Below are 179,557 nucleotides of genomic sequence, written 5' to 3' on the forward strand. Positions count from 1 at the left end.
CTCGGCCAGCTCGTCGACGGCGTCCAGATTGGAGCCGATGTCGTCCCGGATCGCGGTGTGCGGGCAGCAACCGGTCTCCTGTTTCGTCCCGCTCGGCGTCGACGTGCACCTGGTCGAAGGCGGGAGCGCCGTCGATCGCGTCGGCGGCGACGGCCGTCGACGTGGCGGCGTCCGGTAGGTCGAGGCTGGTCCGCAGGGTGATCGGCTTGAGCAGAAGTGCGGCGATCACGCCGACGACACCGATGGCGGCGGAGATGAGGAAGATGTGTCCGGTGGCGTCACCGTACGCGGCCCGGACAATCTCCTGGATCCCCTCGGGCAGCGCGGTGATGTTGAGGTTGCTGTCACCCGCGCTGGCAGAGGCCGGGATCCCGGCGGCGGCGAGGTCGTGGGTGATCTGGTCGCTGACCCGGCGGGCGAGGACGGCGCCGAGGACGGAGACGCCGATGGTGCCACCGAGCGACCGGAAGAACGCGACGCTGGAGCTGGCCGCGCCGATGTCCTTGAGCGAGACCGTGTTCTGCACCGCGAGAACGAGGTTCTGCATGGTCATGCCGACACCGACGCCGACGATGAACATGGCGGCGCCGACCAGGACGAGCGACGTCTCGTGGTCGATGGTGCCGAGCAGGGCGAACCCGGCGACGAGGAGGATCGAGCCGGTGACGATGTACGGCTTGATCTTTCCGCTCTTGGTGATCAGCCGACCGGCGACGATCGAGGATCCGAGGACCCCGGCCATCATCGGGATGGTGAGCAGGCCGGCCTCCGTCGGGCTGTAGCCGCGGCCGATCTGGAAGTACTGGCCGAGGAAGACGGCGCCGCCGAACATGGCCATGCCGACCGCGAGGCTGCCGAGGATGGCCAGCGCGGTGGTGTGCTGGCGCACGATGCCGAGCGGGACGACCGGCTCGGCCGCGCGCGATTCGACCCAGACCGCCAGGGCGAGCAGGACGATCGTGCCGCCCACCATGGCCGCTGTCTGCCAGGAGGCCCAGGCGAACGAGCTGTCGACGAAGGAGATCCAGATCAGCAGCAGGCTGACACCGGCGGCGATCAGGCCGGCCCCGAGGTAGTCGATCTTGACGTTCTCGCGACGCGCGGTGGGCAGGTGCAGGGTGGCCTGGAGCAGGATCAGCGCGATGGCGGCTACCGGCACGCCGACGAAGAAGCACCAGCGCCAGCCGAGCCAGGACGTGTCGACGATGAGGCCGCCGAGCAGCGGGCCGCCGACGGTCGCGACCGCCATGACGCCACCGAGGTAGCCGTTGTAGCGGCCCCGCTCACGCGGCGGGATCATGGCCGCGATCGCCACCTGGACGAGGGCCTGCAGACCGCCGACCCCGATGCCCTGGAACGCGCGGGCGGCGATGAGCTGGCCTGCGGTCTGCGAGAAGCCGGCAATGACCGAGCCCAGCAGGAAGACCACGATGGCGACCTGGATGAGGATCTTCTTGTTGAACAGGTCGGCCAGTTTGCCCCAGATCGGGGTGGTCGCGGTCGCGGTCAGCAGGGTCGCGGTGACCACCCAGGTGTACTGGTTCTGCGAGCCGTTGAGCGATCCGATGATCTTCGGCAGCGCGGTCGAGACGACCGTGCTGCTCAGCATCGCGACGAACAGCACCAGCAGCAGGCCGCTGAGCGCCTCTAGCGTCCGCCGATGGGTCATCGGCTCAGCGCCGGCCGTGATGGTGGGTGCGCTCATCGCGCGGCCTCCAGGTTGTCGTGGTTTCCAAGGGCGACCTCGATGTCGCCGGCGAATCGGCCGAGGGCGGCGCTCAGCGCCGTCACCTCGTCGGGAGTCCAGTCGGCGAGCGCTCGCTCGAGCAGCTCGCCGTACCAGCCGTGGCTGCCGGCCAGGGCTTCCCGGCCGGCCGGGGTGACCGCCAGGAAGGTCGCCCGCTTGTCGGTCAGGTCGGGCCGCCGCTCGACCAGGCCGTGCGCGACCAGCGCCGTGACGGAGCGGCTGACCGTCGACGGGTCGAGCCGGGTGTGATGGGCCAACTCGCGGGCGTGGCAGCCGCTGGGGACCTGATCGATCTGCACGAGCATGCCGAGCAGGCCCGGCGGTATCGCCGGACGCTCTTCGGCCCGGCGTTGCCTCAGCAGCCGAACGGTTCTGACCAGGTCGTACAGGCGAAGCCCGAGTTCACTAACACCGTTGTCCACGTCCGCCCCACACACATATGTTGGTTGCCCCAAGCAAGCATCTACCGATCTTGCCCAACAGGCAAGTTTGCGCATTGAGAAGTCCGTCACCCGCACGTACCCTCTGTGCGATGGACGAGACCACCGGGCTGCGGGAGCGCAAGAAGGCGGCGACCCGCCTCGCCCTGCATGAGGCCGCCCTGCGCCTCGTCGCCGACCAGGGGTTCGACGCGGTGACGGTCGAAGCGATCGCCGACGCCGCCAACGTCTCCCGGCGGACCTTCTCCAACTACTTCTCCAGCAAGGAACAGGCGCTCTTCCACGGCGACACGGTGCGCCTGCACCGGCTGTTGCAGTTGATCCGCGAACAGCCCCTCAACGAGCCGCCGTGGACCGTGCTGAGCCGAGCAGCCGAACGCCTCACCGCGGAGATGTTCGGCGGTTCTGAGCCCGCCTGGCTGGGCCAACGCCGGAAACTACGCGGGCAGCCCGGCCTGGCCCCCCTTCAGGTGGCGGCGTACGCCGCGATCGAGCGCGAGCTGGCCGCAGAACTCGCCCACCGGCTCACCGACGCCGACGTGGCACTGCGCTCCCGCCTCCTGGCCGCGACCTTCCTGGCCATCCTGCGGGTCGCCGTCCAGCACTGGATCGAGCACCCGGGTGATCCGCTGCTGAAGACCGTCCGGACCGCGCTCGCCGAAGCCGCTCCCGTGGCGACCCTCGGGAGCCACCGGACCATCGCCGACACCTAGCCCGACCGGGTCGGCCGGGCGTCGCTGAGCCGATCAGGGTGTCGGAAAGCGCGGCGCCACAGGGCCCGCATGTCGGTATTCCGGGATTCGGCGCGATCGGCTGGCGGTGCGCCTCAACCGCACGGATGCTGGCTCGTCGGCCGGGCACCGGGTCCGCCGAAGAGGAGCTGCGCGTAGATGGCAACCACGAATAAGGCGTCGGGAGACCGGCTCGGCGCGACACTGGTCATGGCATGTCTGGGGGTTTTCGTCGCCTATCTGCCCGTGACGACAGTGTCGGTGAGCCTGCCGGCGATCCAGCGCGGGCTGGACGCGTCGACCGCCGACCTGTCCTGGGTGTCGGACGCCTTCGTCCTGCCGATGGCCGCCCTCATCCTGACCGCCGGCGTCTTCGGTGACGTGCACGGGCGCAAGAAGGTGTTCCAGGCCGGCCTGCTGTTCTGCGCGATCGGCGCGGCCGTCGCGCTGTCCGCACAGTCGATCGCGATGGTCTGGGTCGGCCAGGCGCTCGCCGGCGTGGGCGCGGCCGCTCTGCTACCCGCCACGCTGGCGCTCATCAGCCACGCCGTGCCGGACCCGCGCAAGCGCGGCCGGTACATCAGCCTCTGGGCCACCTCCCTGATGCTCGCCCTCGCGCTCGGCCCGCTGCTGGCCGGGGCGATCCTCGAGCATGTGTCCTGGCGCTGGATCTACCTGCCGGCCATCCCGCTCGCGCTGCTCACCGCACTGATCGCCATTCCGCTGGTGACCGACTCGCGGGCGTCGGGCAAGCGGCACCTGGACTGGCCGGGCCAGATCACCGCGGCCCTCGCCATCGTCGCCCTGGTCTTCGCCGTCATCGAGGGCGGCGCCGGCTCGTTCACCGACCCCATCGTCCTCCTGGCGTTCGCCGTGGCCGCGCTCAGCCTCGCCGCGTTCGTCGTGATCGAGCAGCGCAGCGACTCACCGATGCTGAGCCCCGCCCTGTTCGCCAGCCGCGGCTTCAACGCCACCGCCGTGATCGCCATGGTCAGCTTCATGGGTGTGATCGGCAGCATCTTCGTGCTCAGCCTCTACCTCGGCCTGGTCCAGCAACTGTCGACCATGGAAGCGGCGCTGCGGCTGCTGACCAACACGGCAGTGCCGGTCGTCGTGGGGCCGCTGATCGCCCGCCTCATGCACCGCGTGCAGGTGCGCTGGCTGCTCGGCGCCGGCCTGCTCATCTCGGCGGTCGCGCTGTTCTTCCTCAGCACCGTCGACGCCGACACGTCGTTCGGGCAGCTGAGCTGGCGGCTCGCGTTGTTCGGCCTGGGCCTCGGCGCGGTGCTGACCCCGATGACCGCGACCGCGGTCAGCTCCGTGCCGTTCCAGCTGGCCGGCATGGCAGCCGCGGGCAACAACGCGTTCCGCCAGGTCGGCGGCGCGCTCGGCCCCGCCGTCCTGGGTGCCCTGCTGACCAGCAGGGCCGCAAGCTCCCTGCCGGGACACCTCACCGACGCCGGAGTCAGCGGTGACCGCCAGCAGGTCGCCACCACGGCGATGGGCGACAGCGGTTTCCAGGCGGTCGCCACCGCCGACTACGGCACTCAGCAGGACGGCGTGCAGAACGCCCTCAACAACGCGTTCCTCGACGGCTTCCAGCTGTCCCTGACGGTGTCGGCCACGCTGATGCTCATCGCCGCCCTGGCCGCGGTCGTCCTGCTGCGCCGTCCGCGCCCGGTACGCGACCCACAACCTGCGGCCCCGCTACCAGAGACCGTGTCGGCCTGAGCTCACCCAACCGAAGGACGGCGGCGTCACCGGCTTCTACGCTGGTGACGCCACCGACGATCAGGAAGACCGTGCCCCCTCCCCTGGACCACCTCGACCTGCAACTGCTGCAGGCCCTGCAACTCGACGGTCGCGCCCCGTTCAGTCGGATCGCCGCCGTCCTCGGCGTCTCGGACCAGACCGTCGCCCGCCGCTTCCGACGCCTGCAAACCCAGGCCGGGCTGCGTGTGCTGGGCATGACCGACGAAAGCCGGGTCGGCCGCTCCAACTGGATCGTCCGGCTGCGGTGCACCCCGGACATGTCCGAACGGCTGGCCGACGCGCTCGCCCGCCGCCCGGACACGTCGTACGTCGCGTTGATCTCCGGCGGCAGCGAGGTGGTCTGCGAGATGAGGCCCCGTAGCCCCGCCGCCCGGGACGAACTGCTGCTGGGCCGGCTACAGCGCACCCAGCGGGTGATCGGGTTCAGCGCACACTGCCTGTTGCACCGCTTCTACGGCGGCCCCCTCCGCTGGCTGCAGAAGGCCAACGCCCTCACCACTGAGCAGGAGGCGGCGCTGCGCCCCCCGCCGGTGGAGGCGGCACCGGGCACCGTCACGGTCGACGAGACCGACGAGGCGCTGCTCGCCGCGGTGTTCCGGGACGGCCGGGCCACCCTCGCGGACCTGCAGACAGCGTGCGGCCAGTCCGAGGACGTGGTGCGACGCCGCCTGGACCGGCTGCGCGGCAGCGGCGTCCTCTACTTCGCCGTGCAGTACTCCCCGGAACACGTGGGCCGCGAGATCGGCGCGATGCTGTGGCTGACCGTGGCGCCGTCCGCGCTGGCCGCGGCCGGGCATGCGCTCGCCGCGCACCCGGAGGTGGAGTTCGCCGCCGCGGCCACCGGCCAGACCAACATCATCGCGGCCGTCCGCTGCCGGGGCACCGAGGAGCTGTACGCGTACCTCAACGACAAGATCGGCGCGCTGGACGGCATCCGCACCGTCGAGACCGCGCTGATGCTGCGCCAGGTCAAACAGTTGGCACTCGTACCGCCAGCCGTCCTGGGCTGAGGAATCCCGCTGGGCTCTTCCAGCCTGTGGTAACCGACGAACGCGGGCTTGACGGAGCGTAGACATCGGAGGTTTACTGCGTCAGCGATACAAGTCGATGCGCTCCGACCGTCCACACTGGGCTGTCAGGGTGTTCGACACCACCGCACCACCCCGCACCATCTCAGCCGAGCATCGGCGGCCCGGCTCCGTACCACCGCCAACCCGGCCCCCGGCGAGCCCGCACGCCAGTGACGCGCACGCCCGGGGTCGACGCTCAGCAGAGGAGCAAGAGCATGCGTTCCCGTCCCCGTTTGTTGGCCCTCGTCACCGGCCTGGCCGTGTTGCTGGCCACCCTGGTAGCCCTCCCGGCTCCGGCCTCGGCGGCACCCCTGACCAAGGTCCTGGTGTTTAGCAAGACCGCCGGTTTCCGCCACTCGTCCATCCCGACCGGCATCGCCGCGATCCAGCAGCTCGGCACCGCCAACGGCTTCAGCGTGACCGCGACCGAGGACTCCGCCCAGTTCACCACCGCGAACCTGGCCCAGTACCAGGCGGTGGTCTTCCTGTCGACGACCGGCGACGTCCTCAACGCCACCCAGCAGACCGCGTTCGAGGCGTACATCGCCGCCGGCGGCGGGTACGTCGGTGTGCACGCCGCCGCCGACACCGAGTACAGCTGGCCGTGGTACGGCGGGCTGGTCGGTGCCTGGTTCGACTCGCACCCGGCGATCCAGTCCGCCACCGTACGGGTCGAGGACCGGACGAACCCGTCGACCGCCCACCTGGGCGACACCTGGGTCCGCACCGACGAGTGGTACAACTACCGCACCAACCCCCGGTCGAGCGTGCGGGTCCTCGCCAGCCTCGACGAGTCGTCGTACAGCGGCGGCAACATGAGCGGCGACCACCCGATCACCTGGTGCAAGGCCTACGGCGGCGGGCGGGCCTGGTACACGGGCCTCGGGCACACCGAAGCGTCCTACAGCGACTCGAACTTCACCCGGATGCTGCTCGGCGGCCTCCGTGTCGCCGCAGGCGCCGTGACGGCCGACTGCTCGCCGCGCACCACGACCCCGCCGCCCAGTGGCTCCAGCCTGCGGGCCCGCGCCAACAACCAGTACGTCAGCGCGCCCAACGCCACGACCGCGCTGATCGCCAACCGCAGCGCCGTCGGCACCACCGAGCGCTTCGACCTGGTCGACCTCGGCAACGGCAACGTGGCGCTGCGCGCCAAGGGCAACGGGCAGTTCGTCGCGGCTGAGAACGCCGGTGCTGCCGCGCTGATCGCCAACCGGGCCACCGCCGGCGCGTGGGAGACGTTCCAGCTCGTGCGCAACTCCGACGGCACCGTGAGCCTGCGGGCAGTGGTGAACAACCGGTACGTCGCCGCCGAGAACGCCGGCGCGGCCGCGTTGATCGCCAACCGGACCTCCATCGGTCAATGGGAGAAGTTCGACCTCGTCACCGGCTGACCGCTCGCCGGTCGACTCTTCACCACCCCTCCTGGCCGTGGTGCGCCCCCGCACGCCCGGCCCCCGATCGTCGAGGAAGGACGATCATGCTCTCGTACCCCCGGCGTTGGCCCCGGGTCCTCGTCGCGGCGGTCACCACCGTCGCGAGCGTGACCCTGGCTGTTGCCGCACCATCCCCCGCCCAGGCAGCGGTCATTCCCGCCTCCGACTATCAGCAGGTCAAACTCGCCACCGGCTCAGCCGAGCTGGGTGAGGCCATGTCCCTGGCCGTCCTGCCCAACCGCTCGGTGCTCCACACCGCCCGCAACGGCGTCCTGCGGGTCACCGACGTGGCCGGCAACACCAAGGTCTCCGGCACCCTGTCCGTCTACACCCACGACGAGGAGGGGTTGCAGGGCGTCGCCGTCGACCCCAACTTCGCCTCCAACCGGTGGATCTACCTGTACTACTCGCCCACGTTGAGCACCCCGTCCGGGGACGCCCCGACCACCGGCACGTCGTCTGACTGGGACCGGTGGAAAGGGCACCTGCGGCTGTCCCGGTTCACCCTCAACAGCGACGACACGCTCAACCTGAGCAGCGAGAAGATCGTGCTCCAGGTCGCCAACGACCGTGGGCAGTGCTGCCACGTCGGCGGTGACCTGGACTTCGACGCCGCCGGCAACCTGTACCTGACCACCGGCGACGACACCAACCCTTTCGAGTCATCCGGCTACGCGCCAATTGACGAACAGACCAACCGCAACCCGCAGTTCGACGCCCAGCGCTCGGCGGGAAACACCAACGACCTGCGGGGCAAGCTGCTGCGGATCAAGCCACAGACGGACGGCACGTACACCATCCCGTCGGGCAACCTGTTCGCCCCCGGCACGTCGGGCACCCGCCCGGAGATCTACGCGATGGGCATGCGCAACCCGTTCCGGATGAGCGTCGACAAGGCGACCGGCGTCGTCTACCTCGGTGACTACGGCCCCGACGCCGGGTCCACGAACTCCAGCCGTGGGCCCTCGGGTCAGGTGGAGTTCAACCGCATCACGGCACCGGGCAACTACGGCTGGCCGTACTGCACCGGCGACAACACCAGCGTCGAAACATACAACGAATACACGTTCCCGTCCGGGCCGTCGCAGTCCAAGTACAACTGCACGGGTGGGCCGACCAACAACTCGTTCCGCAACACCGGGCTCACCACCCTGCCTGCGGCGAAGGCGGCCTGGATCAAGTACGCCGGTGACTCCGGTTCGCCGTCGGAGTTCGGCAGCGGCTCGGAGTCGCCGATGGGCGGCCCGGTCTACCGGTACGACGCCTCGCTCAACTCCAGCATCAAGTTCCCGGCGTCGCTCAACGGTCAGTTCTTTGCTGGCGAGTACGGCCGGCGCTGGATCAAGGCGATCGCGGTCAACTCCAACGGATCCCGGGGGGAGATCTCCAACTTCCCGTGGAGCGGCACCCAGGTCATGGACATGGCCTTCGGCCCGGACGGCGCGCTGTACGTGCTGGACTACGGCACCGGCGCGAACGACCAGGCGCTCTTCCGGATCGAGTACATCGGTGGTGGCAACCGCAGCCCCATCGCGGTCGCGTCGGCGAACCCCACCTCGGGGGCCAACCCGCTGACGGTCAACTTCTCGTCGGCCGGCAGCTCCGACCCGGAGGGTGGTGCGCTGAGCTACCTGTGGACGTTCGGCGACGGCACCACGTCGACGGCGGCCAATCCCACCAAGACGTACACCACGAACGGCACGTACTCCCCCACCTTGAAGGTCACCGACCCGACCGGCCTGTCCGGCACGGCGAGCCTGGTCATCACCGTGGGCAACACCGCCCCGACGGTGACGCTCAGCACGCCCACCAACGGGCAGCTGTTCAACTTCGGTGACACGGTGTCGTACCAGATCAGCGTGAGCGACCCGCAGGACGGCACGATCGACTGCGCCAGGGTGAGCCTCACCTACGCGCTGGGTCACGACAGCCACGCCCACCAGATCACCTCGAAGACCGGCTGCAGCGGAACGATCACCGTGCCCACCGACGGTGAGCACGACGCGGCGGCCAACATCTACGGCGTCTTCGACGCCGCCTACACCGACAACGGCGGGCTCACCACGCACAGCATCAAGACCCTGCAACCGAAACACCGGCAGGGCGAGCACTTCGGCGCCCAGTCCGGCGTCCAACTCGCCGACCACCCCAGCGCCGAGGGTGGCCGCACGGCCGGGTTCATCGAGAACAACGACTGGATTTCCTACCAGCCGTACCACCTGGCCAACGCGACCCGGTTCACCGCTCGGGTCTCCTCGGCCGGTGCCGGCGGCACCATCGAGGTACGCGCGGGATCCGCCACGGGCACCCTGCTGGGCACCGTCACCGTGCCGGTGACCGGTGGCTGGGACACCTTCACCGAGGTGTCCGGCGCCATCACCAACCCGCCCGCCGCGACGACCACGCTGTACCTGGTGTTCAAGGGCGGGTCCGGCAACCTGTTCGACGTCGACTCGTTCACCTTCACCACCGGCACCAGCGGCGGCGTGATCAGCCTGCGGGCGCAGGTCAACAGCCAGTACGTGTCGGCTGTCGGCGCCAGCCCGCTGATCGCCAACCGGGCCACCATCGGGACGTCCGAGCAGTTCGACCGGGTCGACGCCGGCAACGGCACCATCGCCCTACGCTCGCGCGCCAACGGCATGTACGTCTGCGCCGAGAACGCGGGCGCCGAACCGTTGATCGCGAACCGCACGACGATCGGACCGTGGGAGACCTTCCAACTCGTCACCAACTCCGACGGGAGTGTCAGTTTGCGTGCCCTGGCCAACAACCAGATCGTCGCCGCCGAGAACGCCGGGGCGGCGGCACTGATCGCCAACCGTACGGCGATCGGGGCCTGGGAGAAGTTCACCCTGACCGGCTGACGGGGTCGGTGGGCCCGGCCTGAACAGCGACCAGGCCGGGCCCACCGACGTCGGTTTGTCGCGAAGAACAAGCAATGATCGGTGCCCGGCCGGTGGCGACGATCGTGACTTGACAAGCAACAGTCTCCAGAGTGGACGATACGGCGTGAGAATTCTCGTGGTGGGTGGCAGTGGTCTGATCGGCGCCCATGTGGTGGACGTGCTGCGCGAGCGAGGCCATACGGCGACCACGGTGGCGCGTACGGCCCGTCCGGGTGTCGACCACCTGCTCGACGTGGAGTCCGCCTCGATCGACGAACTGCGGCCGCTGCTCGCCGGTCATGACGGCGTGGTCTACGCCACCCGCACCGACGAGCAACGACCGCTGCCCAAACCGATCTACCCGGCGTTCCGCCGGGACAACGTCGAACCGGTGGTACGCCTGTTCACCGCCGCCCGCCGGGCAGGGCTCACCCGCGGGGTCGTCATGGGCTCGTACTACACCTACTTCGACCGGCTGCATCCGCAGTGGCGACTCGCAGAGCGTCACACGTACATCCGCTGCCGCCTGGAGCAGGCCCGGGAGGGACGGGAGGCCGCCGGGCCGGAGCTGCCGGTCGCCGTACTCGAGTTGCCGTTCGTCTTCGGTCGGTCCGGCGATCGGCTGCCCAACTGGTCCGGGCCGCTCGACCGGTGGGCGCGCTCTCGTACACCCTTGGTTGTTCCCACCGGTGGGACCGCCGCAGCGTCGGCGCGCAGCGTGGCCGACGTCGCCGTGGACGCTCTGGAGCAGGCGAGCGGTGCGGACATCCCGGTCGCCGACGAGAATCTCACCTGGAACGACATGATCGCGCGCATCGCCGAGGCGGTCGGTCGACGTCGCCGGGTTGCCCGCCTGCCGGCCGGCGCGGCGAAGGCCGCCCTCCGCCTCGGCGGCGCGTTGCAGGCACTCGGCCGCAAGGAGTCGGGCGTCAATCCCGCCTACGTCGCCGACCTCCTGCTGGCCGATCTGTTCATCGAGCCGACGACCGGCCGGTCGCTGGATTCGGCCCTGCGCGAGACCTTCCCCGACACCGGAGCTTCCTAGCCCTCACGTGCTCGTCAGGATGGCCGAGCGAGGTAAGCGGTCTTGACGTCGGCCGAGAACCCGCAGGCCCGGTAGAAGGCGTGGGTCGCGGGGTTGCGCGAACCCGTCATCAGCATCGCCTTGTAGCAGCCCGCATCCCAGGCGGCTTGAAGTGTGCCGGCCATGATCTGCCTGCCGAGACCCGTGCCTCGCCGCGACTCCTCGACGACGACGTTCTCGATGACGGCGTACGGCGATGCGGATCGGGTGAGGTTGGGGATCACGTTGAGGTACGTCGTGGCGACGACGACCCCATCCAGTTCGAGTACGAAGAGATGCAGCGCCGTCGAGCCCAGGATCTGCTCGAAAGCCGTTGCGTCAGACCCGTCGCGGAGAACCGGATCGTCGGGGTTCAGTTGCCGGTAGAGGCGGATGATCTGCTCGAAGTCGTCAGAACGAGCCGCACGGAACATCTCCGCAGCGTACCCAAGACGCCGCGCCTCCGCGTGACCCGGCGGCACTGGTGCGACGCTCCGGTGTCGCTAGCGGCCGGCGTCTCGCACGCTGCGGTACACCACGGTGATGGCCAGAAAGAGGGCCCCAACGAGCACGATGGTGATCGCGGCATTGACCACTACCGGCAGATCCTGAACCAGGTACTGCTTCACATAGTTGCAGCCGAGGATGACGACGAGGTAGACCCACCAGGGCGCCCACTTGCCGTTCTGTTGTTCTTCCGCCCTCACGGAACGACCTCCTTCGGTGTGGCCCCGACCCGCCGATGGCGGCCTCGGCACCGCGGACCGCGAATCGATGCTGCATCCACCCTGACCCAGACGATCGGCCGCGCCAGTGCGCGGCCCGCACACTGCGCCGGCAAGATCCGCACAACGTCAGGGATGTAGGGGTATCCGCCGCCCGCGAGGCCCCTACATCCCTGACGTTGCTGCCACGGCGGACCGCAGGTGGCCCTCAGCTGAGCTGTTCGGCCAATCCGACGATGATGCCCTCGGGGCCGCGGACGTAGCAGAGCCGATAGATGTCCTCGTACTGCTCCAGCTCCCCGACGAGTTCGGCCCCATGCCGACGCAGGCGGGCAATGACGTCCTCGATGTCGTCGACCGCGAACATGATGCGACGAATGCCCAACGTGTTCGCCGGTGCATCCTTCGGCTCGGCGCTGATCGCCGTCGGCGTGTGGAACATCGCCAGCTCGACCTTGCCATGGCCGTCCGGGGTCCGCAGCATCGCGACGTCCTGCCGGACATCATCGATCCCGATGACCCGCTCCACCCACCGTCCCTCGACTGCCCCCCTGCCCTCCAGCTCCATGCCAAGTTCGACGAAGAACGAGATGACAGCGTCAAGGTCCTCGACAACGATGAGGACGTTGTCCATCCGCTGGATCGCCATGCTGGATCTCCCTGGTCTGGTGCGGCCACGGTGGCCGCATCCTCCCCTAGGACGACGCCGCCCGGCCGTTCTCGACACCCTCCGCGTAGCTCGACAGGTCCCTGTGGGCGCCGTGCGCGTGGATCACTTGGCGTTGAAGTAGCTGGCCTCCGGGTGGTGGACCACGATGGCGTCGGTGGCCTGCTCCGGCATGAGCTGGAACTCCTCGGACAGCTCCACCCCGATCCGCTCCGACCCGAGCAGGTCCACGATCTTCGCCCGGTCCTCCAGGTCGGGGCAGGCCGGGTAGCCGAACGCGTACCGGCAGCCCCGGTAGTCGTTGCGCAGCAGGCCGGCCAGGTCCGCCGGGTCGTCGTGGCCCAGCGGACGGCCGTCGGGCAGGGTCATCTCGGTACGGATCCGCCGGTGCCAGTATTCGGCGAGGGCCTCGGTGAGCTGCACGGAGAGCCCGTGAACCTCCAGGTAGTCGCGGTATTCGTTGCGGGCGAACAGCTTCGCCGCGTACTCGCTGACGGGTTGACCGACGGTGACCAGTTGCAACGCGACCACGTCGAGCTGGTCGCCCTTGGGTCGGAAGAAGTCCGCCAGGCAGAGCCGGCGTTCCTGCCGCTGGCGGGGGAAGGAGAACCGGGCACGCTCCGCGTGACCGTTCTCGTCGAGCACCACCAGGTCATTGCCTTCGGAGTACGCCGGGAAGTAGCCGTACACCACGGCTGCCTCGAGGACCTGGTCGGCGATCAGCCGGTCCAGCCAGTAGCGCAGGCGCGGCCGACCCTCGGTCTCAACCAGCTCGTCGTAGGACGGTCCGCTGCCGCCCCGGGCGCCATTCAGCCCCCACTGCCCGCGGAACGTGGCCCGCTCGTCGAGCAGCGCCGCGTAGTCGGCCATCGGCACACCCTTGACCACCCGGGTGCCGAAGAACGGCGGGGTGGGCACCGGCACGTCCGCGGCCACGTTGGAGCGGACCGAGGAGTCGTGCAGCTCCGGCAGCGACTCGGTGACCATCGACCGTTGCCGTTCCCGGCGGGCCCGCCGCGCCGCGAGGGCCGCCTCCCGCTCCGGGTCGATTACCGGCGCGCCGCCGCGCTTGGCGGTCATCACCTTGTCCATCAGGGACAGCCCCTCGAACGCGTCCCGCGCGTAGTGCACCTGCCCGGGGAACATCGACCGCAGGTCGTCCTCGACGTACGCCCGGGTCAGCGCCGCCCCACCCAGCAGGACGGGCCACCGCTCCGCGACCCCGCGCGTGGCCATCTCGGCGAGGTTTTCCTTCATGATGACCGTGCTCTTGACCAGGAGGCCGGACATGCCGATCGCGTCGGCGCGGTGCTGCTCGGCGGCGTCCAGGATGGCGCTGATCGGCTGCTTGATGCCGATGTTCACCACCTCGTAGCCGTTGTTCGACAGGATGATGTCGACCAGGTTCTTGCCGATGTCGTGCACGTCGCCGCGCACGGTGGCCAGCACGATGCGACCCTTGCCGCCGTCCTCCGTGGTCTCCATGTGCGGTTCCAGGTACGCCACCGCGGTCTTCATCACCTCGGCGGACTGGAGCACGAACGGCAGCTGCATCTGCCCGGAGCCGAACAGTTCGCCGACCACCTTCATGCCGTCCAGCAGGATGTCGTTGATGATCGACAGCGGCGGTCGGCCACCGGCCATCGCCGCGTCCAGGTCGGCCTCCAGGCCGTTGCGCTCACCGTCGATGATCCGCCGCTTGAGGCGCTCGTCCAGCGGCAACGCCGCCAACTCCTGAGCGCGGCTGGCGCGGGCGCTGGTCACGTCGACGCCCTCGAAGAGCTCGAGGAAACGCTGCACCGGGTCGTACCCCTCGCGGCGCCGGTCGTACACCAGATCCAGTGCGACCTCGCGCTGCGCCTCGGGGATCTTCGACATCGGCAGGATCTTGCTGGCGTGCACGATCGCCGAGGTCAGACCGGCCTGCACGCACTCGTGCAGGAACACCGAGTTGAGCACCTGCCGGGCGGCCGGGTTGAGCCCGAAGGAGATGTTCGAGACGCCCAGGGTGAAGTTGACCCCCGGGTAGCGGCGGGTGATCTCCCGAATCGCCTCGATCGTCTCGATGCCGTCACGACGGGTCTCCTCCTGCCCGGTGGCGATCGGGAAGGTCAGAGCGTCGATCAGGATGTCGGCGCGGTCCATGCCCCAGCGGCCGGTCAGGTCGTCGATCAGCCGCGCCGCGACCCGGACCTTCCACTCCTGGGTACGCGCCTGCCCCTCCTCGTCGATGAGCAGCGCCACCACCGCCGCGCCGTGCTCGCGGACGACCGGCATCACCCGCGCGTACCGGGAGTCGGGGCCGTCGCCGTCCTCGAAGTTCACCGAGTTGACCACACACCGGCCGCCGAGCATCTCCAGCCCGGCCTCGACGACGTTCGGCTCGGTGGAGTCCAGCATGATCGGCAGGGTCGACGCGGTCGCGAACCGGCCGGCCAACTCCCGCATGTCCTGGGTGCCATCGCGGCCGACGTAGTCCACGCACAGGTCGAGCAGGTGTGAGCCGTCGCGCGCCTGACTGCGGGCGATTTCCACGCAGGCCCGCCAGTCACCGGCGAGCATCGCGTCCCGGAACGCCTTGGACCCGTTGGCGTTGGTCCGCTCCCCCACCATCAGCACCGACGCGTCCTGCGCGAACGGCACCGGGTGGTACACCGACGAGACACCCGCCTCGTGCCGCGGCTCGCGTGCCGTGGCGGTGACGCCGTGCAGCCGCTCGGACAGCACCCGGATGTGCTCCGGTGTGGTGCCGCAACAGCCACCGACCAGCCCCACGCCGTACTCGGTGATGAACCGCTCCAGGGCCTCGACCAGCTCCACGGGAGTCAGCGGGAAGTATGCCCCGTCGGCGGTCAGCACCGGCAGGCCGGCGTTCGGCATCACCGACAGCGGGATGCGGGAGTGCTGCGACAGGTAGCGCAGGTGCTCGCTCATCTCGGCCGGGCCGGTCGAGCAGTTGAGCCCGATCAGGTCCACGCCGAGCGGTTCGATCGCGGCGAGGGCCGCCCCGATCTCGCTGCCCACCAGCATGGTGCCGGTGGTCTCCACGGCCACGTGACAGATGATCGGGACCGGCTGGCCCAGCTCGGTCATCGCCCGCTTCGATCCGACCACGGCCGCCTTGACCTGGAGCAGGTCCTGGCAGGTCTCGATGATCAGCGCATCCGCGCCGCCAACGATCAGACCGGCGGCGTTCTCCTGGTACGCGTCGCGCAGCGTGGCATAGGCGGCGTGCCCGAGGGTGGGCAGCTTGGTGCCCGGCCCGATCGAGCCCAGCACGAACCGCGGTCGCTGCGCCGTGCTGGCCGCGTCGGCGGCCTCCCGGGCGATCCGGGCACCCGCCTCCGACAGCTCCCGGATGCGCTGCGGGATGTCGTACTCGGCGAGGTTGGCGAGGTTGGCGCCGAACGTGTTGGTCTCCACGCAGTCCGCGCCGGCGGCCAGGTAGGCGTCGTGCACGCCGCGCACCACGTCCGGCCGGGTGACGTTGAGGATCTCGTTGCACCCCTCCAGCCCGTCGAAGTCGTCGAGCGTGAGGTCCGCGGCATGCAGCATCGTGCCCATCGCACCATCGGCGATGAGAATCCGGTCGGCCAGCACATCCATCAACGAAGTCCGCACCCGTTCAGGTTAGTGCGGCACCGACCGCGCCCAACGACCCTCCGCACGCGATCCCATATTGTGTCAGCGGGATCACGCTGTCCGGTTCGTCGACGTATGACCGGTGGTCGGTCCGGCCGACCGGCGCGGCCGACGGGCCCCGCCCCCGCTCGGCACGTAGGCTGACGGACGTGAAGGACAACAGGGACGCCGCCGTGCCCCACGGTATGACGACCGGGCGCCATCCCGGCGCCGGCCGCGACGAGCAGGGTGAGGTGACGGCGTGACCGAGTTCGACGGACTGCCGGTGCTGCGGTCCCCGGTGGCCATCGCCGCGTTCGAGGGCTGGAACGACGCCGCCGACGCGTCCACCGCCGCGGTCGAGCACCTGGAGCAGGTCTGGAACGCCCGGCAGATCGCCGAGCTGGACCCGGAGGACTTCTACGACTTCCAGGTCAGCCGGCCCACCATCACGATGGCCGACGGGGAGACCCGCCGGGTGGAGTGGCCGACGACCCGGTTCATGGTGGCCAGCCCGGAGGGCACCGAGCGCGACGTGGTGCTGATCCGCGGCATCGAGCCGAGCATGCGCTGGCGGACGTTCTGCGAGCAGGTGCTGGAGATCTGCCACAGCCTTGAGGTGGAACGGGTGGTGCTGCTCGGCGCGTTGCTGGCGGACGTTCCGTACACCCGACCGCTGCCGATCAGCGGCAGCGCCTCCGACGCGCAGGCCGCGGAGCGCTACCAGCTCACCCCCACCCGGTACGACGGGCCGACCGGCATCGTCGGTGTCCTGCACGACGCGTGTACCCGCGCCGAGGTGGACGCCGTCTCGTTCTGGGTGCACGTGCCGCACTACGCCAACAACCCGCCCTGCCCCAAGGCCACTGTCGCCCTGCTGCACCGGGTCGAGGAGGTCGTCGACCTGCCGGTGCCGATGGCCGACCTGGCCGAGGAGTCCGCCGAGTGGGAGCAGCGGGTGCGCAGTGCCGCCGAGCAGGACGCCGAGCTCGGCGAGTACGTCCGCGAGCTGGAGGAACGGGTCGGCGACGAGGGGATCACCCCGCTGACCGGTGACGAGATCGCCCAGGAGTTCGAGAAGTACCTGCGCCGTCGGGGCGGTTCGGCCGGCCCCACCGCCGGCTCCTGGTAACGCTGTCTACTGCGGGCCCTCGGACCTTTTGTGGTCCGGGGGCCCGTTTTCGCGTGTCAGGGGTAGCGCCGTCACACCCGCTAAGGCATCCTAGGAACCTAGATGTGATCAAGGAGGCGGGTATGCAGATCAACCCCGGGGCCGCAGAGTTCCCGCACCGACAGATCGCCGCGCAGCTCAAGGCCCAGGTCCGCCGAGGCGACTGGGGCCCGGGCGAGCGACTGCCGTCCATCCCGGCCATCGCCGAGATGTTCGGCGTCGCCAAGCAGACCGCGCAACGCGCCGTCGACCAACTGCGGGTCGAGGGCATCCTGATCACCAAACCCGGCTCCGGTACGTACGTCCGGGGCACCCGCCGCCGACTCAACCGCCTCTCCCGGGGCCGGTACGGCGGCTTCCGCGGCTATCACACCGACCTCGCCGCCCGGTACCGCCAGCAACTCGTCTCGGTCGGTCGCGCCCCCGCCCCCGCCGAGGTGGCCGACGCGTTCGGAGTGCCCGACGGCACCGACCTGCTCTGCCGGCGGCACCTCGTCCGCACCGACGACTCCCCCGTCGAGGTGGGCGCCTCCTGGTTCCTGCCCGCCGACACCGCCGGCACTTCACTGGAGCGCACCGAAGCGTTCGGCCGACCCCTCTACCAGGAGGCCGAGGAGGTCACCGGGCGGCAGTACGTCTCGGCCACCGACACGATCAGCGCTCGCCAGCCCAGCCGGGAGGAAGCCGAGACCCTCCAGATCCGGCCGGACACCCCGGTGCTGCACCTGCTGCACGTCGCGTTCGACGCCCACCACAAGCCGATCGAGGTGTCCCAGGCCACCTGGCCCGGCCCCATGACCACCCTCACCGAGGAATACAAGATCCCCGCCCCAACCCCAGACCCCGACCCCAACCCCGGCCTGGTCCTGGGCTGATCCCCCGCACCCCGCACCGCCCTGCCCCGCGCCGCCCCGCGCCGCCCCCCGCACCGCGCCGCCCCACACCGCGTCGCGCCGCGCCACACCGCGTCGATCTAGGAGTTGTGGTGGCCGATATACGGTGTTGCGCGCCTTTCGCGGGGCACCACAAGTCCATGATCGACGGAGCGCCCCAGGCCTTGGCTCCCAAACTCTCGCGATCTTGCAGTTTCTGCCCTCACAAAGGGGGCGAAGCATGCCATAAGCGCGATCGAAAGTGCAAGATCGACGGGCCGGGCCGGGCCGGGCAGGGCCGGGCCGGGCCGGGCAGGGCCGGGCCGGGCAGGGCCGGGCAGGGCCGGGCCGGGCAGGGCCGGCGCGAGCGGGCGGACGGACGGGGCCGGCACGAACGGGCGGGGGCACGAACGGGCGGGGGCACGAACGGGCGGGACAAGCCCGAGCGGGGCACGCCCGAGCAGGGTTAGAGGCGGATGCCTAGGAGGGCGTCTACCGTGGCCGCGAAGAGGGCTGGCGCTTCCGTGTCGTCGGTTGCGCCGGCCAGGGTTGCATCGGCCCAGCGGTCTGCTACCGCCAGGGCGCCTGGGGTGTCGAGGTCGTCGGCCAGGCGCTCGCGTACCCCGGCCAGCAGCTCGGCCCCGGACGGTCCGGCGGGCGCGGCGGCGGCCCGCCGCCAGCGGTCCAGGCGCTCCTGGGCGGCGGACAGCAACTCGTCGGTCCAGGTGCGGTCGCTGCGGTAGTGCCCCGACATCAGCCCCAGCCGGACCGCCATCGAGTCGACCTTGTCGGCACGCAGCCGGGACACGAAGACCAGGTTGCCACGGGACTTGGACATCTTCTCGCCGTCCAGGCCGATCATCCCGGCGTGCACGTAGTGGTCGGCGAACGGCGCCTGACCGGTGAGCCGCTCGGCGTGCGCGGCGGACGCCTCGTGGTGCGGGAACAGCAGGTCGTTGCCGCCGCCCTGCACGTCGATGCGGTCACCGAGCAGGTTCAGCGCGATCACTGTGCACTCGATGTGCCAGCCCGGGCGGCCCTGGCCCAGCTCCCCGCCCGGCCAGGACGGCTCACCCTCGCGGGCGCCACGCCACAGCAGCAGGTCCAGTGGATCACGCTTGCCAGCCCGGTCCGGGTCGCCGCCGCGCTCCGGGAAAACTTCCAGCATCTGCTCCCGGGTCAGGTTCGACTCGTAGCCGAACCGGCCGGTGGCGGAGATGTCGAAGTAGACGTCGCCGGTGCCGTCGTCGAGCCGGTACGCGGCACCGTCCTTGAGCAGCACCTCGACCTTGTCGGCGATGTCCGGGATCGACTCGACCGCGCCCACGTAGTGCTCCGGCGGGATGATCCGCAGCGCCTCCATGTCCTCCCGGAACAGCGCCGTCTCGCGCATCGCCAGGACCACCCAGTCCTCGCCGTCGCGGGCAGCACGCTCCAGCAGGGGGTCATCGATGTCGGTGACGTTCTGTACATAGCGCACCGGGCGGCCGGCATCGCGCCACATCCGTTGCACCAGGTCAAACGTGATCATGGTGGCGGCGTGACCGAGGTGCGTAGCGTCGTACGGGGTGATGCCGCAGACGTACATGCTTCCCGCGTCGACCGGCTCACTCGGGTGGACACCCTGCCGCGCCGAGTCGTACAGCGCCAGCGGCGCACCCCTGCCCGGCAGCCGTGGCACCTCATGTCCCGCCCAAGACTCCATGCGATCAGCCTAGCCAGCCCAACGACAACGCTGGAGCGCCACACGGGTGATCAAGATGACAGCGGGTCACATGGGGGGCCAGGGCACCGCAGGCCAGTCCTCCGGCGGCTGCGGAAAGCGGCCAGTCTGCCGCAGCCCGTCGATGCGGGCGGCCAGTTCGGCGATCTCGCTGATCGTCAGGTGATCGGCCAGCTCCGCGCCGAGCGCTCCGGCGACCTGCCCGGCGAGCCCGTCGAGCATCTCCACGGCGTCCGGGGGCAACTGCTTGCCGGCCCAACCCCAGAGCACCGTACGCAGCTTGTCCTCCACGTGGAAGCTCACCCCGTGGTCGACGCCGTAGATCCGGTCGTCGGCCCCGACGAGAACGTGAGCGCCCTTACGGTCGGCGTTGTTGATCACCGCGTCGAGCACCGCGAGCCGCGCCAGCCTGGGGTCCTCGGCGTGCGCCAGCACGTACGCGGCGCCGTCCTCGTCACGTGCCGCGGCGATGGGGAACCAGCGCGGCGGCAGCTCCTCCGCCGGCAGGAACCCGACCAGCGGCTCGGCGTCCTCCGGCTCGTCGATCCAGAGCTGGCAGGAGCCGGGGCCGAACGGGCCGTCCCGCAGCACGGTGGGCGGCACCAGGCCCCAACCGGTGGCCCGGGAGACCAGGTACGCCGAGACCTCCCTGCCGGCGAGCGTGCCGTCCGGGAAGTCCCAGAGCGGACGCTCGCCACGGACCGGCTTGTAGACGCAGCGGGCGGTGAGCCCGTCCAGGGTCAGGATGCCGCGCAGCGTGGTGTTGGACGCGTCGACCAGCCGACCCTCCAGGTCGAGCACGCCGTCACGCAGCAGCCGCAGCGCGGCGTCGCCGTCCTGGCGGGGCTGGAGGCCGGACGAGGTCACCGGTGGTAACCGTTGTGCCGCGGGCAGAGGTGCCCGGCGGGGTCCAACGGTTGGCCGCAGAGCGGGCACGGCGGCCGGCCCGCGTTGACCACTCGCCGGGCCCGCTCGATGAACTGGCGGGTCGCCTGCGGGGTGAGCCGGACCCGGAGCCGGTCCAGGTCCTCGTCCGGCTCGTCGTCCTCGTCGTCGTCGTCCTCGTCGTCGTCCTCGTCGCCCAGCTCGACCTCGGGCTCCACCTCGCCGGCGGCGATCGCTTCGATCACCACGGTCGCGGTGTCCACGTCGAAGGCCAACCCGAGGGTCCCGACCCGGAACTCCTCGTCGACCGGAGTGTCCAGCGGCTCGTTGTCGCCGATCACCGGCGCCAGCGTGGGCACGTCCGCGCCGAAGCGACGCTGCGCCTCGGTGAGCAGCTCCTCCAGCTTCTCGGCGAGCAGAGACACCTGGACCTTCTCCAGCGCGACGCTGACCAGCCTGCCGCCGCCGCGGGCCTGCAGGAAGAACGTGCGCTCCCCCGGCGGCCCGACAGTCCCGGCGACGAACCGCTCCGGCGGTTCGAAGGCGTGCACCTGGTGGGTCATACCCACGACCCTATCCGGCCCGCCATGGCGTCGCGCACCCCACCGACGCGAATCACCACGCGCCCGCCGCGCCCGGTGCAGCGGCCACCGTACTCGGGCGTGGCGGACCCTCGGCCCGTCACCGGCCCGCCCCCGCGCCGCCGCCGACCGGCGCGTCGGAGTCGGCCACCCCGGCCGCCCGCGCCGCGCGGCGACGCCGTTTGCCCGGCGGCGGCACCAGCCCGGCCAGGTCGCCACCGGTGTCGTTGAGCCGCAGCAGGAACGGCCGCAACGGGGTGTACCGGATCGCCGTCACCGAGGCCGGGTCGGCCACGATCCGCTGGAAAAGATCCAGGTGTACGCCGAGCGCGTCGGCCACGATCGCCTTGATCACGTCGCCGTGGCTGCACGCCAGCCAGACCGCCTCGGGACCGTGCTCGGCCGTGATCTGGGCGTCCCACGTCCGCACCGCCGCCACCGCCCGTGCCGCCATGGCCGCCATGGCCTCCCCGTCCGGGAAGACCGCGGCGCTCGGGCGCTGCTGGACCACCGGCCAGAGGGGCTCTTTGGCCAGCTTCTTCAGCGGTTGCCCCTCCCACGCACCGTAGTCACACTCGATCAGCCCCTCCTCCACCAGCGGGGTGGCCTCGGGCAACGCCAGCTCCAGGGTTTGCCGGCACCGGATGAGCGGGCTGGTCACCACCGCCGCGAGCGGCACCGGCCGCAGCCGCTCGCCGACCGCGCCCGCCTGGGCCCGGCCTGTCTCGTCCAACTCGACCGGCTGGCGGCCGGCCAGGCCGCCGTCCGCGTTCGCGGTCGTCCGGCCGTGTCGCAGAAGCAGAAGGGTCGCCACGGGCACCACCCTATGACCTGCGCCCGACCGGAGGCGTCGCCCTCCGGCGTGCGCCGTGTCCGTGCCGCCCGGTGCCGGGCCGGGCGAAAACGGGATGAAACGCCAGGACGGCGGTAAAATACCCCAATGCCTGGCTTGTCCGGGTCCTTATCGGAGGTTGTGGAACGCGATGGGCGACTCGGCAGCCGCGCGGCCCTCGATCACGTCGGACCCGCAGGACGTGTACCAGGAGTTCCGGCACCCCCTCCTGGTCCTCGCCCTCACCACCGGAATCGCTGGCTTCGTGGACGGCTTCGCCTTCCTGCGCTATGGCGCGTTCGTCGCCAACCAGTCGGGCAACGCCGTCCTCCTGGGCATCGGCCTGGCCGGAAAACACGCCGCCTGGCCCGAGTCCGCGGCCTCACTGATCGCGTTCGCCGCCGGGACGGGCGTGGTCTCACAGGTACGAGCGGCCCGGAGCCGATGGTCGCCGTCCTCCCGGGGGCTCGCCTGCGCCGTTGTCACGATGGCGCTCTGGGCGGCACTGAACGCCCTGCTGCACCACGGCCGGCACGGCGGGTGGCCACGGATCGCGTTGGCCGCCGCGGGCGGGTTCGCCATGGGCGCGCTGGCGACCCTGTTCGTCCGCACCGCCGGGATCGCCACCCACATCACCTACCAGTCGGGCACGGTGGCGAAGATCGGCGAACGCATCGGGGGTTGGCTGGCCGGACCGGACAGCCGCCGGAGGCGGGCCAGGCAGGGCACGTTTCTGGGGCTCCTGGCACTGACCTGCTATGCCGCCGGGGGTGGCCTCGGAACGGTGGCGCAGGGACGTCCCCTCTGGGTGCCGGCCTGGGGGGCGCTGGCTCTGTCCACCCTGTCGCTCCTCGTCCGCTCCGGCCGGACCCGACAGTGACCGAGGCCGACCTCAGCGCACGTCGGTCGCGAGTTGGACGTCCTGCACGAAGCTCTCCGACCGGTCGGCGCCGTACCGGCTCAGCACGTCCAGCACCGCGGACACCGCCGTCTGCTCCACCATCACCTCGACCCGGGCCCGGTCCACGAGATCCTGGTCCTGCCAGTAGCCGCGGGGTAGCGATCGGGCACCGCCCGGTTCGGCGGTGGAGACCGTGGCGTCGGAGACCACGATGGAGGTGGCTCCCGCACCGAGCAGGGCGTCGCGCAGCTCCCGCGTGGTCGGCAGCAGTGTCGGGTTCACCGTCGCGGTGACCAACCGGACCTGCTGGCCCGTCCGGGGCGGCCGTTCGGGGCCGCGATCCTGTCCGGTGTCGCGCCGTCGCTGCGGTCCGCCGGTGCCGCTGAGGCCCGCCACACCGCTCAGGTGGTACGCGCCGGTGTCCTGCTGGGTCTGGTCGAGGTTCTCCTGCACGTCGACCGGGGCACGGAGCCCGATGACGGCCTGCACGGCGGCGGCGATCGCCCAACTGAGCACGAAGGAGAAAGCCACCACGGCGACCACGCCGACGATCTGGTGCCAGAGCAGGGAGCCGCCCCCGCCGAAGAAGAGCCCGTCCTTGCCGAGCGGGTTGGTGCCACTGTTGCCGAAGAAGCCGAGCAGCAGCGAGCCGAGCATGCCGCCGACGAAGTGCACCGCGAGGACGTCCAGCGCGTCGTCGAGCCGGAGCAGGTACTTCAACCGCAGCGCGGTGTGGCAGACGATTCCGGCGATCGCTCCGATGGCGATGGCGGAGACCGCGTTGACGTACCCGGCGGCCGGTGTGACCGTCGCGAGGCCCGCGACGGCACCGGAGACGCTGCCCACCACGGTGCTGTGGCCGTCCTTCACCCGCTCCGCCACCAGCCAGACGAGCAGGCCGGCCGCCGCCGCGAGGTGGGTGTTGATCACCGCCTGGGCGGCCACCCCGTTGGCCTGGAGCCCGTCGCCGCCGTTGAAGCCGAACCACCCGAACCAGAGGATGCCCGCCCCGAGGATGGTCAACGGGATCGAGTTGGGCGGGGCGGCGGTGTGTGGCCAGTTACGGCGACGGCCGACGACCAGCAACAGGGCCAGCACCGCGGCTCCCGCCGAGGCGTGGACCACCATCCCACCGGCCCAGTCCTGCGTGCCGAAGCGGGCCAGCCAGCCATCGGGGTGCCAGAGCCAGTGGGCGATCGGCGCGTAGACCACGATGGACCAGATCGCCAGGAACGCGACCCAGCCGGCGAACTTCAGCCGACCGGCGGTGGCCCCGGTGACGAGCGCGGGGGTGATCACCGCGAACATCATCTGGTAGGCGACGAAGGCCAGGGTCGGAATGGTCACCTGGCTGGCGACCACGTGCAGGTGCGGCGCGGGCGGGACCCGGAGGTCGGTCAGGCCGAAAAGCTCCAGGTTACCGAAGAGGCCGGTGCCGGCGTCGTCGCCGAAGGCGATGGTGTAGCCCACCAGCACCCAGGTCAGGCTGACGACCCCCAGTGCGACGATGTTCTGCTGCAACATCGCGAGCACGTTGCGGGTGCGAACCATTCCGCCGTAGAAGGCTGCCAGACCGGGGGTCATGAACAACACGAGGCCGGTGCACACCAGCACCCAGGCGGTATCGCCCGAGTTCACCGCGTCCTGAGCGAGCACGGAAGCTCACCTCTTCTCTCGGTACGGTCAGACGGCGCGCTCTACCGTCGAGACGACGGTCTCCTTGGCGCGTTCGTGGTTGGGCACCGGCGCGAAGTGCCGCTTGGGCAGCAACAGCAACCAGGTGGCGATGTTGAACGGCCCGGTCAGCACCGGGATGGCCAGCGGGGCGAGGACGCTGGCCAGGGCCAACTGGACGAAGAGCGTCAACGCGATTCCGAAGAGGGTGTAGACGGTCACCAGCGCGCCGGGGCGGTGCAGCACCGCGCCCACGGCGATCGCCGTCAACACCGCGTTGAAGCCGAACAGGCCCTTGTCCAGCGAGGACGCGTCGGCGCCGAACCAGAGCGCCAGCAGGGTCGCGCCAACGGCGCCGATCACCGCGAAGAGCGCCGACCAGCGGGAGTTGACCAGCAGCGCGACCAGGATGATCAACCCGGTGACCCAGCTGTTGATCAGAAAGACCTGGGACACCCCGCGCAGAAAGGTGGGGATCAGGTCCCAGTTGAAGCGGCCACCGGTCAACTGCCCCTCACCGGGAAACATCGGCTTCAGGTTGGTCAGCACGGTGAACCGGTCGAACTGGTACGCGGCCAGCAACAGCACCCAGGTGGTCAGCACGAACGGCATGGTGAACGCGGTGAGGCCCCAGGTCTTGAAGATCTGGTTCAGGGCCAGGGTGACCACCGTCGTGGCCACCGCGCCGAGCACCAGGTAGAGCCACATCAGCGGCCGGTCGTCGAGAAACGTCGGGACGGCGATCCCGGTCAGAAACGGGCTGAAGCCGAACAGCCCCTTCCGCAGCGAGGCATCGTCCACCCGGAGGGCGACGGCCGTGGCGGTGCCGACGACAAGACCGAGGACAGCACCCCCGAAGATCCGTGGTTGCCCGTTCTCGAACGCTCCCCAGGCGACCGCGATGAGAATGAGCAGGCCGGTGAGCGGGTTGTTCTGCAGGACGACCTGCGCGGGCCCGCGCAGGCAGGCGTCGACGAACCCGATCAACGGGTTGCGGTCACTCAGCCTGTCCCAGCCCCGGGTCAGTCCGGTCACGGCAGTCTCCTCTGCTTCATCGCCAGCTGAACGCCGGCGGGAAGGTCCGGCCGGTCACCTCTTCGCGGGCGGCCACGCAGAAGGCGCGTACCGCGGCACGAACCGGCTCCGTCTCCTGCCCCAGGACCTTGAAGATGAGCCCCGCGTCGTTCGGCAGCCGACTCACGGCGCTGGCCAACGGCGTCTCCTCGTCCCACACCGGTGTCGAGGTCCGCTCGAAGACGCGGGCGGCCCGCTCACCGCTGGTGAGCAGCACGACGTTGCCGAAGATGTGGAAGCGATCCATGACCCCGACCCGCGCCACCGGGAACTGCCCGGGCGTCGCCACGAACTTCTCCACGAACAACTGCCGGCCGTCCGGACGCTCCGCCCGCACGGAGCAGGAGAAGAGGTCGTAGGCGAAGAGTTCGCCGTCGCGGTAGTACTTCCGGCCGGGCTGCAGGACCTCGCCGTAGAGCATGGTGGCGCTCTCCGGGAGCCGCACCCGGCTGTCGGTGACGAATCGGCTGGCCCGGTACGGGATCACAGGTTCCGGGAGATATTCGAGGTAGGTGTCCTCGGCGAGGGTGAACGTCTGGATCTGCGACCCGTAGTTCGCGTCCATCTCCTGGATCTTGGTGGCGGCCTGGGTGACCAGGTGCGCCTGACTACCGGGTGCCAGGTCGACGTCCAGGTGCAGACGGTCGCCCTGCAGCACGCCGCCGGAGGTCGTGAGGATCATGACGCAGGGCAGCTCCGGCATCTCCTCGTCCCAGTAGAGCGCCCGCTGGACCAGCAGCGGCGACTGCCGGTAGAGGTCATGCAGGATCGTGCGGTCCCCGCGCCGCTCGAACCCGAGGCGCAGCACGCCGACCTTTCCGTTGGACGCGGCGGGCAACTGGGCCGGTTGGTCCTGGTACGGCTCCAGTTCCCGCGCACTGTCCAGTGTGATCATGCGACCACTTCGGCGTCGAAGAGCGCGTTGCGGCGGATCAACGAGACGAGCTCGTCGATGCCCTCGCCCGTCTTGCAGTTGGTGAACATGACCGGCTTGCCGTTGCGCGTCACGTCCGCGTCCCTCGCCATGAGGTCGAGATCGGCGTCCACGTAGGGCGCCAGATCGGTCTTGTTGATCACGAGGATGTCGGACTTGGAGATCCCCGGGCCGTTCTTCCGCGGAATCTTGTCGCCGGCCGCGACGTCGATGACGTAGATGAAGTAGTCGACCAGGGCGGGGCTGAACGTCAGCGTGAGGTTGTCCCCGCCGCTCTCGATCAGCACCACGTCGCTGTCGGGGAACCGGGACTCCATGTCCTCCACGGCGGCCAGGTTCATGCTCGGGTCCTCGCGCACGGCCGTGTGCGGGCAGGCCCCGGTCTCCACCCCGAGGATCCGTTCCTCGACCAGGACCCCGGTCAGGGCGCGTCGTACGTGCTTCGCGTCCTCCGTGGTGACGACGTCGTTCGTGATCACCAGGACCCGCAGTCCGTTGTCCACGAAACGGGGCACGACAGCCTCGATGATCGCGGTCTTACCGCTGCCCACCGGGCCGCCGACGCCGATACGACTTGCCGACTTCATGATGTGACCTGTCCTTCTGGGAGACGTTTCAGGTTCAGGGAGATGTGGATCGCGGAGCCCGGCTCTCAGCTCATGAACATCCGCACGTGGGTGTGCTGGTGCGCGGCGGCCAGGACGTCGATGTGGGGCCCGAAGGTCTGCATGTCGTCGAGGTCCGCGGTGCGTACGTCGCGGTAGTCGTCGGTGACCTGCTCGTTGACCGCGAAGAGGATCGACTGCGCGTCGAGATGGTCGATCCGCATCAACCGGATCGCGGCACTGAGCACCGTCGAGGCCGCGCCGTTCTGGTGGGCCGCGAAAGCGTCCTCCTCGGGCACTCCGAGGTCGGCGAAGAGCACCCCGAGCGCGACCGGATAGGTGACCGGCACGCCGGTCGCCGACTCGCCGAGCCGCTTCTTGAGCAGGGACTCCCCGACGATCCGGGTCGCGGCTTCGGCCAGCTTGCGACCCATGCGTACGGACATGGTGCGCATCTCTTCGTTGATCTTGCGCAGGTGGACGGCCTCGTCCGCGCGCCGGATCCGGTCCAGGTCTCCAGCGGTGGCGGCACGGTGCCCGACGAGCAGGGCGACACCGTCCCCGGTGGCGGCGAGCCGGGTGACCGTCCGGACGAAGTCCTGCAGCGTCGTCCGGTCGTGGACGACGCCGTGCTCGACGGCCATCTCCAGGCCGTTGGAGAAGGAGAAGGCGCCGACCGGGAAGACCGAATCGCCGAACTGCAACAACTTCAGGGTCTCGGTCATGGTGCGCACCGTCCGGCCCCGCTCAGTTGAGGTCGGCGGGGAGATGGGAGTGCGGCGTCGAGTCGGCGCCACCGAACAACCGCCGCGACTCGTGCGGCGCGAGATACGCGATGACCTCGGTGCCGGGGACGAACTCGTGGGTGATCCCGGTGAACGCGTGGGTACGCATCACCGAGTCCATGACCTTGCGGTCGACGGTCAGCGGGACGTACATCTTGGTGCCCTTGACCACGGCCGGCCAGTGCTGGTTGCCGATGGCGTGACCGAGCTCCACGGCCGAGCGGATGAGCAGTTCCGCTGACTCGCCGCGCAACTTGTCGAGGTGCACCACCATCACCTCGCCCAACTGCACCCGGGCCACCACCGCCGTGGCGGTGAGGTCGTCCCAGGCGAGAATGTCGCCGTCGCGCAGCCGGACCCCCCGTTCCAGCGAGACCGACAGCTCCGCCCCGGAACTGGTCATCTTGCGGATGCGGCTCTTCTGGGCGTCCCACTGGTCGAGGACGAGGTCGTCGATGCGCGCTTCCTTCAGGCGCAGCGTCCAGTCCGGCTCGTTCATGTTGCCCAGCACCGTCTCGACGAGCACGGGCCTCTCCTTTCGGTGGGTGTGCCGGGACCAGGGAGGTGCGAGACGGTCCCGGCGGTGTCAGCTGAAGAAGTAGAGCTGGCTCAGCGGCAGGTTCCGGGCCGGTGGCACGGTCGCGTGGACGCCGTCCATCTTCACGGCGAAGGTCTCCGGATCGACTTCGAGCTTCGGCGTCCTGTCGTTGCGGACCATGTCCCGCTTGGTGAGGCCCCGGGTCCGGTACACCGGCATGACCTGCCGTTGCAGGCCGAGCTGCTCGGCGATGCCGGACTCGTGCGCGGCCCGGGACACGAAGGTCACGCAGGTCTTGGCGAGCTGGTTGCCGTACGCGGCGAACGACGGCCGGTAGGTGACCGGCTGCGGCGTCGGCAGCGAGGCGTTCGGGTCACCCATGATCGACCAGGCGATCATGCCGCCCTTGAGGACCAGCTTCGGCTTCGCACCGAAGAACGCCGGCTCCCAGAGCACGAGGTCGGCCATCTTGCCCGGCGTGACCGACCCCAGCACGTGCGAGATCCCCTGGGTGATCGCCGGATTGATGGTCATCTTGGCCACGTACCGCAGCACCCGGAAGTTGTCGTTGCCGTCGGCGTCCTCGGCGAGCTTGCCGCGGACGTTCTTCATCTGCCCGGCGAGCTGAATGGTCCGCAGCCAGGTCTCGCCCACGCGCCCCATGGCCTGCGAGTCGCTCTGCATCATCGAGATGACGCCCTCGTCGAGCAGGACGTCCTCGGCCGCGATCGTCTCCGTCCGGATCCGGCTCTCCACAAAGGCCACGTCCGAGGGGACCTGGGGGTTGAAGTTGTGGCAGACCATGATCATGTCGTACAGCTCGGACTGGCTGTTGATGCCGTAGGGCACCGTCGGCGTGGTCGAGCTCGGCAGCACGTTCATCTGGCTGGCGATCTTGATGACGTCCGGTGCGTGTCCACCACCGGCGCCCTCGGTGTGGAAGGTGTGGATCGTCCGGCCCTCGAACGCGGCGATGCTGTCCTCGAGATAGCCGCTCTCGTTGAGGGTGTCCGTGTGGATGCTGACCTGCACGTCGAACTCGTCGGCGACGTCCAGACAGGCCCGGATCACCGCCGGCGGCGCACCCCAGTCCTCATGGATCTTGAAGCTCGGCGCGCCGGCCATGATCTGCTCCACCAGGGGCGCACGGCCGGTGCTGTTGCCCTTCGCCATCAGGCCGATGTTGATCGGGATGGTCTCGAAGGCCCGCATCATCGCCTGGATGTTCCACGGACCGGGGGTGATGGTGACGCCGTTGGTGCTGTCGGTCGGGCCGGTGCCGCCTCCCCACAGGGTGGTCACACCGTTGCTCAGGGCGGTCTGCGCCTGGAACGGCGTCACCAGGTGCACGTGCGCGTCGATGCCGCCGGCGGTCAGGATGAGGTGCTCGCCGGAGATGGCCTCGGTGCCCGGACCGGTCACCAGCTCGGGGGTGACCCCGTCCATGATGTTCGGGTTGCCGGCCTTGCCGATGCCGGCGATCTTGCCGTCCTTGACACCGACGTCGGCCTTCACCACGCCGAGAGTCGCATCGAGGATGGTCACGTTGGTGATGACCAGGTCCAGGCCACCCTGGGCGTTGGTGTACTGGTTGTTGACGCCCATGCCGTCGCGCAGCGTCTTGCCACCGCCGTACATCACCTCGTCGCCGAGGACCCGGAGATCCTTCTCGATCTCGATGTAGAGGTCGGTGTCGCCGAGCCTGATCTTGTCGCCCGTCGTGGGGCCGAACATGCCGGAATATTCTTGCCGCGAAATCTGGCTCATCGAATCATCTCTCCTGCCCGAGGCTGGCAGCCCTGCGGGATAGTGGATCTACTGTTTCTTGCCCTTGGGGTTGTCCTGCTGCTCCGGGCCGAACTTGAAGCCACGGGTCTTGGCGTTGTGGATCGCCTCGGTGCGGTCCGGCCGGTAACTGGGAGTCGCCTCGCTGCCGCTCCACCCCTGCACCAGCCCGTTGAACCCGTACACACGCTGCTGCCCGCCGAAGGGAATGAGCTCCACCGTCTTCTTGTCGCCCGGCTCGAAGCGGATGGATGTCGTCGCCGGGATGTTCAACCGCCTACCGAAGGCCGCCTCGCGATCGAAGGCGAGCATCCGGTTGGCTTCGAAGAAGTGGAAGTGTGAGCCGATCTGGATCGGCCGGTCGCCGGTGTTCTGGACGACGACTTCGGTAACCGGCCGACCCGCGTTCAACTCCAGCGGCTGGTCGCTCAGCACGTAGCCGCCGATGGGTCGCACGTGCTTCGAGTTGGGGCCGGGATGTTGCTTGGCCATGTCCTGCTCCACCTTCCTGGAGACCGTGTCCGGGCTTCTGCGCCTATCGGATCGGTGAGTGCACGGTGACCAGTCGCGAGCCGTCGGTGAAGACCGCCTCGACCTGGATCATGGGCAGCATGTCCGGCACACCCGGCATCACGTCGTCGGCGCTGAGAGTGCTGCGGGCGTCGTTCATGACCTCTTCGACGGTCTTGCCGTCCCGGGCCCCCTCCAGGGCGGCGGCGCAGATCACCGCGACGGCCTCGGGGTGGTTGAGCTTGACCCCCCGGGCCTTCCGGGCGTTGGCGACGACGGCCATCGAGAGGATCGTCAGCTTGTCGAGTTCCCTTGGTGTCAGATGCACTGTCCTGGTCCTTCGCGACTGTTCGGTCGGGAGCCGCCATCCAGCCGAGCGGGCTCGCCACAGGGGTGAGCGCTGGCGCCCTACCCAAATGACCGATTTTGTCCGGCAGATCCGTTTTGGGCGGCTTCGGATCGAAGGTACGCCTGTCCCCCTGCGTCGCGGGTCAGAAGCCGAGAATCACGTCCCCGTCGTTCCGGCGGACCGGCTGCCGGCACGGTGCGGATGACGAGCACGACCGTCGTTCTGCCACATCTGCTGGATCTCTTCGAGGGTCTTGCCCTTCGTCTCCGGCAGGTACCGCCAGATGAACAGGAAGCCGAGCACGCAGGTGCCGGCGAAGAGCGCGAACACACCCGATCTCCCCAGGGCGTCGAGCATGCTCAGGAAGAACTGCGTGATGAGGTACTCGGTGCCCCAGTGCGTGGCGGAGGCGATCGCGACGCACCGGCCCCGGATGCGGCCCGGGAAGATCTCGTTGATGACGGTCCAGGCGGTCGGTCCGATCGACATCGCGTAGAACGCCACGAACATGACCACACCGATCAGCAGGAAGATGCCCGCGTCGGTGGGATGGTGCCCTGTCGCGCCGGCCGTCTGCGCCGCCGGGTCCATCTTGGCGAAGCTGATGCTGACCACCGCGAGCGAGACCGCCATGCCCAGCAGGCCGACCAGCAGCAGCGGACGGCGACCGAGCCGATCCAGGAAGGCGACCGCGACCAGCGTGAAGAGTGAATCGACCCCGCCGATCGCCCAGGTGGTCGCCGCCAGTTGCGCCTGCGGGGTGTGGAAGCCTGCGGCCGAGAAGATCGAGTCCGCGTAGTAGATGATCCCGTTGATTCCGGTCAGTTGTTGGAACAGCGCCATGCCGACACCGAGCGCCAACGGACGCCGCCACTGTGGCGAGAGCACCTCCCGCCAGCCCGCCTTCCCGGCCGTGAGGCTCTCCTCGATGGCATGCAGCCGCTGGGACACCTTCTGTTCCGGGACGGTCGCCTTCAGCGACGCCTCCGCCCGGCGTTTGTCCCCCCGTCCGAAGTACCAGACGGCCGAGTCGGGGATCACGGTGGTGACCAGTGCGAGGGCCACCCCCAGCAGCGCCGCCGCCGCCAGCAGGTAACGCCAGGAGTTGCCCGCCTCGAACAGTTCGTCGGCCAGGTAACCGATGAAGATCGCGAACGTGGTGGAGAACTGGTAGATCGCCAGGAGGCTGCCGCGGATCCGTTCCGGCGCGGCCTCCGCCGCGTACATCGGGCCGGCGACCGAGGCCACCCCGATGCCCAGCCCCAGGATCAACCGCGCACCGAACATGACCCCCATCACCGGCGCGGCAGCCTGCAGGATGGTACCCACCGCGAACGTGGCGGCGGCGACCCACAGCGCGCCCCGGCGACCGATCCGATCCGCGAGGTGACCACCGAGCAGCGCGCCGACCAGCGCCCCCGGGGTCACCCAGCTCGCCGCCACCTCGACGGCGAAGGTGTCCGCGTGGAAGGTCTGGCGGATGTCGCGCAGCGCACCGCTGATGACGCCCTGGTCGTAGCCGAAGAACGCGCCGGAGAGGACGACGATGGAGACGACCGCGATGAGGTTGCGTCTCGGTGGCCTCCCCCGCCCGCGCTTCCCGCCGCCGCTGGCAGTCACGGTCGCCCCCCTCTGACACGAGCCACCGGCAGATCCCGTCCGGGAGACAGCCCGATATCGAGAGGATAGTTGCGCTATATCCGGTTAGTGCGGGATGACCAGAAGGACAGGCAGATCCGGGTGGCGGTCACCCCCGACGGACCGACCCCCGTCCCCTCTGCGGGGGTCGGGGGCCGGGGGCCGCGGGTACGGGCGGATCAGGTGGCGCTGATGGCACCGGTCATCAGCAGCGCGAGGACCAGGGTGCCCAGCGCGACCCGGTACAGCACGAAGACGTACAGGGTGTGGTGGGCGACGTACCGCAGCAGCCAGGCGATGGCCGCGTAGCCGATGCCGAACGCGATGACCGTCGCCACGATCATCTGGGCCACGGAGGGCGTGGAGGTGCCCGGGGCGGACGGTTCGAAGACGTCCCCGAGACTGAACACGCCGGACATGACCACCGCCGGGATGGCCAGCAGGAACGAGTACCGTGCCGCCGCCTCCCGGGTCAGATTGAGCAGCAGGCCGGCGGTGAGCGTGCCACCGGAGCGGGACACCCCGGGGATCAGCGCCATGGCCTGGGCGAAGCCCATCACCACGCCGTCCTTCATCCGGAAATTCTGCAGGGTGCGGGTCTGTCGCCCCCAGTACTCGGCGAACGCCAGCACGAACGCGAACACGATCAACGTGGTCGCCACGACCCACAGGTTGCGCCCGGCGGTCTTGATCTGGTCCTTGAACAGGAAACCGAACAGCCCGATCGGGATCGAGCCGACGATCACGTACCAGCCCATCCGGTAGTCGAGGCTGGAACGGACCGACTTGTCCCTGATGCCGACCAGCCAGGTCCGGGTGATCCGCCAGATGTCCTTGGCGAAGTAGATCAGCACGGCGGCTTCGGTGCCGAGCTGGGTGACCGCGGTGAACGACGCGCCGGCGTCGCGGTCGAAGAAGATCGCCGAGGTGATCCGCAGATGCCCCGACGAGCTGACCGGAAGGAACTCGGTCAGTCCCTGGACGATGCCCAGGACGATGGCCTCGACCCAGGTCACTCGCCGACTCCCGAGAGGTCGAGTGCCTCGGCGACGGTACGCAGGGTCTGCACACCGCTGTCCCGGTCGGCCACGAACAGGGTCACCGACAGGGTGGTGACACCGGCAGCGGCGTACTCCCGCATCCGCTCGGCGATGCGCTCCTTCGGGCCGAGCAGCGAGGTGCGGTCGATGAACTCCATCGGCACCGCCGCCGCCGCGTCGCGCTGCCGCTTGGCCAGGTACAGATCCTGCACCTCGCGGGCGGCGTCGCCGTAGCCCATCCGGGTGGCGAGCTGGTTGTAGAAGTTCTGCTGGCGGCTGCCCATCCCGCCCACGTACAGAGCCGCGTACCAGCGCACCAGCTCGGCGCAGGAGGCCACGTCGTCGCCGATCACCACGGGCACCGACGGCACCACGTCGAACCCGGCCAGCTCCTTGCCGACCTTGGCCCGCCCGGCGCTCACCGAAGCGAGCTGCTCGTCGGCGAACTCCGGGGAGTAGAACACCGCCAGCCAGCCGTCGGCGATCTCGCCGGCCAGCTCCAAGTTCTTCGGGCCGACCGCGGCCAGGTAGATCGGTATGTGCTCGCGCGGTGGGTGGAAGCCCAGCCGCAGGGCCTTGCCGGGACCGTCCGGCAGCGGCAGCGTGTAGTGCTCGCCGTCGTACGCCACCTCCTTGCGGGCGATGGCCAGCTTGACGATGTCGACGAACTCACGGGTCCGGGCGAGGGGCTTGGCGAAGCGCACACCATGCCAGCCCTCGGAGACCTGCGGGCCGGAGACGCCCAGGCCGAGCCGGAACCGACCGCCGGAGAGCGCGTCGATGGTGGCGGCGGTCATCGCGGTGGCGGCCGGCGTACGGGCGGGGATCTGCATCACCGCGGCGCCGACGTCGATCCGTTCGGTCTGGCCGGCCATCCAGGCGAGCATGCTGGGCGAGTCGGAGCCGTAGGCCTCCGCCGCCCACACCACCGAGTAGCCCAGCCGGTCCGCCTCCTGGGCCAGCGCCAAGTGGTCGGCCGGTGTGCTCCACGCTGTCTGATATCCAAGACTGAGCCCGAGTCGCACTGGTCCTCCCCCATCCGTGGCACAGGTCGCACCAGGTTACGCAATGCCGATAACGGACTCGATCACCGGCTCTCCACCAATGATCCCCGCCCGTCGCGGTGCCCGCCGTCGGCGGAACCGGCAGAACCGGCAGAGATGACGGGAGCGAGGATATCCGTATCGGCAGGTTCGAAATAAGGTTCACCCATGCAGCAGCGACCGCTCGGCCGAAGCGGGCTGGCGGTTTCCCGGCTCGCGCTCGGCACCATGACCTGGGGCCGGGACACCGACGCCGACGACGCGGCCGCCCAGCTGAAGAGTTTCCTGGACGCCGGCGGCAACCTGATCGACACCGCCGACGTGTACGGCGACGGTGACGCCGAGTCGGTGATCGGCTCGCTGCTGGGCACCCTCGTGCCCCGCGACGATCTGCTGATCGCCACCAAGGCGGGGTTGCGCCCAGGCAGCGGCCGGCGCCGGGACGGGTCCCGGGGGCATCTGCTGCGTACGCTGGACGCGTCGTTGCGCCGGCTCGGCACGGACCACGTCGACCTGTTCCAGGTGCACGGGTACGACCCGGACACCCCGCTCGAGGAGACCCTCGCCGCACTGGACCACGCGGTGTCCAGCGGCAAGGTCCGCTACGTCGGGGTGTCGAACTTCTCCGGCTGGCAGACCGCGCGGGCCGCCGCGTGGCAGACCGCCTGGCCGGGGCGGGCACCGGTGGTCGCCGCCCAGGTGGAGTATTCGCTGCTGGAGCGGGGCGTGGAGCGGGAGGTGCTGCCCGCGTGTGACGCGCTCGGCCTCGGCGTGCTGCCCTGGTCACCGCTGGGCCGGGGAGTGCTCACCGGCAAGTACCGGCACGGCCGTCCGGCGGATTCCCGGGCCGCGTCGCCGCACTTCGAGCGGTTCGTCGCGACGTACCTGGAGCCGCGTTGCTCCAGCATCGTCGAGGCGGTGGCGACCGCGGCCGGTGGGCTGGGTGTGTCGCCGCTGGAGGTGGCGCTGGCCTGGATCCGCGACCGGCCGGGGGTGACCGCGCCGATCCTCGGCGCCCGGACCGTCGGGCAGCTGCTCGGTGCGCTTCAGGTGGAGCGGATCACGCTTCCCGAGGAGATCACCACCGCGCTGGACGACGTCTCGGCGGTGCCGGTGGGCTACCCCGAGCGCGACGGCTGACCCGCCGGCCGGGTCAGGGCGTCGGACGCGGGCCGGGTCACGGCGCGGGGCGTTGGCCCGGGAGTTCGTGGATCGCGGTCAGGAAACGCGACTGGTCGTCCCGGAGCGCGGGCTGGTCGATGCGGATCCACGAGCCGTCGTCGAAGAAGATGGTGGACGAGAACTGCACCAGCCCGGCCACACCCCGCTCGGAGTCGACCCGGGCCACCCGGCTGCGCGGCACACTCCACAGCACCCGTGGTTGGCGCCGGTCGGGCCGGTCAGCGTCGGGGCGGGGCCCCATCCGCAGCAGGTGCAGGTGCGTGTCGGTCACCGCCAGCGGTGTGCCCGTGTAGCGCTCCAGGAAGAGCAGCAGGCTGCCGGCGAGGGTGGCGAGGTCGCCGCTGAAGACGTACCGGCGCCGGTAGGCGATCTCGGCAAGCTGGTCGGCCAGCGGCCGGTACAGGCTGAGTCGGAACAGCGCCCGGAACGCCTCCTGCTCCTCGGTGAGCGGGATCGGCTCCCGCCGCACCGGCTGGTGCGGCGGACCTGGCACCGGCTCGGCGGCCTCCGGCAGGCCCACGGCGACGGCACCGGCCTTGCCGGGCAGCAGCAGCACGCCAGCCGCCAGCCGGACCGGCGTCAGCACCGCGTCGACCCAGACCACCGGATTGACGATGTTGAGCAGCCCGAACAACACCTTCGGGTCGAGCGCGTCGGCCATCTCGCCCGCCACCTCGTCGGCGAGCTGCCGGCCGGCCTTGTGCGTCTCCGGGGCACGGACCGGGGCCAGCCCCACGTAGCGGAGCTCCTGCCCGGGCAGCACCGGCGCGACGAGGGCACGTTCGGGCTCGTCGCTGGTGCGGAACTCGTCGCGCAGCTCACGGGCCTTGTCGCGGGCTGCCCGAGCGCCGCCGAGCACCACGTCGGTGAACCGACCGAGCCGGCTTCGCTCCCCTGACATCACGCGTTCCCTCCCTAGCGGCCCGCCGGCTGGCCTGCCGGCGGCTGCCCGAAGACATTCTGGTCGATCCAGTCGGCGCCGCCCTGTACCGCCTGGTCGACCTGGTCCTTGACCTGTTCACTACCCGGAACGGAGAGGCCGCTGGTGAACGCGACGGCCCCCCAGGTGACGCCGTGCACGACCGAGTTCGGCACGTTCCACGGCAGGTTGGTCGCCCAGTCCCGGGCGATCACCCGCGCGCCGTCGGCGACGCCGTGGGCGCGCAGCGCGGCGGCCCGTTCGAGAGCGCCCATGTCGAACGGTGAGCCGGACTTGCCCAGCTTGTAGGTGCCCTTGGTGGGATCGAGGAACTTGTGGTGCCACTTGTCGATCTTGCCGGCGACGTGGCGCTTGTCGGCGTACTTCTGGCCGGTGCGCAGCTTCTTCTGCATGTCGACCAGCTTGTCGAGGTGGCTGCGCAGCTTGCGCAGGTACAGCATGACCCGCTGGAGCAGGCGGATGACCTTCTGCAGGTGCGTCGCCAGCGGCCGGATGACCTTCAGCATCCGGGTGACGACGATCAGGCCCCGGGTCACGGCGACCCCCAGGCCGGCCGCCCAGGACGCGCCGGCGGTGAACGGTGCCATCAGCAACGCCGTCACCAGCGTCACCAGGAGGAAGTTCACGAACTCGACGCAGAGGTCGACGAGCACGTCGTGCACGGTCTGCAGGCCGTCGGCGACGCTGCGCAGGTACTCCGCTGTCGCGGCGAACTGCTCGGCGACGCCGAGAAGTTGCTGTTCGACCTCGGCCAGCCGCTGGCCGTACGCCTCGCCGGCGGGCGAGCGCCACCCGGTCTGGGCGGTTTCGCGGGTGCCGCGGTGCCCCTGCGCCAGGTCACGCACCTGAGTGGCCAGCGCGTCCCACTCGGCGGCTTTCGCGCGCAGGACGGCGGGCTCACCGTCGACCATGTCGACGAGCTGGATGAGCGGCCAGGCCAGGGTCCGGCAGACGCTGTCGACCGCCTCCTGCACCCCGGAGAGCGCGTTGTCGAGGCCGTTCCACAACTGGACGGCGCTGCCGGCCGGCCCGCTCATCCGGGCAGCCCCGACTGGATGGTCTTGAACCCGGCGTCGAGGTCCTGCTCGGTGCCCTCGTACGCCTCGGCCGTGTCAGCCAGCGCGTCGGCGACCCGGCCGAACGCGGCATTCGCGGCGCCGAACAGCTCCACGCCGCCGGTGACCTGTTCGGCGTACTTCGCGCGGAGCATGTCGCTGGCGAACGGCAGGTGGCCGAAGGCGCCCGACGGCACATCGCCGGCCGAGACGATCTGGCTCTCCAGCGCGGCGAGCGCGCTGGCGACCTGCGTGGCGGCCGTCTCCAGTCGACCGACCGCCTGCACGTCAACATCAATATCCGGCGGCATGCCGTTCCTCCCCCATGTGTCGAGCGCACCGACGATACGATCTCCCGGCCACCGGCACCACCCGGTCGCACCGTCCACGGGGGAGGGATCTCATGACTGACCCGACGTCCGCGTTCGACGCGCTCGCCGGGCGGATCGCCGACATCGAGAGCCGGTTCGCGGGGCTCCGCGACGATCTGGCCGAACTGTCCGGCACCGCGACCGACGAGAGCGGGCTGGTCTCGGCGACCGTCGACGCCACCGGCGCGCTGACCGGCCTCACCGTCGCGCCCGCAGCCCTGCGCGCCGGGGCCGAGAGGATGGCCGAGCTGGTGCTCGATGCGTACCGGCGGGCCCGCACGACGGCCACCGAGCACGTCGAGGAGCACACCGACGGGTTGGAGACCGCGCTCGGCACGGGCCTCACCGACCTGTTCGGCAAGCCCGGAGACTTCTCGGCGCTGGGCCGGTTGGAGGAGACCGTCGCCCGGCTCGGGCGGCTGGACGACCGCCTGCCGGGCACACCGGCGTGACGTCGCCGACCTGGCCGGAGATCGTCACACGGCTGCGGGACACGGTCGCCCGCTGCGACCGTGACACCGACCTGGAGCTCTCCGCCGGTCCGCGCGGGCTCCGACTGCTGGTGCGCCGCGAGGTGGTCCGGGTGGTCTGCCCGGGCCACGACGAGGCACGCCTGGCCGCGCTCGGCTGGCACCGCCCGACCGACGGCACGGGCTGGTGGTACGAGGCACCGCGCACTCCGGTCCAGTTGGAGCGGCTCAGCGTGTTCGTGGCCCGGACGGCCGCCGAGGTGCTGACCGACCAGCCGGGCGCGCTCTCCTGCCGGGCGGTGCCACCGGCCACCCGCCCCGGCCCGACGGCGCGACCGGCCGGGCCGGCAGCCGTCCGGTCGGCAACCGCCGAGGTGGCGGGGCCGGCAACCGCCGAGGTGGCGGAGCCGGCAACCGCCGAGGTGGCGGAGCCGGCGGTGGTGGCGCTGCTCACCACGGCCGCCGACCGGCGTGACCTGCCCGGCTACCTCGCGGTGCTGGCCGGCGCCACGGTGTGCGTCCCGCTGGCCGGGGAACCGGCGGCGGACGCCGACGTCCCGTGGACGGTGGTCGGCGATGCGAACGGCGAACCACTACTGCCGGTCTTCACCTCCCCCCGGGCGCTCGCCGCGTTCGCCGGGGATGGCGTGCCGTTCGTCGCGCTGCCCTGCGCCGAACTGCTCGAAGACTGGCCGGACCCGTCGTGGGGGCTCGCGGTCGACCCGGGCCGGCCCCGGGCGGTCGCTCTGGCCGCACCGACGCTGGCGGCCCTGCTGACGGCGAACGCGCCCACCGGCTGACGCCCCGCGCGGCCGAGAACTCGCGGGCGCGCACAGGGCGGCACGAACCGCCCACAGCAGCGTCGTTGGTCACCCTGGAGGGGGTGGCGGACGGCCGCTGGGCTGGGCAGCATGGACGGCATGGACTACGAATACGCGCCACTGCGGCTGCCGCCGAACGTCGACCGGTTGTCCGCGGCGGCGCAGTTGGCGATCCAGGCGGAGTTCTCCGGATGGGAGTTGGCCCGGGTGCGGCTGTACCGGGACGGCACGCGGCAGGTGGTGCTGCGCCGTCGGCGGGTCAACCAGCCGCAGCCGGGTCTGTCGTACTGAGAGCTGGGCGGTGACGCCCGGGGCCCGTGCGGGCCCCGGGCATCACACGGCCTAGTGCTGGTGCCCGGCGTGGTCGTGGTCGTCGTCGAGCTCCAGGAACGGGTGCTCGTCGAGCCGGCCGACCAGCCGGTCGTCGGCCGCCGGCTGGAACGGGCCGACCGCATCGTCGTCCTCGAACGACTCCAGGTCGACCGGGGTGCCCACCTCGCTGACCATGACCACCCCGTCGAGCGGTTCCAACTCGGGGACGTCCAGCGCGCCGAGCGAGCCGTCGCCGCTCTGCAGCAGCTCCAGCACCGCCTCGCCGACGCCCTCCACCGGTGCCGGCTCGTCGTCCTCCGGGGTGCCCTCGCGGCGGGCCGCCTCAGCCACCCGCAGCAGCGCGGAGATGCTCGGCACCCGGTAGTCACGACGCTGACGCACCGAGATCACCCGGGGGTGCGGGTCGCTGGCCTCGACTCCCTCGGCGCCGCCGAAGCGCTCGTCGGCCTCGTCCGGGTCGATCGAGTCGACATCCCATGGCGTCACCTCGCCGAAGGCGTCGAGCAGCCGCTCGTCGTACGCGTAGGAGGCGTTGTTCAACGCCACGTACGCCTGCCAGACGTCGTCGTCGTCGACGCGGCCCTGAGCGGCACGTACGGCGGCCAGGTGGTGGCGGGCCGCTTCGATCACGCGCTCGAGAGCGGCGTCCAGCTCACCGTTCTGGTCGGTCATGTGGGGCAGTCCCTTCACGATGGGGAGGTTGCGCGCCGGCTGCAGCTGCCGGACACGGCTAGCAGGTGCGGAGGAACCGGTCGAGAACCCGCACGCCGAACTGTAGTCCGTCCACCGGAACGCGCTCGTCGATGCCGTGGAACAACGCCGAGAAGTTCAGATCGGCGGGCAGTCGAAGCGGGGCGAACCCGAAGCAGCGGATGCCGAGCTGCGAGAACGCCTTGGCGTCGGTGCCCCCGGAGAGCATGTACGGAACCGGCCGCGCCCCCGCGTCCTCGGCTCGCAGGGCCGCCGACATGGCCTCGACCAGATCACCGTCGAAGGTGGTCTCCAACGCCGGCTGCCGCTGGACGTACTCGATCGCGATGTCCGGGCCGACCAGCTCGCGCAGCTGCCGCTCCAGCAGCTCGGACTGGCCGGGCAGGCTGCGGCAGTCGATGGTGGCGGTGGCCCGGCCGGGGATGACGTTGTCCTTGTAGCCGGCGCTCAACCGGGTCGGGTTGGCGGTGTTGCGGATGGTCGCGCCGATGATGTTGGCGATCGGACCGAGCTTGGCGATGGCCGTCTCCGGGTCCTCCGGGTCCAGCTCGACGCCGAGCAGGTCGGAGACCTCCTCCAGGAACGCCCGCACGGTGTCGGTGACCACCACCGGGAAGCGGTGCCGGCCGATCCGGGCCACCGCCTCGGCCAGGGCGGTGACCGCGTTGTCGTCGTGCATCATCGAGCCGTGCCCGGGGCGGCCCTTGGCGTGCAGCCGCAGCCAGTCGATGCCCTTCTCGGCGGTCTCGATGAGGTAGAGCCGTTGGCTGTCGTTGACCGAGTAGGAGAAGCCGCCGACCTCGCCGATCGCCTCGGTGCAGCCGTCGAAGAGACCCCGGTGGTTGTCCACCAGGAAGCGCGCGCCGTAGTCGCTGCCCGCCTCCTCGTCGGCGGTGTACGCGAGCACGATGTCGCGCGGGGGGCGTACCCCGGTGCGCTGCCAGTGCCGCACTACGGCGAGCACCATCGCGTCGAAGTCCTTCATGTCGATCGCGCCGCGGCCCCACAGGTAGCCGTCGCGCAGCTCGCCGGAGAACGGGTGCACCGACCACTCGTCGGCGTCGGCGGGCACCACGTCCAGGTGGCCGTGCACCAGCAGCGCACCCCGGCTCGGGTCGGTGCCCGGGATGCGGGCCACCACGTTCGCCCGGCCCGGCGCGGACTCGTGCAGGACGGACTCGACGCCCACCTCGGCGAGCTTCTCCGCCACGTACTCGGCCGCGCGGCGCTCGCCGACACTGGTGTCGTTGTCCCCCGTGTTGGTGGTGTCGATGCGCAGCAGGTCGCGGCAGAGGTCCACGACCTCTGCGGTGGGGTCGGGTCGGGCGGAGGCGGCATCGCTCGTCATCGCCTCTTCATACCAGCCCGAGCCGGTCGACAGGCCGGCGCACCGGCGCAGACAGTTTGGCGCACCGGCGCAGACAGTCCGGCGCACGTGTCGCACGCGCACCAAGGCATCGACGGATCGGTTTCGCCGGGGCCTCGTTCGGGTACCGCCGCCCACGACCGCACATCCCCTGCCGGAGCTTCCGCCCGCCAGTCGAGGAGGGCACCATGTCCGCCGTTCCCCTGCCGCCGCTGCCGCCCACGCCCGCACCCGAGGAGGGCTACCGGCCCGGTGGCCGCAACATCGCCGACATCGTGGATCGCGAGCACCGGCAGCTGCTGGCGCTGCTGGACCAGCTCACCGGTCCGGACGCCACGCCGCAGGAAGGGTTGGCGGTGCTCACCGCCGCGCTGTCGCGGCACCTGTCCGCCGAGGAGCAGTACCTGCTGCCGGCGGTGCGCGCCGCGCTGCCGACCGCCACCGAGCGGGTGGACGCCGAGATCAACGCCGACGCCAGCCTGCTGTCCACCCTCAAGGGGATGACCGAGGAGACGCTGATCGACGTCACCGAGCGGGTCCGCCGGCACGTCGACGGGGTGGGCGCGCTCGTCACCGAGCTGCGCACGGTCGCGACCGAGGAGGAGCTGATCCGGCTCGGCAACCGGCTGGAGATCGCCGAGGAGGCAGCCCCGACCCGACCGCACCCGGGCACCCCGGCCACGCCTCCGTGGAACCGGATCGTGGAGCCGGCGGTCGGCGTGGTGGACAAGGTGCTCGACGCGGTGACCCGGCGGCCGACGTACCTGGCGGACCTGCCGGAGCCGCCCCGCGGCTGACGGGCGGCGACGCCCGCCTAAAGCATTCATTGTCACCGATCCGGTCGGGCTATTCCGCCAGCTGACTCGTAGTCCTACCGTCACGGTATGAACCTGGAGCTGCGTCACCTGCGGGTGGTCTGCGCTATCGCGGAGACGGGGAGTGTGACGAAGGCGGCGTCGGCGCTCGGCCTGGCCCAGCCGGCGCTCACCGCCCAGCTCCAGCGCATCGAGCGGACACTGGGCGGCCCGCTGTTCGACCGGGATCGGCGCGGTGCCCGGCCCACCGCGCTCGGCGAGCTGGTGCTGGCCCGTGCCCGGGTGCTGCTGCCGGCGATGAAAGGGCTGCAGGACGAGGCCGCCCGCCTGGCCGGGGCCGGCGACGCGCCGCCCTGCTACCGGTTCGGCGGGGTGAACAGCCCGATCCTCGGCAGGCTGGTGCACCGGTTGGCCGCCGAGCAGCCCCCCGCCCAGATCACCACGTACGCCTCCTGGTCGGTGGACGAGTTGGCGCAGTTGGTGACCGGCGGCCGACTGGACTTCGCGCTCACCGGTGTGTGCGGTGACGCCAGCCCGTCGGTCGGGTTCGGTCTGAGCTGGCAGGAGGTGGCCATCGACCCGGTGCTGGTGCTGCTGCCGGAGACGCACCCCCTCGCGGCGCACGACGAGGTGCGCCTGGCGGACCTGCGTCACGAGCAGTGGGTGGCCGCGCCGGGCGACGGCTGCTTCAGCGACTGCTTCGCCGCCGCCTGCGCCCGCGCCGGCTTCACCCCTCGCAAGGTGTACGAGACCGACATCCGTGGCTGCCTCGACCTGGTGGACGCCGGCGTGGGGGTGGCGCTGTGCCAGGCGACGTTCCGCCCGGTGGCCGGGTTGGTCACCCGTCGGCTCGCCGGGATACCGCTGCGCTGGCGGCTGTTGCTCGGCTGGCACCCGGACGCCCCCGCCGCCCGGGAGGCCGAACTGGTGTTGGAGACGGCCAAGGCGGCGTACGTCGACTCGTTGGCCCCGCATCCCGCGTACCTGGCCTGGCTGCTGCGCAATCCGGGGTTCGGCGTCCGGCAGCCCACCGGGGTCCAGCCGGGCTGAGTGAGAGGTATTCCCGGCCGGTGGCGGTGCGAACCGCCGTTGTCCGGGTATCTGGCGGACATGACCGACCTCTACCCGCCCGCCGACGACCGCGAACTGCTCCGCCAGGCGGCTGCCGCGCACACCGCCGCCACACGTCAGGTGGAGGCGTTCCTGCGCCGACTGCCGGAGGTGCCCGACCCGGCCGACGTCACCGAGTACGCCAACCTGCTCAGCAGGGAGGACCAGACCCGTGGTGACCGGGACGCCGCCGCCGACGCGGCGGGTCTGACCATCGGCAGCCTGGAGCCCGACCAGGGCCAGTAGCGTGACGCGACGGTGCCGTCCCTGCCCGGGACGGCACCGTCGAGCGTGGCACCTCTCAGCGTTCGACGAGCGGGTCGTGACCCAGGTCGAGCAGCGAGTGCCGCCAGTTGTCGTCGGCGCTGCCGCGCGACGGCTTGGCGTCCATCAGCTCGCGGATCCGCTCGACCGCCTCCCGCATCACCTCGATGTCCTCCGGGGTGAGGTCGACCTTGCGCTTGTTCAGCACCTTGAGGATCTCCCGGCCCGGCTGGGGCAGGTCGAGGTTCGGGCTCGGGCTGAACGCCTCCTCCCCGGAACCCCGGGTCAGCAGCCAGGTACGCAGCTGCTCCGACGGAACGTTGACCTCGGCGTGGAAGTCCTCCCAGAGCACTTCCACCTCGGGGTCGAGCCGCGCTTCGCGTACCATCAGGTCTCCTCTCGCAGGCGGCGGCCCGGACGTCTCCGGGTCGTCCTGGTCGGTCTTCGGATGCAGGCCCTCCGCGGGCACCCGCGTCCTGCGGGGGTTCGCGGTGGGCGACGCCAGGATCGGGTCGGGATGGTGGTCCTCGTCCCGGGTCTCCGCGGGCTCGTGCGGCTCTTCAGGTTCGCCTCGTCGCGTCGGCCCACTCATCGCGGGTGCGTGGTCGTGGCGGCGGTGTACCCCCGCTCGCCCGCGGTCACGTCGAAGGTGAGCGCGCCGTCGCGGACGTCCACGATGACCTTCTGCCCGGGTGAGATCGCCGACTCCAGCAGCATCCGGGACAGGTGGTTGTCCACCTCCCGCTGAATCACGCGGCGCAGCGGGCGGGCGCCGAACTCCGGCTGGTAGCCGTGCTCGGCGAGCCAGTCGATGCCGGCGGTGGTGAACTCCACCTGGAGGTCCTGGGCGTGCATGCGCCGGCGGGTCTCCTCCAGCAGCAGCGCGGTGATGTCGCGCAACTGCTCGGCCTCCAGCCGTCGGAAGATGATGACCTCGTCGATGCGGTTGAGGAACTCCGGGCGGAAGTTCTCCTGCAGGCGGCGCATCAACCGTTCGCGCAGCTCCTCGTTCTCCTGCTCGCTGCCCGGCGCACCGGTGCCGAACCCGACGGCCCGCTGGGTGCCGGTGATCAGCTCGGAGCCGAGGTTGCTCGTCATGATCAGGACGGTGTTCTTGAAGTTCACCGTCCGGCCCTGGCTGTCGGTGAGCCGCCCGTCGTCGAGCACCTGGAGCAGGATGTTGAACACGTCCGGGTGGGCCTTCTCGATCTCGTCGAGCAGCACCACCGCGTACGGGCGGCGGCGCACCGCCTCGGTGAGCTGGCCGGCCTCCTCGTAGCCGACGTACCCGGGTGGGGCGCCGACCAGCCGGCTGACCGTGTGCCGCTCCTGGAACTCGCTCATGTCGACCCGGACCATCCGGTCCGCCTCGCCGAACAACGCCTCGGCCAGGGCGCGGGCCAGCTCGGTCTTGCCGACGCCGGTCGGGCCGAGGAACAGGAAGCTGCCCATCGGCCGCTCCGGGTCGGCCAGCCCGGCCCGGGAGCGACGGACGGCCTCGGCGACCGCGGTGACGGCGTCGTCCTGGCCGACCACCTTCTGGTGCAGGTGCCCCTCCAGGCGCAACAGCCGGTCCCGTTCCTCCTCGGTGAGCTGGCTGACCGGGATGCCGGTGGCCCGGGAGACCACCTCGGCGATCTCCTGCGGGCCCACCTCGGGCACCTGCGAGGCCGACCCGTTGTCGCCGTTCGCGCGACGCATCGCCTCCTCCAGCTCGGAGATCCGGTCGCGCAGCGCGGAGGCCCGCTCGTACTGCTCGTCGGTGACGGCCTGTTCCTTGTCGCGGCGTACCTCGTCGAGCTGCTGCTCCAGCTCCCGCACGTCGGAGGCGGGAGTGCGGGTACGCAGTCGCACCCGTGCGCCGGACTGGTCCATGAGGTCGATGGCCTTGTCCGGCAGGAACCGGTCGGTGACGTACCGGTCGGACAGCTCGGCGGCGGCGACCAGTGCCTCGTCGGTGAAGCGCACCTGATGGTGTGCCTCGTACCGGTCGCGCAGCCCCCGCAGGATGGCGATCGTGTCGTCGACGCTGGGCTCGGGCACCAGCACCGGCTGGAAGCGCCGGGCCAGCGCGGCGTCCTTCTCGATGGTCTTGCGGTACTCGTCCAGCGTCGTCGCGCCGATCACCCGCAGCTCGCCCCGGGCCAGCGCGGGTTTGAGCATGTTGGACGCGTCCATCCCGCCCTCGCTGCCGGCGCCACCCGCCCCGACCAGCGTGTGAATCTCGTCCATGAAGATGATCAGCTCGTCCCGGTGCGCCCGGATCTCGTCGATCACCTTCTTCAGCCGCTCCTCGAAGTCGCCCCGGTACCGGGTGCCGGCGACCAGGCCGGCCAGGTCGAGTTGGACGACCCGCTTGCCGAGCAGGGTCTGCGGGACGTCACCGTCGCAGATCCGTTCGGCCAACCCCTCGACGATGGCGGTCTTGCCGACGCCGGCCTCACCGATCAGCACCGGGTTGTTCTTGGTACGCCGGGACAGGATCTCGACGGCCTGCTCGATCTCGTCGGCCCGTCCGATCACCGGGTCGATCTGATCGTTGCGGGCCAGGTCGGTGAGGTCCTGCCCGTACTGGTCGAGGGTCGGGGTGCCGCGGTCGGGCTTCGGGCCGGTCATCGGCCCGCGCTCGGCGTTGGCCGCCTGCAACGACTCGGGTTGGATCCGACCGGCGGCCAGCATCCGCCCGGCCGGCGACTCCGGGTTGAGCGGCAGCGCCATCAGGATGTGTTCCGGGCCGATGTAGTTGGCGCCCATCGCCCTCGACAGCTGATGGGCGTCGAGCAGCGCGCGCTTGGCGGCTGGGGTCAACGACAGGTTGGGCGGCACCTCCCCGCGCGGCGCGCCGTCGCCCTTCCCGCCGAGCGCGTTGAGCAGGGTGTCCGGGTCGGCGCCGGCCCGGCGTACCAGGTCACGCAGGGGTTCGCGTTGTAGCGCCGCCCAGAGCAGGTGGTCGGTGTCCAGGTCGCTGCTGTGGCGTTGCGCGGCCCTCCGGGCCGCGTCGGCCAGCATCTCCCGGGCGTCAGCCGTCATCAGTCGGGTGATGTCGACCCGGTGCGGCGGTCGGCGCCCTCCCTCGCCCCGGCCGAAGTACCTGGCCAGGAATTCGTCCCACGGGTCGGAGCCGGTGTCACCGGGTCCCATCATGTCTGTCCTCCGCAGTTGGCGCGGCACGGTCGGCAGGGGCTACCCGGCGCGCGCCCTGACAAACGCCGCAGATGGCGGAGCACCGGCATCTCGGGAGTGGCGTCGGGCCGGGGCCGACCGTTGGTGGCAGGCTGACGGGATGGATGAGACCCCGCTGCTGATCGTGGATGGCGCCAACGTGGTGGGCTCCCGCCCGAACGGGTGGTGGCGTGACCGCGCCGGGGCCGCGGCCCGGTTGCGCGACTCCCTCGCCCCGGTGGCGACCGTCGGGCTGCCGGCTCGACTGACCGCGCCGGTGGAGGTGGTGCTGGTGGTCGAGGGGGCCGCGCGGGACGTCCCGGGCACCGAGGGCGTCCGGGTGGTCTCCGCTGCCGGCTCCGGTGACGACTCGGTGGTCGAGCTGGTGGAGGGGGCGCCGCTGCGTCGCCGGCTGGTGGTCACGGCCGACCGGGAGTTGCGGGGCCGCGTGACGGCGCTGGGCGCCGAGGTGTACGGCCCGCGCTGGCTCCGCGAGGACCCGACCAGCAACTGAGAAGTTCTCACACTGGGACTCCCACAGAACGGACTCCCGGCACTTCCGGGCACCTACCGGTCAGGCGGGCAGGAACACCGACAGGGCGGATGTTCTTTCGTGGCCACCAATAGGCTCTAATGGAGATCTCCCCGCCCCCAGGAGGTTCCACCGTGGCGAGCGTCGCCGAGCTGAAGGCTGCCATCGATGTCGCCCTCCAACAGATCTCCGACGGGCAGACAGCCGTGCAGGCGGCCGGCGAGAAGCTGGCCGAGGCGCAGCAGACCCTGGCCGGCGCGCTGGAGGGCAGCGGGCACGAGACGGTGGAGGCGGCCCAGGCGTCGCTGACCCAGGCCAGCCAGGAGCTGGAGGAGTGTCTCGCCGCGACACTGGTCGCGGTGGAGCAGGCGCAGCTCTACGTCGCCACCCTGTAGGCCGCCGTGTCCATCATCGAGGACGTCGGTGGGCAGGTCCGTGCGGCCAGCGAGGAGTTCCCGGTGGCCCTGCTCGGGCAGGCGCTGGAGAAGTTCGGCCTGGCCGCGGAGCGACTGCGCTGGGTACGTCAGGAGTCGGCCAACCCGATGGGGGTGCCCGAGCTGTCCGCCGCCACCGAGCACGCCGAGAGCGCCGGCTACGCGCTGCGCGTGGCGCAGGAGCAACTGTCGGCGTACCTGGCCGCGATCGGGCTCGGCGCGGACGGCGCCCCGGCGGCCCGCCCGCAACCGCGCGAACCCCGCCACGACACACCACCGGCGGCCGGGCCGACCGTCGTCACGCCGGAGCCCGCCGAGCAGGTGCGGCTGCGCCGTTGGTGGTCGGTGCGGGTGGCCGAGCTGACCGGCGGGCGCGACGGCGGCGCCGACGAACCCGACGAGCGGCTGGACGACTCCCAGGAGTTGCTGCGCCGGGTCGTACGCGGGGTGCGCGCCGGCGATCGGGACCGGCTGCGTACCGAACTGCGCCGGGCCCCGGCCGACGTGGGGCTGGGCATGGCGGCGCTGGCGCCACCGCTGCTGCGCGAGCTGGCCGGTGAGCTGCTGGGGCACCCGCCGCGCGCCACCGACCTCGGGCGGCTGCGCGGGGAGTTGGACGGGCGCGTCCGCGACCTGCTGCCCGGCCTGCCGCCGCCGGTGCTGGAGACGCTGCTGACCCGGGTGTGCCGGATGCCGCCGCCGCGTGCCTCCGGGGAGCCGCCGCACGCCGCCGACTCGGCGGTGACAGCCGGCGTGGCGACCGGGCTGCTGCTCGCCCGGCTCGGCCGGGACCTGCCCTCGGGCACCGCCCCACAACCGGCGAACGTGGGGCAACCGGCTGCTGGACGGCCGACCGGCGGGAGTCCACGTGCCGACGGTCCGGTTCAGCGGCCGGGTGGCGCCGCTGGGCAGCGGTCCGGCACGCTGCCGCGCTCGGGCAACCCGTGGCGGGACGCGCCCACCCGTCGGGGCTCCGATGGCTGACCGGCGCGGTCAGCTGGCCACCCGTGTCCGGGACACTCTCGCCGAGGCGTTGGGCGCCACCCGTACCCGGCTGTCTGCCGCCCAGGCCGAGCTGACCGCCGGGCGGGAACGGCTGGCCCGGGTCCGGCGGGCCGCCGCCGCCGTACCGGAACGGGTGGCCGCCCAGCGGGACCGCCGCCTCGCCGAGATCGACGCCCAGCACTCCGCCCGGATCGGGGAGCTGGCCCGGCGGGCCGCCGACGCCGCCCGTCAGGAGGCGCCCGGCTGCGCGGGGGCGGGCTGGCCGGGGTGGGCGCCGACGCCCGCCCGGCGGGCGGAGCCACCCGGTGCGCTGCGGGTCGGCACGGTCCGGATCGACGGCGTCGACCCGGTGCCCGCGCTGGTGCCTCTGCTCGACGCCGGGCACGTGCACCTTTCCGGGGACGACCGCGCCGGCTGCGACGCGGTGGTGTCCGCGTTGCTGCTGCGGGCCGTCGGGCGTGCCGACCCGGGGGCGGTACGGCTGATCGGGTACGACCCGGAGCAACTCGGCGGCGGCCTGGCCGGGTTCGCCCCGCTGGGCACGGCGGGGCTGCTCACCTTCGTCGGCCCCGGTGGGCTGGGTCCTCTGCTGGACGACCTGGTGGAGCAGATCCGGCGGATCAACGAGACAGTGCTCGCCGGCGAGTACGCGTCCCTGCGCGAACTGGCCGCGGCGACCGGCCGACGACCCGAACCGTGGCGGGTGGCGGTGCTGCTCGGTGGTGACGAGCTGAATCGACACGAACGCGGTCAGCTGGACCGGGTGGTGCGGGCCGGCGCGGCCTGCGGGGTGCACCTGGTGGTCCACGGCGTGCCGTTGCCGGAGGACCCGACGGTGACCCGGGTCGTGGCCGAGGCGTCCGGCGCGCGCATCGGAGGGTCGTCCGGTCTGCCGGTCCGGCTGGACCCATCGCCACCGGCGACGCTGGTCACCGAGACCTGCCGGGAGACCGCCGCCCGGGTGAACGCGGGCCCACCGCCGACCCCGTTCGCCGACCTGCTGCCCCCGCCCGAGCTGATGTGGCGGGAGGATTCCGCCGACGGGCTGACCGCGCCGATCGGTGAGGGGCCGCAGGGCCGACCGGTGCGGCTGACGTTGGGCGACTATCCACCGCACGCGCTGATCGGTGGGCCGTCCGGCACCGGCAAGACCAACCTGATCTTCGCCTGGATCGGCGCGCTGGCGGCCCGCTACTCCCCCGCCGAGCTGGAGTTCTACCTGCTGGACTTCAAGGAGGGGGTGTCCTTCGCGCGGTTCGCGCAGGGCCGACGCGACCCGAGCTGGCTGCCGCACATGCGTCTGGTCGGCATCAACGTCAACACCGACCGGGAGTTCGGGCTGGCGCTGCTGCGCTTCCTCGCCGAGGAGCTGCGCCGGCGTGCCGACGCGGCCAAGAAGCACGAGGTGACCAAGCTGGCCGAGCTGCGGGCGGTCGACCCGACAGGGCACTGGCCACGGATCGTCGCGGTGGTCGACGAGTTCCAGATGCTGCTGGCCGGTCGGGACGTGGTCGCCCGCGAGGCGGCCGACCTGCTGGAGGACCTGGCCCGGCGGGGCCGGTCGCAGGGCATCCACCTGGTGCTCGCCTCGCAGGACGTGCGGGGCATCGAGGCGCTGTGGGGCCGTCCCGCGCTGGTCGCCCAGTTCGCCCTGCGCATCGCGTTGCCCAAGGCGCTGCGGATCCTCGCCGAGCGCAACGACGCGGCGCAGTCGCTGCCCCGCTGGCACGCGGTGATCAACGCCGAGTCGGGCATGGTGGAGGGCAACGAGGTGGCCCGCATCCCGTCGGCCAGCGACTGGGAGACGTGGAGCGGGTTGCAGCACCAGCTGTGGCGGATGCGCCCGGCCGACGCGGCGCCGGCCCGGCTCTTCGACGGCGACGCGATTCCCCGGCTGCCCGACGCCCCGGACTTCCGGGCGCTCGCCGTGCCGTCGGACGGGGCCGCGCCGCGCAGCCCGGTGGCCCTGCTCGGCGAGATCATCGACGTGCAGTCCCGTTCGGCGGCACTGCGGCTGCCGCGCGCCCCGGGGCGCAACCTCGCGGTGCTGGGCACACGCGTGGACGAGGCGTGCGCGGTCCTGGACGCGGCGGCCCGGTCGCTGGCCCGCCAGCACCCGCCGGGCACCGCCCGGTTCTCCATCGCCTGCCTCGACGCGGACGCCGACCCGATCGCCCGCGCCCTCTACGACGACCTGGCCGACGACGCCGCCTGGTACGACGAGGAGACCGTCGGCGAGCTGATGGCCGAGACGGCCGACGGGCTGACCGGCCCGGGCAGCCCGCACTACCTGCTGCTGTTCGCGGTCGACGCGGCAGCCGGAGCGCTGGCCGCCCGCGTGGGCCGGCGTACCGGCCTGGAGCAGCTACGCCGGATCCTGCACGACGGACCGGAACGACGGACGCACGTGCTGGCCTGGTGGCGGGGGGTGGCCCGGATGCGCGCCGACCTGGGTGGGCCGGCCGCCCGCACCGACCAGATTGGCGCCTGGGTGGCGCTGGACGCCCACGGCGGCGAGCTGGGCTCCTCGCTCTACCCGGGCACCGGCGGCCCCGACTGGTATCCCCGCCCCTGGCGGGGGCTCTTCTTCGACCGGGCGGTCCACCGCACCGGACAGGTGATCATCCCCTACGGACCGTCGCGATGAACGAACCGGTGACCAGCGAGACGTACGCGGCGCAGCTCCGGCGGTTGGCCGACCTGACCGCACGGGTACGCGAACAGCGCGGCGAGGCGCACAGCTGGTACGACCGGCAGTGCGCAGCGGCCGAGCGGGCGGTCGCCGACGCCACCGATCAGGTCCGGCGTGCCGAGGAGGAGCTTGTCGCCGCACGCGAGCAGCAGGAACGCGTGGACGCCGAGGTGGCCCACCTGTGGCAGCAGGTACGCACGCGGCTGGGCGCTCGCCGACTCGGCGGCCCGCCCGCGCCCGCCAACGGCAACGGGGCCACCGACCCGGTGCTGCTGCTCGGACGGGCCCGTGACCTGCTCGACCGGGCCGGGCAGCCGGGTGAGCTGCCGGGCTCGGTCAACCCGCTGCTGGCGCTCTGCGGGGTGGCCGGCGCCGTGCTGGCGTACGCCCTGGGCACCGGCGCGCGTGCGCTCGGCGTCGGGTACGGCGGCGACCTGGCGGTCGGAATGCCGGTGCTCGCGCTGGTGGTGACCCTGCTCGGGCCGCTGATCGGCCTGGTGCCGGCGCGGGTGCTGGCCGACCGCCGGCACGCGATGCTCGGGCCCCGACCGATCACGGTGGTGCTCGGCGCCGGCGTGGTCGCCACTGTGCTGCTGCTGGTGCTCGGCCGCTGACCTCCGGCACGTCGTTCTGGCCGCGACGTCCATAGTGAACTGTCGAATAGCCGACCGCCGCAGCGGCCAGCGGGCCTCGGAACTCCGATACGGTACGCGAAATGGTCAGCTTCTTCATCAACGATCCCCGCGACGACGAGAGCTTCGTCGCGGTACTGATCGGCGACGCGCTGACCGCCCGATTCGGCCGCGAAAGCGTCTTTCCCGGTCGCTTTTTGGCGGTCGGAGTCGACGACGCCGATCGGCGGCGCCGGCTGGTGGACTCGTCGGCGATGATCGTCGTGATCGGACAGACATGGGGCAGCGAGGACGGCGTGGCGGGCGGCCTTTCCGACACCGCCCGTCGGGAGGTTGAGACCGCCCTCGCGCTGACCATCCCCGTCATCGTCGTACTGGTGGGCGACGCGAGGCAGCCTACCGACAGAGATCTGCCCCCATCTCTCCGGCCGCTCAGCCGTCTGGAAGCCTGGCGGATCCGCGTGCGGAGCGCCTATTCGGACAACCGTCGGCTCATCGACATGCTCGCAACGAGGTTCGACACGGACACCACGTCCACCGGGCCGACGATGCCCGCGCTCCTCAACGAGGAGCCGGTGCGGCTGGTCATGCCACCCCCGGCCCACCAGCGGGCGGCCATCGTCCACTCGACCCGCAAGGGTGATCTGGAGGTCGCCGACAGCGGCACACCGACGCGCTGGTCAGTTCGGGCACTCGCCAGGTACTCGACCCGCTACGAGGTGGACATCGGCGCTCACCGTGTCACTCTCGAGGTCCTCCTGCCCGCCAAGGACCACCGGCACAGGTTCACGGCGCGGATCGCCGTCGACATCCGGGTGACCGACCCGGCGGCGGTCGTACGGCAGGCGGTCACGGACGCCGTACCCGCCGTCCGCGCCTACCTGATCGATGCCTGGGGGTCGATCACCCGACGGTTCACGGTTCATGAGTTGGCCCACGCCAAGACTGCCATCGGCCAGTGGCTGGACCGGGACATGCTCGCTCCTGGCGGTATCACGCTCCGGGCCGTACGGGCCCAGCTGACCCTCGGAGATCGGGAGCTGGGCTACCTGCGGGATCGGGACCAGGGCAGAGTGGGCATGTTCAGCCGAGCAACATCCCGCTATCCCAGCAGGAAATTCCGGAACATTCCGTTTCCTGCGCACCGGAAAGCGCCTCGGGGTAGGCCGAACTCGACGCTTCCCGGTGCCGGGCAGCGGCCGGAGCGGCTGCTGGTGGCGCGGGCGCCCAGCCAGGTCCCGGCGGGTCGGGACCTGAGCCTCGACGTCCGACTCGTCAGCGAAGGGCGGTCGGTGCACCCGAACGCCGTGACCGCGAGGCTGGCGAACCTCTCCGTCGCCGACGAGGGCACGCCGGTGACCGTGACCGCCCACGCACCCTCCGGCCTGCACGCCGAGGGCCCGCTCCAGCAGACCATGCTGGTCACGCCGGGCGAGGATCCGGCGCCGGTCCGGTTCGGTTTCGGGGCGCGTACCCCTGGCCTGCACCGGATCGACGTGACGGCCTGGGCCGGCGGCACCTTTCTCGGCGAGGTGTCGGTCGAGGTCTCGGTCTCCGACGGTGGGCCGTTCCGCAGCGGGCGGGCACAGGCGGGGCTGCTGGAGGCCCCGCAGGCACGGCCGGGCGAGGTCACCATGGAGGTGCGGTTCGACGGCAGCCGGTACACCTTCCAGTTGCGCTCCGAGGCGGCGCTGTTCGCCCCCGTTGTCGAGTCGGTCGCGAACACACCGAACGCCGCGGTGGAGAACGCGATCAGGGAGCTGCAGCAGTTGGCCGAGGGCTCCCGCTACAGCGCGACGATGACCCGCGAGGTCATCCGGTCGGCGGGCATCCAGCTGTGGTCGGAGATGGTGCCCGCCGACGTGCGGGACCAGTTCTGGCAGGTGGGCGCCACGATGAGCGCCTTCACGATCGCCACTGACCACGACGTGGTCCCGTGGGAGTTGCTCTATCCGCTCAGTGCCCAGCGGGATGCCGGTTTCCTCGTCGAACAGGTCCCGGTGGTACGCCGCACCTACGGTCAGCACCGGTCGGCGACGATCGGCCTGCGCAACCCGCGCTTCGTGGTGCCGCCGAAGGCTCCCACCGGGGCGCACGAGGAGATCGCCACCATTCGCGCGATCCTCGGCGCGGTCGACAGCGCGCCAATCACCAGCGCGGACGATCTGCTCGCCCTGATCAACTCGGGGGCGCTGGGCGCGACCCACTTCGCCTGCCACAACACGTTCTCGTCGGACGGCTCGTTCATCGACATGGAGGGCGGTCGGTTCAAGCCGTCCCTGCTCGCCGAGGCCCGCATCCGGAAACTGCTGGAGGCGACCGGTCCCCTGGTGTTCATCAACGCGTGCCGGAGCGCGGGCGTGGCACCGACGTACACCAGGATGCTCGGCTGGGCCCAGCAGTTCATGGCGTCCGGTGCCGGTGCGTTCGTCGGCACGCTCTGGGCGGTGCGTTCGGAAAGCTCGGCTCGCTTCGCGACCTCGTTCTACCGGTCCCTCGCCGAGGGTGCCACGCTCGGCGCGGCGGCCCTCGCCGCACGGACCGACCAGCAGGACGACCCGCTCGACCCGACCTGGCTGGCATACGCCGTCTACGGCGACCCGTTCGCCACCGCTGCCCTCTGACTGGTCGGCCACCCACTCGCGCGGAAGGTCAGGTACGACATGGACGTGATCGACTACAGCGTGCCGGTCGAGGAACTGGTGTCGGCGGTGAAGGACGCGGTGAAACAGGCCGGCATCTCCACGACCAACGTGGGCCGGGACCTGCGGGTCGGTTCGGTTCAGCTGGTCTTGAGCGCGGTCGTCACCACAAAGCTCGGCGGTGGCCTGGACTTTCGGGTCCCGGTGATCGGCTGGAAGGTCAAGGTGGGCGGGAGCCGCTCCCGGCAGCGGACCCACACGATCGACATCACTCTCGTCGCCGAGGATCTCCAGGGTCGACACGAGCTGCGGAACAGCGCCGTCGAGGAGACCCTCGTCGAGGCGATCACCACGATTCGCGCGGCGGTCGCCGCCGGCACCGACGGGGACGACCCGTTGGTGCTGAAGGCCGGCACTGTGGAACTCGTCTTCGGCGTCACCGACCAGGGCACGATCTCGGTCGGCGCGGAGGGCGAGCTGACCGACGAGGTCACGAACACGCTCAGGATCGAGCTGGTCGGGGCCACAGCCGGTTAGGCGCTTCGCTCAGGCCGGGACCAGGACGGCCTCGCGGAGCAGTCGGCGGGCCAGGGTGACCCGGTCCGCGTCGTCGGGCAGCCCGGGTAGGTCACCGACCCGGGTGACCGTGCCATTGAGCAGGGCGCGAGCCGCCGGCTCGCAGTCGGCCGGCAGAGTGATGGTGCGGTCGAACAGCCGCAGCGCCACCGTGTCCGAATCCTGCGGTACGAGCTGCCAGCGCAGGCCGGGGCGCAGGGTGAGCCGGGAGTCGGCGTCCAGTGCGGCCAGCGCGTTGGCCTGGGCGAGCGGCCGGATCGGCGCCGGGCGGGCGGCCGGCCAGACGCGCTGCCGCAGCCGCGCGGCGACCGCGCCCGGGTCGGCGCGCAGCAGCCAGTCCCGCAGCGCCTCCACCGTCTCGGTCAGCTCCGGCTCGATGGCGTCCGGGTCGGCGACGTCGGTGCCGAACGGCAGGCTGGCGCGCAGCCGCTGGTCCTCGGCGGCCAGCGCGAGCAGCTCCTCGACCAGGGCGTAGCGGGTGAGCGCGCGGATGCCGACGGTCAGGTGCAGCGAGCTCGCGTCCTGCGCCTGCGCGCTGTGCAGCCAGCCCCGGGGCAGGTAGAGGGCGTCGCCGGGGGCGAGCACCACGTCCAGCGCGGCGGGGCCCTGCGCGGTCGCGCCGACCTCGTCGGCGCGTCCGCCCCACGGCTGCTTCTCCAGCGGATCGGGCAGCACCGGCGGATGGATCCGCCAGTGTTTGCGGCCGTCGACCTGGAGCACGAACACGTCGTGGGTGTCGTAGTGGGTGGCGAAGCCCTGGCTGCCCGCCGGGGTGAGGTAGGCGTTGATCTGCAACGGCTGGTTGAGCGCGAGGCCCAGGTCGCGGGCGAAGTCGACCAACGGCGGCCAGATCCGGTGCAGGCCCTGCAGCACCAGCGTGGCGCCGGAGGCGTACTGCTCCAGGACCCGCTCGTCGAGCACCTGGTCGCCGATCTCGGCTCCCGCGCCGCCGCCACCGGTCCAGCGCGCCGCCGCGACCAACTGGCCGTCCCTGGCGACGCGCAGGAACGGGGTACGCAGACCCCGCCGGCTCAGCAGCTCGTCGGCGTCGGCGGGGCTGAGCAGGTCGGTGAAGCCGGTCGGGTCGGGCAGCTCGGCGGCGCGGGACAGCAGCGGGGTGTGCCCCCAGTGCGCGGCGACGAACTTGGCTGGCTCGACCGAGACGCAGCGGGCCAGCGCGGCGGTGGCGTCTGCGGACGAAACCGCCGGGCGGCTGTGGCCGCCCGGCGGGTCGAGGTGCGTCATGGTGTGCCGCTACCGGGCGCTGCCGTCAGCGCCACCGTCCTGCTGGCCCGGGGTGGCACCGCCGTCGGCGGGACCCTCCGCGCTGCCGTCGGCGCCACCGTCGTGCTGGCCCGGGGTGGCACCGCCGTCGGCGGGACCCTCCGCGCTGCCGTCGGCGCCACCGTCGTGCTGGCCCGGAGTGGCACCGCCGTCGGCGGGACCCTCCGCGCTGCCGTCAGCGCCACCGTCGTGCTGGCCGGGGGTCGCGCCACCGTCGGCCGGGCCCTCCATGCCGCCGCCGCCCGTGGTCTGCATGTCGTCATCGTTGAGTGGCATCGGTACTCCCTCGGTGTGCCGCCCCGCCGTTAGCCGGGGTTCGTCGTGCTGCGGGTGGTACCCCACGCGCGATCTTCTCTAACCCTCACCGTAGACGTCGAACCGGGGCGACACGGGCAGTTCGCGAGCGGCGGCGCAGAGTGCCAGGATGGGGCGGTGATCCTGGTGGGCACGTCCGGCTGGCAGTACCGCGACTGGCGGGGCCGCTTCTACCCCCAGGGGCTGCCGCAGCGACTCTGGCTGGAGCACTTCGCGGAAGGGTTCGCCACGGTCGAGGTCAACAACGCCTTCTACCGGCTGCCGGAGCGGGACACCTTCGCCGCCTGGCGGGCACGGACCCCGCCGGACTTCTGCGTGGCGGTGAAGATGAGCCGCTACCTCACCCACATCAAGCGGCTGCGCGACCCGGCCGAGCCGGTGGCCCGGTTCCTCGGTCGCGCCACCGCGCTCGGTGACCGGCTCGGCCCGGTGCTGCTGCAACTGCCACCGAACCTGCGGGCGGACGTCGAGGCGCTCGACGCGACACTGCGGCTGTTTCCGGCGGAGGTGCGGGTCGCGGTTGAGCCCCGGCACCCCTCCTGGTGGACCGACGCCACCCGCGCGGTGCTGGAACGGCGTCGGGCGGCGCTGGTCTGGGCGGACCGGCTCGGACGCCCGGTCGCCCCACTCTGGCGCACCACCGACTTCGGCTACCTGCGGCTGCACGAGGGGCGGGCGCGGCCCTGGCCCCGGTACGGCCACGCCGCGCTCCGGTCATGGGTGAGCCGGCTGGCCGACGCCTTCGGCGCGGACGAGCCGGCGTACGTCTACTTCAACAATGATCCGGGCGGCGCCGCCATCGTCGATGCCGTCGCGTTCGCCGCCCTGGCCCGTGCTGCCGGGCACCCGGTATCCCGGGTGCCACCGTCCGCCGAGGCGGACACCTCCGGCGACTGAGCCCGCCCAACGGGTCGTCGGGCGGGCTCGCGGCGTCACGCCATCACGGCATCATCCTGGCGAGGTCCTTGGGCATGGTGTCCTTCACGTCCTGCCACTCGCCCTGGGTGACGTGTCGGCGCAGGGTGTCCAGCACCACCTGCGTCACCCGCTCCGGGCCGCCCTGGACGTCGTACGGGAAGCCCTGACGAACCTCGTAGAGGAAGTCGTCCCGGTTGAGCTTGATCGGGACGTCCGACGGGTTCCAGCCGTCGAAGTAGATCCCCCGGACCAGCACCGGCAACTGCTGGGCGAACTCCACACTCTCGTCCACCGGCAGCCGGTCGCGCAGCAGGTGCAGCACCGTGCGCAGGGCCGCGTACGACTGGTTGCGCCGATCCTTCGGCCACCCGTACGCGTTCTCGATGTCCTTGAGAATGAGGTTCGTCTTGTCCAGCGAGGACTCGAACGCTGAGATCATCGTGTCAGCCATCGGTCGACCCCCGTTCCGTGCTGTCCCACCGTCGGTCGTCGGCGCGCCGTGGCGGCCCCGCCGGGCCACGGCGGGCCCGCATCGGGCTGCCCTTCGGGGCGCGCCGGGCGTTGTCGGCCGTACCGACCACGTGCAGGACGGCACCACGCCGTCGATCCGTCACCACTCGAACCGTCATCCCCGTCACCTCCGTGTCGTCTCCGGCGTCGGCCACCCTGAGGCGGCCCTACCCACCGTGTCCACCCTGCCGGCGGGGCGGGTGAGTCGGCACCACCCGGATCGGGTGAGCCGGCGACGGTGATCAGTCGGCGCCGAGGAGCCCGGCCAGCGTCGCGGCGTTGGTCTGCGCATAGTCGCGGTAACAATTGTTCATGAGCACGTGGGTCTGCCCGGCCTCGTCGGCCAACTCGCGTAGCTTCGGCGCCCAGTCGGCCAACTCACGCTTGGAGTAGTGATAGCCGAACTTCTCGTGGATGTCCTTGCTGGTCCACTTGTCGCTGTGGCCGTGGAAGCGCACCACCGCGAGATCCGCGGTGGCGGCCAGCACCGGGGGCAGCGATGTGCGGTGGCCCTGCGGCATGTCCACGCAGACGTACGGCAGTTTGTGCTCGCGCAGGAAGGCCAGGGTCTCGTCGGCGTTGTCGCCGTCGAACCAGGAGGCGTGCCGGAACTCGTAGACCGGGCGTAGCGGCGCGCAGCGCTTCGCCACCTCCAGCAGGTACTGCTTGTTGGCCCGCTTGATGGTGAACCAGGGCGGGAACTGGAACAGCAGCGCGCCCAGCTTGCCCGCCTCGACGAGGGGGTCCAGCGCGGACAGGAAGCGCGTCCACACGTCCTCGTACGCCTGCGCGGGCAGGTCGTCGGGGTAGACGTTCTTCTTGTCGGTCTCCGGCCGCAGGTCCTTGTACAGCGCGCTGACCCGGGTGGGATGCCCGGTCAGCAGGCTGAACGCCTTGATGTTGAAGGTGAAACCGGCGGGGGTGCGTTCGGCCCACAGCCGCGCCGTCGCCTCGGCGGGCGGCGCGTAGTAGGTGGCGTCCACTTCGACCAGCGGGAACTGCCGGGCGTAGTAGGCCAGGCGCTTCTCCGGCGTGTCCGCGGTCTGCGGGTACCACCCCGAGTCCAACAGCGTGCGGTCGGTCCAGGACGCGGTGCCCACGAGGATGTCACCCATGGGTGAAGTCCATCGCGTCGTGGACCGACCGGCAACCGCTGGCGTCGCTCAGGCCGCCCGCCGTTCGCGGGTCTGCTTGCAGGTCACGCAGGTGGTGGCGGACGGGAAGATCTCCAGCCGTTCCACCGGGATCGCCGCCGAGCAGCCCTCGCACCAGCCGTAGGTGCCCTCGTCGAGTCGGCCGAGGGCGTGCTCGAACTGGGCGCGGCGGTCGAGAATGGTCCGCAGCAGGGACTGCGCGGTGTCCCGTTCGGCCGTCTTGGTGCCGCTGTCGGCCTGGTCGTCGCCGGCGGTGTCACCGACCTCCACCAGCCGCAGCACCTGGCTCTGGAGCAGGGCCTGCTCGTACTCCCCGGTCAGCTCGTCGTAGCGCGCCTGGAGGGAGAGCCGGATCTGGTCGATCTCCGTCTGGGAACGGGCCGTACCGACCGTGTCGTGGACGAGCATCGCTGCCTGCCTTTCCTTAAGCCTGTGGCTCACGGTGAACCGGTTGCCGGCGGCGTCAGGCCCCGGTCACGGTCGCATTCGGTACGCGGGCGGTCACCCGCGCTCTGTGAGCCGGGCGAGTACCCGCCGGATCAGCCGAGCAAACCGGCGAATTCCCGGCGGTTGTCAGCCGTCGCCGTCGGGCTCCACGAGCGCGGGGTGGCGGGGGTCGTCGGCCCGCACCACCACGTCGGCGAAGCTCGCCGGGACGACCTCCTCGGCGTACCGGTCGAAGGCCGGCAGCGCCCACTCCTGGGCCGGATCGGTGCGCCGACGGAGCGCCGCCGAGGACATCTCCAGGTGAATGGTGACGTCGAAGGGCAGGCCGCCGCCGAGCAGCAGCGGGCCGCTGACCAGGACGACGCCGCCGGCTGGCAGGTCGACGTAGCGGGCGCGGCTGGCCCGGTCGGCGTCGGCGTCCCAGAGCGACGGGAGCAGGCGCCCGGTGCCGCCGGGGCCGGCCGGGTCGAGCACCTCCCGGCGCAGCCCGGCCTCGTCGACCCAGCCCTCGTAGAAGGAGTCCGGGTTGGTGCGGCCCAACTCGAAACGCAGCGACGCGGGGCGGAGGAAGTCGGTGGCGCGTACGTGCAGCACCGGGCGGCCCCGGGCGCGTAACGGGTCGACGAGCGCGGCGGCCAACTCGTCGGCGCGGGCGGCGGGGGCGCCGTCCACCGCCACCCGCAGCCGTGCGGGCCCGGCGGCGGCGGTCGCGGCACGAGTCGCCGCGTCGGCCAGCCGGCCGGTCAGCTCGGTGACGAGCAGGTCGGGCGAGATGGGGCGGATGCGCACCGGACCATCCTGCCCCGCGTCGGATGGGTCGACGCCGGTCAGCCCGTGCGGTCGACGGTGACCTGGGCCTCGTCGGCCAGCCGGTAGCCAACGCCGTAGACGGTGGTGACCAGGGGGACGTCCACGCCGACCTTGCCGCGTAGCCGACGCACGTGCACGTCGACGGTGCGTACGCCGGCGTGCTCGTAGCCCCAGACGGCGTTGAGCAGTTGCAGCCGGGTGAACACCCGGCGCGGATGGGCGACCAGGTGCAGCAGCAGGTCGAACTCCAGCCGGGTCAGCGGCAGAGGCTCGTCGTCGCGCAGCACCGAGCGCGACGAGGAGAGGATGTGCAGGGCGGGGATGGTCGGGCTGAGCGCCCGGGCCGGCGAGCGGTTGGCCGGCGCCTGGTCGGGGCGGCGTTCGGCCGGGACCGAACCGATGATCACGCCCTCGCCCCGCTCCAGCATCTCGCGGGCGGCCTCAAGCAGCCGACGTGCCGCCGGGGTCAGCGACTCCTCACAGGCCAGCGGGATGGACAGCGTCACGGTGAGCACGGGCGCGCCGGTGTTCGCCGGGCGGCGCTGGCCGCCCGGTGGTCGACCGGGCACCGCGGGTTGGGACGTATGCCATCCGGCGCGCGACGAGGCAGGGCTGACCGACATGGTCCTCCTTGGGCTGGTCCGGGTATCTCCCCACGGCCCGGGACGCCGCTTCATCGATGCTTCCCGGCGCCTGGGCGAGGGTCAAGAGGCGGCTGCGTTGCATGAATGTGACAATTGACGAACACATCGGAGCCAGACGCTCGCTCTGCGTACGAAGCCTGATGATTACAGCAGAGTCGTCGAGATGCCCCGATACGGGGGTCCCCGCCCGGTTCACCGGGCGGTCACATCGCCACCGGACCAGGGCTCAGCGGGTGCGGTCCACGCTGATCCGTGCCTCGTCAGCCAGCCGGTAACCGACCCCGTAGACGGTGGTGACCAGCTCGGATCCGGCCAGCTTGGCGCGCAGCCGGCGGACGTGCACGTCCACGGTCCGGGCCACCGCGTGCTCGTAACCCCAGACGCTGGACAACAACTGGAGGCGCGTGAAGACCCGGCGCGGGCGCTCGGCCAGGAACAGCAGCAGCTCGTACTCGATGCGGGTCAGCGGGACGACCCGGTCGCCCCGGCGGACCATCCGCGAGCCGGCCAGGATGCGGACATGGTCCCCGTCGGCGGACGGCTCGCCGGTGGCGGGGCTCGGGGCCGCTCGCGGCACCGACGCGACATCCTCGACGGTACGCAGCTGACCCTCCCCCGACTCGGCCAGCTCCCCGAGCAACTGCACCAGCCGGGCCAGCCGAGGGCTCAGCGGCCCGGGGGCGAGGTCGAGGGTGATGGTCAGGGTCGGGCCGGTACGCGGACGGACCGGGCGCGCACCCGGGTGGCGGCGCGTGGGGATGGCGACGACGGACATGGTGCCTCCTGAGTGGCGGTACGCCCGCCACGCCCGGTGCGGCGTGACGGTCAGCGGCGCGTCCGCCCGGCGGTGACCGGGGACGCGAGGGGGGACGTGCGGTGCAGCGGGGTCGGGCCGAGGGCCGGCAGGCCGGCGATCCGCCAGGCCGCGAACCCGCCGACCACATCGGTGGCCCGGTGCAGGCCAAGGTCCTGCAGGGCGGCGGCGGCCAGCGACGAGGTGTAGCCCTCCTGGCAGAGGATCACCACCGGTACGTCGTAGTCGACCGCCTGCGGCAGTCGAGCGGGGCAGCGCGGGTCGAAGCGCCACTCCAGCACGTTGCGCTCGACCGCGAGCGAGCCCGGCACCACGCCGTGCGCGGCCCGCTGCGCGGCCGGCCGGATGTCGACCAGCAGCGCTCCGGCCCGGCCTGCCAGGTGTGCCCGCTCGGGGTCCAGCCGGTCGAGCCGGGCACGCGCGGCGGCCAGGATCTCGTCGATGCCCCGGGAGCCCGGCGGCGGCACGGGAGCCAGACAGTGCTCGGCGGTTACCTGCATTCTCGGTTCCTCTCGGTGACAAGGTGTGGATCGTGGCTCGCCGCGCTCACCAGGACCGGCCGGCCTCGGCGACCTCGGCGACCCGCAGTCGCCCGTCCAGGAGGTGGTAGCGGGTCATCCGCACCAGCGCCGGCCGGTAGACGTGCACGCTGACCGCCGGTGCCGGGCCGTGGTTCGTCACCTGGTGCACGTGTCGCGGGCCGAAGCGGCGACCGGCGTCGGTGGGCAGCAGCCGTGGGCGCAACCGGCCGCCGGTGACCGTCTCCTCGGTGAGCGTGCCGGTGACGACCCGGAACGCTCCGGCGGAGCCGCCGTGGTCGTGCAGGTCGGTGCCCTGCCCGGGCAGCCAGCTCAGTGCCCACACCTCGTGGTCGTCGCCGACGGCGAGGCGGGCGTACCAGCGTTCGGCGGGGTCGAAGCGCAGCGCGACCGGCCAGCCGGCCGGGTCGGCCCACCGGGCGGCGACGGTGAGCAGGTCGGGCTCCGGGCGGTGGTGGGTCATGGCGGTTCCTCGCGGGTCGTTCGGCGGGGTGCCCTCGTACTCTAGACTGCAAAGCCTATAGGTTTAGTAGGTAATTCCATTTACTGGGACGCCCGTCGTGGCCACGGCCGATCAGAGCAGTACCGGAGGGTCCACCCGGTAGCCGGGCAGCGACGGCCACCGCACGGTCAGCACGACCGAGGCGCTCTCGGCGAACCAGGAGTGGTCCACCCCCCGGGCCCACACCACGTAGTCGCCCGGCGCGGCCAGCCGCACCGTCCGGTCCGGAAGCTCCACCCGGAAACAACCCTCGACGAGGACGAGCAGGGTGGTTCGCCGTTCCCCGGTCGCCCACCGCGACCGGGCCTGTCCGGGCGGATGCACGCCCCACTTCACCTCGACGTCGGTGCTGTGTCGGATCTCCCCCGGCGGCGCGAAGTGCCCGAGCAGCCAGCCGGCGTTGGCGGCACCGTCGACACCCGCGTTGCCCACGTAGACCGTCTCACCCATCGGACCCCTCCCCCAGTGCGCCGGCCGAGCAACCTATCAGGGCCGGCGCGACTAACCTGGACCGATGACCGAGGAACTCGACGCGGAGACGCTGGCGTTCGCGCACCGGATGTTCGACCTGGCCCGGGCCGGCTCCACCGAGGAGTTGGCCGCGCAGCTCGACGCCGGCCTACCGGTCAACCTCACCAACGACAAGGGCGACACCCTGCTGATCCTGGCCGCGTACCACGCCCACCCGGACACGGTGGCCGCCCTGCTCAGTCGCGGCGCCGACCACTCCCGCGCCAACGACCGGGGTCAGACCGCGCTTGCCGCCGCGGTCTTCCGCAGCAGCACCGAGGCGGTCCGCGCGCTCCTCGCCGCCGGAGCCGACCCGGCACACGGTAACCCGTCCGCGGCCGAGACCGCGCAGTTCTTCGACCTTCCGGAGATGGCGGAGCTGCTGCGCGCCGGCTGACACGGGCACCGACGTGCCGGTATACAGGGTCGGTGGAAGATCCCCTGCCCGAGCAGATGCGGACCGCCAGCAGCACACTGCTGGCCGCGCTCGACCCCGCCGCCCGCGAGAGCACCCTGCACCCGTTCGACGACGAGGCGACCCGGCGTTGGCTGGAATACCGGCCCCGACCCCGACCCGGCGTCTGCCTCGCCGAGTTGGACATCGCCGGGCGCAAGGCCGCGCACCGGCTGCTGGCCACCGCGCTGAGCCCATCGGCGTACGCGCAGGCGATGGCGATCATCTCGCTGGAGGAGGTGCTGGACCGGGCCGAGGGCTGGCAGCGCGGGCGGCACAGCGGTGACTACTGGGTGGCCGTGTTCGGCGATCCGGCGCGCGACGACCGCTGGGCGTGGCGGATCGAAGGACACCACCTGTCGGTGAACATGACCGTGGTGGACGACCAGGTCTCCCCCGCGCCGATCTTCTTCGGCGCCAACCCGGCCGTGGTCCGGTACGCCAGCCGCCCGGTCTCGCGCCCACTCGGCGTCGAGGAGGACCTGGCCCGGGCACTGCTCGACGCGCTGGGGCCGGCCGAGCGGGCCGCCGCGATCATCGACGACGAGGCGCCAGCGGACATCATCAGCGCCACCCGTGGGCGGGTCGACGGGCCGCTGGAACCGCTCGGCGTGCCGGCGAACCGGCTGGGGCCGACCGGCCGCGCGTTGCTCGACCAGGTGGTCGCGCTCTACCTGGACCGGCTACCCCCCGAGCTGGCCATCCGAGAGGCGACCCGACTCGACGCCGGCCAGTTGCACTTCGCCTGGGCCGGCCCGACCCGCCCGGGGCAGCGGCACTACTACCGGGTGCAGGGCGACGACCTGCTGATCGAGTACGACAACACCACCGCCGACGGCAACCACGCGCACACCGTGCTCCGCCGCCCCGCCAGCGACTTCGGCGCCGACGTCCTAGCCACCCACCACCAAACCCACCACTAAACCCACCCGGCCGCCCCCCGCTCCGTCGCCCCCCCGCTCCGTCGATCATGGAGTTGTGGTGGGCGGCTCGCCCTGATACGCGGCTTCTGTGAAGCACCACAACTCCATGATCGAGGCTCCGTAGGTCAGGGGCGGGTGGCCTCGATGAGGAAGCGTTGGGCGTGGGCCACGAAGGGGCCCTTGGTGGTGATGCGGTGGTGCAGGTTCAGCAGTTGTGCGCGGTACCGGTCGACCGTGAACCCGGGCACCGTCCAGATCACCTTGCGCAGGAACCAGACCACCGCGCCGATGTCGGAGAAGGTCGCCCGCAGGGTGCCCCGGCGCAGGTCGACCACCCGCAGCCCGGCGGCTTCGGCGGCGGTGACCGCGTGCTCGGGGTGCCGCTGGGTCGCTGGCGGCAGCGGACCGAGGATCGCCTCACTCAGCTCCCGCATGGTGCCCGGCCCGATCTGCTGTGACAGGTACGTCCCGCCCGGCCGCAGCACCCGGGCGGTCTGCGCCCAGTCGGTACGCACCGGATGTCGGCTGACCACCAGGTCGAAGGAGGCGTCACGGAACGGCAGCGGGCCGTCCGGGTCGACCGCCACCACTGTCGCGCCCACCCGGCGCAGGGTCCGTCGGGCGACCTCGACGTTCGGCGGCCAGCCCTCGGTGGCCATCAGCAGCTTCGGCGGGCGCGGCACCTCGGCGAGCACCTCCCCGCCGCCGGTGTCCACGTCCAGCGCCGCGTCGACGCGTGCCATCCGGTCGGCGACGAGCCGGGCGTACGCCCAGGGTGGACGCTCCTCTGTGGCCCGACTGGCCAGCCAGTCGAAGCCCCAACCGTCGACGGGCGCGGCGGCGGCCTCCGCGATCAACTCCTCGGCGTCACGCTCAGCGTTCATGGCGGTCAGCCTCGCCGGACGGTCGCACGTCCGGCAACCCATTTGCCGCCGGGCGAGGGCCAGGGCGGGGCGGGTCCGAGCACGCCCGCCGCGTTTCCCGGTTTCAGGGGAGCTGGTGGCCCTGCGGTGTCGGCAAACGACACCGACGCTCGGGAGGAGCGGCCGAACTCAGCCGAGGCTGAGTTGGTGCTCCTCGAGGGCGGTCTGGAGGATGGCGAGCGCCCTCGGTCCCATGCCGTGCAGTGTGGCCAGGTCCGACCGGGGAACGTCCGCGAGTTGGCGCAGTGTGGTGTAGCCGGCGCCGTGCAGGGCTCGAGTCGCGGGCGCACCGATCTTCGGAAGTGTGTCCAGAGTCGAGGTCATCCGCGGATGGTAGACGGCCAGCCCTCTGCGGGCCGGCTCCACGCGTCACCCCTACCGGTCGGGTCAGGGGCGCGGGCGGACGATTTCGACGGTGGAGCCGGCGAGCGCGTCCAGACTGCCGGCCTCGGCACGACCGGTGTCGAACTGGCGCATGAGCCGGGCGCCCAGGTGTACGCCGACTCCGCCGACGGCCAGGGCGACCAGCTCGGTGATCAGGATCGCGACTGACGCGCCGCGCTGCGGGGACTGTGCCCGGACCAGGCTGGTGAGCAGGAACATGCCGGCCATGGCCGCGTTCACGAGGTTGAAGGCGATCGCGGTGCGGCGGGTGCGGTCACCTGGGACGTCCCACAGGTCGACCATGCCGGCCACCGCGGTCAGCGCCGCGGCGACGAGGGCGGCGACGCCCGTCCAGTAGCCGACCTCGCCCAGGAACGCCGGCCCGCCGACGACGTCGGTGAGGTCGAAGACGGTGGCGCTGACGAAGAGCCCGAACGGGAACGTCACCAGCATCGGTTGGATCGGGTGCCCCTGCACCCGCAGCCGGCTCTGCATTGGTCCTCCCCCGGGTCGGCGCAGCTCACCTGACCACCAGAGTGCTACCCGAGCCCGGTTGCGGCGAAACGATGCCGCCCGACTCGCCGCCGGCAGGGAGAACGGGCACGCCGCCGCGCCCGTCGACACGGGACGGGCAGAGCAGCCGATGATCGACTCCGTGTCGGCGATGTCGGGGTATCTCAGCGCCGGGAGACCCCGATGTCGGCGACCTGGAGTCGATCAGGAAAACGAGCGGCCGGTCAGTTGTCGCGGGGGCGGGAGACCGTACGGACCAGTCGCTCGGCCACCTCGCGCAGCGGGATGTCCAACGACGACGCGGCGGTACGCAGCACCTCGAGGGCCTCGGCCGGTGGGCACCCGCGCTGCGTCATGATGACGCCGACGGCCTGGCCCACCACCCCGTTGTGCAGTTGCGAGGCGTCCCGTTCGCTGGCGAGAGCGAGCTGCCGGCCACGGTCACGGACGGCGGCCAGCAGCAGGCCGGCGTGCTCGGCGAGCAGCATCGCGGTCAGCTGGTGTTTCGGGGTCAGCCGGTCCGGCGATCCGGCGTAGAGGTTGATCGCACCGATCACCTGGTCGTCGATGTCCACCGGCGCGGAGATCACCCCGCGGACGCCGAGGTCGCGGGCGCGTGCCGTCCAGGTCGGCCAGCGAGGCTCACCGGCCAGGTCGGCTGCGAGGATCATCTCGCGGCGTCGGATCGCGCTCATTGCCGGCGAGTCGGGCCCGTGCCGAAGGTCGTCCAGGCCGCCCAGCCGGTCGTCGGAGGCGGCCACCCCGGCCGGTTCGCCGGCGCGCAGGGCGGTGAACCCGCACCAGCGCACACCGGCCACCGCGTCCCGGGTGACCCGGACCAGCGCCAGCAGGGCCTCATCAAAATCGGTCAGCGCGATCAGGCCAGCGGTCAGCTCCCGTAACAGCGCGGCGGTTTCCAGGACACCGAGGTTCTGCACCACCGGTTCCCGCGTGTCGAGGTTCACCGGTTCGCAGCCTTCGTACACTCTCGCGCCTGCCCAGCGGGCATCGTCACCTGTGTCATCGTCTGCTCTCTCCCGACTTGACCGACCAGCCCTACTACCCCGCGTGACCCGGGTCGAAACGGCGTAAATCAGGGCCTCTGCCGCACGAGGACGCGCGACAGAGGCCCCAGAGACCTGCGTCAGCGCGGTGCGCCGCTGAGCCGCCGCCCGATCGACGCGATCAGCCGGTCGAGCTCGGAACCGAACGGGTTGTCGTGCACCAGGTACGTCCAGGTGGCGGTGGGCCGGACCAGGGTGCCGTCCCCGGGCTGCCAGTCCTCATCGAATTCGGTCTCGGTGAAGGTGGCGATGGTGCGGGCCTCGATCTCCGGGATCAGGTTGTTGAATGCCGGCACCGCGGCTCGGTGGAACTCGTCCAGCGGATCGAGCCGGCCCAGCGCCCGCAGGTGCACGCCCTCGCGGACCTCCGACAGCTCGGCCAGGTGCTCCGCCCAGAGCCGGTCCAGGTGGTAGAGCGCGATCGACCGGGCCGCTCGGGCGAGCAGGTCCTCGTCCATCTCGCCGGCCTTCTCGGGCTCCTTCTCAAGCAGCATGACCGCGGCCACGTCACTGGTCAGCAGCCGTTCCCGACGCGCGGCGAGGGCCTTGCGTTGCTGCTCGGTCACCACGCTGTAGCGCCAGGTGTTGCGGTGGATCTCGTGGTTGACGCCCTCGGCGACCCGCTGGGCGTGCTCCACCGCGTAGTCCACCTGATCGTCGGTCACCAGACCGTCGGCGTTCATCCGCGGCGACGCCGGCACCGAGTCGGCGGCGTGCCGGACGACCAGGTCGTCCTCCAGGCTGACGAGGAAGACCGAGCCGCCCGGGTCGCCCTGCCGGCCGGCCCGACCGCGCAGCTGGTCGTCCACCCGGCGGCTGTCGTGCCGGCCGCTGCCGATCACGTAGAGCCCGCCCAGCTCGGACACCCGCTCCTGGTCGCTCTGGTCGCTACCGCCGAGCCGGATGTCGACGCCCCGGCCGGCCATCTGGGTGGAGACGGTCACCGAGCCGTACGCGCCGGCCTCGGCGATGATCGCCGCTTCCTCGTCGTCGTTCTTGGCGTTCAAGACCACGCAGGGCACCCCGGCCGCGTTCAGCCCGGCGGCCAGCCCTTCGGACTCCTTGACGTCCAGCGTGCCGACCAGCACCGGCCGCCCCTTGGCGTGCCAGCGCTGGATCTCGTCGATCAGCGCCTCGTCCTTCTCCGCCCGGGTGGCGTAGATCCGGTCCGGCTCGTCCTCGCGGACGCACGGGGTGTTCGGCGGGATCACCGCGACCTCGAGGCCGAAGAACTCCCGCAGCTGGTCGCCGACCAGCACCGCGGTGGCGGTCATGCCGCAGAGCTTCGGGTAGAGCCCGAGGAACGCCTGCACGGCGATGGTGCCCAGCACCTCGCCCTCGGCGGTGGCGTCCAGGCCCTCCTTGGCCTCGACCGCGGCCTGGAGCCCGTCCGGCCAGCGGCGGCGTTGGGCCACCCGGCCGCGCATCTCGTCGATCAGCTCGACCGAGCCGTCCCGGACGATGTAATCCACGTCACGGTGCAGCAGGGCGTGCGCGTGCAGCGCCACGTTGACCGCAGAGAGCTGCGCGACGTGCTCCTCGTCGTACAGGTCGATGCCGAGCTTGGCCTCGATGGCGGCCAGGCCGGCGGAGGTGAACGCCACGCTGCGCCCGTCCTCGGCGACCGTGTAGTGCTTGCCCTTGCGCAGGCCCCGGACCAGCCCGGCGGCGGCGTGCACCGGGTCCTGCTCGCCCGGCACCGCGCCGGCGAGGACCATCGGCACCCGGGCCTCGTCGATCATGATCGAGTCGGCCTCGTCGACGATCGCGGTGGCCAGCGCGGGCTGCACCCGGTCGTCCACGTCGGTGACCAGCTGGTCGCGCAGGTAGTCGAAGCCCGCCTCGCTGACCGAGACGTAGGTGACGTCGCAGGCGTACGCGTCGCGCCGCTCCTGCGGGGTGGAGGCCTCGTTGACCCAGCCGACGGTGAGGCCGAGCAGGGTGTAGACCGGCTCCATCCACTGGGCGTCACGGCGGGCCAGGTAGTCGTTGACGGTGAGCACGTGCACCGGCCCGTTGCCGAGCCGGACATGCCCGTACGCGGCGATCGTGGCGGTCAGGGTCTTGCCCTCACCGGTGGCCATCTCGGCGACCTTGCCCGAGAGCAGCGCCATCGCGCCGAGCAGCTGCACGTCGTACGGCCGCTGGTCGAGGCCACGGCGGGCGGCCTCGCGGCCGACGGCGCAGATCGCCTCGTAATCGGCGGCAGCACCCGCGGCCTCGGTCAACTCGGCGTCGTCGAGCGCGCCGAGGTCGGCCTCGCGCGCCTCGATCGCCGGCAGCAGCTTCTCCAGTGGAGCAAGATCCACGGTCGAGCCGGGGCGCTGGAGGAACCGCCGGAACTTGCTCTTGAACCGTTGCGACACACCCATGAGCGGCAACGGTACGCGATTCCGGCCGGCTCGCGCGGCCCGGTCGCCCGGTATGTCGAGCCCGACGGGACGGAGTCAGCCGACCAGCAGCTGGTGGGTGGCGAACTCCCGGTAGAGCGGGTCCGTGGCGGTCAGCTCGGCGTGGGTGCCCACGGCCACCACCCGGCCGCCGTCGAGGACGACGATCTGGTCGGCGTCGACCACCGTGGCGAGCCGGTGCGCCACGATCAACAGCGTTCGGCGGACGGCCACCGCGTCGATGGCGCGGCGCAGCGCGGCCTCGTTGCGCGAGTCGAGGTTGCTGGTCGGCTCGTCGAGCAGCAGCACCGGCGGGCCGGCCAGCAGCGCCCGGGCGATGGCCAGCCGCTGCCGTTCGCCCCCGGAGAGCAGCACCCCGCCCTCCCCCACCTGGACGTCGAGGCCCTGCGGGGAGCGCTGTGCCAGGTGGCCCAGGTTGACCTCGTCGAGGACCCCGTGCAACCGGTCGTCGGTGGCGTCCGGGGTGGTGATCAGCAGATTCTCCCGCAGCGTGCCGGCCAGCACGGGGGCTTCCTGCTCGACGTAGCCGAGCCGGGCCCGCAGCGCGTCGCGGGGCAGGTCCCGAACGTCGTTGCCGTCCAGCCGGACCGCGCCGGCGCTCACCTCGTAGAAGCGCTCGACGAGGGCCAGCAGGGTCGACTTACCGGCGCCGGAGGGGCCGACCAGTGCGGTACGGGTGCCGGCCGGCACCGCGAAGCTGACCTCGTGCAGCACCGGCTCACCGCCCGGGTAGCCGAACCCCACCCGGTCGAACTCGATCATCGGGGCGGGGCGGCGCGCGGTCACGCCGGCAGCGGCGGGCACCGGCCGGTCCGCCGCGCCCTCCGCCGGCACCGCCAGGATCTCCTCGATCCGCTGCAGCGCGCCCAGGCCGGTCTGCAACTGGGTGTACGCGTTCAGCACCTGGGCCAGCGGCAGGGCCAGGAAGAACAGGTACATGACGAAGGCGACCAGATCCCCGACGGTGATCGCGCCGGCGGCCACCCGGGCCCCGCCGATGCCGAGCACCAGCAGGAACGCGCCCTGCACGGTGACCGAGCCGATCGGCCCGACCACCGCCTGCACCCGGGCCACCCGCAGCCCCGCCCCGTACGCCGCCCGGGCGCTGCCGGTGACGGTCTCCGTCTCGCGGGCCTCGGCCCGGCTGGCCCGGATGGTCCGGGCCGCCGAGATGGACCGCTCCACCGCCGAGGTCATCTCGCCGACCCGCTCCTGGGCGGCACGGGCCAGTGCCCGGACCCGCCGCGCGAACGTGGCCGCGAAGCCCAGCCCCAGCCCCACCCCGAGAAGGGTGACGCCGAACAGCAGCGGATCGAGCAGGACCATGGCGGTGCCCGCGCCGAGCACCATCACCGCCCCGGTGACCGTCTCGAAGAGCCCGGAGGTGACCACGGCCCGCAGCAGCGTGGTGTCCGAACCGACCCGGGAGAGCAGATCACCGGTACGCCGACGGTCGTACTCGGCGATGGGCAGCCGCAGCAGGTGCCCGGCCAGCCGCCGCCGGGTTCCCAACACCAGCCCCTCGGCGGTGCGTTGCAGGAGGTAGTTGCGCAGGCCCCCGATCGCCGCGCCGAGCAGCACCAGCACCACCAGCACCGCCACCAGCCGGGCCACCCCCAGGCCGTCGCCCACCCGGTCGAGCACCGACCGGGTGAGCAGCGGCTGGGCCAGTGACGCCCCCGCCCCGGCCAGCGACAGCGCGCCCACCACGACGAGGGTGCCGCGGTGCTCACGCAGGTAGGGCAGCAGCGCGGTCAGGCCGACCGACCGGTCCTTCGGGGTGCTGCCGACCGACCGGTCTTTCGGGGTGCTCATGTCGGGAACGGTAGCCCGCTCCGTCACCTGACGAGCGCGCTCCACCGCCAGGTCACGCGGCCAGCACCACCTGAAGCTCCTGGCGGCGACGCTCGGCCAGGTCGGTGAGCAGGGTGGGCGCCTCGTCGAACGGCACCACCGCCGAGACGAGGTGCTTGCGGATCACATCCCCGTACGTCCGGAGCAGGTCGATGGTCTCGGCGGAGAGCCGCTCGCGGTCCCAGGTGGGCGCGAGCCCGCGCGGCACCCGACCGATCTGCGCGCAGCGCAGCGAGAGCCCGTTGTGGTGGAACTCCTCACCGAGCCGGACCGCGTCCGCGCCGCCCTGGTAGAAGGCGAGGTCGATGACGGTGCCCTGTGGCCGCAGCAGCCGAAGGGCGAGCTGCAACGCCCACGCCTGCCCCCGGCACTGGAACACCACGTCGGCGCCCCGGTCGCCGGCGGTGTGCGCCCAGCGGGTCTTGAGCACCACCGCCGGGTCGTCCGCACCCGGATCGAGGGTTTCCAGGCCGAGCGCCTCGGCGACCTGGCGGCGTTGCGGGGTGGGGTCGAGCACCACCACCGAGGCAGCGCCGTTTCGTCGGGCGAACAACGCGGTCAGCAGGGCCACCACACCGGCGCCGACCACGGCGACCCGCCGACCGCGTACCCCGTCGCCGAGCGCGCGGACGTCGGCGCCGTGCAGATCGGCGGCGGCGTGCAGCAGGCCGTTGGCGCAGATCGGGCCCATGTGCGCGACGTACACGCCGAGCAGCGGGTCCAGGTCGTCGGGCAGCGCCACGAAGCGCTCGGCGACCGGGTCGGCCAGCCAGCCGGTGCGGTGCCCGTACGTCATCGCGCCCACCGTGCCCACCGCGACGGCCGGGGTGTCGCTCTCCACCACCCGGCCGACCTGCATGTAGCCGAGCCGGGTCACCGGGTACGGGGTGCTCGCGTCGCCCGGTTGGAACAGCCCCAGGTCGGCGTTCCAGGTGACGTTCAGGTAGGGGTTGGTGCCCTTGACGTAGCTCAGTTCGGTGCCGGCGGAGACACCGCTGAACAGCGTCTCGACCCGGAAGGTGCCGGGGCGGACCGGCGGGGCGTCCTGCTCCACCAGCTCGACCCGGCCGGGGCCGGTGACCACCACGACCTTGTCACGCATCGACGGTCACCCCCGTGCTGAGCACTGCCGGCCCGGTCGGGGCGGCGAGCCGAACGGTCGCGCCGGTGCGGGCCGAGTCGGCCACCGCGAGGGCCAGCCGCTGGGTGGCCAACGCCTCGGCGTACGGGACACGTACGTCGTCGCCGATGCCGCGTACGGCGTCGATGAAGGCGCGGTCCACCGCCACCCGGGCGGCTTCCGGGTCGGCGGGGACGTGTCGTTCACCGTCGGCGTCACGGATCGACAGGCCGTCCTCGGTGAGCGACAGGGCGAGCCCGTCGGCGAGGATCTCCAGGCCGGCGCGGTGCTTCCAGCCCAGTACGCAGGCCGCGCTGAGCGTGCCGACCGCACCGCTGGCGAAACGCAGCGTGGCGGTGGTCACCGAGTCGATGTCGGCGCCGTCGACCGGCGGCGGTGTGCCGTTGCCGTACGCGGTGACCTCGGTCACCTCACCGGCCAACGTCCGGATCAGGTCCAGCACGTGTGCGGCCTGCTCGACCACCGGGCCCCCCGAGCGGTCCCGCCGCGACCACCACGCCACCGGGGGCACCTTGTCCAGCCAGGCACCGCTGACCATCCGCACCGGGCGGTCGGCGAGCAGTTCGCGGGCCTCGTCGAGCACGCTCAGGTAGCGCCAGTGATGGCCGACGGCGGTGCGCAGCCCGCTGCGCGCGACCCGGTCGGCGATCCGCTCGGCGGTGGTCACATCGACCGCGACGGGCTTCTCCACGAACATCGGCACCCCGGCGTCGATCACCGCCTCCTCGGCCGGGCCGTGCGCGAACGGTGGCACGCAGACGTACACCGCGTCCGGGCCGGTGGCCAGCAGCTCGGCGACGTCGGCGCAGGCCTGCCCGCCGTGCTGTGCGGCCAGCGCGGCCGCCGCCTCCGGCGCGACGTCGGTGACCCCGACCAACTCGACGTCATCGAAACCGGCCAGCACCCGGGCATGACGCTGTGCCACTCCTCCGGCTCCGATCAGACCCACCCGACATTTACGCATTCCGACAACCCCTCCGAGGACGTTTCATGTGCGATGGGAGCAGTCCCCTGAGGTGTGCGCAATCAAACGTTCATCCCCCGGGAACGCGTTGAGGTCACGTCCGTGATCAAGCTGATGCCTTGCAAACGGTTAGCGCGTGGTGGCGAATGGGAACAACCACATTTGGTTTTTTCCACGCACGAACGGAGGGGTGCCCGTGCGGGATATGACATCAAGCGTCTCACCGGTGGTGGAGGCGTGGGCCACGTACCGGACGACCTCGGCAGCAGACTGGCCGGCACGCCGGTTGTTGCGTGCCAAGGGTGAGACCCGGGTCAGCGTGGTGCTGCCGGCGCGTAACGAGGAGGCCACCGTCGGCGCGATCGTGTCGACGATCCGGGAGCACCTGATGGATCGGGTCGCGCTGGTCGACGAGCTGATCGTGGTGGATTCACGCTCGACCGACCGCACCGCGCAGGTGGCCCGTGCCGCCGGCGCGGAGGTGGTCAGTCAGGACGCGATGACCCGGGGGCTACCCCGGCTGACCGGCAAGGGCGATGCGCTCTGGGCCGGTCTGGCCGCCGCCGAGGGGGACGTGGTGGCGTTCATCGACGCCGACCTGCGGGAGTTCCGGCCGCACTTCGTGAGCGGGCTGCTCGGCCCGCTGCTGACCGACCCGTCGGTGGACTTCGTGAAGGGCTTCTACCACCGGCCCCTGGTGGGCACCGCCAGCGTGGAGCCTGACGGCGGGGGCCGGGTGACCGAGCTGATGGCCCGACCGCTGCTCAACCTCTTCTGGCCCGAGCTGGCCGGCTTCGTGCAGCCACTCGCCGGCGAGTACGCCGCCCGCCGCGACGTGCTGGCCCAGGTGCCGTTCGTCTCCGGGTACGGGGTGGAGACGGCCATGCTGATCGATCTGCTCGACCTGGTCGGCCTGGACGCGTTGGCGCAGGTCGACCTCGGTGAGCGCAAGCACCGCCACCAGGACACGGCGGCCCTCGGCCGGATGTCCGCGCAGATCATGTTGACCGCCTGGTCCCGGTTGCAGCGGCGCGGCTGGGCGGCCCCCGGGCTGGCACCGGAGGCGTTGCTGACCCAGTTCCGTCGCGGTGGCTCGGACACACTGCCGAACCTCGACCGCGAGATCGTGGTCAGCGACGTGTCCATCGACGAGCGCCCGCCGCTGGCCGAGCTGCGCCACCGGGTGCCCCGCCGACGGGTGGCCGCCGCGTGAGCGTGAGGAGTGAGCCGATCTTGCGAGCCCCGCAGTCGGGAACCGAAGGCGCAGTGAGCGGCAGGAAGGGACGGGCACGATGAGCCTCACCGTGCTGATGAACGCCGGCCCGTGGCTGTCCGTGCCACCGCCCGGCTACGGCGGCATCGAGAACGTGATCGCCACGCTGGTGCCGGAGCTGCGGCGACTCGGCGTACGGGTGGTGCTCGCCTCGGTGGGCAGCAGCACCCTGCCGGTGGACGAGCAGATGTCGGTCTTCGCCGACGGGCAGTTCGCCGCATTGCAGCGGCCGTACAACCAGGTCTGCGGGATCGCCCAGGCGCACCTGGCCGGGGTGGTCCGTGAGCTGCACTCCCGCGACGACATCGACCTGGTGCACGACCACGTGGAGGCGGTCGGGCTGGCCACCCTCGCCGCGATGGGGCCGACCGGCCCGCCGACCCTGCACACCCTGCACTGGGACCTGGCCAAGCACCCCGCGCTCTACGGCAGCCTGGACGGCGGCGACCGGGTCCGGGTCAACGGCGTCTCCGCGTCGCAGTTGGCGCGCGCCCCGCTGGCGTTGCGGGAGCACTCGGTGGGGCACGTGCACCTGTCCACCCCGCTCGCCGTGGACGCCGACCGGCGGCCCCGGCCGGAGAAGGGCGAGCACCTGCTCATCCTGGGCCGGATCAACCCGGGCAAGGGGCAGGACGTGGGTGCTCGACTCGCTCATCGCGTCGGTTTTCCGCTGGTGCTGGCGGGGCCGGTCGGGCCGTACCATCGGCCGGCCGATCTGGCCGAGGCCGGCGACGAGGCCCGGCAGAACCCGGACGTGCGGTTCTTCCTCGACGAGGTGGCGCCGCACGTCGACGGTGACCTGGTCCGCTGGGTCGGCACCGTGGCCGGTCAGGAGCGGGACGACCTGCTCGCCAGCGCCCGTGCGTCGCTGTTCCCGCTGCGTTGGGAGGAGCCGGGCGGCACGGCCGTCGTCGAGTCGCTCGCTCTGGGCACGCCGGTGGTGGCCACCGCCCGGGGCTGCCTGCCGGAGCTGATCGAGCACGGCCGCACCGGGCTGCTCACCACCGACGAGGAGGAGCTGGGCGACCTCGTACTCGCCGCCGAACTGCTCGACCCCGACGAGTGTCGGCGGGTGGCCGCGCAGCGGTTCACGCCCGCGGTGATGGCCCAGCGTTACGTCGAGCTGTACGAGCGGGTCCGGCAGCTGGCCAGCGTGCCGGCCTGACCGCCGGCGGCGGTTTGTCGGCGGCGGCAGCGGGTAGCCGGCAGCGCTCATGCCCGCCGCGCAGCGAGGGAGCCGGTGATGGTCGGATCGATGGCGCACTCCCGGGCCCGACCGAACCCGGCCGACGGCAAGCCGCTGGTACGTCGCGCGGCGGCAACGGTCGGAGTCCTGTTCCTGCTGATCGGCGTGCTCGGCTTCGTGCCGGGGATCACCAGCGGCACGGACGACCTGCGCTTCGCCGGCCACGGCTCGGGCGCGTACCTGTTCGGTGTCTTCCAGGTGTCGGTGCTGCACAACCTGGTGCACCTGGTGTTCGGGGTGGCCGGTCTGCTGCTGGCGCGGACGGTCACCGGGGCCCGGACGTTCCTGATCGGCGGCGGCGCCGTCTACCTGGTGCTCTGGCTCTACGGGCTGGCGGTGGAGCACGACACCGGGGCGAACGTGCTACCGGTCAACGACGCCGACGGCTGGCTGCACCTGGGCCTCGGCGTCGGCATGATCGCGCTGGGTGTCCTGACCGGGCGGTTCCGTCCGTGAGCTGCGGTAGCCGGCCGTGACCTGCCTCGCCCTCGCCGTCGGTCCGGTTTGAGGCGGTAAGGCGGCGGGTAGTTCGAGGATCCCGACCCACCAGCGAATCGAGGGCGCCGATGTCCAGTCGGATCACCTGCGAGGTGCGCACCACGGCACCGGTGGCGGTCGTCCGGCTCGCCGGCGCACTCGACCTGGGCACCATGCGATCGGTGCACGAGTCGCTGAACGACGCGCTCGTCGATCAGCCCGAGGCGCTGGTCGTCGACATGTCCGAGGTGGATGTCAAGGACCGGCTGGCTCTGTCCGTCTTCGCCGCCACCGCCCGTCGGGCCGAGGAGTGGCCGGCCGTGCCGGTGGTGCTCTGCGCCCCGTCGCCGGTCGCCGCGCGTTGGCTGGCCGAGTCGACCACCTGCCGGGTGGTCCCGGTGTCGGCGGACTGCGCGGAGGCGACCCGGGTGGCCAGCGCGAGGTCCGCCCTGCGGATGCGGACCCGGCTGGAGCCGGTGGCCGAGGCCTGTCGGCGTGCCCGGGAGCTGGTCACCGACGCGTGCGCGCGGTGGAATCTGCCCGACGCGGCCGGCCCGGCCGCGCTGGTGCTCAGCGAACTGGTCGGCAACGTGGTCCGGCACGCCGGCACGCCGATGCAGGTGACGGTGACCCTGCGCCGGCCGTACCTGCATCTCGCGGTGGTGGACGGCAGCCGCGCGGAGGCCGAGCCGCGCGGCACGGACCTGAACGCCGAGGGCGGGCGAGGGCTGCTGCTGGTGCGGGAGCTGGCCCAGCGGTGGGGCAGCGTGCCGGCCGGTCAGGGCAAGGCCGTCTGGGCGATGCTGCCGGCGACCTGAGCCTTCGAGCGGCTTGCGCCCGGTACCGGCCATCTGACCGAAATTTCCGCTCTGGCCTGGTTACATGGTGAGAGGGTCGGGTAGGCACGCCCGTCCTTTCTGCCGTCACGACGGGGTGAGCAGCCATGCCGAAGCGGGTAACCACGGAACCCGGTCGTGATCGGGGCCCAGCGATCCTGGCACCGGCCCGCTTCGGGGGCTTCCCCGGGCCACTGCGGACGCCGACCCCCGGCAGCTCCCTGATCAAGTTCCTGGCCACCACCGACCACAAGCAGATCGGCCTGCTGTATCTGCTGACCTCCTTCGGCTTCTTCGTGTTGGCCGGGCTGGAGGCGATGCTGATGCGCGCCGAACTGGCGCGTCCGGGGATGCAGATCCTCTCCCCCGAGCAGTACAACCAGCTCTTCACCTCGCACGGCGCGGTGATGCTGCTGCTGTTCGCGACGCCGGCGGCCTTCGGGTTCGGCAACTTCATCGTGCCGATCCAGATCGGCGCCCCCGACGTGTCGTTTCCCCGGCTCAACGCGCTGGCGTACTGGCTGTACCTGTTCGGCGGGCTCATGGTGGTCGGCGGGTTCCTCACCCCGGAGGGGTCGGCAGACTTCGGCTGGACCGCGTACAGCCCGCTCAGCAGCGCCTCGAACAGCCCTGGTGTGGGCGCCAACATGTGGGTGGTCGGCCTGGTCGTCTCCGGGCTGGGCACCATCCTCGGCGCGGTCAACCTGATCACCACGATCCTGACCCTGCGCGCTCCCGGAATGACCATGTTCCGGATGCCGATCTTCACCTGGAACATGCTGTTCACCAGCGTGCTGGTGATCCTGGTGTTCCCGCTCCTGGCCGCCGCGCTGCTGGCACTGTCGGCCGACCGGCTGCTCAACGCGCACGTCTACGACGCGGCCACCGGCGGCCCGATGCTCTGGCAGCACCTGTTCTGGTTCTTCGGCCATCCCGAGGTCTACATCATCGCGCTGCCGTTCTTCGGCATCGTCACCGAGATCATCCCGGTCTTCTCCCGCAAGCCGCTCTTCGGCTACACCGGGATGGTGCTGGCCACCATCGCGATCACCGTGCTGTCCATGACGGTCTGGGCACACCACATGTTCGCCACCGGCCAGGTGCTGCTGCCGTTCTTCAGCATCGTCAGCTACCTGATCGCGGTCCCCACCGGTGTGAAGTTCTTCAACTGGATCGGCACCATGTGGAAGGGTCAGCTCACCTTCGAGACGCCGATGCTGTTCTCCATCGGGTTCCTGGTCACCTTCCTGCTCGGCGGGCTCACCGGGGTGCTGCTGGCCAGCCCGCCGGCGGACTGGCACACCCACGACACCTACTTCGTCGTGGCGCACTTCCACTACGTGGTCTTCGGCACCGTGGTCTTCGCCCTCTTCGCCGGCTACTACTTCTGGTGGCCGAAGATGACCGGGCGGCTGCTCGACGAGCGGCTGGGCAAGGCGCACTTCTGGACCATGTTCATCGGTTTCCACGGCACCTTCCTGGTGCACCACTGGCTCGGCACCAAGGGCATGCCCCGCCGGTACGCCGACTACCTGCCCACCGACGGCTTCACCACGCTCAACACCATCTCCACGATCTTCTCGTTCATCCTCGGCGCGTCCACCCTGTTCTTCATCTACAACGCCTGGAAGTCCTGGCGGTACGGGGCGATGGTCACAGTGGACGACCCGTGGGGCTTCGGCAACTCGCTGGAGTGGGCCACCACCTGCCCACCGCCGCTGCGCAACTTCGACCGCATGCCCCGGATCCGCTCCGAACGCCCGGCCTTCGACCTGAAGTACGGCCCGCTCGTCGCCGACCTGGGCCGGGACCTGCCGCAGCGCACCACGAAGCCACCGCAGCAGTTCTCCGAGGAGCTACGCGTCGAGCACCACGCACCGGAGTCGCCGGCCGCCGAGGGCGCGCACGGCGCCCGCGAGGCCACCGAGTACCAGCCGGCGCCGCAGTCCGGCGCCCGGCCGGTGGAGGTGCCGGATCCCGAGGGCGTGCGTCGGCCGAGCTTCGAGCAGAGCGACGCACCCCAGGACGCCAATGACGCGCCGAAGCCGCACGAACGTTGGCGCCACCCGCACAGCGACGACAACCCCGAGGAACGCTGACCGGCGTACGCCGAGAGGGCCGACACCCGGTGGGTGTCGGCCCTCATCGTGTCGGTAACCGCGAGCGTGCTGCCCGGCCTGGCGGCTCAGTCCCGGCCTGGCGGTTCAGTCCTGGGCGGGTGGATCAGTCCCGGGCAGGCGGCTCAGTCCCGGCCTGGCGGCTCAGTCCCGGGCAGGCGGCTCAGTCCCGGGCAGGCGGTTCAGTCCCGGGCAGGCGGTTCAGTCCCGGGCAGGCGGTTCAGTCCCGGGCGGGTGCCAGGCCTGCGGCGGTGAGCGAGCGGCGCACCGCGGGCTGCACCCGGGTCAGCCGCAGCGGCACCCCGGTCCGCTCCGCCGCGTCCCGACCGGCCATCAGCGCGGCGATCCCACCGGCGTCGAACCCACCGGCGCCGACCAGGTCGACGACCACCTCGCTGGGCTGGCCGGTGACCGCCTCCAGCATGGCCCGGCGCAGCTGGTCCGCGCCGTCGCGGTCGACCTCGCCGCCGACCTCGACCACCACCCGGTCGCCGTTCTGCTTCACCGAGATCCGGGTCTTGCCCGGGTCGGGTTCGGCGGCACCGTTCTGCCACGGCGGCGGCGCGTCGGCGAGCATCGCCTGACGCAGCCAGGTGAGCGCCCGCGACAGCAGCCGGGACACGTGCATCTGCGAGATGCCGAACCGGGCGGCGATCTCCGCCTGGGTCTGGTTGCCGTAGAAGCGCATCGCCAGGATTCGCCGCTCACGCCAGGGCAATCGGTGCAGCAGACCGCTCACCGTGACCCGGTCGTCGACGGATTCCAGCGCGTTGTCCGACTCGCCGACCAGGTCACCGAACTCCGCGGAGCTCTCGCCACCCACCGGGGCGTTGAGTGAGGCCGGGCTGTAGCCGGCCGCCGACTCCAGTGCGGCGAGGATCTCCTCCTGCGGCGTCTCCAGCCGGGCCGACAACTCGGCCACCGACGGCGCCCGGGACAACTCGCTGGTCAGCGCGGCGGTGGCCTGCCCCACCTCAAGGATCAGGTCACGCAACCGGCGGGGCACGTGGACGCCCCAGGTGCGGTCCCGGAAGTGCCGTTTGATCTCCCCCACGATGGTGATCGCGGCGTACGCGGTGAACGAGCCCCGTTCCGGGTCATACCGGTCGACGGCGTTGACCAGCCCCAACCGGGCCACCTGCTCCAGGTCCTCCAGCGGTTCCCCGCGTCCCCGGTACCGGCGGGCCAGTCGCCCGGCGAACGGCAGCGCGAAGCGCACCAGGTCGTCCCGGGCCTCCCCCCGCCGCTCCGGCGGCAGCCCCGCGATCCGGGCCGCGTACGCCAGTGCCGCCGCGTCGAGATCCTCCAGACCCCGATCGGTGGGTGGTGGTGTGGTCGTGGTCGTGCTCGTCTGTCCGAACATCCGCGCCTCCCTCAGGAAGGTCCCCCGCCCGGATCGGGAAACCGGTCGTGCGCGTGGTCGAGCCACGCACCGGGCCGGAAAAGTGGGTCAGTGACTGGGATGCCAGCGGACGACACCGCCTCTGCGCAGCGCAATCAGGCCGTCGCAGCCAGCGATGTTCCCGCTCCGTAGGTACTCAATCACGGGACCCCGGGTTCGCGAGGAAGTTTCGGCGTGCTCCGCCTCAGGAGACCAGCAACCCCTGGTGGCCGCCGCTGTCGCGGAGCACGGCCAACGCCTCGGCGGCCCCCAGCGGGGGCGGCGCGGGCAGGTCGTACGGCTGGGCACGCAGGACCTCGGTGGCCCGGCGGGTGGGCACGGAGGTGACCGGGTAGCCCCGGGCGGTGGTGCGGTCCAACGCCCGGCGCCGCCGCCCGAACCCGGCCACCGCCAGCCACTGCGGCAGACCCGCCAGGGCGGGCGAGCGCACCCCGGGCGGCTCGGGCAGCACGTCCACCGAGCTGAACGCCTCGCTGCCGGCCAGCCACCACTCGGCCTCGTCGACGCTGCGCCTGGTGGCGTTCTCACACCAGTACGGCACCAGCCCCGCCCGCACCACCTGCCACGGGTCGAGCAGCCGGCCGCACTCCACCACCAACCGGTCACCGGTCTTTCCGGCGCTGCGCAGCCACCGTCGGTAGAGGTCGGCAACGCCCGCGCTCAGCGCCGCCGGCCGAGGCACCAGCACCCGGTGGAGTGGGTGTTCGTGCCGTGTGGACCAGTCGCGCGCGGCCAGCTCGAAGCCCGGGTCGACGCTGTGCTCGGCGTAACCCGACGGCACGGACACCTCCGGCAGCTGCCACCGTGTCGCCTCGCCGCCGACGGAGCGCAGCACCTGCCGCAGCGCGTGGCTGTCGGGGTGGAAGTCGACCGGGTCCAGTCCGCTGGCCGGGGAGCCGACCTGGAAGCTGTACCCCGGCCCGCGCTCCAGGACCGGCCAGGTGCGCGCGTCGGGGACCAGCAGCACCGGTGCACCCGGGACCAGCCGGTCGGCCAGGAACTGCGCGTACGCGGCCGGTAGGGCCCTCCACGAGGCGGCCAGCGACACGGTCGCCCCGGTCAGCGCGCCACGGCTGGCCGGGCAGTGCACCTGGCGCAGGTGCAGGTCGGCGTTGCCGGCGAGCAGCCGGGTGGCGAGTGCCGCGCCGTGCTCCAGGGCGTCCGCCGGGCGGTCCACCGCGCCGTCGGACCAGTGCAGGGTCATCTCGAAGCCGGCCGGCAGCCACGGCACACCGAGCGCGACCGCGAGGTGCGCCGCCGCACCGTGCGGCGAGCCGATCAGCACGCCGGGGTAGCGCTGACGGGGGTACTGGTCGACGAACCAGCGGGCCACCCGTGCGGCGTCCACCTCGTCCACCTGGGCCACGGTGAGCGCGACCCGACCGGCGGCGCGGGTGATCGCGGCGCGGCGTACCGGCTCCGGAGCGCCTGGGAACCGCGACGTCGGCCCGGTGTGCCCGAGGTCGGCGCAGTCCACCCCCCGCAGTGCCCGGGCGGTGGCGGCGACCAGCACCCGGGCGGCGCTGCCCGCGGCCACGACCCGGTCGCCGGCCAGACCGGCGCCATCGGCCACGAGCCCCTTGTGCACCTTGTGCACCGGCCCCACCTTGCCTCGTTCGCTCACCACGCGGCCCGGCTTCCCGTCCCGATGGGGTTCAAACGGAACATCACCCACCCGGCGGCACATTCCACTGGTCAGCGGGGTGCGCCGGTCATCACCGGCGTTCGGCGACGATGCGCCGCGGGCGGCGGGAGCGGGTCGGCCGAGGGCGATCGGCCCGGGATGGAGCCTCGGGTTTCGCCGGGGCCAGGGCGGGCACTTCCGGGCCCATGCGCACCGACGACACCAGCGAGCCCGCCGCCGCCACGATCACCCCGTACGAGGACGGACCGTTGTTGGTTCGCGGCGACTTCGCCCTGGTCACCCCCGGTGGGGAGCGCATCGACGCGCGCCGGGGCACGGTGGCGCTGTGCCGGTGCGGCAAGTCGGCGCTCAAGCCGTTCTGCGACGGCACCCACAAGGCGGTCAACTTCCGTGCCGGCACCGCCCGCGAGGGCTGACCGTCGGCAGCAGCCGCCTGGCCGTTCGCCGGTGGTGATCGACTCCAGATCAGCGATGTGGCGGTATCCGGCCAGCGGGATAGCCCCACATCCCCGAACTGGAGTCGATCATGGCCGCGGAGGGCTGATCCGTCAGGCGACGGCAGGCTCGACCGGCGACGCCCCAGCGGCGGACGCCCGCGACGCCACGACTGCGGACGCCCGCGCGGTGAGCGAGACGGTCGGCGGCACGGTGGGCGGGGCAGGCGACAGGGCGGCCGACGGCGCGGGTGACCGCAGCGAACTGCGACCGGCGGCCCACCTGTCCAGCAGGTGCGCGGCGAACAGCCGGTCCACCGCGAGCCCGGCCGCAGCGCCGAACAGCACGTCGGAGGCGAGCGCCGGTTCGACGCGGACCAGGCCGCCGCACATGTCGTGGGCGGCGATCTGCTCGTGCACCGCGTCGGCCTCCACGTGCTCGTCGTAGAAGCGGGTCGCCACCTCGTCGAAGCCGAGCCGGCGCAGCCCGTTGCCGTAGCGACGGTTCGGCAGCGATGAGGTCATCTCGAACGCGGCCAGGTGCCCGAGCAGCGCGCCACGCAGCCGTCGATGCAGCCCGAACAGCGACATCAGGTTGTTGGTCGCCAGCGTCACCGCGGGCACCGCGTCCAGGTGGGCGGCGTACGTGGTGTCCAGGCCCAGCCTGTCGAGGGTGCACCGGAACAGCTCGGCGTGCATCCGGTCCAGCCGACCGTTGCCGTACTCATCGGTCTGGATCTCCACGAGCGCGGCCTTGGCCGGGCCACCGAGGCGGGGCAGCGCCCAGCTGTGCGGGTCCGCCTCGCGCAGGTGATACACGGAGCGGTGGGTGACGAACTCGCGGAACTGGCTGAGGTTGGCGCGCCGCTGCAACGTCGCGGCCAGCGGCGGTCCGTTGTCGGCCGCGACCAGCTCGGTCAGGCCGGCGGCCACCCCGGCGGCGGGCACCGGTGGCGAGCCGACCAGCCGGCGCAACGCCGCCTCGAAGGACCGTTCGGCGTGGGCTCGCAGCGCGAGCAGCGTCGGCTGCCACTCCCACGACTCGTCCACCCCGTGCCAGCCCCGGTAGTGCAGCTCGTAGCAGAGGAACAGGGTCAGCTGGAGGTCCTCGTCGGTGATCGGGTCCGCCGGGTCGAGGTCGGCGCCGAGACCGGTCGGCAGGTCGTGCGGCGGGCGCCGCAGAGCCTCGACCACCGCTGCGGAGAGCGGGCCGCGCGGCCGCGGAAGGGTCGCGGGACCGTAGCGGCGGTCAGCGGGCTCGGACATGGGACCTCCAGCGTCGTCGGGCCGCTACTGATGCCCTGGCCGAGGGCGGCTAAACGACGTCTTCGGCGTTCACGGTGGCCTCCACCTGCTCCCGGACCCTCCGTGCGGGGGCACCGTCGGCGTACAGGCCCCGCAGGTCGGCGAACGCCGGCTCCGGCGGCGCCAGCGACACCGCGGCGTCGACAACGGCCTCCAGTACGCAGGGACGGTCCGCGGCCAACGCCTCGTCCCAGGCCGCGCCGACCAGCTCGGGGCGGTCCACCCGCACGCCGTGCAGCCCGAGCAGCCGGGCCCAGCCGGCGTACGGCACGTCGGGTCGGCGGTGGGTCGGGTCGGTCGACGGCTCCCGCCCGCTACCCATGCCGTTCTGGTCCCGGTTGTTAAGCACCAGCACCACCAGGCGAGGGTCACGCCACTTCTGCCAGTGGTGCGACACGGTGATCAACTCGGCGAGCCCGTTGAGCTGCATCGCTCCGTCACCGACCAACGCGATCACCGGTTGGTCGGGGGCGGCGAGCTTGGCCGCCACCGCGTACGGCAGAGCGCAGCCCATCGAGCCGAGGGTGCCGCACAGCTGCGCGTTCACCCCGGGTGGCAGAACGAGGTGCCGGGCGTACCAGTAGAGGACCGAGCCGACGTCGACCGCGACCGCGCCGGTGCCCGGCATCCGGGCGGACAGCTCCTGGAGTACGAGCTGTGGGTTGACCGGGTCGGCGGGCGCGGCGGCCCGGTCGGCGGCAACCTCCCGCCACCGGTCGACCGAGCTCTCCACGGTGGCGCGCCACCGCTGCTCGGGCCGACCGCTCACCCGGGTCAGCAGCGCCCGCAGCGTCTCGGCGGCGTCACCGACCAGCGGCACGTCGGCCGGGTAGCGGGTGCCGATCCGCCGGCCGTCGATGTCGATCTGCACGGTGCGGGCCTGCTCGGGCATCGGGAAGTAGTCGGTCCACGGGTCGTTGGTGCCGACCATGAGCAACGTGTCGCAGCCGCCCATCAGCTCGGCCGCGGCCGTTGTGCCAACCTCGCCGAGCACCCCGGTGTGGAACGGCAGCCGCTCGTCGAGCACCGGCTTGCCCAGCAGTGAGGTGGCCACCCCCGCGCCGAGCCGGTCGGCCATCTCGATGATCTCGGCGGCAGCGTCCCGACCGCCCTGGCCCACCAGGATCGCGGTGCGCTGACCGGCGCTGAGCAGTTGGGCGGCGGCGTCGAGGTCCACGTCGTGGGGCAGCACGCGGGCCAGCGGCTCACCCGGGCTCGCCGAGATCACCCCGGCGAGGTGCGTCTGCAGGTCGGGCACCACGGCCTCCTGCAACTGCCGGGGCAGCACGACACAGGTCGGGCTTCGGGTCGCCGCCGCCGTACGGAACGCCTGGTCCAGCAGCGCCGCCACGCCCTCGGGGCTGCGGCCGTACTGGACGAACTGGTTGCACACGTCGCCGAAGAGCCGGCTCAGCCCGATCTCCTGGTGCGCGCCGCCCAGCGGTCCGGAGATGTCCTCCCCGACGATCGCCACCACCGGCTTGCTGTCCAGCTTGGCGTCGTAGAGGCCGTTGAGCAGCTGGACGGCGCTGGGCCCCTGGGTGGCCAGGCAGACGCCGATGCCGCCGGTGTACTTGGCGTGCCCGGTGGCCATGAACGAAGCGGTCTCCTCGTGCCGGGCCGGGATGAACGCCGGCTCGCCGCCGGTGCGGTCCAACGCCTCGACCAGCGGGGCGATCGCCTCGCCCGGGTAGCCGAAGGCGCGGGGCACCCGCCAGGCCAGGAGGCGCTGCACCACGAGGTCGGCCACGCGCTGCTCAGCCATTGCCGCGCCCCGGTGTGCCGGGGTCGACGTAGCGCAGCACCGCGCCGACGCCGTCGGCGAGTTCGGGTGCCTCATCCGGGCCCAGCACGGTCAGCGCCGCGTCGGTGCCGACCAGTGCCCGGACCAGTGCCGCGTCGGCGCGGACCCGCTGCGGGTCGGCCACCGACATCGCGGCCAGCTGCCCCGGGTCGACGGCGATCGCGGTGGGCTCCGGGCCGATCCACAGCTCACCGTTGGCGGACGGATCGTCCACGATGATCATCGTGTCCACCTGGTTGCGTTGCAGGGCGGAGACGACCGCGTCGAGACCACCGCCCACGTCCTCCTGCACGCCGAACCTGTCCAACGCGGCGGCGATCCGCTGGTCGGCGACCTCCGCGATGGTCTGCACGGTGAGATCGTCCAGCAGCGTCTGGTCGGCGCCGGCGGCCCGCGAGCCCGCGTCGGTACGCACCATGACGTCCTGCCAGCGTTCGGGCATCTGGGCGGCGATCATCCCGGTGGCCCGCACGTCGCCGGCGACCACCACCACCTCCGCGCCGACCTTCTCGGCCAGCTCCACGGTCGCCGCGGTGACGTCACCGGCGTTGTGGTGCCATGCCTCCATGGCGGCCTTCTGGTAGATGTCCTGGGACCAGCCGCCGGGCTGCACCCGGCGCACCGGAAAGGTCGACCCGCCGACGACGTGCGCCTTCCGGGGAACCCCGCCGGCACTGATCGCGATCGCGTCCGCGCCGGTACGGTCGGCCAGCACCCGCACCCAGGCCACCTGTTCGCCCCGCTGGGCGAGCAGCGGCATCACGTGTGGCAACGGCGCATAACTGGCCAGGTCGCTCAGTGGTGGCGCGGACAGGTACTCGGAGAGCACCACCCGGCCGTGACTGGCGAAGACCGCCAGGCCGTAGTCCCCGACCATCGGGTCGTGCCCACGGATCACCCGGTCCAGCGCGGCGACGCTCGCCTCGTCCGCTCCCTGTTCGGTGAGCCGACGCTGCAAGGCTCGCCAGCGCAGGTCCAGCGCGGCATGGGCATCCTCCGTGTCCGCGGAGGCGTCCAGATACACCGAGCACCACGGCCCGGGACGGTCATAGAGCGGGCGCAGGAAGGACAGCTGCATGCTCGACCCCTTTCCAGCTCGGCCCCCCGCTTACCCGGGTCGCCCGGGATGTCACCTCGCAGGCGTGAGCCCGTGACCAGGTTTCATTCACGTCGTTCAACCGAGGACGTCGATACGATCTGTGAACACATGCGGACTCTCGGTGGTGGGAATGGACAGCGGACTCGAAATCCGACGGATCGTGCACCCGACGGAACGGATCGTCACGGGGCGGCTGATCCGCCTGTTGGACGGCTACACCCGCGAGGTACGCATCGGTCAGCCGGTGCTGGTGGCGGTGCTCGCCGCAGCGGCGATCGCCCGGCTACCCGCCCTGCTGCTGCGCTCGCTCTTCTCCTTCGGCGGGGGCGGCACCCGCCGACGCTGGAAGCAGCTGAAGCAGGGCCCGGAGTACCTGGTCACGCCCGTGCGACTGCGCAACACCGCCGGGCAGCTCTGCGAGGTGGAGCTGCACGGTCACCTGCCGCAGAGCGCCCTGCACCCGGCGGACCAGGTACAGCTCACCCTGCGCCCGCAACGCGACCCGGAGTTGCCGCCCCGGATCGAGCGGATCGTCAACCTCACCACCGGGCAGCTGCTCACCCCGCGTACCGCGACGCTCTGGTCGCATCTCGGGCCGCCACTGCTGTTGCAGGCCATGGTGGGCGCGCTGCTGCTCGCCGGCGTCGTGGCCTGCTCCGCGCTGACGTGAGCTGACCGGTCGGCGGCTCAGCCGACCGGGACAGGCTCGCGGGCCCGTCGGCGACTCAGCCGACCGGGCCGGTCGGCGGTCAGCCGACCGGGGCGGGCTCGCGGGTCGTCGGCCGGGCGGCGGTGTCGAGCATCCCCCGGCGGCGGGCCCAGCGCTCAAAGGCCAGGGTGGCGAACGGCGGCACGGCACAGGCCAGCGCCACGACGGTGGCCGGCAGGCTCCATCGGTGCAGGCGGGCCACCGCGAGCACCAGCAGGCCGTACGCGACGAACAGGCCGCCGTGGATCGGGCCGAAGATCTTGACACCCAGCTCGTTGCCCGGCGGACCGTACTTGACCAGCATGCCGACCAGCAGGGCCAGCCAGGAGCAGGCCTCGGCGATCGCCGCCGCGACGAACAGTCGGGTCACCTTCTCGCGCATCCGCACGCCACCACCTCTCGGGCCGCAATGCTATCGGGGCGGGCTGAGTGGGTAGGAAAGGGCTATCGGGTCTTCCCCGCCTGCCGATCACGTGCGAGGTTAGGGGGACCAGCGGTGACAGGGTGGTGACCATGGGCGAGGACGTCGGCGTACGAACCTTCAGTCGAGAGGATCGGGCCCGCTATCGCGACAAGGTCCGTCGCTGCCTGGATGTCTTCGCCGAGATGCTGCGGGAGTCCCGTTTCGACGTCGACCGGCCGCTGACCGGCCTGGAGATCGAGCTGAACCTGGTCGACGAGGCGTCGAATCCGGCGATGCGCAACGCCGACGTGTTGGCGGCCATCTCCGACCCGAGCTTCCAGACCGAGTTGGGCCAGTTCAACGTCGAGATCAACGTGCCGCCGCGCCGGCTGACCGGCACCGGCACCGCCGACTTCGAGGAGTACGTGCGCGCCAGCCTCAACGCCGCCGAGGTGAAGGCCCGGGCGATCGGCGCGCACATGGTCATGATCGGGATTCTGCCGACGCTGCGCCCCGAGCACCTGACCGCCGAGACGCTCTCGGCCAACCCCCGTTACAAGCTGCTCAACGAGCAGATCTTCGCGGCCCGTGGTGAGGACCTGCCGATCGCCATCAGCGGCGTGGAACGGTTGGCGGTCACCGCCGACACGATCACCCCGGAGGCCGCCTGCACCAGCACCCAGTTCCACCTGCAGGTCAGCCCGGCGCAGTTCGCCGACTACTGGAACGCCGCCCAGGCCGTCGCCGGCGTCCAGGTAGCGGTCGGCGCGAACTCGCCGCTGTTCTTCGGCCGGGAGCTGTGGCGCGAGACCCGCATCCCGCTGTTCCAGCAGGCCACCGACACCCGATCGGAAGAGATCAAAGCCCAAGGGGTACGCCCCAGAGTCTGGTTCGGCGAACGCTGGATCACCAACGTGTTCGACCTGTTCGAGGAGAACGTGCGCTACTTCCCGGCGCTGCTGCCGGTCTGTGATCCGGAGGACCCGACGCAGGCCCTCGCAGCCGGAGAGGTGCCCAAACTCGCCGAGCTACGCCTGCACAACGGCACCGTCTACCGGTGGAACCGCCCGGTGTACGACGTGTCGCGCGGCCGGCCGCACCTGCGGGTGGAAAACCGGGTGCTGCCCGCCGGCCCTACCGTGCTGGACACCGTCGCCAACGGTGCCTTCTACTTCGGACTGGTCCGCGCCCTCGCCGAATCGGACCGGCCGCTGTGGTCACAGATGTCATTCAGCGCCGCCGAGGAGAACTTCACCAGCTGCGCGCGGCACGGCATCGACGCGCAGGTCTTCTGGCCGGGCCTCGGCTATCTGCCGGTCACCGAGCTGGTGCTGCGCCGACTGCTGCCGCTGGCGCATCACGGCCTGGACCGGTGGGGGCTCGACCCGGGCGAACGCGACCGGCTGCTCGGCATCATCGAGCAGCGCTGCCTGACCAGCCGCAACGGCGCGAGCTGGCAGGTGGAGACGCTGCATCGGCTGGAGTCCGCCGACCACCTGGACCGGCCGGAGGCGTTGCGCGAGGTGGTCCGCCACTACGTGGACCTGATGCACAGCAACCGGCCGGTGCACGAGTGGCCAATCCCCTGAGCAGGCTTCACTCCCCCCGCCGGTCCCAGGGCGACGGGTCGTCGCGCAACCGGCTGCGGAGGTAGCCCTCGCGCCACCGGCCGGCCCGAAACTCGCTGGCCCGCACCACTCCCCCAAGCGGGGAGCCGGCCCTCTCCAACGCCCACCAAGCCCGCAGACGACGCATCCACCACGTCAAACCGGCACCGCTCCCCTGCCGAAAACCAGCACGAGTGCAATGCCACCGCCCCGCCGAGATCCACACGAGATCGCCGACGTGGCGGTATCCCATCCGCCGGATACCCCCATGTCGCCGATATGGAGTCGATCAACGCCGACATCCCGACAGGTGAGAGGTGTCGACCGAATGCTGGACGGTGCGCCCGGTCAGACCTTGAGCAGCACCTTCGTACAGTCGTCCTGCTTCTTCTGGAAGATCTTGTAGCCCTTCGCGGCGTCGCGCAGCGGCATCCGGTGACTGACGATGAAGCTCGGGTCGATCTCGCCGCGCTGGATCCGCTCCAGCAGCGGCCGGATGTAGCGCTGGACGTGGCACTGACCGGTCCGCATGACCAACGACCGGTTCATGAACGCGCCCATGGGGAACTTGTCGACGAAGCCGCCGTACGCGCCGATGACCGAGACCACCCCTCCGGAGCGGCAGGCGAGGATCGCCTGGCGCAGGGCGAACGGCCGTTCCGTCTCGGTCCGCGTGGCCTGCTTGGCCCGGTCGTACGCGTACATGGCGGTGTTGCCGTGGTGGCCCTCCAGGCCAACCGCGTCGATGCACGCGTCGGGACCGCGGCCTGCGGTCATCTCGTTGAGCGTGTCCAGCACGTCGGCCTCTTCGTAGTTGATCGTCTCGGCGCCGGTGTGCTCCTCGGCCAGCCGCAGCCGGTACGGGAACCGGTCGATGACGATCACCCGTTCCGCGCCGAGCAGCCGGGCGCTGGCCGCGGCGAGCAGCCCGACCGGCCCGGCTCCCCAGATCGCGATCACCTGCCCGGGTTTGATGTCGCACATCTCGGCGCCCATGTAGCCGGTCGGGAGCACGTCGGCGAGCATGACCGCCTGGTCGTCGGGGATCTCGTCGGGCACCTTGATCGGGCCGACGTCGGCGAACGGCACCCGGGCATACTCGGCCTGACCGCCGGCGTAGCCGCCGAGCAGGTGGGAGTAGCCGAAGATGCCGGCCGGCGAGTGCCCCATGATCTTCTCGGCGATGCCGGCGTTGGGGTTGGAGTTCTCGCAGACCGAGTAGAGGCCGCGCTGGCAGGACGAGCAGTGCCCGCAGGCGATCGGGAAGGGCACCACGACGCGGTCGCCGGGTTTGAGGTTACGGACCTGCGGGCCCACCTCGACGACCTCGCCCATGAACTCGTGGCCGAGGATGTCGCCCTTGCGCATCGCGGGGATGTAGCCGTGGTAGAGGTGCAGGTCGGAGCCGCAGATTCCGGTGGTGCTGATCTTCACGATCGCGTCCCGGGAGTTCATGATCTTCGGGTCGGGTACGTCGATCACCTTGACGCTGTCGGTGCCCATCCAGGCGGTGGCCTTCATCGTCGATCCCTTTCGGAGCGTGGGCGGTCAGCGGCGGGATGCCGGCAGCGGCTGGGCGGGGCGCTGCATGGCCTGCTGGCGTACGGAGATGCCGTTCGGGCTGCCCTCGGAGCGGACCACCTCGCCGGTCTCCAGCACCTGCTTGAACCGGCGCAGGTCGTCACGGACCTGCTGCTCGGGTTCCTCGCCGAAGAGCTTCGCCACCGCCCGACCGAGCGCACCGGCCGGCGGCGCGTAGCCGAGTTGCACGCGTACCTCGGTGCCCCGGTCGCCCGGCGCGGGCAGGAAACGGACGCGACCGGCGTTGGGCACCTGGGCACCGGGCATCGATCGCCAGGCGACGGACTGGTTCGGCTTGTCGTCGACGATCTCCGCATCCCACTCGATGCGCCGGCCGGCCGGGCCGCGGGCGATCCAGTGCGAGCGGCGCAGGTCGTCGGCGCGTACGGACTCCAGGTGCGCCATGAACCGGGGCAGGTTCTCCATGTCCCGCCAGAACCGGTACGCCTCGGCCGGCGACCGGTTGACGGTGACCCCGAGACTGATCCGGATCATGCGGTTCCGGGTCCGACGGGCACGGGTCGATGCGATCGCGACGGCCAGGTCCACGGCGGTGATGCCGGCGATCACGGCAGTGGCCAGCGCGAGCCGCCGGCGCCGCTCGCCGTGCCGATCCGTCAGCGCCCGGCCGAGCAGCGTCAGGTCCATGGCGTCGCCGGCCACCCGGGTCCACACCCAGCCGCCGGGGTGACGGCCGGCGATCAGGGCGGCGGCGTGCGCCACTTCCCGCGCACCGACGCTCCTGATGACCGCCATCGCCGCCGGGGAGTCGTCGACCCCGGTGAGCCGGGACAGCGGGCCGGGCTCGGCCAGCGCGCCGGCGCCGAGCGCGAGGCTCAGCCAGCCCAACGCACGCGGCAGGGCCTTACTCGGCTCCGACCCGTCCAGTTCCGGCAGGCGTACCCCGTCGACACGGTCCACGTCCGGCCCCTTCCGCTCGGCGCTACCACCGGCGCTCCGGCGGCGCGGCGGTGGTTCCGCCACCGTGACGCTATGCCGTACGGCCGGCTGCGGCGCCCGTTTCGGCCCAGAATGTTCCCGGCGGCCTACAGTGCCCACCGGATCACGGTGATCAGACCGAGAACGATCAGAGTTACCAGGATCGCGCCGATCACCGCTGTGACCAGACAGCAGCCCAGTTCGTCTCGCCACGAGCTGGGCTCTGCGGGCCGGGATCCGACGTTGGTCCAGTCGACCAGGGAGGGGTCTTCCTGCCGGGCCCGATCGACGAGCTGACCGAGCCTCGCCCCGGCCACCGGCCCGAGCCTGTCGGTGGGGTCGGTGGCCACCTTCAGCACGAGCAAGCGCTGCCGGGCACCCGGACGGCACCTCTCGAACGCGGCGATCTCCTCCGCGCCGGCCTCCTCGCTGAGGAACCCCCACCGCCCGGCCTCGGCCACGTTGCCCACCTGCCGGTACAGCGCGGCACGCCGGGCACGCAGTTCCAGATCGTCGGGGTACGCGGCGTTCAGGCTCGCGAGACGCTGCATCGCGGGGTGAATGTGCCCACGCCGCAGGTCGGCCTCTACCTTCGCCAGCACGTGCTCTTTCGCCATGGCGGACATTCTGATTGGTACGCCTGCCGCGTCGACAGTCACATATCGCTGGCCAACAGGCGAGGTTGGGCAGCGGCCAGCGCGGAAGCGCCACGGAGTTAGCGGCCGGGTGCAGCGGGTAGCCGACCTGCGTTCCTACCAGCGTCTGCGGAGGTCGGATGACGGCGACCAGTGCTTTCTTCGATCGGTTGGCCGTCGCTTGCCAGGATCCACGCTTCAGCAAGGTGCGTGGAAGCGTGCGATTCGACATCCAGGACGGGGACCACCTGGAGCAGTGGCTCCTGAAGATCGATCATGGCCACATGGAGGTGACGAGGAGCGCTGGTCCCGCCACGACTGTCATCAGGGTGTCCGCGCAGGTCGCGGAGGCGATGGCGCGCGGTGAGGTGAACGGTCTGGCGGCGATCACCCGGGGCGACATCTTGGTCGACGGTGACCTCGCCCTGGCGCTGCGACTCGGGCGGCTGTTCCCGCGCGTACCCGAGTTGCAGGCGCAGAACAGCTCGAATGGCGGTGAGTGACCGATGAGGGACATCACGGACACCGTGTCGTGTATCGATGGGAACACGTTCATGGTGTCGGATGCCAGCGGGGACGTGGAGTCGTCCCCCTCCACTCCGGTCGGGCTGTTCGCCGCCGACTCGCGTTTCCTGTCCCGCTGGGTGCTCACCATCAACGGCGAACGCATGACCGCGCTGTCGGTGGACGACAGCCAGTACTACGAGGTCGCGTTCTTCGTGGTGCCGGGCGGAGCCGTCGACTACGTGGAGGCTGACGTGTCAGCCATCCGGCGGAGGCGCATCGGCGCGGACCTCACCGAGTCGCTGACGATCTTCAATTACGGTGACCACGACATGGATCTCGACGTACGGCTGGAGGTAGCGGCCGACTTCGCCGACATCTTCGAGATCAAGTTCGACATCGCTGACAAGACCGGCAGTCACTACACCGAGGTCGGCTCGGACGAGTTGCGCCTGGGCTACCGGCGCGCCACCTACCACCGTGAGGTTGTCCTGTCGGCGAGCAAGCCGGCCGACTTCGACCCGAACGGCCTTCGGTTCGCGGTTCGACTACGGCCCGGGGAGCAGTGGTCGACGCGGTTGCAGGCTGCCATGCGGGCGTTGCGCCCGGACGGCGTCGACCTGCGCTCCGCTCTTCGCGCGCAGCGGCCGGACGATTCCACCCTGCCGGAGAGCGTGCGGGCATGGATCGCGGCGGCCCCGACACTGGACACCGACAGCCCCGCCCTCCAAGAGGTGTACAGCCGCAGCCTGGTGGACCTCGCGGCGCTGCGGTTCGCCCCGCTCTCGCTCGGCGGCGCGACCGTGCCCGCGGCCGGGCTGCCCTGGTTCATGACCCTGTTCGGCCGGGACAGCCTGCTGACCTGCCTGCAGACCCTGCCCGTCACACCGTCGCTGACGCCACCGACGCTGCGGATCCTCGCCTCGCTTCAGGGCGCCCGGACCGACGATGTGCTGGAAGAGGACCCCGGCCGGATCCTGCACGAGTTGCGCTACGGGGAGTCGGCCGCGTTTGAGGAACAACCCCATTCCCCCTACTACGGCACCGTGGACGCCTCGCCACTGTTCGTGGTGCTGCTCGACGAGTACGAGCGGTGGAGCGGCGACACGGCGCTGGTGATCGAGTTGGAGCAGGAGGCTCGTTCGGCCCTGGCGTGGATCGACCTGTACGCGGATCTGACCTCCACCGGCTACATCTGGTACGAGAGACGCAACCGCGCCACCGGCCTGGACAACCAGTGCTGGAAGGACTCCTGGGACAGCATCTCCTACGCCGACGGACGACTGCCGGGCTTCCCGAGGGCCACGTGCGAAACCCAGGGGTACGCCTACGACGCCAAGATCCGAGGAGCGCGGCTGGCTCGTACCGTCTGGGGTGACCCCGACTTCGCCGACCGACTGGAGCACGAGGCGGCGGCGTTGTACGACCGGTTCAACCGCGACTTCTGGCTGGAGGACCGGGGCTTCTACGCCCTCGCGCTCGACCATGACGGCACTCCCGTCGACAGTTTGTCCTCCAATATCGGCCATCTACTGTGGAGCGGCATCGTGCCGGCCGAGCGGGCCGGGCGGGTCGTGGAGCACCTGATGGGTCCGGCGCTCTTCTCCGGGTGGGGGGTGCGCACCTTCGCCGAGGGGCAGCGCCGCTACAACCCACTCGGCTACCACAACGGCACGGTCTGGCCGTTCGACAATTCGTTCATCGCGTGGGGTCTGCGCCGTTACGGGTTCACCAGTGAGGCGGGCCGGATCGCCGAGAGCATCCTCTCCGCCGCCACCTACTTCCAGGGTCGCCTACCCGAGGCGTTCGGTGGGTTCGACCGCAACACCACCCGGTACCCGGTCCGGTACCCGACCGCCGGCAGCCCGCAGGCGTGGTCCAGCGGGGCGTCCATGCTACTCATCCGCACCCTGCTCGGCATCAATCCGCACGAGGACCACCTGGCCGTGGACCCCGCGGTGCCGTCCGCCTTCGGACGGATCGCGCTCCTGGACATCCCTGGTCGCTGGGGCAAGGTCGACGCCTTCGCCCGCCACCGCCCCGACCAGCCCTAGCCGGTCGGATGCCGATCACGACTCTGCTGGGGGGCCACCGCTGCGGAAGGTGCGACGGTACGCGTCCGGAGGTACGCCGACGGTGCGGTGGAAGTGTCGGCGCAGCGTCGTTGCGGTCCCCAGGCCGGCCGCTTCGGCGATGACGTCGATGCTGTCGTCGGTGTTCTCCAACAGCTCCTGGGCCCGGCGGATCCGCTGCGTCGACAGCCACTGCAGCGGGGTAGTGCCGGTGGCCGACTTGAAGTGGCGGGCCAGGTTGCGTGAGCTCATGTTGGCCTGGCGGGCCAGGTCCTCGACGGTCAGCGGTCGGTCCAGCCGTTCCATCGTCCAGGGGAACAGGTTGGCGAGCGGGTGGTCGTCGCGGGCCGGCACCGGGGTGGTGACGAACTGGGCCTGGCCGCCGGCCCGATGCGGCGGCACGACCAATCGGCGGGCGACGGCGTTGGCGACCGTCGAGCCGTGGTCGCGGCGGATCAGGTGCAGGCACAGGTCGATCGCGGCGGCTTTGCCGGCGGAGGCGAGCACGGTGCCGTTGTCGACGTAGAGGACGTCCGGGTCGACCCGCACCCGGGGATAACGGGCGGCCAGCGCGTCGGTGTGGGCCCAGTGCGTGGTCGCACGCAGCCCGTCGAGCACCCCGGCGGCGGCCAGCACGAACGCGCCGGTGCACAGCGAGACCATGCGGGCGCCGGCCGCGTGGGCCGCGCGGACGGCGTCGAGCAAATCAGGGGGTACGTCCGCGTCGATGTCCTCCACCGCGGGAATGATCACGGTGTCGGCGCGGGCGAGGCGGTCCAACCCGTCGTCGGGCTCCATCAGGAATCGGCCGATCCGGACCGGGCTCGGGCCGCAGACCGCGAGGTCGTACCACGGGTCCGCCTGACCGGAGGGGTCGCGGGCGAAGACCTCGCAGGCCAGGGCCAGCTCGAAGTGCAGCATCCCGTCGGTGGCGGCGAGCGCGACAGTGGTCATGTCCGAAACTGTACGGGTCATGGCGTTCCCGACACTGGTCGGAGCTGGCCGCCGCTGCGAGGCTCTTTGTAGTTGATCTGCGAGGGGGAACCACAGATGGCTCAGAGCATTGCGGTGTTCGGCGCGTACGGACACACCGGACGGTTCGTGGTGACGGAGTTGCGCGAGCGCGGGTTCATGCCGCTGCTCCTCGGCCGCGACGAGAGCAAGCTCCAGGCGTTGGCGACGTCGGGGCTCGAATACCGGGTGGCGTCGGTCGACGATCCGACCTCGCTCGACCAGGCCGTGAAGGGCGCGGACGCCGTCATCAACTGCGCCGGCCCGTTCGCCTCGACCACCGCCCCGGTGATCGAGGCCGCCCTGCGCGCCGAGATCCCGTACGTGGACGTGGCGGCCGAGATCGAGGCCAACCTCGACACGTTCACGTACGTCACCGACCGTGCCGAGGCCGCAGGCGTCGCGGTGGTCCCGGCGATGGCCTTCTTCGGTGGGCTGGGCGACCTGCTGGTCACGACGGCGATGGGCGGCTGGACGTCGGCCGACGAGGCGCACATCGCGTACGGACTGAGCAGCTGGCACCCGACGGCCGGGACGGTCGCCGCCGGCACGGTCTCCCGTGAGCGCCGCGACGGCCAGCGGGTCCGCTACACCGGTGGCCGGCTGGAGTACTACGTCGGCGAGGGCGACCTGCCGAGCCTGGAGTGGGACTTTCCCGCTCCGCTGGGCCGGCGGCGGGTCCTCGGCGAGTTCACGATGGCCGACGTCGTCACCGTCCCCAGCCACCTGGCCATTCCCGAGGTACGCACGTACATGACCGTCGACGCCGCCACGGACCTGGCGGCTGCCGACGCACCGGTCGCGGTCGACGACCTGGGCCGGTCGGCGCAGACGTTCACGGTCGACGTCATCGTGCGTCGCGGCGACACGCAGCGACGCGTCGTTGCCAGCGGCCAGGACATCTACGCCATCAGCGCGCCCCTGGCCGTCGAAGCGGTCCGTCGCATTCTCGCCGGTCAGGCGAGGACCAGCGGCGTCGCATCCGCCGGCGCGATGTTCGACGCGCCCGACTTCCTCCGGGCGCTGTCCGCGCACATCTCGGTCGAGCTGATCAGTGGCTGAGGCCGGCCAGCGTCGCCAGTCGCTCCGCGCTGGCCGGCTGGCTGGGCGGGTGGGCGATGTACCGCCCGCTGCCTTTGGAGCTGAATCGTTTGCGACATCACCGGCCGGGCGAGGACGGCGCGCTTCTCGGACCGGAAAGCCAGCCAGCGCAGCTGAATCGTCTACGACATCAGCTCCAAAGGCACCAAGACCCCACCCACCCGGCCAGCATGGCCGGGTGCGCCACGCCGGCCGGCGTCAGTTGAGCCACGAGGGTCAGAGGATCACGCTGACTCCGGCCGCCTCGCACGCGGCGGTGATGTCCTTGCCGGCCCTCTCAAAGGCCGGGTTGTCGGGGGGCAGCGGTCGCCGGGTCCGGCTGCGGGTCGCGTAACGTGAGAATGTATGCCGCCGTGCGCGCGACGACAGGGTCTCCATCCTGGGACAGATCGATGAGAGCACGGGTGGCGGTGCTCCCCGGGATATCCGCGAGCGCCTGCGTCAGCCGCCGACGTGCGGACGAGTCAGCGGTCCCGTGGGCGAGGCGGTCGACGAGCCTGGTCGCGATCTGATCCGCCAACGCGGGATCACTCGCCACCGCGCTCAACGCGTCGGCCGCTTCGACGTCATTCGTCTCCTCGATGACCATGTCGACGAGCGTCGGAACCGCCTCGGCCACTCCCCGTGCCCCCAGCGCCAGGGCCGCGTACCTGCGGACCACGATGTCGGAGGTCGCGAGGGCGTCCCTCAGCAGTGCGGTCGCGCCCGCGCTCGGGATCTCGGCGATGGACTGAACGGCACGCTTCCGCACCTCGGCTTCTGGTGAGCCGAGACCCTCCGCCAGCAGCGCCAGCCCGCCGTCGCCCGATTGCGCCAGAGCCCATCGAAGGGCTCCGGCGACGTTCGGGTCCGTCTCGCTCAGCGCCGCCTCGACCAGTGCCTCCACTGGCACCGGAACCTCGTCGACCGAGGACAGGGCCGCGCGCTGGCGCCTCCCCGCGCTCTCGGACCTCAATGCCTGGAGGAGTGCGACGATCTGGAGGACATCGTCCCAGCCGGCGGGTTCCGCGCCACCGACCCGACGGAGTCGAGTGAGCAACTCCGTCTCGGCAGCGATGCGCTTTCTGGTCTGGCGGATGAGGTCATCGACGAGCTCCGAGGGTGTGAAGCCGGGTTCATCGAGCGCGCGTCGGACGTCACGCAGCGACAGCCCCAGTGACCGCAGGCTCTCGATGTGGAAGATCAGCCGCATGTCCTCATGGGAGTACTCGCGATAGCCAGCGCCGGTACGACCAGTTGGCCGCACCAGGCCGAGCGACTCGTAATGCCGGAGCATGCGGGCGCTCACCCCGGACCGTCGTGCCACATCACCGATCAACACGGCCGATCACCCCTCCTCGTTGGTCCTGCCGAGGGCTACGACGCGTTTCGCCTCCTCGATCGCGAACTCGAAACCGGCATCCGGGTCGCGCAACAGCCGTTCCGTGGCGATGGCGTGCGCGCGCACCAGAGGGTCGAGGTTTGTCGTCGCGGCCCGCAGGGTCGGCATGATCAGCTCACCGAGCGCGATCAGCGCCCGGCTGAGGCTCAACTGCGTCTCCCGCTTGCCGCGTCCGAGCTGGGTCGACAACACGCCGGCCAGCTCGGGCTCTGCACCGTCGGGCACGAGGACGACCGCCGCTCGCCAGGCGCTCCGCGCCACCTCGTCGTCGGCGTCGGTCAGCAGCGCCCGTGTTATCGCCGGCCACGCTCGCCGATCCCCGATCTTGGACAGCGTGTGCAACGCCTGGCTTCGTGCCTGCGTACGTTCCGAGCGCAGTTCGTCGATGAGCTTTTCCACTGTCATCGAGGATGGGTGGCGGGTGAGTGCCCAGGTGAGCATTTCGCGGACGTAGAACTCGGGCTCGATCGCGCATCGCTCGATGAGCTTGTCGACGAACCGTGGGTCAGGGGTCGTGCCGACCGCCAGCGCCACGCGCAGCCGCACCGACGAGCTGCTGTTCTCCAGCCCCTGGAGAGCCCGCATCGTGTTCGTGTCCTTCTCCGGCACGGTCATCGGAACCACCTCATGGACCCAGTGAAGATCTTGTCACTGTGTCAAGGTCAAACGGGCACCATCCCGCGACCGGAGAGGAATGACGATGGCTGTTTCGGTACGACGTCTGGCGACCGCGGTGGCCGCGGCGTCGATTCTGGTTCCGTTGACAGCGTGTGGCACGGCCGACGTGGCAGACGTGCGGAAGCGGGGCGCGGAGGCGACGGTCACCCCGCCGCCGGCCGCACCGCAGGAGTTCCAGCGGCTGGAGGAGACGTTCGAGGCGCGGCTGGGAATCTACGCCGTCGACACGGGCACTGGCCGCAGGGTGGAGTACCGGGCCGACGATCGGTTCGCGTACGCCTCGACGTGGAAGGCGTTGGCCGCCGCCGAGGTGCTGGACGAGACCACGGACGCCGAGCTGGATCGTGTGGTGCGGTACCCGGCGCAGGACCTGGTGACGCACTCACCGATCACCGGGAAGCACGTCGCCGAGGGCATGAGCCTGCGCGCCCTCGCTGACGCCGCCGTGCGCTACAGCGACAACACCGCTGGCAACCTGCTGCTGAAGCACCTTGGAGGGCCGCAGGGCTTCGAGAAGGAGCTTCGCGAGGTCGGCGACACGGTCACCGACGCGGCCCGCTACGAGACCGCACTCAACGAGGCAAAGCCGGGCGACAGGCGGGACACCAGCACCGCGCGGGCTCTGGCGGACGACCTTCGGGCGTACACCGTCGGGGACGCCCTGGAGCCCGCGGACCGCGACCTTCTGTGCGGCTGGTTGCGGGGTAACACCACAGGTGGGGCGCTGATCCGCGCCGGGGTGCCCGCCGGCTGGGTCGTCGGGGACAAGACCGGCACCGGAGGGTACGGCACCCGCAACGACATCGCCGTGATCTGGCCGCCCGACCGCGCGCCGATCGTCCTCGCTGTGCTGTCCAGCCGCGGCGAGAAGGACGCCAGCCACGACGACGCCCTCATCGCCCAGGCCGCCAGGGTGGTCGTCGCCCAGTTGTGACAGCGGTGGTCTCACCGCGGCGGTCGACGCCGCGCCTGGCCTGCCAGCCGGGCCAACAACTCCTGGTACGCCTGGGTCCGGACGGCCGGTTTCGCGGACATCGCGTCGGCGGCCATCGCGGCATGCGCTTCATGCTCGGCCGCGACAGCCACAGCATCGGTGGCTGCCCGGTGAATGCGCTCCCCCGCCCGGTGCCGTTCGTGCCACGGACGGATGGCCGTGCTGGCGACGTGCAGACCGGCCACCCCGCAGCCAAGCGCGACCAGCACCAGGAAGATGAACGCCACCCCCTCCCCGAAGGAGGGCAACGCCCCACCCAGGCCGAGGGACCGCTCCAGCAGCCGGTCATGGCGGGCGTCGAGGTAGTCGGCCGCGCCTGCCCCGGCCAACCAACCGCCGGCCAGCGCGGCGCCTACGCGGACCGCCATGACCCGGGGTGACGCAAACCAGGCGGCGGGCGACCGCGGCGCCGGATCGTACGCGGCACCGAGCCGGAACGCGGCCGGCACGAGCCCGAGCGTGGCCCCCAATCCGCCCACCACGATCTGGGCGCTCAGAATGCCCGCGACCCGCAGGTCGTACCAGGATGCCGCCAGGCAGGCGAGGAGCACCAGGGCGCTCGTCCAACCGCCGACGAACACCAGCGCCCGCCGGACGGCCGCCAACCGGGCCGCTCGGGTGGTCCGCGTCGCCTCGGCGGACCGCCACTGGTCGACCCGCTGCTGCGCATTCCGGCGTTCGTCCGCGGCGCGTTCCCGTTCTGCCTCCCGCCGGCCGCGCTCGTCGTGCCACTGGGCCTGGTCGGCCCTGCGTCGGGCCTCTTCCGCCGGACTGACGAATGGTGACAGGACGCTGGGACGGCCCGGTTCCCGGAGCGGGTGACGCGGTGGCAGGTCGTCGGGGATCCGCCAACCGATGCCCGTCGCGAGCACGACCCGCAACCCGCCGTCCAGCCGGTCCGGCAACAGCACCGCGACACCGGACGCGTGCCGCCGATCATCCAGCCCGTCGACGACCAGCACCAGCCGCTCGCCACGCCGTGCGCACGCCTCGGCCGCGTCGGTGTACCAGCCCAGCAGGTGCGCCTCCCGGGTCGACCCGGTCAGATGGCCCGGCATCGACCCGTCGGTCAGCTCGACGAGTTGCTCCAGCACCACGTCGACGAACGCATCGCGGTTCTCCCGTTCGGTGCGGCCCGGGGTGACGAAGTACGACACCACCCGCACGCCGGGCGGCGGGTGAAGCACGAACCAGGACAACAGTGCCGTCATTCCGGCCCGAGGGGCGGCCTCCCACCGCAGGTAGGCGTCCGGCCCGTCGGCCGCGCAGAAGGCCGCGAGCCGCGCGAGGTCGGCCTCCCGGCTCAGCAGCCGGGCCGGGGCGATCCGGCGTACCTCCGCCAGGTACGACGACCGCACCCGCGGGCCGTAACTGTTGTGCTGGACGTTGTTGTCGCCGATCTGCACGCCCCGGGCGTCGCGGGCGTCGACATCTCGCGATCGGCTGTCGTCCGGCTGGCCGCTGCCGCCCATCTGCCCGACCTCCTCAGTGGAAGGTGTTGTGCTGCGTGTTGCTGCTGCCGAGTTGGACGCCCTGCGCCCCCCGCAGGTCGACAGGCCCGATCTCGGTCCCCCCGCCGGCCGCCTCGGCCCGCGCCAACAGGTCCCGCGCGATGCTGAGGATCTGCTCGTCCCGGTCGACGCCGGCGCGGATGAGGTCCTCGGCGAGGCGCACCTGCCAGACGCCCGAACCGGTCTCGTCCGCCTCCAGCGATTGCAGCGCCTCCTGGCCACGGCCGGTCAGCCTCTGCCGCACCAGACCCCGAAGGTTGACGGCGCCATCCCGGACCAGGGCGCTGGTCGCGTCGGTAACCCCCGTCGTGGCACCCAGCGTCAATGCAGCGATGAGCAGTTCCACACCGTCCACGCGTTCCTCCATCAGCGATGCGTCACCATGATGGCCCTATTGGACCATTCGCAGGGCCGCCGGGGATGCCCGCGCCGCGCGACAGCATGCCGAATCGGCATGGAGGAGACGGCTTCTGTCTTCGACAGCATTCCGAGTTCCTGGCAGCGTCTGGACCTGCCCGGCCGGTGTCCTCCGGTGCGGGTCGATCCACGAGGAGGAACGACGATGGCTGTTTCTGTGCGACGTCTGGCGGCCGCGGTGGCTGCGGTGTCAACCCTGGTTCCGTTGGGCGCGTGTGGCACCGCTGACGCAACGGAGGTGCGGACGCCCGACGCGGAGTTGACGGTCACTCACTCGCCGCCCGCCCGGCAGGAGTTCCAGCGGCTGGAAAAGGCGTTCGGGTCGCGGCTCGGTATCTACGCCGTCGACACGGGCACTGGCCGCAGGGTGGAGTACCGAGCCGACGAGCGGTTCGCGTACGCCTCGACGTACAAGGCATTGGCCGCCGCCGAGGTGCTGGACGAGACCACGGACGCCGAACTCGATCGTGTGGTGCGGTACTCGGCGGCGGACCTGGTGTCCAACTCGCCGATCACGGAGAAGCACGTCGCCGAGGGCATGAGCCTGCGCGCCCTCGCCGACGCCGCCGTGCGCTTCAGCGACAACACCGCTGGCAACCTGCTGCTGAAGCACCTCGGAGGGCCGGAGCGGTTCGAGAAGGAGCTGCGCGAGGTCGGCGACACGGTCACCGACGCGGCCCGCTACGAGACCGAACTCAACGAGGCAACGCCGGGCGACAAGCGGGACACCAGCACCGCGCGCGCTCTGGCGGACGACCTCCGGGCGTACACCGTCGGGGGCGTCCTGAAGCCCGCGGACCGCGACCTGTTGCACGGCTGGTTGCGGGGTAACACCACGGGTGGGAACCTGGTCCGCGCCGGGGTTCCCGACGGCTGGGTCGTCGGGGACAGGACCGGCGCGGCGGGGTACGGCACCCGCAACGTCATCGCCGTGGTCTGGCCGCCCAACCGCGCCCCGATCGTCCTCGCCGTGCTGTCCAGCCGCGGCGAGAAGGACGCCACCTACGACGACGCCCTCATCGCCCAGGCCACCAAGGTGGTCGTCGCTCAGCTGTGATCAGCGGCTGGCCACCGCGTTGCACCACCTAGTCCCACCAGGGCAGGGCGCCCGTTCGCAGGTAGTCGTGCAAAGTGCGGGCAACCTGCGCCATCGTCGCCTCGCTGCCGGGTTGCTGCACGGCGGGCACGCGGGAGGCGGTGAGCGCGGCCACCGCGTACGACTGCCCGTCCATGTGGTCCACGACTCCAACCTCGTGCCGCAGGTGCAGCAGGGTGCCGGTCTTCGACGACCAGCGCGAGGCGTCGGAGGTGAAGTCCGGCGCGAGTCGCTGCCGGTGCAGGGTGTCGCCCATCAGCTCGCGTACCCGGGTCGCGGTTGTCGGTGGGATCGCCGACGGTCGCCAGATGGCGTGCAGCAGGTCGACCAGGGCGCGCGCCGAACCCGCGTTGGCGCGGCTGACGTCGAGCTGGGCAACCGGGTGCCCCTGTCCCGGGGTCGCGGCGCCGATGGCGAGGGTGTGGGCCAGGTGGGCGTTATCGGGGCCGAGTCGTTCCGCGGGGGTGTCGGTGAGGTCGCTGATCCGGTGCCGCACCGCGATGCCCTCGATGCCGAGTCGCCGCAGCTCGGCGGCGACCATGGCGGGTGGGGTCAGGTCGAACAGGGCGTCGGCGGCGACGCCGTCACTGATCGACGTGCTCAGATAGAGCAGGTCGTCCAGGGCGATGCGGGCCGGGTGGCGGAAACGGCTCAGGCCGGTCGGTCCCGGTGTGGTGAGTCGGCCGGGTACGACATCGACCGGCATCGCCAGGTCGAGTTCACCGCGGATGGCCCTCTCCAGGACGGCGACCGCCAGCGGCACCTTCACCAGCGAGGCGATTGGATGCTCGACGTCCGTGTCGACGCCGATCTCCTCACCCGAGTCGAGGTTGCGGACGAGGAACGAACCGTGCAGCCCCGCCTCGTCCAACAGCTTGCGGGCGTTGCGCACCACGGCGGAGGCAGTCATGACGTCCCATCGTTCGACGTCCGGCGAGCGTTCGGGACCCCCAGGCACCAGGCGATGTCCGCCCGCAGGTTCACGCGGAGCTGTTCGGCGTCCTCCCGCACCCCGGCCGCGAGGTCGTAGCCGCGTTCCAGAGCAGGTCCCGCGAGGGGGCACCAGTGCAGTCCGAATTCCTCGGCCTGATCTCGCGAGCAGAGCAGCAGGTCGGGAGAGCTGAGGGCCTCGGCCGCGGCGTCGACGAGGGTTGGCGTGACGGTCACCTGAGCCGGTTGCAGCCCGACCGCATGACCCACTCGGGTCAACGGATCCCGCAGGTGGGGCACGTCGTCCTCCGGCTGGATCAGGATCCGGCGCCGGGTCCGCCCGCCGCCGGATCGGCTGGTTCGGAGGCTCTCCAGGGACACCGCAGGCGCCGGGAAGGGTGCCCGGCCGGCCAGCCCGAGCGGAACCCGCCAGGCCGCCGTGGCGGCCGGCACCGCGACAAGGCTCGCCCGCGTCTCGAGGGTACGACAGAGCCGAGACCGCTCTTCGGGCCCAGCCAGTCGCACCTCCAGGTGAAGCCCGCGTCGGCGCCCCTCGGCCACCAGGATGGCGAGCCGGTGAGCGGCGCAGACGTCCGGCACGGCGATCCGGAGCGGGCTCAGCCGCGCCCGCTCGGCGTCGTGGGCCATGGCGTCGGCAAGGTCGACGAGATGCCGCGCCGTCGGCAGCATGTCCCGCCCGAACTGCGTCAACCTGACCGCCCGCGACGAACGGTCGAACAGCCGGGACCCGAAGTGTTCCTCCAACGCGGCGATGCGACGACTGGCGACCGATTGGGGAATGCCTGCCGCAGCGGCGCCCGAGGTGAAGCTGCCGTGGCCGCTGACGGCCACGAAGGCCCGGCACGCAGCCACCACATCCACCGACAGATCCTATAGCGGATGCGCATCAGCTCCCCCGGTGAGCGACGCTGATGGCATCGCTGCCGGTGGCAAAGGCAAGGAGATACCACTCCCTGCCACTTCTAACGTATAGCGCACTGGGGGGCTTGCGGCAAGACCCGGGTCTTGCCGCAGAATCGGCGGCCGGACCAGCACCAACGAGGTAAATGGGGGCACGACGTGGGTGTGCTGTCGATGTACGGGGACCACGGCGACCTCGAACCGCTGTTGGATCTTCGAGAGGTTGACGAGACGCAGATCGCGGTCGTCGGCGGCAAGGCCGCGCACCTGGGCGGGCTGTCGCGGATCGACGGCATTCGCGTACCGGCTGGTTTTTGCGTGACGACGGCCGCCTTCCGGCGGATCATGGCGGAAGCGGCGTCGATCGACGATCGGCTCGATCAGCTGTCGCGCCTGAGCCCGGATGACCGGGACACGATCCGCGCGCTCAGTGCGGAGATCCGCCGGACCATCGAAGGGATTGCCATCCCGGGCGATCTGGCGGCGGCGATCACCCGCGCACTGGCCCAGTTTGGCGAGCAGGCCGCCTACGCCGTGCGGTCCAGCGCCACGGCGGAGGACCTGCCGACGGCCTCCTTCGCGGGGCAGCAGGACACGTACCTGAACGTCCTGGGGTCGGCGGCGATCCTCCAGCACGTCAGCCGGTGCTGGGCGTCGTTGTTCACCGAGCGGGCTGTGACCTACCGCCTGCGGAACGGCATCGACCACCGTACGGTCGACATGGCGGTGGTCGTGCAACAGATGGTCTTCCCGGATGCGGCCGGCATCCTGTTCACGGCCGACCCTGTCATCGGCAACCGGAAGGTCGCCACCGTGGATGCCAGCTTCGGTCTCGGCGAGGCCCTGGTCTCCGGCCTGGTGAACCCGGACGTCTTCACGGTGCGCGACGGCGTCGTCATCGCCAGGACGGTCGCTGCCAAACAGCGTGCCATCCACGCCCTGCCCGCTGGCGGGACGCAGGAAGTGACGATCGACCCGCAGCGGCAGGAGCAACCGGCGCTGACGGACGCGCAGGTCGTACGACTCGTCCAGCTCGGGCGACGGATCGAAGCGCATTTCGGCCGCCCGCAGGACATCGAATGGTGCCTGGTCGACGATGACTTCCAGATCGTCCAGAGCCGGCCGATCACCACGCTGTTCCCGATCCCCGCGGCCGGCGACGGGGAGAACCACGTCTACCTCTCCGTCGGTCACCAGCAGATGATGACCGACGCCATGAAGCCGCTGGGGCTATCCATGTGGCAGCTGACGGCCATGGCGCCGATGCACGAGGCCGGCGGGAGGCTGTTCGTCGACTCCACCCGGCTGCTGGCATCGCCGACGAGCCGCGCCGGCTTCCTGGAGATGGTGGGAAGGTCCGATCCGCTGATCAGGGACGCGCTGGAGACCGTCCTCGACCGCCCCGACTTCATCGCGGCGCTCCCGGATGGCGGTCCCGGCGGGCCGGCGGTCGGCGGCGCGCCAGCGGTCGGCGACGCGCCCGCCCCGATCGAGACCGATCCGGCCATCGTCACCGAGCTGATCGTGCGCAGCCACACCTCCATCGACGCCCTGCGGCGCGACATCGCGACGGTGAGCGGAGTGGCGCTGTTCGACTTCCTGCTGAAGGCATTCCAGGAGCACAAGCGGAACCTCGGTGATCCGTTGAGCATGCAGGCGATCATGGCGGGAATGGGGGCCACCTGGTGGCTCAACGACCAGCTGCGGGAATGGCTGGGCGAGAAGAACGCGGCCGACACCCTCACGCTGTCGGCCCCCGGCAACATCACGTCGGAGATGGGGCTGGCGCTGCTCGACGTCGCCGACGTGATCCGCCCGCATCCGGAGGTGGTCGCGTTCCTCAAGGGCGTCGAGGACGACGACTTCCTGGACGAGTTGCCGAAGTTCGCGGGCGGGACCGAAGCGCGCGACGCCTTCGAGTCCTACCTCGACCGGTACGGCATGCGCTGCGTCGGCGAGATCGACATCACGAGGCCGCGTTGGCGCGAACGCCCCACCACGCTCGTGCCCCTGATCCTCGACAACATCAAACTCTTCGAGCCGGGCGCCGCCGCGCGGCGTTTCGAGGAGGGGCGGCAGGCGGCGCAGAAGAAGGAACAGGAGGTGCTCGAACGCCTGCGGGCACTGCCGGACGGGGAGCAGAAGGCCGACGAGACCAAGCGGATGATCGACCGGGTCCGGACCTTCATCGGCTACCGGGAGTACCCGAAGTACGGCATCGTCAGCCGCTACTTCGTCTACAAGCAGGCCTTGCTCGACGAGGCCGAGCGCCTCGTGCGGGCCAAGGTGCTCCCCGAGAAGGAGGACATCTTCTACCTCACGTTCCAGGAGCTTCACGATGTCGTGCGCTCGAACCAGGTCGATGGCGAGCTCATCCAGCGGCGCAAGGAGGCGTTCCGGTCGTACCAGGCGCTCACGCCGCCCCGGGTGCTGACCTCGGACGGCGAGGCCATCACCGGGGCGTACCGACGCGACGATGTTCCGACCGGCGCCCTGGTCGGCCTGCCGGTCTCTGCCGGGACCATCGAAGGGCGTGCCCGCGTCATCCTGGACATGGCCCAGGCTGATCTCGAACCGGGTGACATCCTCGTCACCACCCACACGGACCCGAGCTGGACGCCTCTCTTCGTCGCCATCAGCGGCCTGGTGACGGAGGTCGGAGGATTGATGACACACGGCGCGGTGATCGCACGCGAGTACGGCCTGCCCGCTGTCGTCAGCGTGGTCGATGCCACCCGGCTGATCGTCGATGGGCAGCGGATCCGCGTGCACGGAAGCGACGGGTACGTCGAGATTCTGCCGTGACCGACCGTCCGCGTGTCTGCTGCCGTCACCCCATTGAGGGGTCCGCTACAGCGTCGTCAGTGCCGCGTCGAGCGCGGTGCTGAGGATCTGCTCCACTCCGTCCGGAGACGCTGCGGTCGGCTTTCCCCTGAAATGCCCCAGCCAGCCGTAGACCGTCATCGAGCCACCGGCGATGCCCGGAAAGTCGCTGTCGATGCCGCCGGCATACGTCGAGGGTCTGCGCAGCACCTCGTCGGTGGGCACGTACGCGGGCACCTCGTTGGCGTAGCCGGCGAACAGCAACCGGCTCGACGTGCCGTATCGCGTCCGGAAGTGGGCGGCGTAGCCGGACACGATCTCGCCGCCGGCCAGCAGCATCCGGAGGTCTGGGCTGCCGGTGAATCTCCAGGACTGAATGGGCAGGGGGATCGACGTCGCGAAGATACCGGTCTCGACCTGCGAGATCATCTGTTGCGCATGCCGCCGGTAGTAGCCCGGTAGGCGAGCGTTGGTCAGGCGCTTGGTGTAGGCCGCGGACAACTGCCGAAGGTTGTCCGCGGTCGGTGTCACGTCCAGCGGCAGGCTGACTTCCCGGTAGTGGGTCGCGGTCGGTCCGACGACCGGGCGGCCGGGCCGCGCCATCGCGCTCGTGACGGCCTGCGCGAGTTCACCGCCCCGCAGGCTCCGCTGTGCCCAGCTCCGCGTACCGACGGGGTCCTGGTCGCCGGCCGCTCCGAGGAGGAACTGAGCGAAGGCGCCGGTCGTCTGCTCCACCCGGGAGACCGCGTCCCCCGGGTAGTCCGGGTCGAACATGGTCTGTGACCCGGCCGTCACCGGGTGGCACCCGTAGCTGAACAGCACGGCCAGGGGCTCACCGCCCGGCGTACGGGCGGTGAGGATGGGGACGTCCGACTCCACGTACGGCAGCTTTTCCCGGTTGTACGAGAAGTGCTGGCCGACGACCTGGTAGTCGAGGGTGCAGGGCGTCCGCGGGCCTCGGAGCGTGTCGCGGACCAGGTGCACGATCCGGGCGGCCAACTGGTCGCTGTAGGCATGCACCTGTGCCTGCTGGGCGGGGTTCATCGCGTATGCGATGAACGGATCCAGCTTGCCGCTGAGCACGGGACCGTTGTGCGTGTGGGTGGCGGTCAGCGCGAAGTTCTCCGATGCCAGGCCGATTCCGAGCACCCGGCTGCGGATCGACCTGTGCAGGCCGCGCGCGAAGCCGAGGACGTCGGCGCTGACGATGACGTGCGGCACGCCCGCGTACCACCAGACGGTGCACCGCGCGAACAGTGCGGCGGCGGTCCCGGTCGACGTGCGCGGGGCGTCTGCGCCGTAACCGGCCAGGTAGGTGCCGACCGGCGGGGTGATGTCGACCTTCCCGACCGATAGTTGGGTGCCCGCCGCCGCCGGTGCGGAGCTACCGACGAGGACCTGGCCCAGCAGCGATGCGGCGACGATGGAACCGCCGCTGAGCAGGCGGCGTCGGTTGACGGTCAGTCGTCGGCCTTTCGGATCACCCGGGTTGCCGGTCGGGAACACGATCATTCGGCAACGCTCTCCCCCGTGAGTCGCCGACGTGCGACCGTCGATCCGCGTCAGCCAGTATGCCTGAGCGGTGGCCATCAATCTGCGTTCACGGCATGCGCCATGCGGCCGGCACCGAGCCTCCAGTGCCCTAATCTATCGATGTCGATTGCTGTCACTCCGGCCGCGGCCGGCCATTGGCCAGCTCATTTCGAGGAGAGGAATCCCGATCGTGAACGTCGGTAACCGAACTTTTCCGCGACTCCTCTCCATCACGCTGGCCGCCGTGCTCGCCACCGGCCTGTCCGCTGCCGGCGCCGGTCCGGCGGCAGCCGGACAGACCAGTCTGCGGGCCGCCGATCCGAGCGTGATCCGCGTCGGCGGCACCTACATCTCGGTCCAGTCGCTCAACGGCGGGATCGCCGTCCGGCAGGCAGCGTCAACCGACGCGCTGGCCGCCGCACCCGCGCAACAGGTGTGGACGGACAGCCGCAACCTCGGTGAGGTCTGGGCTCCGGAGATCGTCACCGATGGCGGCCGCTACTACATCTACTTCTCGGCCGGGCGCGGCACCGCTCACCGCATGTACGCGATCAACTCGGCGTCGCCGGCCAGCGGCTACACGGCCGAGAGGCAGCTCGCGCTGCCCGGTGGCAAGTGGGCCATCGACGGCAGCTTGTTCACCTTCAACGGGCAGCGGTGGTTCGTCTGGTCGGGATGGGCCGGCGACACCAACGTCGAACAGAACATCTACCTCAGCCGGATGAGCGATCCGCTCACCCCGACCGGCAACCGGTACGTCATCTCCCAACCAAGGGAGAGCTGGGAGCGCGTCGTCGGCAACCCGTACATCAACGAGTCCCCCGAGGCGATCAAGGACCCGAACGGTCAGCTCCACATCGTCTACTCCGCCAACGGCAGTTGGAGTGACCAGTACTGCCTCGCCGACCTGCGGCTGCGAGCCGGTGGCGACCCGACGTACGTGTGGGACTGGTACAAGTCCAACGGCTGCCTGTTCGGCTCGAACCGAGCCACCATGATGGCCGGCTGGGATCCCACCCTGAACGTGAACGGGCCTGGCCATCACAGCTTCGTGCTGCTCAACGGCGACATCGCCACGAGCCCACCCGCCGGGCCGAGGTTCCCGCTGATGTTCCACGCCGTACCCAAGGGCACCCCGTACTCCTGGGCGAACCGGTACTGGTACACCGGCACCTTCTGCTGGTGGGGCAACACCGCCTACCGCCGCGCCAACGTGCCCGGCCCGACGGCCGACACGGGATTCAGCATCAAGTTCTTCGAATGATCGAGCGGCAGCGGATGTCACTTTAACCCGCCATACATATCGGCGTACGTGCATAGGCGACTAATTCCGGCGGGACCTTTGGCAGAGATGTGGGTCGATATTGTAGCTAGATCTTTGTTCGGAACGCGTAGACGGAGGTGTCGGTGAGACACAGAAGACGATTGCGCTCAAAACTTGCCGCTGTGGTTGCGGCACTGGTCGCCGCACAGGTGGCGCTCGTCGGCGCTCCGGCGTCGGCAGGGGAGAAACGCCTGTGGGAGGTGGAGGTCGCCAAGATCCCCACCGCCAAATACACCAGCGACGCCAAGGTCTACATCCGCGAGTCCCTCCAGGCCCTCCGGCCGTACGTGGAGGGCGGGCTGGGAGACAGGCGGATCGCCCCGGTGCTGGCGGACGTCGAGAGCCGGTATTTCGACGGCGCCCGACTCAAGGGCGCCGTCGACGGTGCGACGGTGTTCGACAACCTCCAACATCTGGAGTCGTTTCTCAAGAGTCGGCTCTCCGGTGCCAGCCCGCCCAACGGCGAGGCCGAGCAGGCACATGTGGTCGCGCTGGTGGACACCCTGTCCGGGTTGCGCCTGCTGGCCGACGCCGCGATCCAGGATGCCGAGGCGACGATCGGGCCGTTCCGGGCCAGTCCGCCGCCCGCGCCCGCACCAGCTGGGCTGGCCGGGGCGTTCGCGGACCTGAACGCGGCCAAGGCCAGCCTGGCCAAGGCCGACACGATGCTGGCCAAGGCCAATCCGGAGCCGGCGACGGTCCACGCGTCGAAAGCCTGGGACGACGGTTTCCGCGTGTTGACCCGGCTGGGCATCACCTACGACGGCGACCACGATGGCGACGGGGTCGTCGATGTGGTGGAGCTGCGGTTCGGGTCCAGCCCGCTGCTGGTCGACTCTGACGGTGACGGCTTGACCGACAAGTTCGAGATCACCGAGTTGGCTGGCTGGACCCGGCCCAACGCGGTCGACACCGATCAGGACGCGGTCGTCGACGGCGCGGAGGACGTCGACGGCGATGGGCTCACCAACCTCGACGAGCAGCGGCTCGGCACGTCGCCCACCGACCCGGACACCGACGGCGACGGTGCCACTGACGGTGCCGAGGTGGCTCAGGGCAGCAATCCGCTCGTGGCCGACCAGCCACGCGCTCCGCCGACACCCGGCGACGTTCCGCCGATCGTCCCCGCCCCCACGGACACCGACACCGACGGTGACGGCCTGCCGGACCTTGTGGAGGAGGACGGCCTCACCGATCCCGCCAACGTCGACACCGACGGCGACGGGCTCTCGGACTTCACCGAGGACGACCTCTCGATCAACCCGCGTGTGCAGGACACCGACGGGGACGGTCTACGCGACGACTACGAGGTCGCCAACGCCGACTCCCAGGGTCTCGACCCTGGCCGATTCGACGAGCAGATCAGCAAGTGGACGTACGTTTCCGACTTCCTGCTCGGCATGTTCGCCGGCGACTTCGCCGAGAAGGACTCGATGGCGTGGCTCGCCGGGAACCTGTGTGGCGGCGGGCTGAGCGTCATCCCGGTCGTCGGCTGGATCCTCGGCGGGCTCGCCGACATCCGCGACACGATCGCCGCGCTCATCCACGGCGAGTGGGTCAGCGCGGGTCTCAGCATCCTCGGCGTCGTCCCCTACGTCGGTGACGCGGTCGCGATCCCCGCCAAGGTCTCGAAGTTCGTCCTCAAATACACCCACCGCCTGACGCCGGCGGCCCGGTTCATCGCCAAGTACGACAAGATCCCCGACACCGTCAAGGAGCTCACGTACGAGCTCATCATGCCGGAGGTCTGGGCAGCCCTCGTCGAACCGGAGGGTCTGGCACCCGCCGCCGCCGGCAGAATCAGCAAGAGCAACTTCAATCGGCTACTCAGTGGTGAGCGCACCGACCTCCAGAAGATCCACTTCGCGCTCAAGGCGGTGGGATCCAACGGACAGAATCTGCACGTTCCCGGCCCCAACGTCAGATGGGCCACGGGCCGTAACGACGGTCAGAACATCTTCGTCGACGACCTCATGGGATACCGTCAGGACACCACTCGCGGCCGGCCCCAGCTCTGGTTGAGGCAGGCCGGCGAGCCAGGGCAGTTCGAGCCCAGCGGCCGGTCGGTCGACTATGGCGAGCACACCCCTGAAGGCTGGGTCCTCCACGAGGTCAAGACCGGCGTCCCGACCGAACACGACCGCCACAACCTCATTCAGTGCGATGAGGACAAGTGGTATTCCGACCCGGCCAAGCAGGAAAAGATCCTGGAGGACAACAAGATTAACCCGCAGTTCCGAAACACAAAGATCAGGGGAGCCCACTGGCACTTCATGCCACATGGTGGGTATAACTCACTCGGCCCATCAGATCTTGTGCTCGATTGTCTGAAGAAGAACAACATCCCCTTCACCATCCACTTCCCGGTGAGCTGACCGGGTCCGTCGGGGGCCGGGCCGCCAGCCCGGCCCCCGACGCGTTCACCACGAAGGACCACGAACCGATGACATCTGAACTACCCGCGTACGCGGTGCCGGGCGTCGAGTCCGAGGACCCCACCGGCGACCCGGGCTACTTCTTCTACCGCGTGGACCGACTCGCCGACTTCCCCCCGGTCGCCGCGGCCATCAGCCGCACCCCGAGCGTCCTGCCGGCGATCTGCTCCGACGACAGCGTGATGCGGGAGGCTTTCGCCCAGAGCAGCGCCGCGCTCTGCCGGCAACTCTGGGTCGGCACTGACGACGGGCTGCACTGGGAGTTGAGCTTTGGCGACGGCGTGAAGTTCATCGTCGACACTGGGGACGAGCCCGAGGATTTCCTCCGGGACGCTCTCGTGGCGCAGCCCCGCGTCAGCTCCGCCGAACACTATTGCGACGAGAACTTCAAGGTCGAAACGACCCAGGTGCTGCGGGCCGACGAGGTGGCCGCCTACTTCATCGACACGGTCGTCACCGCCCACCGCGAGTTCGCCCGCAGCCAGGGCATCGACCTGCCGTACTGAGGCCAGCACGCCCCCGCACCCGTCAATCGGTCCGGGTGCGGAGGCTCCGCGCCAGGGTGGGGATCATCACCGCCGCGGGGACGAGGTGCAGCCCGAGGAGGGCGGTGGCGGTGGCGGTGTTCGCCCCGACGAGGAGGGGCGGGACCAACGAGATCGCGGTCAGCGACACCGCCGTCCACACGAATCGCTCGGCGGGGCGAGCACTCCAGCGCAGAAGAGCGACGGCGATGACGATGCCCACGACCGAGAAGACGCCGGTCACCACGGCGAACCCGGCCAACGGGATCGTCTCGCCACCATCGGGGACCTCGAAGTCGACGCCAACTGCCTGGGCGAGCGCGGCGGCGAGGGTGGTCGCCACCATCGCCGCGAGCGTGGCGATCAAGCCGGTGAGAGCGAGCCGGCGGAACCGGCGGGTGTGGCTGGTCTGGCCCGGTGCGGGGCCGGCGGCGACCCCGGTGTCGTTCATGCTGTTCATGGCGTTCCTCCATCATCGGCGACTGCGAGCGTCCACACGGGCACTACTCCGTGCCGTCCGCGGGCAGGCGCTCCGGCAGCCCGAGCCGCGGGAACTGGTCGTTGTGGAAGATGACGATCTCGGCGATCGCCCCGCCGGTGACGCGCAGGACGTCGATCGTCAGCGGCAGGTACGCGCCCTCCCGCTCCTGCCAGAGGTAGAACGCGACGGCGGGCTGCCGGTTCACGGAGGTGAGGACGGTGCGCAGACGCCCCAGGCCCTCGAAGCCGCTCTCCACCCAGTCCTTCACCACCGCGTCGCGGCCGACGTGCAGGCCCGGCGTGGGCGGCATCGAGCAGCGGACGTCGTCGCGCAGCATCGTGGCTATCCGGCCGGTGTCCGTGGCGACGCTGGCCTCGGTGAAGCGGCGCACCAGCTCGCGCGTCCCGGCGTCCTCCTCGTCGCCGTTCCAGTCCTGCCGCTCGGCGGGCAGGTGCTCCCGCATGCCGGCGCGGGCCCGCTGCAGCGCGCTGTTCACCGAGTTGACGGAGTCCCCGAGGAGCTCCGCGACGTCCTTCGCCGGCCAGCCGAGCACGTCCCGCAGGATCAGCGCGGCCCGCGGGCGCGGCGCGAGGTGCTGGACTGCGACCAGGTACGCCAGCTCGATCGTCTCCCGCGCGACGGCGACGGCCTCCGGCTCGTCCGCGTCGCCTGCGGGCAGCTCGTCGAGCAGCCGGTCCGGGTAGGGCTGCAGCCACAGCACCTCGCCGCCGGTCGCCGGCTCCGGGCGGCGCTTGGCGAGCAGGTCCAGGCAGGCGTTGGTGGCGATCCGGTACAGCCAGGCCCGGAACGTCGACCGCCCCTCGAAGGTCTCCCGCCGCCGCCAGGCCCGGAGGAACGTCTCCTGCACGGTGTCCTCGGCATCCTCGAACGACCCGAGCATCCGGTAGCAGTGCACGTGCAACTCCCGCCGGTGCCGCCCCGCCAGTGCTGAGAACGCCGGCTCGTCGACCTCGCCCAGCCCGCTCACGCCCCACTCCTCCAGCCGTGTGTCCGCACTCATCACGTCATCCTTCCGCCTCGTCGTGTCCTGACGTAGGTATGACGGGTGTGGGCGCGAGAACTCATCACCAGGGTCGGTCGGCAGGGCTGATCCAGCGCCTACCAGCTCAATTCCCCGTGTTCGTCGCTGAGGGTCCCGGACGGGCCATCGGCGCCGAGCGTGGCCAGGCGTACGACGGTCTTGGCGCTCTCCACCACTGACCTTCCGATGCCGAAGGCGGCGGTCATGTCGGTGGCGGTGGCGCCGGGCTCGAGTGCGTTGAACTTGATGCCCGGATGGGCCTTGGCGTACTGGACGGTGAGCATGGTGGCTGCCGACTTGGACGCCGCGTAGAGCGCCAACGGCAGATTGAACTCCGGCCGCTCGGGATTGTTGACCGCCCAGAAGGATCCAAGGCTGCTGGAGAGGTTGACCACCGTCGGGTTCGACGACTTGCGCAGCAGGGGCAGTGCCGCCTCGGTGACTCGGACGACCCCCACCGCGTTGGTGTCGAACACGCGCAGGGCGGTTGGCCCGTCGATGGGGCCGGCCCCGAGGATGCCCGCGTTGTTCACCAGGACGTCGAGTCGACCCTCCGCCGAGTCGATAGCCGCCAGCGCGTCGTTCACCGATGCGTCGTCGGTGACGTCGAGCTGCACGAACCGTGCGCCCAACTCGGCCGCGGCTTTCTCGCCTCGTTCGACGTCGCGGGCGCCGATGTAGACATGGTGGCCCAGTTCGAGAAGCTGTTTGGCTGTCTCGAAACCGATGCCCTTGTTCCCACCGGTGATCAGCGTGATGGTCATTCGTTTCTCCTGCTCTTTTTGTACCGCTCGGTTGCCCAGACCGTAGCAGTTTTTGTACTGATCGGTTGGTGAGCAGGATCACGATCTGTACCGAGCGGTAGACTGGGGCCATGAGCAGTGAGACGCCCAGCATCGGGCGACCTCGGGCCTTCGACGAGGAGACCGTCCTCGACCTGGCCGCCGAGGTCTTCTGGCGACACGGCTACGAGGGTGCCTCCCTGAGTGCCCTCACCAGCGCCATGGGCATCAACCGGCCGAGCCTGTACGCCACGTTCGGCAGCAAGGAGCAGCTGTTCCAGCGCGCCTTCGCCCGCTACCACGAAACCCAGGTGGCCCGCGCTCGCGCCGCACTCGAACAACCCACCGCGTACGCCGCCATCGAAGCTTTCCTGCGCAGCAGCGCCCACGGCCTCACCGCCACCGATCACCCCGCGGGCTGCCTCTCCATCCAGGGAGGCCTGGCCTGCTCCCCGGAGAACGCCCGCGTCTCCAAGATCCTGGCCGCTGGCCGGGCCGCCACCGAGACCGCTGTGGAAGAGCGGCTGTCTCGCGCGGCGAAGGAGGGCGACCTCCCGGACGGCATGGATACCCGGGCGCTGGCACGATTCGTGATGGCTCTCACCGAGGGTCACGCCGTCCACGCCGCTGCCGGCGCGAGCTGTGACGATCTCCAGGCCTCGGTCGACATCGCCCTGCGAGCCCTCGCGCTCCGCACCTGAGCCCCGTTGCAGCACCAGCTGTCAGTCAGTCGACCGTGGCCGATCCCGCGTTCAGCAACGCCGGATCCACATCGGGGACGGCGAGCCGAGGGTTCCACCCGGCCGCCACGACACGCATGACGAATCCCGCGGTCTCCTCCAGCTGACGCGCACTGGCCAACCCACCGACCACCGCAGTCCGCGCGCCAAGATCAGCAGCCAGCGCCTCGGCGCGTTCGAGCGCTTCCGGCTGGTCCCCGCACATCGCCACGACCGGCGCCGATTCAGCCGGTCCCGCATAGGGCCAGGAGGCTCCAGCGAACAGGTGAAATGCCTTCACTACGTGAGCGCCCTGCGCAACGCGAGCGACAAGCTCTGCCGCCGAGCCCGACATCGGCTTCAGCTTCCCGGTGACAAAGTCAACGGCGTTGGTGCAGTCGATCACCGTCACCCCGCTCAGTGCGCCATCAGCGCCACCGACGAGGGAAAGAGCTTCCTCCATGCCTTCCCACGCGACCGCGACCACGACCAGGTCGACCCGTGCTGGGAAGTCGGCGGGTCCGACCGCTTCGGCTGCGCCGCCGATCTGGTTAGCGACCCGAGTGACGTTCCCCGGGTTGCGCCCCGTCACCACGATCGAGTGGCCAGCTGCCGCCCATGCTCGGCCGAGTGTCATGGCAAGGTTGCCGGTTCCCAGGATTCCTACGTTCACAGCGATCTCCTTCATCTGTGGGATGACGTGAAGAACGCTAGGAGGTCTGCTCCTACCACTTGGTAGGGAATCTTTGCGAAACTGGCAGGATGATCGACGGGACCTGCCAGACGTTCGTGTCGGACTGTCATGTCCGCGCGGCAGTCGAGCTCATCAACCACACCTGGGATCCGGTGGTCCTGTCAGCGCTGCGCGCCGGACCCATGAGACGCAACGACCTCATGGGACGCATCGCGGGCATCAGCGACAAAGTCCTGACGCAGGCGCTGCAACGCCTACGGACGCGGGGACTGATCATCAGACAGAGCGACGACGAAGGGATGCCGGGACGTCGCATGGCCGTCTATCAGCTGTCGCCTCTGGGTGAATCGTTCGCCAACGGCCCACTCGCACAATTGGCACGATGGGCCGCAGCGAACCACGCAGAACTCATCGAGCCGTCAACACCGTCATGACCCGCAACAACCAGCGCCTACCTCCAGACCTGGCGGCCTGCCCGCGTGTCGTCAGCGGGTGAGGCCGACCAGCGTCGCCAGTCGCGCCTGAGGGCACGGGAGCCGTCCAGCTCGGCCAGTGCACGTATGTGGCGCCTGGTCCACTGTGGAATTGCCCTGGGCGTGGAAGCGGTGGCGGCTGAACTGCTCAGCGGGAGGCGGCAACGTCGAGCAGAATCGTCGCCAGCTCGTCCGGCGTGTCGCGCATGAGGTTGTGTCCCCCGGGTAGGGCGTGGGTGGTCCAGCCAGGGTCCGCGCTCAGCCTCTCGTAGGTCGCGGTGAACGGGGACTGGTCGGCCCAGCCTGCGGCGTACACGTAGTCCCGACGCCTGAGGTGCCCCAGATCGCCGGTGAGTCGCAGTGGCTGGAGCAGCGAGGCGATCGGGTGGGGCGTCGCCCGGGGGTCGAAGAACGGCAGAGGCCGGGACGCGTAGCCGGTCTCGTCCACGTCCAGGTACCAGCTCCGCTCCTGGTCCGACACCAGGGACCAGCAGGAGTCGCCGTCGGCGGGCACCACGGCGTCCAGGTAGACCAGGGAGTCGACCCGGTCGGGTGCGCGGTCCGCAGCCCCGGTGATCACCATCCCGCCGTAGCTGTGCCCGACAAGCACGGTGTCCCGCAGGTCCTCGACGTCGAGAGCGGCCACCACGTCCTGGATGTGCGTCTCGAGGTTCACCGTGCCCTGGAGCAGGTGCCTGCGTTCACTCAGACCGGTCAACGTCAGCGGGTGGACGCTGTGTCCGAGGCCGCGTAACCGTCGGGTGAGGTCCTCGAAGCACCATCCACCGTGGCACATTCCGGGGACGAGTACGAAGTTCGTCATGATCCTGCTCCTTCGGTTGGTCGGGAGTGGTGAGGGATCGCCCGGGTCGGGGCCCGACGAGGGCGATCAGTGCGGCAACGGTGCCCAGGACAGCGGTCCAGGCGAGGGTGGCCGTGGTGGAGGTGTGGTCGGCGACCAGGCCGGCGAGCCATGGACCGGCCGTCTGACCGGCGGCGAAGACCGCGGTGAAGAGGGCGAGCGTGGCGGTCCAGTCGACGGCCGGTGTGTGGGTCCTGATGAGGGCGGTGACTGCGGCCGGCACGCCCATGAAGGTCGCGCCGTACAGGAGCGCGGAGGTCAGAACGACAGGTGTCGCGGACGACACCAGCATCAGCGCCGCGCCGCCGCTCAGAACGGCGAGGAGGGTGGCCAGCGCCCGGTTGCCGGGCCACCGGGCGATCGGACGGCTCCACACCGCCGGTGCCGCCGCGACCGCGGTGCCGAGTACGGCCCAGGTGAGGACGACCTGCCCGACGGAGGTGCCGTGGTCGGTCAGATAGGCGGAGAGGAATGTGATGTAGGTGATGTAGCCGGCGGCGAACAGCAGGTAGGCCAGGGCGGGTGCCAGCAGCGGCCGGAGCCGTGCCCGGCCGGTCGCGGGCGCTTCGGCTTCGCTGCCGGGTGCGGTCCAGCTGACCGCCGTCGCCAGCGCGGCAGCGGCGCCCAGAGCCACCCAGGCCAGCCGCCAGTGCTCGCCGAGCAGGGGTACGGCCACGCCGCTGAGCACGATGCCCAGCCCTGTGCCGGCGAAGTACACCGTGATGGGGGTGGCTGACGCGGCGGCTGCCGCGAGGCGGGACGCGAGCACCCCGCCCACGATGAACACCACCGCGCCGGTGGCCCCGGACAGCGCACGGAGGACCACCAGTGTCAGGTAGTCGCCGCTGACAGCGGTTACGGCCAGCGACGCGGCGGTCAGCGCCATGGCAACGCGGAACGCGGTGGCCGCACCCAGGCGGCGTACCAGCCCGCGTGTCAGCAGTGCGCCGAGCAGATAGCCGAAGCCGTTGGCCGCGCTCATCGCACCGGCGGCTGCCAGCGTCCAGTTCAGGTCGTCGCGCATCGCCGGCAACAGCAGCCCGTAGGCGAAGCGTGCGAAGCCGAGAGCGGACGCGGTGCCCAGGGCGAGCCGCAGGGCCGGCCACAACCCGGTGGGCGCGGTCGACGTCATCAGCCCTCCCAATGATCGAACCGATCAGTACGAACTCGGGAGATGCTAGCAGTTAGAAGGAACCGCCCGGTACCATCTGTCCCGTGCCAGTTCCCAAGGGATCAACGATCGACCCGGAGCGCACCCGCTCGGGCATCATCGACGCGGCCTCCCCGCTGCTGTACGAGCGGGGGCTCGACGGCATCGGCGTCGCCGAACTGTGCTCCCGCATCGGCGTGTCCAAGGAGACTCTCTACCGGCACTTCGGCAACAAGGACGGCCTGATCCGAGCGGTGCTGGAGGCGCGCAGCGACCGGGTGACGTCCTGGATCGCCACAGCCGCGGCCGCCGCCGGGGAGGATCCCCGCGACCAGCTCGCCGCCGTGTTCGACGAGCTTCAGCGGTGGTACGAGGAGCCGACCTTCCGTGGCTGCGCCATGCACAACGCCGCAGCCCAACACCAGGCCCAGCCCGTCCTGGGCATCACCGCGCGTCACCTGGACCGCCGCCTCGACCTCCTGACCGCAATCGCCCGGCGCGCAGGCGCAGCCGACCCGGACACGGTGGGGCGACAACTGTTGCTCCTGGTCGAGGGTGCAACTCTGATCGCCGCGCACTACGACAGTGCCAGCGCCGGCCAGCACGCCAAGCAGGCCGCCCTCGCCCTGCTGGCCGCCGCCCGGCCCATTGACGCCTGACTCTTCCGGCCGCACGTCATCCCGCTCGGTGCGCCTCGGGCGCGGCACACCTAGAGTGCGAGGGGTGACGAGTGTCCCCCGCGAGGCGGAAACGCCCATCGGTCCGATCGGCGCGACACTGTGCCGACTGGTGTTCCTGGCCATCTGCCTGCCCGGACCGGTCCTGCTCGTCGCCGCCGTGACGCTGGACCCACCGCGACCGCCCGCAGACTTCTGGGGCCTGCTCGCCGGTGGCGTACTGGCGACGTTCGTCGGCGTTGGTTTCGGCGTCTTCGGCTGGCGGGTGGTCAACCGTTCGCGCCGTGACGCACGTCGGCTGTCCGCCGCTGGTGTCGCCGCGACGGCGGAGATTCTCGCGGTCGCCAACCATCTGGGCGGAGAGGATCCCGGGCTGGAACTCCACCTGCGTATCAGCGGGCCCGGGTTCGCCACGTTCGAGGCAGACACGGTTCGCGCGGATGACCCGACGTTCGTGCCCGGCGCGGTGCTGGCTGCCGTCGTCGAGCCCGCTGATCGTCTCTTCAAGATCGCGTAGCGACCGTGTGAGAACCCTGCCCCAGGTGCGCCATGACCTGGCGGCCTGCTCGCTTCGCGATCAGCGGGTGAGGCCGACGAGCGTCGCCAGTCGCGCGACGCCGGCCGGCGCCGGGTGACCCCGGGCAACTTCGGCGATCACGGTACGCGCCGACGGCCGGCACCGAATCTCGGCCGGCGCGACGCTGTCCACGTCCACAAGCGCCCGTGCGGTGCCGCGCAGGTCACCCACCCGCACTCCACCGAACGTTATCGGGACCGGCGGCGTCGGTAGGTGATGACCGCCAGGGTGGCGGCGGTGCCGGTGACGGCGAGGACCGGTAAGGGTTTCGTGCGCACCGAGCTGCCGATCTTGGTGGTCATGGCGCGAGCGGAGGTGACCAGGGACGACTCCGCCTTGCCGGCGGTCTGCGCGCCGGCTTTCGCCGAGCCTGTTACCGCGCCGATGGTGTGCTGTGATTTCTGCTCGAACGACGTGGCACGTTGGGAGGCCTTCTGGCTCACCGTGCGGGCGAGCTGCGTCGCTCTGGTCTTTGCCGACTGCCCGGCCTCGGTGACCCGCCGTCGGAGTCCGCCGACGGCGGTAGTGGCTTTGGTGCGTGTACGGGTTTTGACGTCGGTCTTGGCGGTCAGTGCGGCTACGGTCTCGCCGAGTTCCGCGCGGGTCTGCTGAATGTCCCGCCGGGTCTGGTCGCTGCTTCCGGATGGCGTGCTCATGGCTGCCTCCGACCCGCTGCACCACGAATCGTCTCGGCGTCGGCTCGCACACTGTCCATGGTGGCTGCGGGCGTGGCGGGCATGGCCTTGCTGACCTGCTTCTTACCGCGTTGGGCGGCAATGGCGGCGGCGATGGCCAGGATCACCGTGACGATCAGGGTGGCCACAGCGTCGGGCATGATCGCGGCCAGGGCCACCACGACCGTGGCGACGGCGGTCCCGCCGGCGAAAATGCCGAGTATTGCGCCGCCGCCGAGCAGTCCCGCGCCGACGCCCGCGCGTTTGCCCTTGGCGGTCATCTCCGCCCGTGCCATCGTCAGCTCGTCGCGTACCAGGCGGGTGATCTGCTCGGTGGCGCGCTGCACCAACTCTGCGACCGGCGTGTCAGCAGACGCGGCGCCGGGGTTGCCGCTAGGTCGTTCTGGCATCAGTACTCTCATCTCTCTCGCACACCGCAGTGGCCCCAGACGCTGCCCGGGTCAGCCGTGCTGCGCCGCGGGCGTGCTCACAGGCCCCTGAGGCGAGGCGTCAAAACGCCCGCCGAGCGACGGAGCGACGCTCTCGTCGAGCTGCCCCGCGACATCACCTGTCGGGAGGTCGCCATCCTGCCGGGAACGTCGCAGCGTGAGCATGCCCGCCGCTCCGGTCAGCGTCCCGGCCGCGAAGGCGAGGATGAGTGCTTGCCTCGCGGTGGACTTACTCTTGCGTGCCATGACTACCCCCTGAATCCAACGTGGCCGCATAGTGCTGATTGTCGGACTCGGCGGACGAAGCCCGCAGCCAATTCGGCAGACTTACGTGAGGGCGAGCATTGCTCGCGTATCAGTCGTCGTGAGCTGCGGTTTCCTCGTCCAGAGACACGGCTGTGAGGAAGACTGGGATATCAGCGGCGGTTTGCTTGTTCGATCCCTGTCGGACCACGGACGACTTGCGCGAGTGCTGGTCATGGCTGACCGCGGAGCCGGCGAGCTGATCGGCGTGGCTGACAAGGAGTGGCGACGTTGAGTGACACGGATCTGGGCGCCCGCAGCGACCGGGGTAGTGAGTACGCCGACCTGTCCCGCCTGGTCCGAAACGCGGGTCTTCTCGACCGACGACCCCGTCGCTACGCGGCGCGGGTGACGGTGGTGCTGGGTTGTCTCGTAGTGATGGGCGTGGTGTTCGTGCGGCTCGGCTCGTCGTGGTGGCAGATGGCTACCGCAGCCGGCGTCGCGGTGCTCCTCGGGCAGTTGGCGTTTCTCGGTCACGACGCGGGGCATCGGCAGATTTTCCGCTCCCGCCGGGCGAACGACGTGGTCGGCCTGGTCTGCGCCAACCTGGTGACCGGGATCAGTTACGGGTGGTGGGTCGACAAGCACAACCGCCACCACGCGCATCCGAACACCGAAGGCCGCGACCCCGACATCGTGGTGGCTCCGCTGTCCTTCACCCCGAGTCAGGCCGCGGCGCAGCGCGGCCTGCGGGCGCTGTTCGTCCGGCACCAGGCGGCACTGTTCTTTCCGCTGCTGCTGGCGGAAGGTCTACACCTGCACGCCGCCAGCGTCCGGGCCGTCGTCAGCCGCGGCGGACTCAGGCGCCGACGAACGGAGGCCGGCCTGCTCATCCTGCATTTCGCCGGCTACCTCACGGCCGTGTTCCTGGTCCTGAGCGTCCCGCAGGCGATCGTGTTCATCCTGGTCAACCAGGCCCTCTTCGGCCTCTACCTGGGCAGCTCCTTCGCCCCGAACCACAAAGGCATGCCCATCCTCACCGAGGCCAACGATCTCGACTACCTACGCCGGCAGGTCCTCACCTCCCGCAACGTGCGCGGCGGCCCGCTCCTCGACGCACTACTCGGTGGGCTCAACTACCAGATCGAACACCACCTCTTTCCCAGCATGCCCCGACCCAACCTGCGCCACGCCCAGCCACTGATCCGCCAGTTCTGCGCGGAACACGACATCGCCTACCACGAAACGGCCCTCATTCAGTCCTGGGCGCAAGGGCTGGCACACCTACGGGCCATGGGCGCCGCATCGACCCGAGCGGGCAACGGCTGAGACTGGTTTCGCAAGCTTGGTTACCGATCGCTGTCCGCTCGGCCTGCTGCGGCCGGCCAGGGGAACCGGTCGGGCGGTGTCCTCAGGCGGGTCAGCGGGTGAGGCCGACGAGCGTCGCCAGTCGCGCCACGCCGGCCGGTGCCGGGTGGCCCCGGGCAACATCGGCGATCACGGTACGCGCCAACGGCCGGCACCGAACCTCGGCCGGCGCGACACTGTCCGCGTCGACGAGGGCGCGTGCAGCCCCGCGCAGGTCACCCACCTGGAGGTACGCCCGTGCGACGTCGACCAGGTACGCGCCCCGATACTCGGCCGGCAATCGCCGCCACGCCTCCCGCCGGATCACGATCACGTGCCGCTGCACCGCGTCGGCGGCGTCACCCCGCGAGGCCGCCACCAGCACCCGCGCCAACTCGACGGCGACCGGCCCGAAGCTGGTGCGGTGTGTGTCGTCGTACCCCCTCAGGCGGGCGGCGATCCCCGCGGCCCGGTCGATCAACTCGTCGGCGCGGCGGTGCTCGCCGCAGCCGGCGGCGGCCAGTGCGGCCTGCACCAGCAGCGTTCCGCCCACGGCCCACTCCCGGTGATCGCCCTGACCTTCGTGATCAAGAGGTTTGCGGGCGGTTTGATCTCCAAAAGCGCCGCAAACCTCTTGATCACCGGAGCGGGTTGAGGATGGAAGGACGCGGTTGGCGGCGGGGAGCAGCGCGGCCAGGGCCAAGCGGTCTCGGTCCTGCGCGCGTAGCGCCTGCCCGACCGACACTGCCGCCGTCGCCGCGAGGATCTGGTCGTCGCCAGCGGCGGCCATCGCCCGGTCGGCGGCCAGCCACCCGAGGTCCGCTTCGCCGAGCTTCACCAGCATGGACGAGGTGATCCGGTACGCCTGCACCAGCAGCTCCGCCGACTGCGCGCCCTGGGCGGCGTCGAGCAGACCCGGCAGCACCCGCACCAACTGCCCGTAGTGCGCGTGCTGGTAGGTCAACCAGGCGTGCCCGACCTGCCGTCTCAGCTCTTCCCGCGTCTGGGCTGGGGCTTGTGGAGTGTCGTAGCGGGCGAGAGCGGCGCGGATGTCATCCACCCCATCCCGCGTGCCGGCGGGGGTGCTCCGGCTCTGGCCGAGCAACACCTCCGGGTCGATGCGCAGGACGTGGGCAAGCTCCTGGATCACCGAGTACCGGTCCAGGGTGCGGGCGCCCCGCTCGATCTTGTCCACCCAGGACTTCGACCTGCGCAGCCGGTCGGCCAGCATCTGCTGCGTCATCTGCCGCCGCACCCGCCAGCGGGCTACGCGGCGGCCGATGGGAAGGTCATCGCTGGTCACGTCGCCACCGCCGGTCCGGGACCGCGCGGGTCGTGTCCTCCACCGGTACGCGTTCCGCGTCGGCCTGCGCGAGGAGTCGCTGTTTGGCGGCCTCCCGCTCGACGGCCTCCGTCTGCTTGCCCTTCCGTGCCGACTCGTCACCCTGCACGTCCACCTCCGTCAACCGGGCGCAACGGATTGATCTCGCCGTCGCTCAATGACTCCTGTGATCAGCGAAGCTGGCTGCTCGGTGACGGACCAGATGGCAAGCGATGCGTTCTATTGCGCTGGTCAGGATGTGGGTTGCGCGGGGTTGCGCAGGTCCCCATAGGACCGCATCACCCCATAGGCTCGTCACTAGTAGTAGTTGACTGATGCCTGGAGGCAATACCATGGCGCGACCGGTGACGAACGCAGCGTTCGAAGGGCTGCTGCTGGCCGCCGGCTATGGGAACGCGCACGCCGCATTCGCCCGCCAGCTCAATCACGCTGGCCGCGACCAGGGCACCTGGCGGTACGACGCGGCTAGCGTCTACTGGTGGTTGCGGGGTCGCCGTCCGGGCGAGAATGTTCAGGTCGCCATGGCCGAGATCCTTACCCGCAAGCTCGGTCGCTTGGTCACTGCCACGGAGATGGGCTTCGGCGCGGCCGACAACGCCGGAGCATGCGTCTACCCCCCGTCTATCGATGGGGCGATAGATACCGCTGAGCAGATATGGATGACGCTGGCCAAGCAACTTAGCCCACAGGTCAGCGGAGCGCTTGACCGCGGGAAAGCCCTACAAGCGGCGCTCGGTTGGCGATATGACCTGCCCGACGCGACGGTTAGCCAAAAGGGCCGGCAGCAGGTCACCTCCACCGACGTTCAATCGCTGTACGCGCTGGCGGACCACTTCACCGCTTTGGACCGCCGTCATGGCAGCGGCTCTCTGCGTACTCGGACGCTCATGGCCGACTTCCTCGTACGCCAGGTCGCGATCATGCTGCGTGGCACCTATACCGATGCCGTGGGACGCGACCTTATGCGTGCAGCCGCGATGCTCTCAGGACAACTCGCCTTTATGTCGTACGACGCGGGCGACCACGGCGCTGCCCAACGTCACGTGACTGTCGCCCTCCGCCTCGCCAAGGCCGCCGACGATCGCCTGTACGGCGCTCACCTGCTGGCCAACCTTGCCACCCAAGCCGTTTACCTGGGCCATGCCCGGGATGCGGCCCGGCTCGCCGAGGCGGCCATCGACGGCGCAGGGCGCGCACCAGCGGCCGTACTCGCTCGGCTACACGCCACCGCTGCCACCGCCTACGGACAGTCTGGCGAGCGACGACCCTGCCAACTCGCGCTCGCCAGTGCTGAGCGTGCTCTCGGTCGGACGGGCACCGAACGAAGCCCGCGCTGGGTCACCTACTTCAGCCCCGCCCACCTCGCCGGGGCTGCACTACGTTGCCTGGGCGACCTGCACCTGTACTCGCAGGCCCTTGGCCATGCTCCCGACGCGCTCACCCTTGACAGCGAAAACACCCGAACGCGCGCCCTGCACATCGCTCTCGTCGCCATGACTCATGCACGCGCTAGAGACACCGACGCCGCCTGCGACTGGGGCCGAAAGTTGGCGCAGCACACTGCGGGCATCCAGTCGGCGCGTGTTCAAAAGCGCGTCCGCGAACTCGCCAGCACGCTCAACCCGCAGCAGGCATCACCCCAGGTCAACGAGGTCCTGCATGCCCTCGCGGCCATCCCAACAGCAATGTAGCGAGAGCGCCTCTGGACAAGTCCGCTAGCGTCACCGAGGTGACCTGGACGGAGCCCGCCACCTGGTACGCCAACCTGGCTTCCTTCTATGCCGCCGCTGCGGCCCTCATCACCGACCCAGCCGGCAACGTGCTGCTCGTGAAGCCCACCTACCGCGACTCCTGGTCCTTCCCAGGCGGCTACGTGGATGAGGATGAATACCCGCATGACGCCTGCGCCCGCGAGGTACGAGAGGAGTTGGGGGTATCTGTGGTCGTAGGCAAGCTTCTCGTAGTCGACTGGGCACCACCCTCCGGGCGGCGGCCTCGCTCGATCATCAGCTTCACGTTCGACTGCGGCTCCATTGCCGACCTCGACAGCTTCAATTTGCCGGGACAGGAGTTGGAGGACGTAGCCTTCTTCCCGTCCCACGAGGCCGAGCAGCGCCTTCCCGACAATGTCGCGACACGAGTTCATGCGGCCATGCGCGCCCGTGACCGACACGCTCCCGCATACCTTGCTGGTGGCTCGGCCGTTCAGCCGCCCTCAGGTGATGCAGCAAGTCGCGAAGCCTGACCTACGCCGTAAGCTGCGTGGACATATCGGGCCCCACAGGTCGGCTCCTGTCGTCGTCGCTGTTCAGCAGCCCGGCCGCCAGCGACAGCTCCTTCTGACGTTACGAGTGGCGAGCCGATGCACACTGATCCCGCCGACCGCAGTGACCGGCGCCACTTCCAGCGCTAGAGAGCTTTTGTCGCATGGACGACACAAGCCTTTAATGTGCCCGCTCCAGGCCTCATGGTCAAAAGACCGCGAACGCGAATGGTCTCTTGATTTCAGCCAGGACCAAGTGGGGGGCACATGGTTACGAGTGCGAACCGGGCGGCAAGCGGACAGAAGGACGTTGAAGATTCACAAAAAGAAGAAAAATCGTCTCGAAGCACAAACCCGCAAGCTGGCCGCCTACCCTCCCCCGCTTCCTCTTTCATTACTTGCCTAATTCTGACCGGATTGTTCATATTCTTCATCGCAGGCCCTCCACCCGCATGGGGAGTTGGCGTCGCGTGGACAACTCGCGCCCTCGCCGGATTCTTGCTTCTGCTCCTACTCTTCATCCACACCATGCGCCGCTATTACCGTCCCCAGATTCACTCCCACCGTGACACCAAAGTATGGCCACTTCCGCCGTACCAAGTCAATGTCCTTCAACGGAGTGCCGGCCATAATGGCCTATATGCGCGCCTGAACGAAGCCGATTCTGCTCGCGCTCGCGCATTCGCGTCAGCAATCATATTTCCCGCAAGTGTGCGGCAGCGCATTACCGAGCGATACGAGCCGGGGCAGCGGACGTTGGTACAGCGAGTTACGATCGACGCCCAGCTTTCACCCCGGATAGTCCGACAGATCCTCCATCCGGGCAGCTCCTTGCCCGTCGAACAAGGACTGTCGATACCGCCACAGCGTGCCGAACAGTCAGCGCAGGTCGCCAAGAAAAATACAAGCGACCAGGAATCTAACGGATCAACTCCATCTGTCGTGCCGAGCTCCCCCGAACAGCCCGTCATACTGTTTCCTGTTCTGGTTCCGCGCAAGGGCGAGATGGTCGACAACCTACGCGTCCTTGCTGCCGATGGTAGCGACCTTCCTATCCTGTCCTACCGGCAGTACCTTCAGCTCGTCGCACAGGTCTTACGCACCTTACTTGACATCTCGCATGGGCACGACATATCACAGGGCAGGCACCTCGAGGCGTTCGAAGCAGAACGACTCGCGCTAGGCGCCGTCATGGCAAGGGCTGATCAGAACGGAAAATACGACGACGACTCTGGGAGTCAAGCTATCAGGACAATAGTCGGATCCGATGCAGGTTCGTCCGTCGTGAATGAGGCAGCCCTAGTGCTTGCCTCACAACTCGTCAAGAAGCTCACGTCCCATTATGCGGTAGTAGCAGCAGTACCGTGTCCGCCAGATGGTCGCTTTGTTGTTTCCTACGAACGCATGATGACCCCGGTCCTCGAGTTGGCGCCAGCCTCAAACGGAATCCTTAATTGGCTCAAAGCCAGGGCACGACTGATCTTTGGCTCTCGCCCGGTGGACTTTAGTATCACCCTCGACAATGCGTGCACAACTCAGAGTTACCATTTGATAATTGATGCTCAAGATGGAGTGTTCGTCGGAATACAAGAGTCCCCAAAACTAATCGACTACTTCACAGCACACTGGGAGAGGCTCAAAGAGGGTAGACGCCGCGCTGCGGTGAAGAGGAGACGAGCTGGCGAGAATCAGGACTCCCCTAGTCCCATGCCTGTTGCGTCTGAGCTTAACACCCCTCCTCCCTACTACCGTTTCCGTCGGCGATCGGGGCAGCGATACGCGCACTTCTATACCCGCTTCTTCCCGGAACCGATTGAGAAGCTGAGAAACGGCGACCGCGTTCCCGACGTTCGCTTCCGGTTTTACGAAGTGCCACCGGGGTCGGTTTTTCGAGCGGTCATTACGAGCTCCGCCGCAGCGCTTTTAATATGGCTAATCGGGTTCGTTGCTTCGCGCAAGGCGGATCCAGGAACGGATGTGCCGGCGTTCCTTCTCGTTTTTCCTGCGGTGGCCGCCGCATGGCTAGGATTCGACGGTCAGCCACGGCGACTGCTCGAAGGCACTCTCGCAGCGCGAATATCTCTGATGGCGACCGTATTGTGCTCCATTGCCGCTAGCGGATTATTCATGATCTACAAGGCGGAACTACCGTATCTTCGCTGGGACAACCTCTTTCACATGCGGATCCTAGGCATTGATTCACTTGCATGGACAATCCTGACACTCGTCGCGCTCCTTAACGCGGCCTCGATCACCTATATCTATTTGGCACGCACATGGGAGTTCATGCACCTCTCAAGCCGCCCCAGCACCTTCGACGGCACCAGGGAAATCGTGGGCTGATCGGAGCGACAGAGTGTTACGCTTAGCGATACGCCCATCGCGGTATGTGACCATCTCTCGGAAATTGTCCACAGTGCTTGTTTTCCCTCAGGATCCGCCGTAGAACCCTTGCAACTGAACTGAGAGGCCGAACGATGTCGACTGACTCCGAGTACCACATCTCGTCACATGACTGGCCGGCAGGCCTACGCGAGAACGATCTGACTCTCGAGCAAGCGAACCAAGTATTCGATCTGTTCGACGAGTTTTATCCCTTGGCGGTGCAGGGGCTTGCGAAGGTGGCTGTACCTCTGCCGTCAGACGAGGGCGAATAGTCAGTGGCCATAGCACCCATCCCGCTGCCCAAGCTTGATCTTCACCTTATGCGGCAGGGACGGGGATTGGCCCTCTAAACGGACGACGGTTCCCTCGATGACCGCAGAACCTTCGCCGAGTCGATCTAGGCGGATCGGTGGGTCAACCGTGGGTGGAAGCTGCACCCGGTTCACCCACCTGGCGGGATCATCACCGAAGACGAACTCGCCGCCGTGCCTGCGCGGCAGACTAATCGTCCCGGCCGGCCGAGGCGGCACGGCCTGGCGAGCATCCGGCCTAAACGCATCCGAGCGAGAACTGCACGGGCAGGTCACCAAGGCGTACTGTCCGAAGTGGTCGTACCGCCCTGCACAACAGGTTACGTTTCGTATGCTCGCCGTGGTATCGGGCTGAGATGGACGAGCCCGAGACTCGGGGATCAGTCACCCGAATCGGCCCGGGTCGCGAGGGCATCGGATACGGGCAGCCGGAGGCCGCCCGTAAGGGACATCGGCTCGGCACTGGTCGTCAGAGGCAACGTCACCCGCCGAAGCAGACACCGTGCGAAGCCGTCCCGGCCTCACAGCGCCACGATCGCCGCAGTCTCTGCCGGCAGCTGGATCCGGTCGCGCATCACCGTGACTCCCTCCCCCGTGGCCAGCAGCACCCGCCGAGCCACCCCCGGCAACGACACCCCCTGCCCCCGCCCAGCGAAGTTGGCGACAACCAGCGTGTCCCCCCGCCGCATCAGCAGGAACTGATCCCCATGCTGCACAGAAACCGCGTGCAACCGAGGGTCAGAAAGATCCGGAAGAGACCGACGCAGCGCAATCAACCGCTGGTAGAACGCCAACATCTCCCGATGCTCAGGCTTGTCCAGCTCGGCCCAGTCCAACCGCGACCGCACGAACGTCTCCGGGTCCTGCGGGTCAGGCACGTCCCCCTCAGCCCACCCGTGCGACGCGAACTCCCGCCGCCGCCCCAGCGCCACCGCCGTAGCCAGCTCAGGCTCCGGGTGCGAGGTGAAGAACTGCCAAGGCGTAGAAGCCGCCCACTCCTCCCCCATGAACAGCATGGGCGTGAACGGCGCGGTCAGCAGCAGCACAGCCCCGACCCGCAACAGCGAAGGCGTCAACGACGCCGATATCCGATCCCCGGTAGCCCGGTTGCCGATCTGATCATGGTTCTGCAAGTACGCCACCAACCGATGCCCAGGAACACGCGAGTCCAGAGGCCGCCCATGGTGCCGGTTACGGAAGCTGGACCAGGTGCCGGCGTGGAAGAACCCACCGGTCAGCACGTCCGACAGCGTCTCCAGAGAGCCGAAATCGCCGTAGTAGCCCTGCCGCTCCCCCGTCAGCAACGTGTGCAGCGCGTGGTGGGCGTCGTCGTTCCACTGGGCGTGCAGCCCGAACCCGCCAGCCTCGCGAGGCGTGATGAGCCGTGGATCGTTGAGGTCAGACTCGGCGATCAGGGACAGCGGACGACCCAGGTGCGTCGACAGAGACTCCACCTCGATCGCCAGCTCTTCGAGCAGCGACACGGCGCGGGTGTCGGGCAGGGCGTGTACGGCGTCGAGCCGCAGCCCGTCGACGTGGTAGTCGCGCAGCCACATGAGGACGCTGTCGATGATGTAGCGGCGTACCTCGTCGGAGTGCGGGCCGTCCAGGTTGACCGAGCGGCCCCAACTGTTGCTCTGCTCGGCGAGATAGGGGCCGAACCGCGGCGCGTAGGCCCCGGAGGGCCCGAAATGGTTGTAGACGACGTCGAGGATCACCCCCAGCCCCTTGGCGTGGGCGGCGTCGACGAACCGTTTGAGGCCGTCGGGGCCGCCGTAGGGCTGGTGCGGGGCATACCAGCAGACGCCGTCGTACCCCCAGTTGTGTTCGCCGTTGAAGGCGTTGACCGGGAGCAGCTCGATCAGGTCGACGCCGAGCGACACCAGGTGGTCGAGGCGGTCGATGGCCGCGTCGAAGGTGCCCTCCGGGGTGAAGGTGCCGATGTGCAGCTCGTAGAGGATGCTGCCGGGCAGTTGCCGGCCGGTCCACGCGCTGTCGCTCCACGTAAAGGCGGAGTGGTCGTAGCGTCGGCTGGGCCCGTGCACACCAGCAGGTTGCCACGGCGACCGGGGGTCGGGCAGTGGCGTTTCGTCGTCGTTCAGCAGATAGGAGTAGTCGGGGCCGGCGTCGGGCACCTCGACCCGCCACCAGCCGTCGGCGGCGGCGCGCATCTCGTGGTCGACGTCGCCCGCCAGGCGCAGCCGGACTCGGGTGGCGTCCGGCGCCCACACGGTGAATTCGGTCATGAAGCAGCCTCCACGGAAGCGGTGGGAGGAGCCAGCAGTGCGACGGGATAGTCGGCCAGAAGGTCGTCCAGAGGCGTCTCCCCGCCACTGTAGACCCGGCCGGTGAACAGGTCCTTCATCTCGTTAACGGGAAGCGACAGGACTGTGTCACACCACCCGCCGGCGCGTGCCAGGCCCAGCGGCAGCCGGGTGGCCACGGCGATCGCGCCGCCGCGGTCGAAGGCCAATGCGTGCCGCCCCAGCGGCCCGTGCGCCGGCACCGACCGGTAGGAGGTGAACAGCTCCGGGTGCGCCCGTCGCAGCCGCAGGGTCCGCGACACGACGAGGAGCTTCGCCGCGCCGTCGGTGTCGATCGGGGGACGCCAGCCGTCGTCGAGGCGTGCCAGCATCTCTCGGCGTACGTCGAAGTCGACCGGGCGGCGGTTGTCGGGGTCGACGAGGGAGTTGTCCCACAGCTCGGTGCCCTGGTAGGTGTCCGGGATTCCGGGCATGGCGAGCTGGATGAGCTTCTGCCCGAGGGAGTTGCACCAGCCGGCCGGGGTGATGGCGGCGGCGAGTTCGGTCAGCTCGTCGTGCAGGCTCGGGTCGTCGTACATCAGGTCAACCACGGCGTGCAGGGCCTGCTCGAAGACCGGGTCCGGGTCCGCCCAACTGGTCGAGGCCGCCGCCTCCCGGGCGGCCTTCTCGACGTACGCGTGCAGCCGCTCCCGTTCGATCGGCCACGCGCCGACGGCGGTCTGCCAGAGCAGGTGGGCGAAGGCCGGGTCGGGCAGCGGGGCGTACTCCATCCAGGTGGTGACCTGCTCGGCCCAGCGTTGCGGCAGCTCGCTGAGCACGGCGAGCCGGGCGCGCACGTCCTCGCCGCGTTTGGTGTCGTGGGTCGAGAGGGTGGTCATGCTGGCGGGCCAGCGGACCTGCCGGGCGGCGGCGAAGCGGTGGAACTCCGCCGACGGCACCCCGAAGTGGGCGGGGCTGTCGCCGACCTCGTTCAGCGCGACGAACCGACTCCACCGGTAGAACGCGGTGTCCTCGACGCCCTTGGCCATCACCGCGCCGGTGAACTGCGGGAAACGGCGGGCCAGCTCGTCCTCGGGGTCCCGCAACCGGCGGGTGACCGCGTCCAGGGCCGTGGCCAGGTCGGGGCGACGCCGGCCGGCCTCGGAGCGGGCGACGGCGAGATACCGGGCGCCGTGCGGCGGGTAGCCCCGGTAGACCGGGAACGCCGCGGCCAGCTCGGCGAGCGCCGCGCGGGCCAGCTCGGCAGGCACGTCGGGGGCCAGCGTCGCCAGCCGGGTCAGCTCGGCGGCGAGCAGCCGGGTGGCGGCGGCCAGCTTCGTCTCATGGGTCAGGTCCTCCCACGAGGTGTGCCGCCCGGCGAGGCGGGTGTCCAGCGCCGTGAAGTCCCCCTCGGTGTCCGTGTCGACGAAGAGCCCGCCGACCGCGGCCAGGGCGTCGTAGCCGGTCGTTCCGTCCACCGGCCAGTCCGGCAGCTCCTCGCCGTACTCCAGGATCTTCTCCACCACGAGCCAGGCCTCCGGCGCAGCCTCCCGCAACCGGGTCAGGTAGCCGGCCGGGTCGCGCAGGCCGTCCGGGTGGTCGACACGGATGCCGTCGACCTCCCCGTCGGCGGCCCAGCGCAGGATCAGCTCGTGGGTGGCGGCGAACACCGCCGGGTCCTCCACGCGCAGCCCGGCCAGGCCGGAAACGGCGAAGAACCGGCGGTACGTCAGCTCGGCGTCACCGCGACGCCAGGAGATCAGCTCGTAGTGCTGCCGGTCGTGCACCTCCCGAGGGCTGCCGTCGCCGGTGCCGTCGGCGACCGGGAAGCGGTGCTCGTGGTAGCGCAGCTCCCCGTCGACCAGCTTGAGGTCGTCCAGGGCGGCCGGTTCGTCGGCCAGCACCGGCAGCAGCAGCCGGCCCCGGTCCCAGTCGATGTCGAACCAGTCGGCGTACGCCGAGTCGCGCCCCCGACGCAGCACGTCCCACCAAGCGGGGTTGGCCGGCGGCACGGCCACCCCGGCGTGGTTGGGCACGATGTCGACGACCAGGCCGAGCTTGGCGTCGCGCAGCGCCCGCAGCAGCCGCTGCCGGGCGGCTTCACCGCCCACCTCCGGGTTGACCGCCCGGTGGTCGACCACGTCGTAGCCGTGCGCGGAGCCGGGGGTGGCGGCCAGCAGCGGGGCGCTGTAGAGATGGCTGACGCCCAGGTCGGCGAGGTAGTCGACGATCGCGGCGGTGGCATCCAGGTCGAAGCCAGGGCGGACCTGGATGCGATAGGTGGCTTTTATGGTGGCCTTTGCAGGGGTGGCCGCCATGTCAGATCGTCCTCTCCAACACCACCAGGGAACGGTCCGGCACCCGGATGGTGCCGCCCGCGCTGATCACCGTGACGTCGTCCGGCTCGGGTTCGGCGGTGCTGATCACCCGTTCCCACTTCTGGCCGTACTCGCTGCCGGGCAGGGTGAAGTCCAGCGGCGCGTCGTGGGCGTTGAAGCAGAGCAGAAACGAGGCGTCGTGGTGGCGCTGGCCGTACTGGCCGCGCTCCCGGATGCCCTCTCCGTTGACGAACAACGCCACCGAGCGGCCGAAGTCGTTGCCCCAGTCCTCGCCGGTCATCTCCCGCCCGTCCGGCGTGTACCAGGCCAGGTCGGGCAGCGGGCCGTCGACCTCACGCCCGCCCACCGGCAGGCCGGTGAAGAACCGGCGGCGGCGGAACACCTGGTGCCGTTTGCGGAAGTCGGTGAGCGTGCGGACGAACTCCAGCAGCTGTTCGTCGGCGTTGTCCCAGTCGACCCAGGCCAGCTCGCTGTCCTGGCAGTAGACGTTGTTGTTGCCGTGCTGGGTGCGGCCCAGCTCGTCACCGTGGCCGATCATCGGTACGCCCTGCGACAGCATCAGGGTGGCCAGGAAGTTACGCCGCTGCTTGGCCCGCAGGGCGAGCACCGCCTCGTCGTCGGTGTCGCCCTCGACGCCGCAGTTCCAGGAGCGGTTGTGGCTCTCGCCGTCCCGGTTGTCCTCGCCGTTGGCCTCGTTGTGCTTGTCGTTGTACGACACCAGGTCGTTGAGCGTGAACCCGTCGTGGACGGTGACGAAGTTGATGCTGTGGAACGGGCGACGCCCGTCGTCCTGGTAGAGGTCGGCGGAGCCGGAGATCCGGGACGCGAACTCCGCGAGGGTGGCCGGCTCACCGCGCCAGAAGTCCCGTACGGTGTCGCGGTACTTGCCGTTCCACTCGGTCCACAGCGGCGGGAAGTTGCCCACCTGGTAGCCGCCGGGGCCGACGTCCCACGGCTCGGCGATCAGCTTGACCTGGCTGACCACAGGGTCCTGCTGCACCACCTCGAAGAAGGTCGAGAGCCGGTCGACCTCGTAGAACTCTCGGGCCAGGGTCGCGGCCAGGTCGAAGCGGAACCCGTCGACGTGCATCTCCTGCACCCAGTAGCGCAGCGAATCCATGATCAGTTGCAGGGAGTGCGGGCTGCGCACGTTGAGGCTGTTGCCGGTGCCCGTGTAGTCGACGAAGTAGCGGCGGTCCTCTTCACTGAGCCGGTAGTAGCTCGGGGCGTCCACGCCCTTGAAGCTCAACGTCGGCCCGAGGTGGTTGCCCTCGGCGGTGTGGTTGTAGACCACGTCGAGGATGACCTCGATGCCGGCCGCGTGCAGCGCCTTGACCATGCCCCTGAACTCCTGCACCTGCTGGCCGGTCCGGCCCAGCGCGGAGTAGCCGTGGTGCGGGGCGAAGAAGCCGATGGTGTTGTAACCCCAGTAGTTACGCAGCCCCAGGTCGTTCAGCCGGTGGTCGTGGATGAACTGGTGCACCGGCATCAGCTCGATCGCGGTCACCCCGAGCCGGGTCAGATACTCGATCATCGGCGGGGAGGCGATGCCCGCGTACGTGCCGCGCAGCTCCTCCGGGATGTCCGGGTGACGCATCGTCAGCCCGCGTACGTGCGCCTCGTAGATCACCGAGTGGTGGTAAGGGGTGCGCGGCGGCCTGTCGTTGCCCCAGTCGAAGTACGGGTTGACCACCACCGACTTCGGCATGAACGGCGCCGAGTCGGTCTCCGACATCCGCTCCGGCTCCGCCATCTCGTAGTCGTAGACCGCCGGGTCCCACTCCACGTCACCGTCGATGGCCTTCGCGTACGGGTCGAGCAGCAGCTTGTGCGGGTTGCAGCGCAGCCCGTTCGCCGGGTCGTACGGGCCGTACACCCGGTAGCCGTAACGCTGACCCGGCTCGATGCCCGGCAGGTACGCGTGCCACACGTACGCGTCCACCTCGCGCAGCTCGACCCGGCGCTCGGCGCCGGTGTCCCACTCGTCGAAGAGGCACAGCTCGATCCGCTCGGCCACCTCGGAGAAGATGGCGAAGTTGGTGCCCATCCCGTCGTAGGTGGCGCCCAGGGGATACCGCTCGCCCGGCCAGACCTGCATCTCGCTCCTTCAAACCATGGTCATGTGCGCACCGCGCCACGAGCGCGCCGGCGGGAGGCCGCCCACGCGCACGCGGGTATTGCCCCCCGCCCCGGCACGCCAATCCATCCTTCCAGGCGATGCCCGGAATCCACCTGTCTGATGCGCGCTACACCCCTCAGGTGTCCTCCGTCACCTTGGCCCCTCTCAGGGTGCGTTATCGCGCTCGATGCCCTTTGCTGGTTGGGGACACGCGCCCGCGCGTGCCTCCTCGGCCCTCGGCCACCCCTTACACCTCTCGCTCCGCCGCCACTGACGCCGGCGCGCACCACCATGCATGGACGGAGATTGATGTGACGACCCTGCGGGTCGACGAGCAGTTCGCTGCCACCAAGGACCGGACCCACCGGCCCACCCTGACCTCCCGGCCTCAGCTTTCGACGCAGCCCGGTCTTTCCGCGCAGCCTGGCGCAACCGTGCCGCCGCAGACCGGCCCGGGAGTGCCCCCGCAGACCCGCCGCATCCTGATGCTCTCCTGGGAGTACCCGCCGGTGCTCGTCGGCGGCCTCGGCCGCCACGTCCACGCGCTGTCGGTGGCGCTGGCCGCCGCCGGCCACGAGGTCACCGTCGTCACCCGCCACACCGAGGGCGCACCCCTGGAGGAGTACGCCGACGGCGTCCGCATCCTGCGCGCCCCCGAGGACCCGGTGACCTTCCCCCTCGCCACCGGCAGCCTGCTGGCCTGGACGATGGCCTTCAACCACACCCTCACCCGCACCGCGCTGCGCGCCACCGAAGCCGGCACCTACGACGTCATCCACGCCCACGACTGGCTCGTCGCCCACACAGCGATGACGTTGCGCGACCACCTGGACATCCCGCTGGTCACGACCATCCACGCCACCGAGGCGGGACGGCACCAGGGCTGGCTGCCCGAGGAGATGAACCGCACCATCCACGGCGTCGAGCAGTGGCTCAGCAGTGAGTCCGGCCGGGTGATCGTCTGCTCCGGTTACATGCGTGACGAGGTGAACGCGCTGTTCGGCGTACCGTCCGGACGGGTCGACGTGGTCGCCAACGGCGTGGAGCCGCACCGCTGGCGGGTGCCGGCGCGTGCCGTGGCCGCCGCCCGGGCCCGGTTCGCCGGGGACGGCCCGCTGGTCACCTTCGCCGGCCGCCTCGTGTACGAGAAGGGCGTGCAGCACCTGATCGCCGCACTGCCCCGGCTGCGGGAACGGCACCCCGGGCTGCGCGCCGTGATCGCCGGCGACGGCCCGTACCGTGCCGAGTTGGAAGCCGAGGTGCACCGCCGCGGCCTCGGCGACATGGTCACCATGCCCGGCTTCCTCGGCGGCACCGACCTGCCGGCACTGATGGCCGCGTCCGACTGCTTCGCCGTGCCGAGCATCTACGAGCCGTTCGGCATGGTGGCCCTGGAGGGCGCAGCGGCCGGCGCGCCCCTCGCCGTCGCGGCCACCGGCGGCCTCGCGGAGATCATCGAGCCGGGGAAGACCGGGATGACCTTCCGCCCCCACGACCCCGACGGCCTGACCGACGCCGTGGACGCGCTGCTCTCGGATCCCGACCGCGCCCGCGTCATGGCCCGTCGCGCCCGGCGGATGGTCCACGACCAGTACGGCTGGGCGGCGATCGCCCAGCGCACCGCCGCCAGCTACGCCGCCGCCATCGCCACCGACGCCGCGTGCACCGCCCAGCGCGCCGAGCAGCGCATGTCCCAGGGCCGGGCCCTCCCGGCGCTCCCCGAGGGCAACCTGCTCGCCGCCGCCGGCCTGCGCTGACCGCGATCGTGCGGCCCGGTGCCGCTCGCTGATCGACTCCGTGTCGCCGATATTGCGGTGTCCCTGCCCTGGGATACCGCAATGTCGGCGACAACGCTTTCCCAAGTGGTTGTTTGCGCAAAGGATCGTTTGCATTAGGGTGAGGCCATGTCCACCTCACTCGCCGCACCTGGCCCGGATCTCGACTCGGCCTTCGCCGCTCTCGGTGACCCTGTCCGTCGCGCCCTGCTGACGCGTCTCGCGCGGGGTGACGCCACTGTGGGTGAGCTCGCCGCACCGTTCGACCTGACCCCGCAGGCGATCTCCCACCACGTCGGCGTCCTGCGACGGTGTGGCCTGGTCGAGCAGCGACGCGAGGGCACGAGACGCCCCTGCCGGCTGAGGGCCGATCAACTGGCGCTGCTCGGCGGGTGGATCGACGACCAGCGCCGAGTCTGGGACGACCGGCTCGACGCCCTCGAACAGCATCTCGGCGACGACGGAGCGGTCCGTTGACCGCCAAGGCGGAGCTCCGTGGCGACGAACTGATCGCCCGGCGCCACTTCCGAGCGGCCCCTGAACGCGTCTGGGCCGCCTTCACCTCACCGGCAAGCATCGCGGCGTTCTGGGGCGGCTCGCACGCTTCCGTACCCCCGGAGTCCGTGACCGTGGACCTGCGGCCCGGCGGCGATTTCGCGCTCGACACCCGCGCGCCGGACGGCGCGTCCCGCCGGCTGCGGTTCGTCTACGTGAGCGTCGCCGCCCCGCATGAGCTGGTGTTCGACGAGCCCGTCACCGGCCTCCGCACGACCGTCACCGTCCAGCCCGCTGGCGACGGCACGGACCTCACCGTCCACCAGCGTCGGCTTCCCCCGGAGCTGCGGAGCGCCCAGGCAGTCGACGGGCTCGCCTCGATCCTCGACGCACTCGCCACACACCTGCAAGACGACGAAGCCCGACCACAACGGAGAACGACATGACGCAGACGTCCCAACGCGACCTCGTTGCGGAATACTTCGCCGGTTTCCGGACGAGCGACCACCCGCGCATCCTCGCGACCCTCACCGATGACGTCGAGTGGGTCATTCACGGTCACCGGACCACGCGCGGCAAGGCGGAGTTCGACGGCGAGATCGAGAACCCGGCGTTCACCGGCAGCCCTGAGCTTGACGTCCAGCGTGTCTACGAGGACGGCCCGGTCGTCGTCACCACGGGCGAGGGCGGCGGCGTCAGCGTCGAGCACGGGCGGTTCCGGTTCGCCTTCAACGACCTGTTCACGTTCCGCGACGGTCTGATCGCGCGCGTCGATTCCTACCTCGTTCCGCTGCCCTGAGCCCGAGTCAGGCGGGGCCCCGGCGAGGTCCGCGCCGGACTGCCGTACCTGTCAAAATGTGCGGATGTCTCGCCCTGTCGACGCCCTGGATGCTGCCTTCCCCGTCGCCGCCTCGATCGCGCTGGACCTGATCCGGCGCTCCGAGGTGTCCGAGCAGTGGTCGCGTCCCAGCGTGCTGCCGCACCTGTCGGTGGGAGGTCTGGCGTGCCACCTGGGGCGTCAGGCGGTACGGGTGGCAGAGCTGCTGCCGATGCCGACCGACCTGCCTCTCCTGGAGTCGGCCGACGGCCACTACGAGCGGGCCGCCTGGGTCACCGAGGGCGCTCCGGACGAGGCCTCGGTCGCCTCCGGTTCGGATGAGGCAGACGCGGCACGGGGGCCAGCGGACCTGCACGCCCGCTCCGCCGCCGCGCTGGAGGAGGTGGGCCACCTGCTCTCCCGAGGGGCGGCCCGCGACGTCGTGCCCATCCCCTGGCAGGGCTGGTCCCTGCGACGCAGTGAGTTCCTGCTCACCCGCCAGCTGGAAATCGTGGTCCACTCCGACGACCTCGCGGTGAGCGTCGGCGTGCCGACGCCGGCATTCCCGGCGGACGTCTTCGACCCGGTGCGCGACCTGCTGGTACGACTGGCCGTGCGCCGCCACGGCCAGTCCGCGCTGATCAGCGCGCTGAGCCGCAGCGAGCGAGCACAGGACATCTCGGCCTTCTAGAGGCTCGCCCGCTCCCGGCACACGACCCCGGCCCGGCGCACACCCACCATCGCCCGGCCCTCGCCGCTTGATCGACTCCATGTCGCCGATGTGGGGGTGTCCCTGGCACCGGATACCCCCACATCGGCGATATGAAGTCGATCAAGCGGCGGCAGGCCGCCGACCCCGGGTGGGTCGACGGCCTGTCGGTGGTGCGAAGAGCGGCGGTCAGCGCTCGGCGAAGGGGATGTAGTCCCGCTCGGCGGAACCGACGTAGATCTGCCGCGGACGGCCGATCTTGGTCTCCGGGTCGTTGATCATCTCGCGCCACTGGGCGATCCAGCCGGGGAGCCGGCCGAGCGCGAAGAGGACCGTGAACATCTTCGTCGGGAAGCCCATGGCCTTGTAGATCAGGCCGGTGTAGAAGTCCACGTTCGGGTAGAGCCGACGGGAGACGAAGAAGTCGTCGGCGAGCGCGATCTCCTCCAACTCCATGGCGATGTCCAGCAGCGGGTCCGGCTTGGCCATCCGGCCCAGCACGTCCTGCGCGGCCTTCTTGACGATCGCGGCCCGCGGGTCGTAGTTCTTGTAGACCCGGTGGCCGAAGCCCATCAGCTTGACGCCGTCCTGCTTGTCCTTGACCTTGCGGACGAAGGACCGGACGTCACCGTCACCGGCGTGGATCTGCTGGAGCATCTCCAGTACGGCCTGGTTGGCGCCGCCGTGCAGCGGGCCGAACAGGGCGTTCACGCCAGCGGAGACCGAGGCGAACAGGTTGGCGTTGCTGGAGCCGACCAGCCGGACGGTCGACGTGGAGCAGTTCTGCTCGTGGTCGGCGTGCAGAACGAAGAGCATGTCCAGCACCTTCGACATCACCGGGTCGACCTCGTACGGCTCGGCCGGCACGCCGAACGTCATCCGCAGCAGGTTGTCCACGTACCCCAGCGAGTTGTCCGGGTAGAGCAGCGGCTGCCCGATGGACTTCTTGTACGCGTACGAGGCGATGGTGGGGACCTTCGCCATGAGCCGGACCGTGGAGATCTCCACGTGCTCGGAGTCGAACGGGTCCAGGCTGTCCTGGTAGAAGGTGGACAGGGCGCTCACCGCGGACGAGAGCACCGCCATCGGGTGGGCGTCCCGGGGGAAGCCGTCGAAGAAGCGGCGCATCTCCTCGTGCAGCAACGAGTGCCGCCGAATCCACTCGGTGAACTCAGTCAGCTGCTGCTCGCTCGGCAGCTCACCGTAGATGAGCAGGTAGGAGACCTCCAGGAAAGAGGACTTCTCGGCCAACTGCTCGATCGGGTATCCCCGGTAACGCAGGATCCCCGCGTCGCCGTCGATGTAGGTGATCGCGGATGAGGCGGCGGCGGTGTTCACGAAACCCGGGTCGTACGTTGTCATCCCGGTTTCTTTCAGCAGCTTGCTCACCCCGACACCGGCGGGGCCCTCGACCGCAGGATGTACCGGCATCGACAGCTGCCCACCGGGGTGATCGAGCTTGACTTCCGTCATGTGGTTCCTCGCTTCGCCGGCAGATCTACGTTGAATTGCCTTCGCTTCTACCGTAATTGCGGCTTGGGGGACAACGCCCGCCGTGGTTCGGCGGTGAGGTATGCGTCACCCGATTCCCGACCGGGCCGCCGGGAAACCCCGGCATCCCGGCAGGCGGGACGAACCCTGGATCGGGTCACGACAGCGCGAGGCGTCGCAGCGTACCGTCCGTCGCTACCTGGAAGACGTCGAGCTGGTTGGTGCCGGCGTGGAACAGCTTGTCGTCGCTGAGCAGCGCGGCGAACCGGCGTCCTCCGGGGTCGGCCGGCACCACCGGGACGACGGCTCCGATCCGACCGTTGACGGCCACCGCCAGCAGCGTGCCGTCGGGGATCCGGTCCGGGACGTCTCCCCACACGAGCGCCGGGAGGGTGCCGGTGTCCGGGTCCACGGCCGTGAAGGCGGCCAGGTCGGCCACCCGGGCGCTGCCTCCGGCCGGGCCGGCGCGCACCTCGGTGCCGACCAGGGGGTGCGGCGTCGGCAGCAGCGGCGGGGCGGGCACCCCACCGGGGAAGGTGACCGGTTCGCCGGGGCGGTCGTAGAAGTGTTTGGTGCCGTCGGTGCGGGGGGCCTGCCGGGCGGAGCGGCCGTCGACCCGCCAGGGCAGCCGGATGTTGGCCTCGTCGGCGACGGTTGGCAGGAGGTCGACGTGCTCCCAGTTGCGGTCGTCCACCCGGCCGGCCTGCTGCCTGGGCTCCTTGATGAACATCGGCACCCACGCGACCTCGCCGGCGGCGGCCTTGATCGCGTCCATGCCCCGACCCTGCGCCCCGGGGCGGAAGCTGACCCCGTGGTCGGCGGTGACCACGACGAGGGCCTGGTCATAGAGGCCGCTGGCGCGCAGCGTACGCAGTGTCTCGCCGATCAGCCGGTCGGTGTAGCCGAGCTGGGCGAGGTGCCGCTGCCGGGCCAGCTCGACCCAGCCGGCGCCGTCGTTGGGCAGGTCCTCGGGGGCGTCGTAGCGCGCCCCGGACGGCAGGTACGCCCACGGCGAGTGCGGCATCAGCAGGTGCAGGAAGTGCAGGGTGGGCCGGGGCGTCGGCTTCAGCCCGGCCAGGAAGCTGGTGAAGCGGGCCGGCTGGTTGTCGTCCAGGCTGTCCCAGCGGAACTTCGGGTCGGCCGGCACCGGCTCGGCGGCGTCCAGCCCGGCCTCGGCCCGGGTCTGCTCCCGGTAGGAGTCCTCCGGGTCGACCGCGCTCTCCGTCGGCCCGGTGACCTGGCCGAACAGTTTGCCGGTCTCCTGGACCAGCACGCCGAGCCCTTGTTCCGGGGTGACCGGTTGCTCGCAGCGGCTGGGCGGGCAGAGTCGGGTGATGCTCTCCTCGGCCTGGATGTCGTAGAGGCCGCCGAAGGCGGTGAAGATGTTGTCCGGGTACTGCGAGTAGTGCGGGGCGACGGGCCGCGCCGGGTAGCGGCCGGTGAGCATCGCGGGCAGCGCGTTGGGCGTCCACCCGCTGACCCCGGTGGCGTTGCGGTACCAGGTCGAGGTGCCGGCCAGCTCGGCGAAGTGCGGGAACCGGGCCGCGTCGATCCGCCCGTCGGCGCCGAGCAGGCTGACCAGCGGCAGCTCGTCGAGGATCAGCATGACGACCGGCGGGTGCACGCCCGAGCCCTGGGCGGTGCCGGCCGCGCCGCCGTCGGTGCGCGGCAGCACCACGGCCGAGGTGGGCGAGGCGAGCAGGAAGAGCGCCACGAAGGCCACCGGCCCGGCGGCGGCCAGTCGCAGCACCCGGCCCGGTGCCCGCCACCGCCGGTGTGCGACCGCGCCGGCGGCGCCGGCCAGCACGGCCACGAGCAGCAGGGGTACGCCCCGGAGCGGCGTCACGTGGCGGCCCACCTGCACGGCGAGGGCGGCGAGCAGCAGCCCGATCAACGCGGTGTGGGTGAGGGCGCGGGCGGTCCGGCCGGCCAGTCGGCTGAGCGTGCCGAGCAGTGCCACGGGCACCGTGGGCACCACCGCCACCAGGGCGGTCAGCAGCAGGATCTGGGCCGGGTCGGCGCGGTGGAAGAGGAAGAAGTCGGGGCTGCGGCCGAGCACGTCCAGCAGCGGCTGGGTGACCACCAGCCCGACCAGCGCGACCACCTCCAGCAGCCGACCCAGCTCGCCCCGCCAGCCCCGGTCCCACCGCCCGGCGGCCGGGCGTGCCCGCTCGTCCGGAGCCGGCGGGTCGGCGGAGGCCGGTTCAGCCACCCATCACCGTCCGGTAGAGCGTGCGCGTGCCGGAGGGCAGTTCCAGCCGGTCGGTGATCCGGCCCCGGGCACTCAGCAGCGCCTCGAAGGTGTCGCGCCGGTAGTCCGGGAAGAGGCCGGCCGGCTTGTTGGCCAGCAACCGGGTCGCCATCGGATCCTCCGGGTGGACGAACTCCACCACCATCGCGCCGCCCGGCACGGTCAGCCCCGCCAGCCAGTCGACGACCTCCGGCAGCGGCACGTTGCGTCCGATCGCCAGGTGGTGCACCAGGGCCAGGGCGAGCACCACGTCGGCGGACGCCCGCTCGGCGAAGCCTGCCCGCTCGACGCCCCGCCAGCCTCCACCGGGTGACGGGTCGGCCAGGTCCAGCACCAGCGGCAGGATGCGTCGCTGCCCCTCGGACCGCAATTTTCGGTACAACTCGTCGACCACGGCCGGGTCCTGCTCGACGGCGACCACGTAGTCGGCGTGCCCGGCCGCCAACCGGGAGTACCGGCCGTCGTTGGCACCGAGGTCGAGCACCAGGCGAGGTCGGGCGCCAGCCGCCACCGAGGTCGCCACGAACTGCTCCTTCGCCACCCGGTCCCGTGCGGAGTAACCGCAGGTGCGCTGGTAGTCCGACCAGTGGCTCTCGGCCGGACGACGGTCCAGCCGGCGGACCAGCTTCTCGATTCCGCGTACGGTGGCCAGCAGCAACTCCCGGGAGAAGCCGGCGGCCCGCAGTTGATCGCGTACGTCGCTGGTGCTGGCGGCGGCGTTGCGGTGCTGCATGGTCCCGTGCAGGTGCAGGTGGGTCAGCACGCCGGGGCGCAGTCGGCGGGCCCCGCCGAAGAGTGGCCGGAGTTCGTCGGCCTCGATGCCGTCGACCCGGGCGCGCAGCCAGGGCTGGAAGTCGACGCCGAGGTGGGCGGTGAGCATCAGCGGGTAGAGCACGGTCTGGCAGAACTGCCGGTAGCCGGCCCACGGTTCGCCGTCGCGTACCGGCTCAAAGGAGCCGATGTCGATGAAGACCGGCTCGGCGCCCCGCCACTGCAGGTTGTACGCCGAGCCGTCCTTGGTGGTGAAGCCTTCGGTGAGTGCGGCGCGCAGGACTTCCAGGTGCAGCAGTGCGGCGTCGCGCAGCATGCTGAACGACCACTCGTACGGGTGGGAGACGAACGGGATGCGCTCGTGGCGTAGCACGGCGGCCCACGGTGCCCCGGTCGCGGCGGGCACCAGTGTCGGCGGGGCGTCCTCGGTGGCGCAGACCTTGCGCGCGGCGACGAGCGCCGGGAAGAACGTGCTGCCGGTCAGCGCCCGCCAGTGCTCGGCGGCCTGGGTGTCCAGCCCCCGCAGCACCTCGTCGCCGATGTGGAAGACCCGGTTCGCCGGGTCGCGGAAGGAGGCGGGCTCGGGCCGTACCCCCGTGGGTGAGATCGCCATCGCCGAGACTGGCCCGCTCACCGCTGGTCGGTCGGTTGCCGGCGGAACCGGTCGACCAGGCGTCGCCAGTAGAGCTTCGCGGCGACCGCTGCGCCGGCCACCCCGCCAACGACCGCCTGCACGATCAGGCTGCCGGATCCCGCGTCCAGGTAGGCCAGATGTCTCACTGATCGCTCCTTGCCCTCGCCCGTCTCGACACCGGCTCGCGGGTGCGCAGCGATGAGGCTTTTGACCCTTTAAGCCGGACTTGTCCTCACCGTACGCTGATCGTCATCCGGGTACCGGGCACATTGGCGGACTCCCAGCCTCGCCACAGGTATAGGCAGCAAGTGCAAGATCAACGGAGCCGAACGGGCTTGCGGTGGTGCATGCCGAGGCGCAGCAGCACGAAGCGCAGCACGGTGGCGGCCAGGTTCGCGGCCACCAGCACGGCCAACTCCACCGGCCGGGCGGGTACGGCGTGGACCGCGTGCAGCACGGCCAGCGAGCCACTGGTCAACGCCAGGCCGAGCGCGAAGGCCAGCAGCCCCTGCAGGTGATGCCGACCGGCGTGCCGACGCCCGCTGATGCCGAACGTCAGCCGCCGGTTCGCGGCCGTGTTCGCCACCGCGGTCACCAGCAGCGCCAGCAGGTTCGCCGGCTGCGCGCCGAGCGTGCCCCGGGTGGCCACGAACAGCAACAGGTACGCGAGCGTGCTCGCCACTCCGACCGCCGCGAACCGGACCAGCTGCCCGGGCAACCCGACCGGCACCTGCGCCGGCGGCGTCTGGCCGGGCTGCTCGGACGGCGCTGCCAGCGGTGCCCGGCCGACCTGCGCGCGCAGGTCGGCCAGTGGCAGCGCGCCGGTCAGCAGCGCACGGCCCAACCGCCCCACGCCGCGCAGGTCGGCCAGGGCGGTGGCGACGATGTCGACCCGGCTGTCCGGGTCGTCGACCCAGTCCACCGGCACCTCGTGGATGCGCAGCCCGGCCCGCTGAGCGAGCACCAGCAGCTCGGTGTCGAAGAACCAGCCGGTGTCCCGCACCAACGGGAGCAGCTCACCGGCCACGTCGGCCCGGATCGCCTTGAACCCGCACTGCGCGTCGGAGAACCGCGCCGCCAGCGCGCCGCGCAGCAGCAGGTTGTACGCCCGCGAGATCACCTCCCGCTTGGCACCGCGCACCACCCGGGAGGTACGCGCCAGGCGGGTGCCGATCGCCAGGTCGGAGTGGCCGGAGATGAGCGGCGCGACCAGCGGCAACAGCGCCGCCAGGTCGGTGGAGAGGTCCACGTCCATGTACGCCAGCACCGGCGCGGACGACGCGGACCAGGCGGCGGACAGCGCCCTCCCCCGCCCCTTGGCGTCCAGGTGCAGCACGTCGACGCCGGGCAGCTCGGCGGCGAGACTGTCAGCCACCTTCAGGGTGTCGTCGACGCTGGCGTTGTCGGCGATGGTGATCTGGAACGGGTACGGGAAGTGTTCGCTCAGGTGAGCGTGCAGCCGCCGTACGCACGGCCCGAGGTCGCTCTCCTCGTTGTAGACCGGGATCACCACGTCCAGCACCGCACCGGCGGCGGTGGGTCGGGCCTGGACGGCGGCCCGGGGTCCGTTGAGCGCGGTCATGACGCCTCCGTACCGGTGCTCAGGTCGTAGAGGGTGACACCGTCGACGGTCTGCGCCGTGAAGCTCTCCTCGACCCAGGCGGCGATCTCCTGGGAGGCGGAGCTGCCGCCGTTGGCCCCGAAGCCGCCACCACCGACGAAGTAGTGGATCTTTCCGTCGGCGACGTAACCCTGGAACTGCGCGAGGGTCGGTGACGGGTCACTGCCGTTGAACCCGCCGATCGGCATCACCGGGTCGCCGGTGGCGAGCTGGTAGCCGGAGGCGTTGTTGGAGCCGACCGTGGCAGCCACCCAGGTGTAGTCGGCGCTGTCGCGCTGAAGCAGCTCGCGCAGCGCGGCGCTGGGCTCACGGGTATCGAGCAGCCCGCCCATCCCCCCACCAGCCGAGCGCCCCTGCCCGCCGAACGATCCGGGCGCCTGGCCGCCGCCGGGCACTTGAGCGCCACCGGGCACTTGAGCGCCACCGGGCACCTGGCCGCCTCCCGGCACCTGGGCACCGCCGGGCGATCCGGGCGCCTGGCCGCCGTTGCGGCCGCCGCCGGGGAAGCCTGGACCCTGGCCGCCGTTCTGGCCGCCGCCGGGGAACTGGCCGCGTCCCGGCAGCTCCATGCCGCCGGGCGGTCGGCCACCGGGGAAGCCGCCTCGCCCGAACCCGCCCGCCACGGACGGGCCGGCGCTCGGGATCGATCCGGTGTGCGGGGTCGCGGCGGTCTGCACCGCGTACGCCACGGGGCCGGCCAGCGCCGCCGCCGCGCCCAGGCCCAGCACCACCGGCACCAACCGGCGGGGCAGTCGGGTGACCAGCAGGATCAGCGCCGCGCCGACGAGACCGGCGATCAGCACGGTGGTCCGCAGCCACGGGTACCAGTCGGGGCTGCGCCCGAGCAGCACCCATGCCCACCAGACGGTGATCGCGAGGGTGCCGGCGAGCGTCGCCATGGCGGCCAGCGGACGCCACCGCTGCCAGCGAGTGCCAGCGGTCGCGTCGTCACCCGACGCGGGCAGCGGGTGGCGCTGCCGCCAGAGCAGCGTCACGCCGATGCCGACCAGCGCGCCGATCGCCGGGGCGAGCGCGACCGTGTAGTAGGCGTGGAAGATCCCGGACATGAAGCTGAAGATCAGCCCGGTGACCAGCAGCCAACCGCCCCAGAGCAGCAGCCCGGCCCGGGTGCGGTCGGTGCGGGCCGCGCGACCGGCCAGCAGCAGCCCGGCGACCAGCAGGATCAACGCGGCCGGCAGCAGCCAGGAGACCTGACCGCCGATCTCGCCGCCGAACATCCGCAGCAGGCCGGTCTGCCCCGAGAACGGGCCACCGCCACCGCCCCTCGGGCCGCCACCGCCACCGCCGACGCTGCCCACCTCGTCGCCGGTGATCCGGCCGAGGCCGTTGTAGCCGAGGGTGAGCTCCAGGATGCTGTTGTTCTGCGAGCCGCCGATGTACGGGCGGGCGCTGGCCGGGACCAGCTCGACGATCGCCACCCACCAGCCGGCGGAGACCACCACCGCCAGGCCGGCCAGCAGCAGCTGCCGGACCCGCCGCCACAGCCCGGTCGGCGCGGCCAACAGGTAGACGCCGGCGAAGACCGGCACCACGAGGAACGCCTGGAGCATCTTGGTGAGGAAGCCGAAGCCGACCAGCACACCGACCAGCACGATCCAGCGGGTGCTGGCCGATTCCAGGGCGCGGACGGTGGCGTACGCCCCGGCGACCAGCAGCAGGACGAGCAACGCGTCGGGGTTGTTGAACCGGAACATCAGCGTCGCCACCGGAGTGACCGCGAGGACCGCGCCGGCGATCAGTCCGGCCACCGGCCCGTACCAGCGCTTCACGGTCGCGTAGAGCACGCCGACCGAGGCGACGCCGCAGAGCGCCTGTGGGACGAGCATCGCCCAGCTGTTCAACCCGAAGACGCGTACGGACAGGGCCATCAGCCACAGCGACGCGGGGGTCTTGTCGACGGTGATGGAGTTGGCGGCGTCCGACGAGCCGTAGAGGAACGCCTTCCAGCTCACCGAGCCGGCCTGCACGGCCGCCGCGTAGAACGAGTTCGCCCAGCCGGAGGCGCCCAGGCCCCACAGGTAGAGCGCACCGGTGGCGAGCAGCAGGACCGCCAGCGCGAGCCGGGTCCAGGCCGCCGAGCGGCGCGTCTGCGGCGGGGGCTCGTCGGGGCGCGTGGCTGTCGGCGGCTGCTCCGCCGGGCCGGGTTCGGCGGGCGTGGTCGGCAGGGTGTCGGTTCTGTCCATGCGGCCAGCCTCGACGGCTGGGCTGGCGCGACCCCGTGCGCGGCCTATGCGTCAGCTGTGGGATTGGGCAACCGGACGGTGAACACGGTCCGACCCGGGCGACTGTCCACCCCGACCCTGCCGTGGTGGGCCTCCACCACCGCCGCGACGATCGCCAGGCCGAGGCCGGTGCTGCCGTGCGCCCTCGACCGGGAGCTGTCGCCGCGGGCGAACCGCTCGAACATCTCCGGTTGCAGCTCCGCCGGCACCCCCGGTCCGTCGTCGGCGACGGTGAGCACGGCGCTGTCCCCGTCGACGGCCAGCGTGGTGGTCACGACGGTTCCCGGCGGGGTGTGGACCCGGGCGTTGGCGAGCAGGTTCGCCACCACCTGGTGCAGCCGGGCGGCGTCGCCGGGCACCCGGATCGCCACCTCGGGCAGGTCGAGTTGCCAGCGGTGTTCGGGGCCGGCGACGTGCGCGTCGCTGACCGCGTCCACCACCAGGGCGGTCAGGTCGACCGGGTCCGCCGCGAGCGGCCGGCCGGTGTCCAGCCGGGCCAGCAGCAGCAGGTCGTCGACGAGGCTGGTCATCCGGGTGCTCTCCGACTCCACCCGGCGCAGCGCGTGCGCCACGTCGGTGGGGACCTCGTCGCGACCGCGCCGGGCCACCTCGGCGTAGCCGCGGATCGCCGCGAGGGGCGTCCGCAACTCGTGGCTGGCGTCGGCGACGAACTGGCGTACCCGCGTCTCGCTGGCCTGCCGGGCGGCCAACGCGTCGGCGACGTGGCCCAGCATCCGGTTCAGGGCCGCGCCGACCTGGCCGACCTCGGTACGCGGGTCGGTGTCCGCGGCCGGAACCCGGACGGCGAGCGCCACCTCGCCACGGTCCAGGGGCAGCTCGGTGACCCGGGTGGCGGTGGCGGCGACCCGGTTGAGCGGTCGCAGGGTGGCCCTCACGATCAGCGCGCCGGCGGCTCCGGCGATGACCAGCCCGACGGCGGCCACCCCGACCTGCGCCGCGACCATCCACCAGACGGTCTCCTGGACACCGGAGAGGGGGATCGCGACGACGCGTACCGCGCCGTCGCGGAACTGCCGGGCCACGGCCCGGTAGTCACCGCGGGCGCCGAGGTCGACGGTGCGCGGTTCGGCGCCGACCGGCAGGCCCGCCAGTGTGGCGACCTCCCCGACCGGCACGGACTGCTCGTCGGGGAACGGATCGTCGCTGGACGGGCTTTTGGTCAGGGTCCGCGCGCTCGTCACCCGGCCGTCGGTGATCTCGGCGACCACCGCGCCGGACGGCAGCCCGAGGGGGACGCCCGGTCCGTTGCCCGGGAAGGACGGCCGCCCCGGACGGTCGCCCTGCATGGCCGTCGCGGGAGCCAGTTGGGCGTCGAGCCGGTCGATCAGGAAGTGCCGCAGCGCCACGGTGGTGAGGCCACCGATGGCGACGCTGACCAACGCCAGCAGCGCGACCAGGGCAAACACCAGTCGGGTACGCAAAGAGCGGCCGGCCAGCCATTGGCGGGCGGCCCGCAACGGGCGGCGGCTATTCGGCGGGCTTGAGGACATAGCCCGCGCCGCGCAAGGTGTGGATCATCGGTGCCCGGCCGACGTCGATCTTCTTGCGCAGGTACGAGATGTACAGCTCCACCACGTTGGCCTGGCCGCCGAAGTCGTAGTTCCACACCCGATCGAGGATCTGCGCCTTGCTGAGCACCCGGCGCGGGTTGCGCATGAGGTAGCGCAGCAGCTCGAACTCGGTCGCGGTGAGGGTGATCAGCTGGCCGTCGCGGCGTACCTCGTGGCTGTCCTCGTCGAGGCTCAGGTCGCCGACGGTGAGCACGGCGTCTTCCCTGGCGGCGACCGCGAACCCGGAGCGGCGCAGCAGCGCGCGCAGCCGGGCGATCACCTCCTCCAGGCTGAACGGCTTGGTGACGTAGTCGTCGCCGCCGACGGTCAACCCGGCGATGCGTTCCTCGACCGCGTCGCGGGCGGTCAGGAAGAGCACCGGCACGGTGGGGGCGTGCTCGCGCAGCCGGCGCAGCACCTGGAAGCCGTCCAGGTCCGGCAGCATCACGTCGAGCACCACGGCGTCCGGCTGGAACTGCCGGGCGGCACTCAGGGCCGCCATGCCGTTGCCGGCACTGCGTACCTGCCAGCCCTCGTAGCGCAGCGCCATCGACAGCAGGTCGGTGAGCGTCGGTTCGTCGTCGACCACCAGCACCCGGACCGGTTCGCCGTCGGGGCGGCGCAGCTCGATCCGGCCTGGCGCGGCCTGCCCGTTCATGACCATGCCCCCATCGTGGTCGCGACGTCTGTGCCACGCCCCTGCGTGAGCTGTGTGCCAGCTGTGCGGCCGGGCCGACGCGGGGTCGGCGTCACCATGGGTCAGCCCCGCCTCGTGGTCACTCGGACACCCCGTACGCGTCGGTGCGCACGAACCGCATGCTCCAGCCACCGACGCCGTCGGGCTGGTCGCGTTCGTAGAGGTGGTCGGGGCCGGGCTGCACCGGCCCGGTGCCGTCCGGGTGCCGCATGATCCAACGCTGTGGTGGGGCACCGTCCGACCCGACCGGCAGCAGTCGGACCAGGCCGTCCGCGGGCCCGCCGACGAAGCGTACGGTGACCTCGCTCATCGCGCGCTCCCTCAGTGACGATGCCGGCACAATCCGTGACACCGGCCTGGCTCGCAAGCTACCGCACCCGCCGCCGTGCCGCAGCGAGGTGCGCGGGGCCGGGCGCTCCCGAATCGCGCTCCGGTTTGCCCAGCTCGGAGCCCGGGTACCGCGACCGGAGCACCCGCTGCCGGCGGGACGAAGGCGAGGAGTGATCGATGCGTACGCTGGACGGGCGGTATCAGCTCGAGCAGCGCATCGGCGTGGGCGGGATGTCCGAGGTGTGGCGCGCGCACGACCGCGTGCTGGACCGGCCGGTCGCGGTGAAGCTCATCCTGCCCGGCCCGGACGGTCAGGGCGGCCCGGTGGAGCGCATCCGCGCGGAGGCCCGATCGGCGGCCCGCCTGGTGCACCCGAACGTGGCGAGCGTGCACGACTTCGGCACCTCCTCGACGTCGCCCGGCCGCACGGTGCCCTACATCGTGATGGAGTTGGCCGAGGGCGAGACGCTGGCCGCGCACCTGCGGGCCGGGCCGTTGGACTGGCGGATCTCGGTGCGGGTCTGCGCGGAGGTCGCCGCGGCGTTGGCCGCCGCACACGCCGACGGCATCGTGCACCGCGACGTCAAGCCCGCCAACATCATGCTCACTCCCACGGGGGTCAAGGTGCTCGACTTCGGCATCGCCACCCCCACCGGCTCACCGGACCTGGTGCCGGCCGGGATGGTGCTGGGCACGCCGGCGTACCTGGCGCCCGAGCAGCTGGACGGGGCGCTGGCTACTCCGGCCGCCGACATGTACGCCCTCGGCGTGCTGCTCTACTACTGCCTCACCGGTCGGCTGCCGTACCGCGCGGCCACCTCCGCCGAACTGCTCGGCGTACGCCGCCATCAGGCACCGGAGCCGCTGCCCGAGATCGAGGGGCTCCCGCCGGAGGTGGCCGAGCTGTGCCACTCCTGCCTCGCGGACGATCCCGCGCGGCGCCCGACCAGCCTGGTCGCGGCGCTGCTGCTGGCCGAGGCCGTGGACGCCCGGGTGTACGTGCCGATGACGGTGCCGACGGCCCGCCGGCCGGCTCCGGTATCCCCGTGGACCGAACGAGCGGCGGCGGAGGCCACCGAGGCGGTGGCGGTGCTCGACGAGCCGGACCGAGCGTACGGCCGCTGACCGTACGGTCCACGGCGTTTCGCCGAGCGACGGCCGGGTAGCCGACCCGGTGAGCGACGGGAGAATCGCGATGCCGGATCAGAGTTCCTGGCTGCGTGAGGCCACAGCGACCGCCGAGGGCGGTCACGTACGCACGGACGACGGCGGGCTCTCTACTGCGCTGGCCTCGCCGCTGGCGGCGCACTGCACGGGCCTGAGACCTGAACAGTTGCTGGCCGCGGCCTTCGCCTCCTGCCTGCATCACGCGGCGGTGGAGGCGGCCGGGGAGATCACCGACGAGGCGCACACGGTCCAGGTGCGGGCGGAGGCGAAGCTGGGGCGCGACGACGACGGTCGGTACCGGGCCGACGTGCACGCGGAGATCTCCTCGGCCGGCCTCAGTCGAGATCAACTGGCCGACCTGGTCGAGTACGCCGACCGGCTCTGGCCGTTCTCCAGCGGCGACGCCAGCCGACACCGGCTAACGGTCACTCCAGCAGAAAACGGCCGCCACTAGCCCACTCACCCTCTCCCGCCCCGCGCGAGCTGTGATCCACTCCGGTTCGGCGATGTTGCGGTGTCCGGAGGTGGGGATGCCCCCATGTCGGCGATACCGAGTCGATCACGTCCGGGTCGACCAGGTCCGAGGCATCCGAGTTGTCCGGTTGGTGACCTCGGGCTGAGTCCGAGGGGTTGACCCGGGAGCGCGGGGAGCGCGTGGGTGGCGCGGGCGGGCGCGGCGGGGTTGCACGGGCGGGCGGGTGAGGCGCGGTGGGCCGTTTGGGCAGCTGGCGTCAGCTGTACGGGTGAGCGGTGGTGGGCGGGCGAGCACGAGGGCGCGGCCTGGTGGGGCGACCGCGTTCACCCGGCGAATCGGGAATAACCGTCTGGCCCGATCAGCGAGGTTGGTTGAGTGACCTCCATCTTTGTCCCTTAAAGTCTGCAAGATCGGGGCAAAGTGTGGCGCATGCCACCGTACGGGCCGATGTCATCGCGCACTCAGGTCTTTAGCCTCGGCGGGTGCCTCCCGACGACGCTGCCGACCAGAAGCTGACCGACGCGCGCCCGACTACCCGTTCGGACGACGCCGCATCAACCGAACGGACGATTGGCCGTCACCGAGCCTTCGGAGCGCCCCGGCGTGCCCTGCTGCGCTCGACCCCGGTCCGGGTGGCCCTGGCCACCGGTGTCACCTGCTGCCTCGGCCTCGTCGGGGTCGCCGCTGCCCGAGGCAGCGACGACACGCCCCGCACGGTGGAACCGCTGGCCGAAGCGGTGGCCGACCGTGCCGCCATCGCCGACCAGCGCGCCTCCCGGTCGCTCGACCGCGACGTCGCCCCCGCACGGGTCCTGCCCAGCCCGACGGTGAAGCCCACACCCACCCCCAGCGTCACCCGCAAGGCGCCCAAGAAGCCGGTCAAGCCGCGCCGACCTCGACCGGTCGCCGGGCTCGACCAGGCACAGATGGACAACGCGAAGATCATCGTGGACGTCGGCCTGGAGATGAAGATGCCGCGCCGCGCCCTGGTGGTGGCACTGTCCACGGCCATGCAGGAGAGCAACCTCTACAACCTGGCCAGCGAGGTGCTCCCCGAGTCGGCGGAGTACCCGAACCAGGGCAGTGGCTCCGACCACGACTCGGTCGGCCTGTTCCAGCAGCGGCCCAGCAGCGGCTGGGGCACGGTGGCCGAGCTGATGCGCCCGTCGTACGCCGCACGCGCCTTCTACGCCGCTCTCAACGAAATCCCGGGCTGGCAGGACATGAGCGTCACCGCCGCCGCCCAGTCGGTGCAGATCTCCGCGTACCCCGACGCGTACGCCCAGCACGAGGATCGGGCGACCACCGTCACCGCGGCGCTCACCACCTGAGCCGGATGCGTCAGCGACGGCCGGACGGGGGCTCCGCGCCCGCTTCCAGCCCGCCGACTCCCACCCGGCTCCCCGGTACGCCGGCAGCCGCCGTCGGGGTGTCCGCGGGCACCTGATCCACCATCACCTCGCTGAGGATCTCGTCCACCCGCGCCTCGCGTCGCCGCCGGGCGTACAGCGCCGCCTCGAAGTCGCGCCGGGCCTGCACGGCTTCGGTGTACGCCCGCTCGCGCACCTGCCGTGCCTCCTCGCGGGCCTCGTCCAGCTCGAAACGGGCCTGAGCCAGGATCTCGGCGGCCTCGCGCGGCACCCCGTCACCGGTGTGCCGGTTGATCGCGGCGTCGCCCAGGTCCAGCCGCCGCAGGAGCCCGCTGAGCCAGGCCGCCTCCTGGCGGATCTCGTCCCACTCGCGGGTCTCCCCGGCGGCGGCCTCAGCCCGCGCCGCGAGCCGGGACAACCGGATCGCCACCTCGTCCAGACAGGAATCCACCTGCCGCTGGTCGTAACCGGTCTCAACGACGGAGAACCTCATACTGTCGCCCCCCAGGCAGCTGCTGTTACTTCCCCACCTGGATCCTCGACCGCGACCGCGACCGCCGAGGGGGTTCGGGAAAAATGTTCAGCATCCGCGCGCGAGGGGCCTGTGTCAGGCGCGCTTGGGCAGCACGACCACCCGGCCGAAGAACTCGTCGATGCGGCGGACCACGTCGTTGAAGTCGTCCAGGTCGATCGGCTTGGTGACGTACGCGTTGGCCTGCAACGTGTAGCTGCCGACGATGTCGGTGTCGGCGTTGGAGGTCGTCAGCACCACGATCGGGATGGTCCGCAGATCCTCGTCCTGCTTCACCGCGCCGAGCACCTGTCGACCGTCCATCCGCGGCATGTTCAGGTCCAGCAGGATGACGTCCGGTCGGCGGGCCTGCTCGTGCCGGCCCTCGGCGCGGAGAAACTCCATCGCCTCCTCGCCGTCGCTGACCACGTCGATGATCTTGTGGACGTCGGAATCCGCCAACGCCTCCTCGATCATGAGCACGTCACCCGGGTCGTCGTCGACCACCAGGATGCGTACTGGCTGCGGGCTGTCTGCGCCCATCACTACCTGCCTCGGGTGAGGTGGGACGGGACCTGACGGTCACCGCATTGGCGGGGAAATCTAGCCCATCAGACGGCGTTGCGAAACGCGGGGTCGGCCGATTCCGGTTCGTCGTGCAACACCTCGGCCAGACCGGTCACCTGCAGCACCCGCTCGACGCGGCCGTTGGCCCCGGTGAGCCGCAGCCAACCTCCGTCGGCCGCAGCCCGATTGTCCCCCCGGACGAACACGGCCATCCCGGTGGAGTCGCAGAACGTGAGGTCGGTGAGGTCGAGCAGCAACCGGGTCTCGCCAGCGGCGATGAGCTTGTCGATCGCGGCGGTCAGCTCCGGCGCGGTGCTCAGGTCTAGCTCGCCCGCGAGCCGCAGGCAGGCGCCATCGCCGTCGCGCTCGACGTGGCTGACGCTGAACGTCACCGTGCTCCCCCTCGCTCCACCGCTGGATGGGACATTTGCGGTGCGGCAAGTATACGCAGGAGCACCCCCACCCCGCAGGGCGCGGTGATCGACACCGGCGCGGTCGGGCGGGCGGTCACCGGGCAGCCCGCTGACCGGCGGCGGGCAGCGCGGCCGACCCCAGGGCCAGCACACGTCCCGCCCGGGGGAAGTCACGCAACGCGACGGCGTAGTGCTCGAAAGGCCGGGCGATCGCGGCGGCGGGCACCCCCCGGCTCAGCAGGATCCCCGACAGCCACTCGACGAACTCGGTGAACAACGAGGCGTCATCGACGTAGACCGCCGCGGCCAGGAAATCCACGATGTGGCCCAGATCGCTCACGGTCGAGTCGAGCTGAGCAGCCGTGTAGGCCCGGGCCGCCGGCGTTCGCTCCCGCAGGTCGGCCAACGCGCTGTCGACCAGCTCACCACGACGCCGCACCAGGCTGGCGTACTCGTCGTCGGCCAGGTGAGCCAGCGGCGCCGGCGGCACCCCCAGCAACGCCCGCTCGTCGGAGATCAGCTCAGCCGCCGCGGGCGCGTCCGGCGCCCAGGCCACGCCGAGACGTCGCGCCCACCGACCGTCCACGCCGAACCCGCGCCCACCGACGACCACCGGCACGTCCGAACGACGGCAGGCCTCAATCATCCGGTGGGCGTACGGCAGCCGCATCGGCAGCGCGCACGCCAACGCGACCGCGTGCGCGTCGTAGCGGTGCAGGTACGACACGAGGTGCGCCGCGGGGACGCTGGCGCCCAGAAAGGTCACCTGCCAGCCGCGCAGCCGCAGCACCTCGGCCACCAGCCGGGGCGGCAGCGCGTGCCACTCGCCGTCCATGCAGGCGACCACGACCCGTCCGCCGGTCGGGCGCGGGTTGGCGTGCGTGGCCACCGCCGCCACCACCTGCTCACTGATGTGCGTGGCCGCGTGCTCCTGGGCGACGCTCCACTCGTTGCGCGCCCACCGCTCGCCCACCTCGATCTGGGCGGGCGCGACCAGGTCGAGCAGCACCCGCTCCGCCGGTACGCCCGCGTCGAGCAGGCCGATCGCCATGTCGATCGCGGCGTACTCGTCGGCGTCGGCGAGGCAGTCCAGATAGCCGGAGTAGGCGCTGGTCGGGTCGGCGGCGGCCGTGGCGGCAGTCAAGCGTCAGTCTCCGTCTACTGGTCGGTGGTGGTCGCCTGCGCGGGCACCGAGTGCAGATGCCGCGACCCGCGCCCGCTCGGACCGGCCGCGCGCAGCCCCAGCACCGCGATGTCGTCGTGGTCGCCGTGCGACAACCAGTCACAGGTGATCTGCTCGACCCGCTCGGCCAGGGCCGGCGCCGGCATCCGTTGACAGCCGGTCAGCGCACTGACCAGCCGTTCCGTGCCGAACTGCTCGTCGCCGCGGCGGCCACCTCGGGCCTCGGTCACCCCGTCGCTGTAGAGCAGGCAGGTTTCGCCCGCTGCCAGCTGCACGGTCACTTCGCCGACGCGTGGGTCGGGCACCACCCCGATCAGCATGCCGCGCAGCGGCACCGACTCCACCTCGCCGGAGGCGCGCAGCACCAGCGGCGGCAGGTGCCCGCCGCCGGCCATGGTGAGGGTGAGGCCACCGTCGCGCTGTGGACGGGCCACGCCGAGCACGATCGTGGCGAAGCGGCCCTGGCCCTGGGTCGTCTCCAGCAGTGCGTCGTTGAGCAGCCGCAGCAACCGCCCGGGATGCGACTCCAACCGGTGCAACGCCTGCAGACACTGCCGCAACTGACCGGTGAAGACGGCCGCCTCGACGCCCTTGCCCGACACGTCGCCGAGGAAGAACACCGAGCCGCCGTCGGCAAGCCGGTGCGAGCCGTAGAAGTCGCCACCGATGCGCAGTCCCGCCTGCGCGGGCCGGTACGCGGTGCCCCACTGCACGCCGACGGTCTCGGCCGGCTCCACCGGCAGCAGGCTGGCCTGGAGGGTGTCGGCGACCTCTGCCTGGTCGCGGTAGAGCAGAGCGGTGGTCAACGCCGCGCCGGCGCGGGCCGCGAACGCGCGGATCAAGTCCACGTCGGCCTCGGCGTACCAACGGGTGGCACGGCGGGCCACCAGCAGCACACCGACCGGTGCGTCGCGGCCGGGCAGCGGGACGATCCGGGCGGCGCTCTCGGTGCCGGCGAGCCCGGGCAGCCAACCGGCGTCGGCCGCCTGCTCGACCAACCAGTCCACCGCGTGCGGCTCGACCCCGGTCAGCCCGTCGGCGATGGCGGCCGGCAGCTCGTCGCCGGCCAGCACGCCGCTGTCCACGGTCGGCACCTCGTCGTCCGTGCGCGAGGCCCGCCACCAGCGGGCCCGCCCGGCACGCGGGGCGAGCACCAGCACGGCCACCTCGGCCAGGGTCGGCACGGCGAGTCGGACGACCGCGGCGGCGGCCCGGTCGGGGTGCAGAGGGTTGCCCAGCTTGTCACCGGCCACGGCCAGGAAGGCGGAGCGTGCGCGCTCGGCGAGCAGCGCGTCGGCGCGGCTGACGCTGTCGGTGACGTCCTCGACATACCAGCAGCGGCGGGCGCCGGAGAGGGGCACCTGGCGGGCGGTGAGCCGGCGCCCATGATGGGTGAAGCCGTCGGCACTCCCCTCGCTCACCGTGGGCACACCGGCCGCGCTGAGCAGCTCACCCGGGGTCACCTCGGGCAGCAGCCGCTCGGCCACCGGGCTGACGTGCCGCACGACACCGTCGGCGTCACAGACCACCAGGCCCTCACGGAAGTGCTCGACGACCTCGAACCAGTTGGGTGCGGCGGCCAGAGCGCGGTCGGGGGCCAGCGGCGGCAGGGCTGCCGTAGGGCGGGGCGGGGCGTCCGCGGACCACGCCGTGGACCGTGCCGTGCTCGGCGTGGAGATCCGTCCGTCGCCCGGGTCACAATCCCTGACGTCGGAAGCAGTCACCAGCTGAGCCTCACTCCTTGTCGTCCACCCGAACCCGCACCGGAACCGGCGTCTATTTGGCCAAAACGCTCCGACCACCCTACGTCGGAACGCGGATAGCGGCACGTCACAGCAGCCGCCGCAGGTGTCGCCACCCCCCGCCGTGCGTTCTCCCGCTCAGCTGGCAACATGGCGGGATGTCCGATCAGCTGTTGACCATTGAGGCGACTCGGCTCGACGCGGGGCACGTCCGACTACGGCTGACCGGCGAGCTCGACTACGACAGCGCGCCCGACCTGATCGCCGCGGCAGCCGACCTCCGCGACGACGGCCACGAGCAGGTGCTGGTCGACCTGACCGGGGTGAGTTTCTGCGACTCCTCCGGGCTCAGCGCGCTGCTGGTGGTGCACCGCACCGCCAAGGCGATCCGGCTGACCGCGGTCAGCCCGCGACTCCAGCAGATGCTGGACCGCACCGGGCTGACCGAGCTGTTGGCCGTCGAGCACGCCACCGACAACGACGTGCGCGCCATCGGCTGATCGGCGCTCTGGGGGCCGCCCCTGGGCCACGGGGGATGGCCCCCGACCCTGGGACCTGGGGTCGGGGGCCGGAGGAATGTCTAGGGTGCCGTCATCGGCTGGAGCCGGGGCCCGTTCTCGCGCAGCTCGCCGGTCGGGGTCGAGTCGACGTCCTCGGGCTCTCCCGAATCGGGCGTCTGATACAGGTAGCGGACAAACTGCCCACCCGCCTCGTTGTCGTCCGCGCCAGGCCACTGGCCGATGCAGTCCATGCCGACCACTTCGCGGCCGGTCCCGTCGGCCTCCTCCAGCAGCGCCCACAGGCTCACCGGGTAACACCTGGTGACTTCGGGGTTGAGTTGCCAGCGGGCGTACCAGCCGGGTCTGGCGGGGACGATCTCGACGATCTGTTTCATGACGACCTTCCTTCCGCGTACGTCGGAAGAACTCCGGTCCTGACCCGATCATGTGGGCCGTGCGGGTGAGCACCCCTCACCCCCGCCGGATGAAGCGCTGCGGACGCGGGGTCGACCCGGCCGGCGGCGTCCGTTTCGGCTCCTGGGACGGCGGGAAGGCGACGGGCGCAGCCACGATCCCCAGCGGAAGGGGTGTCACCATGCGCAAGCAGATGGAGGGCGACAACCAGAGGCGCCGGGCTCTGGCCCGGCAGGCCCGCGAACAGGGTCGCCAGCCCAGCGAGTTCGGCGCCAGCCTGAGCGCCTCCAAGCAGATCGCAAGCCTCGACCAGGGCAAGCGGGCCGGACCGCCGGCGGCCGGAGCACACAAGCCGGACAGTACGCGTGGCGGGCCGGCACCGCCGGCGGTCGGCAGGGCCGACAATCCGCGACCGCAGCCGTCCCCGCCAGACGGCGCGGCCGGAGTGAGCAGCATGGGCTACCACGACCTGGTCGACGAGGTCCGACGTCGGGCCGGGGTCGACTTCAAGACGGCCAAGGTGGGCACCGAGGCGACGGTGCTGGTCCTCGCCTTCGCCCTGGAGGCGGCCGAGCGGCAGCGGCTCCTCGCGGCGGTGCCAGCGTCTCTGCACGACGTGCTGCCCGTCGACGGCGTCGAGCGGCACCGTGACCTACCCGGCTTCCTGGCCGAGGTGGGCCGGATCAGCGGCAACACCCCGGAGCAGGCCCGATACCAGGCGGAGGCGACCTTCGCGGCGCTCGCCGAGCAGGACGGCGACCTGGTCGAGTCGTTGCACGTACCCGACGGGTTGCGTGACCTGCTGAACCCGTCGGAGGCCGGCGGCGGCCTCGTGGGCGCCTCCACCACCACACCCACCCTGGAGGCGGACGAGATCAGTGCGGCGCTGGACGACCTGCCGTACTGGGCCGGCGACAGCCAGGCCTTCTACCGGGTGGTCGCGCTGCCGCCGGACAACCTGGACCGGGTGCTCGACCGGCTCGACCGGCTGCGCCAGGAGACCGGCCGCGGCCCGAGCATCGGACGTCCGGGGGACACCGCCGCCGTGTTGACCGTACGGACCAACCAGGCCGACGGGGTGACCGCGCTCGACGTTGACCTCGCCCACCGGATCGACGACGCGATCGACGAGGTGGGGGCCGGAATGGCCGGCAGCTGACCGGCAACAGCGGCACGGGCGGGCCGGCGGACGGGGGCGACCCCGTTCCGCCGGCCCGTCGGCCGTGCCGGGCCACGGGCGGGGTGGATCGTGGGCTCGGCTAGCGTGCCCGTCATGAACCGCGCCGCCGACCGGCTGGAGCTGGTCGCCGACCCGGCCCGCCGGACCGGGCGGACGCTGCTGTCCGCCGGTGTGGAGCAGTCGTACGTGGATGTCGAGGATCCCCGGCACCTGCACTTCGAGTACGTGCGACGGATCGCCGCGGCGGTGGATGTGGCGGCCCCGGCGGGTGCCCCGCTGAGCGTTCTGCACCTGGGTGGCGGCGCGTTGACGCTGCCCCGCTGGCTGGCCGCCACCCGGCCCGGCTCGGCGCAGCGGGTCGTCGAGCGCGACCCGGCGGTGGTCGAGTTGGTCGCCCGGGAGTTGCCGCCGCTGCCGTCCGAGGTGCGGGTGGAGGTCGCCGACGCCCGGGACGCGCTCACCGCCACCCCGGCCGGGCGGTACGACGTGGTGATCGCCGACATCTACCGGGCGGCCCAGATGCCCCGGCACGTACGCACCGTCGAGTTCACCGCCGAGGTGGCCCGCACCCTGCGCCCCGACGGGTTGTACCTGGTCAACGTCACCGATCTGCCGCCACTGGTCGGCACCCGGGTGCAGGTGGCCACGCTGCGGGCGGTCTTCGCCGACGTGTGCGTGTTCGGCGACCGGCGGATGCTGCGCGGCCGGCGCTACGGCAACCTGGTGCTCGCCGCGACGTCGCGCCCCGGCGGGCTGCCGGTCGGGCGGCTGGCGGTGGCCGCCCTACGCGACCCGGTGCCCGGCGGCCTGCTGCACGCCGCCGCGCTCGACACGTTCGTCGCCGGCGCCCACCCCGTCACCGACGCGGACGACAACGGGCGCGGCTGAGCCCGAACCCTGCTCCAGACCTTCCCTCCCGTCCACGATGCCGGGTTTCCGACGGCGAGCGCGGGGAAGGCGCGGCGGATGAGCATCGCCGACGATCGGGTGACCGCCCGCCGGACCCTGATCGTGATCGGTCTGGTGTTGGCGACCGCGGTCGCGCTGGCCTTCGTGTACGCGACCCGGCGGGTGCTGGTGTGGGCCGTGGTCGCCGCGTTCTTCGCCGTCGCGCTCAAGCCCCTCGTCGACCGGCTGCAACGCCGTTTCGTACGGCGTCGGGCGTTGGCCACGCTGCTGGTGTTCCTCGCCGTCTTCGTGTTGCTGGCGATCGTGGCCGCCCTCATCCTGGTGCCATTGTTCGACGAGCTGGGCCGGTTCGCCGACCGGGCACCCGAGCTGCTGCGCGACGCGCGCGCCGGCCACGGCCGGCTGGGGCAGTTGCTGGAGCGCACCGGCGCCCACCGCTACGTCAGTGAGCACTCCGACCAGCTGCGCGGCTTCGGGGATCGGCTGCGCCAACCCGCGGTCGGTGTGCTGCGCGGCATCGTCGAGACGGTCGCCGGGCTGGTCACGGTCATCGTGCTGGCGTACCTCATGGTGTTGGAAGCACCGCGGATCACCCGCGGCATGCTCGCGGCGGCCGGGGACGGCCAGGGCGAGCGGCTGCGGCGGGTGGGCCGGCAGGTGTCGCGCGCCGTCACCGGCTATCTCAGCGGCAACCTGCTGATCAGCGTGCTCTGCGGGGCGTTGACCTTCCTGGTGCTGACCCTCACCGGAGTGCCGTTCGCGGCCGTGCTCGCCGTGCTGGTGGCGGTGACCGACCTGATACCGCTGGTCGGTGCGACGCTCGGCGCGGTGATCGCGACCGGGTCCGGCTTCCTGCACTCCCCCACCGCCGGGGTGGTGGTGCTGGTCTTCTTCGTGGTCTACCAGCAGGTGGAGAACCACCTGCTCCAGCCGCTCATCCTGTCCCGCGCCGTGCGGCTCAACCCGCTGACCGTGCTGGTCAGCGTGCTGCTCGCGGCGGAGCTGGCCGGCCTGATCGGCGCTCTGCTGGCCATCCCCGCCGCCGGCATCGTCCAGACCCTGCTGCGCGAGTACGGCCCTCGCAGGCTCCGACCCGCCCCGCCGGCCGATCCGCCCGCCCGGCCACGCCGACCGGCCGGTCCCGCCCGGGAGGGCTGACCGGCCGGACCGCGTAACGCCTGCTCAGCGGGATTGATTCGCGACCTCGGGTGAGGTGCTCTCCAGCGGGACCGCGTTCGCCGGAACCAGCCCCAGCTGGACCGCCGACCGGGGCAGCGCGGCGTCCAGCGCCCAGTCGGCACTGACCCGCGTGCGGTTTCCCGGCATCGCCATCAGGTGGTACGCCCGGGTGACCGCCTTGGCCGGCAGCCCGGCCAGGTTGACCTGCAACGGGTTCGCCGCCGCGTCCCTGCCACCCAGGTCGACAACCCAGCCCAGGTCGTGGTGCTTGTACGGCTTGCGCCGGCCGAAGCCGTACGACGCGGCGATGTTGTGCGCCGCGAGCTTGCCCTGCCGCTGCGCGTGCTGGGCCGTCATTCCGCAGACCGCCCCCGGGTGGGTCAGGTCGGGCACCGCGGCGGCGTCGCCGCAGGCGTACACCTCCGGGTAGCCGGGGACGTTGAGGAACTCGTCGACCACCAGCCGCCCCCGGTCGGTGCGCAGGCCCAACTCGTTGACGAACGGGTCGGGGCGCACCCCCACACACCACACCAGCGTGCAGGTCGGCACGTACTCCCCGTCGGTGAGCTTCACCCCGTCGGCGGTCGCCTCGGCCACGGACGTACCCATCCGGACGTCCACGCCACGCCGGTTGAGCACCTTGTGCGAGGTGTCCGACATCCGCTTGTCCAGCTCCGGCAGCACCCGGGGCGCGACGTCGAGCAGCATCCAGCGGGGGCGGACGGTGAGCCGGGGCCGCTGGGCGTGCAGCGCGTCGGTGAACAACTGCCCGTGCGCGGCGACCTCGGTGCCGGTGTAGCCCGCCCCGACCACCACGAACGTGGCCCGGGCCTGCTGCTCGGCCGGGTCCTCGGCCTGCTCGGCCAGCTCGACCTGCCGGACGATGTGGTCATGCAGGTAGACGGCCTCGGGCAGGCCGCGGAAGCCGTGCGCGTACTCGGTCACCCCTGGGATGGGCAGCAGCTTGTTGACGCTCCCCACGGCGAGGATCAGCCGGTCGTACGCCAGCCGGTTCTTCTCCCCCTCCGCCTGGGTGAAGCCGACCCAGCGGTTCTGCAGGTCGACGTGGTCCGCCTCGCCGACCACCACCCGTACGCCCTTGAGCGTCCCGGTCAGAGGCACGGCGATCCGTCCGGGCTCGACCACCCCGGCCGCGACCTCGGGCAGCAGCGGGAGATACAGGAAGTAGTCGGTGGAGTTCAGCACCACGATCTCGGCCCGGTCCCGGGCGATCCGGCTCAACGTCTTCGCCGCGTGGTAACCGGCGAACCCGGCCCCCACGATCACCACACGAGGTTTCGTCATTGCGGCCCGTTTCCCGTCGAAGCCCGGGACAAACGTCGGTGAGGTGTCCGTTGACAGCGGGACGCTTGTGCGGGGACTCCACGTCACGACTGTGCGGTGATCGCCCACCGCTCGTGGTCGCGCCAGGCGCCGTCGATGAACAGGTAGTCCGGGGAGAAGCCCTCCAACCGGAAACCGAGCTTGCGGGCCACCCGCCGGGACGGCTCGTTGCCCGGCTGGATGTTCGCCTCCAGCCGGTGCAACCCCGCCGCCGTGAACGCGGGGTCGATCACCAGGGCGACGCCCGCCGAGGCGTGCCCGGTCCCGCTGTACGGCAGGAACGCCGCATACCCCAGGTAGCCACCACGCAGTGCACCGAGCACGATCCCGCTGATGTTCACATAACCGGCGATCTCGCCACTGGCCCGGTCACAGATCAGGTAGCCGGCGCTGTCCCGGCGGCGGATCCGGCTCAGGTAGCGGTCGTACTCCTCCGGGCTGCCGGGCGCGACCAACCACGGCTGGTGCAGCTCCCGACTGCGCCGCACGGCGGCGACGAACTCGTCGGAGTCGGTGGGCCGGGGCCGCCGGATCGCGGCGGGACCACCGGTACGCAGGTATCTCACGGCGGACCACTCTGACCGACCGGCGCCTCCCTTGTCCAACCGGTCGCCGCGCGGGCCGCGGGCCCGCCGGGCCGGGCCCGCGCGGTCCGCGCCGCCGGCCGCGCTGCCCCGCGCCGCGCTGCCCCGCGAGGGCCGGGCCCGCGCGGTCCACGCCGCGCGGCCCCGCGCGGCATGATCGTGCTCGAACCAGGATGTAGTGGCATCCGGCAGCGCGCGTGACCACTACAGCGTTGATCGAGCACGATCTTGCGGGACAGCCGGACGGCTAGCGGGGCGTCAGCAGGGCAAACTCCTGACCATCGGGGTCGGCCAGCACCAGTCGGCCTGCCTCGCCCTGGTCGGTGTCGAGAAGGGTCGCCCCGAGGGAGAGCAGACGGTCGACCTCCGCCTGCCGATCGACGTCGACAGCCGGAGCGAGGTCGAAACGCACCCGGTCCCTGCCTCCGTTGGGCATCAGCGGTGGACCACCCCAGCTGATCTTCGTACCGCCGTTCGGCGACTGGATCGCGGTCTCCTCGTCCTGGTCCCAGACCAGCGGCCACCCCAGCGCCTGGCTCCAGAAGTACCCCACCTTCTGCGATCCGTCGCAGGCCAGCGCACCGATGAATCCGCAGCCGGCAAGGAAGTTGTTACCCGGGCCGATGACGTCGAACTCGTTGCCCTCGGGGTCGGCGAGCACCACATGATCGTCGTCCGGCCCCTGGCCGATGTCGATGTGCCGTGCGCCGAGCTCCAGTGCCCTGGCCACCGTCTGCCGCTGGTCCTCCAGCGAGCTGCTCGTCAGATCGAAGTGCATCCGGTTCTGGACGATTTTCGGCTGCGGGTACGGGGCGAAGCGGATGCGGAACCCGGTGTCGTCAGTGGGCAGGAGCAGAACGCCGTCCTGTGCATCGTCGACCATCTCCCGCCCCAGGATCCCGGACCAGAACTGCGCGAGCCGTAGCGGCTCGCTCGCGTCGAAGCTGATCCCGAACAGGTGTGCGGTCATCGCTACGCTCGTCTCCCATCGGACCGGACGCCGTGCCAGCCGTCGGAGCGGGAGCCTACGGGTGTGCCAGGTCGCCCGCACCCGAGTTTCGGGTCATCCCCCGGTAGGGCGGGGCCACACCCCAGCCCCAGCGTGGCACCGGTGCCTGCCGAATCGGGTCCGCGTTCGGTTGAGAATTGGCTACCGCCAACCGGGTGCCCCACTCGATGTAGCTCGTGAAGGCGGCGCGGAACTCCGGATGATCGGGCAGGCCGACCTCGTCGGCAGCGTCCATCATCAAGTTGACCCACCGCCGACGCTGCGTCTCGCTGATCGCCCTGCCCAGGTGCTGGCCGAGCATGTGGGGGTAGCCGCCGTGCTCCATTGTGTAGGTAGCCGGTCCGCCGAAGACCTCGGCAAGCCATACCGCTACATGCCGGGCGTGGTCGGGGTCCACGTGCGCGAACATCGGCGCGAGCAGGTGGTCGGAGCGGACCAGGCGGTAGAAGGCATCGCAGAGCATCATGAACGCGTCGGTGCCGCCGGCCCACTCATACAGGCTCGGCAGCGTGGCGCCACCAGGGCCGGCAACCGTCGTTTGGGCGTAGTGCCGCATCTCCTGGATGTCCTCGACGTACGGCTTGATCGCGGCGAAGAACTGCCCGAATACCGGGCCGCCCCGAAACCCTTTCAGGTGCTCGTCCACTGATGTCCAGGTAATGCGCAGCAGGTAGCAGGCGGGGTCGTCCAGGCAGCGGCTCAACTCGTAGTCCACACACTGAGGCGCAGCGCGTAACGCGCCAGCGGCCCGTTCGTACGCCGCCTCGAAGCCGTCCAGCCGCTCCTGCGGCACGCGGTACCTGATGTACTCGATCACCATGGCTACAGCTCAACACCCGTAGTGACGAAGATCAAGTACGCACCATCTGGTGCGTGCCGAGGGAGGCCACGATGCCTAAGCGATACCACTGCCCGGTGGAGCTCGCCGTCGACGTTGTCGGCGGAAAATGGCGACCGGTGATCCTGGCCCATCTCAAGGAGGGCGTACACCGCTATGGCGAACTGCGCCGCCGGATGCCAGGAATCAGCGAGAAGATGCTGACCCAGCGTCTGCGCGAGTTGGAGGCCGACGGGCTCGTCCTGCGGCACGACCACGAGACCACACCACCTCATGTCGAGTACCGGCTCACCGAGGAAGGACTCAGCCTGGCCCCGGTGTTGCAGGCCCTGTACGACTGGGGCACCGCGCGGGCCGCACGTACCGGTACCGCCATCGACGCACCCTCTGCTGCCTGACTCGACGCAACACACGCGGCCCCGCACCTGACACCGGTCTGGTTCGTCTACCTCTCCGCGACGTTCTGGGTCGGTTGTGGCTGCTCGCGGGCACGGCGTAGTGAGTCGTCGATGCGAGAATCGACCGGTGGAGAACGAGCTGAGGGCGGCCCTGGCAGGCGTACGGGACGCGTTCGCCCGGTACCCGCGCCGGGCGGTGCTCGACGGATGCCCGCACTGCGAGGGCTCCGTGCTGGTCGACGAGCACGACCTGTTCGGACTGAGCATCAGCCTCGGCAACACGGTCGGCGACCGTGCTGACGTGAAGGCCCTGCTCCCCGTACTCCTTGAGCGCCTGCTCGGGTCCGACGACCTCGACCCGGACATCGTCCTGGGCAAACTCCCCCATCAGCAGTGGCGCACCTGGCCGCGCGTCGAGCAGCAGGCCATCGACGCGTACCTCGACGTGGTGTGGCGGTCGTTGCTGGCGGACCACCCGCCGCGGCTCGGGTCATTCACCGATCCGGCGACCTTCCTCGACGCGGCTCGCGCGGCCGGCGAGCACGTCGCGCGATTCCTCGATGTCTGGGACGCCACGCTCACCCCGTCGGCAGACCGTCACCTGGCCGAGATGGTCGCCGGACTCAACTTCGCCAATCAGAAGCCGAGCGCCCTCGGCGACTGGTTACGCCGAGAGGCGACCCGCGACCGCCTGTACCGCGCGTGGGAACGTGACTGCGACTCACCGTGGGCCGACGGCCTCGCCCAAGCCTACGATCTCCTCCACCACTAAGACGTCCCTAACCGGCCCTAGCTGCGGAGCAACTGCTCCTCGGGCGCCTCGGCGATCTGCCGGGCCACGCGCACGAAGGCCGCCACCGCGGGGGAGCACGACTCGGCCGGCCAGGCCACCTTCAGCGTCACCGGCTCGAGCTCCGGCACGGGGCGGAAGGCGGTACCCGGCCGGGGTACCGCCGAGCCATCCACTCCGGCAGGAACCGTCACAGCGGGCCGGGGAACGTCTGCTCCATCGGCATCGGGACCTGGAGGTAGGTGGTGCCGCGCATGTCCAGCCAGGCCCGGTCGGGCCCACGGACCAGCCGCACCATCACCTCTTCGCAGGACGGGCAGCGTGCGACGAGGCCTGGCGCGTGCGAGTAGACGTGCAGACTGGCCATCGAGCCGGTCGTTCCGCAGTTCTCGCAGCGGCCCATCGCGGTGCTCAGGTCGACGGTGAACAGCTCACGCATCGGGCCGTCGAGCATGTTGCCGTCCAGGTATGACATCTCGGTCATCGAAATCTCCTCGACCTTGCGTGAGCGAGCGGGCGGTCAGCCGGTGGGGCCGAAGCGTTCGGTCTTGACCTGCCGCGACGGGTGGCCCAGCCCCACGAGCAGGTCGGCCACGGTCTCCACGAACGCGGTCGGACCGCAGACGTAGGTGAGCGGTTGCAGGTCCGGCGGCCAGCCGTGCGTGTTGACGTCGGCCAGCCCGATCCGGTGCGGCTCACCGCGCCAATCCTCGGGTGCCTGGCGGGTGTATATGTACGCCACGTCCAGGCCGAAGTCGTCGCGGACCCGGCGGCGCAGCTCGTCGGCGTAGATCACGTCACCCGGGGTGCGCACCGAATAGATCAGCCGGAACGGCACCTTGCTGCCGATGGCCCGCCGAGCCCGGATCATCGCCATCAACGGCACGATGCCGGAGCCACCGGCGACCAGTTGCACCGGCGCGGTCTCCTCGGGCCGCCAGATGAACCAGCCACCGAGCGGTCCGCGTACCTCCACCGGGTCGCCCGCACCAAAGACATCGATGAGGTACGGGGACACCTCGCCCTCGGGCACCCGCTGGACGGTCACCTCGATGCGCGGGCCGCCGGGGCCGTCCACGGCAGGACCGGCAATGGAGTACGACCGTGCCGCCTGGTAGCCGTCCGGGGCGGTCAGCCGCACGTCGACGTGCTGCCCGGGCAGGTGCCCCGGCCAGTCCGGCACCTCCAGCACCAGGGTCTGCGCGGTCGGTGTCTCCACCCGGCGCTCCACCAGCCGGCCGACGTGCCACCGGTTGGGTGCGCGGGGCGGCGTGCTCGTCGCCACGGCGCGCTCAGTCACCCTGGTACCGCTGTTCGCGCCACGGGTCGCCGTAGTCGTGGTACCCGGCGGTTTCCCAGAACCCCGGCTCGTCCATCGTCCTGAGCCGGATGCCGCGCACCCATTTGGCGGACTTCCAGAAGTAGAGGTGCGGCACCAGCAGCCGAGCCGGCCCGCCGTGCTCGGCGGGCAGCGGCGCACCGTCGAAGGTGTGCGCCACCCAGGCCCGGCCGCCGCGTAGGTCGTCCAGCGGCAGATTGGTGGTGTACCCACCATAGGAGTGCGCGAGCGCAAAGTGCGCGCCCGTGTCCACGCCCGCGAGCAGGGTGTCCAGTGAGACGCCCTGCCAGGCGGTGCCGAGCTTGGACCAGCGGGTGACGCAGTGGATGTCCACCATTGGCGTCTCCTGCGGCAGGGCCATCAACTCCTGCCATGACCACCGGTGTTCGCTGCCATTCTCGGCGGCGATGACGAACTCCCAGGTGTCCAGTGACACCCGGGGCGTCGGGCCGGCCGAGAGCACCGGAAAGTCCTCGGTCAGGTACTGACCGGGTGGCAGGGCCGGCTCCTGCGTTCGGGGCCGACCCTGAAAGCCCGGTGACACGATTCCCATTGCACAGTCGTACCACCCGTGTCGGGCAGGGCGGGAGCTTTCCCGCGTACCCCCTTGTCGCCTCGGCGCGGCGCGGTCAGTGCCGCTCCACGACGACCTCGCGATCCTCGGGCTGACCACCCCGAGTGGCGCGGAGGCTGGTCAGGGTGACCACCACCAACACGCCGATGATCACAAAGAGCGAGGCCAGGGTGGGGATCTGCGGAACGCTCTCCCAGATGCCGTGCGCCCAGTGCAGGCCCAGCTTGAGACCGATGAACGCCAGGATGATGGCCAGGCCGTAGCTGAGGTGCACCAGCCGGCTCAGCGCCGCGTGCAGGACGAAGTAGAGGGCACGCAGACCGAGCAGGGCGAACGCGTTGGTGGCGAAGACGAGGTACGGGTCCTCGGTGATGCCGTAGACCGCGGGCACCGAGTCGACGGCGAAGACGACATCGGTGGCCAGCACCGCCACCACCACCAGGGCGAACGGGGTCAGTGCCCGCTTCGCGCCCTGCCGGACGGTCATCTTCGTGCCGTGGTATTCGTCCACCACCGGCATGAACTTGCGGAGCAGCTTCACCGCCCGCATGTTGTTGATGTCGACTTCCTGCTGATGCCCGGAGAGGGCGTCGCGGAGCAGCTTCACCGCGGTGGCGATGAGGATGATCGCGAAGAGCAGGAAGGCGAAGTCGAGGGTCTGCAGCGCGGCGGCGCCGAGGGCGATGAAGACCGCCCGCAGCACCAGCGCGCCGGCGATGCCGTAGAGCAGCACCCGCTGGGCGAGCACGGCCGGCACCGCGAACGCGGCCAGCAGCAGCATGAAGACGAAGAGGTTGTCGACGGAGAGCGACTTCTCGACCAGGTAGCCGGTGAGGTACTCCACACCCTGCTGCGAGCCGTAGCGGGACCAGATCCAGGCGCCGAACGCCAGCGGCAGGGCTATGTAGAACGCCGACCAGCCGATCGCCTCCCGCATCGACACCTCGTGCGGGCGGCGGGTTACCAGGAAGTCCAGCACCAACAGCAGGAGCACGCCGACGATGGTCACCGCCCAGAGGGTGGGCGTGCCGATCGACGACAGGTCACTGGCGGCGGACAGGTACGACAATTCGGTCATTGAGTCTCCTCGAACACCGTCATGTTCGAGGTCTCCTTCACCCACCACATGATGGGCAACCACCCGAGGCGCGCCGGGCGCGCCGTACTGACCGGAATGGTTCGTGGGAAGTACTCCCCTCGTACCCCAAGGTTAGGCCAGGCTGAATCGCCGCGCCAAGCGGGACATCGATGGTTGCCCTGATCAACCGCTGTGCGCGCCCGGGGAGAGCGCTGTCAGCCCCGGCGACGTCCGCGCCGTCAGCCACGGCGCAGCGTCGCGCCCGGGGCCATCGCCTGCTCCACGAGGCCCCGAAAGTCGCGTGGCAGCTGGGTGGCCACGTCATCGAACTCACCGCCGGTGATCGCCTCGCGCAGGGTGGTGAAGACAGCCCGGACGGCGTCACGAGCGGCGGGCTCCTCCACACCGGCCCGCAACGCGACCCGCGCGACGAACTCGGCCGCTCCGAACCGGTCCGCCTGCTCGGTGCTCGGGCTCGGTTTGAGCACCAGTTGCAGCGGCTGGGGCAGCTGAGCGGCCAGGTCCAGGACCTCACCGCCGGTCAACCGCTCGGCGAACGTCTCCAACACGGCCCGGGTCAGCTCGACCGCCCGCTCGGACGACGTCGCGGTGCGCTGGGAAACCTGGTCGATGAAGGTGTCGTAGTTCATCGCGTACCCCCCTTATGGCTCGCGTCGGCGCCTGCGGGTACCCGCGGCGGCGGAGTGGAAACGGCGCCGGGATTCCTCCGCCGGCCAGGCGTGACCGGCCGGCGGGCGGGTAACCGCCGCCGGTCGTGACCACATCGATGCCCGAGGGAGCCCACGCCATGGCGAGCTACGCGGACGTCCTGCAGTACCTGTCGAGCCTGGACTACCCGGCCGAGAAGAACGACGTGGTCCGCGAGGCCGAACGGGAGGGTGCCCCGCCGGACGTGCTGAAGGCGCTGCGCGCCCTGCCGCCGGTGGACTACGCCAACGGCACCGAAGTGGCGCGATCGGCCGGGATCGAGGCGGCGCCCGAGGTGAGCCCCGCACAGCGGGCCGAGCAGGCCCGGGACAAGACGCACAACCGGGTCTCGCAGCACCTGCGCGGCATCTGACCCGGCGGTGGCGGCCACAGCCCGGACGGGTGGACGTCGCGGATGACCGGGACCGGTCCGCCCCGCCCACCGGACGTGCACTTTCCGGCCGCGGTACAGCTCGCCGTGGTGGCCGTGGCCGGCGTCATTGCCGGTTGCGTGTTCGCGGTGCTGCTGCCACTACCGCTCGCCGCGCTGGCCGGCTGGGCCGTGGGCGCGCTGAGCTGGCTCACGCTGGTCTGGCACAAGCTCTGGCCGATGGACGCCGCGCGAACCGCCCGGCTGGCCGTACACGAGGACCCGAACCGGGCGATCCGGGACGTCCTGCTACTCATCGCCTGCCTGGCCAGCCTGCTGGCCGTGGGGTTGGTCGTGGCCAGCGCGCAGAGCGCGCCACCCGGCATACGCCGGGAACTACACAGCGGCCTGGGCGTGCTCAGCGTGGTGCTCTCCTGGTTCGTGGTGCACACCGTGTTCGCCGCACGGTACGCCCGGATCTACTACACCGGCCCGGACGGCGGCGTGAACTTCAACCAGCCCGAGCCCCCGCGCTACTCCGACTTCGCCTACGTCGCGTTCACCATCGGGACGACGTTCCAGGTCTCCGACACCAACCTGACCAGCAACGAGATGCGTCGCACGGTGCTGTGGCACTCGTTGGTGTCGTACCTGTTCGGCGCGTTCATCATCGCCGTGACCGTGAACCTGCTGGCGGGTCTGGCCCGCTGAGCAGCCGCGCCGACCCCCGGGGACGACACGGGGCGGGGCTGACGAGTGAGCGCCGGGACAGGCGGGCGCCCCTGGTCACGAACCGCGACCTAGGGCGCCACGCAAACCTGCCCAGGCGGTGAACCACGTCCGAACCGGTCGCGGTCACCAGGCGGTGGATGCCCGCTCGAACCGAGCGGCCAGCACTGCCGGGTCCAACCATACGACAGAACATCCTCCGTTTGGTCAGATTTTGGCGAAGTGTGGGCCAGGGCACGTCACGGCCGAGCGGTAACCTCCGCGTACCGGTGTTCCAGGTCGACCCGCGCCAGCGCCCCCACCAACCAGGCCAGCCGCTCCGACTCACCGCTGGCCAGGCCCGCCAGATCGTCCGCCGACCTACCCAGCCCGAGCCGACGGGCGGCAGCCAACGCCCGCCGGTCGGCGACCGGGGCCACCTCCCGCCACAGCGCCTGCGCCTCCCGGAGGAACAGGTCGACGACCTGGTCGTCCACACCGGGAAGCTCCGCGAGGAGCGCCCGCTCCCGGACCGGGTCGTGGTGCGCCACCGACCGCAACCGGCGCAGATCACCCCGGTACCGCTCGACGACCGTGCGGGCCAGGTCACCCAACACGTCGGCCAGCGCGCCCACGTCACCACGCTGACCGCTGGCGCGCAGCACCCGCACCCGGTCCTCGTGCAACGAACGGGCCAGCCGGGCCGCGCTGTCCCACCCCTCGTCGCGCAACGCCCGCGCCCCGTCCAAGGCCCGGCGGAAATCGCCACGACGGGCCAGCAACACCGAGAGGTAGAGCACCTGGAACAGGCTCGCCGGGTTGTTGGTGACCCGAAAGCCGTACTGCTCGGCGAAGCCCCGCCCGCTGCCGGCAAGCCGGCGCGCCAGGCGCTTCCGATCCTCCACCGGAGTGATCAAAGTGGTCGGCATGCCGGCGACTACCCGCGCTGCCGTCGGTCACACGCGGGCCGGTCAGCCGTGCAGGCCGCCGGTGCGGTCGCGGGCCTTGAGGCGGGTGGTGGGCAGGGCCGGCGCCGGCAGTGGCGGCGCCGGATCATCGGCGACCACACCAAAGCGCCCGTCCCCCACCATCCAGTCCTCCCGGGCGGCGGCGACCTCCTCGTGCGAGCGGCCGACGAAGTTCCACCACATCACCAGCGGCTCCTCGAACGGCGTACCGCCCAGCAACAGCAACCGGGCCCCTGCCCCACCGCGCACGGTCAGCTCACTGCGGCCCAAGCCCAGGTACAGCAGCGCTCCTGGTTCGAACCCGACACCGGCCGCCTCGGCGGACCCGGACATCGCCAGCAACGCGTACTCGAAATCGGGCCGCAGCGGTAGCGTCGTCGGCGCCTCGCCGCTCAGCTCCAGCTGCACGCCCACCAGCGGGGTGTGCACCACCGCCGGCGACCGCTCCCCGGCGAACTCCCCGACCAGCAGGGTGAAGTCCAGATCACCGTCACGCCAGTGCGGCAGGTCGGCGTGGTGCGCGAAATCCGCCACTCCGGCCCGCGCCGGGTCCGGCAGCGCCACCCAGAGCTGCACACCGTGCATCACCGGCGGATGAATGGCCGGCGACCGTTCGGAGTGGGCTATGCCGCGCCCAGAGGTCATCACGTTCAGCTGACCGGGCCGGATCGGCTGGACGTTGCCGAGGCTGTCCCGGTGCAGGATCTCGCCGTCCAACAGCCACGTCACCGTCTGCAGGCCGGTGTGCGGGTGCGGCGGCACCTCCATGCCGGGCCGCTGCGCCACATCGTCCGGGCCGAAATGGTCCACGAAACACCACGCGCCGACCATCCGGCGGGGACGCTGCGGCAGCAGACGCCGCACCGTGGTGTACCGACCCAACGGCACGTCGTGGCCGGGCAGCAGCACGCTGCCGGGATCAACGTCGGCCACACCAGGTGGCCGGGTCTCCGCCAGCATTGATTCAGTACGCTCCACCGCCCGACTGTACGCTCACGCCCGCCCACGGCCGCCGCGCTTCTCGCAGGGCGGCCGGGGTTCACCGGGTGCTCGATGACACCGTCACGCTGTTCGCGCCCGCCACCAGGTCGAGATAGAGCCGCTCGGCAGCACGGTCCCATCCGGGCGTACCGAGCACCGCACCCGCGGCCACCCCGTCCCAGCGTTCGTCGCGTACCACGACCGAGCCGGCACCGGCCCCCACGCGAACCCGAACCGGCGTCTCCCCCGGCACCTGGATGTCGAGCTGGCTGGTCCCGCCGGTGAGCCGCACGGTCAGGTTGCCTGGGCTGCCTGAACCGGCGCCGCCGGTCGGGCCGGCGCCGCCGGTCGGGCCGGCGCCGCCGGTCGGGCCGGCGCCGCCGGTCGGGGGTAGAAGGATTTCGGTGCGGGACGATCCGCCGGCGAGTTCCACGCCCAGCAGCCGGGCCCGGGTCAGATCCAGCACCTGGCTGCTCACCCCACCGGCCAACCGCAGGCGCCATGCGACCTGCTCGCTGAGCAAGACCCGTACGGCCCTCGCCCCGGACGAACCGGTCTCCACGAGGCCGAGCCGCACGGTCTCCCCCAGCACCGCCGGTCGGGCCGCCACACCCGAGCCGACCGGGCTGCTGATCCGGTAGAGATCATCACCGAGATCGGCCACCCGCAGTTCAAACGAGGACAGCCCGTCCGCGAGCACAAAGGTGCCCTTGTGCCGACCCGCCAACGGCGCGGTCATCACCTGTTCGGCAGCGGCACCCGCACCGCCTGGGCCACGACCCGCGTCCGGGTCGACGCCGCCCTCCGAACGGCCGACGTCACCGGGCCGGGCGCCGTCAGGCCGGGCGCCGTCGGGTGCGCCGTCGGGCCGGGCGCCGTCGGGTGCGCCAGGCCGGGCGGCGTCGGGCGGGGTGCCGTCAGGTGCGCCGGAGTAGGTCATGCCGAGGCGGTGCGGTTGGGCAACGATCACGGCCACCGCGGCCGCGCCGAGAATCAACACGACAGCCGCCGCAGCCACCAGCAGGCGAGCACCGCTGGACCAACGCCGGCCTGATACCGCGTCACCACTAGGTTCCGGCTCTGCCTCCGGTTCGTCCTCCGTGCCGTATCCCACTGCGGCCATCCTTCATCCCTCCGCCGGTCCCCGCCGGGAGGTACGTACCCGCCAGCCGATCGGATCACTCCGCGCCGACCACGCCACTCCGCTACGTCGCCGACGCCAATGTTGGACAGTTCCGTTAGCGGCTAACGGAAACTGTCCAAGATCTCGTGCGGGGCGTGGGGTGTCATGCGCAACCGCCAACCGGTGCCGCGGTGCAGGGCGTGGAGATGCCGTTGGCCGGCACCCCGGGTTGGGGTGCCGGCCAGCGGTCTCTAGGTCATGCGGTGGTGCGTGTGCGGGGTCAGCTGTTCCAGTGCTGGGCGACGAGGTCGGTGGCCTGCTGCTCCCACTGGGCGTACGCATCCGGGTACGCCGAGACCTGCACGGTCTGCGCGGCGACGGTCAGGGGCATGTCCTGCCACCCGTCAACCTGCTTCAGACCCTTCAGGAACGCGGCCGTCGAGTAGGCCGGGTCGGTGATCTGCTCCGGCGTACCCCAACCACTGGTCGGACGCTGCTG

At 71.0% G+C, this 179,557-nt stretch carries 175 protein-coding genes and 2 pseudogenes; 67 read left to right on the forward strand and 110 right to left on the reverse strand.

Translation table 11 applies throughout. The features are described from left to right. Together ABZS37_RS14675 and ABZS37_RS14680 are read right to left on the reverse strand one after the other, a co-directional pair. Nucleotides 1-1,705 (reverse strand): MDR family MFS transporter (locus ABZS37_RS14675; protein WP_355169057.1); only part of this gene is annotated, 1,705 nt, incomplete at its 3' end. Further along, on the reverse strand, nucleotides 1,702-2,169 hold the full coding sequence (locus ABZS37_RS14680; protein ID WP_355169059.1) for a MarR family winged helix-turn-helix transcriptional regulator: 468 nt from the start codon (nucleotides 2,167-2,169) through the stop codon (nucleotides 1,702-1,704). The genes ABZS37_RS14680 and ABZS37_RS14675, both read right to left, overlap by 4 nt. A gap of 110 nt (nucleotides 2,170-2,279) precedes the next feature. On the opposite strand from ABZS37_RS14680, the gene ABZS37_RS14685 reads away from it, so the two are divergent. The 6 genes from ABZS37_RS14685 to ABZS37_RS14710 all read left to right on the forward strand — a co-directional run bounded on the left by ABZS37_RS14685 (nucleotide 2,280) and on the right by ABZS37_RS14710 (nucleotide 11,130). Then, nucleotides 2,280-2,900: a TetR family transcriptional regulator gene (locus tag ABZS37_RS14685; RefSeq protein WP_355169061.1), complete on the forward strand. Its 621-nt coding sequence runs from the start codon at nucleotides 2,280-2,282 to the stop codon at nucleotides 2,898-2,900. Between the two features lie 177 nt (nucleotides 2,901-3,077). Then, nucleotides 3,078-4,649 carry an MFS transporter gene (locus ABZS37_RS14690; protein WP_355169063.1) on the forward strand — a complete coding sequence of 524 codons (1,572 nt, stop codon included), beginning with the start codon at nucleotides 3,078-3,080 and terminating at the stop codon, nucleotides 4,647-4,649. A 71-nt stretch (nucleotides 4,650-4,720) separates the two neighbouring features. Beyond that, a complete protein-coding gene (locus ABZS37_RS14695) occupies nucleotides 4,721-5,701 on the forward strand; it encodes an AsnC family transcriptional regulator (RefSeq protein WP_355169065.1) in 981 nt (326 codons plus the stop codon). A gap of 275 nt (nucleotides 5,702-5,976) precedes the next feature. Continuing rightward, complete coding sequence (locus ABZS37_RS14700) at nucleotides 5,977-7,155, forward strand: ThuA domain-containing protein (RefSeq protein ID WP_355169067.1); 1,179 nt, start codon at nucleotides 5,977-5,979, stop codon at nucleotides 7,153-7,155. Between the two features lie 86 nt (nucleotides 7,156-7,241). Beyond that, nucleotides 7,242-10,064, forward strand: coding sequence for a PQQ-dependent sugar dehydrogenase (locus ABZS37_RS14705; RefSeq protein WP_355169069.1), 2,823 nt, complete (start codon nucleotides 7,242-7,244; stop codon nucleotides 10,062-10,064). Between the two features lie 145 nt (nucleotides 10,065-10,209). After that, the gene (locus ABZS37_RS14710; protein WP_355169071.1) at nucleotides 10,210-11,130 is read left to right on the forward strand and encodes an NAD-dependent epimerase/dehydratase family protein; all 921 of its coding nucleotides are present in this window, start codon (nucleotides 10,210-10,212) and stop codon (nucleotides 11,128-11,130) included. 14 nt (nucleotides 11,131-11,144) lie between these two features. Here ABZS37_RS14710 and ABZS37_RS14715 read toward each other — a convergent pair whose 3' ends face one another. The 4 genes from ABZS37_RS14715 to metH form a co-directional block, all read right to left on the reverse strand. After that, nucleotides 11,145-11,630 carry a GNAT family N-acetyltransferase gene (locus ABZS37_RS14715; protein WP_355169073.1) on the reverse strand — a complete coding sequence of 162 codons (486 nt, stop codon included), beginning with the start codon at nucleotides 11,628-11,630 and terminating at the stop codon, nucleotides 11,145-11,147. Between the two features lie 21 nt (nucleotides 11,631-11,651). Beyond that, nucleotides 11,652-11,855: a hypothetical protein gene (locus ABZS37_RS14720; RefSeq protein ID WP_355169075.1), complete on the reverse strand. Its 204-nt coding sequence runs from the start codon at nucleotides 11,853-11,855 to the stop codon at nucleotides 11,652-11,654. 226 nt (nucleotides 11,856-12,081) lie between these two features. After that, nucleotides 12,082-12,522, reverse strand: coding sequence for a VOC family protein (locus ABZS37_RS14725; RefSeq protein WP_355169077.1), 441 nt, complete (start codon nucleotides 12,520-12,522; stop codon nucleotides 12,082-12,084). A 123-nt stretch (nucleotides 12,523-12,645) separates the two neighbouring features. Next, the gene (gene metH / locus ABZS37_RS14730) at nucleotides 12,646-16,161 is read right to left on the reverse strand and encodes a methionine synthase (RefSeq protein ID WP_355169079.1); all 3,516 of its coding nucleotides are present in this window, start codon (nucleotides 16,159-16,161) and stop codon (nucleotides 12,646-12,648) included. A gap of 262 nt (nucleotides 16,162-16,423) precedes the next feature. On the opposite strand from metH, the gene ABZS37_RS14735 reads away from it, so the two are divergent. Next, on the forward strand, nucleotides 16,424-17,293 hold the full coding sequence (locus ABZS37_RS14735; protein ID WP_355169081.1) for a PAC2 family protein: 870 nt from the start codon (nucleotides 16,424-16,426) through the stop codon (nucleotides 17,291-17,293). A gap of 122 nt (nucleotides 17,294-17,415) precedes the next feature. Then, entirely contained in the window at nucleotides 17,416-18,207 is a 792-nt protein-coding gene (locus tag ABZS37_RS14740) for a GntR family transcriptional regulator (RefSeq protein WP_355169083.1), read from the forward strand. A gap of 463 nt (nucleotides 18,208-18,670) precedes the next feature. On the opposite strand, the gene mshC is transcribed toward ABZS37_RS14740, so the two are convergent. The 4 genes from mshC to ABZS37_RS14760 form a co-directional block, all read right to left on the reverse strand. After that, complete coding sequence (gene mshC, locus ABZS37_RS14745) at nucleotides 18,671-19,909, reverse strand: cysteine--1-D-myo-inosityl 2-amino-2-deoxy-alpha-D-glucopyranoside ligase (RefSeq protein WP_355169085.1); 1,239 nt, start codon at nucleotides 19,907-19,909, stop codon at nucleotides 18,671-18,673. Between the two features lie 66 nt (nucleotides 19,910-19,975). Continuing rightward, nucleotides 19,976-20,794, reverse strand: coding sequence for an SCO1664 family protein (locus tag ABZS37_RS14750; RefSeq protein ID WP_355169087.1), 819 nt, complete (start codon nucleotides 20,792-20,794; stop codon nucleotides 19,976-19,978). Beyond that, the gene (locus tag ABZS37_RS14755; protein ID WP_354996004.1) at nucleotides 20,791-21,375 is read right to left on the reverse strand and encodes a DUF3090 domain-containing protein; all 585 of its coding nucleotides are present in this window, start codon (nucleotides 21,373-21,375) and stop codon (nucleotides 20,791-20,793) included. Before ABZS37_RS14755 ends, ABZS37_RS14750 begins: the two co-directional genes overlap by 4 nt. Before the next feature lie 118 nt (nucleotides 21,376-21,493). Further along, entirely contained in the window at nucleotides 21,494-22,216 is a 723-nt protein-coding gene (locus ABZS37_RS14760; protein WP_355169089.1) for an MSMEG_4193 family putative phosphomutase, read from the reverse strand. Between the two features lie 160 nt (nucleotides 22,217-22,376). On the opposite strand from ABZS37_RS14760, the gene ABZS37_RS14765 reads away from it, so the two are divergent. Continuing rightward, entirely contained in the window at nucleotides 22,377-23,105 is a 729-nt protein-coding gene (locus tag ABZS37_RS14765; RefSeq protein WP_355169091.1) for a DUF1275 family protein, read from the forward strand. Nucleotides 23,106-23,117: 12 nt separating this feature from the next. Here the strand turns inward: ABZS37_RS14765 and ABZS37_RS14770 are convergent, their stop codons facing one another. From ABZS37_RS14770 to ABZS37_RS14825, 12 genes and pseudogenes are all read right to left on the reverse strand, one after another. After that, on the reverse strand, nucleotides 23,118-24,782 hold the full coding sequence (locus ABZS37_RS14770; RefSeq protein ID WP_355169093.1) for an ammonium transporter: 1,665 nt from the start codon (nucleotides 24,780-24,782) through the stop codon (nucleotides 23,118-23,120). 27 nt (nucleotides 24,783-24,809) lie between these two features. Beyond that, a complete protein-coding gene (gene yut / locus ABZS37_RS14775; protein ID WP_355169095.1) occupies nucleotides 24,810-25,835 on the reverse strand; it encodes an urea transporter in 1,026 nt (341 codons plus the stop codon). 16 nt (nucleotides 25,836-25,851) lie between these two features. Further along, on the reverse strand, nucleotides 25,852-26,769 hold the full coding sequence (locus ABZS37_RS14780) for an urease accessory protein UreD (protein ID WP_355169097.1): 918 nt from the start codon (nucleotides 26,767-26,769) through the stop codon (nucleotides 25,852-25,854). Then, nucleotides 26,766-27,395, reverse strand: a complete 630-nt coding sequence (ureG, locus tag ABZS37_RS14785) for an urease accessory protein UreG (RefSeq protein ID WP_354979247.1) — start codon at nucleotides 27,393-27,395, stop codon at nucleotides 26,766-26,768. The genes ABZS37_RS14780 and ureG overlap by 4 nt, the downstream gene beginning before the upstream one ends. 65 nt (nucleotides 27,396-27,460) lie before the next feature. Further along, nucleotides 27,461-28,138 carry an urease accessory protein UreF gene (locus ABZS37_RS14790; protein ID WP_355169099.1) on the reverse strand — a complete coding sequence of 226 codons (678 nt, stop codon included), beginning with the start codon at nucleotides 28,136-28,138 and terminating at the stop codon, nucleotides 27,461-27,463. Nucleotides 28,139-28,160: 22 nt separating this feature from the next. Beyond that, nucleotides 28,161-28,724 (reverse strand): urease accessory protein UreE, encoded by a 564-nt coding sequence (gene ureE, locus ABZS37_RS14795; protein WP_355169101.1) that lies wholly within the window; start codon nucleotides 28,722-28,724, stop codon nucleotides 28,161-28,163. A 60-nt stretch (nucleotides 28,725-28,784) separates the two neighbouring features. Continuing rightward, nucleotides 28,785-30,503: an urease subunit alpha gene (locus ABZS37_RS14800; RefSeq protein WP_354996012.1), complete on the reverse strand. Its 1,719-nt coding sequence runs from the start codon at nucleotides 30,501-30,503 to the stop codon at nucleotides 28,785-28,787. Nucleotides 30,504-30,677: 174 nt separating this feature from the next. Next, nucleotides 30,678-31,013 (reverse strand): annotated as a pseudogene (locus ABZS37_RS14805) (urease subunit beta); the annotation flags it as partial. Nucleotides 31,014-31,056: 43 nt separating this feature from the next. Continuing rightward, a complete protein-coding gene (locus ABZS37_RS14810; RefSeq protein ID WP_355169103.1) occupies nucleotides 31,057-31,359 on the reverse strand; it encodes an urease subunit gamma in 303 nt (100 codons plus the stop codon). A 177-nt stretch (nucleotides 31,360-31,536) separates the two neighbouring features. Continuing rightward, the gene (locus ABZS37_RS14815) at nucleotides 31,537-33,000 is read right to left on the reverse strand and encodes a sugar porter family MFS transporter (protein ID WP_355169105.1); all 1,464 of its coding nucleotides are present in this window, start codon (nucleotides 32,998-33,000) and stop codon (nucleotides 31,537-31,539) included. A gap of 197 nt (nucleotides 33,001-33,197) precedes the next feature. After that, nucleotides 33,198-34,034: an undecaprenyl-diphosphate phosphatase gene (locus ABZS37_RS14820; RefSeq protein WP_355169107.1), complete on the reverse strand. Its 837-nt coding sequence runs from the start codon at nucleotides 34,032-34,034 to the stop codon at nucleotides 33,198-33,200. Next, the gene (locus tag ABZS37_RS14825) at nucleotides 34,031-35,083 is read right to left on the reverse strand and encodes an LLM class F420-dependent oxidoreductase (protein ID WP_272618919.1); all 1,053 of its coding nucleotides are present in this window, start codon (nucleotides 35,081-35,083) and stop codon (nucleotides 34,031-34,033) included. Before ABZS37_RS14825 ends, ABZS37_RS14820 begins: the two co-directional genes overlap by 4 nt. Before the next feature lie 186 nt (nucleotides 35,084-35,269). On the opposite strand from ABZS37_RS14825, the gene ABZS37_RS14830 reads away from it, so the two are divergent. After that, a complete protein-coding gene (locus tag ABZS37_RS14830) occupies nucleotides 35,270-36,241 on the forward strand; it encodes an aldo/keto reductase (RefSeq protein WP_354996017.1) in 972 nt (323 codons plus the stop codon). Between the two features lie 37 nt (nucleotides 36,242-36,278). Here ABZS37_RS14830 and ABZS37_RS14835 read toward each other — a convergent pair whose 3' ends face one another. From ABZS37_RS14835 to ABZS37_RS14845, 3 genes are read right to left on the reverse strand one after another with little or no spacing between them, the layout of a single operon-like run. Continuing rightward, on the reverse strand, nucleotides 36,279-37,184 hold the full coding sequence (locus ABZS37_RS14835) for a hypothetical protein (RefSeq protein WP_355169110.1): 906 nt from the start codon (nucleotides 37,182-37,184) through the stop codon (nucleotides 36,279-36,281). Nucleotides 37,185-37,198: 14 nt separating this feature from the next. Next, nucleotides 37,199-38,260 (reverse strand): WXG100 family type VII secretion target, encoded by a 1,062-nt coding sequence (locus ABZS37_RS14840; RefSeq protein WP_355169112.1) that lies wholly within the window; start codon nucleotides 38,258-38,260, stop codon nucleotides 37,199-37,201. Beyond that, nucleotides 38,257-38,589: a hypothetical protein gene (locus tag ABZS37_RS14845; RefSeq protein ID WP_355169114.1), complete on the reverse strand. Its 333-nt coding sequence runs from the start codon at nucleotides 38,587-38,589 to the stop codon at nucleotides 38,257-38,259. Before ABZS37_RS14845 ends, ABZS37_RS14840 begins: the two co-directional genes overlap by 4 nt. A gap of 92 nt (nucleotides 38,590-38,681) precedes the next feature. On the opposite strand from ABZS37_RS14845, the gene ABZS37_RS14850 reads away from it, so the two are divergent. The 3 genes from ABZS37_RS14850 to ABZS37_RS14860 all read left to right on the forward strand — a co-directional run bounded on the left by ABZS37_RS14850 (nucleotide 38,682) and on the right by ABZS37_RS14860 (nucleotide 40,231). Beyond that, nucleotides 38,682-39,101, forward strand: coding sequence for a YbaB/EbfC family nucleoid-associated protein (locus tag ABZS37_RS14850; RefSeq protein WP_355169116.1), 420 nt, complete (start codon nucleotides 38,682-38,684; stop codon nucleotides 39,099-39,101). After that, entirely contained in the window at nucleotides 39,098-39,919 is an 822-nt protein-coding gene (locus tag ABZS37_RS14855; RefSeq protein ID WP_355169118.1) for an SseB family protein, read from the forward strand. The genes ABZS37_RS14850 and ABZS37_RS14855 overlap by 4 nt, the downstream gene beginning before the upstream one ends. Before the next feature lie 120 nt (nucleotides 39,920-40,039). Next, entirely contained in the window at nucleotides 40,040-40,231 is a 192-nt protein-coding gene (locus ABZS37_RS14860) for a DUF5703 family protein (RefSeq protein WP_355169120.1), read from the forward strand. A gap of 51 nt (nucleotides 40,232-40,282) precedes the next feature. Here ABZS37_RS14860 and ABZS37_RS14865 read toward each other — a convergent pair whose 3' ends face one another. Together ABZS37_RS14865 and ABZS37_RS14870 are read right to left on the reverse strand one after the other, a co-directional pair. Further along, the gene (locus ABZS37_RS14865; protein WP_355169368.1) at nucleotides 40,283-40,945 is read right to left on the reverse strand and encodes a hypothetical protein; all 663 of its coding nucleotides are present in this window, start codon (nucleotides 40,943-40,945) and stop codon (nucleotides 40,283-40,285) included. Between the two features lie 58 nt (nucleotides 40,946-41,003). After that, entirely contained in the window at nucleotides 41,004-42,332 is a 1,329-nt protein-coding gene (locus tag ABZS37_RS14870; RefSeq protein WP_355169122.1) for a M20/M25/M40 family metallo-hydrolase, read from the reverse strand. A gap of 206 nt (nucleotides 42,333-42,538) precedes the next feature. Here ABZS37_RS14870 and ABZS37_RS14875 point away from each other — a divergent pair, with 206 nt between their 5' ends. The 3 genes from ABZS37_RS14875 to ABZS37_RS14885 all read left to right on the forward strand — a co-directional run bounded on the left by ABZS37_RS14875 (nucleotide 42,539) and on the right by ABZS37_RS14885 (nucleotide 44,521). Further along, a complete protein-coding gene (locus ABZS37_RS14875; protein WP_355169124.1) occupies nucleotides 42,539-43,147 on the forward strand; it encodes a hemerythrin domain-containing protein in 609 nt (202 codons plus the stop codon). An 87-nt stretch (nucleotides 43,148-43,234) separates the two neighbouring features. Beyond that, on the forward strand, nucleotides 43,235-44,215 hold the full coding sequence (locus tag ABZS37_RS14880; protein ID WP_355169126.1) for a LysR family transcriptional regulator: 981 nt from the start codon (nucleotides 43,235-43,237) through the stop codon (nucleotides 44,213-44,215). A gap of 60 nt (nucleotides 44,216-44,275) precedes the next feature. After that, entirely contained in the window at nucleotides 44,276-44,521 is a 246-nt protein-coding gene (locus ABZS37_RS14885) for a hypothetical protein (protein ID WP_354996026.1), read from the forward strand. Nucleotides 44,522-44,576: 55 nt separating this feature from the next. On the opposite strand, the gene ABZS37_RS14890 is transcribed toward ABZS37_RS14885, so the two are convergent. After that, nucleotides 44,577-44,927 (reverse strand): DUF3140 domain-containing protein, encoded by a 351-nt coding sequence (locus tag ABZS37_RS14890; protein WP_355169128.1) that lies wholly within the window; start codon nucleotides 44,925-44,927, stop codon nucleotides 44,577-44,579. A gap of 200 nt (nucleotides 44,928-45,127) precedes the next feature. Beyond that, nucleotides 45,128-47,683 carry an ATP-dependent Clp protease ATP-binding subunit gene (locus tag ABZS37_RS14895; protein ID WP_355169130.1) on the reverse strand — a complete coding sequence of 852 codons (2,556 nt, stop codon included), beginning with the start codon at nucleotides 47,681-47,683 and terminating at the stop codon, nucleotides 45,128-45,130. 139 nt (nucleotides 47,684-47,822) lie between these two features. Here ABZS37_RS14895 and ABZS37_RS14900 point away from each other — a divergent pair, with 139 nt between their 5' ends. The 7 genes from ABZS37_RS14900 to ABZS37_RS14930 all read left to right on the forward strand — a co-directional run bounded on the left by ABZS37_RS14900 (nucleotide 47,823) and on the right by ABZS37_RS14930 (nucleotide 56,175). Beyond that, nucleotides 47,823-48,215 (forward strand): hypothetical protein, encoded by a 393-nt coding sequence (locus tag ABZS37_RS14900; protein WP_354996029.1) that lies wholly within the window; start codon nucleotides 47,823-47,825, stop codon nucleotides 48,213-48,215. 152 nt (nucleotides 48,216-48,367) lie between these two features. After that, nucleotides 48,368-48,628: a hypothetical protein gene (locus ABZS37_RS14905; RefSeq protein ID WP_354996030.1), complete on the forward strand. Its 261-nt coding sequence runs from the start codon at nucleotides 48,368-48,370 to the stop codon at nucleotides 48,626-48,628. A gap of 6 nt (nucleotides 48,629-48,634) precedes the next feature. Next, nucleotides 48,635-49,651 carry a hypothetical protein gene (locus ABZS37_RS14910; RefSeq protein ID WP_355169132.1) on the forward strand — a complete coding sequence of 339 codons (1,017 nt, stop codon included), beginning with the start codon at nucleotides 48,635-48,637 and terminating at the stop codon, nucleotides 49,649-49,651. Beyond that, a complete protein-coding gene (locus ABZS37_RS14915) occupies nucleotides 49,644-52,319 on the forward strand; it encodes an FtsK/SpoIIIE domain-containing protein (RefSeq protein ID WP_355169134.1) in 2,676 nt (891 codons plus the stop codon). The genes ABZS37_RS14910 and ABZS37_RS14915 overlap by 8 nt, the downstream gene beginning before the upstream one ends. After that, the gene (locus ABZS37_RS14920) at nucleotides 52,316-52,978 is read left to right on the forward strand and encodes a hypothetical protein (protein ID WP_355169136.1); all 663 of its coding nucleotides are present in this window, start codon (nucleotides 52,316-52,318) and stop codon (nucleotides 52,976-52,978) included. The genes ABZS37_RS14915 and ABZS37_RS14920 overlap by 4 nt, the downstream gene beginning before the upstream one ends. A 101-nt stretch (nucleotides 52,979-53,079) precedes the next feature. After that, nucleotides 53,080-55,620: a CHAT domain-containing protein gene (locus ABZS37_RS14925; protein WP_355169138.1), complete on the forward strand. Its 2,541-nt coding sequence runs from the start codon at nucleotides 53,080-53,082 to the stop codon at nucleotides 55,618-55,620. Between the two features lie 39 nt (nucleotides 55,621-55,659). Next, the gene (locus tag ABZS37_RS14930) at nucleotides 55,660-56,175 is read left to right on the forward strand and encodes a trypco2 family protein (RefSeq protein ID WP_355169140.1); all 516 of its coding nucleotides are present in this window, start codon (nucleotides 55,660-55,662) and stop codon (nucleotides 56,173-56,175) included. A 9-nt stretch (nucleotides 56,176-56,184) separates the two neighbouring features. Here ABZS37_RS14930 and ABZS37_RS14935 read toward each other — a convergent pair whose 3' ends face one another. Continuing rightward, complete coding sequence (locus ABZS37_RS14935; protein WP_355169142.1) at nucleotides 56,185-57,459, reverse strand: cupin domain-containing protein; 1,275 nt, start codon at nucleotides 57,457-57,459, stop codon at nucleotides 56,185-56,187. A 9-nt stretch (nucleotides 57,460-57,468) separates the two neighbouring features. Further along, nucleotides 57,469-57,774, reverse strand: a complete 306-nt coding sequence (locus ABZS37_RS14940; protein ID WP_354996037.1) for a hypothetical protein — start codon at nucleotides 57,772-57,774, stop codon at nucleotides 57,469-57,471. Nucleotides 57,775-57,930: 156 nt separating this feature from the next. On the opposite strand from ABZS37_RS14940, the gene ABZS37_RS14945 reads away from it, so the two are divergent. Then, the gene (locus ABZS37_RS14945) at nucleotides 57,931-58,710 is read left to right on the forward strand and encodes a DUF72 domain-containing protein (RefSeq protein ID WP_355169144.1); all 780 of its coding nucleotides are present in this window, start codon (nucleotides 57,931-57,933) and stop codon (nucleotides 58,708-58,710) included. 43 nt (nucleotides 58,711-58,753) lie between these two features. Here ABZS37_RS14945 and ABZS37_RS14950 read toward each other — a convergent pair whose 3' ends face one another. The 10 genes from ABZS37_RS14950 to ABZS37_RS14995 form a co-directional block, all read right to left on the reverse strand. Beyond that, nucleotides 58,754-59,182: a DUF2267 domain-containing protein gene (locus tag ABZS37_RS14950; protein WP_355169146.1), complete on the reverse strand. Its 429-nt coding sequence runs from the start codon at nucleotides 59,180-59,182 to the stop codon at nucleotides 58,754-58,756. Beyond that, on the reverse strand, nucleotides 59,175-59,360 hold the full coding sequence (locus ABZS37_RS14955; protein WP_355169148.1) for a hypothetical protein: 186 nt from the start codon (nucleotides 59,358-59,360) through the stop codon (nucleotides 59,175-59,177). The genes ABZS37_RS14950 and ABZS37_RS14955 overlap by 8 nt, the downstream gene beginning before the upstream one ends. A 123-nt stretch (nucleotides 59,361-59,483) precedes the next feature. Further along, the gene (locus ABZS37_RS14960; protein WP_355169150.1) at nucleotides 59,484-60,356 is read right to left on the reverse strand and encodes a DUF72 domain-containing protein; all 873 of its coding nucleotides are present in this window, start codon (nucleotides 60,354-60,356) and stop codon (nucleotides 59,484-59,486) included. Nucleotides 60,357-60,404: 48 nt separating this feature from the next. Continuing rightward, entirely contained in the window at nucleotides 60,405-60,803 is a 399-nt protein-coding gene (locus ABZS37_RS14965; RefSeq protein WP_355169152.1) for a TraR/DksA C4-type zinc finger protein, read from the reverse strand. A gap of 165 nt (nucleotides 60,804-60,968) precedes the next feature. Beyond that, nucleotides 60,969-61,631 (reverse strand): uridine kinase, encoded by a 663-nt coding sequence (locus ABZS37_RS14970; protein ID WP_355169154.1) that lies wholly within the window; start codon nucleotides 61,629-61,631, stop codon nucleotides 60,969-60,971. Nucleotides 61,632-61,669: 38 nt separating this feature from the next. Beyond that, the gene (locus tag ABZS37_RS14975) at nucleotides 61,670-62,275 is read right to left on the reverse strand and encodes a winged helix-turn-helix domain-containing protein (RefSeq protein WP_355169156.1); all 606 of its coding nucleotides are present in this window, start codon (nucleotides 62,273-62,275) and stop codon (nucleotides 61,670-61,672) included. Between the two features lie 247 nt (nucleotides 62,276-62,522). Next, nucleotides 62,523-63,071, reverse strand: coding sequence for a winged helix-turn-helix domain-containing protein (locus ABZS37_RS14980; protein ID WP_355169158.1), 549 nt, complete (start codon nucleotides 63,069-63,071; stop codon nucleotides 62,523-62,525). A gap of 50 nt (nucleotides 63,072-63,121) precedes the next feature. Continuing rightward, a complete protein-coding gene (locus ABZS37_RS14985) occupies nucleotides 63,122-63,610 on the reverse strand; it encodes a rhodanese-like domain-containing protein (protein WP_355169160.1) in 489 nt (162 codons plus the stop codon). A gap of 46 nt (nucleotides 63,611-63,656) precedes the next feature. Next, the gene (locus ABZS37_RS14990; protein WP_355169162.1) at nucleotides 63,657-64,112 is read right to left on the reverse strand and encodes a cysteine dioxygenase family protein; all 456 of its coding nucleotides are present in this window, start codon (nucleotides 64,110-64,112) and stop codon (nucleotides 63,657-63,659) included. Nucleotides 64,113-64,223: 111 nt separating this feature from the next. Further along, on the reverse strand, nucleotides 64,224-64,601 hold the full coding sequence (locus tag ABZS37_RS14995) for a signal peptidase I (protein ID WP_355169164.1): 378 nt from the start codon (nucleotides 64,599-64,601) through the stop codon (nucleotides 64,224-64,226). A 64-nt stretch (nucleotides 64,602-64,665) separates the two neighbouring features. Between ABZS37_RS14995 and ABZS37_RS15000 the strand changes: the two genes are divergently transcribed. Together ABZS37_RS15000 and ABZS37_RS15005 are read left to right on the forward strand one after the other, a co-directional pair. Next, nucleotides 64,666-65,058 (forward strand): ankyrin repeat domain-containing protein, encoded by a 393-nt coding sequence (locus ABZS37_RS15000; RefSeq protein WP_354996049.1) that lies wholly within the window; start codon nucleotides 64,666-64,668, stop codon nucleotides 65,056-65,058. 32 nt (nucleotides 65,059-65,090) lie between these two features. Beyond that, nucleotides 65,091-66,038 carry a DUF3500 domain-containing protein gene (locus ABZS37_RS15005; RefSeq protein WP_355169166.1) on the forward strand — a complete coding sequence of 316 codons (948 nt, stop codon included), beginning with the start codon at nucleotides 65,091-65,093 and terminating at the stop codon, nucleotides 66,036-66,038. A 125-nt stretch (nucleotides 66,039-66,163) separates the two neighbouring features. Here ABZS37_RS15005 and ABZS37_RS15010 read toward each other — a convergent pair whose 3' ends face one another. The 8 genes from ABZS37_RS15010 to ABZS37_RS15045 all read right to left on the reverse strand — a co-directional run bounded on the left by ABZS37_RS15010 (nucleotide 66,164) and on the right by ABZS37_RS15045 (nucleotide 75,292). Next, complete coding sequence (locus tag ABZS37_RS15010) at nucleotides 66,164-66,922, reverse strand: class I SAM-dependent methyltransferase (RefSeq protein ID WP_355169168.1); 759 nt, start codon at nucleotides 66,920-66,922, stop codon at nucleotides 66,164-66,166. A gap of 168 nt (nucleotides 66,923-67,090) precedes the next feature. Beyond that, on the reverse strand, nucleotides 67,091-67,285 hold the full coding sequence (locus ABZS37_RS15015; protein WP_355169170.1) for a helix-hairpin-helix domain-containing protein: 195 nt from the start codon (nucleotides 67,283-67,285) through the stop codon (nucleotides 67,091-67,093). A gap of 63 nt (nucleotides 67,286-67,348) precedes the next feature. Then, nucleotides 67,349-67,840, reverse strand: coding sequence for a DUF2231 domain-containing protein (locus tag ABZS37_RS15020; protein WP_355169172.1), 492 nt, complete (start codon nucleotides 67,838-67,840; stop codon nucleotides 67,349-67,351). A gap of 242 nt (nucleotides 67,841-68,082) precedes the next feature. Next, nucleotides 68,083-68,823, reverse strand: a complete 741-nt coding sequence (locus ABZS37_RS15025; RefSeq protein WP_355169174.1) for a GAF and ANTAR domain-containing protein — start codon at nucleotides 68,821-68,823, stop codon at nucleotides 68,083-68,085. Nucleotides 68,824-69,002: 179 nt separating this feature from the next. Beyond that, nucleotides 69,003-71,294 (reverse strand): accessory Sec system translocase SecA2, encoded by a 2,292-nt coding sequence (secA2, locus tag ABZS37_RS15030; RefSeq protein ID WP_355169176.1) that lies wholly within the window; start codon nucleotides 71,292-71,294, stop codon nucleotides 69,003-69,005. A gap of 75 nt (nucleotides 71,295-71,369) precedes the next feature. Next, a complete protein-coding gene (locus tag ABZS37_RS15035) occupies nucleotides 71,370-73,148 on the reverse strand; it encodes an ABC transporter ATP-binding protein (RefSeq protein WP_355169178.1) in 1,779 nt (592 codons plus the stop codon). A 52-nt stretch (nucleotides 73,149-73,200) separates the two neighbouring features. Further along, nucleotides 73,201-74,289: a zinc-binding alcohol dehydrogenase gene (locus tag ABZS37_RS15040; RefSeq protein WP_355169180.1), complete on the reverse strand. Its 1,089-nt coding sequence runs from the start codon at nucleotides 74,287-74,289 to the stop codon at nucleotides 73,201-73,203. Beyond that, entirely contained in the window at nucleotides 74,282-75,292 is a 1,011-nt protein-coding gene (locus ABZS37_RS15045; RefSeq protein WP_355169182.1) for a Gfo/Idh/MocA family oxidoreductase, read from the reverse strand. The genes ABZS37_RS15040 and ABZS37_RS15045 overlap by 8 nt, the downstream gene beginning before the upstream one ends. 196 nt (nucleotides 75,293-75,488) lie before the next feature. Here ABZS37_RS15045 and ABZS37_RS15050 point away from each other — a divergent pair, with 196 nt between their 5' ends. The 5 genes from ABZS37_RS15050 to ctaD all read left to right on the forward strand — a co-directional run bounded on the left by ABZS37_RS15050 (nucleotide 75,489) and on the right by ctaD (nucleotide 81,223). Beyond that, nucleotides 75,489-76,505: a glucosyl-3-phosphoglycerate synthase gene (locus ABZS37_RS15050; protein WP_355169184.1), complete on the forward strand. Its 1,017-nt coding sequence runs from the start codon at nucleotides 75,489-75,491 to the stop codon at nucleotides 76,503-76,505. A 79-nt stretch (nucleotides 76,506-76,584) separates the two neighbouring features. Then, nucleotides 76,585-77,730: a glycosyltransferase gene (locus tag ABZS37_RS15055; RefSeq protein ID WP_355169186.1), complete on the forward strand. Its 1,146-nt coding sequence runs from the start codon at nucleotides 76,585-76,587 to the stop codon at nucleotides 77,728-77,730. Nucleotides 77,731-77,820: 90 nt separating this feature from the next. Further along, the gene (locus tag ABZS37_RS15060) at nucleotides 77,821-78,267 is read left to right on the forward strand and encodes a DUF4383 domain-containing protein (protein WP_355169370.1); all 447 of its coding nucleotides are present in this window, start codon (nucleotides 77,821-77,823) and stop codon (nucleotides 78,265-78,267) included. Nucleotides 78,268-78,377: 110 nt separating this feature from the next. Continuing rightward, on the forward strand, nucleotides 78,378-79,106 hold the full coding sequence (locus tag ABZS37_RS15065) for an STAS domain-containing protein (protein ID WP_355169188.1): 729 nt from the start codon (nucleotides 78,378-78,380) through the stop codon (nucleotides 79,104-79,106). A gap of 125 nt (nucleotides 79,107-79,231) precedes the next feature. After that, a complete protein-coding gene (ctaD, locus tag ABZS37_RS15070; RefSeq protein WP_355169190.1) occupies nucleotides 79,232-81,223 on the forward strand; it encodes a cytochrome c oxidase subunit I in 1,992 nt (663 codons plus the stop codon). Nucleotides 81,224-81,461: 238 nt separating this feature from the next. On the opposite strand, the gene ABZS37_RS15075 is transcribed toward ctaD, so the two are convergent. After that, nucleotides 81,462-82,604 (reverse strand): SigB/SigF/SigG family RNA polymerase sigma factor, encoded by a 1,143-nt coding sequence (locus ABZS37_RS15075; RefSeq protein WP_355169192.1) that lies wholly within the window; start codon nucleotides 82,602-82,604, stop codon nucleotides 81,462-81,464. 223 nt (nucleotides 82,605-82,827) lie between these two features. Next, nucleotides 82,828-84,270, reverse strand: a complete 1,443-nt coding sequence (locus ABZS37_RS15080) for a hypothetical protein (protein ID WP_355169194.1) — start codon at nucleotides 84,268-84,270, stop codon at nucleotides 82,828-82,830. A gap of 203 nt (nucleotides 84,271-84,473) precedes the next feature. On the opposite strand from ABZS37_RS15080, the gene ABZS37_RS15085 reads away from it, so the two are divergent. Continuing rightward, entirely contained in the window at nucleotides 84,474-84,704 is a 231-nt protein-coding gene (locus tag ABZS37_RS15085) for a CDGSH iron-sulfur domain-containing protein (RefSeq protein WP_355169196.1), read from the forward strand. 132 nt (nucleotides 84,705-84,836) lie between these two features. On the opposite strand, the gene ABZS37_RS15090 is transcribed toward ABZS37_RS15085, so the two are convergent. The 3 genes from ABZS37_RS15090 to ABZS37_RS15100 are packed head-to-tail and all read right to left on the reverse strand — an operon-like array spanning nucleotide 84,837 to nucleotide 88,909. Then, nucleotides 84,837-85,988, reverse strand: coding sequence for an iron-containing redox enzyme family protein (locus ABZS37_RS15090; RefSeq protein WP_355169198.1), 1,152 nt, complete (start codon nucleotides 85,986-85,988; stop codon nucleotides 84,837-84,839). A 49-nt stretch (nucleotides 85,989-86,037) separates the two neighbouring features. After that, entirely contained in the window at nucleotides 86,038-87,792 is a 1,755-nt protein-coding gene (locus tag ABZS37_RS15095; RefSeq protein WP_355169200.1) for a thiamine pyrophosphate-binding protein, read from the reverse strand. Then, nucleotides 87,785-88,909 (reverse strand): Vms1/Ankzf1 family peptidyl-tRNA hydrolase, encoded by a 1,125-nt coding sequence (locus tag ABZS37_RS15100; protein ID WP_355169202.1) that lies wholly within the window; start codon nucleotides 88,907-88,909, stop codon nucleotides 87,785-87,787. Before ABZS37_RS15100 ends, ABZS37_RS15095 begins: the two co-directional genes overlap by 8 nt. Before the next feature lie 142 nt (nucleotides 88,910-89,051). Between ABZS37_RS15100 and ABZS37_RS15105 the strand changes: the two genes are divergently transcribed. Then, entirely contained in the window at nucleotides 89,052-89,600 is a 549-nt protein-coding gene (locus ABZS37_RS15105; protein ID WP_355169204.1) for a hypothetical protein, read from the forward strand. A gap of 79 nt (nucleotides 89,601-89,679) precedes the next feature. Here ABZS37_RS15105 and ABZS37_RS15110 read toward each other — a convergent pair whose 3' ends face one another. Then, nucleotides 89,680-90,021, reverse strand: coding sequence for a DUF3817 domain-containing protein (locus tag ABZS37_RS15110; RefSeq protein ID WP_355169372.1), 342 nt, complete (start codon nucleotides 90,019-90,021; stop codon nucleotides 89,680-89,682). A 131-nt stretch (nucleotides 90,022-90,152) separates the two neighbouring features. Here ABZS37_RS15110 and ABZS37_RS15115 point away from each other — a divergent pair, with 131 nt between their 5' ends. Beyond that, a complete protein-coding gene (locus tag ABZS37_RS15115; protein WP_355169206.1) occupies nucleotides 90,153-91,631 on the forward strand; it encodes a glutamate--cysteine ligase in 1,479 nt (492 codons plus the stop codon). Between the two features lie 366 nt (nucleotides 91,632-91,997). Here the strand turns inward: ABZS37_RS15115 and ABZS37_RS15120 are convergent, their stop codons facing one another. The 3 genes from ABZS37_RS15120 to ABZS37_RS15130 all read right to left on the reverse strand — a co-directional run bounded on the left by ABZS37_RS15120 (nucleotide 91,998) and on the right by ABZS37_RS15130 (nucleotide 94,786). Next, the gene (locus ABZS37_RS15120) at nucleotides 91,998-93,170 is read right to left on the reverse strand and encodes a zinc-dependent alcohol dehydrogenase (RefSeq protein ID WP_355169208.1); all 1,173 of its coding nucleotides are present in this window, start codon (nucleotides 93,168-93,170) and stop codon (nucleotides 91,998-92,000) included. A gap of 27 nt (nucleotides 93,171-93,197) precedes the next feature. Then, on the reverse strand, nucleotides 93,198-94,151 hold the full coding sequence (locus tag ABZS37_RS15125; protein ID WP_355169210.1) for an SRPBCC family protein: 954 nt from the start codon (nucleotides 94,149-94,151) through the stop codon (nucleotides 93,198-93,200). 125 nt (nucleotides 94,152-94,276) lie between these two features. Continuing rightward, nucleotides 94,277-94,786, reverse strand: coding sequence for a DUF6584 family protein (locus ABZS37_RS15130; protein ID WP_355169212.1), 510 nt, complete (start codon nucleotides 94,784-94,786; stop codon nucleotides 94,277-94,279). A gap of 158 nt (nucleotides 94,787-94,944) precedes the next feature. Here ABZS37_RS15130 and ABZS37_RS15135 point away from each other — a divergent pair, with 158 nt between their 5' ends. Together ABZS37_RS15135 and ABZS37_RS15140 are read left to right on the forward strand one after the other, a co-directional pair. Further along, on the forward strand, nucleotides 94,945-95,307 hold the full coding sequence (locus ABZS37_RS15135) for an SCP2 sterol-binding domain-containing protein (protein WP_355169214.1): 363 nt from the start codon (nucleotides 94,945-94,947) through the stop codon (nucleotides 95,305-95,307). A 3-nt stretch (nucleotides 95,308-95,310) separates the two neighbouring features. Further along, nucleotides 95,311-97,362 (forward strand): glycogen debranching N-terminal domain-containing protein, encoded by a 2,052-nt coding sequence (locus tag ABZS37_RS15140; protein ID WP_355169216.1) that lies wholly within the window; start codon nucleotides 95,311-95,313, stop codon nucleotides 97,360-97,362. Nucleotides 97,363-97,377: 15 nt separating this feature from the next. Here the strand turns inward: ABZS37_RS15140 and ABZS37_RS15145 are convergent, their stop codons facing one another. Beyond that, the gene (locus tag ABZS37_RS15145) at nucleotides 97,378-98,334 is read right to left on the reverse strand and encodes a helix-turn-helix domain-containing protein (RefSeq protein ID WP_355169218.1); all 957 of its coding nucleotides are present in this window, start codon (nucleotides 98,332-98,334) and stop codon (nucleotides 97,378-97,380) included. Nucleotides 98,335-98,430: 96 nt separating this feature from the next. Between ABZS37_RS15145 and ABZS37_RS15150 the strand changes: the two genes are divergently transcribed. Further along, nucleotides 98,431-99,453, forward strand: a complete 1,023-nt coding sequence (locus tag ABZS37_RS15150; RefSeq protein ID WP_355169220.1) for a saccharopine dehydrogenase NADP-binding domain-containing protein — start codon at nucleotides 98,431-98,433, stop codon at nucleotides 99,451-99,453. A 316-nt stretch (nucleotides 99,454-99,769) separates the two neighbouring features. Here the strand turns inward: ABZS37_RS15150 and ABZS37_RS15155 are convergent, their stop codons facing one another. After that, the gene (locus ABZS37_RS15155) at nucleotides 99,770-100,813 is read right to left on the reverse strand and encodes a HEAT repeat domain-containing protein (protein ID WP_355169222.1); all 1,044 of its coding nucleotides are present in this window, start codon (nucleotides 100,811-100,813) and stop codon (nucleotides 99,770-99,772) included. Nucleotides 100,814-100,819: 6 nt separating this feature from the next. Further along, entirely contained in the window at nucleotides 100,820-101,488 is a 669-nt protein-coding gene (locus tag ABZS37_RS15160) for a HEAT repeat domain-containing protein (protein WP_355169224.1), read from the reverse strand. An 85-nt stretch (nucleotides 101,489-101,573) separates the two neighbouring features. Here ABZS37_RS15160 and bla (ABZS37_RS15165) point away from each other — a divergent pair, with 85 nt between their 5' ends. After that, nucleotides 101,574-102,485, forward strand: coding sequence for a class A beta-lactamase (gene bla / locus ABZS37_RS15165; RefSeq protein ID WP_355169226.1), 912 nt, complete (start codon nucleotides 101,574-101,576; stop codon nucleotides 102,483-102,485). Nucleotides 102,486-102,496: 11 nt separating this feature from the next. Here the strand turns inward: bla (ABZS37_RS15165) and ABZS37_RS15170 are convergent, their stop codons facing one another. Together ABZS37_RS15170 and ABZS37_RS15175 are read right to left on the reverse strand one after the other, a co-directional pair. Continuing rightward, a complete protein-coding gene (locus tag ABZS37_RS15170; protein ID WP_355169228.1) occupies nucleotides 102,497-104,017 on the reverse strand; it encodes a hypothetical protein in 1,521 nt (506 codons plus the stop codon). Between the two features lie 13 nt (nucleotides 104,018-104,030). Beyond that, the gene (locus ABZS37_RS15175) at nucleotides 104,031-104,423 is read right to left on the reverse strand and encodes a hypothetical protein (protein WP_355169230.1); all 393 of its coding nucleotides are present in this window, start codon (nucleotides 104,421-104,423) and stop codon (nucleotides 104,031-104,033) included. A gap of 195 nt (nucleotides 104,424-104,618) precedes the next feature. Between ABZS37_RS15175 and bla (ABZS37_RS15180) the strand changes: the two genes are divergently transcribed. Next, nucleotides 104,619-105,530, forward strand: a complete 912-nt coding sequence (gene bla / locus ABZS37_RS15180) for a class A beta-lactamase (protein WP_355169232.1) — start codon at nucleotides 104,619-104,621, stop codon at nucleotides 105,528-105,530. Between the two features lie 28 nt (nucleotides 105,531-105,558). Here bla (ABZS37_RS15180) and ABZS37_RS15185 read toward each other — a convergent pair whose 3' ends face one another. Beyond that, the gene (locus ABZS37_RS15185; RefSeq protein ID WP_355169234.1) at nucleotides 105,559-106,479 is read right to left on the reverse strand and encodes a serine hydrolase; all 921 of its coding nucleotides are present in this window, start codon (nucleotides 106,477-106,479) and stop codon (nucleotides 105,559-105,561) included. Further along, on the reverse strand, nucleotides 106,476-107,381 hold the full coding sequence (locus tag ABZS37_RS15190) for a LysR family transcriptional regulator (protein ID WP_355169236.1): 906 nt from the start codon (nucleotides 107,379-107,381) through the stop codon (nucleotides 106,476-106,478). Before ABZS37_RS15190 ends, ABZS37_RS15185 begins: the two co-directional genes overlap by 4 nt. Before the next feature lie 213 nt (nucleotides 107,382-107,594). On the opposite strand from ABZS37_RS15190, the gene rph reads away from it, so the two are divergent. Beyond that, nucleotides 107,595-110,225, forward strand: coding sequence for a rifamycin-inactivating phosphotransferase (gene rph / locus ABZS37_RS15195; RefSeq protein WP_355169374.1), 2,631 nt, complete (start codon nucleotides 107,595-107,597; stop codon nucleotides 110,223-110,225). Nucleotides 110,226-110,270: 45 nt separating this feature from the next. Here rph and ABZS37_RS15200 read toward each other — a convergent pair whose 3' ends face one another. After that, the gene (locus tag ABZS37_RS15200; protein ID WP_355169238.1) at nucleotides 110,271-111,755 is read right to left on the reverse strand and encodes a hypothetical protein; all 1,485 of its coding nucleotides are present in this window, start codon (nucleotides 111,753-111,755) and stop codon (nucleotides 110,271-110,273) included. Between the two features lie 211 nt (nucleotides 111,756-111,966). Here ABZS37_RS15200 and ABZS37_RS15205 point away from each other — a divergent pair, with 211 nt between their 5' ends. The 3 genes from ABZS37_RS15205 to ABZS37_RS15215 all read left to right on the forward strand — a co-directional run bounded on the left by ABZS37_RS15205 (nucleotide 111,967) and on the right by ABZS37_RS15215 (nucleotide 116,041). After that, nucleotides 111,967-113,040 (forward strand): glycoside hydrolase family 43 protein, encoded by a 1,074-nt coding sequence (locus ABZS37_RS15205; RefSeq protein ID WP_355169240.1) that lies wholly within the window; start codon nucleotides 111,967-111,969, stop codon nucleotides 113,038-113,040. Nucleotides 113,041-113,222: 182 nt separating this feature from the next. Further along, nucleotides 113,223-115,475, forward strand: coding sequence for a hypothetical protein (locus ABZS37_RS15210; RefSeq protein ID WP_355169242.1), 2,253 nt, complete (start codon nucleotides 113,223-113,225; stop codon nucleotides 115,473-115,475). Nucleotides 115,476-115,543: 68 nt separating this feature from the next. Then, on the forward strand, nucleotides 115,544-116,041 hold the full coding sequence (locus ABZS37_RS15215) for a hypothetical protein (protein ID WP_355169244.1): 498 nt from the start codon (nucleotides 115,544-115,546) through the stop codon (nucleotides 116,039-116,041). A gap of 22 nt (nucleotides 116,042-116,063) precedes the next feature. On the opposite strand, the gene ABZS37_RS15220 is transcribed toward ABZS37_RS15215, so the two are convergent. From ABZS37_RS15220 to ABZS37_RS15230, 3 genes are all read right to left on the reverse strand, one after another. Next, nucleotides 116,064-116,519, reverse strand: a complete 456-nt coding sequence (locus tag ABZS37_RS15220) for a DUF6069 family protein (RefSeq protein WP_355169246.1) — start codon at nucleotides 116,517-116,519, stop codon at nucleotides 116,064-116,066. Nucleotides 116,520-116,562: 43 nt separating this feature from the next. Then, nucleotides 116,563-117,561, reverse strand: coding sequence for an RNA polymerase subunit sigma-70 (locus tag ABZS37_RS15225; protein WP_355169248.1), 999 nt, complete (start codon nucleotides 117,559-117,561; stop codon nucleotides 116,563-116,565). Between the two features lie 98 nt (nucleotides 117,562-117,659). Continuing rightward, nucleotides 117,660-118,346: an SDR family NAD(P)-dependent oxidoreductase gene (locus tag ABZS37_RS15230; RefSeq protein ID WP_355169250.1), complete on the reverse strand. Its 687-nt coding sequence runs from the start codon at nucleotides 118,344-118,346 to the stop codon at nucleotides 117,660-117,662. A 110-nt stretch (nucleotides 118,347-118,456) separates the two neighbouring features. On the opposite strand from ABZS37_RS15230, the gene ABZS37_RS15235 reads away from it, so the two are divergent. Next, complete coding sequence (locus ABZS37_RS15235; RefSeq protein WP_355169252.1) at nucleotides 118,457-119,065, forward strand: TetR/AcrR family transcriptional regulator; 609 nt, start codon at nucleotides 118,457-118,459, stop codon at nucleotides 119,063-119,065. 25 nt (nucleotides 119,066-119,090) lie between these two features. Here ABZS37_RS15235 and ABZS37_RS15240 read toward each other — a convergent pair whose 3' ends face one another. Then, nucleotides 119,091-119,771 (reverse strand): NAD(P)-binding domain-containing protein, encoded by a 681-nt coding sequence (locus tag ABZS37_RS15240; protein ID WP_355169254.1) that lies wholly within the window; start codon nucleotides 119,769-119,771, stop codon nucleotides 119,091-119,093. A 74-nt stretch (nucleotides 119,772-119,845) separates the two neighbouring features. Between ABZS37_RS15240 and ABZS37_RS15245 the strand changes: the two genes are divergently transcribed. Continuing rightward, complete coding sequence (locus ABZS37_RS15245) at nucleotides 119,846-120,211, forward strand: helix-turn-helix domain-containing protein (RefSeq protein ID WP_355169256.1); 366 nt, start codon at nucleotides 119,846-119,848, stop codon at nucleotides 120,209-120,211. A gap of 187 nt (nucleotides 120,212-120,398) precedes the next feature. On the opposite strand, the gene ABZS37_RS15250 is transcribed toward ABZS37_RS15245, so the two are convergent. Both ABZS37_RS15250 and ABZS37_RS15255 read right to left on the reverse strand, forming a co-directional pair. Continuing rightward, nucleotides 120,399-121,046, reverse strand: coding sequence for an alpha/beta hydrolase (locus ABZS37_RS15250; protein ID WP_355169376.1), 648 nt, complete (start codon nucleotides 121,044-121,046; stop codon nucleotides 120,399-120,401). Continuing rightward, nucleotides 120,952-122,244, reverse strand: coding sequence for a YbfB/YjiJ family MFS transporter (locus ABZS37_RS15255; protein WP_355169258.1), 1,293 nt, complete (start codon nucleotides 122,242-122,244; stop codon nucleotides 120,952-120,954). Before ABZS37_RS15255 ends, ABZS37_RS15250 begins: the two co-directional genes overlap by 95 nt. Before the next feature lie 83 nt (nucleotides 122,245-122,327). Between ABZS37_RS15255 and ABZS37_RS15260 the strand changes: the two genes are divergently transcribed. Beyond that, entirely contained in the window at nucleotides 122,328-122,921 is a 594-nt protein-coding gene (locus ABZS37_RS15260) for a TetR/AcrR family transcriptional regulator (RefSeq protein WP_355169260.1), read from the forward strand. Nucleotides 122,922-122,985: 64 nt separating this feature from the next. Continuing rightward, complete coding sequence (locus tag ABZS37_RS15265) at nucleotides 122,986-123,456, forward strand: hypothetical protein (RefSeq protein ID WP_355169262.1); 471 nt, start codon at nucleotides 122,986-122,988, stop codon at nucleotides 123,454-123,456. Between the two features lie 60 nt (nucleotides 123,457-123,516). Here ABZS37_RS15265 and ABZS37_RS15270 read toward each other — a convergent pair whose 3' ends face one another. The 4 genes from ABZS37_RS15270 to ABZS37_RS15285 are packed head-to-tail and all read right to left on the reverse strand — an operon-like array spanning nucleotide 123,517 to nucleotide 124,885. Continuing rightward, the gene (locus ABZS37_RS15270) at nucleotides 123,517-123,687 is read right to left on the reverse strand and encodes a hypothetical protein (RefSeq protein ID WP_355169264.1); all 171 of its coding nucleotides are present in this window, start codon (nucleotides 123,685-123,687) and stop codon (nucleotides 123,517-123,519) included. Between the two features lie 17 nt (nucleotides 123,688-123,704). Then, nucleotides 123,705-124,172 carry a DUF3618 domain-containing protein gene (locus ABZS37_RS15275; protein WP_355169266.1) on the reverse strand — a complete coding sequence of 156 codons (468 nt, stop codon included), beginning with the start codon at nucleotides 124,170-124,172 and terminating at the stop codon, nucleotides 123,705-123,707. Beyond that, entirely contained in the window at nucleotides 124,169-124,600 is a 432-nt protein-coding gene (locus ABZS37_RS15280; RefSeq protein WP_355169268.1) for a phage holin family protein, read from the reverse strand. The genes ABZS37_RS15275 and ABZS37_RS15280 overlap by 4 nt, the downstream gene beginning before the upstream one ends. Nucleotides 124,601-124,651: 51 nt before the next feature. Then, nucleotides 124,652-124,885 (reverse strand): hypothetical protein, encoded by a 234-nt coding sequence (locus ABZS37_RS15285; protein WP_355169270.1) that lies wholly within the window; start codon nucleotides 124,883-124,885, stop codon nucleotides 124,652-124,654. A gap of 279 nt (nucleotides 124,886-125,164) precedes the next feature. On the opposite strand from ABZS37_RS15285, the gene ABZS37_RS15290 reads away from it, so the two are divergent. After that, on the forward strand, nucleotides 125,165-126,211 hold the full coding sequence (locus tag ABZS37_RS15290) for an acyl-CoA desaturase (RefSeq protein ID WP_355169272.1): 1,047 nt from the start codon (nucleotides 125,165-125,167) through the stop codon (nucleotides 126,209-126,211). Between the two features lie 91 nt (nucleotides 126,212-126,302). On the opposite strand, the gene ABZS37_RS15295 is transcribed toward ABZS37_RS15290, so the two are convergent. Both ABZS37_RS15295 and ABZS37_RS15300 read right to left on the reverse strand, forming a co-directional pair. Then, complete coding sequence (locus tag ABZS37_RS15295) at nucleotides 126,303-127,532, reverse strand: helix-turn-helix transcriptional regulator (protein WP_355169274.1); 1,230 nt, start codon at nucleotides 127,530-127,532, stop codon at nucleotides 126,303-126,305. Continuing rightward, the gene (locus tag ABZS37_RS15300) at nucleotides 127,519-127,680 is read right to left on the reverse strand and encodes a hypothetical protein (RefSeq protein WP_355169276.1); all 162 of its coding nucleotides are present in this window, start codon (nucleotides 127,678-127,680) and stop codon (nucleotides 127,519-127,521) included. The genes ABZS37_RS15295 and ABZS37_RS15300 overlap by 14 nt, the downstream gene beginning before the upstream one ends. A gap of 235 nt (nucleotides 127,681-127,915) precedes the next feature. Here ABZS37_RS15300 and ABZS37_RS15305 point away from each other — a divergent pair, with 235 nt between their 5' ends. From ABZS37_RS15305 to ABZS37_RS15315, 3 genes are all read left to right on the forward strand, one after another. Next, on the forward strand, nucleotides 127,916-129,262 hold the full coding sequence (locus ABZS37_RS15305) for a hypothetical protein (protein WP_355169278.1): 1,347 nt from the start codon (nucleotides 127,916-127,918) through the stop codon (nucleotides 129,260-129,262). Nucleotides 129,263-129,300: 38 nt separating this feature from the next. Further along, nucleotides 129,301-129,816, forward strand: coding sequence for an NUDIX hydrolase (locus ABZS37_RS15310; RefSeq protein ID WP_355169280.1), 516 nt, complete (start codon nucleotides 129,301-129,303; stop codon nucleotides 129,814-129,816). 960 nt (nucleotides 129,817-130,776) lie between these two features. Beyond that, nucleotides 130,777-132,177, forward strand: a complete 1,401-nt coding sequence (locus ABZS37_RS15315; protein ID WP_355169282.1) for a hypothetical protein — start codon at nucleotides 130,777-130,779, stop codon at nucleotides 132,175-132,177. Nucleotides 132,178-133,051: 874 nt separating this feature from the next. On the opposite strand, the gene treZ is transcribed toward ABZS37_RS15315, so the two are convergent. From treZ to glgX, 3 genes are read right to left on the reverse strand one after another with little or no spacing between them, the layout of a single operon-like run. After that, entirely contained in the window at nucleotides 133,052-134,776 is a 1,725-nt protein-coding gene (treZ, locus tag ABZS37_RS15320; RefSeq protein ID WP_355169284.1) for a malto-oligosyltrehalose trehalohydrolase, read from the reverse strand. Beyond that, on the reverse strand, nucleotides 134,773-137,091 hold the full coding sequence (treY, locus tag ABZS37_RS15325; RefSeq protein WP_355169286.1) for a malto-oligosyltrehalose synthase: 2,319 nt from the start codon (nucleotides 137,089-137,091) through the stop codon (nucleotides 134,773-134,775). The genes treZ and treY overlap by 4 nt, the downstream gene beginning before the upstream one ends. Nucleotide 137,092: 1 nt before the next feature. Further along, a complete protein-coding gene (gene glgX, locus ABZS37_RS15330; protein ID WP_355169288.1) occupies nucleotides 137,093-139,210 on the reverse strand; it encodes a glycogen debranching protein GlgX in 2,118 nt (705 codons plus the stop codon). 332 nt (nucleotides 139,211-139,542) lie between these two features. Here glgX and ABZS37_RS15335 point away from each other — a divergent pair, with 332 nt between their 5' ends. The 5 genes from ABZS37_RS15335 to ABZS37_RS15355 all read left to right on the forward strand — a co-directional run bounded on the left by ABZS37_RS15335 (nucleotide 139,543) and on the right by ABZS37_RS15355 (nucleotide 143,009). Beyond that, complete coding sequence (locus tag ABZS37_RS15335; protein ID WP_355169290.1) at nucleotides 139,543-140,988, forward strand: glycosyltransferase family 4 protein; 1,446 nt, start codon at nucleotides 139,543-139,545, stop codon at nucleotides 140,986-140,988. A gap of 147 nt (nucleotides 140,989-141,135) precedes the next feature. Further along, nucleotides 141,136-141,483 carry a metalloregulator ArsR/SmtB family transcription factor gene (locus ABZS37_RS15340; protein ID WP_355169292.1) on the forward strand — a complete coding sequence of 116 codons (348 nt, stop codon included), beginning with the start codon at nucleotides 141,136-141,138 and terminating at the stop codon, nucleotides 141,481-141,483. Next, the gene (locus ABZS37_RS15345; protein ID WP_355169294.1) at nucleotides 141,480-141,947 is read left to right on the forward strand and encodes an SRPBCC domain-containing protein; all 468 of its coding nucleotides are present in this window, start codon (nucleotides 141,480-141,482) and stop codon (nucleotides 141,945-141,947) included. Before ABZS37_RS15340 ends, ABZS37_RS15345 begins: the two co-directional genes overlap by 4 nt. Beyond that, the gene (locus tag ABZS37_RS15350) at nucleotides 141,944-142,300 is read left to right on the forward strand and encodes a nuclear transport factor 2 family protein (protein WP_355169296.1); all 357 of its coding nucleotides are present in this window, start codon (nucleotides 141,944-141,946) and stop codon (nucleotides 142,298-142,300) included. Before ABZS37_RS15345 ends, ABZS37_RS15350 begins: the two co-directional genes overlap by 4 nt. 64 nt (nucleotides 142,301-142,364) lie before the next feature. After that, complete coding sequence (locus ABZS37_RS15355; RefSeq protein ID WP_355169298.1) at nucleotides 142,365-143,009, forward strand: maleylpyruvate isomerase N-terminal domain-containing protein; 645 nt, start codon at nucleotides 142,365-142,367, stop codon at nucleotides 143,007-143,009. Nucleotides 143,010-143,216: 207 nt separating this feature from the next. Here ABZS37_RS15355 and ABZS37_RS15360 read toward each other — a convergent pair whose 3' ends face one another. The 9 genes from ABZS37_RS15360 to ABZS37_RS15400 form a co-directional block, all read right to left on the reverse strand. Next, complete coding sequence (locus ABZS37_RS15360) at nucleotides 143,217-144,500, reverse strand: citrate synthase (RefSeq protein ID WP_355169300.1); 1,284 nt, start codon at nucleotides 144,498-144,500, stop codon at nucleotides 143,217-143,219. Between the two features lie 175 nt (nucleotides 144,501-144,675). Beyond that, entirely contained in the window at nucleotides 144,676-146,730 is a 2,055-nt protein-coding gene (locus tag ABZS37_RS15365; protein ID WP_355169302.1) for a sulfatase-like hydrolase/transferase, read from the reverse strand. After that, the gene (locus ABZS37_RS15370; protein ID WP_355169304.1) at nucleotides 146,723-148,153 is read right to left on the reverse strand and encodes a class I SAM-dependent methyltransferase; all 1,431 of its coding nucleotides are present in this window, start codon (nucleotides 148,151-148,153) and stop codon (nucleotides 146,723-146,725) included. The genes ABZS37_RS15365 and ABZS37_RS15370 overlap by 8 nt, the downstream gene beginning before the upstream one ends. A 17-nt stretch (nucleotides 148,154-148,170) precedes the next feature. Next, nucleotides 148,171-148,320, reverse strand: a complete 150-nt coding sequence (locus ABZS37_RS15375; RefSeq protein ID WP_179778832.1) for a hypothetical protein — start codon at nucleotides 148,318-148,320, stop codon at nucleotides 148,171-148,173. 170 nt (nucleotides 148,321-148,490) lie between these two features. After that, nucleotides 148,491-149,756, reverse strand: coding sequence for a glycosyltransferase (locus ABZS37_RS15380; RefSeq protein WP_355169306.1), 1,266 nt, complete (start codon nucleotides 149,754-149,756; stop codon nucleotides 148,491-148,493). Continuing rightward, on the reverse strand, nucleotides 149,753-151,999 hold the full coding sequence (locus ABZS37_RS15385) for a glycosyltransferase family 39 protein (RefSeq protein WP_355169308.1): 2,247 nt from the start codon (nucleotides 151,997-151,999) through the stop codon (nucleotides 149,753-149,755). Before ABZS37_RS15385 ends, ABZS37_RS15380 begins: the two co-directional genes overlap by 4 nt. Nucleotides 152,000-152,043: 44 nt before the next feature. Further along, nucleotides 152,044-153,495, reverse strand: coding sequence for a HAMP domain-containing sensor histidine kinase (locus tag ABZS37_RS15390; protein ID WP_355169378.1), 1,452 nt, complete (start codon nucleotides 153,493-153,495; stop codon nucleotides 152,044-152,046). A 31-nt stretch (nucleotides 153,496-153,526) separates the two neighbouring features. Further along, the gene (locus ABZS37_RS15395; protein WP_355169310.1) at nucleotides 153,527-154,273 is read right to left on the reverse strand and encodes a response regulator transcription factor; all 747 of its coding nucleotides are present in this window, start codon (nucleotides 154,271-154,273) and stop codon (nucleotides 153,527-153,529) included. A gap of 112 nt (nucleotides 154,274-154,385) precedes the next feature. Then, nucleotides 154,386-154,616, reverse strand: coding sequence for a hypothetical protein (locus tag ABZS37_RS15400; protein WP_355169312.1), 231 nt, complete (start codon nucleotides 154,614-154,616; stop codon nucleotides 154,386-154,388). 197 nt (nucleotides 154,617-154,813) lie between these two features. On the opposite strand from ABZS37_RS15400, the gene ABZS37_RS15405 reads away from it, so the two are divergent. From ABZS37_RS15405 to ABZS37_RS15415, 3 genes are all read left to right on the forward strand, one after another. Further along, nucleotides 154,814-155,761, forward strand: a complete 948-nt coding sequence (locus tag ABZS37_RS15405) for a serine/threonine-protein kinase (protein WP_355169314.1) — start codon at nucleotides 154,814-154,816, stop codon at nucleotides 155,759-155,761. A gap of 70 nt (nucleotides 155,762-155,831) precedes the next feature. Beyond that, nucleotides 155,832-156,257 carry an OsmC family protein gene (locus tag ABZS37_RS15410; RefSeq protein WP_355169316.1) on the forward strand — a complete coding sequence of 142 codons (426 nt, stop codon included), beginning with the start codon at nucleotides 155,832-155,834 and terminating at the stop codon, nucleotides 156,255-156,257. Nucleotides 156,258-156,760: 503 nt separating this feature from the next. Then, nucleotides 156,761-157,609 (forward strand): hypothetical protein, encoded by an 849-nt coding sequence (locus ABZS37_RS15415; RefSeq protein WP_355169318.1) that lies wholly within the window; start codon nucleotides 156,761-156,763, stop codon nucleotides 157,607-157,609. Between the two features lie 10 nt (nucleotides 157,610-157,619). Here ABZS37_RS15415 and ABZS37_RS15420 read toward each other — a convergent pair whose 3' ends face one another. The 5 genes from ABZS37_RS15420 to ABZS37_RS15440 all read right to left on the reverse strand — a co-directional run bounded on the left by ABZS37_RS15420 (nucleotide 157,620) and on the right by ABZS37_RS15440 (nucleotide 162,046). Then, entirely contained in the window at nucleotides 157,620-158,141 is a 522-nt protein-coding gene (locus tag ABZS37_RS15420) for an ATPase (protein ID WP_355169320.1), read from the reverse strand. A gap of 114 nt (nucleotides 158,142-158,255) precedes the next feature. Continuing rightward, entirely contained in the window at nucleotides 158,256-158,702 is a 447-nt protein-coding gene (locus ABZS37_RS15425; RefSeq protein ID WP_354995824.1) for a response regulator, read from the reverse strand. Between the two features lie 68 nt (nucleotides 158,703-158,770). Next, complete coding sequence (locus tag ABZS37_RS15430) at nucleotides 158,771-159,118, reverse strand: STAS domain-containing protein (RefSeq protein ID WP_355169322.1); 348 nt, start codon at nucleotides 159,116-159,118, stop codon at nucleotides 158,771-158,773. A 115-nt stretch (nucleotides 159,119-159,233) separates the two neighbouring features. Further along, nucleotides 159,234-160,283 carry a cobalamin-dependent protein gene (locus ABZS37_RS15435; RefSeq protein WP_355169324.1) on the reverse strand — a complete coding sequence of 350 codons (1,050 nt, stop codon included), beginning with the start codon at nucleotides 160,281-160,283 and terminating at the stop codon, nucleotides 159,234-159,236. Between the two features lie 14 nt (nucleotides 160,284-160,297). After that, nucleotides 160,298-162,046 (reverse strand): PP2C family protein-serine/threonine phosphatase, encoded by a 1,749-nt coding sequence (locus tag ABZS37_RS15440; RefSeq protein ID WP_355169326.1) that lies wholly within the window; start codon nucleotides 162,044-162,046, stop codon nucleotides 160,298-160,300. Between the two features lie 176 nt (nucleotides 162,047-162,222). Between ABZS37_RS15440 and ABZS37_RS15445 the strand changes: the two genes are divergently transcribed. Then, entirely contained in the window at nucleotides 162,223-162,564 is a 342-nt protein-coding gene (locus ABZS37_RS15445; RefSeq protein ID WP_355169328.1) for an STAS domain-containing protein, read from the forward strand. 80 nt (nucleotides 162,565-162,644) lie between these two features. Here the strand turns inward: ABZS37_RS15445 and ABZS37_RS15450 are convergent, their stop codons facing one another. Next, a complete protein-coding gene (locus ABZS37_RS15450) occupies nucleotides 162,645-162,959 on the reverse strand; it encodes a hypothetical protein (protein WP_355169330.1) in 315 nt (104 codons plus the stop codon). A 200-nt stretch (nucleotides 162,960-163,159) separates the two neighbouring features. On the opposite strand from ABZS37_RS15450, the gene ABZS37_RS15455 reads away from it, so the two are divergent. The 3 genes from ABZS37_RS15455 to ABZS37_RS15465 all read left to right on the forward strand — a co-directional run bounded on the left by ABZS37_RS15455 (nucleotide 163,160) and on the right by ABZS37_RS15465 (nucleotide 166,225). Next, a complete protein-coding gene (locus tag ABZS37_RS15455) occupies nucleotides 163,160-164,137 on the forward strand; it encodes a DUF2267 domain-containing protein (protein WP_355169332.1) in 978 nt (325 codons plus the stop codon). A gap of 114 nt (nucleotides 164,138-164,251) precedes the next feature. Next, on the forward strand, nucleotides 164,252-165,046 hold the full coding sequence (locus tag ABZS37_RS15460; RefSeq protein WP_355169334.1) for a fused MFS/spermidine synthase: 795 nt from the start codon (nucleotides 164,252-164,254) through the stop codon (nucleotides 165,044-165,046). Between the two features lie 78 nt (nucleotides 165,047-165,124). After that, entirely contained in the window at nucleotides 165,125-166,225 is a 1,101-nt protein-coding gene (locus tag ABZS37_RS15465) for an AI-2E family transporter (protein WP_355169336.1), read from the forward strand. A gap of 24 nt (nucleotides 166,226-166,249) precedes the next feature. On the opposite strand, the gene ABZS37_RS15470 is transcribed toward ABZS37_RS15465, so the two are convergent. The 4 genes from ABZS37_RS15470 to ABZS37_RS15485 all read right to left on the reverse strand — a co-directional run bounded on the left by ABZS37_RS15470 (nucleotide 166,250) and on the right by ABZS37_RS15485 (nucleotide 170,003). Continuing rightward, nucleotides 166,250-167,551, reverse strand: a complete 1,302-nt coding sequence (locus tag ABZS37_RS15470) for an NAD(P)/FAD-dependent oxidoreductase (protein ID WP_355169338.1) — start codon at nucleotides 167,549-167,551, stop codon at nucleotides 166,250-166,252. A gap of 83 nt (nucleotides 167,552-167,634) precedes the next feature. Continuing rightward, nucleotides 167,635-168,156 carry a GNAT family protein gene (locus tag ABZS37_RS15475; RefSeq protein ID WP_355169340.1) on the reverse strand — a complete coding sequence of 174 codons (522 nt, stop codon included), beginning with the start codon at nucleotides 168,154-168,156 and terminating at the stop codon, nucleotides 167,635-167,637. Between the two features lie 265 nt (nucleotides 168,157-168,421). Then, nucleotides 168,422-169,144: a VOC family protein gene (locus ABZS37_RS15480; protein ID WP_355169342.1), complete on the reverse strand. Its 723-nt coding sequence runs from the start codon at nucleotides 169,142-169,144 to the stop codon at nucleotides 168,422-168,424. Nucleotides 169,145-169,199: 55 nt separating this feature from the next. Next, nucleotides 169,200-170,003, reverse strand: coding sequence for an antibiotic biosynthesis monooxygenase (locus ABZS37_RS15485; protein ID WP_355169344.1), 804 nt, complete (start codon nucleotides 170,001-170,003; stop codon nucleotides 169,200-169,202). 71 nt (nucleotides 170,004-170,074) lie between these two features. On the opposite strand from ABZS37_RS15485, the gene ABZS37_RS15490 reads away from it, so the two are divergent. Further along, nucleotides 170,075-170,419, forward strand: coding sequence for a helix-turn-helix domain-containing protein (locus tag ABZS37_RS15490; RefSeq protein ID WP_355169346.1), 345 nt, complete (start codon nucleotides 170,075-170,077; stop codon nucleotides 170,417-170,419). Between the two features lie 127 nt (nucleotides 170,420-170,546). After that, complete coding sequence (locus ABZS37_RS15495) at nucleotides 170,547-171,191, forward strand: hypothetical protein (RefSeq protein ID WP_355169348.1); 645 nt, start codon at nucleotides 170,547-170,549, stop codon at nucleotides 171,189-171,191. A gap of 17 nt (nucleotides 171,192-171,208) precedes the next feature. Here the strand turns inward: ABZS37_RS15495 and ABZS37_RS15500 are convergent, their stop codons facing one another. From ABZS37_RS15500 to ABZS37_RS15525, 6 genes are all read right to left on the reverse strand, one after another. Then, complete coding sequence (locus tag ABZS37_RS15500; RefSeq protein WP_355169350.1) at nucleotides 171,209-171,340, reverse strand: hypothetical protein; 132 nt, start codon at nucleotides 171,338-171,340, stop codon at nucleotides 171,209-171,211. A 59-nt stretch (nucleotides 171,341-171,399) separates the two neighbouring features. Beyond that, on the reverse strand, nucleotides 171,400-171,693 hold the full coding sequence (locus ABZS37_RS15505; protein WP_355169352.1) for a DUF6510 family protein: 294 nt from the start codon (nucleotides 171,691-171,693) through the stop codon (nucleotides 171,400-171,402). A 36-nt stretch (nucleotides 171,694-171,729) separates the two neighbouring features. Further along, a complete protein-coding gene (locus ABZS37_RS15510; RefSeq protein WP_355169380.1) occupies nucleotides 171,730-172,494 on the reverse strand; it encodes a ferredoxin reductase in 765 nt (254 codons plus the stop codon). Between the two features lie 7 nt (nucleotides 172,495-172,501). Next, a complete protein-coding gene (locus ABZS37_RS15515) occupies nucleotides 172,502-173,101 on the reverse strand; it encodes a sulfite oxidase-like oxidoreductase (protein WP_355169354.1) in 600 nt (199 codons plus the stop codon). A 76-nt stretch (nucleotides 173,102-173,177) separates the two neighbouring features. Further along, a complete protein-coding gene (locus ABZS37_RS15520; protein ID WP_355169356.1) occupies nucleotides 173,178-174,200 on the reverse strand; it encodes a TerC/Alx family metal homeostasis membrane protein in 1,023 nt (340 codons plus the stop codon). A 239-nt stretch (nucleotides 174,201-174,439) separates the two neighbouring features. After that, complete coding sequence (locus ABZS37_RS15525) at nucleotides 174,440-174,850, reverse strand: DUF2267 domain-containing protein (protein WP_355169357.1); 411 nt, start codon at nucleotides 174,848-174,850, stop codon at nucleotides 174,440-174,442. Nucleotides 174,851-175,008: 158 nt separating this feature from the next. Here ABZS37_RS15525 and ABZS37_RS15530 point away from each other — a divergent pair, with 158 nt between their 5' ends. Further along, complete coding sequence (locus tag ABZS37_RS15530; protein ID WP_355169358.1) at nucleotides 175,009-175,281, forward strand: DUF2795 domain-containing protein; 273 nt, start codon at nucleotides 175,009-175,011, stop codon at nucleotides 175,279-175,281. Between the two features lie 42 nt (nucleotides 175,282-175,323). After that, nucleotides 175,324-175,989, forward strand: coding sequence for a DUF1345 domain-containing protein (locus tag ABZS37_RS15535; RefSeq protein WP_355169360.1), 666 nt, complete (start codon nucleotides 175,324-175,326; stop codon nucleotides 175,987-175,989). A 257-nt stretch (nucleotides 175,990-176,246) separates the two neighbouring features. Here the strand turns inward: ABZS37_RS15535 and ABZS37_RS15540 are convergent, their stop codons facing one another. The 4 genes and pseudogenes from ABZS37_RS15540 to ABZS37_RS15555 form a co-directional block, all read right to left on the reverse strand. After that, the gene (locus tag ABZS37_RS15540; RefSeq protein ID WP_355169362.1) at nucleotides 176,247-176,915 is read right to left on the reverse strand and encodes a hypothetical protein; all 669 of its coding nucleotides are present in this window, start codon (nucleotides 176,913-176,915) and stop codon (nucleotides 176,247-176,249) included. Between the two features lie 42 nt (nucleotides 176,916-176,957). After that, nucleotides 176,958-177,932, reverse strand: coding sequence for a pirin family protein (locus tag ABZS37_RS15545; protein ID WP_355169364.1), 975 nt, complete (start codon nucleotides 177,930-177,932; stop codon nucleotides 176,958-176,960). 61 nt (nucleotides 177,933-177,993) lie between these two features. Next, nucleotides 177,994-179,058 (reverse strand): hypothetical protein, encoded by a 1,065-nt coding sequence (locus ABZS37_RS15550; RefSeq protein WP_355169366.1) that lies wholly within the window; start codon nucleotides 179,056-179,058, stop codon nucleotides 177,994-177,996. Nucleotides 179,059-179,338: 280 nt separating this feature from the next. Next, nucleotides 179,339-179,557: pseudogene (locus ABZS37_RS15555) on the reverse strand (hypothetical protein); the annotation flags it as partial.

The sequence above is a fragment of the Micromonospora sp. NPDC005413 genome, assembly GCF_040606435.1.
In the GTDB taxonomy this organism is placed as follows: Bacteria; Actinomycetota; Actinomycetes; order Mycobacteriales; family Micromonosporaceae; genus Micromonospora.

What these genes read in the sequence shown, in the direction of transcription:
- ABZS37_RS14685 (WP_355169061.1), top strand. Translation starts at nt 2,280, where the DNA reads ATGGACGAGACCACCGGGCTGCGGGAGCGCAAGAAGGCGGCGACCCGC.
- ABZS37_RS14690 (WP_355169063.1), top strand. Translation starts at nt 3,078, where the DNA reads ATGGCAACCACGAATAAGGCGTCGGGAGACCGGCTCGGCGCGACACTG.
- ABZS37_RS14700 (WP_355169067.1), top strand. Translation starts at nt 5,977, where the DNA reads ATGCGTTCCCGTCCCCGTTTGTTGGCCCTCGTCACCGGCCTGGCCGTG.
- ABZS37_RS14705 (WP_355169069.1), top strand. Translation starts at nt 7,242, where the DNA reads ATGCTCTCGTACCCCCGGCGTTGGCCCCGGGTCCTCGTCGCGGCGGTC.
- ABZS37_RS14725 (WP_355169077.1), bottom strand. Translation starts at nt 12,522, where the DNA reads ATGGCGATCCAGCGGATGGACAACGTCCTCATCGTTGTCGAGGACCTT.
- ABZS37_RS14740 (WP_355169083.1), top strand. Translation starts at nt 17,416, where the DNA reads ATGCAGATCAACCCCGGGGCCGCAGAGTTCCCGCACCGACAGATCGCC.
- mshC (WP_355169085.1), bottom strand. Translation starts at nt 19,909, where the DNA reads ATGGAGTCTTGGGCGGGACATGAGGTGCCACGGCTGCCGGGCAGGGGT.
- ABZS37_RS14755 (WP_354996004.1), bottom strand. Translation starts at nt 21,375, where the DNA reads ATGACCCACCAGGTGCACGCCTTCGAACCGCCGGAGCGGTTCGTCGCC.
- ABZS37_RS14765 (WP_355169091.1), top strand. Translation starts at nt 22,377, where the DNA reads ATGGGCGACTCGGCAGCCGCGCGGCCCTCGATCACGTCGGACCCGCAG.
- ABZS37_RS14780 (WP_355169097.1), bottom strand. Translation starts at nt 26,769, where the DNA reads ATGATCACACTGGACAGTGCGCGGGAACTGGAGCCGTACCAGGACCAA.
- ureG (WP_354979247.1), bottom strand. Translation starts at nt 27,395, where the DNA reads ATGAAGTCGGCAAGTCGTATCGGCGTCGGCGGCCCGGTGGGCAGCGGT.
- ABZS37_RS14790 (WP_355169099.1), bottom strand. Translation starts at nt 28,138, where the DNA reads ATGACCGAGACCCTGAAGTTGTTGCAGTTCGGCGATTCGGTCTTCCCG.
- ABZS37_RS14800 (WP_354996012.1), bottom strand. Translation starts at nt 30,503, where the DNA reads ATGAGCCAGATTTCGCGGCAAGAATATTCCGGCATGTTCGGCCCCACG.
- ABZS37_RS14830 (WP_354996017.1), top strand. Translation starts at nt 35,270, where the DNA reads ATGCAGCAGCGACCGCTCGGCCGAAGCGGGCTGGCGGTTTCCCGGCTC.
- ABZS37_RS14835 (WP_355169110.1), bottom strand. Translation starts at nt 37,184, where the DNA reads ATGTCAGGGGAGCGAAGCCGGCTCGGTCGGTTCACCGACGTGGTGCTC.
- ABZS37_RS14840 (WP_355169112.1), bottom strand. Translation starts at nt 38,260, where the DNA reads ATGAGCGGGCCGGCCGGCAGCGCCGTCCAGTTGTGGAACGGCCTCGAC.
- ABZS37_RS14845 (WP_355169114.1), bottom strand. Translation starts at nt 38,589, where the DNA reads ATGCCGCCGGATATTGATGTTGACGTGCAGGCGGTCGGTCGACTGGAG.
- ABZS37_RS14850 (WP_355169116.1), top strand. Translation starts at nt 38,682, where the DNA reads ATGACTGACCCGACGTCCGCGTTCGACGCGCTCGCCGGGCGGATCGCC.
- ABZS37_RS14860 (WP_355169120.1), top strand. Translation starts at nt 40,040, where the DNA reads ATGGACTACGAATACGCGCCACTGCGGCTGCCGCCGAACGTCGACCGG.
- ABZS37_RS14865 (WP_355169368.1), bottom strand. Translation starts at nt 40,945, where the DNA reads ATGACCGACCAGAACGGTGAGCTGGACGCCGCTCTCGAGCGCGTGATC.
- ABZS37_RS14870 (WP_355169122.1), bottom strand. Translation starts at nt 42,332, where the DNA reads ATGACGAGCGATGCCGCCTCCGCCCGACCCGACCCCACCGCAGAGGTC.
- ABZS37_RS14875 (WP_355169124.1), top strand. Translation starts at nt 42,539, where the DNA reads ATGTCCGCCGTTCCCCTGCCGCCGCTGCCGCCCACGCCCGCACCCGAG.
- ABZS37_RS14880 (WP_355169126.1), top strand. Translation starts at nt 43,235, where the DNA reads ATGAACCTGGAGCTGCGTCACCTGCGGGTGGTCTGCGCTATCGCGGAG.
- ABZS37_RS14885 (WP_354996026.1), top strand. Translation starts at nt 44,276, where the DNA reads ATGACCGACCTCTACCCGCCCGCCGACGACCGCGAACTGCTCCGCCAG.
- ABZS37_RS14890 (WP_355169128.1), bottom strand. Translation starts at nt 44,927, where the DNA reads ATGGTACGCGAAGCGCGGCTCGACCCCGAGGTGGAAGTGCTCTGGGAG.
- ABZS37_RS14895 (WP_355169130.1), bottom strand. Translation starts at nt 47,683, where the DNA reads ATGATGGGACCCGGTGACACCGGCTCCGACCCGTGGGACGAATTCCTG.
- ABZS37_RS14900 (WP_354996029.1), top strand. Translation starts at nt 47,823, where the DNA reads ATGGATGAGACCCCGCTGCTGATCGTGGATGGCGCCAACGTGGTGGGC.
- ABZS37_RS14915 (WP_355169134.1), top strand. Translation starts at nt 49,644, where the DNA reads ATGGCTGACCGGCGCGGTCAGCTGGCCACCCGTGTCCGGGACACTCTC.
- ABZS37_RS14920 (WP_355169136.1), top strand. Translation starts at nt 52,316, where the DNA reads ATGAACGAACCGGTGACCAGCGAGACGTACGCGGCGCAGCTCCGGCGG.
- ABZS37_RS14925 (WP_355169138.1), top strand. Translation starts at nt 53,080, where the DNA reads ATGGTCAGCTTCTTCATCAACGATCCCCGCGACGACGAGAGCTTCGTC.
- ABZS37_RS14930 (WP_355169140.1), top strand. Translation starts at nt 55,660, where the DNA reads ATGGACGTGATCGACTACAGCGTGCCGGTCGAGGAACTGGTGTCGGCG.
- ABZS37_RS14935 (WP_355169142.1), bottom strand. Translation starts at nt 57,459, where the DNA reads ATGACGCACCTCGACCCGCCGGGCGGCCACAGCCGCCCGGCGGTTTCG.
- ABZS37_RS14940 (WP_354996037.1), bottom strand. Translation starts at nt 57,774, where the DNA reads ATGCCACTCAACGATGACGACATGCAGACCACGGGCGGCGGCGGCATG.
- ABZS37_RS14950 (WP_355169146.1), bottom strand. Translation starts at nt 59,182, where the DNA reads ATGGCTGACACGATGATCTCAGCGTTCGAGTCCTCGCTGGACAAGACG.
- ABZS37_RS14955 (WP_355169148.1), bottom strand. Translation starts at nt 59,360, where the DNA reads ATGACGGTTCGAGTGGTGACGGATCGACGGCGTGGTGCCGTCCTGCAC.
- ABZS37_RS14960 (WP_355169150.1), bottom strand. Translation starts at nt 60,356, where the DNA reads ATGGGTGACATCCTCGTGGGCACCGCGTCCTGGACCGACCGCACGCTG.
- ABZS37_RS14965 (WP_355169152.1), bottom strand. Translation starts at nt 60,803, where the DNA reads ATGCTCGTCCACGACACGGTCGGTACGGCCCGTTCCCAGACGGAGATC.
- ABZS37_RS14975 (WP_355169156.1), bottom strand. Translation starts at nt 62,275, where the DNA reads ATGTCGGTCAGCCCTGCCTCGTCGCGCGCCGGATGGCATACGTCCCAA.
- ABZS37_RS14980 (WP_355169158.1), bottom strand. Translation starts at nt 63,071, where the DNA reads ATGTCCGTCGTCGCCATCCCCACGCGCCGCCACCCGGGTGCGCGCCCG.
- ABZS37_RS14985 (WP_355169160.1), bottom strand. Translation starts at nt 63,610, where the DNA reads ATGCAGGTAACCGCCGAGCACTGTCTGGCTCCCGTGCCGCCGCCGGGC.
- ABZS37_RS14990 (WP_355169162.1), bottom strand. Translation starts at nt 64,112, where the DNA reads ATGACCCACCACCGCCCGGAGCCCGACCTGCTCACCGTCGCCGCCCGG.
- ABZS37_RS14995 (WP_355169164.1), bottom strand. Translation starts at nt 64,601, where the DNA reads ATGGGTGAGACGGTCTACGTGGGCAACGCGGGTGTCGACGGTGCCGCC.
- ABZS37_RS15000 (WP_354996049.1), top strand. Translation starts at nt 64,666, where the DNA reads ATGACCGAGGAACTCGACGCGGAGACGCTGGCGTTCGCGCACCGGATG.
- ABZS37_RS15010 (WP_355169168.1), bottom strand. Translation starts at nt 66,922, where the DNA reads ATGAACGCTGAGCGTGACGCCGAGGAGTTGATCGCGGAGGCCGCCGCC.
- ABZS37_RS15015 (WP_355169170.1), bottom strand. Translation starts at nt 67,285, where the DNA reads ATGACCTCGACTCTGGACACACTTCCGAAGATCGGTGCGCCCGCGACT.
- ABZS37_RS15020 (WP_355169172.1), bottom strand. Translation starts at nt 67,840, where the DNA reads ATGCAGAGCCGGCTGCGGGTGCAGGGGCACCCGATCCAACCGATGCTG.
- secA2 (WP_355169176.1), bottom strand. Translation starts at nt 71,294, where the DNA reads ATGGGTGTGTCGCAACGGTTCAAGAGCAAGTTCCGGCGGTTCCTCCAG.
- ABZS37_RS15035 (WP_355169178.1), bottom strand. Translation starts at nt 73,148, where the DNA reads ATGAGCACCCCGAAAGACCGGTCGGTCGGCAGCACCCCGAAGGACCGG.
- ABZS37_RS15040 (WP_355169180.1), bottom strand. Translation starts at nt 74,289, where the DNA reads ATGCGTGACAAGGTCGTGGTGGTCACCGGCCCCGGCCGGGTCGAGCTG.
- ABZS37_RS15045 (WP_355169182.1), bottom strand. Translation starts at nt 75,292, where the DNA reads ATGCGTAAATGTCGGGTGGGTCTGATCGGAGCCGGAGGAGTGGCACAG.
- ABZS37_RS15055 (WP_355169186.1), top strand. Translation starts at nt 76,585, where the DNA reads ATGAGCCTCACCGTGCTGATGAACGCCGGCCCGTGGCTGTCCGTGCCA.
- ABZS37_RS15060 (WP_355169370.1), top strand. Translation starts at nt 77,821, where the DNA reads ATGGCGCACTCCCGGGCCCGACCGAACCCGGCCGACGGCAAGCCGCTG.
- ABZS37_RS15065 (WP_355169188.1), top strand. Translation starts at nt 78,378, where the DNA reads ATGTCCAGTCGGATCACCTGCGAGGTGCGCACCACGGCACCGGTGGCG.
- ctaD (WP_355169190.1), top strand. Translation starts at nt 79,232, where the DNA reads ATGCCGAAGCGGGTAACCACGGAACCCGGTCGTGATCGGGGCCCAGCG.
- ABZS37_RS15075 (WP_355169192.1), bottom strand. Translation starts at nt 82,604, where the DNA reads ATGTTCGGACAGACGAGCACGACCACGACCACACCACCACCCACCGAT.
- ABZS37_RS15085 (WP_355169196.1), top strand. Translation starts at nt 84,474, where the DNA reads ATGCGCACCGACGACACCAGCGAGCCCGCCGCCGCCACGATCACCCCG.
- ABZS37_RS15090 (WP_355169198.1), bottom strand. Translation starts at nt 85,988, where the DNA reads ATGTCCGAGCCCGCTGACCGCCGCTACGGTCCCGCGACCCTTCCGCGG.
- ABZS37_RS15095 (WP_355169200.1), bottom strand. Translation starts at nt 87,792, where the DNA reads ATGGCTGAGCAGCGCGTGGCCGACCTCGTGGTGCAGCGCCTCCTGGCC.
- ABZS37_RS15100 (WP_355169202.1), bottom strand. Translation starts at nt 88,909, where the DNA reads ATGCAGCTGTCCTTCCTGCGCCCGCTCTATGACCGTCCCGGGCCGTGG.
- ABZS37_RS15110 (WP_355169372.1), bottom strand. Translation starts at nt 90,021, where the DNA reads ATGCGCGAGAAGGTGACCCGACTGTTCGTCGCGGCGGCGATCGCCGAG.
- ABZS37_RS15115 (WP_355169206.1), top strand. Translation starts at nt 90,153, where the DNA reads ATGGGCGAGGACGTCGGCGTACGAACCTTCAGTCGAGAGGATCGGGCC.
- ABZS37_RS15120 (WP_355169208.1), bottom strand. Translation starts at nt 93,170, where the DNA reads ATGAAGGCCACCGCCTGGATGGGCACCGACAGCGTCAAGGTGATCGAC.
- ABZS37_RS15130 (WP_355169212.1), bottom strand. Translation starts at nt 94,786, where the DNA reads ATGGCGAAAGAGCACGTGCTGGCGAAGGTAGAGGCCGACCTGCGGCGT.
- ABZS37_RS15135 (WP_355169214.1), top strand. Translation starts at nt 94,945, where the DNA reads ATGACGGCGACCAGTGCTTTCTTCGATCGGTTGGCCGTCGCTTGCCAG.
- ABZS37_RS15140 (WP_355169216.1), top strand. Translation starts at nt 95,311, where the DNA reads ATGAGGGACATCACGGACACCGTGTCGTGTATCGATGGGAACACGTTC.
- ABZS37_RS15145 (WP_355169218.1), bottom strand. Translation starts at nt 98,334, where the DNA reads ATGACCACTGTCGCGCTCGCCGCCACCGACGGGATGCTGCACTTCGAG.
- ABZS37_RS15150 (WP_355169220.1), top strand. Translation starts at nt 98,431, where the DNA reads ATGGCTCAGAGCATTGCGGTGTTCGGCGCGTACGGACACACCGGACGG.
- ABZS37_RS15160 (WP_355169224.1), bottom strand. Translation starts at nt 101,488, where the DNA reads ATGACCGTGCCGGAGAAGGACACGAACACGATGCGGGCTCTCCAGGGG.
- bla (WP_355169226.1), top strand. Translation starts at nt 101,574, where the DNA reads ATGGCTGTTTCGGTACGACGTCTGGCGACCGCGGTGGCCGCGGCGTCG.
- ABZS37_RS15170 (WP_355169228.1), bottom strand. Translation starts at nt 104,017, where the DNA reads ATGGGCGGCAGCGGCCAGCCGGACGACAGCCGATCGCGAGATGTCGAC.
- ABZS37_RS15175 (WP_355169230.1), bottom strand. Translation starts at nt 104,423, where the DNA reads ATGGAGGAACGCGTGGACGGTGTGGAACTGCTCATCGCTGCATTGACG.
- bla (WP_355169232.1), top strand. Translation starts at nt 104,619, where the DNA reads ATGGCTGTTTCTGTGCGACGTCTGGCGGCCGCGGTGGCTGCGGTGTCA.
- ABZS37_RS15185 (WP_355169234.1), bottom strand. Translation starts at nt 106,479, where the DNA reads ATGACTGCCTCCGCCGTGGTGCGCAACGCCCGCAAGCTGTTGGACGAG.
- rph (WP_355169374.1), top strand. Translation starts at nt 107,595, where the DNA reads ATGTACGGGGACCACGGCGACCTCGAACCGCTGTTGGATCTTCGAGAG.
- ABZS37_RS15200 (WP_355169238.1), bottom strand. Translation starts at nt 111,755, where the DNA reads ATGATCGTGTTCCCGACCGGCAACCCGGGTGATCCGAAAGGCCGACGA.
- ABZS37_RS15215 (WP_355169244.1), top strand. Translation starts at nt 115,544, where the DNA reads ATGACATCTGAACTACCCGCGTACGCGGTGCCGGGCGTCGAGTCCGAG.
- ABZS37_RS15220 (WP_355169246.1), bottom strand. Translation starts at nt 116,519, where the DNA reads ATGAACAGCATGAACGACACCGGGGTCGCCGCCGGCCCCGCACCGGGC.
- ABZS37_RS15225 (WP_355169248.1), bottom strand. Translation starts at nt 117,561, where the DNA reads ATGAGTGCGGACACACGGCTGGAGGAGTGGGGCGTGAGCGGGCTGGGC.
- ABZS37_RS15230 (WP_355169250.1), bottom strand. Translation starts at nt 118,346, where the DNA reads ATGACCATCACGCTGATCACCGGTGGGAACAAGGGCATCGGTTTCGAG.
- ABZS37_RS15235 (WP_355169252.1), top strand. Translation starts at nt 118,457, where the DNA reads ATGAGCAGTGAGACGCCCAGCATCGGGCGACCTCGGGCCTTCGACGAG.
- ABZS37_RS15240 (WP_355169254.1), bottom strand. Translation starts at nt 119,771, where the DNA reads ATGAAGGAGATCGCTGTGAACGTAGGAATCCTGGGAACCGGCAACCTT.
- ABZS37_RS15245 (WP_355169256.1), top strand. Translation starts at nt 119,846, where the DNA reads ATGATCGACGGGACCTGCCAGACGTTCGTGTCGGACTGTCATGTCCGC.
- ABZS37_RS15250 (WP_355169376.1), bottom strand. Translation starts at nt 121,046, where the DNA reads ATGTGCCACGGTGGATGGTGCTTCGAGGACCTCACCCGACGGTTACGC.
- ABZS37_RS15255 (WP_355169258.1), bottom strand. Translation starts at nt 122,244, where the DNA reads ATGACGTCGACCGCGCCCACCGGGTTGTGGCCGGCCCTGCGGCTCGCC.
- ABZS37_RS15275 (WP_355169266.1), bottom strand. Translation starts at nt 124,172, where the DNA reads ATGAGCACGCCATCCGGAAGCAGCGACCAGACCCGGCGGGACATTCAG.
- ABZS37_RS15280 (WP_355169268.1), bottom strand. Translation starts at nt 124,600, where the DNA reads ATGCCAGAACGACCTAGCGGCAACCCCGGCGCCGCGTCTGCTGACACG.
- ABZS37_RS15285 (WP_355169270.1), bottom strand. Translation starts at nt 124,885, where the DNA reads ATGGCACGCAAGAGTAAGTCCACCGCGAGGCAAGCACTCATCCTCGCC.
- treZ (WP_355169284.1), bottom strand. Translation starts at nt 134,776, where the DNA reads ATGACCGAATTCACCGTGTGGGCGCCGGACGCCACCCGAGTCCGGCTG.
- treY (WP_355169286.1), bottom strand. Translation starts at nt 137,091, where the DNA reads ATGGCGGCCACCCCTGCAAAGGCCACCATAAAAGCCACCTATCGCATC.
- glgX (WP_355169288.1), bottom strand. Translation starts at nt 139,210, where the DNA reads ATGCAGGTCTGGCCGGGCGAGCGGTATCCCCTGGGCGCCACCTACGAC.
- ABZS37_RS15340 (WP_355169292.1), top strand. Translation starts at nt 141,136, where the DNA reads ATGTCCACCTCACTCGCCGCACCTGGCCCGGATCTCGACTCGGCCTTC.
- ABZS37_RS15350 (WP_355169296.1), top strand. Translation starts at nt 141,944, where the DNA reads ATGACGCAGACGTCCCAACGCGACCTCGTTGCGGAATACTTCGCCGGT.
- ABZS37_RS15355 (WP_355169298.1), top strand. Translation starts at nt 142,365, where the DNA reads ATGTCTCGCCCTGTCGACGCCCTGGATGCTGCCTTCCCCGTCGCCGCC.
- ABZS37_RS15360 (WP_355169300.1), bottom strand. Translation starts at nt 144,500, where the DNA reads ATGACGGAAGTCAAGCTCGATCACCCCGGTGGGCAGCTGTCGATGCCG.
- ABZS37_RS15370 (WP_355169304.1), bottom strand. Translation starts at nt 148,153, where the DNA reads ATGGCGATCTCACCCACGGGGGTACGGCCCGAGCCCGCCTCCTTCCGC.
- ABZS37_RS15380 (WP_355169306.1), bottom strand. Translation starts at nt 149,756, where the DNA reads ATGACCGCGCTCAACGGACCCCGGGCCGCCGTCCAGGCCCGACCCACC.
- ABZS37_RS15385 (WP_355169308.1), bottom strand. Translation starts at nt 151,999, where the DNA reads ATGGACAGAACCGACACCCTGCCGACCACGCCCGCCGAACCCGGCCCG.
- ABZS37_RS15395 (WP_355169310.1), bottom strand. Translation starts at nt 154,273, where the DNA reads ATGGTCATGAACGGGCAGGCCGCGCCAGGCCGGATCGAGCTGCGCCGC.
- ABZS37_RS15400 (WP_355169312.1), bottom strand. Translation starts at nt 154,616, where the DNA reads ATGAGCGAGGTCACCGTACGCTTCGTCGGCGGGCCCGCGGACGGCCTG.
- ABZS37_RS15405 (WP_355169314.1), top strand. Translation starts at nt 154,814, where the DNA reads ATGCGTACGCTGGACGGGCGGTATCAGCTCGAGCAGCGCATCGGCGTG.
- ABZS37_RS15410 (WP_355169316.1), top strand. Translation starts at nt 155,832, where the DNA reads ATGCCGGATCAGAGTTCCTGGCTGCGTGAGGCCACAGCGACCGCCGAG.
- ABZS37_RS15420 (WP_355169320.1), bottom strand. Translation starts at nt 158,141, where the DNA reads ATGAGGTTCTCCGTCGTTGAGACCGGTTACGACCAGCGGCAGGTGGAT.
- ABZS37_RS15425 (WP_354995824.1), bottom strand. Translation starts at nt 158,702, where the DNA reads ATGGGCGCAGACAGCCCGCAGCCAGTACGCATCCTGGTGGTCGACGAC.
- ABZS37_RS15445 (WP_355169328.1), top strand. Translation starts at nt 162,223, where the DNA reads ATGTCCGATCAGCTGTTGACCATTGAGGCGACTCGGCTCGACGCGGGG.
- ABZS37_RS15450 (WP_355169330.1), bottom strand. Translation starts at nt 162,959, where the DNA reads ATGAAACAGATCGTCGAGATCGTCCCCGCCAGACCCGGCTGGTACGCC.
- ABZS37_RS15455 (WP_355169332.1), top strand. Translation starts at nt 163,160, where the DNA reads ATGCGCAAGCAGATGGAGGGCGACAACCAGAGGCGCCGGGCTCTGGCC.
- ABZS37_RS15460 (WP_355169334.1), top strand. Translation starts at nt 164,252, where the DNA reads ATGAACCGCGCCGCCGACCGGCTGGAGCTGGTCGCCGACCCGGCCCGC.
- ABZS37_RS15465 (WP_355169336.1), top strand. Translation starts at nt 165,125, where the DNA reads ATGAGCATCGCCGACGATCGGGTGACCGCCCGCCGGACCCTGATCGTG.
- ABZS37_RS15470 (WP_355169338.1), bottom strand. Translation starts at nt 167,551, where the DNA reads ATGACGAAACCTCGTGTGGTGATCGTGGGGGCCGGGTTCGCCGGTTAC.
- ABZS37_RS15480 (WP_355169342.1), bottom strand. Translation starts at nt 169,144, where the DNA reads ATGACCGCACACCTGTTCGGGATCAGCTTCGACGCGAGCGAGCCGCTA.
- ABZS37_RS15485 (WP_355169344.1), bottom strand. Translation starts at nt 170,003, where the DNA reads ATGGTGATCGAGTACATCAGGTACCGCGTGCCGCAGGAGCGGCTGGAC.
- ABZS37_RS15490 (WP_355169346.1), top strand. Translation starts at nt 170,075, where the DNA reads ATGCCTAAGCGATACCACTGCCCGGTGGAGCTCGCCGTCGACGTTGTC.
- ABZS37_RS15505 (WP_355169352.1), bottom strand. Translation starts at nt 171,693, where the DNA reads ATGACCGAGATGTCATACCTGGACGGCAACATGCTCGACGGCCCGATG.
- ABZS37_RS15515 (WP_355169354.1), bottom strand. Translation starts at nt 173,101, where the DNA reads ATGGGAATCGTGTCACCGGGCTTTCAGGGTCGGCCCCGAACGCAGGAG.
- ABZS37_RS15520 (WP_355169356.1), bottom strand. Translation starts at nt 174,200, where the DNA reads ATGACCGAATTGTCGTACCTGTCCGCCGCCAGTGACCTGTCGTCGATC.
- ABZS37_RS15525 (WP_355169357.1), bottom strand. Translation starts at nt 174,850, where the DNA reads ATGAACTACGACACCTTCATCGACCAGGTTTCCCAGCGCACCGCGACG.
- ABZS37_RS15530 (WP_355169358.1), top strand. Translation starts at nt 175,009, where the DNA reads ATGGCGAGCTACGCGGACGTCCTGCAGTACCTGTCGAGCCTGGACTAC.
- ABZS37_RS15535 (WP_355169360.1), top strand. Translation starts at nt 175,324, where the DNA reads ATGACCGGGACCGGTCCGCCCCGCCCACCGGACGTGCACTTTCCGGCC.
- ABZS37_RS15540 (WP_355169362.1), bottom strand. Translation starts at nt 176,915, where the DNA reads ATGCCGACCACTTTGATCACTCCGGTGGAGGATCGGAAGCGCCTGGCG.
- ABZS37_RS15550 (WP_355169366.1), bottom strand. Translation starts at nt 179,058, where the DNA reads ATGGCCGCAGTGGGATACGGCACGGAGGACGAACCGGAGGCAGAGCCG.